Genomic DNA, 230,686 nt, shown 5'->3' with positions numbered 1-230,686 from the left:
TGATTGGTCTGCTGCCAGGCTATGCCACGATTGGTATTTTCGCCCCGCTGCTGCTGGCGCTGGCTCGATTTGGTCAGGGTCTGGGCTTAGGTGGTGAATGGGGCGGCGCGGCGCTGCTGGCGACTGAAAACGCCCCACCGCGCAAACGTGCATTGTACGGCTCCTTCCCGCAGCTGGGCGCACCGATTGGCTTCTTCTTTGCCAACGGCACTTTCTTGCTGCTTTCCTGGCTACTGACCGACGAGCAGTTTATGAGCTGGGGCTGGCGTGTGCCATTTATCTTCTCGGCGGTGCTGGTCATTATCGGCCTGTATGTTCGCGTGTCGCTGCATGAGTCGCCGGTGTTTGAGAAAGTCGCTAAAGCGAAAAAACAGGTGAAGATCCCGCTGGGTACGCTGCTGACCAAACATGTTCGCGTAACCGTACTGGGTACGTTCATTATGCTGGCAACCTATACGCTGTTTTACATCATGACGGTCTACTCTATGACCTTTAGTACCGCCGCCGCGCCAGTTGGGCTTGGCCTGCCGCGTAACGAAGTGTTGTGGATGCTGATGATGGCAGTTATTGGTTTTGGCGTGATGGTGCCAGTCGCCGGATTACTGGCTGATGCCTTTGGTCGCCGTAAAAGCATGGTGATCATCACCACGCTGATCATCCTGTTCGCGCTATTCGCCTTTACCCCTTTGCTCGGTTCTGGCAACCCGATTCTGGTTTTTGCCTTTCTGCTGCTGGGGTTAAGTCTGATGGGGCTGACCTTCGGTCCGATGGGCGCGCTGTTACCAGAGCTGTTCCCGACAGAAGTGCGTTACACCGGAGCATCGTTCTCTTACAACGTATCGTCGATTCTCGGGGCTTCCGTTGCGCCGTATATCGCAGCCTGGTTGCAGACTAACTACGGGTTAGGTGCGGTGGGGCTATATCTGGCGGCGATGGCTGGCTTGACGTTAATCGCCCTGCTGCTGACCCATGAGACGCGACATCAGTCGTTGTAATAAGAGTGAAAAGCCTGATGCGCTACGCTTATCAGGCCAGAATTTCCATACAATATATTGAATTCGCAAGGATTTGTAAGCCGGAGGCGTTCACGCCGCATCCGGCATGAACAAAGCACACTTTGCCAACAATCTAAATCTGTTTAATTGCCGGATGTCAGACATCCGGCAATTATCATCACTTCTTCATCTGCGACAAAATTGTCCTGCACTGATTAGCCTCCCCTTCGGAAGGTGAGATCAGCGCCAGTAACGCCGCCGCCGGTGTTACCAGCGTTGCCAGTGCCGCCGCAACGGCTCCGCGAGCAATCAACGGCCCGGCTTTCACCCCAGCCTGCGGATTTTTAAACGTCCCACGTACATACAGCGGCGAACGCAATGTGATAATCCGAATCCCTTTACTCTCCGGATCAATAGTCAAATCCAGCTGTTCCGAAGCAAAACTTGCCGTACCGGTAACGTTAATCAACGCGTTCTCAGTATCGAAAGCAAAAATCTGCGGGCGCGCCACGCCGTTGGCAATATCCAGATTCGCCGCCGCGCAGTTCACCCGCACCTCATCATCACCAAATATCGCACCGACAATGTAGTTGCCGACATTCAGCCCAACAATCTCCATCAGGTTGCGGCTCACCAGCCCGTCATTCATCAACAGTTTCAGGTTGCCGTTACTGTTGCCTAAAAGCGCCGCCACCGAGTTACCGCTACCGCGCAGTTCCGCGTCACCGTTCATTTCCCCCAGCGTCTTCTGCATCAGTTCTACATCGGGCATCAGTTCTTTCAGTTTCAGTCGACGAGCCTGAATATCTGCCCGCCCCTGCATCGGCTTTTTATCGCCTTCCAGATGAATATTCGCCGCAATGCTGCCGCCCGCTATGCCAAATTTCAGCGGTTGCAGGCGCAGGTCAGCATTTTTGAGGATGATATGAGTAGAAAGATCGCTAATCGGCAGGCTGCTGCCATGCTCAATGCGCCGCCCTTTGAAGCGAACATCGGCATCCATAACGTCCCATTTATCGGTTTCGAAGCGGTCATAAGGCAGCACTTTGCCCGCAGGCTGAACGCTTTTTTCGCCCTTCTTCTGTTCAGACCGTTTCGACTTTTCTGCCCCTTTCCCGGAATCAACGCCAATCAACGGTCCCAGGTCCGCCAGCCGCAATTGCCGCGACTCGACATCACCTTCCAGTTTTGGTCGTGGCTTGCCGGTGGTGTAGATCAGAGAACCGTGGATATCGCTATCGCCAATGCGCCCATTAAAACCGCGATAATCAAAGACCGACGATTTTTCAGTATCGATTTTCGCTACCAGCCGACCATCCGTTTCAAACGGCGGTGTATCGGGCAGCAGAACGCCCGTCAGTTCATAGAGATCACCCAGCGAATCGCCAGAAAATTTAAGCCGTAAATCGACACCCCCCATCTTCATTGGGTCATTCACAACGCCATCAAAAGCAACACGGGTGTTACCAGAGCGGAAATCAGCCTGTACCGGAAACGGCGTTCCTTCGCCACGCAGCGCCAGCATACCGCCTATTTTTCCCGTACCAGTGAGCGGTTCACCGTTATAACGTCCCTGCGCCTTCAGGCCAAAAACGTAATCGCCCACCTTTTCTTTATCCGCTTTACCTTTCGATCCGGTAACTTCGCTGAACGACAGCGGCTTGCCTAACGGATCGACAAAAATTTCCAGATCCGCTTTGCTTACTTTGTCATCAATGGCGATCCGCCCTTGATCGAACAGAATATTATCCAGCCGAAACGACCACGCCGACGGCTTTGCATTCGCGTCTTTGTTGTCATCGTTGGCGAGATTAAACGTCCAGTTATTGTTCTTTTCGGAGAGGCGAATCAGGCGCGCGTCGGGCTTTTCGAGCTTGATCCACGGCAACCAGACCGTTTTGGTCAGCAGCGCCAGCGGGGCCAGCGTCGCTTCTACTCGCGGCAAATGCACCATTGTGACTTCGGGAATATCCGGTGGATTGCCAAGAATGATGTCTTCCGCGTGTACATGGGGCCACGGCACCCAGCTGCGCCAGCCAGTTTCTTGTTTTTGCCGCTCCCACACCACGCCCAGATCGCCACGGATAGCGAACGGACGATTCAACTCCGCAGAGACTTTCTGGTTGATGGTCGGTTTGAGTCGATTCCAGTCAAAAGTTGCAATCAAAATGATCGCCACGACAATCAACAACAAGAAAGCCCCTGAAATCGCAGCGGTTATTTTGCCTGCCTTGCTCATCGTTCGCTTCCTCATATTCTTTCTGTGCCAGTCCTAAAGATAGTCCAGCCAGGCGGAAAATGAGGCAGCTTATAGCGCCAGAACCGCCGTATTCAGCGTTTCTATCGGTGCCGGGCGTGAAAGAAACCAGCCTTGTGCGGCGAATGCGGGCGAGTTCTGAACATCACGCCACTCTTCTGGTGTTTCTACGCCCTCGACAATCACCCCGCGACAATAGCGATTCATTAGATGTAAAAGCTGAGAAAAGAGTGTGCGTCCTTCCGGTGACTGACGCAGCATCACAAACAGTTCTCGCGCGATTTTGATGTAGTCATAACGCACTTCACTTAGTGCAGAGAAATTTGCCATCCCGGTACCAAAATCATCCAGCCACAGCGGGCCAAATTCACACATCGAGGCAAAGGTTGAATCTTTCGGCAGGCGGATGTGTTCCACCAGTTCGAAACGCAGCCAGGGAAGCTCCTCAATCTGGCGCAGGATTTTTGGTTGCTGACGCAGGGCGATGAGCGTAGGGCCATCAATATTGACCGATGCCAGCAGGCCGTGCTCTACAAAGAAGTCGGCTTTTTGCGCCAGCAAATCAATCTGCTCTTTCACAACCTCCATCCGATGGCTAACGGTGATTTCAGTAAAATAGCGATCCGGCGGCAGGCGTTGCGAAGGGTTCAAGGGATGCGTGACCACCGTTAATAGCTCCACGGCCATTAACCGCCCGCATGTTTGATAGATCGGCTGCCAGGTGTAAGCACGCTCACACTGCAACCAAAAACGCCGTTCCTGCAAGCTCTCGATGCTTGCTTCAGGGTTGCTTATTCGCTGGATAACCTGCCTTATCATCAAAGATGTCCTGTGTTTAAAAGTGATGCTGCCCGGACTCGACAAAGATTATCGGCGCGCAAAGGCAGAACTTTACCGCCTGGCCGGGGTAAATTTCCCCACTCCACAACGGAATCTTTCAGGAATACGTTCTGGCTCAAAAAAATAATGGAACACTGTTTTAATATGGTTGACCAGCAAACCACCACAGCGCAAACTAACGCTAATTTTTTACAGATCAGGTTCACAACTATGTCCAAAAAGATTGCCGTGATTGGCGAATGCATGATTGAGCTTTCCGAGAAAGGCGCGGACGTTAAGCGCGCTTTCGGGGGCGATACCCTGAACACTTCCGTCTATATCGCCCGTCAGGTCGATCCTGCGGCATTAACCGTTCATTACGTAACGGCGCTGGGAACGGACAGTTTTAGCCAGCAGATGCTGGACGCCTGGCGCGGCGAGAACGTTGATACTTCCCTGACCCAACGGATGGAAAACCGTCTGCCGGGCCTTTACTACATTGAAACCGACAGCACCGGCGAACGTACGTTCTACTACTGGCGTAACGAAGCCGCCGCCAAATTCTGGCTGGAGAGTGAGCAATCCGCGACGATTTGCGAAGAGCTGGCGAATTTCGATTATCTCTACCTGAGCGGGATTAGCCTGGCGATCTTAAGCCCGACCAGCCGCGAAAAGCTGCTTTCCCTGCTGCGCGAATGCCGCGCCAACGGCGGAAAAGTGATTTTCGACAATAACTATCGTCCGCGCCTGTGGGCCAGCAAAGAAGAGACACAGCAGGTGTACCAACAAATGCTGGAATGCACGGATATCGCCTTCCTGACGCTGGACGATGAAGACGCGCTGTGGGGTCAACAGCCGGTGGAAGACGTCATTGCGCGCACCCATAACGCGGGCGTGAAAGAAGTGGTGGTGAAACGCGGGGCGGATTCTTGCCTGGTGTCCATTGCTGGTGAAGGGTTAGTGGATGTTCCGGCGGTAAAACTGCCGAAAGAAAAAGTGATCGATACCACCGCAGCTGGCGACTCTTTCAGTGCCGGTTATCTGGCGGTACGTTTGACGGGCGGCAGTGCGGAAGACGCAGCGAAACGCGGGCACCTGACCGCAAGTACCGTTATTCAGTATCGCGGCGCGATTATCCCGCGTGAAGCGATGCCAGCGTAAAAGCAGCATATGCAAAAGGCTGGATAGAGTGTTACCCCCCTATCCAGCTCATCCATAAATACCTGATGGTTGTGCTAACTCATCACCATCAGGCATTACTGTGCAGGTGGAATATCCGTCACTTCAGGATGTACGTCATCCGTGGCGACAGATGTGGCGGCAGCCGCAGTCGATGGGGCCATGATTTGATCCCAGGCCGCCTGCAACGCTTTCATGTTAAATTCCGGCTCGCCTTTCGGCTGCAGCAGTATTAACGCCATATCATTCGACAACTGCTGACGCAGATCCTGATTTAACATCTCCACCGTCAGGCTGTTAAGGAAATCCTGACGCAGTTTCTGATATTGCTCCGGCGCGATATCGACAACCTGATTTTGCAACGAACGCATCCGCTGCCCCATCAGAATATCGGTATCAGCTCGCGCATAGGCGGCAAACAGCTTCTGCAGCTCCAGTTTCTTTTGCGCCACTAACGCATTGAACTCTTCTTCCGGCAGACCTTTATCGCGAACCTTCGCCAGTTCACGCGCCACCAGATTAAGGTTGCTGTTCAGCTTGTCGTTTGGTGATTCGATGTTGATGGCACACTGCGCACGCAGATACAGCACACGACAGTCAAATCCAAGACCGATGTCTTTACTGTTACTGGCGCTTAACGCTTGCTGAACATGCCAGAACAGCGCCTCACGGGCCAGGTCCGCACGCCAGTAGCGCAGCAGTGCGGCTGATTCACGAATCGGCTGCCACGGCGTATCCCACATGATAGATAACCGGTCCTGACGCACCGCGTCGGTCATAATACTCACCGCTTCCGCACGCAGCGGAGAAAGCGTCGGCACCGGAGCCGGTGTTTCACGTTTGCCTTTCAGTTCGCCAAACGTTTTATTGATTTGGTCGACGACCGAGCGCGCATCCACGTTTCCCACCACCAGCAGCGTCATTGCATCCGGGGTGTACCATTTCTGATAGAAATCTTTAATCTTTTCCGCTTCAACGGGTTGTTTCAGCGGATCGGCAGGATCGTGACCTAACAAGGTTGATCCTTTCAGACGATAACGCCACCAGCCCTCTTTAGTATCGGCAGGCCAGGTTGCCACCATGTCCTGACTTTGCAACGCATGGTTGATGGTTTCTGGCGTGATAGTCAGTTTGCCAGTGGCATTTGCCAGATAAGAGAGCGCCTCTTTCAGCAAGTCGTTACGGTTATTGGGCAAACTCAGATTAAACAGCGTGGTGTCATAAGAGACAATTACCGGCGGCATCGGGCGTTTAGGGTCGATCCCCTGCTGCCACAATGAACGCGCCTGCGCTGCGTCAAGGCCACCGCTTTGCGTTAGCGCAATACGAGGGATGGCGTGACTGTAACCGCTCTGTTGTGTACTTTCGGCGAGCGAACCGGTATTAACCAGCAGGCGAATTTCAACACGATCGCTGGGACGCTGGGGTGTAGTCAGCACTTGCCACTGTAAACCGTTGGAAAGCGTCCCCTGTTGCCATGCTGGATCAGGCTGGAGCGCATCTGCCTGCACATAGCCAGCAGTGGCCATCATCAGCAAACCGCCCGCTAAAAGTCGAATTTTTGTGCCCTGCATGTGAACCCCTGATCAACTATCCTGGTAATAAAAAACTGCCCGTTGTCGGTCAGTCTAAATGACGTTAAAAACACTTCGTGTTAGACCGCAAGAACATGAAAATGTCACGGAAGAAGTGAAATAAACCTGAACTCACCCAGGTGGTAAGTTCAGGCACAGGGGTCAATTATGCGCAAACACCCGCACTCGGGGAAGGGAGTGCGGGCATAAGTGGTGAGATTAAGAGGATAATTCGTGCGTTTTGCCATCCGGCGCACGATTATTCAGCACATCGTCCAGTTTTTTGTGGTCCAGTTCTTTCACCCACTTAGCAACGACAATGGTCGCTACGCCGTTACCGACCAGGTTAGTCAGCGCACGAGCTTCTGACATAAAGCGGTCGATACCGAGGATCAGCGCCAGACCCGCTACCGGCAAATGGCCCACCGCAGAGAGCGTCGCTGCCAGCACGATAAAACCACTACCCGTTACCCCTGCCGCCCCTTTAGAAGAAAGCAGCAACACGATTAACAGCGTGATTTGGTGGACGATATCCATCTGACTGTTAGTGGCCTGGGCGATAAACACCGCCGCCATTGTCAGGTATATCGATGTGCCATCAAGATTAAACGAGTAGCCTGTCGGGATGACCAGCCCCACCACCGATTTGCGGCAGCCGAGTTTCTCCATCTTGTCGAGCATACGCGGCAGCGCCGACTCGGAAGATGAAGTCCCCAGTACAATCAGCAGTTCTTCACGGATGTAACGGATAAATTTGAAGATACTGAAACCAGTCGCTTTAGCGATTGAACCCAATACCAGCACCACAAACAGGATACAGGTGATGTAGAAACAGATAATCAGCTGTCCCAGTTGCACCAGTGTGCCGACGCCGTATTTACCGATGGTAAACGCCATTGCCCCGAACGCACCAATAGGTGCCAGACGCATGATCATATTGATGATGCCGAAAATGACCTGCGAGAAACTTTCGATCACGTTAAAAATCAGTTGGCCTTTGCTGCCCAGACGGTGGAGCGCAAAACCAAACAGTACGGCAAACAGCAGTACCTGCAGAATGTTACCGCTAGCAAATGCGCCAATGACGCTCGCCGGGATGACATCCATAATGAAGGCGACAATGCCCTGGTCTTTCGCCTGATCGGCGTAAACCGCTACCGCTTTCGCATCAAGCGTTGCCGGATCGACGTTCATTCCGGCACCAGGCTGCACGACGTTAACGATGATAAGACCAATAATCAGCGCGATGGTACTGACAATTTCAAAGTAAAGCAGTGCGACTGCGCCGGTACGACCGACCGCCTTCATGCTTTCCATGCCCGCAATGCCCGTTACGACGGTACAGAAGATGACAGGAGCGATGATCATCTTAATGAGCTTAACGAAGCCGTCGCCAAGCGGTTTCATTTGCTCGCCTATTTCAGGATAGAAATGGCCAAGGAGAATACCAATGGCTATCGCTGTCAGGACCTGAAAGTAAAGGCTTTTAAACAGAGAGGTTTTCATAGGGTGTCCTTTAGTAAAACCACAGGTCTTGTAAGGTTATGGGGTACCTGCGGCCTTAAAATAACACCCAGACAACATCACAGAAATGTACCTGGATCATAATTGAAACAAAAAGGTTAAAAAGTTTGAGCTGGCTCGCACAAACCAGCACTTTTTAAAGTTTTGTAATCAGTTTGGGGTAGCTATTTTTCTTCCAGGTAACTCTCTTCGAAGATTTCAATAGGGAGTGGGCGAGCAAAAAGGAAGCCCTGGGCAATACCAACGCCCGCTTTTGCCAGCCAGTCGCGTTGTGCTTCAGTCTCCACGCCTTCGGCAATCATTTGTAGGTTCAGGCTCTGCGCCAGCATGATAATTGCAGCAATCATGCTGCTATCTTCCGGCAAACCTTCAACAAACATTTTGTCGATTTTCAGTACGTCGATTGGCAACGATTTCATATGCTGCAGCTGACGCAGCCCTGCGTAGCCCATGCCGAAATCATCCAGCGCCACCCGAACTCCGGCATTGCGCAGCGGACGGAGGATTGCCACCGCAGCATGAGGATCGTCAATACGTCGGCTTTCTGTCACTTCCAGAATCAGTGTTCCCGGCTGAATGCGATAGCGGGTTAACAGTTCCAGCATATCCGCCACCATATTTGGATGCATCAGTTGCAGCGCTGAGAGGTTTACCGACAAGGGCAGCATAATGCCGCGCTCTTGCCAGGCAGCAAGCAATCGACAGGACTCTTCCAGCACCCAGTGACCGACGGTAACCATCAGCCCACAGCACTCAATGCGATCGATTAAGCCATCCGGCAGGTCCCAACTGCCATCCGGTTGCTGGATACGCAGTAACACTTCCGCACTGACCAGTTTACCGCTGGTCATCTCGACCTGTGGCTGTAACCAAATCGCAAACTGATGATTTTCCAGTGCATTAAGGATATCGCTCTCTTCCGTCAACCGCTTCTGGGCGGCTTCCATCTGCTGCGGATCAAAGAACTGAATCTGATTTTTGCCTTTATGGCGAGCGGTAAATGCCGCAGAAATAGCGCGACTGTAAAGCTGTTCGGCGGTGAGATCGCCGTAGAACATCGCCACGCCAATGCTACAGTGCGGACGGAGTTGAATACGTTCAATCGGCAGGCGCTCGCTCATGATAGTGAGCACTTGCTGACCTAATGTGATAGCGTGCCACGGTTCCTGTACACCGTTGGCAATGACAGCAAAGTCATAACCGCTAATCTGCGCGAGGATCATGCGTGGCGACAGTACCGATTTGAGTTTTTCCACCAGCGTCAGCAGCAGAATTTCTCGTTGCGCCTCTTTCAGCACACCCGCAGTATCACGCAGGGTTTCACAGGTGATGATCATCAGCGCGGTGGTTTGTTTACGCGCCACCACCTGCTCCAGCATCTCCATCAGCAAGGCTTTGTTCGGCAAATCCGACACCGGGAAGCGCATCGCATTTTCGTTCTGTTCTTCATAATGGCGCTGCAGCAATTGCTGGTTGAGGTTGTAACTGCGCACCAACATACCGATTTCATCGTCCTGATGCAGACGCGGTAATGCCAGTTGGTGACCAACAAGATCCTGGGGTGGGATGGCGTTAAGTTCGCGAGCAATATTGCGTAATGGATGCAAAATCAGGCGGTTAATGCACCAGCTAATCGCCACAGTCAATATTAACGACAAAAGTAAGTAAATGGTCACTAACGTTGAGAGGGTGCTCATCACGAACTTATACATGCGGAAGGAATCCGCCTGTAGCACCAGATAGGCAATTGGCTGCGGGTTTGCCGGACGTTCCAGCGAGTAAACGCCCAGCGAGATTTGCACCGGTAGCTCAAACAGGCGAGTAACCATTACCGGCACCGGACGCTCTGGAATAAAACTTTTACGCAGCGCCTGGAACTGGTTGGGCAGCACTACATCGGCACGGCTGACCACGCCTGCCGGTTTAATGCTGGCAAGAATAGCTTCCGCTTCGGGAATATCGCCTTTCAAAATGGCAGAAGATAAGGGTTCGCGGACAGAGCGAGCAATGCTTTCCAGTTGCGTAGCCGTGTTATAGCGATTCTGCTGGACCAGATGGAACAGCAAAACGGTGCAAAAAATAAAAACGAACACCAGGACAACGGCTGCCACCATTGCCATCTGCTTGATTGTTAACGAGCGACTTACGCGCAAATTGTCTCCCCCCGGAAATCCCAGATTGCCGCCCGAGTATACCCGATCGCAGCGGCATTAAGAGAGGCGCTATCTGAAAACTTACCAGTCGGCGTAAGGTATCAGCGGCTGCGGTGGTAAATCCATGTCACCCTGCCATCCGGCGGCGGAATAACGTACGTAGAGCAGGAAATGGCTGGGTGCGTAATCTTTTGCCTGCTGGATATCAATTGCCGTGCCGACAAACCAGTTGGAAGTAACACGTCGTTCAAGTAATGCCCGCGCCGTGTAGCCAAAGCCCTGACTGCTGCCGCCATCGTTGGATTGCCGCGCAGCTTCTTCCTGCCAGTCGGTCGGGATCAGATTCATCAGCGGATAACGCGGCATGGTTTTGGTGCGTGAATGCGACCACGAGCCAGACGCCCCCAGCTCCCACGACCAGTTTTCCGTGCGCTCCCGCCACATCACCGGTATGGCAAACGACAGGTATTCCTGCGGACTGTAGTAACCGCCCTGACCGAGTGAGTAGCCACTCAGGTCTTTGTCGTAATGCCAGATCATGTTGTTCAGGCCGATTGTGACGCGGCGATTGTTCTGGTTGATGACCTTATAGTAATAGCCCGTCATCCAGCGCACGCGCCAGTTATCTTCGACATTTTTACCGGTTAACTGATCACCGCTAAGCGATGCCCAGACGCCGTTTGCTTCACCTTTATCGTAGCTCAGACTTAGCCCCACGCCGTCGGCACGCACGCCGCCCCATTTTTTCCCGGTATTGCTCGGAGAGTCTTTTTGCCCACCAAAGGCCAGCAAAGAACTGGAGATAGGCCGACGGTGGGCGTTAACGGTGTAACCCAGCGGCCCGATATCATCGCTGTAACTGATGCCGCCGACCACATCCACCACGTTGAAGCCCATCGGCGTGGTACCGATATCCCAGCTCCAGACGTCATTTCGCCAGCCGACCGCCACGCTGGCACCGGAATCCGACTGGCTGCGGTTGCCGCTACAGTCCTGTAATGTACAGGTGCCCCAGTTGTCATCCCATTTGCCATCGGCATTAGTGGAGAAACTGCCGACGTTCATATTGACGAAATCACTGCGAAAGAACATCCGCCCGTCAGAATAGGGCGCGTCCACCTGCAACATAGTGGTGTGCGCTTTCAGATCAGAGTAACCACCGGTGCCGCTCGAACCCCAGTAATCGTGCTCGAGAGTGACGTTAAGATCCTGCTGGCGATAGAGGTCCGCCGCATCGCTGCGCACGCCGCGTTTCAGCCAGTCATCTTTCTCGTCGTTACGGGTCAGCCGGGTAAAGGTGTCGTTATCCTGCGGACGCGTCGTGGTCACACCGGATGCAACCATGGCGTCTTTGTAGGTTTCCAGCGCCTGCATTGGATCGCCCGCCTGCGCTTCAAACTTCGCACCATCACGCAGTACCATCGCGCTTTCCATCGACGGTGGCTGAGATTTTGCCTGCGGGATCAACTTATTAAATGTCTGCTGCGCCGCTGCGGTATCGCCAAGCTGCGCCTGTGCCAGCGCCACGCGCCGCTGTGTGTTCAGCGAGGCGTTATCAGTGGCAGGCAGTTTCGCCAGCTGGCTACGTGCCGCCGCTTTGTCACCGGCAGCAATATCCACTTCCGTCAGACCAAGAATGGCATCGGCGTTAGTGGGCTCGCGCGTCAAAACGTTCTGATAAGCCGCGCGGGCGGCGGTGTAATCACGTCGCTGCTGCGCCCAGTCAGCCAGCGTGAGGTCAATACGCGAGGAAGGCGGTTGCTGGCGCAGCAGCGCTTCCGCTTCTGCCTCTTTACCGTTTTCTCGCAGGCGATTAGCGGTTTCCAGCACCTGATCGTTTTGCAGTCGATTAACCAGCTCCTGAATATTGCTGTTCCACTGCGCGCGCGGCAGGCTGTTGATATGCGCCAGCGCCGCTCTGTCCTGGTCGTGACCGGAGAGATACAGCCCGTAAGCGTAAACCTGCTCCGGGTCGTTCGGCTTCTGCTGCGCCAGATTGCGCATTAACGTATCGGCCTGGCTGCGTTGTCCGGCTTGCCAGAGATCCTGCGAAAGTCGGTAAGTAATCCATACACTGCCGGGGTCCAGCGCCAGTCGTTGCCGCTGAAGTGCTGCCGCCTGCGCCCATTTCCCCTGGTTTTCCAGTGCCTCTGCCTGCTGTGCCAGACGGTCGTTTTGCAGGCTGCGTTCGATATCATCAATGCTGCGCCGCTGGCTGGCAGAGAGCGATGCGATATACGCTTCGGCTTTTTCTGGCGACTGCTGGCGGTAAATATTCGCCAGCCCGCGCACGGCGTTAGTGTTGCCGCTGTCCATACGCAAGGTCTGCTGGTAATAGCGTTCGGCGGCGGGATAATCTTTGCGCGCCATCGCCACATCGCCCAGCCCAAGCACTGCATAGCTGTCGGTGTTATCGACATTACGTGCCTGCTGGAACAGCCGTTCTGCCCGGTCAGGATTATTGGCTTTCAGCGCGGCATCGCCCTGCTGGATCGCCAGCCAGTAGCGGTTTACTTTCAGCAGACTGTTCCATTTGTCGTTATTGCTGTTGTGCGGATCCAGCGCGAGGGCTTTTTCCAGATTCGCCACTGCATTGGCGCGATCACCTTTCTGGGAATACGCCTGGCCCAGCGCCCCCAGAGCCTCACTGTCTTTCGGGTTCGCCCGCACCGCCTGTTGTAGTTCGGGAATGGCTTTACCCGCCATGCCAGAGTCCACCGCCGCTAAACCTTGCGCACGAGCGCGGAAAGCAGGATCGGCCAGCTGTTTTTGCTGTTCTGCCAGTTGCGATTGCGCAGCAGCCACGCTATCGCCATCGCTAAAGATCGAGAGATATTTTTTCAGTGCCTGCACGCTGGCATCGCTGACGGGCATGTCTTTAATCTGCCCGTACCAGATTTTAGAGGCCCCTTCGCGCCCGGCGTTCGATTTCGCCATTTGTTCCAGGACGGCAAAGCCTTCGTCACGGCGATCGCTACTAAACAGCAATAGCGCCAGATTGTTTTGCAGGCCCGTGTTGCCCGGCGTATCCGCATTAATGCGCTTTAGCTGATTAATCGCTTCGCCACGGCGAGCCGGAATTTTCGCCACCGTACTCCAGTACTCGACAGCAATGTCACCTTCCGGCGGCGCACCGTTGAACAGTTTGTTGTAACTCGCCACAGCTTCTTCCGCATGACCGGTAGTTGCCTGCAATCTTGCCTGTTGCAGTGCCTGACGACCATCCGGCGTGGAAAGCAGCATCGTAGTCCGCGACGATTTATACGCATTTGAACTCGGCGCTAACTGCGACAGCCGATCGAGCTGTTTTTGTGCGCCATCAATATCGCCCTGACGTAACAGAGAACGAAAACGGGCAGCAATCACATCCGGGTTATTCGGATCAATAAGTTCCAGCCGATACAACGACTGTTGCACCAGGTCTTCACGATGGGTCGCTTCGCCTAACCGAACTTGCTCCAGCAACTGTTGCTGAGCGGTTGGTGCTGCCTCGACCATCGGCATGACGGCCAGACCGAGGGAAAGCGTGAATATGTTTAGTGTGAATTTGCGCATTCCTGGCCCCAGTCAGGTAATAACTCACCTTTTGTCGAGAAGCGGAAACGGTGTTGATCCCAGCCTTGTCCAAACAGGGTCAGCACATAGTTGTAATAGGCATCGCTGCCGGGAAAGTTATCGGCCACGCGCTGGCGCTGAACGGCCTGCGCATCGCGGTTTTGTAAAAAGGGCAGCATGGCGGCAGAAAAACCGACCGGTCCTTTACCCTGCGCTTTCCCCGTAGCCACATCCACTTTTTCCGGCGGATAACCGTTTTTCTCAGTGAATGTCGCCATCGGTTTAAACCGGTTGAGCATCCGCGCTTTTTGCGGATCGCTGTCAGGCATCATGCCTACCCACATGTAAACGCGGATAGCGTCGTAGCTGCTGATCAACGTTTTTTCGGCTTTTAGCTGCCAGCCTTTGTCTTTCTCATAGCGCACCCAGTCTGGCGAAAAGCCTTTCGGGGCGGTTTCCAGCAATAAACGTTGATTGGTTTCGCGCAGCGTGGTCCACGGCGCGCCAAAGCGGGTGAAATACTGCGCCAGCGTCGGCGGCAGGTAGCTGGGGTTAAAACGCCAGCTGTTATCCTCAGCAAAACCCACTTTGCCCGGTAACAACATGGAGCCCAGCCCAGGCACCGTCACCACTTCCTCCCGCGCGATACGTTTTAGCAATGCGCTGCCGATGTCGGTATAACGCTGCTCTTTCCACAAACGCCCCGCCTCCAGCAACGACCAGGCCATCCAGACATCACCATCGGAGGCCGAATTGCTGTCCAGCACTTCCCACTTACTGTTCTCTTTCTTGCCCCACAGCCAGGCGGGCAAATTTTCTTTTAAAGAACCCTGAGCGAGATTGTTCTGCGTCCAGTCGAGAAGATTATCGAAAGCTGCACGGTCGTTAGCCGCCAGGGCAAAGAACATGCCGTAACTTTGCCCTTCGGAGGTGGTGATTTTGCGCGCGTCGCTGGGGTCGATGACGCGCCCTTCCTGACTGATGTAATCCTTTTTAAACTGCTCCCAGGCAGGCCAGGTACAGGCTGCCTGAACACTAAAGGCAGCCAGCAGCAGCATCGTCACGAGTCCACTACGCAACACATTCATCTTCAATTACTCGTTATCCGGGTTAAGACGACGACGACTAATAATACGCAGCAGACGCCACAGTACCCACGCCAGCAATATCACACTGATAGCCGCCAGCACCGCCAGCAGAATCGGATGGTTTGCCAGCGCATACCACAAGCGCTCGAACCACGGCAGATGACCTACGTAATAAACATCGCCAACACGTAGGCTGTTGATACCGGACTCGCGGATCACCGCGACCGAACCGAACATGGTGGCGCGTTTGCCGCTATCGTTCACCGCATCGTTAAGCATTTCATAACCGCGTGGGCTATCTGCCAGCAGCGCAATCACGCTGCGCTGGTCGTTATACGGCGACTGGAAGCCAATCACCGCCGCCATCGCACCGGAAGAGGTCAGCGTTGACTGGGTTTCTGCCGCGCGATCGCTCTCGTCCGGCACAATACCGGGGAACGGGGTCTGGCGCATCGGCGTTTTCACCCAGCTTTCGGTCGCCTGCACCAACAGGTCGATCTGCTTATCGTCTTTCAGTTTGTCCGGGATACCACCGACGATCATGATGTCGGCATCTTTGCCCTGAATGGTGCTGCCATCATCGGTCACCGTCAGGTTAATCGCCGGGAAGCCCGTCTGCGCACCGATAAAGCCAACGGTATTCAGCAAGGTTTCCATCTGTGCTTCGTTTGGCGTTTTCGGCATCACGGTGATGGTTTGCGACAAATCCGCCATCCGGCTGAACGGGAAGCCCGCGTTAGCAAAGGCGCGTAGATCCGGCATCGGGATGAAGTGGTAATACTTCGAGAAGTCGATGGTGGAGTCGTCACCAATCACCACATGATTCTGCACCGGCTGGAAGGTAATACAGTTATCCACCGAACCGCCCGGCATCGGGTTCATATACTCAAAGTCGAACCGCAACTGGTTGGTCGCGCCCAGTTTCAGCGCCGGAATAGAGACATCCGTTTTGCCATCCAGCAAACCTTGTAATACCGGAATACGCAGCAGCAGGCGGTTCGCCTCCTGTTTGCTGCTCAGGTTGAAGGATTGCAGGAACTGGTTATTCAGGCTGATATCCATCCGCGAACTGTCTTTCACCGGCGGCATGGTGTAGCGGTAATTAATATCCATATCAATGCCGGTACTGCGCATCAGGTAGAGATCCGGCGGCAGGTTTAGCGAAACGTTAATCGCTGCTGGCTCAAGACCGCTGGATTGTAATTGTTCTTCATAGGTTTTCAGTTCACCAAAGGTGACAGGACGATCGGTACGCACCCAGTTCGGCGCATCGTACGGTTTACGCGGTAGCAGCGGTTTCACTTCATTCACTACCACACTTTCACCACGGAACAGAATGTTACCCTGAGCGATACCTTTCGCTGCCTGCAACAGGTCTTTGTCGTCACGACCAAACACCACCAGCAGTTTGACGTAAGGATTCTGCGGATGGTTAATCATCTCAATCACCGGGGCTTTTACCGCCGGATGATCGCGCAGGAAGTCCGGGCGTTTGTCATTGGTGGCAAAGACAATGGCATTGCGATCCGGCAGTTGGTTATAGAGCACCGGGAAGTTCTGCCCACGCCAGCCAGAACGCGAACCAAACCACGAGGCGACAATGGCAGATGCTTGTTGCAGCTCAACATCCGGCGCACCCGCAAAGACCATCGGCAAGGTGTTGGTGCGGTTATCACGCGGGTCAAAGAATGGCACCGGGAAGTGTGACAGGTCATTCTTCACATTCAGGGTCTGATAGGTCAGATCCAGTCCACTGCTCCGCCCAACATCCAGCCAAAGCGTGGTGCTGGCCGGGTTTTCGCACACGTCCTGATAATGGCCGACAAACTCCAGCCGCACACGGTTGAAATCAGTAATAAACAGCGGGTTAATGGGCATTTGTGCCAGCGTTTTTTTACCCAACTGTTCTTTGGTCACTGGCAGCACGCCCATCAGTTCATCATTGAGATAAACCTTTAACTGCGACTGGACAGGCAGTAATGATGGCGATGGCGTGTATTCGAGGTTGAGCATCGCCTTCGTCACCACTTCATCGCTGCGCATACCAAACTCAATGCTGCCGTTCGGGTTAATGCCACGTAGCACCATGCTGCCCGGCGGCGGCGCAATTTGCGCAAAGGTCAGCTTCACATCACGGGAAGGACCGTTCTGCGCCACGACTGGCGCATCTGCGCCCTGCACGCCCGGCATCACTTGCCCCACCTGCGGATTTTGCTCCGCCTGGGCGGCTACAGCTGGCTCAGCATTGATCAGTGGTTGCGTTGCTGGCGTCGCCTGCGTCATGAAAGAGGGGAACGCACTCATCCCCAGAGCCACTGCACAAATCCAGAATATTTTTCTTTTCATCGCGTTATCATCATTGTTGAGCCAAAGCCTGATCCGATGGTTGTGCCGTTTCGCTCCGCTCCGGGCGGCGCGGAATAAACGATACAACCCAGGAAACCAGAGAAGTCAGCACACGGAATATGCCCTTCACCGAAGAAGGCGCAAATTCCGCCAGATGGCGGTAGCCACGGAAGCCGAGCTTCAGAATATCCAGCAGACTTTCCAGCGGCTTATCTTCCGGGTAGCTGTCCTGCCAGAGCGCCCATGTATCCGCACGGGCAAACGTACACTGCACAAAATCGATATGTTGCTGGGTAGTGAGCGGCATTAATTTCAGCCCAACTTCATTACCCATCACGCGCGCCACCTGAGCCGGGAAGACGTATTCCTGCTGACCGCGTTTAAGCAACAGATTCACTTTCTGCCCTTCCAGAATCTGCGCCTGACCGTTGATCTTGATCCCCAAACCACCGTCGGAGAAATCCTGAACGGTACACGAGAAGAGGTGACCATCTTCGCGGGCAATTGCTGCGGGCATCGTCATCTCCACGCGGTGCGATCGGCGTACCTGTTTGCTTTCTACCGATACTGCGACTGCGCCGCCGAGAATAATCAGGTTGTAGAATACCCACACCATACTGACGACCACGGTGAGCATCTCGGTTGGCGGACCATAGATGTAGCGCCAGATCCCAACCGCTACGCCCACCAGGTTGAGCAGAACAAGGAAGATGTAGGGCCGCGAGATCACCCAGTCGACGTACTCTTCTTCCACCAGTCCACCTTTGGCGGTGACGTTAAATTTGCCTTTGTGCGGGTTAATCAGCGCCACCAGCGTCGGTGGTGCGATATACCACGCCAGCACCGTTTCGTAGATTTCACTCCAGAAAGAGTGGCGATATTTGCCCTGGATCTTCGAGTTAGTCAGGCTGGCATGGATCATATGCGGTAGCACGAACAGGGCGATCATCAACGCTGGCGCGTAGATGATGTAGGCATGAAACAGCAGGAACGCCAGCGGCGCAGTCAGGAAGATCAGTCGTGGAATGCCCGACAAGAAGTGGAACATGGCGTTGACATAGCACAGCCGCTGAGCAAACTTCAGCCCTTTACCGGTGAGCGGGTTATCGAGACGGAAGATTTGCACCATCCCGCGCGCCCAGCGAATACGCTGACCGATATGCGCCGAGAGACTTTCGGTCGCCAGCCCCGCTGCCTGCGGAATACGCATATACGCTGAGGTGTAGCCACGACGGTGCAGACGCAGAGAAGTGTGCGCATCTTCGGTTACCGTTTCGACAGCAATACCGCCAATCTCATCCAGCGGCTTACGGCGAATCACCGCACATGAACCGCAGAAGAAAGTGGCATCCCACATATCATTGCCGTCCTGCACCAGACCATAAAACAGCGTGCCTTCGTTCGGCGTTTTACGAAAACGCCCCAGGTTGCGTTCAAACGGATCCGGCGAGAAGAAGTGGTGCGGCGTCTGCATCATCGCCAGCTGTTTCTCTTTCAGGAACCAGCCCATGGTCATTTGCAGGAACGATCGCGTTGGTACGTGGTCGCAGTCGAATATCGACACGAACTCGCCTTTGGCATATTTCAGCGCATTGTTGATGTTGCCCGCTTTCGCATGTTCATGAGTGGTACGGGCGATATATTTCACCCCCACGTTTTGCGCAAACTGGCGAAACTCTTCCCTGCCGCCGTCATCGAGGATCCAGATGTTCAGCTTGTCTTTCGGCCAGTCGATACCCAGCGAAGCGTAAATGGTATTTTTCACCACGTTGAGATCTTCGTTGTAAGTCGGGACAAAGATATCCACCGACGGCCACAGCGACATATCTTTCGGCAATGGCACCGGCTGACGATTCAGCGGCCATACGACCTGGAAATAGCCGAGCACCAGCACAATCCACGCGTACGTTTCAGCGAAGAGCAGAATAAGCCCGCACACCAGGCTGACCGGATCGTCCCAGTTTAACGTCGAGGTGTAACGCCACCAGATATAACGGCAAGAAACGGTCAGCGACAGCACAATCAGCATCAGCGCCGAGAAGCGCCCCGGCATCCGCCGTACGATCAGCGCTACCCCCCACAGCAGCATCAGGAAGATAAACTGCGCTAGCGGGTTAAACGGCTGAGTAACGCAGATTAACGCCAGAATCAGCGAGAAGGTGACGATGATACCGAGGATCAACCGCCGCGTCCCGGCACTCAAATGACCGAGCTCTTTTTTCTCATCAAGATGCTGTGTTTTATGGCTAACGCGCTCAGGCAGCTCATTCATCCATTGATGGTAACGTCCACGAATATTTTGTAGACCTGAAAATGCCCGCCTGCGCGGTTTCGGCGTTTCTTTGCGCGATGCACCGATCAGTAACCAGCATGTTTGAATAAGATAACGGACCGGGTCCAGCGGACGCGGACGCGAGGCGTTGATATGCGGATACAGGTTTTTATGTTCTGCGCGAATACGCTGCCAGCGCGGGTGCTCCAGCGGAATAAAAATCCAGGCCAGGATCATCCAGAAACAGCCGAGCGTCGCGCTGAAAGCCGACGCGCCGTGACGACGATAATCGCGATAACGCCCAATAAGCCGTGCGTTGACCGGCGGGATAAGCAACCACCGGGTCAGGATACTCATGATGCACTCCCGACTGGCGTTTTTAGCCCGGAATAATTCAACAGGCACCAGTTCGCCAGCGTCAGTATCTCTTCAGCCGCCAGCGCATCACTGCGATATTCACCGACTGGTTGCTTAGCTGCCAGACATTCAGCCATCGCTTCATCACGATGAATGAGCATCGGCAGCAATCGGCGCTGGCTTTGCAACCAAAGCTGGTAAATATCGTCCTGAACCTGGCTGCCAATACGGAAGTCATTAATCAAAATATGTGCACCATCCGGCAGCGCTTGCTGATGCAGTCGGATATGGCAGTTGGCATCCACATTGACGATTGCCAGCGAGTGATCGCACAAACTCAGCAGCTGGTGGGTTATCTGCGAGGCATCACGCGGTAAGTCAATTAAAATCCACTGGTAACGCCCGCTGGCTTTTAGTTGCTGTAAGCCGGAGCAAATATCGCTCAGCCGGGTTTGCCAGTGCTGTGGATTTTCTTGTTCTTCAATCGATAACTGACCAAAAGGCAGCAAATCGAGCTGCGAGGTATAGCGCAACCCGGCGTCACGCCAGTCCTGGCCATCCAGCATAGCTCTGGCCCAACCCTGACGGTGGGTAAAATCAACGTTAAATGACAGGCGCAACAAGTTGTCCGGGCTGGCATCGACCACCAGGACATTTTCTCCCAACATTTGTAATGACCAGGCTAATGCGGCGGTGATGGTTGTTGTCCCCACGCCTCCCCGAACCCCCTGCAATCCCAGTACGGCCATTCACCAATCCCCTACTTTTGTTGCGCAAACTCTGCCAGCAACGGCCAGCGTTTTAATGCCGCGGCCAACTGTTCGCGTTGGGAAATATCGGCATAATCAATATCAGGCAGTGAAAATGTCTGCTTTAACGCCAAAATATCATTCTGGAAGATATAGCCTATCGCGGGATCAGGCAGAGTATCTGGTTCATTGTTATTCATTTTTCTTGATCCCTATGAAATAACCGTACCGTTCATGAGACAATTCTAACTGTGAGCATTTCGTCGGTTTATTGTTTACGGCGAGACGGGAATGTGCTCACTTTTTGACTTTCCGTTATGCAACAGAAAAAGTTAAAAACGAAAAGACTAAAATCACATGTCTTGTGACCTGCTAAATTGATTCACATGCTAAATCTGATAAGTTTTAATTTCAATGGTAGGTTTATTTCTTAGCTTTCGCTAGTAAACTGATAATCAGACAAAATGTTGACATGAGGGACATTGTGGACCCTGTATTCTCTATCGGTATCTCATCATTATGGGATGAGCTGCGACATATGCCAGCAGGCGGCGTCTGGTGGTTTAACGTCGATCGCCATGAAGATGCTATCAGTCTGGCGAATCAAACAATTGCATCCCAGGCTGAAACCGCACACGTCGCGGTCATTAGCATGGACAGCGATCCAGCGAAAATCTTTCAATTAGATGATTCTCAAGGGCCGGAAAAAATAACATTATTTTCGATGCTAAATCATGAAAAAGGTCTATACTATTTGGCCCGTGATTTGCAGTGTTCTATTGATCCCCATAATTACCTTTTTATTCTTGTTTGCGCAAATAATGCATGGCAAAACATTCCTGCCGAGCGGCTTCGCTCATGGTTGGATAAAATGAATAAATGGAGCCGGCTAAACCATTGTTCGCTTTTGGTAATTAATTCCGGAAATAATAACGATAAACAATTTTCATTGTTACTTGAGGAATATCGGTCACTTTTTGGTCTTGCCAGTTTGCGTTTTCAGGGCGACCAACATTTGCTGGATATTGCTTTCTGGTGCAACGAAAAAGGGGTCAGCGCCCGTCAGCAACTTAGCGTTCAGCAACAAAATGGTTGCTGGACATTAGTTCAACACCAAGAGGCGGAAATCCAACCACGCAGCGACGAAAAACGCATTCTGAGTAATGTTGCTGTACTGGAAGGTGCGCCGCCGCTATCGGAACACTGGCAACTGTTCAACAATAACGAAGTCCTGTTCAATGAAGCCCGTACCGCTCAGGCGGCGACGGTGGTCTTTTCTTTACAGCAAAATGCGCAAATCGAGCCACTGGCCCGCAGCATTCATACTCTGCGTCGCCAGCGCGGTAGTGCGATGAAAATCCTCGTACGGGAAAATACCGCCAGCCTGCGCGCCACCGATGAACGTTTATTATTGGCCTGCGGTGCAAATATGGTTATCCCGTGGAATGCGCCACTCTCCCGCTGTCTGACGATGATCGAAAGCGTGCAAGGGCAGAAGTTTAGTCGCTATGTGCCGGAAGATATCACTACCTTGCTGTCAATGACCCAGCCGCTCAAACTGCGTGGTTTCCAGAAGTGGGATGTGTTCTGTAATGCCGTCAACAACATGATGAATAACCCTCTATTACCTGCCCACGGTAAAGGCGTTCTGGTTGCCCTACGTCCGGTACCGGGTATCCGCGTTGAGCAAGCCCTGACGCTATGTCGCCCTAACCGTACCGGCGATATCATGACCATTGGCGGTAATCGGCTGGTGCTGTTTCTCTCATTCTGTCGGATTAACGATCTGGATACCGCGTTGAATCATATTTTCCCATTGCCTACTGGCGACATTTTCTCAAACCGAATGGTCTGGTTTGAAGATGATCAAATCAGTGCCGAGCTGGTGCAGATGCGCCTGCTTGCCCCAGAACAATGGGGCATGCCGCTGCCTTTAGCGCAAAGTTCTAAACCGGTCATCAATGCCGAGCATGATGGTCGCCACTGGCGACGAATACCAGAACCAATGCGACTGTTAGATGATGCTGTGGAGCGCTCATCATGATGACCATCAGCGATATCATTGAAATTATTGTCGTTTGCGCACTGATATTTTTCCCGCTGGGCTATCTGGCGCGGCACTCTTTGCGACGCATTCGCGACACCTTACGTTTGTTCTTTGCTAAACCTCGTTATGTTAAACCGGCCGGGACGTTACGCCGCACGGAAAAAGCCAGGGCAACCAAAAAATGACTCAATTTACGCAAAATACCGCCATGCCTTCTTCCCTCTGGCAATACTGGCGCGGCCTTTCCGGCTGGAACTTCTATTTTCTGGTTAAGTTCGGCCTGTTGTGGGCGGGATATCTTAACTTCCATCCGCTCCTCAATTTGGTGTTTGCCGCGTTTCTACTGATGCCCATTCCGCACTATAGCCTGCATCGCTTGCGCCACTGGATTGCCCTGCCGATCGGCTTTGCTTTGTTCTGGCATGACACCTGGTTGCCTGGTCCGGAAAGCATAATGAGCCAGGGTTCGCAGGTGGCGGGGTTCAGTACCGATTATTTAATCGATCTTGTCACACGCTTTATTAACTGGCAGATGATTGGGGCCATTTTTGTTTTATTCGTGGCCTGGTTATTCCTGTCACAATGGATTCGCATTACCGTTTTTGTGGTTGCCATTCTGCTATGGCTGAACGTACTTACCCTGGCGGGACCAAGTTTCTCCTTGTGGCCAGCCGGTCAACCAACGACCACTGTAACAACGACGGGTGGTAACGCAGCGGCAACCGTTGCGGCGACGGGTGGCGCACCGATAGTGGGTGATATGCCCGCACAAACTGCACCGCCAACAACAGCAAACCTTAACGCCTGGCTGAATAATTTCTATAACGCGGAGGCGAAACGTAAATCGATCTTCCCGTCTTCGCTGCCCGCTGATGCTCAGCCATTTGAACTACTGGTGATTAATATCTGTTCGCTTTCCTGGTCGGATATTGAAGCCGCCGGATTGATGTCGCATCCACTGTGGTCGCATTTCGATATTGAGTTCAAGAACTTTAACTCCGCCACCTCCTACAGTGGCCCGGCGGCGATCCGTTTACTGCGCGCCAGCTGCGGGCAGACTTCGCACACTAATCTGTATCAACCGGCAAATAACGACTGCTATCTGTTTGATAACCTGTCGAAACTGGGCTTTACCCAGCACCTGATGATGGGACATAACGGCCAGTTCGGTGGTTTTTTGAAGGAAGTTCGCGAAAATGGCGGCATGCAGAGCGAATTGATGGATCAAACAAATCTGCCGGTTATTTTGCTGGGCTTTGATGGTTCGCCGGTTTATGACGATACCGCCGTGCTTAACCGTTGGCTGGACGTTACCGAAAAAGATAAAAACAGCCGTAGTGCCACGTTCTACAACACGCTTCCACTGCATGACGGCAACCATTATCCGGGCGTCAGCAAAACAGCGGATTACAAAGCGCGGGCGCAAAAATTCTTTGATGAACTGGACGCCTTCTTTACTGAACTGGAGAAATCGGGTCGTAAAGTGATGGTGGTCGTGGTGCCGGAACACGGCGGCGCGCTGAAGGGCGACAGAATGCAGGTATCTGGTCTACGTGATATCCCTAGCCCGTCTATCACAGACGTCCCCGTTGGGGTGAAATTCTTCGGCATGAAGGCACCACATCAGGGGGCTCCGATTGTCATCGACCAACCGAGCAGCTTCCTGGCTATCTCCGATCTGGTGGTTCGCGTTCTTGATGGCAAGATTTTCACCGAAGACAATGTTGACTGGAAAAAACTCACCAGTGGGTTACCACAAACAGCACCGGTCTCCGAGAACTCAAATGCAGTAGTTATTCAATACCAGGATAAACCGTACGTTCGCCTGAACGGCGGCGACTGGGTGCCTTACCCGCAGTAAGAACGAAAAAGGCCGCAGAGTTTCCCCCTGCGGCCTGGTCCGGGCGCAAATTGCCATTACGGCAGCCTGACGCCCGCATGACACGTTACTTCCGCTTGTTCAGCCAGTTCACGATCATACTGGCAAGAATGCCAGCAATGACCGGAGCCGCTAAATCATGCCAGAAGGCCATGCCCAGCTCTGCGAGCGTCATATAGCCGCCTGTGTTGTAATGACAACGTTTCGCGGCTATTCTTGAGTTGTTAAGGTTCAAGATTAGCCCCCGTGATGTTGTCAGGTGCATACCTGCAACGTACGGGGGTTTTCTCTCTCCAGCAACCAATGCCACCAGGGATAAAGCCCCCGCAACATTGCGCCTCACCGGAACCTTTCCGGCTTGCCGCTGATTCTACGACTGTTTTTCTGCTCCGGAATCCGTCACTTCTTCACTCTGTGCTGCGCATTCCGCAGAATATTATCCGCTTGCAACCGTTGCATTTTTCTTACGAAAAAGGCCGCAGAGTTTCACCTCTGCGGCCTGGTCCGGGCGCAAATTGCCATTACGGCAGCCTGACGCCCGCATGACACGTTACTTCCGCTTGTTCAGCCAGCTCACGATCATACTGGCAAGAATGCCAGCAATGACCGGAGCCGCTAAATCATGCCAGAAGGCCATGCCCAGCTCTGCGAGCGTCATATAGCCGCCTGTGTTGTAATGACAACGTTTCGCGGCTATTCTTGAGTTGTTCAGGTTCAAGATTAGCCCCCGTGATGTTGTCAGGTGCATACCTGCAACGTGCGGGGGTTTTCTCTCTCCAGCAACCAATGCCACCAGGGATTAAGCCCCCGCAACATTGCGCCTCACCGGAACCCTTCCGGCTTGACGCTGATTCTACGACTGTTTTTCTGTTCCGGAATCTATCACTTCTTCACTCTGTGCTGCGCATTCCGCAGAATATTATCCGCTTGCAACCGTTGCATTTTTCTTACGAAAAAGGCCGCAGAGTTTCACCTCTGCGGCCTGGTCCGGGCGCAAATTGCCATTACGGCAGCCTGACGCCCGCATGACACGTTACTTCCGCTTGTTCAGCCAGTTCACGATCATACTGGCAAGAATGCCAGCAATGACCGGAGCCGCTAAATCATGCCAGAAGGCCATGCCCAGCTCTGCGAGCGTCATATAGCCGCCTGTGTTGTAATGACAACGTTTCGCGGCTATTCTTGAATGGTCTAGATGCAAGAATGGCCCCCGTGATGTTGTCAGGTGCATACCTGCAACGTGCGGGGGTTTTCTCTCTCCAGCAACCAATGCCACCAGGGATAAAGCCCCCGCAACATTGCGCCTCACCGGAACCCTTCCGGCTTGCCGCTGATTTTACGATTGCTTTTTGCCGTCAGCACCCGGCAATCTTCCTCATTGCGTGATGCCTTCCAGCTTAATTTCTTTATTTGCAATAGTTGCAGCTCATATCCGGGCTGACTCCAGACTAGTAGTGAAATGCGCAATTTTGTAGAATTGCGCCTCCTCGCGACCTCCCCAGTGAATCTGTTGCCTCATTTTTTACATACTGCGTATTCGACTTCTCCACCTGTTGCGCAAGAGAAACTGGGTTTATTCATTTTTGCGAGGCCGACTTCTTTCTGGACAGGACTTTATGCAGCACAACACACTACCGAAACACGATCAGAAATTGCCGTTTACACGCTACGACTTCGGCTGGGTTTTATTATGCATAGGCATGGCGATTGGTGCCGGAACCGTGCTGATGCCAGTACAAATTGGCTTGAAGGGAATTTGGGTATTTATTACCGCAGCGATCATTGCTTATCCTGCCACCTGGGTAGTACAGGACATTTATTTAAAAACCCTTTCTGAAAGCGATTCCTGTAATGACTACACCGATATTATCAGTCATTACCTGGGGAAGAACTGGGGAATTTTCCTCGGGGTTATCTACTTTTTGATGATTATCCACGGGATTTTTATCTACTCTCTCTCCGTGGTTTTCGACAGCGCCTCGTACCTGAAAACCTTCGGTTTAACCGATGCCGATCTTTCTCAATCTCTATTTTATAAAGTCGCCATTTTCGCCGTACTGGTGGCGATTGCGTCTGGTGGTGAACGATTACTGTTTAAGATTTCCGGACCAATGGTGGTGGTCAAAGTAGGGATTATTGTCGTGTTCGGTTTTGCGATGATCCCGCACTGGAATTTCGCCAATATAACCGCCTTCCCGCAAGCCTCCGACTTTTTCCGCGATGTCCTGCTTACTATTCCATTTTGCTTCTTTTCCGCGGTATTTATTCAGGTACTTAACCCAATGAATATTGCCTATCGTAAACGGGAAGCGGATAAAGTACTGGCAACCCGGCTCGCGCTGCGTACCCACCGAATTAGTTATGTCACGCTCATCGCGGTGATCCTGTTTTTTGCCTTTTCGTTTACCTTCTCAATTAGCCACGAAGAAGCCGTTTCTGCCTTTGAACAAAATATCTCGGCACTGGCACTGGCCGCGCAGGTGATCCCTGGGCATATCATTCATATCACCTCTACGGTGCTGAATATCTTTGCCGTACTGACTGCATTCTTTGGCATTTATCTCGGTTTCCACGAGGCCATTAAAGGCATTATTCTCAATCTGTTAAGCCGAATTATTGATACCAGGAAAATTAACTCACGCGTGCTGACTCTGGCGATCTGCACTTTTATCGTCATTACGTTGACGATTTGGGTTTCGTTTCGTGTATCGGTACTGGTGTTCTTTCAGTTGGGAAGCCCGTTATATGGCATTGTGTCGTGCCTCATTCCGTTTTTCCTGATCTATAAAGTCTCACAACTGGAAAAACTTCGCGGGTTTAAAGCCTGGATGATTCTGCTGTACGGCATTTTGTTATGCTTGTCGCCACTGTTGAAGTTGATTGAGTAAACCGGAGCGCATGGCCCCGGTTTTGTGAGTTAACGCTGCGGATTTTCATCCTGATCAACGGCAAAACAAGCTACCAGTTGACCGCCGTAGTCTTTTAGCTGCGGCTGCAACTGGATGCAGGGGCCGAAGCGCCGACGACAGCGGGCGTTGAAGGCGCAGCCTGGCGGTGGATTCAGCGGGCTTGGCAGTTCACCGGTAAGTTTGATGCGTTCGCGACGATCGTCCGGGTTCAGGCGTGGTGTCGCGGAGAGCAGCGCCTGAGTGTACGGGTGGCGCGGGTTATTGAAGATTTGGTCCTTCGTCCCCTTCTCCACGCAGCGGCCCAGGTACATCACCATCACTTCATCAGCAATGTGCTCCACCACCGACAGATCGTGCGAGATAAAGACATAAGATAGCCCCAGTTCCTGCTGCAAATCCATCATCAGATTCAGCACCTGCGCACGCACTGAGACGTCCAGCGCGGAAACCGGCTCATCGGCAATCACCACATCCGGGTCGAGCATCAGACCTCGGGCAATGGCGATACGCTGACGCTGACCGCCGGAGAACATATGCGGATAGCGGTCATAATGCTCGGTTTTCAGGCCGACTTTCGCCATCATCGACAGGGCTTTTTCCCGACGCTGTTCTTTGCTTAAGCTGGTGTTGATCAGCAGCGGCTCTTCGAGAATCTGCCCAACTTTTTTACGCGGATTCAGCGAACCGTAAGGGTTCTGGAAGACAATCTGGATTTTCTGCCGACGTAGCTTCTGCGCCTGCGGATCGTGCTTGAGCAGATCCTGCCCCTGGTAATACAGTTCGCCGCCGGTGGGCGTTTCAATCATCGTCAGCAACCGACCTAGGGTCGATTTACCGCAGCCAGATTCACCTACTACTGCCAGCGTTTTGCCACGTTCAAGGTTAAACGAAACGCCATCCAGCGCCTTCACCAGACGTTCCGGCGCGAACATGCCTTTCTTCACCGGATAATGTTTTTTCAGGTCGATAGCCTGCAACAGCGGTTGTTGCGGGGTGGCCTCATGCGTACTCATAGTGTCGGCCTCCCGGCATCATCAAGTGGGTAATGGCATTTGGACTGACGCCCGTCAGCGAGCATATTCAGCGCCGGTTCTTCAGCACGGCATTTGTCAGTGGCGTAGGGGCAGCGCGGGTTAAGCAGGCAGCCGTTCGGGCGGTCGTACTTGCCGGGAACGACACCTGGCAACGACGCCAGACGTTCTTTGTCCTGAGCAAATTCCGGCAGCGCACGCAGCAATGCCTGAGTATACGGGTGACGCGGCGCATGGAAGATAGCGTGCGCATCGCCCGTTTCTACTACCTGGCCTGCATACATCACGATAATTTTATGTGCCGCTTCCGCCACCAGCGCCAGGTCATGGGTAATTAACACCAGCGCCATGTTCTCTTTCTGCTGTAGCTCCAGCAGCAGTTCGATAATTTGCGCCTGAATGGTCACGTCCAGCGCAGTGGTTGGTTCATCGGCAATCAGCAGTTTTGGCCGACAGGCAATCGCCATGGCGATCATCACGCGCTGGCTCATGCCGCCGGAAAGCTGATGCGGGTAAACATCCAGACGCGATGCCGGATCGGGAATACCGACCAGATTCAGCAGGTCAATCGCTCGCTGACGGCGGGTACTTTTGTTGCCGCCTTGATGCACCTTAATCGCTTCCATAATCTGGAAACCCACGGTGTAGCACGGGTTAAGGCTGGTCATCGGGTCCTGGAAGATCATTGCCACTTCGGCACCCACCAGGTTGCGGCGCTCTTTTTCTGAGATACGCTGCAAATCCTGACCGTTAAACTCCAGCTTTTCCGCCATTACGCGGCCCGGATAATCAATCAGCCCCATAATCGCCAGCGAACTGACCGATTTACCAGAGCCGGACTCACCCACAATCCCGACCACTTCACCCTGTTTTACGCTGTAGCTGATGCGGTCTACAGCGCGGAACGGTGCGCTTTCGTCGCCGAAATGCACCGATAATTTATCTACATTTAATAACGCCATCTCGAACCTCTTACTGCTTCAGTTTGGGATCGAGCGCGTCACGCAGACCGTCACCCATCAGGTTAAATGCCAGCACCGTCAGCAGGATCGCCAGACCCGGGAAGGTCACGACCCACCAGGCGCTTTGCGCGAACTGCAACACGTCAGAGAGCATGGTGCCCCACTCCGGCGTTGGCGGCTGCGCGCCCATGCCGAGGAAACCAAGAGCAGCCATATCGAGAATGGCGTTAGAGAAACCGAGCGACGCCTGAACAATCAGCGGCGCAAGGCAGTTCGGGAAGATGTTAATAAACATCTGGCGCATTGCCCCGGCACCCGCCACGCGAGACGCGGTGACGTAATCGCGGTTAACTTCCACCAGCACGGCGGCGCGGGTTAAGCGCACATAATGCGGCAGCGCAACGAAGGTTAGCGCCAGCGCGGCGTTACCAATCGACGGGCCGAAAATCGCCACCAGCACCAGTGCCAGCAGTAGACTTGGCAGCGCCAGCATGATATCGACCACGCGCATGATGATGTTATCGACCAGACCGCCAAAGTAACCAGCGATCAGGCCGAGAATAACGCCCATAATCAGCGATAACACCACTACCAGACAGCCAACCAGCAGCGACAAGCGCGCGCCGTACATCAGCCGCGACAGCACATCACGCCCCACGTCATCAGTGCCCAGCAAGTGCGCCATGCTGCCGCCTTCCTGCCAGGCAGGCGGGGCAAGCAGTGCATCGCGGAACTGTTCCGCTGGGTTATAGGGTGCAATCCAGTTGGCAAAGATCGCGATAAACAGCACGATGACGACGTAAACCAGCCCGACAACCGCGCCTTTGTTGCGTTTAAAATAGTGCCAGAACTCCTGTAACGGGGTCATCGGCACCGGTGCGCTAATCACTTTATTTTCAGTAACCTGTGACATGATGCCCCCTTACTTCTTATGACGAATACGCGGGTTCACCACGCCGTACAGCAGATCGACCAGCAGGTTGACGAGGATAATCATCGTCGCCACCAGCAATACGCCGCCCTGCACTACCGGATAATCGCGGCGTTGCAGTGCGTCAATCAACCAGCGCCCCAGACCCGGCCACGAGAAGATGGTTTCAGTCAGAATCGCCCCCGCCAGCAATGTTCCCACCTGCAGGCCGATAACGGTCACCACCGGCAGCATCGCGTTACGCAGCGCATGGACGATAATCACCCGCATCCGGGTAAGACCTTTGGCACGCGCGGTGCGGATATAATCTTCGCCCAGCACTTCCAGCATCGAGGAGCGCGTCATACGCACAATGACCGCCAGCGGAATAGTACCCAGCACAATGGCGGGCAGGATCATATGGGCGACGGCATCGATAAAGTTACCGTCTTCACCCCAGATGGCGGTGTCGATCAGCATAAAACCGGTTAACGGATTGGAATCATCGAGGAACACCATGTCGCTCACGCGACCGGAGACAGGCGTCAGGTTCCAGTGCACCGAAACCAGCATGATCAACATCATGCCCCACCAGAAAATTGGCATCGAGTAGCCGGTCAGCGCCAGGCCAACCGCTGTGTGATCGAAAATGGAACCACGTTTAACCGCAGCCAGCACACCAACCGGAATCCCGACTGCGGTCGCAAAAATCATCGCGCAGACGCCAAGTTCCAGCGTGGCCTGAAAGCGCGGCACGAACTCTTCCCATACCGGAATTCGGCTTTTCATGGAAATGCCTAAATCACCGTGCATTACGCCCCAAATGTAATGGAGATACTGCTGCCACATCGGTTTATCTAAGCCGAGTTCAGCCAGCAATTGCGCGTGACGCTCTGGGGAGATCCCACGTTCGCCCGCCATGATCATCACCGGATCGCCCGGGATCATGTGGACAAAGGCAAATGTGAGAAGGGTAATACCGATAAACGTGGGGATGACGAGTCCCAAACGTCGGAGAATAAACTGCAACATAACCCGGATTCTCTATAGTGACCCGCAGCCTGGAACTGCGTGTCTGTATTGCTCACAAATCAATTCCCGCCCTTGTGGGACAGGGAATGAAGTATTGCTGCCGGATGGCGCTGCACGCAGAGGCACAGCGCCACCGGGTATGCAGATTGTTGACAAAGAGCGCTTTGTTTATGCCGGATGCGGCGCAAACGCCTTATCCGACCTACAAAATCGTGCAAACTCAATACATTGCAGAGTTTTCGTAGGCCTGATAAGCGGAGCGCATCAGGCAGTTTTGCCTTTGCCATCAGTCTTGTATGGCTTTAATTATTCGATAGAGACATTTTCGAAGTGATGTTTGCCTAATGGATCAACCACATAGCCTTTAACTTCTTTGCGTACCGGTTCAAACACGGTGGAGTGAGCGATGATCAGTGCCGGAGCCTGATCGTGCATCACGACCTGTGCTTGTTTGTACAGTTCAACACGTTTATTGTGGTCGTCGGTAGCACGCGCCGGTTGAATCAGATCTTCAAACGGTTTGTAGCACCATTTTGAGTAGTTGGAGCCTTGTTCAGAGGCGGCGCAGCTGAACAGGGTGGCGAAGAAGTTATCCGGATCCCCGTTATCGCCAGTCCAGCCCATCATTACCGTCTGATGCTCGCCATCTTTCGCACGCTTGAGGTACTCACCCCATTCGTAGGTGACGATTTTGGCCTGCACGCCCACTTTCGCCCAGTCTGCCTGAATCATCTCCGCCATGCGGCGAGCATTCGGGTTATACGGACGTTGTACCGGCATTGCCCACAGGTCGATGGAGAAACCTTTTTCCAGACCCGCTTCTTTCAGCAAGGCTTTCGCTTTTTCAGGATCGTAAGTGTAGTCCTGAACGTCGTCGTTATAGCCCCACATGGTTGGCGGGATCAGGTTTTTCGCTGATACGCCCGCGCCCTGATAAACCGCTTTGATGATGGCGTCTTTGTTCACCGCGTAGGTCAGAGCCTGGCGAACTTTCACGTCATCCAGTGGTTTTTTCTGCACGTTATACGAGAGATAACCGACGTTCAGCCCCGGCATTTCCATCAGGTTGATGGATTTATCCTGCTTCATGCGGGCGATATCTGCCGGGTTCGGGTACGGCATCACCTGGCATTCGTTCTTCTGCAATTTCGCGTAACGCACGGAAGCGTCAGGAGTAATAGAGAAGACCAGCGTATCGATCTTCGGTTTGGTGCCCCAGTAGCCATCAAACGCTTTATAGCGAATACGGGAATCTTTCTGGTACTGCTGTAACTGGAACGGGCCGGTACCGATTGGGTTGAGGTCCAGTTTTTCCGGTGTACCGGCTTTCATCATCGCGTCAGCATATTCTTTTGACAGAATAGAGGCGAAGTCCATTGCCAGGTCAGCGAGGAACGGCGCTTCCGGGCGAGTCAGCACAAACTGAACGGTGTTATCGTCCACCTTTTTCACTTCGCTGATCAGCTCTGGCAAGCCCATGCCTTCGAAGTATTCGTAGCTGCCGCCAGAGACTTTATGGTACGGGTTTTGCGCGTTTTTCTGACGATCGAACGAGAACACTACATCATCGGCATTCAGTTCGCGCGTCGGTTTGAATTCTTTATTGTCGTGCCACTTCACACCTTTACGCAGATGGAAGGTATAGGTTTTACCGTCTTCACTGACTTCCCACTTTTCAGCGAGGCCCGGGATGACTTCAGTGGTGCCGATTTTAAATTCAACCAGACGGTTATAAAGCGGTACGGAAGAGGCGTCATAGGTGGTGCCGGAGGTAAACAGCTGCGGGTTAAACCCTTCCGGAGATCCTTCTGAGCAATAAACCAGAGTTTTAGCCTGAACACTTGCTGCGACGGTCATAGCCACCAGGCTGAGACCAAGCTTCAGCATCCCTGACTTTTTCAAGGAAATACGCATTATTCTGCTCCAATTGTGATGTTTGTTGTTTTAACCCTTTGCAGTGGGTTGTCGCTGCCTGACCTTTTTTGTTTTTTGCCCGGTCGGGTCAACGTTATGAGGTGGGGATGCCGTACTAATTAACATCAGTGTAACAGTGCGGATCCTCCATAAAATGCCCCTCGTGACCTACAATCTGTCAACAGAATGTGAAAACGTCAATACAGCCAACCGGGATTTACACCAACGGTGAGAATCCACAAACAAAGATTAAAAAAACTTCAAACAGCTATTTGCAGCAGAGAAATTTGTGCTACGCCAACACAACCAGAACAATCAGCTTAATATTTAGCAACATTTGGTGATTAAGTTTTATGCATTTAATGAAAAAAATCTGAGGTAAAGGTGGATATCTGAGCGATTAATACCATGAACGCTAAAACGCACAGCGGAAAATGCCAGCGCCAGCCATAAGTAACGCAAAAAAAGATTTAAGCAAATATAAAAAAAGACAATGGTTTCTGTCACAAATCCGTTAATGGATAGTGAGATATGGGGCGCAAATTTGACAGGGAAATGTGTGGTGTGTAGATCGGATAAGGCGGTCGCGCCGCATCCGACAATGGGCCGGTACATTTGCCTGATGCGACGCTGGTGCGTCTTATTAGGCCTACGTCGAGTCGAACCTCCCCGCCCCCGGGGGTTCTCTTCCTCATGAGTTACAGATGCAAAAAAGCCTGCTCGTTGAGCAGGCTTTTCGAATTTGGTCGGTGATAGAGGATTCGAACCTCCGACCCCTTCGTCCCGAACGAAGTGCGCTACCAGGCTGCGCCAATCACCGAATGCGGGGCGCATCTTACTGCGCAGATACGCCCTCGTCAATCCCTTAATAGCAAAATGCCTTTTGATCGGCGAGAAAGTCAGCAGGCCTCTTAGTTAGCCGCCGCCTCTCTTGCCTGCGGGATGTGGCACCAGTTGTTGTTTTCGTTAATTCCACCATCCGGTGAAGTATAGCCAAGACAACCCATGATGGTGTCGTACAGCTCTACATGACGGCGTGGCACTTTCATGTCGGCTTCTTTTTTCAGCTGCGCAAATGCCTGCGCATTGACCGGATTTTCCAGATATTTATCCGACATCCAGACCATCATCGGCACACGGAACTGTTCCGGCGGTGCCAGTTCACGCGGCGTGCCGTGCAGGTGCTCGCGTTCATTAATTGACTCACCGTGGTCAGCTGCATAGAACACAATCGCTTTCTTATCGCGAACCTGATCAATCACGCTGGAAATAAAGTGATCCACATAGGTCACCGAGTTGTCGTATGAGTTGATCATCTGCGCTTTGGTACAGCCGCTATCAACACCAATACATTCCGGCTTCCACTGCGCAAAGCTGCGCGGGTAACGCTGGGTGTAGTTAAAGTGTGAGCCTTTGGTATGCAGAATGATCAGATGCTTACCATCCGGGTTGCGCCCCAGCGATTGCTGCATTTCGTCTACCAGCAACATATCATCTACCGGTTTGCCACGGTTACGTGGCTCCGCACCAATCTGCTCACGATAAGCAATGTTGTCCGCCATCGTATTGCTGTAGAACCACATTTCGCTTTGCATAGCGTAGAGATCAGAACTGAATCCTAACTGCTTCAATACCGCGAAAATGTTCTGTTCTTTTAATGTGCGCTGCGGATTATCTTCTGCTCCACCCTGACGTACAAACATGCAACGCAGTGAGAGTTTGGTTGCAGTATCACAGGAGTAACCACGGAACGCCGCCAGATTTTTCTCCTGAGCCAGTTTCGGTGTGGTATTGCGTTCATAGCCGAAAATGCCCATATGATCCCAGCGCGTGGTTTCACCAATAATGAAAACGACATATGTATCATCAACGTTTTGTGGAGCCTGGTACGTAAACTTCTTCGCAGGGTTAAGGAGAGAATTGTTATCGGAAGATTCATCGACCCGCGCCCAGGCATAAAGACCTAATGCCGAAAGCCAGTTTGATGGCAGATAAGAGTTCGCGACGACGCCGCCATAACTCGGCAAATCAACACCTGTCGCCCTCTCCACTTTCTTCTGCTGGATATCCAGCAAACGAATCGGTGCCCAAACCATAATACCTGCCAGTACGACGACCGCCAGGCTGCGAATACGTTGCCCTGGGGTTCGCAGTTGTCGGAGCAAGGTGTAACGACAGCGGTTATTCCAGATAAGGATAAGAGGCAACGCGCTTACGGCGATTAACCAGAGAATAAAGTTCAGACCAACAACTTCTTTTGACAGGTCGATATCGGTGGTCATGACGGATGCGATGATGCCATAACCAATGACTACATTAAGGAAGGTCATGTAATAGCTGGCACCTGCAGAAAAGAGCACCACCAGCGATGCCAGAATACGCCAGCTGCGGCGGCCAAACAGCGAAAGCAGACGCAGTAAAAAGAAGGTCACCAGTACGGTGGCGGCCAGTTCAACAACAGCAGAAATGCCTTTCCAGACGGTAAAATCGTGCGCATAGCTGCCAAAGCGGCGGTAAAAAACCGCGCCATTCATAAAAAGGCCAATATAGATTGCAAGCAAAAAGCTCAGCTTCTGCTGTGTAATCGATTTGATGTATCTCATGCAAACAAACCCTGGACAAACAGGTGATAACACCCTGCTTAGTGGCTTTTCAGGCCAGGCAGGGGAAAAGTGCGGAGGTAGTCAGATAAGTAAAATCTACACGCGCGAATAAGTAGACCACAGCAAAGGGAAAAAGTGTGGGGAAAGAGTGTGCACGAAGCACAAATTTACAAAAATGCAAGTTTGAAAAGAGACTTTAGCGTTACAAAAAGCAGTAAAAAGGGCCAGTTAACTGGCCCAAATTTTACGCGTTATTGTTTATACATTTCGTTGATGCGTTTGATGCACACTGAAGCTGAAGCCCAGTAGCTCACGGCTGAGCATTAAAGGGAGCCATGCGCCTCACGCAACATTTTCTGCTCTGGCTGGCGAATGGTCGTAGAAAGCGCCAGTGACAGAATCAGCAGGGCGAAAATCACGTAGAAAGTCACATAGAATCCGCCAAACAGTGAAGCGATAATCGAACCACAAATGCTGCCGATACCGAAACCGAGGTAAATGACGCCGTAGTTTTTCGCCAGGTTATTGAGGCCGAAGAACTCACTGACCAGTGACGGGAACACCGTAATCGTGCCACCAAAGTTAAATGCCACACAGGCAATCGCTGCAAAGAACGTCACTGCATTCAATGGTGCAAACAGCAGGGCCGCCATACCCACCAGCGCAATCACCTGACCAATGGTGATAACACGGATACGGGCGATTTTGTCAGACAGAATGCCCAGCACCAGACGACCAGAAAGGTTGGCGATGGAAATAACCGTCACAGCATTGGCTGCGGAAATTGCATCAAGATGCGCCAGACTTTGAGCGATATCTTTCGCTACACCAATCACATACAGACCACTCATGCACGCAGTCAGGAACATAACCGCTAACATCCAGTACTGCGGTTTACGCATCGACTCTGCCAGGGTGTAGTCCTTCTCCACCACACCATTGCTGGTTTTCACTTCCTGCTTCGGCGCATCTTTCATTAACGTTGCGCCAAAGACAATCATCACCAGTACAATCGCGCCCCAAATAACAAAGGTTTTTTCCAGACCCACCGTTTCGAGCAGGTGCGTGTCGATAAATTTAAAACCCAGGCTGCCCAGACCATAAGAACCGATAGCAAAAGCAGAGATAAGTCCCTTACGCTCCGGAAACCACTTCACGCAGTTAGAGAGCGTCAACAGGTAACCCGCACCATCCGCCAGACCAACCAACACACCGGCGCTTAACCACAGCATCATCAGGTTGTTGGAATGTGCTGTCAGGAAGAAACCTAATCCCAGCAAAATGCCGGAAGCCATAGTGACGCGTTTAACACCAAAACGTTCCTGCAATTTGCCCGCAACAGAAGACGAAATTGCCAGCCCCAGACTTAACAAGCCGAAAGAGAAAGCAACCTGGCTTACAGGAGCCCCCAGCTTGGCAGAAAGCGCACCGTTAAACAGACTCCAGGTATAAACCGACCCCAGAGCAAACTGGGTAATGATAGTACCGATGAGTGTCAGCCAGCGAGTACGCTGATAATTTGAAGGTGTCATGGCAGTATTCCTGCAGTAATAAAAAGGAAAAATCTCTGCTGACAACCATAACGAAGTGCGCTTTATGCCTGGGGAAAAACGGCATGAAATGCCATCAGAACGGAATGAAATGCATTAGTTCAGGAATGAATGACTCGACAATTATTCGCCAAATTTATTATTTAGTAAGTTAGTCCCCACTATCGCCACATTAGTTGTTATTTATGGGTTTCAATTGTATCTATAACGTTAAAATCTGGCACTAACCCCCATCGTATACAGATAGTCGCTATTGTTAGTGGTATTTTCTGCCTGAGATAGCGCAGCATAGGCAGCAATATTTTGATTGAGCAACATATCAGCGCCTACGGTGACATCCAGCCAGTTGCCGTTCTGGTTTGTCGCCGTCATCCGGCTCAGGCCTGATTGCGCCTTCCAGATATTCTCGCCAAATTGCTGGTTATAGCTGATTTGCGCCCAGGGTCGGAGATCGCCAAGCCGGGAGTCAACACGCCAGCCTAAGGTACTCACGCTGGCATGCCATAACGGATCGGCCAGCGTGGTAGTACTGTCGCCAAACTCGTTATACATCGAGGTGGTTGTGCCATCGTAATGTAATGCCGCGACCGGGCCGGTTGTAACCTGCTCATATAAAGGAAAATTCCAGCCCATACTCATACTGCTGGTCACATCCACAGGGGTTTCTTCCGCCAGATTGACTTCCAGTCCCAGCGCCCTTTGGCTACTTTGAATACGTTGCGACAAAATATCGTTGTAATCAGGTTGATGATCGCTATCCCAGGTGTAATGCTCTGTGGAATGTCCGGGTTGCGTATCAACGATATATTCTTGTTGCCAGGCGTAAGCTGTGTTGAGAAAAAAGGCACTGATTACCACGCTCGCAAGCAGGCTTAGCTGCCAGCGACCACCGCTTTTTTTTATGATCATTAACACGACTCCAGGGAAGAGCCGAATTCGGCAATATTATTGTCATTGTATGAAGGATATCGGGCATAGTAGCCCTGTATTAAATATTGACTTTTTCACCGATGCGTCAAGAAAAGCGGCTGAAATTTTTACGATCGGGTACATAGCGAGGGAAAGTATGGAACGTTGCGGCTGGGTGAGTCAGGACCCGCTTTATATTGCCTACCATGATAATGAATGGGGCGTGCCTGAAACTGACAGTAAAAAACTGTTCGAAATGATCTGCCTGGAAGGGCAGCAGGCTGGGTTATCGTGGATCACCGTCCTCAAAAAACGCGAAAACTATCGCGCATGCTTTCATCAGTTCGATCCGGTGAAAGTTGCCGCAATGCAGGAAGAGGATGTCGAAAGACTGGTACAGGACGCCGGGATTATCCGCCATCGTGGGAAAATTCAGGCAATTATTGGTAATGCGCGGGCGTACCTGCAAATGGAACAGAACGGCGAACCGTTTGCCGACTTTGTCTGGTCGTTTGTCAATCATCAACCACAGGTGACACAAGCCACAACGTTGAGCGAAATCCCCACATCTACACCCGCCTCCGACGCCCTATCTAAGGCACTAAAAAAACGTGGTTTTAAGTTTGTCGGTACCACAATCTGTTACTCCTTTATGCAGGCATGTGGGCTGGTGAATGATCATGTGGTTGGCTGCTGTTGCCATCCGGGAAATAAACCATGATTCGGGAAGCGCAACGTTCAGAACTCCCCGCGCTCCTCGAACTGTGGCTGGAAAGTACAACCTGGGGGCATCCCTTTATAAAATCGAGTTACTGGCGTGACTGCATTCCGCTGGTGCGGGATGCGTATCTTGCCAACGCGCAAAACTGGGTCTGGGAAGAAGACGGTAAGCTTCTCGGTTTTGTCAGCATTATGGAAGGCCGATTTCTGGCAGCAATGTTTGTCGCACCGAAGGCCGTCAGGCGCGGTATTGGTAAGGCGCTGATGCAGTATGTGCAGCAGCGCCATCCCCATCTGATGCTGGAGGTTTATCAAAAAAATCAACCGGCGATAGATTTCTACCATGCGCAGGGTTTTCACATTGTCGATTGCGCATGGCAGGATGAAACCCAACTACCCACCTGGATTATGAGCTGGCCGGTGGTTCAAACGCTGTAACTGTCAGTTCCGGACCGTTGTATTTTTCCAGCCATGCCAGCGCCGTATTACCCGCACAGCCATTCCCCAGCCGCGAGCTGGGGAGATCTTTGGTCAGCACGTTCACTGCGCCGTTTTTACAAATGCCGTCAGCGGTTAAATCCAAATCCGGCCATGCGCCTTCGTGAATACAAATCACGCCAGGTTTAATTCCCTCGCTAATGACCGCGCCGGCAAGAATTTGCCCGCGTGAGTTCCACAGCCGAACAGTATCGCCATCTTGTATGCCGCGCGTCTGGGCATCGTCAGGATGAATGGTGACAGGCTCACGATTTGCCACCGCGTACAATTCGCGCAGAGAACTGTAATTCAGCTGGCTGTGCAGACGATGCGCCGGATGAGCAGAAAGTACCTGCAACTGTTCCGGTTCGGCATTACCCTGCCATTCGTCCGGCGCCAGCCACATTGGATGCCCCGGGCAATCCGGATAAGCGTAATCGGCAATACGCTGCGAGAAGATTTCAATCTTACCGCTGGCGGTTTTTAATGGATGCGCCTGCGGATCGCGGCGAAAATCGGCGAAGCGAATAAACCGCTCACTGTCCGGGTTTTCCGGCATCTCAATTAACTGGTTGGCTTGCCAGAACTCAGCAAATGGCGGCAATTCAACCTGCTGGCTTGCCCCGCGCTGCCGGGCAACGTTATAAAACGTTTCCAGCCATTGCAGCTCACTTTTTCCTTCCGTAAAACGTGCATAACCGCCCTTCTCCCAACGTTCACTCAACTCGGCAAAAACATCAAAATCATTACGCGCTTCATCGCGTGGCGGCACCACTTGCTTCATCGGCACCAGATGCTGATTACTGTAATCACCGGTCATGGTGAGATCATTACGCTCAAAAGAGGTGGTCGCAGGCAGAACGATATCCGCGTGTTTCGCCGCAGCCGTCCAGAAGCATTCGGAGATCACCACCAGCTCCGGTTTTTGCCAGGCACGGATCAGGCGATTGGTATCCTGATGATGAGTAAAGTTGGCACCACCCGCCCACCAGATAAAACGAATATCCGGGAAATGTCGGTCCATACCGTTATGTTGATATGCGCCACCAGGGTTTTCCAGTGCTTCAACAATGCGGGCGACAGGGATTTTATCTACCGCATCGGTGCCACCCGGCAAGCTGCCCTGCATGGAAGAGAGCACCGCAGCGCGGCGCGTGGGGTTACCACCATTGGCAAAATGGTAAGAAAGACCAAAACCGCCGCCGGGTGTGCCGATTTGCCCCAACATTGCCGCCAGCGTGACGATCATCCAGTGTTTTTGCTCACCAAACTGTTGGCGCTGCATTCCCCAGCCTGCCATCAGCATGGTTGTATTTTGGTGGAAAATAGCCGCCAGCTCGCGGATTTTCGCTGCGCCAACACCACAAATCTCTGCCGCCCATTCGGCGTTTTTCGCTATTCCGTCACTCTCGCCCAGCAAATAAGAGGCGAAGACAGCATAACCTGTGGTGCAACGCGCCAGAAACGCTTCGTCGTGCCAACCATTTTCCACCAGCGTATGGGCGATCCCCAGCATCAACGCAACATCGGTGCCCATGTGCGGTGCCACCCACTCCATTTTATCGCCAAAGAAATCGACGGTTTCCGATCGCATTGGATCAATGCAGATCAGCTTTTTCCCGCTGTCACGCAGTGCGGAAAAGTAAGAAAGCCCCTGCTCATCGGATGCATTCCACGCAATTTTCAGCGTATTGAGTGGGTTAGCACTCCACAGCACCACGACATCGCTATGTTCCAGCACCAGCGGCCAACTGGTTTGCTGTTGATAAACTTCGCTGCCACCCACGACATACGGCATGATCGCCTGTGCCGCGCCGGTCGAATAATCCCCCAGATGCCCAGTATAACCGCCTGCCAACGCCATATAGCGTTGTAATAATGTCGAGGCCTTATGCAGCACGCCGTTTGAACGCCAGCCGTAGGAACCAGCAAAAATCGATGCCGGACCATAAGCCTCACGAATGCGTTTATGTTGATGGTGAATAAGCTCCAGCGCCTCATCCCAACTCACGCGAACAAATTCATCCTGCCCACGAATGCCTTGCGGATTTTCCGGTGACGCAAGAAAGCCTTTGCGCACCATTGGAAATCGCACCCGCGTATTGCTGTGAACCTGGTCGCGAACCGCGCTCTGCAAGGAGTTTTCCATTCCTGTGGCTAACGCGCCACGCGAGCTAAACACGGTTTCGCCGTCGGTTTCAACCAGCATAGGCCCCCAGTGGGCGGCAGTCAGAACGGAATATCGTGAGGATGAGTTGGCCAAACCGAAGACTCCTGAAAGGTTAGATGTATTGAGCAGTTAAATATTACTTACAAATTTCCGAGTATTCCCAGGAATAATCTTCATGCTCACGCGGCATAATCTCCCGCCACGGAACCCGTGGCAAAGAATAAAAAGGTTATTAAGGATTAACAATGAAGAAACGTGTTTATCTTATTGCCGCCGTAGTGAGTGGCGCTCTGGCGGTATCTGGCTGTACAACTAACCCTTACACCGGCGAACGCGAAGCAGGTAAATCTGCTATCGGCGCAGGTCTGGGCTCTCTCGTTGGCGCGGGTATTGGTGCGCTCTCTTCTTCGAAGAAAGATCGCGGTAAAGGCGCGCTCATTGGCGCAGCAGCAGGCGCAGCTCTGGGCGGCGGCGTTGGTTATTACATGGATGTGCAGGAAGCGAAGCTGCGTGACAAAATGCGCGGCACTGGTGTTAGCGTAACCCGCAGCGGGGATAACATTATCCTCAATATGCCGAACAATGTGACCTTCGACAGCAGCAGCGCAACCCTGAAACCGGCGGGCGCTAACACCCTGACCGGCGTGGCAATGGTACTGAAAGAGTATCCGAAAACGGCGGTTAACGTGATTGGTTATACCGACAGCACGGGGAGTCACGACCTGAACATGCGTCTCTCCCAGCAGCGTGCGGATTCCGTTGCCAGCGCGTTGATCACCCAGGGCGTGGACGCCAGCCGCATCCGTACTCAGGGCCTTGGCCCGGCTAACCCAATCGCCAGCAACAGCACCGCAGAAGGTAAGGCGCAAAACCGCCGTGTAGAAATTACCTTAAGCCCACTGTAATCCCTTTCATGTCAGGTGATGCAGAAATCACCTGGCATTCTTCAGTTTTCCTTCATCATATTTCAGGCTAAGGTGATCGCCTTATCAGTGAATGGAGAGAAGCATGAAGCCGTCCGTTATCCTCTACAAAGCCTTACCTGATGATTTACTGCAACGCCTGCAAGAACATTTCACCGTTCACCAGGTAGCAAACCTCAGCCCACAAACCGTCGAACAAAATGCAGCAATTTTTGCCGAAGCTGAAGGCTTGCTGGGTTCAAATGAGAATGTTGATGCCGCATTGCTGGAAAAAATGCCGAAACTGCGTGCCACATCAACGATCTCCGTCGGCTATGACAATTTTGATGTCGATGCGCTTACCGCCCGAAAAATTCTGCTGATGCACACACCAACCGTATTAACAGAAACCGTCGCCGATACGCTGATGGCGCTGGTGTTGTCTACCGCTCGTCGGGTTGTGGAGGTAGCAGAACGGGTAAAAGCAGGCGAATGGACCGCGAGTATAGGCCCGGACTGGTACGGCACTGACGTTCACCATAAAACACTGGGCATTGTCGGGATGGGACGGATCGGCATGGCGCTGGCACAACGTGCGCACTTTGGCTTCAACATGCCCATCCTCTATAACGCGCGTCGCCACCATAAAGAAGCAGAAGAACGCTTCAACGCCCGCTACTGCGATTTGGATACTCTGTTACAAGAGTCAGATTTCGTTTGCCTGATCCTGCCGTTAACGGATGAGACGCATCATCTGTTTGGCGCAGAACAATTCGCCAAAATGAAATCCTCCGCCATTTTCATTAATGCCGGACGTGGCCCGGTGGTTGATGAAAATGCACTGATTGCTGCATTGCAGAAAGGGGAAATTCACGCCGCCGGGCTGGATGTCTTCGAACAAGAGCCACTGTCCGTAGATTCGCCGTTGCTCTCAATGGCCAACGTCGTCGCATTACCGCATATTGGATCTGCCACCCATGAGACGCGTTATGGCATGGCCGCCTGTGCCGTGGATAATTTGATTAATGCGTTACAAGGAAAGGTTGAGAAGAACTGTGTGAATCCGCACGTCGCGGACTAAGCCGCGACTGCGAGGAGTAAAGCCCGATAATCGCTCGGGCTTTTACTCTTTATTGGGTTGCAGTAACTGCTGTAGTCCAGGCCTGATTAAACGCCTGATGTTGTGCCGGTAATGGCGCAATCAGTTTGTTATATTCACTTGCCTGCTGTGAAGTCGGGAACTGGATGCCATTTGCGACAAAGCTCACCTGAGTACCTTGCTGAGCAATGTAGTCTCCAACCATCACCAGTTGTTGCGTGAAAGTTTGTGCCGCCGGAATCAACGGTTGCAATGCATCAGCTGGCGTCGTTACCACTTTGGTGAATGCCTGATCAAAGACCGGTTTCAGGTCATCACTCTGTTTTAACGCAGAGTGCGCAGCATCGGCCTGCAACTTCGCATTTTGCAGCTGTTGCGCCAGCACACCCAGCGAACCGTTCATTTCACGCAGCGGACCGCTTTGCGTAACGTAATCCTGCGGTACGCGAATTGCGTTAACGCTGTCTACAACCGGGCGCAGACCGGAATCCATCGCCTGATTCACCTGCTGAGAATAACCATACAGAATCGCGTAATCAGAGACAAAAGGACCAAACTGTTTTTTCTGATCGGCAGTCAGGGTTGGTAGACGTTCACCGCTACGCATCACTGTATTCTGCAGGAAGTCGATAAACGCTTTACGCTGATCGCCTTCTTTATCAAAACACCCACTCAGGCTAACTACCATTAATAACGCCGCAAGAGGCGCAAACCAGCGAGAGCAGGACTTTCCTGTCGCCATTTTCTTACTCCTTTCACCCAAAAAAAGCGCACAACGACACACGCGTGTCTGACGTGACAAGGATAGTCCAGGACAGGCTTGCAGGATACCCTTTCTACATAATCTTCCTGGTAAAATCATGGAGAAAATGAAACAAGGTTAATTTGTTGTTTCATTGTTAAAAAATGATATTGCCGTTGCCTTTTTTGTAGCCAGAGATTTACGCCTTCGCAGAACGTTAGATTTTCGAAATCTTTACAAACCGGGAGTGGTAAGAGATATATCGGCATTTATCAGATCGTTAGGTGGCTATAAGTCACGCTAAATGACTGGCTGAATCGAATCATAGTCAGAGTATGCCCTGACTACACCCCGCTGTGTCTGTTTTTCCCGACTATTCTTAATGAGCTTCGATGCAATTCACGATCCCGCAGTGTGATTTGAGGAGTTTTCAATGGAATATAAAGATCCAATGCATGAGCTGTTGAGCAGCCTGGAACAGATTGTTTTTAAAGATGAAACGCAGAAAATTACCCTGACGCACAGAACAACGTCCTGTACCGAAATTGAGCAGTTACGAAAAGGGACAGGATTAAAAATCGATGATTTCGCCCGGGTTTTGGGCGTATCAGTCGCCATGGTAAAGGAATGGGAATCCAGACGCGTGAAGCCTTCAAGTGCCGAACTAAAATTGATGCGTTTGATTCAAGCCAACCCGGCATTAAGTAAGCAGTTGATGGAATAGGCTTTTATCCACTTTATTTCTGTTTACGGTCCTGATAACAGGACCGTTTTCCAACCGATTAATCATAAATATGAAAAATAATTGTTGCATCACCCACCAATGCGTGGCTTAATGCACATCAACGGTTTGACGTACAGACCATTAAAGCAGTGTAGTAAGGCAAGTCCCTTCAAGAGTTATCGTTGATACCCCTCGTAGTGCACATTCCTTTAACGCTTCAAAATCTGTAAAGCACGCCATATCGCCGAAAGGCACAATTAATTATTAAAGGTAATACACTATGTCCGGTAAAATGACTGGTATCGTAAAATGGTTCAACGCTGACAAAGGCTTCGGCTTCATCACTCCTGACGATGGCTCTAAAGACGTGTTCGTACACTTCTCTGCTATCCAGAACGATGGTTACAAATCTCTGGACGAAGGTCAGAAAGTGTCCTTCACCATCGAAAGCGGCGCTAAAGGCCCGGCAGCTGGTAACGTAACCAGCCTGTAATCTCTGCTTAAAAGCACAGAATCTAAGATCCCTGCCATTTGGCGGGGATTTTTTTATTTGTTTTTCAGGAAATAAATAATCGGTCACGTAATAAAATCTATTATTATTTTTGTGAAGAATAAATTTGGGTGTAATGAGAATGCGTAACGCCGTAAGAAAGGCGGGAATAACTTCCCGCCGAAGATTCTTACTCTTTCAATTTGCAGGCTAAAAACGCGGCCAGCTCATAATTCTCCTGTTTAATATGCAATTCACACAGTGAATCTCTTATCATCCAGGTGAAAAATAAAAGCGTGAAACAAATCACTATTAAAGAAAGTAATCTATATTTCTGCGGCATCCCAGCCTCCTGTGTTGATTTCCAACGAGTAAGAGGCTAACCTTATGGTGTTCAGGCATAGGGTAGCCTCACTTTGTACTGACCCCAGAAAGTTGGACAGTTAAACACGAGGCATATAGGTCTGATTCCGATATTCAATTGGAGTCAGACCTTTTAATTTCAGGCTAATTCTTCTGCTGTTGTAGTATTCAATATATTCCGTAACAGCATCCTTCAGCTCGCTTATATTACTGAACTCATCAAGATAAAAACACTCCGACTTTAAGGTTCCAAAGAAACACTCCACCACAGCATTATCCAGACAATTGCCTTTTCTGGACATGCTTTGTTTAATACCATGTTCTTTAAGGATATTTTGATATCTTCTCATACGATACTGCCATCCCTGGTCAGAGTGCAGAACAGGATGCTCGTGAGGATTAAGCTTTTTGAATGCCTGATCGAGCATATTCTCGACCATGTTCATCACTGGTCTTTCCGAAAGGCTGTAAGAAATAACTTCATTGTTGAAGAGATCTATTACTGGAGACAAATACAGCTTGCGCCCATTGACTGCAAATTCAGTAACATCGGTAACCCACTTCTCGTTTGGCCGCGTAGCCTTGAAATCTCTTTGGAGAACATTGGGGGCGGTTTGCCCTACCTCTCCTCTGTAAGAGCGGTATCGCTTGACCTTAATCGCTGCCTTCAGTGAGAGGATTCCCATCAGGCGCTGAACAGCTTTATGGTTAATCTGTTTCCCTTCTCGATGAAGAGACAGCGTTACCCTACGGTATCCGTATCGGCCTCTATTCTCATGATAAATCTCACCAATACGCTTTTTAACGTCCGCATACTTGTCAGGCTTGCTGAGAGCCTTTAGATGGTAATAAAACGTACTGCGCGGTATCTCCGCAGCCCTGAGAAGCTCATCAAGAGGATAAAACTGCCTTAGCTCGTTGAGTACTTTCACTTTTTCGTGGGATGAGCTAAGGCTTTCAGCTTTTTTAGATACACAAGCCGCGTTTCAAGAAATCGAACTTGCCTTTCAAGATCCTCAATGCGTCGGTCTTTTGACAGCTCCAATGCTGATGCCGCTTTTTCTGGATCAACTGATATTGCAATGTTTCTTTTGGTGCCAATCTTGAGCGCGCGTAAACCAGCTTCTCCGCGCTCTTCATAAACCTTCAGCCACCTGGCTACAGAACCACTACCAGCAAGCATAAAGTGAGCAGCAGCCTGATTAAGGGACATGTGCTGCTCGATCACCGCTTTCACGACCTTAATACGCAACTCAGGATCAGCACTAACACCTTTAGGTTTGGGAATTAAACCTTTTTCTCCATGTTTTTCATAGAGGGCAACCCATGTCCTGACCTGGGTTCGGGGGACACCAAAACGTGCCGAGATGATCCTGTAACCATCATCAGTAGTGAAGTAGTGATTCACGACTTCAAGGCGCTTTTCAAAAGGGTATTTTGGCTTTGACATATCAGGGGCTATTCCATTTCATCGTCCAACAAAATGGGTGCAGTACACTTTGATTTATAGTCAGGTGGGGCTTTTCTCTGTCTGCCTTTCGGTGAATACCTGAGACAAACAGCCTCAAGCACCCGTGGCTATTCCAGCTTAATAAGTTCGTTTCTTCTCCTTGATATAATCCTAAAAAAATCTCATAAAATTAATATATGAGATAATCTTTATTCAGCAGAAGATTATTAAAGGTTGCTGTATTATTTAGCGATAAAAAAAGCCTGCCAGATGGCAGGCTTTTTAATAACGGCGTTATTACTGCAACAGCGAAATATCCGCAACGCGCAGGAACAGTTCGCGCAGTTTTTCCAGCATGGTCAGACGGTTGATACGCAATTCTTTATCATCAACCATGACCATCACTTTATCGAAGAAAGCATCGACCGGTTCACGCAGCTCAGCCAGTTCGACCAGCGCATCCTGGTAACGACCTTCCGCAAAGTACGGCTCCAGCTTGTCACGTAGCACCACAACCTGCATCGCCAGTTTAATTTCTTCCGGCTCTTTCAGAGTAGAGGCATTCACGCGATCGCTCAGCACTTCATCAGATTTCGCCAGGATGTTAGATACACGCTTGTTCGCCGCCGCCAGTGCTGCAGCTGCTTCCAGGGTACGGAAGTGCGATACCGCTTTCATACGGGCATCGAAATCAGCCGGACGAGTCGGACGACGCGCCAGTACCGCCTGGATGGTGTCAACGGTGTAACCTTCGTCCTGATACCAGGCGCGGAAGCGACCGAGCATAAAGTCGATAACATCATCAACCACGTTGGCATTAGTCAGCTTATCGCCATACAGACGCACTGCTTCTTCGGTCAGCGTTTGCAGATCAAGGTTGAGGTTCTTCTCAACGATAATACGCAGCACGCCAAGTGCGGCACGACGCAGCGCAAACGGGTCTTTGTCGCCTTTCGGATGCTGGCCGATACCGAAGATACCCGCCAGGGTATCCATCTTGTCAGCAATCGCCAGCGCACAGGCTACCGGGTTAGACGGCAGGTCATCACCGGCAAAGCGCGGCTGATACTGCTCATTCAGCGCGACAGCTACGTCTTCCGCTTCGCCATCGTGACGCGCGTAGTGCATCCCCATAACGCCCTGGGTGTCGGTGAACTCGAAGACCATGTTGGTCATCAGGTCACACTTAGACAGCAGGCCCGCACGGGTAGCGTGGTTAACGTCAGCGCCAATCTGTTCAGCAATCCAGCCGGCCAGCGCCTGAATGCGGTCAGTTTTGTCGCGCAGCGTCCCCAACTGTTGCTGGAACAACACGGTTTGCAGGCGCGGCAGGTTATCTTCAAGACGTTTTTTACGGTCGGTATTGAAGAAGAACTCGGCATCCGCCAAACGTGGACGAACGACTTTCTCGTTACCGGAGATAATCTGCTGCGGATCTTTCGATTCGATGTTGGCAACGAAGATAAAGTTCGGCAGCAGTTTGCCGTCGTTCGCATACACCGGGAAGTACTTCTGGTCACCTTTCATGGTGTAAACCAGTGCTTCAGACGGCACCGCGAGGAATTTCTCTTCGAATTTCGCGGTCAGAACGACCGGCCACTCCACCAGCGAAGCCACTTCTTCCAGCAGGCTTTCACTTAAATCAGCGTTACCGCCAATCTTACGTGCTGCTTCTTCAGCATCGGCTTTAATCTTCGCCTTACGTTCTTCGTAATCGGCGATGACTTTCCCGCGCTCACGCAGAATTTCTGGATACTGATCGGCATTGTCGATAGTGAATTCCGGCTCGCCCATAAAGCGGTGGCCGCGAATCACGCGATCGGACTGAATACCCAGAATGGTAGCCGGAATAACTTTGTCGCCCAGCAGCAGGGTCACGGTGTGAACCGGACGCACAAAGTGCACGTCGCTTGCGCCCCAACGCATCAGTTTCGGGATCGGCAGTTTCGCCAGCGAAGTCGCAACCATATTCGGCAGCAGTGCTTCGGTGCTTTCGCCCTTCACATGGGCGCGATACAGCAGCCATTCGCCTTTATCGGTAGTCAGACGCTCAGCCTGGTCAACGGTAATACCGCAACCACGCGCCCAACCTTCTGCCGCTTTACTCGGTTTGCCTTCAGCGTCGAACGCCTGAGCAATTGCCGGACCACGTTTTTCGATTTCACGATCCGGTTGCGCCTCCGCCAGGTTAGCGACTTTCAGCGCCAGACGACGCGGAGCAGCAAACCATTGAACGGTGCCGTGTGCGAGGCCAGCGTTATCCAGCTCCGCAGTAAAGTTCGCAGCAAAGGACTCAGCCAGGCTGCGTAGTGCTTTTGGTGGCAGCTCTTCAGTGCCGATTTCCACCAGAAAAGTTTTCTCAGACATAGCCGCCTCTTACTTATCTTTGTTGCACATCGGGAAGCCGAGGGCTTCACGGGAAGCGTAGTATGCTTCTGCCACTGCTTTGGTCAGGGTGCGAATGCGCAGAATATAGCGCTGACGCTCGGTGACGGAGATGGCTTTACGCGCATCCAGCAGGTTGAAGCTGTGGGCGGCTTTCAGAATACGCTCGTAGGCTGGCAGCGGCAGCGGATTTTCCAGCGCCAGCAGTTGCTGCGCTTCTTTCTCGTACTGCTCGAAGCAGGTGAACAGGAAGTCCACATCCGCGTATTCGAAGTTGTAAGTGGACTGCTCCACTTCGTTCTGATGGAACACGTCGCCGTAGGTGGTTTTACCCAGCGGGCCGTCGCTCCAGACCAGGTCGTAAACGCTGTCTACGCCCTGAATGTACATGGCCAGACGTTCCAGACCGTAGGTGATCTCACCGGTAACCGGTTTACATTCCAGACCACCAACCTGCTGGAAGTAAGTGAACTGCGTCACTTCCATGCCGTTTAGCCACACTTCCCAGCCCAGCCCCCAGGCACCCAGCGTCGGGTTTTCCCAGTTATCTTCCACGAAACGGATGTCGTGGATGGTCGGGTCCATGCCCAGCTCTTTCAGAGAACCGAGGTACAGCTCCTGAATATTGTCCGGCGATGGCTTAATGACCACCTGGAACTGATAGTAGTGCTGTAAACGGTTGGGGTTTTCGCCGTAGCGACCATCGGTCGGGCGACGAGAAGGCTGAACATAAGCAGCCGCCATCGGTTCTGGCCCCAGCGCGCGCAGACAGGTCATTGGGTGAGAGGTTCCCGCGCCGACTTCCATGTCCAATGGTTGAACAATGGTGCAGCCCTGGCGAGCCCAGTAATCCTGTAAGGTCAGGATCAAGCCCTGGAAGGTCCTGGTATCAAACTTTTGCATATTATTTCGTGCTGGATACGTGTGGATTTAAAGGAAGGGATCAGTATACCCGCTGGATGGAAGATATACAGTACGAAACGGGAAAAAGCAGGGCTTAACGCATGGAAAGATGCAAAAAATGGCCATCCGCGTCAAAAGAACAGACAAACTGCTCTTTCCGGAAGGTATAACCGCGCATTTCATAGCTTCCCTGGAACTGTTCGAAGGCGGTGACGTCGATTTTTTGCTCGCCGGTGTTATAACGTTTTGCCGCCTGATCCTTGCATAACGCTTCCATATTCAACGAACGCAGAGGATCAACCTTTACCCGTTGTGCTTTCTGCACGGGTGGCGGTGTAGAACAACCCACTAGCACAATAAGCGCCATTGCCGGAAAGAAAGCGTTCATCATCATTAAATTACCGTCTGGTTTGCAGGTGAGTCTTATTATTTATATCGGTATAGTGGCTGATATCTTACGAATTTCCTTAAGCCTCTATAAGCTGTAGTGATAAAACTCAGATTATTCCAGTGCGCCAACTGAATGATTTATCGGTCAGACTTTTTTTAACCAGATACAGAGACACAGATGCAGCCCAAAATTTACTGGATTGATAACCTGCGAGGGATAGCGTGTTTAATGGTGGTGATGATTCACACCACTACCTGGTATGTGATCAATGCTCATAGTGTTAGCCCCATCACCTGGGATATCGCCAATGTTCTGAATTCTGCCTCTCGTGTCAGCGTGCCGCTATTTTTCATGATTTCCGGCTATCTCTTTTTTGGCGAACGCAGCGCCCAGTCGCGTCATTTCTTGCGTATCGGCTTATGCCTGTTTTTTTATAGCGCAATCGCGCTGCTCTACATTGCGCTGTTTACCTCCATCAATGTGGAGTTAGCGCTGAAAAACCTGCTGCAAAAGCCAGTGTTTTACCATTTATGGTTTTTCTTCGCGATTGCAGTGATTTATCTGGTTTCACCGCTGATTCAGGTGAAGAACGTCGGCGGAAAAATGTTGCTGGTGCTAATGGTGGTGATTGGTATCATCGCTAACCCAAACACCGTGCCGCAGAAAATCGACGGTTTTGAATGGCTGCCAATTAACTTATATATCAATGGCGATACTTTTTACTACATCCTTTATGGCATGTTGGGCCGCGCTATAGGGATGATGGACACACAGCATAAAGCACTGTCGTGGGTGAGCGCCGCACTGTTTGCGACGGGGGTTTTTATTATCTCTCGTGGGACATTATATGAATTACAGTGGCGCGGAAATTTTGCCGATACCTGGTATCTTTACTGTGGGCCGATGGTTTTTATCTGCGCAATCGCGTTATTGACTCTGGTTAAAAACACGCTGTATACGCGTACCATTTGCGGACTTGGCTTAATCTCCCGCCATTCGTTAGGTATATACGGGTTCCATGCATTGATTATCCATGCACTGCGCACCCGGGGGATTGAGCTTAAAAACTGGCCAATACTGGATATTATTTGGATCTTTTGTGCGACGCTGGCAGTGAGTTTATTACTTTCTATGCTGGTACAACGAATCGACAGAAACAGATTAGTGAGTTAAGTAGAAGCCCGGTCACATTGGACTGACCGGGCTTACGTGAATTATTCGCTGTATTCTTCCTGGGTAACCTGTGTTTCTTTTGGTGGGTTTATTCCGGCATCACGAATATTCTTCTGCACCGCTACTGCACCAAACAAGCTTAAGAAGAAAGCCAGCCCATAAAAGCCTTTTTCGCTGAGTAATAACGTTGCATTCCATAGACCTACCAGCAACAACGCAACAGAGATAATAAAGACCGTCAGGCAAGTCATATAATAAATGGGGGTGGTAGGTATGCCTTCATACTTGTCCCGAACGGTCTTTTGATAAGACGCCGCGGAAAACAAACCTAATACCAGTACGGCAAAATAATACCCTTTTTCATTTAACTGCATCTCTGCATTCCATAGTCCTAACAGATAGGTAACAATACCGCCAATAAGGGCTACCCATGAAACAATACTAAATGCCGGAGAATAGGTTGATATTTTGTTGTCCATCACAGTATTCCTTTCATTCCTGAATGTGTAAGAACTTTATGTTGCTCATGCCGAGCGAAACAAACGCATTTGACCAAACAAGCAGACAAAAAAGGCGATGGGATAGATCACCATTTCATAAGCATTGATAGGTGCGTTTAAAACACCGATAAACAAGAGACCGATAGTGATTAACGCTACCAACTGACAGACGTGGATAAAAAAATCATCCAGTTGCCCAAGTTTTTCTGCGCGAAGATATGCATAGTTGCCAAAAGTTGCCGTCATTAACACGCCAAGAAAATAGCCTTTTCCACTTAACAATGGGCATGAGATCCATAGCCCAACCAGATAAACCAGCGCCCCGACAACAAATAATAGTTTTGCCACAGTCTTTGAGGTTTTCATAACGATCTCCATATCTACCAGCGATACATTACGAGTAACCAACGAAAGACAAAACTGAAAAATGCCATTAACAAATGATTTTCAGAATAAATTCATACTAAATATTAATTAATTATTTATATATATAGATGTGAATTATCCCCCACCCGGTCAGGCAGGGGATAACGTTTACGCCATTAATGGCAGAAGTTGCTGATAGAGGCGACGGAACGTTTCTCGTCGTGGCTGATAAGCGGCATAACGCTGCGCATCTGGTAGATGCGACTGTTCTAACGGTAGTTGCGGCAACAACTCAATGAGCGATTTCTCTGGATTCGCCGCAATCTGCGCCAGCCTTGCTGCGCCCAGTGCTGGCCCCACATCGCCACCCGTGCGGTAATCCAGTTGCTGACCGCTAATGTCCGCCAGCATTTGACGCCAGTACTCACTACGCGCCCCGCCACCAATCAACGTAACACTTTGCGGTTTAATGCCGCAGGCATGCACGACATCCATGCCATCTGCCAGCGCATAACCCACGCCTTCCAGCACTGCTCGCGCCAGTTCATTGGGGCCATGTTGATGAGTCAAACCAAAGAAAACCCCTTTCGCCTGGGGATTATTGTGTGGTGTACGCTCGCCAGAAAGATAAGGCAGAAACCAAACTGGCTCGGCACTTTCATCAGCCTGTCGAGCTGCAGTGATTAAAGCAGGGACATTGCTCAGGCCGGTTAATTTCGCGGCCCAATCCAGACACGAAGCCGCACTCAGCATTACAGACATTAAATGCCAACGTTGCGGTAACGCATGGCAAAAGCTATGTACGGCGCTTTCTGGCTTGCTTAAGAACCCTTCGCTGACAGCAAAATAGACCCCCGACGTCCCCAGCGATAACATTGCCTGATTAGCATCAACCATTCCCACACCAACCGCACCAGCTGCATTGTCGCCACCGCCTGCGACAACTGGCACCGCCGCCATACCCCACGCTTTCGCAACTTCAGGTAGCAAAGCACCAGTAATTTCGCTGCCTTCGTATAATGCGGGCATCTGGTCACGAGATAAGTGGCAAGCCTGCAGCATGTCGTCACTCCAGTCACGCTTTGCGACATCCAGCCACATGGTGCCAGCTGCGTCAGACATATCGCTGGCAAACTCCCCCGTCATACGCAGACGCAAGTAATCTTTCGGTAATAATACTTTATCGATTTGACGGAATATCTCCGGCTCATGCCGCTGAACCCATAGCAATTTAGGCGCAGTAAATCCGGGCATCATCAGGTTGCCGGTAATCACCCGCGATTGCGGAACTCGCGCTTCCAGCAAAGTGCACTCTTGCGCACAGCGCCCGTCGTTCCACAAAATGGCAGGGCGTAACACCCGTTGCTGAGCATCCAGTAAGGTTGCACCATGCATCTGTCCGGCAATACCTAATGCTTTAACGTCTTGCAGAGAATGCTGAACGCCCAGAGCTTTCATTGCGCGATCAGTTGCCTGCCACCACTGTTCCGGGTCTTGTTCCGACCAGAGTGGATGCGGGCGCGAAACGGTCAGCTTTTCCGTTTGCGCAGCAACCACCTCACCCTGCTCGTTGAGCAAAATAACTTTTACGCCCGAGGTGCCAAGATCTATCCCGATATACATATCGATCGTTCCTTAAAAAATGCCCGGTATCGCTACCGATAACCGGGCCAACGGACTGCACAGTTAACCGTTATTTGTCGAACAGATAATGATTTACCAGATTTTCCAGTTGCTCCTGGCGACCACTCTGATGCACCGGAGACAAATTATGTTCCTGAGCATATTTGGCTAAATCTGCCAGTGACATTTGGCCTTTCAGGATTTGCTGGCCTAATTCACTATTCCAGCCGGAATAACGCTGCGCGATGCGTTTATCCAGCTCGCCATCTTCAATCATGCGCGCTGCAATTTTCAGCGCCAACGCCATCGTATCCATCGCGCCGATATGACCGTAAAACAGATCATATTTATCAGTACTTTGACGACGTACTTTGGCATCGAAGTTCAGACCACCGGTGGTGAAACCGCCTGCTTTGAGAATTTCATACATCACCAGCGCATTCTCTTCCACACTGTTCGGGAACTGGTCGGTGTCCCAGCCCAGTTGCGCATCGCCACGGTTGGCGTCGACAGAACCGAACAGGCCAAGCGCAATGGCGGTGGCTATTTCATGATGGAAAGAGTGACCTGCCAGCGTCGCGTGGTTAGCTTCAATGTTCAGTTTAATCTCTTTTTCCAGACCAAACTGTTTCAGGAAGCCATAGACCGTCGCAGCATCGTAATCATATTGATGTTTGGTCGGTTCTTGCGGTTTCGGTTCGATAAGCAACGTGCCCTGGAAACCGATTTTATGTTTATGCTCAACCACCATCTGCATAAAGCGGCCCAGCTGTTCACGCTCCTGGCGCAAGTCGGTATTTAACAGCGTTTCGTAACCTTCACGACCACCCCACAGGACATAGTTTTCACCGCCCAATTTATGGGTTGCTTCCATCGCTGTAACAACTTGCGTTGCCGCCCAACTGAAGACTTCAGGATCTGGGTTCGTCGCCGCACCCGCGCCATAGCGAGGGTTTGTAAAGCAGTTAGCAGTTCCCCACAGCAGCTTCACGCCGCTCTCTTCTTGCTTGCCTGCCAGGACATCAACCATTTGCGCAAAATTATTGATGTACTCTTTTAACGACGCGCCCTCAGGGGAAACATCCACATCGTGGAAGCAATAAAATGGCACATGTAACTTGTGGAAAAACTCAAATGCGACATCTGCTTTACGCTTCGCCAACGCCAGTGCCTCACCAGGCTGCTGCCACGGACGATTAAACGCCCCCACACCAAACATATCCGCCCCGTTCCAGCAGAAGGTGTGCCAGTAGCAGGCGGCAAAACGCAAGTGCTCTTCCATACGCTTGCCCAACACCAGTTCGTCGGGATTGTAGTGACGGAATGCTAACGGGTTTGAGGATTTTGAGCCTTCATAACGAACGCGATCGAGCTGGTCAAAATAGGCTTGCATATTGAACTCCATAATCAGGTAATGCCGCGGGTGATGGATGATGTCGTAATATTGGGCACTCCCTTTCAGTTGCTCAATTATGTTATTTCACACTGCTATTGAGATAATTCACAAGTGTGCGCTCGCTCGCAAAATAAAATGGGATGATGAAACTGGGTAATTCCTCGAAGAGAAAAATGCAATAAGTACAATTGCGCAACAAAAGTAAGATCTCGGTCATAAATCAAGAAATAAACCAAAAATCGTAATCGAAAGATAAAAATCTGTAATTGTTTTCCCCTGTTTAGTTGCTAAAAATTGGTTACGTTTATCGCGGTGATTGTTACTTATTAAAGCTGTCCTCTAACTACAGAAGGCCCTACACCATGAAAATAAAGAACATTCTACTCACCCTTTGCACCTCACTTCTGCTTACCAACGTTGCGGCACACGCCAAAGAAGTCAAAATAGGTATGGCGATTGATGATCTCCGTCTTGAACGCTGGCAAAAAGATCGAGATATTTTTGTGAAAAAAGCAGAATCTCTCGGCGCGAAAGTATTTGTACAGTCTGCAAATGGCAATGAAGAAACACAAATGTCGCAGATTGAAAACATGATTAACCGGGGTGTCGATGTTCTTGTCATTATTCCTTATAACGGTCAGGTATTAAGTAACGTTGTAAAAGAAGCCAAACAAGAAGGTATTAAAGTATTAGCTTACGACCGTATGATTAACGATGCGGATATCGATTTTTATATTTCTTTCGATAACGAAAAAGTCGGTGAACTGCAGGCAAAAGCCCTGGTCGATATTGTTCCGCAAGGTAATTACTTCCTGATGGGCGGCTCGCCGGTAGATAACAACGCCAAGCTGTTCCGCGCCGGGCAAATGAAAGTATTAAAACCTTATGTTGATTCCGGAAAAATTAAAGTCGTTGGTGACCAATGGGTTGATGGCTGGTTACCGGAAAACGCATTGAAAATTATGGAAAACGCGCTAACCGCCAATAATAACAAAATTGATGCTGTAGTTGCCTCAAACGATGCCACCGCAGGAGGGGCAATTCAGGCATTAAGCGCGCAAGGTTTATCAGGGAAAGTAGCAATTTCCGGCCAGGATGCGGATCTTGCAGGTATTAAACGTATTGCTGCCGGTACGCAAACTATGACGGTGTATAAACCTATTACATTGTTGGCAAATACTGCCGCAGAAATTGCCGTTGAGTTGGGCAATGGTCAGGAGCCAAAAGCGGATACCACACTGAATAATGGCCTGAAAGATGTTCCCTCCCGCCTGCTGACACCGATCGATGTGAATAAAAACAACATCAAAGATACGGTAGTTAAAGACGGATTCCACAAAGAGAGCGAGCTGTAAGCGTTACGCCCCGGCGCGGAGCGGGGGCGTGATTTCTCTCCATGCCGCGTTAATTAATTGGCTTAGGTGGAGTCGTTATGCCTTATCTACTTGAAATGAAAAATATTACCAAAACCTTCGGCAGTGTGAAGGCGATTGATAACGTCAGCTTGCGGTTGAATGCTGGCGAAATCGTCTCACTCTGTGGGGAAAATGGGTCAGGTAAATCAACGCTGATGAAAGTGCTGTGTGGTATTTATCCCCATGGTTCCTACGAAGGCGAAATTATTTTTGCGGGAGAAGAGATTCAGGCGAGTCACATCCGCGATACCGAACGCAAAGGTATCGCCATTATTCACCAGGAATTGGCGCTGGTGAAAGAACTGACCGTGCTGGAAAATATCTTCCTGGGTAACGAAATAACCCATAATGGCATTATGGATTATGACCTGATGACGCTACGCTGTCAGAAGCTGCTCGCACAGGTCAGTTTATCCATTTCACCTGATACCCGCGTTGGCGATTTAGGACTTGGGCAACAACAACTGGTTGAAATTGCCAAGGCACTTAATAAACAGGTGCGTTTGTTAATTCTCGATGAGCCGACAGCCTCATTAACTGAGCAGGAAACGTCGGTTTTACTGGATATTATTCGCGATCTACAACAGCACGGTATCGCCTGTATTTATATTTCGCACAAACTCAACGAAGTCAAAGCGATTTCCGATACGATTTGCGTTATTCGCGACGGTCAACACATTGGTACGCGTGATGCTGCTGGAATGAGTGAAGACGATATTATCACCATGATGGTCGGGCGAGAGTTAACCGCGCTTTACCCTAATGAACCACATACCACCGGAGATGAAATATTACGTATTGAACATCTGACGGCATGGCATCCGGTTAATCGTCATATTAAACGAGTTAATGATGTCTCGTTTTCCCTGAAACGTGGCGAAATACTGGGTATCGCCGGACTCGTTGGTGCCGGACGTACCGAGACTATTCAGTGCCTGTTTGGTGTGTGGCCCGGACAATGGGAAGGGAAAATTTATATTGATGGCAAACAGGTAGATATTCGTAACTGTCAGCAAGCCATCGCCCAGGGGATTGCGATGGTACCCGAAGACAGAAAGCGCGACGGCATCGTTCCGGTAATGGCGGTTGGTAAAAATATTACCCTCGCCGCACTCAAAAAATTTACCGGTAGTATTAGCCAGCTTGATGACGCGGCAGAGCAAAAATGTATTCTGGAATCAATCCAGCAACTCAAAGTTAAAACGTCGTCCCCCGACCTTGCTATTGGACGTTTGAGCGGCGGCAATCAACAAAAAGCGATCCTCGCTCGCTGTCTGTTACTTAACCCGCGCATTCTCATTCTTGATGAACCCACCAGGGGTATCGATATTGGCGCGAAATACGAGATCTACAAATTAATTAACCAACTCGTCCAGCAGGGTATTGCCGTTATTGTCATCTCTTCCGAATTACCTGAAGTGCTCGGCCTTAGCGATCGTGTACTGGTGATGCATGAAGGGAAACTAAAAGCCAACCTGATAAATCATAACCTGACTCAGGAGCAGGTGATGGAAGCCGCATTGAGGAGCGAACATCATGTCGAAAAGCAATCCGTCTGAAGTGAAATTAGCCGTACCGACATCCGGTGGCTTTTCCGGGCTGAAATCACTGAATTTGCAGGTCTTCGTGATGATTGCAGCTATCATCGCAATCATGCTGTTCTTTACCTGGACCACCGATGGTGCCTACTTAAGCGCCCGTAACGTCTCCAACCTGTTACGCCAAACCGCAATTACCGGCATCCTCGCGGTAGGAATGGTGTTCGTCATAATTTCTGCTGAAATCGACCTTTCCGTCGGCTCAATGATGGGGCTGTTAGGTGGCGTCGCGGCGATTTGTGACGTCTGGCTAGGCTGGCCTTTGCCACTTACCATCATTGTGACGTTGGTTCTGGGACTGCTTCTCGGAGCCTGGAACGGATGGTGGGTCGCGTACCGCAAAGTCCCTTCATTTATTGTCACCCTCGCGGGCATGTTGGCATTTCGTGGCATACTCATTGGCATCACCAACGGCACGACTGTTTCCCCCACCAGCGCCGCGATGTCACAAATTGGGCAAAGCTATCTACCTGCCAGCACCGGCTTCATCATTGGCGCGCTTGGCTTAATGGCTTTTGTTGGCTGGCAATGGCGCGGAAGAATGCGCCGTCAGGCTTTGGGTTTGCAGTCTCCGGCCTCTACCGCAGTAGTCGGTCGCCAGGCTTTAACCGCTATCATCGTATTAGGCGCAATCTGGCTGTTGAATGATTACCGTGGTGTTCCCACTCCTGTTCTGCTGCTAACGTTACTGTTATTGGGCGGCATGTTTATGGCAACGCGGACGGCATTTGGACGGCGCATTTATGCCATCGGCGGCAATCTGGAAGCGGCACGTCTCTCCGGGATTAACGTTGAACGCACCAAACTTGCCGTGTTCGCTATTAACGGATTAATGGTAGCCATCGCCGGATTAATCCTCAGTTCTCGACTCGGCGCTGGTTCACCTTCTGCGGGAAATATCGCCGAACTGGACGCAATTGCAGCATGTGTGATTGGCGGCACCAGTCTGGCAGGCGGCGTCGGGAGCGTGGCCGGAGCGGTAATGGGGGCATTCATCATGGCTTCGCTGGATAACGGCATGAGTATGATGGATGTACCGACCTTCTGGCAGTATATCGTTAAAGGTGCGATTCTGTTGCTGGCAGTATGGATGGACTCCGCAACCAAACGCCGTTCTTGATTTTGATAAAAATTTTCTCAAAGCCGGTAACGTATTACCGGTTTTGAGTTTTTGCATGATTCAGCAGGAAAAGAACCATGTTTACTAAACGTCACCGCATCACATTACTGTTCAATGCCAATAAAGCCTATGACCGGCAGGTAGTAGAAGGCGTAGGGGAATATTTACAGGCGTCACAATCGGAATGGGATATTTTCATTGAAGAAGATTTCCGCGCCCGCATTGATAAAATCAAGGACTGGTTAGGAGATGGCGTCATTGCCGACTTCGACGACAAACAAATCGAGCAAGCGCTGGCTGATGTCGACGTCCCCATTGTTGGGGTTGGTGGCTCGTATCACCTTGCCGAAAGTTACCCACCCGTTCATTACATTGCCACCGATAACTATGCGCTGGTTGAAAGCGCATTTTTGCATTTAAAAGAGAAAGGCGTTAACCGCTTTGCTTTTTATGGTCTTCCGGAATCAAGCGGTAAACGTTGGGCCACTGAACGCGAATATGCATTTCGTCAGCTTGTCGCTGAAGAAAAGTATCGCGGAGTGGTTTATCAGGGGTTAGAAACCGCGCCAGAGAACTGGCAACACGCGCAAAATCGGCTGGCAGACTGGCTACAAACGCTACCACCGCAAACCGGGATTATTGCCGTTACTGACGCCCGGGCGCGGCATATTCTGCAAGTATGTGAACATCTACATATTCCCGTACCGGAAAAATTATGCGTGATTGGCATCGATAACGAAGAACTGACCCGCTATCTGTCGCGTGTCGCCCTTTCTTCGGTCGCTCAGGGCGCGCGGCAAATGGGCTATCAGGCGGCAAAACTGTTGCATCGATTATTAGATAAAGAAGAAATGCCGCTACAGCGGATTTTGGTCCCACCAGTTCGCGTCATTGAACGGCGCTCAACAGATTACCGCTCGCTGACCGATCCCGCCGTTATTCAGGCTATGCATTACATTCGTAATCACGCCTGTAAAGGGATTAAAGTGGATCAGGTACTGGATGCGGTGGGCATATCACGCTCCAATCTTGAGAAGCGTTTTAAAGAAGAGGTGGGTGAAACCATCCATGCCATGATTCATGCCGAAAAGCTGGAGAAAGCGCGCAGTCTGCTGATTTCAACCACCTTGTCGATCAATGAGATATCGCAAATGTGCGGTTATCCATCGCTGCAATATTTCTACTCTGTTTTTAAAAAAGCATATGACACGACGCCAAAAGAGTATCGCGATGTAAATAGCGAGGTCATGTTGTAGCGATGATGAGAATTGTCGGCGTCGCTTCAGGTAACTCAGCACAACCACCTGATGGGAGCAAAAGCCTTATCCGACTGACAAGTCGGATAAGGCTCGAGGAAATGCAATTACATATGCGCCGCGATTAACCGTTGGTTATCCTGGTACATTGCAAACAGGTAGTTGTTATAACTCTTCCCTTTGGTCGAGTAGCCCTTCAGCTTGTGAATCATCGCTGTGGCAGTCACTTCCTGATCCGCTTTACGCAGCTGTGCACGCGATTTACGGAACGAAGAGTAAGCCGGGTGCGTATTGAGGTTTGTAACATAGGCGCTCACCGATTCTTTAACAGAACTAAACTGTGAGTACCCTTTCACTTTACCCGGCGCATTGGTACAACGTCCTTTCATGCATTTCATGCCGAAAAGATTGTTGTTGTTGCGCGCCAGCTTTGACGTTCCCCAACCGCTTTCTGCTGCAGCCATCGTCGCCACCATACTGGTAGGGATAATGTCTACGCGTTCAAGCAAGGTATTCCACGGGATTTTTCGCGTATTACCAGACCACTTCACCTTGTAGCGTTTGGCGATGTCTTTCAGACGCGCACGCTCAGCAGGTGACCATTGGCCCTGATACTGTTTTGAAATCAGCCAGTTACGTTCCGCAGTAATGGCCGCATTTTGGCTGGTAATGTAAGGCATTACAGTCCGGAGAAACGCCTTTTTCCTTGGTGTTCCGGAAGGGTATTTTCGCAAATCAGGAAGTGAACTACTCTTTGCACTATTGCGAGAATACTCTTGTTTACTGCTTACCTGTTTATTACTAGCTTTAGTTAAGTGGGACTTTTGACTCGCTGTTGTTGTGTGCGTCTTCGCTAACACCTCACTCGAAAACACCAGAGTGAGTAACATAAGAATCATCGCCCCATATCGTCGTATGGGAGTCAAAATCATCAGGTCTCCTGGTCGGATTTAATCATTCCAACACCTTATATTTTTTACAAATTTGAGAGTTGAATCTCAAATCATATCAAAAATAGCTGTCAAGAGCACCCCAAGGAATAGTCCAAATCTGAAACTATGTCACGAGTTAACGATTCAGATTGGCGCTAAATCGCAGAAAATGTGGGGTTTATCGCAAAATTCAGCCGTTTTTTGCGCGCGATCGCTCACCCTTGCTTCTCATCCTGTGGAGTTACCGCTCAGGGATGAGTTTTGTCTGGCTTATCGCTGGCAAACTGTCTGAAATCGCAGCAATAAGGACTCATCCGCCATGAAACTCGCCGCCTGTTTTCTGACACTCCTTCCTGGCTTCGCCGTTGCCGCCAGCTGGACTTCTCCGGGGTTTCCCGCCTTTAGCGAACAGGGGACGGGAACATTTGTCAGCCACGCACAGTTGCCCAAAGGTACGCGTCCACTAACGCTAAATTTTGACCAACAGTGCTGGCAGCCTGCGGATGCGATAAAACTCAATCAGATGCTTTCCCTGCAACCTTGTAGCAACACGCCGCCTCAATGGCGATTGTTCAGGGACGGCGAATATACGCTGCAACTAGACACCCGATCCGGTACACCAACATTGATGATTTCCATCCAGAACGCCGTCGAACCGGTAGCAAGCCTGGTCCGTGAATGCCCGAAATGGGATGGATTACCGCTCACACTGGATGTCAGCGCCACTTTTGCGGAGGGAGCCGCAGTCCGGGATTATTACAGCCAGCAAATTGCGATAGTGAAGAACGGTCAAATAACGTTACAACCCGCTGCCACCAGCAACGGTTTACTCCTGCTGGAACGGGCAGAAACTGACACATCCGCCCCTTTCGACTGGCATAACGCCACGGTTTACTTTGTGCTGACAGATCGTTTCGAAAACGGCGATCCCAGTAATGACCAGAGTTACGGACGTCATAAAGACGGTATGGCGGAAATTGGCACTTTTCACGGCGGCGATTTACGCGGCCTGACCAACAAACTGGATTACCTCCAGCAACTGGGCGTCAATGCTTTATGGATAAGTGCCCCATTTGAGCAAATTCACGGCTGGGTCGGCGGCGGTACAAAAGGTGATTTCCCGCATTATGCCTATCATGGTTATTACACACAGGACTGGACGAATCTTGATGCCAATATGGGCAGTGAAGCCGATCTACGGACGCTGGTTGATAGCGCGCATCAGCGCGGTATTCGTATTCTCTTTGATGTCGTGATGAACCACACTGGCTATGCCACGCTGGCGGATATGCAGGAGTATCAGTTTGGCGCGTTATATCTTTCTGGTGACGAAGTGAAAAAAACGCTGGGTGAACGCTGGAACGACTGGAAACCTGCCGCCGGGCAAACCTGGCATAGCTTTAACGATTACATTAATTTCAGCGACAAAACAGGCTGGGATAAATGGTGGGGAAAAAACTGGATCAGAACGGATATCGGCGATTACGACAATCCTGGATTCGACGATCTCACTATGTCGCTGGCCTTTTTGCCGGATATCAAAACCGAATCAACTACCGCTTCTGGTCTGCCAGTGTTCTATAAAAACAAAACGGATACCCACGCTAAAATCATCGACGGCTTTACCCCTCGCGATTACTTAACCCACTGGTTAAGTCAGTGGGTCCGCGACTATGGGATTGATGGTTTTCGGGTCGATACCGCCAAACATGTTGAGTTGCCCGCCTGGCAGCAACTGAAAACCGAAGCCAGCGCTGCACTTCACGAATGGAAAAAAGCTAACCCCGACAAAGCATTAGATGACAAACCTTTCTGGATGACCGGTGAAGCCTGGGGCCACGGCGTGATGCAAAGTGACTACTATCGCCACGGCTTCGATGCGATGATCAATTTCGATTATCAGGAGCAGGCGGCGAAAGCTGTCGATTGTCTGGCGCAGATGGATACGACCTGGCAGCAAATGGCGGAGAAATTGCAGGATTTCAACGTGTTGAGCTACCTCTCGTCGCATGATACCCGCCTGTTCCGTGAAGGGGGCGACAAAGCAGCAGAGTTATTATTATTAGCACCAGGCGCGGTACAAATTTTTTATGGCGATGAATCCTCGCGTCCGTTCGGTCCTACCGGTTCTGATCCGCTGCAAGGTACGCGTTCGGATATGAACTGGCAGGATGTTAGCGGTAAATCTGCCGCCAGCGTCGCGCACTGGCAGAAAATCAGCCAGTTCCGCGCCCGCCATCCCGCAATTGGCGCGGGCAAACAAACGACACTTTCGCTGAAGCAGGGCTACGGCTTTGTTCGTGAGCATGGCGACGATAAAGTGCTGGTCATCTGGGCGGGGCAACAGTGACTTTTCCGGCTTCCCGTTCGTGAGTACCTCGGGAAGCCGCCAACCAGGATAAAATGTCAGCCCTAATCAGCATTGCAGGATAAAGCCCCGCTCACTCTTCAACAGACCGATTTGCACCCCAGCAAATGTAGCGTTATTGTTACCTTCCTTGCTACAGAGTTCGACAGATATCCCGCTATGACATTCTCCCTTTTTGGTGACAAATTTACCCGCCACTCCGGCATTACGCTGCTGATGGAAGATCTGAACGACGGTTTACGCACGCCTGGCGCGATTATGCTCGGCGGCGGTAATCCGGCGCAGATCCCGGAAATGCAGGACTACTTCCAGACGCTACTGACCGACATGCTGGAAAGTGGCAAAGCGACTGATGCACTGTGCAATTACGACGGTCCACAGGGGAAAACGGAGCTACTCACACTGCTTGCCGGAATGCTGCGCGAGAAGTTGGGCTGGGATATCGAACCACAGAATATTGCACTAACAAACGGCAGCCAGAGCGCGTTTTTCTACTTATTTAATCTGTTTGCCGGACGCCGTGCCGATGGTCGGGTCAAAAAAGTGCTGTTCCCGCTGGCACCGGAATACATTGGCTACGCTGACGCCGGACTGGAAGAAGATCTGTTTGTCTCTGCGCGTCCGAATATTGAACTGCTGCCGGAAGGCCAGTTTAAATACCACGTCGATTTTGAGCATCTACATATTGGCGAAGAAACCGGGATGATTTGCGTCTCCCGGCCGACGAATCCAACAGGCAATGTGATTACTGACGAAGAGTTGCTGAAGCTTGACGCGCTGGCGAATCAACACGGCATTCCGCTGGTGATTGATAACGCTTATGGCGTCCCGTTCCCGGGTATCATCTTCAGCGAAGCGCGCCCGCTATGGAATCCGAATATCGTGCTGTGCATGAGTCTTTCCAAGCTGGGGCTACCTGGCTCCCGCTGCGGCATTATCATCGCCAATGAAAAAATCATCACCGCCATCACCAATATGAACGGCATTATCAGCCTGGCACCTGGCGGTATTGGTCCGGCGATGATGTGTGAAATGATTAAGCGTAACGATCTGCTGCGCCTGTCTGAAACAGTCATCAAACCGTTTTACTACCAGCGTGTTCAGGAAACTATCGCCATCATTCGCCGCTATTTACCGGAAGATCGCTGCCTGATTCATAAACCGGAAGGAGCCATTTTCCTCTGGCTATGGTTTAAGGATTTGCCCATTACGACCGAGCAGCTCTACCAGCGCCTGAAAGCACGCGGCGTGCTGATGGTGCCGGGGCACAACTTCTTCCCGGGACTGGATAAACCGTGGCCGCATACGCATCAATGTATGCGCATGAACTACGTACCAGAGCCGGAGAAAATTGAGGCGGGTGTGAAGATTCTGGCGGAAGAGATAGAAAGAGCCTGGGCTGAAAGCCATTAATACGCTATTCCGGCGTTGAGAAACGCCGGAAAAACGTTTCAAACAGGCTGCTGCCGTAGCCGATGCCGCTGCACTTTCTCGACATCCATGCACTGCAACGCCTTTGTCGGGCAGGCTTCAACACAGGCCGGCCCCGTCGCCCGATGCCAGCACAGATCGCACTTAATCGCCCTCGCCTTTTTGCGCGAAGAAACGACCTCCATCGCACCAAACGGGCAAGCCAGCATACAGCTTTTACAGCCAATGCAACGTGATTGTTCAACGAAAATATGCCCATGTTCGCGGCTTATCGCGTCAACAGGGCAGACATTCGCGCACGGTGCATCTTCACACTGATGACAGGCTACTGCCGTGGTCCAGCTGTGGTCTTTAATGACACGAATACGGGAAATAAACTCGTCTGGTGACAACGCAGCGCAATCCTGATTCTCCTGATGCGACACTGCGCAAGCCACTTCACAGGTACGGCAACCGATACATTTCGTCGCATCCGCAATAATAAACCGGTTCATGATCACTCCTTTGCACTAAAACAGCAGAGTGCCAGAGAGCGCGTCCCTACTGCTTTGATCCAACGAAGGAAATGTTAAAGTTTTGGCACTTGTCCAAAGGGTTATGTAATCGCGCCCTGGTCGTCCCTGACAGTAAATCCCAGCTCATTAGAAATAGCCTGCGCGGTTTCACGCAGTGGTTTCAGGAGATTTTTCTCTCCCACCTGTTTCAGACGTGATGTCGAAAGCGAAATCGACACGGCGTACGGCACCCGCCCATGAATATCAAACACCGGAACAGCAATACAGGAGACGCCGAGTTCGTTTTCTTCTCTGTCCATCGCCGCTCCACTTTCACGAATGTGCGCCAGTTCGTCGAACATCGCGGGCAGCTCGGTAATGGTATTGCGGGTTAACGGCTGGATCTCATGCTGATGGCTTTCCCAGTATGACTTCACGTAGTCCGGGTGACCAAACGCCATGTAGATCTTGCCCATTGCGGAACAGTAGAGCGGCATATGCTGGCCTATATAGGCACGGGTTCGCAGCATCCCGGTTGTGGGTTCCAGCTTATAAATCAAAATAGCGTGATCGTCTTCGCGGCTGGAGAAGTTAATGGTTTCACCAGTGGCGATGTTCAGTGCCTCAAGATGCGGAGCGGCGATATGAATGATATTCAGCGAAGATAGCGCCTTCTGCCCGACGGCAATAAATTTGGTGGTCAGGCGATAACTCCCTGCGGCGGGCGCGGTGGTCACATAGCCGCAGGACTGTAATCCCTGCAATAAGCGATGGACGGTACTCTTATTTAAACCAGCCAGCTCCGAAAGATGCGCCAACGGACAACCGTTTGGATAGTTGCTCAAAATCTCAATCAGCATCAACCCACGAAACAGACTCTGGCTTCCGGCTGGACGCTCTTTTTCCTGCGCCATCTCGTTCTCTTTTTTTCCCATCACTTCTTTCCCCATTTTGTCGCGTCCTGATGGTAGCGCAAAGTGTGCCGTAGTTCACGATCTCGACAGATAATTTATAACCACTTGATTTTTAAGTTTTTTGAAATTCATCAATCAGATTGCTTTGTTAAAAAGTGATCGATATATTTGAAATCAAGTTTCGTATATTGAAATTTTAAGCCAAAAAAGCGATCAAAAAAACAAGGAAGCCTGGGATGAAAGTGACATTTGAGCAGTTAAAAGCAGCCTTTAATCGGGTCTTAATTTCACGCGGCGTTGACAGCGAAACGGCTGACGCCTGTGCAGAGATGTTCGCCCGCACCACCGAATCCGGCGTTTATTCTCACGGCGTTAATCGTTTCCCTCGTTTCATTCAACAACTGGAAAACGGCGATATCATTCCTGATGCCCAACCCAAACGTATAACCAGCCTCGGCGCAATTGAACAGTGGGACGCCCAGCGTTCGATCGGTAACCTGACAGCGAAAAAGATGATGGATCGCGCCATTGAACTGGCTGCCGATCACGGTATTGGTCTGGTGGCACTACGTAATGCCAACCACTGGATGCGCGGCGGCAGCTACGGCTGGCAGGCGGCGGAAAAAGGCTACATTGGCATTTGCTGGACCAACTCCATCGCCGTAATGCCACCGTGGGGCGCAAAAGAGTGTCGCATCGGCACCAACCCGCTGATCGTCGCCATTCCTTCCACGCCGATCACCATGGTCGATATGTCGATGTCGATGTTCTCTTACGGCATGTTAGAAGTTAATCGCCTGGCTGGTCGTCAGCTCCCGGTAGATGGTGGCTTTGATGATGAGGGCAATTTGACCAAAGAACCTGGCGTTATCGAGAAAAATCGCCGCATTTTGCCGATGGGCTACTGGAAAGGTTCGGGCATGTCGATTGTGCTGGATATGATCGCTACCCTCCTTTCTGACGGCGCATCGGTTGCCGAAGTCACCGAGGACAACAGCGACGAATACGGCATTTCACAAATTTTTATTGCCATTGAAGTGGACAAGCTTATCGACGGTCCCACCCGCGATGCCAAACTGCAACGCATTATGGATTACGTTACCAGTGCCGAGCGTGCTGACGAAAATCAGGCCATTCGCTTACCCGGCCACGAATTTACTACCCTGCTGGCAGAAAACCGCCGTAACGGTATTACCGTTGATGACAGCGTGTGGGCAAAAATCCAGGCGTTATAAGGAGATAAGCCATGATTTTTGGACATATCGCGCAGCCTAATCCGTGCCGTTTGCCCGCCGCCATTGAAAAGGCGCTCGATTTTCTGCGCACCACCGACTTCAACGCCCTGGATCCGGGCGTTGTCGAAATCGACGGCAAGAATATTTATGCGCAAATTATCGATTTAACCACACGCGAAGCGGTGGAAAACCGTCCGGAAGTGCATCGTCGGTATATCGATATTCAGTTTCTGGCGTGGGGTGAAGAGAAAATTGGCATTGCCATTGATACGGGAAACAATAAAGTCAGCGAATCACTATTAGAGCAGCGCGATATTATTTTTTATCACGATAGTGAACATGAATCATTTATAGAAATGATACCGGGTAGTTACGCTATTTTCTTCCCGCAGGATGTACATCGCCCGGCATGTAATAAAAATGCCACTACGGCAATACGCAAGATCGTGGTTAAAGTGGCCCTCGCTGCTTTATAAAAAATGATTACTGGAGCACATAATGAAAACGAATAATGCCGGTTATATTATCGGCGCGTATCCCTGTGCACCTTCTTTTCACCAAAGAAGTGAAGAGGAAGAGAAGGATTTCTGGCGACAATTATCTGAGACTCCAGACATTTTGGGTCTGGAACAACCTTGCCTGGAAAATTTTCACCCTCTTGGCGATCAATGGTTACTCCGTCATACGCCAGAGAGCTGGAAATTTGTCGTCACCGCAGTGATGGAAACCATGCGTCGCCGCAGCGAAAACAGCGGGTTTGGTCTCGCCTCCAGTGATGAAGAACAGCGCCAGGCCTGCGTGGCGTACTATCGCCACCTGTTCAATAAAATCAACGCATTGCAGGCTAATAAAGTGCTCGCACTGGCGCTCCAGGCTGCACCGTTAGCAACGAATCCTAATGTTATGCAAGCGACGGACGCTTTTGCCCGCTCATTGAAAGAAATCGCCAGTTGGGACTGGCCGTGCAAGCTGGTGCTGGAACACTGCGACGCCATGACATCTTCTTCCCCCCGAAAAGGCTTTTTGCCTTTAGAAAATGTGCTGGAAGTTATTACCGATTATGACATCAGCATCTGTATCAACTGGGCGCGCTCTGCCATTGAAGGGCGCAATACAACGCTGCCGCTGACCCACACCCAAATGGCGAAACAAGCCGGAAAACTCGGCGCGTTGATGTTCTCTGGTACGACGCTAAACGGGGCATACGGCGAATGGCAGGATTTACACGCACCGTTTGCACCATTCTGCGCAGAAAGCCTGATGACCACAGATCATGTTCGCGAGTTATTTAATGTAGCAGAATCGTCAACATTGCATTTTGCTGGCATCAAGCTACTGGAAATAAATGCGACGGCTGATGTGCACCATCGCATCGAAATATTACGTAACGGCATTCACTCTCTGAATGAATCTCGTTAAATAGATCCGCTTATATATCACTTTGAATATCTAATTAGCCGTTTTCTGATAATTATTACGAATATTAACAACATTAGCGCATAAAAAATATTGCATAACCAGAAGGACTCGTTATGAAACGGATACTCGAAGGCATTCTTGCGATCATCATCGCAATACTGTCTTGTATTATTTTTATTAATATCATTCTTCGATATGGATTCCACACAAGTATATTATCGATTGATGAATTATCCCGACTTTTATTTGTCTGGTTAACCTTTATTGGCGCAATCGTTGCTTATATGGACAACAGCCATGTGCAGGTTACTTTTTTAGTCGAAAAACTCTCACCGGCTAATCAACAACGTGTTTCGCTGCTAACCCATACGCTCATTTTATTGCTGTGTCTGGGGCTGGCCTGGGGCGCTATAGAAAAAACAGCGCAAGACTGGAGCAACTTATCGCCCATTCTTGGCGTCCCCGTTGGCTTAATGTACGCCGCCGCTATCCCCACCAGTCTGATTATCGCATTGCTGGAATTGCGTCACTTATACCGGCAGTTCACAAATACCCCCAGCCGAAACCAACAAGGAGCCTGACGATGACAATCCTTATATTTATTGTCAGTTTGTTAGGGGCTATCGCAATTGGTGTTCCCATCGCCTGGGCATTATTGTTGTGCGGCATCTCATTGATGTTCTGGATGGATATCTTTGATGTGCAAATTCTGGCACAAACGTTGGTAAATGGCGCAGACAGCTTCTCCCTGTTAGCCATCCCCTTCTTTGTACTGGCGGGTGAGATCATGAACGCGGGCGGCCTGTCGCAACGTATCGTCGACTTGCCAATGAAACTGGTAGGCCACAGGCCAGGCGGTCTGGGTTACGTGGGCGTGCTGGCAGCGATGATCATGGCAAGCCTGTCCGGTTCTGCGGTTGCTGATACCGCAGCTGTCGCGGCGCTGCTGGTGCCGATGATGCGCCAGGCCAACTATCCGGTAAACCGCGCCGCCGGGCTTATCGGTTCCGGCGGGATTATTGCGGCCATTATCCCACCTTCCATACCACTCATTATCTTCGGCGTCTCCAGCGGACTCTCCATCAGTAAGCTGTTTATGGCGGGCATCGCACCGGGCATCATGATGGGCGTCACGCTGATGGTTACCTGGTGGTGGCAGGCAAAACGACTGAATTTACCTTGTCAGCCGAAAGCCTCACTGCGAGAAGTCTGGCAATCCTTAGTTTCCGGTATTTGGGCGCTCTTTTTACCGATAATTATTATTGGCGGTTTCCGTTCGGGGTTATTTACACCGACCGAAGCAGGCGCGGTTGCCGCCTTCTACGCTCTGTTCGTCTCGGTGGTGGTCTATCGCGAGATGACCTTCTCCACGCTTTATCATGTGCTGATTAACGCGGCAAAAACCACATCCGTGGTGATGTTCCTGGTGGCCTCTGCTGCGGTATCTGCATGGCTTATTACGATCGCCGAATTACCCATGATGGTATCGGAGCTATTACAACCGTTGGTTGATTCGCCTCGCTTATTATTCATCGTCATTATGCTCGCTATTATGGTGATCAGTACGGTCATGGACTTAACGCCTACCGTATTAATTCTTACACCAGTATTAATGCCATTAGTGAAAGAAGCGGGAATAGATCCGGTCTATTTCGGCATCATGTTTATTATCAACTGTTCAATATCACTGATTACGCCTCCAGTCGGTAATGTTCTTAACGTGGTATGCGGCGTGGCGAAACTTAAATTTGACGATGCGGTAAAAGGCGTTGCGCCTTACGTCATGGTTTTATTCATGTTGTTAGCATTATTTATTTTTATACCGGAGCTCATTACCGCTCCTCTTAAATGGATGAGTTAAAAGGAAATCATAATGAAATTACGTTCTGTAACCTACGCTTTATTAATTGCCGGAGTGGCGACGTTCAGCACATCTTCTCTGGCGGCACAATCATTACGTTTCGGTTATGAAACCTCACAAACCGATTCACAACATATTGCGGCGAAAAAATTTAATGAATTACTGCAGGAAAAAACCAAAGGCGAACTGAAATTAAAACTGTTCCCGGATAGCACCCTTGGTAATGCGCAGGCGATGATCAGCGGCGTGCGTGGCGGCACTATTGATATGGAGATGTCTGGCTCTAACAACTTTACGGGACTCTCGCCCGTCATCAACCTGCTCGATGTCCCGTTCCTGTTCCGCGATACCGCTCACGCGCATAAAACGCTCGACGGCAAAGTCGGTGATGACCTGAAAGTCTCCCTTGAAGGTAAAGGGCTGAAAGTGCTGGCTTACTGGGAAAACGGCTGGCGCGATGTCACCAACTCACGCCAGCCAGTTAAAACACCTGCCGACCTGAAAGGACTAAAAATCCGCACCAACAACAGCCCGATGAATATCGCCGCATTTAAAGTTTTTGGCGCTAACCCGATCCCGATGCCGTTTGCCGAAGTCTATACCGGGCTGGAAACCCGCACTATCGACGCTCAGGAACACCCGATCAACGTCGTCTGGTCAGCAAAATTTTTCGAAGTGCAGAAGTACCTTTCTCTGACCCATCACGCCTATTCCCCACTTCTGGTGGTGATCAACAAAGCGAAGTTTGATGGCTTAACCCCGGAGTTCCAGCAGGCACTGATCTCATCTGCGCAGGAAGCGGGTAGCTATCAGCGCAAACTGGTCGCCGAAGATCAGCAAAAAATCATCGACGGTATGAAAGAAGCGGGCGTGGAAGTCATCACCGATCTCGACCGCAAAGCCTTTAGCGATGCGCTGGGTACCCAGGTCCGTGACATGTTTGTTAAAGATGTTCCCCAGGGTGCTGATCTGCTGAAAGCCGTGGATGAGGTGCAATAAACCATGACGCAATACTGGCTGGGGTTAGATTGTGGCGGTAGCTGGCTGAAAGCCGGGCTGTATGACCGAGAAGGCCGGGAGGCGGGCGTGCAGCGCCTGCCGCTGTGCGCATTAAGTCCACAGCCAGGCTGGGCAGAGCGCGACATGGCAGAACTGTGGCAATGTTGCACTGCTGTCATTCGCTCCCTGCTTACCCATTCTGGCGTCAGCGGGGAACAAATTGTCGGTATCGGCATCTCCGCGCAGGGAAAGGGCTTATTTCTACTTGATAAAAACGACAAACCGCTCGGTAACGCCATTTTGTCCTCGGATCGCCGGGCGATGGAAATCGTTCGTCGCTGGCAGGAAGATGGCATCCCGGAAAAACTCTATCCGCTGACCCGACAAACCTTATGGACCGGGCATCCGGTGTCGCTGTTACGCTGGCTGAAAGAGCACGAACCAGAACGCTACGCGCAAATTGGCTGCGTGATGATGACGCACGACTACCTGCGCTGGTGTTTAACCGGCGTCAAAGGTTGCGAAGAGAGCAATATTTCTGAGTCCAATCTCTACAACATGAGTCGCGGGGAATATGACCCGTGCCTAACCGACTGGCTGGGGATCGCTGAAATCAATCACGCCCTGCCGCCTGTTGTCGGATCTGCCGAAATCTGCGGGGAAATCACCGCTCAGACAGCCGTACTGACTGGTCTGAAAGCGGGTACCCCCGTTGTCGGCGGCCTGTTTGATGTGGTTTCCACCGCACTCTGCGCCGGGCTCGAAGACGAATTCACCCTCAATGCGGTGATGGGGACCTGGGCGGTGACCAGCGGCATAACCCACGGTTTACGTGACGGTGAAGCGCATCCGTATGTCTATGGTCGCTACGTTAACGATGGTCAATTTATCGTTCACGAAGCCAGCCCCACCTCTTCCGGCAATCTCGAATGGTTTACCGCACAGTGGGGAGAAATCTCATTTGCTGAGATTAATCAGGCCGTAGCCAGTTTGCCGAAAGCCGGTGGCGCTCTCTTTTTCCTGCCGTTCCTGTACGGCAGCAACGCCGGACTCGAAATGACCAGCGGTTTCTACGGGATGCAGGCCATTCACACCCGTGCACACCTCTTACAGGCTATCTATGAAGGGGTGGTGTTCAGCCATATGACCCATCTCAACCGGATGCGCGAACGTTTTACTGATGTGCACACCCTGCGCGTCACTGGCGGCCCGGCGCACTCCGATGTCTGGATGCAAATGCTGGCTGACGTCAGCGGTCTGCGTATCGAGCTGCCGCAGGTGGAAGAAACCGGCTGCTTTGGTGCGGCACTTGCCGCCCGCGTCGGTACCAGGGTTTATCGCGATTTCAGCGAAGCCCAACGTGACTTACAGCACCCGGTACGCACCCTGCTGCCGGATATGGCCGCCCATCAGCTTTACCAACAAAAATACCAACGCTATCAACATCTCATTGCCGCACTTCAGGGTTATCACGCCCGCATCAAGGAGCACACATTATGAGTCGACCACTTCTGCAACTGGCCCTCGACCACTCATCACTTGAAGCCGCGCAGCGCGACGTGACGCTGTTAAAAGACAGCGTCGATATTGTCGAAGCAGGCACCATTCTCTGTTTAAACGAAGGGCTTGGCGCAGTGAAAGCCTTGCGCGAACAGTGCCCGGACAAAATCATCGTTGCCGACTGGAAGGTCGCCGACGCGGGTGAAACGCTCGCGCAACAGGCATTTGGCGCAGGCGCTAACTGGATGACCATCATCTGCGCCGCGCCGCTCGCCACGGTGGAAAAAGGCCACGCGATGGCACAGAACTGCGGCGGTGAAATTCAGATCGAGCTATTCGGCAACTGGACGCTGGACGATGCCCGTGACTGGCATCGTATTGGTGTACGACAGGCGATTTATCATCGTGGTCGTGACGCGCAGGCCAGCGGGCAACAGTGGGGCGAGGCCGATCTGGCACGCATGAAGGCGCTTTCCGATATCGGCCTTGAGCTTTCCATTACCGGCGGGATTACCCCTGCTGACCTGCCGCTGTTTAAAGAGATCCGCGTGAAAGCGTTTATTGCCGGACGGTCGCTGGCAGGCGCAGCAAATCCGGCGCAAGTGGCCGCTGATTTTCATGCGCAAATCGACTCCATCTGGGGAGGCAAGCGTGCGTAATCATCCGTTAGGTATTTATGAAAAAGCGCTGGCGAAAGATCTCTCCTGGCCGGAGCGGCTGGTGCTGGCAAAAAGCTGTGGTTTTGATTTTGTCGAAATGTCGGTGGATGAAACCGACGAACGGTTGTCACGTCTTGACTGGAGCGCCGCACAACGTGCTTCGCTGGTCACTGCGATGCTCGAAACGGGTGTTGCTATTCCGTCAATGTGCCTGTCCGCACATCGTCGTTTTCCTTTTGGTAGCCGGGACGACGCCGTGCGCCAGCGGGCGCGGGAGATTATGAGTAAAGCGATTCGCCTGGCACGCGATCTCGGCATTCGTACTATTCAACTGGCAGGTTACGACGTCTATTACGAAGATCATGACGAAGGCACCCAGCAACGGTTTGCTGAAGGGCTGGCGTGGGCGGTTGAACAGGCAGCGGCATCACAAGTCATGCTGGCGGTGGAGATTATGGACACCGCGTTTATGAACTCTATCAGCAAATGGAAAAAGTGGGACGAAATGCTTGCGTCACCGTGGTTCACCGTTTACCCGGACGTCGGCAATCTCAGCGCCTGGGGCAATGATGTTCCCGCCGAACTGAAACTGGGCATCGACCGTATCGCCGCCATCCACCTGAAAGACACTCAACCCGTTACCGAACATAGCCCCGGACAGTTCCGCGATGTGCCGTTTGGCGAAGGCTGTGTCGATTTTGTTGGCATCTTCAAAACGCTGCATGAGCTGAACTATCGCGGTTCTTTCCTGATTGAGATGTGGACCGAAAAAGCCAAAGAGCCGGTGCTGGAGATTATTCAGGCGCGGCGCTGGATTGAAGCGCGTATGCAGGAGGCCGGATTTATATGTTAGAGCAACTGAAAGCTGACGTGCTGGCGGCAAACCTGGCGCTTCCCGTTCATCATCTGGTGACGTTCACCTGGGGCAATGTCAGCGCGATAGACGAAACGCGGCAATGGATGGTGATTAAGCCTTCCGGCGTTGAGTATGAGGTAATGACCGCCGACGATATGGTGGTGGTTGAGATAGCCAGCGGCAAGGTGGTGGAAGGCAGCAAAAAGCCCTCTTCCGACACGCCAACGCATCTGGCGCTTTACCGTCGCTTTGCGGAGATTGGCGGCATAGTGCATACCCACTCGCGCCACGCCACCATCTGGTCGCAGGCCGGACTTGATCTCCCCGCCTGGGGCACTACTCACGCCGATTATTTTTACGGAGCCATCCCCTGCACGCGCCTGATGACCGCAGAAGAGATCAACGGTGAGTATGAATACCAGACCGGCGAAGTGATCATTAAAACCTTCGAAGAGCGTGGGTTGAACCCGGCACAAATCCCGGCGGTACTGGTGCATTCTCACGGCCCGTTCGCCTGGGGAAAAAATGCCGCCGATGCGGTGCATAACGCCGTGGTACTGGAAGAGTGCGCCTATATGGGTCTGTTCTCGCGCCAGCTTGCGCCACAGCTCCCTGCGATGCAAAACGAACTGCTGGATAAGCACTACCTGCGTAAGCATGGGGCCAATGCCTATTACGGGCAGTAATCCCTCACGCCGGGGCTTCATCGCCCCGGCACTACGAATTGATATGTTCCTTGCTGTAACGCCGCTTCCACGCTGCTGGCGTTAAGCCGGTGTGTTTGCGAAAAATCTGCCGGAAATAGCCGACGTCATTAAACCCGCACAACGCCGCCACTTCCGTGAGCGATCGCGCTTCGCTAATTAACAGCTTTTCGGCTTCGCGCACCCGCTGGCGGTGGATTGCTTCTGTTAACGTCAGATGAAACACCCGCCGATAGACGCGCCCAAGATAATCGGCATTGCAGTACAGCTCGCGGGCTAAAAGCGCCGTGGAAAGCGGGCGGTGATATTGCGTGCGAATCAGTTTCTGCGCTTTCCAGGCAAGGGTGGTGCCTGCACCATCGGCCTGTTCATCAAGACGCGCGTCACGGGTGAGCTGCTGCAAAATCAGCAGCACAATAAACTCCAGCGCCGGAGTGCGTTGATGCTTTTCCTGTTCGCTTAAGAACTGGCGAAACAAGGCCACCAGCACCTGCGGATCGGCAACCTTAGTTTGTTGCGGCACGCTAAGATGAGTGAGCCAGCGCGGATCGTTGTCCGGCGCTTTAACCTCAAAATGCAGCCAGTAAAATTTGAGATCGGCGGGAAAATCCTCCACCCCAACATGCTGTCGGTTCGGCCAGAGTAATAAACTCTCTCCCGCATCGACCAGAAATATCCGTTCATCTTCCTGAATCGTTAATCGACCTTTTTCGACGAAGATAATTTCCCATGACTCCAGCCGCCTTGCAGGATGCCTCCCTACGCCACGGGAAATAAATAATCCACCATTTTGCACTTTAATCGGTAACGTCATGGATAATTCGAGCATTGATATGTAATTTCCCGCTTATTCATTAATGATTAAACACATTACCTTTTGATTATTAATCAAAAACATTAATTTCACCTGATCCATTTCACACTTTTAAATTCAGGTCGGAATCGTCACCTTTTTTTACTCTTTTCTCGCCTTGTTGATATTCCCGTTCACGGCAGAATTAATCAGGTCATTGCAATAAAACTAAAAATTGCTCCCTATTCACGAGGAATATCTATGACCTCTACACCGATTACCACCGCTGATATCGCTAAAGGTAAAATTGACGATGCGTTATCTGTACGGGAAAAAATAGGCTACGGCCTGGGTGACGCAGGCGGCACCGTAATAACTTGCCTGATCATGAACTTTCTCACCTTTTTCTACACCGACGTTTTTGGCTTAACTCCGGCGCTGGTTGGCACGCTGTTTATTGCGCTACGCGTGTTTGATGCCATCTCCGACCCGGTGATGGGCGTCATTGCCGACCGGACGCAAAGTCGCTGGGGGCGCTTTCGTCCGTGGCAGTTATGGATTGCCATTCCCATCGGCATTATCGGCATCCTGACATTCACCGTGCCAGATGCCAGCATGGGAGTAAAAATCGCCTGGGCGTTCGGTACTTACCTGCTCCTTTCAGTCGGTTATACAGCCATCAACGTACCGTACTGCGCGCTGATCAACACCATGACCACCCGCCACAATGAAGTGATCTCCTGCCAGTCCTGGCGATTCGTTCTCTGCGGCGTAGCGGGATTTCTGGTTTCGGTAGGCTTACCGTGGATGGTAGATCTCTTCGGTCAGGGCAACGCTGCACGCGGCTATCAACTTGGCGTCGGCGTATTGTGCGCCATTGCCGTGGTGATGTTCCTGTGCTGTTTCTTCTGGGTTCGTGAACGGGTGCCACTCTCCACAATGGGGAAATTTACCCTGCGCGAACATCTTGCCGGGCTGCGGAACAACGACCAACTGCTGCTGATGCTGGTCATGTCTTTCCTGCTGATTAACGTCTTTAATATTCGCGGCGGTGGGTATATGTACTTCATTACCTACGTCTTACAAGGCAGTACGGGCTACACGTCGCTGTTCTTCACCATGGTCACCTTCGCCTCCATTATCGGCTCGGTGATTGTCAGCCCATTAACGCGGCGTTTCGATACCGTCAAAATTTACTACTACACCAACCTGCTCCTCGCTGCACTGGCGGTGTTGATGTGGTTCCTGCCCTCCAGCCCGGCTTATCAAACGCTGTGGCTGGTGGTGATCCTCGGTAATGGCGTGATTCTTGGCTTCACATTGCCACTGCACTTCTCATTGATGGCCTTTGCCGATGACTACGGCGAGTGGAAAACCCGCGTACGTTCTTCCGGCATGAACTTCGCCTTCAATCTGTTTTTCATCAAGCTGGCCTGGGCCTCCAGCGCCGGGATCATCAGCCTGCTGTTTATTTTTGTCGCCTACCAGCCAGGCGTGGAAAACCAGACCGCCAGTTCGCTTGGCGGGATCGCGGCGATGGAAACATTGCTGCCTGCGCTGTTCCACCTGCTGCTGGCGATGGCGATCCGCTTTTGCAAACTCAATAACCCTATGATGTCACGCATTGCTAGCGACCTGCGTCAGCGTCATGTACAGCCTTAAGGAGCACAAGATGAACATTTCGGAAGTCGATCTGCATAAACTGACGGTCAGCGATCCGTTCCTCGGTCAGTACCAACAACTGGTCCGCGACGTGGTGATTCCTTATCAGTGGGATGCCTTGAACGATCGTATCCCAGAAGCGGAACCCAGCCATGCGATTGAAAACTTTCGCATTGCCGCCGGACTTCAGGAGGGTGAATTTTACGGGATGGTGTTTCAGGACAGCGACGTCGCCAAATGGCTGGAAGCGGTAGCCTGGTCGCTGTGCCAGAAGCCGGACGCCGAACTGGAAAAAACCGCCGACGAGGTGATTGAACTGATCGCTTCCGCCCAGTGCGAAGATGGCTATCTCAATACTTACTTTACGGTAAAAGCGCCCGAAGAACGCTGGAGCAATCTGGCGGAGTGTCATGAACTTTACTGCGCCGGTCATCTGATTGAAGCCGGAGTCGCCTTCTTCCAGGCTACGGGCAAGCGGCGCTTGCTGGAAGTGGTTTGCCGTCTGACCGATCATATCGACAGCGTATTTGGTCCAGATGAAAGTAAGTTACATGGTTATCCTGGTCACCCGGAAATTGAACTGGCACTAATGCGCCTGTATGAAGTGACCGAAGAGCCGCGCTACCTGGCGCTGACGAACTATTTTGTCGAACAGCGTGGTGCGCAACCGCACTATTACGACCAGGAATATGAAAAGCGCGGGCAGACCTCGCACTGGCACACCTACGGCCCGGCGTGGATGGTGAAAGACAAAGCCTACAGCCAGGCACATTTGCCCATCGCACAGCAGCAAACCGCCATTGGTCACGCGGTACGTTTTGTCTACCTGATGACCGGCGTCGCGCATCTCGCGCGTTTAAGTCACGATGAAAGCAAGCGTCAGGACTGCCTGCGGCTGTGGAACAATATGGCCCAGCGTCAGTTATATATTACCGGCGGCATTGGCTCACAGAGCAGCGGTGAAGCGTTCAGCAGCGATTACGATCTGCCGAATGACACGGTATACGCTGAAAGTTGCGCCTCCATCGGCCTGATGATGTTTGCCCGACGAATGCTGGAAATGGAAGGCGACAGTCAATATGCCGATGTGATGGAGCGCGCACTGTACAACACCGTGCTCGGCGGCATGGCGCTGGATGGCAAACATTTCTTCTATGTGAATCCGCTGGAAGTACATCCAAAATCGCTGAAATTCAACCATATCTACGATCACGTTAAGCCGATCCGCCAGCGTTGGTTTGGCTGCGCTTGTTGTCCGCCAAATATCGCCCGCGTGCTAACCTCGATTGGTCATTATCTCTACACGCCGCGTGAAGATGCGTTGTATATCAACATCTACGCAGGAAACAGCATGGAGGTGCCGGTAGAAAATGGCACGCTGCGCCTGCGGGTTAGCGGAAACTATCCGTGGCAGGAACAGGTGACGATTGCGGTTGAATCACCCCAGCCGGTGCGTCATACGCTGGCTTTACGTCTACCGGACTGGTGCATACAGCCGCAGATCATATTGAATGGGGAAGAGGTCGAGCAGGATATTCGTAAAGGGTATTTGCACATTACCCGTGAATGGCAGGAGGGCGACACGCTGAATCTGACTTTGCCAATGCCGGTACGTCGCGTTTACGGTAACCCGCTGGTGCGTCACGTCGCCGGAAAAGTGGCGATTCAGCGCGGCCCGCTGGTGTATTGTCTGGAACAGGTCGACAACGGCGAGTCACTGCATAATCTGTGGCTGCCCGCCGATGCGCCATTTACGACATTTGAAGGTAATGGATTGTTCCGCCATAAGATCTTAATCCAGGCACCGGGTTACCGGTATGAACAGAGCAATCCAGAGCAGCAACCGCTGTGGCATTACGACAGCGCGCCAGCCAAACGCCAGCCGCAAATTCTGACGTTTATCCCGTGGTTTAGCTGGGCCAACCGGGGTGAAGGCGAAATGCGGATCTGGGTGAATGAGGAAACCAGTGCCATCCGTAGGTAGGATAAGGCGCTCGCGCCGCATCCAACGCATGGTGCACATTGCCGGATGCGGCGTGAACGCTTTATCCGACCTACAAAAGCATGCAAATTCAATATATTGCATGAGCTATGTAGGCATGATAAGACGCGAAAGCGTCGCATCAGGCAATGAATACCCGATGCGACCAGCTTCTTACATCAGAACAGCCCCAACGGTTTATCCGAGTAGCTCACCAGCAGGCACTTGGTTTGCTGGTAATGCTCAAGCATCATTTTGTGGGTTTCACGGCCAATGCCTGATTGTTTGTAGCCGCCAAACGCCGCATGTGCCGGGTAAGCGTGATAACAGTTGGTCCACACGCGCCCTGCCTGAATGCCGCGCCCCATCTTATAGGCCAGATTACCGTTGCGGCTCCAGACGCCCGCGCCCAGACCATATTGCGTATCGTTCGCCAGCTCCAGCGCTTCTTCCATCGTTTTGAAGGTGGTTACCGCCAGCACCGGGCCAAAAATCTCCTCCTGGAACACGCGCATATTGTTCTGACCAAACAGAATCGTCGGTTCGAGGTAGTAGCCGTCTTTCAGTTCGCCTTCCAGCAGCTTACGTCGCCCGCCGGTGAGCACATCAGCGCCCTCTTTTTTACCGATATCAATGTAGTTGAGGATGGTTTCCAGTTGCCCGTAAGAAACCTGCGCGCCCATTTGCGTCACGCTGTCGAGCGGGTTACCGCTGCGAATGCTTTCGACACGGCGGATAGCGCGTTCCATAAAGCGTTCGTAGATAGACTCCTGCACTAAAGCACGGCTTGGACAGGTGCAAACTTCGCCCTGGTTAAAGGCAAACAGTGCAAAGCCTTCCAGCGCTTTATCGAAAAAGGCATCTTCTTCATCCATCACATCAGCAAAGAAGATATTTGGCGATTTGCCGCCCAGCTCCAGCGTCACCGGAATAATGTTTTGCGTGGCGTATTGCATAATTTGTTGGCCCACTTCCGTTGAGCCGGTAAACGCCACTTTGGCGATGCGTTTCGAGGTCGCCAGATATTCGCCAATTTCCCCACCTGCGCCATTGACCACGTTCACCACCCCTGGCGGCAGTAAATCACCGACGATTTCCATTAGCAGCAGTACAGAAAGCGGAGTAAGACGTGCGGGTTTCAGCACCACACAGTTGCCCGCCGCCAGCGCGGGGGCCATTTTCCAGCTCGCCATCAGCAGCGGGAAGTTCCACGGGATAATCTGCCCCACCACGCCTAACGGTTCATGGAAATGATAGGCCACGGTTTCGCTATCCACTTCACTGATCCCACCTTCCTGCGCCCGAATACACGAGGCGAAATAGCGAAAATGATCAATCGCCAGCGGCACGTCGGCAGCACTGGTTTCGCGAATGGGTTTGCCGTTATCCCAGGTTTCTGCCGTCGCTAAAAGTTCAAGGTTTTGTTCCATTCGATCGGCAATCTTAAACAGAATCGCCGCGCGATCCTGCACCGAGGTGTGCGCCCATTTATCTTTCACTTTATGCGCAGCATCCAGCGCCAGATCGATGTCTCGTTTGCCCGAAGACGCCACTTCGCACAGTAGCTGCCCGGTCACCGGCGTCAGGTTCTGGTAATACTCGCCATCGGCAGGCGCTACCCATTCGCCACCGATAAAGTTGTCGTAGCGGGCTTTTAATTTGAGGGGGAAACCATACTCGCCGGGCTTAATCTGTGCTGAAGGGGGATTATTGGTCATGATCGTCTCCTTGCGGTGTGAGGTATAACAAGGGTAGACGTGACTGGCGAAATCTTCGCCAGTCGGTAACAGCTTTACGACGGCTATCACGAATTTACGGGCAAAAGCTACAGCGGGTAGTGTGCGACGTACACTGCTTGCTGGTTATTAATTCTTTTCTCTTGCGCGAATCCTTCTTTAACAATTGTCCGTAAATCAGCTCGAGCCGTATTATCAGAGACGCCCAAGCTCGCGCTAATTTCAGCAACTGTGTACTCTTTCCCCGGATTGGCGAGCATCACATTCAGGAGCGTTACCTGGCGCGGATTCAGGCGTTTAAGCACACCAGAGCTAAACAGCACACTATCGAGTTTTGCGCTTCGTTGTGTAATTTCATCGATATGCTGCTGCCAGTTTTGCAGAGCACGTTTAATGACACCCGCCTGATATTCAAGGAAATAAGTCAGATCCATACCATCTGATTCAGTGTACTGGTAGCTGGCGGCATATTTGACCGGTGCAGCATGAAGCAAACGGCTGATGGAAATATATTTAAAGACATCGTAGCCCGATTTCAGCATATACCAGTAAAACAGCGCCCGACTGGTGCGCCCGTTGCCATCCCGAAACGGATGTTCATGGGCCAGCATAAAATGCAGAATGCAGGCACGGACCAACGGATGAATATACCCTTCATGGCTGTTTAACCACTGGCAAACTTTTTCCAGCCGTTCCGGTAACAATGCCGCAGCGGGCGGTTGATGCACTATATTGCCATCATAGTCGGCGATCACAACATCATCTGTTTCACGAAATTCTCCCGGACGATATTTCGCGTCATTGATTCCACCCATACCAATGGCATGTAACTGGCGAATAAGCGCAGGTGTCAGCGGTTCTGCGAGTAAGTGCGGAATTTCCGCCATCAGCCGGGCATTTCCCGCAATCATATGCTCGTCTTCAGTGCGTGGCGACCGCCCTGTTTCCAGCATTTTTCTCGCCACCAGCGTTGTAGTATTCGCACCTTCCAGCTGGGAGCTGGTGATCGGCTCTTCCAGGCGTAACTGGCTTAACTCGGCTCCGGCCCCGCGTAACCGTTCAGTCTGATCTTTCAGCGCCAGCGCGGTAGCACGTTTGTCGACAAGCTCGCACGCTTCTGCAATCACCGGGGTAATGTTGAATCCGGCCTGTTCACCCGCTTCATTGCAATAATTAATTCGTTGGATCGCCGCGTTGCGCGCCAGACGGGTAAGCGTCCACGCCACATCGACGTTTTCTCCTTTTTTGATGCGGTACTGCAACTCATCAAAAGGCAGATAACGTCCTTTTTCATCGGTAACCCGGTTAAAGCGCAGGTGGGCCAGGAGTTCCTCACCCGATAAGTGTGATAAAGGAATAAGTCCGGGAGGTGATTTGATAGCCATGTGCTTATCTCAAAAAAGCGCAATATTGAGATAGTGTATAGCAGGAAAGAGAAACTATCTCAAAAAAAGCAAGTTTTGAGATAGTTGAAAAAGCGGCTGACAACTCGCCAGCCGTTGTGGGAATGATGATTACATCGCTGCGCGATAAATCGCCACAATTTCTTCGTGAGTTGCCTGGATCGGGTTAGTAAAGCCGCAGGCATCTTTCAGGGCATTAGTCGCCAGAACCGCGAAATCTTCTTCTTTCACGTTCAGGTCGCGTAGGCCTGCCGGGATATCCACTTTCTTCGCCAGTTCACGGATGGCGTTAATGCAGGCTTCAGCACCTTCCGCGTCGTTTTTACCTGTCACGTTCACGCCCATTGCAGCGGCACAATCACGCAGACGTGCAGCGGCGACTTTGCTGTTGAATACCTGAACATGCGGCAGCAAAACGGCGTTACATACACCGTGTGGCAGGTTGTAGAAACCGCCCAGCTGGTGCGCCATCGCATGAACATAACCCAGAGAAGCATTATTGAACGCCATACCGGCGAGGAACTGGGCATAAGCCATTGCTTCACGCGCTTTCGCATTACTGCCATCTTCAACGGCTAACGGCAGGTTTTCGGCAATCATGGTCACGGCTTTCAGTGCACAAGCGTCAGTGATCGGCGTGGCGGCAATAGAAACATACGCTTCGATAGCGTGCGTTAAGGCATCCATACCCGTTGCGGCGGTCAGTGACTTCGGCATACCGATCATCAGAGAGGAGTCATTGACAGAAAGCAGCGGAGTGACATGTTTATCCACAATCGCCATTTTGATGTGACGCGCTTCGTCAGTGATGATGCAAAAACGGGTCATTTCAGAGGCCGTACCCGCCGTGGTGTTGATGGCGATCATCGGCAGCTGCGGTTTTGCAGAGCGGTCAACGCCTTCATAATCGCGGATGTCACCGCCGTTGGCTGCAACCAGCGCAATACCTTTTGCGCAGTCGTGTGGAGAACCACCGCCTAAGGAAATCACGCTATCGCAATTATTTTCTTTAAGTAATTTCAAACCTGCAGCGACGTTTTCCGTGGTGGGATTAGGTTGGGTGCCATCATAAATAACGCTAAAAATATTGCGTTCTTCCAGTGCTTTTTGCACATCACCCGCCATACCCAATTTCGTTAACATATTGTCGGTGACAATTAAGGTACGGGTAAATCCATAATCTGCCATCATATTCATTGCATCATTCAATGAATCAGCACCAATAACATTCACGGAAGGAATAAAAAAGGTTGAAGCTGCCATAACACACTCCTGAAAGTGTAAAAAAGGGCGGGCAGCTTACTGAGAATTTTCATTTGAAAATATGATCAATATTACCGTTTATTAAAATATTTTTAATAAAAAGCACGTTACATTCATCAAATAACGTGCCTTCTTAACATTAATAAGAAATTTTGTATTAATTCATATTTATTATGAATTAATCATTTCCTTATTTTTCCGGAAATAATAATGCGTCGCGCAATAAATGATCATTTCCACGACGACGCGTAAAGCCAATGCGGTCAAAATATTCCAGAATCTGAATTGCCAGCTTGCGGCCTACGCCTAAGCGATCGCGGAAATCCGCCGCGCAGGTTGAACCACATTCCTGATCGAGATCGCGGATCATATTGGCAAATTCGACAATCCGATCGTTACGGTAATAACGATCTTTGACGATCGCAGTAATTATCCCCTGTTGGGCCGCCTGGCGTAGCGTCAGGCGCATTGCCTGCTCGTCGGTTCCCGTCTCTTTTGCCAGGTCACGCACCCACCATGGCTCGTCACCAAACAGCGGCTCTGCTTTTTGCCAGATGGCCTGCTGCTCTTCGCTGAAGCCCGCTTTATGATCCGGCAGATGCAGCCAGCCGTGATGGCTGTGGATGTCGCCGCTTTCGCGCATCTTTTCAATCAGCAACAGTACCAGCGCTTCATCTTCCATTGGCAACGCCATACGTCGCAGACGTTCGCGCCCAGGACCAGGTTCATCGCGATGTTGCTCATGATAAGTCGCTAATGTGTCGAGAATTTTCCGCTGCCAGCGGGCGGCAACTGGCGCATTCAACAAGCTGTAACCAGCCTGAATATAGCCAGGCTGTTGCAGCAGTTCGCGCATCCCTTCGCCGTTGAGCTGCCGTGCCCAGGCGAAATCCGCAAGGTTAACCGCGCCGCGTTCCAGATGAACAGATAACGCATCGGCATCGCTCTGCGCCCGTGCAAGAGACGCCAGCCATTGCAGATATTCCGGCTTACGCTTACCGCGACGCGGCGGGTTAAGCATCACCACACGCGCCCCCGCCAGCGTGTTGCGGGCCGAGATATCGCGCAGCACTATGCGATCGTTATCCGCCAGCCACAGCGGCGTGTCGAACACCAGCTCGGCAAGGTTATCTTCCAGTAGCGAAACACGTCCCGTAACGTGGCTGGCGGCGTGGTGAATATGCAGCGGCTGCCACTGGGTCAGCGGTGTATGGGTTTGAAGCTCGACAATCACCCGTGTGAACGGCTCCGGCGGCACATCGGCAAGCAGCCAGTCGCCACGGTTAATCTGCTCTTTTTCCGCATCACCCGCGATGTTAAGCGCGATACGCTGCCCGGCATGGGCAGTTTCTGTTGGCTGATTTTGCGCATGCAGCGCACGCACGCGCATCGGTTTATTTACACCAGTCAGCCAGAGTGAATCGCCTACTTTCACTTCCCCGCTTAACGCCGTACCGGTGACGACCAGCCCGGCACCTTTTACGGTAAATGCGCGGTCGATCGCGAGGCGGAAACTATGTTGGCTGGCGTGTTCACGTTCTGGTAACTGAAGCAGATGCTCGCGCAGGGCATCAATTCCCCGACCTTCGGTTGCTGCGGTGATAAACAGTTTTGCCTCAGCAAAACCGTATTCCCGCAGCACCTCCTTTACCTGGCGTTCAACCTCATCAACACGCGCTTCGTCCACGCGATCGGCTTTGGTCAGCGCCACTGTCAGCATCGGGTTACCGGTCAGCTGCAAAATCGCCAGATGCTCACGGGTCTGTGCCATCACACCGTCATCGCACGCCACCACCAACAGCGCGTGATCGATACCACCAACGCCCGCCAGCATGTTGGAAAGAAACTTTTCATGACCGGGTACGTCGATAAAACCAGGCACGCGACCATCCGGCTGCGGCCAGTAGGCATAGCCGAGATCGATGGTCATGCCGCGCTTTTTTTCTTCCGGCAGACGGTCGGCATTTACGCCCGTAATCGCCTGCAACAAGGTTGTTTTGCCGTGGTCAACGTGTCCGGCAGTCGTAATAATCATTTCAACAACATCTCCAAAAACCGTTGCTCATCTTCAAGGCAGCGTAAATCCAGCCACAATCGTCCGTCATAAATACGACCAATCACCGGCACTGGCAATTCACGCCAGCGGGCGGCTAATGACTCAAGGTGGCTACCGCGTCCATCATGGGGGGTAAACGTTAATGCCGCGCTCGGCAGGCGATCAACCGGCAGCGAACCACTGCCGATCTGCGAAAGACATGGCATAACCTGTACCGCAAACTCCGCGCCGTAATGTGCGGCAAGGAGAGCCTGTAAACGTTGTGCCTGGATTTGAATGACCTCTGCGCTGCGGGTAAGCAGGCGCAGGGTCGGTAATTTTTCACTCAGAGCTTCAGGGTGTAAATAAAGACGCAACGTGGCTTCCAGCGCCGCGAGGGTCATTTTATCCGCGCGTAATGCACGCTTCAGCGGGTGGCTTTGCAGGCGGGCGATCATTTCTTTTTTACCAACAATAATTCCTGCCTGCGGCCCGCCTAACAGCTTGTCGCCGGAGAAGCTCACCAGACTGACGCCCGCCGCAATCAACTCCTGCGGCATTGGCTCTTTCGGCAAACCGTACTGGCTAAGATCGACCAGCGAGCCACTGCCTAAATCAGTCACCACTGGAACATCCAGTTCTTTGCCGAGCGCCACCAGTTCCGCTTCATCTATCGCTTTGGTGAACCCCTGAATGCTGTAGTTACTGGTATGTACTTTCATCAACAGTGCGGTATTTTCATTCACCGCCTGACGATAATCATTCGCGTGCGTGCGGTTGGTGGTCCCTACTTCGTGTAGGGTGCATCCTGCCTGACGCATAACATCGGGAATACGAAACGCGCCGCCAATCTCCACCAGTTCGCCGCGAGAAACCACCACCTCTTTCCCGCTGGCAGTGGCCGCCAACATCAATAACACCGCCGCCGCATTGTTATTAACGATACAGGCATCTTCCGCCCCCGTAATACGGCACAGCAGCTGCGCCAGCGCCCGATCGCGATGTCCACGTCCGGCGTCGTCCAGATCGTACTCGAGGGTCACTGGCGAACGCATAGCCTTCGTAACGGCTTCCACCGCGGCTTCCGCCTGTAAAGCTCGCCCAAGGTTGGTATGCAGCACGGTTCCCGTCAGGTTGATCACCGGACGCAGCGCGCTTTGCGCCTCTTTCGTCAACCGGGCATCGACTTCTTGCGCCCAGTTTTCACACCACGCGGGCAGCGTCTGGCTGTCACGAATCACTTCTCGCGCTTCGTCAAGCATCTGACGCAGCAATTCCACCACGCGGGTGTGACCATAAGTATCACGCAAAGAAAGGAAGGAGCTATCGCGCAATAAGCGATCAATAGCCGGAAGTTGACTATAGAGGGAACGCGTTTCGGTTGTCATAGGAAACCTGGCTGATCAAGGCCCTCTCACACGGAGAAGGGCGTTTAACATAACCACGGATTGTAACGTGAGATGGGTCAGGAGGACATATCGCGCATCAAGCCTTTGGCGGTTCGGTGCGAGCAAAACTTTCGCGGCTAAACAGGTTTTCGACCAGTTTGACTAAGTGTGGGCGGTCGACACACCAGCCTGGCGCAACGCGGCGGAAATTGAGATATCCGACCGCACAGGCAATGGCGATAGTCGCCAGATTGACCGTATCGGTTTTGAGCGTGCCATCGACCAGATATCCTTCCAGCACATCCAGACTGCGGTTGATTTTCTCACGCTGACGTAACAATTCATCTTCAGACTGCTGCGCCGCCGGACGCGCCTGTTCACGCACCGATACCAGCCCGGCATCCATAATGCCATCCGCCAGCGCCTCAATTTTGCGCACCCGCAACGACTCCAGCGGATCACGCGGCAACATCGCCGGAGCAACATTCATTAATTCAATATATTCAGCGATGATCGGCGAATCAAACCAGCATTCGCCCTCTTCGGTCACCAGCACCGGCACTTTTCCTAACGGGTTAAATTGCGCCACGCCGTTGTCCGCGTTATAGGGCAGTTCATTAATAAATTCGAACGTTATGCCCTTTTCTAACAACAGAATAGAAAGTTTGCGTACAAACGGGCTGGTGTAGCTACCGACGAGTTTCATGCCGAGTCCTTTGTGCGAGGAAAAATATCAGTATGGCTCAGGCTCGCGCAAAACACAGGTGATACAAGTCTCAATGATCCAAATAAAGATAATGCATCCAACTGGTCATTCTTAGCAGCACTTTCCGCATCACCGAAACATGGCTGAAATGGTCGGAGTAAACTGCCACCTGGGCGTAGATGCCGTCGGGTAAGGCATCGATATCAGCGTTAGGGTCCAGCTCAATGGTTCCCAGCACACCGTCCGTGCCGGGCACGACCGTTAATGATTGCAATACCCCCTGCGCCTGATAAGAACCGCCTGGCACGACAGGTAAAATACTGGTCAGTTTGCCGTGAAACACCTGCCCAGGTAGCGCGTTAAACACCACTTCCGCATCATCGCCGGGTTTCAGACGTAACAGCGAGTTTTGCCGAAATTGGGCGACAATTTGCCGTTTTTGCTCGGGGATGAAGACCATCACCGGACGCAGCGGCAAGGCAGCGGCGTATGTACCTGGGCGGATCAGTACCTGAGTGACGTAGCCATTGCTCGGTGCGCGAATGACGGTCTGCTCAAGGTTATATTTTGCTTCAGTAAGTTGCGCTCTTAAGCTCACAATCTGCGATTGCTCGCCGTTAACCATACTGTCGAGCTGGCTCTGGATCTGCGCCTGCTCCGCCACCGAGCCTTTCACCAGCGCATCCTGCGCGAGGAAATTTTGCCGCGCATCGTCGATGTCACGTTCCGAGAACGGATTCACCGCCGCCTGGCTGCCTTTCAGATAACGTTGATAATTTTTAAACAGACGGTCGCGCTCCGCTGAAACCTGGGTGGTGTTGGCCTGCGCTTCAGTGAGTTGCGCGCGCAGCGTCTTTATATTATGCGTCGCCGTCATCAGGTCTGCCTGAAGTCTGTCAACTCGCGCCTGGTAACGAACCGGCTCGAGCTTAAAAAGCACCTCGCCCTTCTGAATAAGCTGATTATTTTTGTCGGTGACTTCAGTAACAATTCCCGTCACCTGTGGCGTGATGGGGATCGCTATCACTGCCTTTTGCGCGGTAAAAGTGTAAGGGTGGTTGTAGTTCATCAACAAGATCAAACCACTCACCAGAAACACGCCTCCCAGCGCCGCCGTCGCCAGCGTCCACTGATTTACCGGAATGCGGAAGATTTTAAAGACCGCCCACGCCAGCGCCACGTAAGTTAAAACAATCAATAGATCCATATTTAGATCTCCGGAAACGTGGAATAGTCAGTCTTTTTCTCGGCGGCGAGTTGATGCTCCAGCCGGGAAATTCGGTCAGAAAGTGCGGCGATTTCCGGGTCAGTCGCTTTCTCTTGCGACGCAACATGTGACTGCATGCCCCAGCCGCGCTCCGGTTGATAGAGCGTCGCCCAGATCCACAGGAACGGCCAGATAACATGTAGAGTAAACAGGCTCACCCAGCCCGCCGTATGAATAGCGTCGGCATGGGGATGGTTGCGCTTTTTGGCAATCAGATAAGGGATGTCATGTATCGCGATGATTCCATAAAAAATCACCAGAAAGACGAAGATCAGCACTCCCAACGCGAAATAGTTTAGAAACATATCTGCCTCGGATTCACGTTTATCAGTGTTGTTTTTTGGCTGGCAGCCAGAAGGGAGTCAGGCTGATATTTTGACAATAATCCGGGTTCGCGATTCTCGCCATAACACCAAAGAATAATTTTAAGAGGTGATGAGTTGCTTAGTTACATAACGATTTCATGACGAAGGCATAACATGCTGTAGATCACATCAGGTGAACGCCGTAAGAAAATATCTTGTGATTCAGATCACAAAGATTCAACAAACCATCAAAACAAAAATGTGACATTACTCACATTTAAATGCCATTTTTAGCGAAAATCGCCGCCTTGTTGCTTTTTTACACAAGCATTTTGTGATGAGCATCACGTCAATTACCTCTCTACCCCCTACATTTATGTGACTGATATCACACAAAAGGCCGCCGACTGGACAGTTAACCGATTCAGTGCCAGATTTCGCAGTATCTACAAGGTCCGGCTACCTCTGCCGCCACATTAACAAAAAACCTCGGGCTTCCAGCCTGCGCGACAGCAAACATAAGAAGGGGTGTTTTTATGTCATCCGATATTAAGATCAAAGTGCAAAGCTTTGGTCGTTTCCTCAGCAACATGGTGATGCCAAATATCGGCGCGTTTATCGCGTGGGGTATCATCACCGCGTTATTTATTCCAACAGGGTGGTTACCGAACGAAACGCTGGCGAAGCTGGTCGGGCCGATGATCACTTATCTCCTGCCGCTGCTGATCGGTTATACCGGTGGTAAGCTGGTTGGCGGCGAACGTGGCGGCGTAGTCGGTGCCATTACCACCATGGGCGTTATCGTCGGCGCAGACATGCCGATGTTCCTCGGCTCTATGATTGCAGGTCCGCTGGGCGGCTGGTGCATTAAGCACTTCGACCGCTGGGTAGACGGTAAGATCAAATCCGGTTTTGAGATGCTGGTGAATAACTTCTCCGCAGGCATCATCGGGATGATCCTCGCTATTCTGGCATTCCTCGGCATTGGCCCGATTGTTGAAGCCCTGTCCAAAATGCTGGCGGCGGGCGTTAACTTCATGGTTGTCCATGACATGCTGCCGCTGGCGTCTATCTTTGTTGAACCGGCGAAAATCCTGTTCCTCAACAACGCCATTAACCACGGTATCTTCTCGCCGCTGGGTATTCAGCAGTCCCATGAACTGGGTAAATCCATCTTCTTCCTGATTGAAGCTAACCCAGGTCCAGGTATGGGCGTGCTGCTGGCGTACATGTTCTTTGGTCGTGGTAGCGCTAAACAGTCTGCGGGCGGTGCGGCAATCATCCACTTCCTGGGGGGTATCCACGAAATCTACTTCCCGTATGTGCTGATGAATCCGCGTCTGATTCTGGCCGTTATCCTCGGCGGTATGACTGGCGTATTCACGCTGACTATCCTGGGCGGTGGGCTGGTTTCTCCGGCATCTCCGGGTTCTATCCTTGCTGTACTGGCGATGACGCCAAAAGGTGCTTACTTCGCTAACATCGCGGGTGTGTGTGCGGCGATGGCAGTTTCCTTCGTTGTCTCTGCCATTCTGCTGAAAACCAGCAAAGTGAAAGAAGAAGATGATATTGAAGCTGCTGCACGTCGCGTTCAGGAAATGAAAGCTGAGTCTAAAGGTGCGTCTCCGCTGTCTGCAGGCGATGTGACTAACGACCTGAGCCACGTCCGTAAAATCATCGTTGCCTGTGATGCCGGTATGGGTTCCAGTGCGATGGGTGCAGGCGTGCTGCGTAAGAAAATTCAGGATGCAGGTCTGTCGCAGATTTCGGTCACTAACAGCGCGATCAACAACCTGCCGCCAGATGTGGACCTGGTCATCACTCACCGTGACCTGACCGAACGCGCTATGCGCCAGGTTCCGCAGGCACAGCATATTTCGCTGACCAACTTCCTCGACAGCGGCCTGTACACCAGCCTGACCGAACGTCTGGTTGCTGCCCAGCGCCATACTGAAAACGAAGTGAAAGTGAAAGACAGTCTGAAAGACAGCTTTGACGATTCCAGTGCTAACCTGTTCAAACTGGGCGCGGAGAACATCTTCCTCGGTCGCAAAGCGGCCACCAAAGAAGAAGCGATTCGTTTTGCTGGCGAGCAACTGGTGAAAGGCGGTTACGTTGAGCCGGAATACGTTCAGGCGATGCTGGATCGTGAAAAACTGACCCCGACTTATCTGGGTGAGTCTATCGCGGTGCCACACGGTACGGTTGAAGCGAAAGATCGCGTACTCAAAACGGGCGTCGTGTTCTGCCAGTACCCGGAAGGCGTGCGCTTCGGTGAAGAAGAAGATGACATTGCCCGTCTGGTGATTGGGATTGCTGCCCGTAACAACGAGCACATTCAGGTGATCACCAGCCTGACCAATGCACTGGATGATGAGTCCGTCATCGAGCGTCTGGCACACACCACCAGCGTGGATGAAGTGCTGGAATTGCTGGCAGGTCGTAAGTAATCCATTCCCACCCTCTCCGCATGAAGAAGGTGGGGCTAATTGCTTGATGCGCTTCGCTTATCAGGCCTACAACATAAAGCACAATTTGTTTTGTCGGTCGGATAAGGTGTTTACGCCGCATCCGGCAGTCGGTGCACAATGCCTGATGCGACGCTGACGCGTCTTATCAGACCTACAGGTCAGTGCCAAACACGTAGGCCGGATAAGGCGGTTTACGCCGCATCCGGCAAAAAGCCCCTCTCCTCACGGAGAGGGTTTGGGTGAGGGAAAAGCCTCACCCCAGCCCTCTCGGGTAAAAACATTGATGAAGGTTAATACTATGAAAGCATTACATTTTGGCGCAGGTAATATCGGTCGTGGCTTTATCGGTAAACTGCTGGCAGACGCAGGTATCCAACTGACGTTTGCCGATGTAAATCAGGTGGTGCTTGATGCCCTGAATGCCCGTCATAGCTATCAGGTTCATGTGGTTGGTGAAACCGAGCAGGTAGATACCGTTTCTGGCGTCGATGCCGTCAGCAGCATTGGTGATGATGTCGTTGATCTGATTGCTCAGGTTGATTTAGTCACTACCGCCGTTGGCCCGGTCGTGCTGGAACGTATTGCTCCGGCCATCGCCAAAGGGCTGGTGAAACGTAAAGAACAAGGTAATGAATCTCCGCTGAACATCATCGCCTGTGAAAACATGGTCCGCGGCACCACGCAGCTGAAAGGCCATGTGATGAACGCCCTGCCCGAAGACGCCAAAGCGTGGGTAGAAGAACACGTTGGCTTTGTTGATTCCGCCGTTGACCGCATCGTACCGCCTTCGGCTTCGGCAACTAACGATCCGCTGGAAGTGACGGTAGAAACCTTCAGCGAATGGATTGTCGATAAAACCCAGTTCAAAGGCACGCTGCCAAACATCCCTGGCATGGAATTAACCGACAATCTGATGGCATTTGTCGAACGTAAACTCTTCACCCTGAATACAGGTCATGCTATAACCGCGTACCTCGGAAAACTGGCGGGTCATCAGACCATTCGTGACGCAATTCTCGACGAGAAAATCCGCGCGGTGGTAAAAGGGGCAATGGAAGAAAGTGGTGCAGTATTGATCAAGCGCTACGGCTTTGACGCTGACAAGCATGCGGCATACATCCAGAAAATCCTTGGTCGTTTCGAGAACCCGTACCTGAAAGATGATGTAGAACGCGTAGGCCGTCAGCCGCTGCGTAAACTGAGTGCTGGCGACCGTCTGATCAAGCCACTGCTCGGAACCCTGGAATATGGTCTGCCACATAAAAACCTGATTGAAGGTATTGCCGCTGCAATGCACTTCCGCAGTGAAGATGATCCGCAGGCTCAGGAACTGGCAGCGCTGATTGCCGACAAAGGCCCACAAGCCGCGCTGGCACAGATTTCCGGTCTTGATGCCAACAGCGAGGTTGTATCCGAGGCGGTAACCGCTTATAAAGCAATGCAATAATGGTGGACCAGGCGCAGGATACCCTGCGCCCGAATAACAGATTGTCAGATATGCAGGCAACAATGGAACAAACCCAGGCCTTTGAAAACCGTGTGCTTGAGCGTCTGAATGCTGGCAAAACCGTGCGAAGCTTTCTGATCACCGCCGTCGAGCTTTTGACCGAGGCGGTAAATCTTCTGGTGCTTCAGGTATTCCGCAAAGACGATTACGCGGTGAAGTATGCTGTAGAACCGTTACTCGACGGCGATGGTCCGCTGGGCGATCTTTCTGTGCGTTTAAAACTCATTTACGGGTTGGGCGTCATTAACCGCCAGGAATACGAAGATGCGGAACTGCTGATGGCATTGCGTGAAGAGCTAAATCACGACGGCAACGAGTACGCTTTTACCGACGACGAAATCCTTGGACCCTTTGGTGAACTGCATTGCGTGGCGGCGTTACCACCGCCGCCACAGTTTGAACCTGCAGACTCCAGTTTGTATGCAATGCAAATTCAGCGTTACCAACAGGCTGTACGATCAACAATGGTCCTTTCACTGACAGAGCTGATTTCCAAAATCAGCTTAAAAAAAGCCTTTCAAAAGTAAGTACTTTCGCTTACTTCTCCTCTACCTGTTTCGGACGATAAAGCTGACGATAATACTCCAGACGTTGTAGATATAACGGCACGCTTTCATCAGGTATTCCGGACGGAATCGCGTTACGGGGAGGTAGTTTTTTCAGATACTCCCGGAACGCCTGGCTCGATGCCATGAAATCTACGGCTTTATCGATAAGAAGCGGAACGTTTTCACCTAATTTGCCCATGATGATATCTCCGTATTACCCCGCGCCGGGAATGCGCGGCCGCCAATTTTAGTTTAGATCCCGGTATAAATGACATTAAGGAAAACGTGCTCAATCCTCAATAATCACCTGCTTCTGTTGACTATCTTTTTTCTTTAAATTTCTTAACTAATCAATGTATTGGGTGATTTTTTAACGCATTAATGGTTACAATCTGGAACTATTACAATGCCATCAGTTGTGAACAAAGCACCTGGTCGCGCATACTAGAGGCTATAAATTTATCTCTATCAGAAGTCATCACATGAAAGAAGTCGAAAAAAACGAAATCAAACGTCTCAGCGATCGTCTGGACGCCATCCGTCACCAGCAGGCCGATCTATCGCTGGTTGAAGCCGCAGACAAATATGCCGAACTGGAAAAAGAGAAAGCCACGCTGGAAGCAGAAATTGCTCGCCTGCGCGAAGTTCACAGCCAGAAACTCAGCAAAGAAGCGCAGAAACTGATGAAGATGCCGTTCCAGCGTGCAATCACCAAAAAAGAGCAGGCTGATATGGGCAAACTGAAAAAAAGTGTTCGCGGACTGGTGGTTGTGCACCCAATGACCGCGCTGGGCCGTGAAATGGGCCTGCAAGAGATGACAGGGTTCTCAAAGACTGCGTTTTAAGTTCCTTTCTCGTCGCTGTAACTACTGCCACTCACGATTTACTCGCTCCTGCTGGCACATGCAGGAGCCTGTGCCACTCATTAAATACGATGTCTTTCTTACCGTAAACTGTTTCAGTTTCCCCTCGAGTTTGAGGTATTTTTGCAGGCTAAAATCTGAAAATTTGTTGCGCAACAACAAGTGATATATAAATCATAAAAATAAATAATCGAATTATGATGCATGATTATTTATCTTTCCCCATAAACACAGCAAATTTCATCACAACACATCATTTATATGAATATAAAATCTCCCTGCGCTCCCCAGCCTAAGACACTAAACATTTGACATTGATTGATACCGCTCATTAAAATTCGCGCGACTCATAACATTCGCTACAAACTGAAATCAGTTGTCATTTAATAAAACGTCCGTAATACCAATTATTTCAATAAATCTCTTATAAGTTTTATTGCGAATACATATATAAAAAACATTCATCAGAAGAATGAATATGGCGTAATTATCAACATATTGGGGTTATGAAAAGGAATTCATCCTATGAGCATGAAAACACTTTTAAACGTGTTAACAATATTTTCACTAGGTACATTAACAGGCTGTGATTATATTGAAAAAGCGAGTCTGATCGATGATCTTGCCAAACAGCAAGAGTTGCAAAAAAGTAAAATAGAGGAGCTTGAGAAACAACAAGAACAATATAAAAATAAAGCAGAACTGTTTGAAAAACAACAAAATAATATCACAAACAGCACCAGAATACTTGCCAGCATTGTAAAGACAGTCAAAGAAAAACAGGACGAATTTGTCTTCACCGAATTTAACCCGCTACAAACCCAATACTTCATTTTAAATAACGGCTCGGTCGGTTTGGCAGGCCGGGTGCTGGCTATTGATGCGGTTGAAAATGGCAGTGTCATTCGTATTTCGCTGGTTAACTTATTAAGCGTTCCCGTATCAAATATTGGCTTTCATGCGACATGGGGGAATGAGAAACCCACCGATGCCAAAGCTCTGGCGAAATGGCAACAATTACTATTCAACACCACCCTGAATTCCACTCTGCAATTAATGCCTGGTCAATGGCAAGACATTAATCTGACATTAAAAGGCGTCTCGCCTAATAACCTGAAGTATCTGAAGTTGTCCATCAATATGGCTAATCTTCAGTTCGACACTGTTCAACCTGCTGAAACCCGGCAGCGGAAAAACAAAAAATAAATGCAGCTTCTGCGCTTATATCAAGGAATAGAGAGCATCAATAATGAACAAAATATTTAAAGTTATCTGGAATCCGGCGACAGGCAGTTACAACGTCGCCAGCGAAACGGCGAAGAGCCGTGGCAAAAAGAGCGGGCGCAGTAAGCTGTTAATTTCTGCCTTGGTTGCAGGTGGGCTGTTATCGTCATTTGGGGCACTGGCTGATAACTACGAGGGGCAGCCAGTGGATTATGGCAATGGCTCAGCAGGTGACGGCTGGGTTGCTATCGGTAAAAATTCAAAAGCAAATACCTTTGTCAATGGCTCTGGTGCGAGCACTGCGCTAGGTTATGACGCGATAGCTGAAGGTGAGTACAGCTCAGCTATAGGCTCACGAACTCATGCGATTGGTGGTGCATCAATGGCCTTTGGGGTTAGTGCACAAGCAATAGGTGACAGAAGTGTCGCGCTGGGTGCATCTTCAGTAGCAACTGGCGGTCGTTCGATGGCTCTTGGTCGTTACGCAAAGACGAATGGTTTTACATCTCTTGCTATTGGGGACACCGCCCTTGCCGATGGTGAAAAAACTATTGCGTTAGGAAATACGGCTCAAGCTTACGAAATTATGAGCATCGCCCTCGGTGATCATGCTAATGCCTCAAAAGAATATTCAATGGCGCTGGGAGCAAGTAGCGTTGCATCTGCGGCTAACGCCATTGCCGTAGGCCGCGACAGTGCTGCTAACGGCACAGACAGCCTTGCCTTAGGCAGACTATCTCTCGCCAGCGCAGCAAACGCGATTGCTATGGGTGCAGAGAGCGAAGCTGCTGAAAATGCGACGGCGATTGGCTTTAACGCGGATGCGATCGGGAAGTCCAGCCTGGCGCTGGGAGACAACGCCAGCGCTGGTGAAACCAACTCCATCGCTATAGGTCAAGGCAGCGAGGCAAGCAAACTTGATTCAATTGCGCTGGGAAGTAACAGCAGGTCAGCGGGTGAGAACGCCATTGCACTGGGCAACAACAGTAATGCGGGGGGCAAAAACAGCCTTGCTTTCGGTTTTAACACCACCGCAAATGGTGATAACGCAGTCGCCATTGGTGCAAATTCTTCCGCAGGTGCTGACAATACCGTGTCTGTAGGTAGCTCTAGTTTAAAGCGCAAAATTGTCAATATGGGTAATGGTGACATCAATAATGTCAGCTCCGATGCCATCAATGGATCACAACTTTATGCCATCAGTAAGTCTGTATCCGACAGGCTTGGAGGATATCATGATGATCCTGATAATGTTATAAACTCTGACGGGACGCTTAAAGCTCCCACATATTATCTACAAAGTGGCCAATACAATAACGTGGGAGAGGCTCTCCAGAGCATCGACAATAACACGTTGCACTGGGACAGCAAAAGTAATAAATACAGTGCCAGCCATACTGTCTTTAATGCAAATGGCTCAGTTAAAAGCACCTCGGCGAAAAACATCATTACCGACGTCGCTGATGGCACGATTTCAGCCACCAGTTCCGACGCCGTTAACGGTTCGCAGTTGTATAATCTGAAACAAGATGCCTTGCTATGGGATGGCACTGCGTTTAGCGCCAAACATGGCACCAGCAATACTAACAGCAAAATCACCAACGTTGCGGATGGTGCTGTTTCAGCCTCCAGTAAAGATGCCGTTAACGGTTCGCAGTTGTATGATCTGAAACAAGATGCCCTGCTATGGGATGGCACTGCGTTTAGCGCCAAACATGGCACCAGCAATACTGACAGCAAAATCACCAACGTACTGGCAGGCACAGTATCTTCCACCAGCACCGATGCCATTAATGGTACACAACTTCAAAGCACTGCAAGCACCATTACGTCCTATTTGGGCGGCGGCGCGGCAATGAGTAATGACGGCGTATTTACCGGTCCTCAATATAATATTGGTGGTAAGAATTACACCAATGTTGGCGCAGCTCTTACCGCTCTGGACAATGACGCCCTGTTGTGGGATGCAACCGCTAATTCAAATACTGGCGCATTCAGTGCTGCACACGGAACACTCAAAACCGCCAGCAAGATTACCAACGTTGCAAATGGTGACATATTAGCCAACAGTTATGATGCTATTAATGGCTCACAACTTTATAGTTTAGCTGATTCATTTACGTCATACCTTGGCGGTGGTGCTGATATCAACAATGCGGGTGTTCTCATAGCCCCGACCTATACTATCGGTTCGAAAACGTACAACAACGTAGGTGATGCCCTTAACGCGATTAACTCATCATTCAGCACCTCAATCAGTGATGCCCTGCTGTGGGATTCTACAGCGAACAAATTCAGCGCCAAACACGGTGGTACCAATAGCATTATTACTAACGTTGCAGACGGTACAATTTCCTCTACCAGCAGCGATGCTGTAAATGGCTCGCAACTCTATGACACGAGCAAGTACATTGCTGATGCCCTGGGTGGTGACGCAGAAGTTAACGCTGACGGCACCATGACTGCACCGACTTACTCTATCGCTAATGAAGATTACCACAGCGTAGGTGAAGCCCTGGATGCGCTCGATGATAACGCGCTGCTGTGGGATGAAGACGCAGGTGCCTACAACGCCAGCCATGATGGCAATGCCAGCAAAATTACCAACGTTGCGGCAGGTGATCTCTCCACAACCAGTACCGATGCTGTTAACGGTTCCCAGTTAAACGCAACCAATATTCTGGTTACGCAAAATAGCCAAATGATTAACCAGCTTGCCGGTAACACCAGCGAAACCTACATCGAGGAAAACGGTGCGGGTATTAACTATGTACGTACCAACGACAACGGCTTAGCGTTCAACGATGCCAGCGCCTCAGGTATTGGTGCTACGGCTGTGGGTTATAACTCTGTTGCCGAAGGTGATAGCAGCGTGGCCATTGGTCAAGGTAGCAGCAGCTCCGTTGATACCGGCATTGCCTTGGGTAGCAGCTCCGTTTCCAGTCGCGTGATTGTTAAAGGTTCTCGTAACACTAGTGTAACGGAAAATGGCGTAGTTATCGGTTATGACACCACTGACGGTGAGTTGCTCGGTGCATTGTCAATTGGTGATGACGGTAAATACCGTCAAATCATCAACGTCGCCGATGGTTCCGAAGCCCATGACGCCGTTACGGTTCGCCAGCTGCAAAATGCCATTGGTGCAGTCGCTACCACGCCGACTAAATACTTCCACGCTAACTCAACGGCTGAAGACTCACTGGCAGTCGGTGAAGACTCGCTGGCAATGGGCGCGAAAACCATCGTTAATGGTAATGCGGGTATTGGTATCGGCCTGAACACGCTGGTTCTGGCTGATGCGATCAACGGTATTGCTATCGGTTCTAACGCACGCGCAAATCATGCCGACAGCATTGCAATGGGTAATGGTTCTCAGACTACCCGTGGTGCGCAGACCAACTACACTGCCTACAACATGGACGCGCCGCAGAACTCCGTGGGTGAGTTCTCTGTCGGCAGTGAAGACGGTCAACGTCAGATCACCAACGTCGCAGCGGGGTCGGCGGATACCGATGCGGTCAACGTGGGTCAATTGAAAGTAACGGACGCGCAGGTTTCCCAGAATACCCAGAGCATTACTAACCTGAACACTCAGGTCACTAATCTGGATACTCGCGTGACCAATATCGAAAACGGCATTGGCGATATCGTAACCACCGGTAGCACTAAGTACTTCAAGACCAACACCGATGGCGCAGATGCCAACGCGCAGGGTAAAGACAGTGTTGCGATTGGTTCTGGTTCCATTGCTGCCGCTGACAACAGCGTCGCGCTGGGCACGGGTTCCGTAGCAGACGAAGAAAATACGATCTCTGTGGGTTCTTCTACCAACCAGCGCCGTATCACCAACGTTGCTGCCGGTGTTAATGCCACCGATGCGGTTAACGTTTCGCAACTGAAGTCTTCTGAAGCAGGCGGCGTTCGCTACGACACCAAAGCTGATGGCTCTATCGACTACAGCAACATCACTCTCGGTGGTGGTAACGGCGGTACGACTCGCATCAGCAACGTCTCCGCTGGCGTCAACAACAACGACGCAGTGAACTATGCGCAACTGAAGCAAAGCGTGCAGGAAACGAAGCAATACACCGATCAGCGCATGGTTGAGATGGATAACAAACTGTCCAAAACCGAAAGCAAGTTGAGCGGTGGTATCGCTTCTGCAATGGCGATGACCGGTCTGCCGCAGGCTTACACGCCGGGTGCCAGCATGGCCTCTATTGGTGGCGGTACTTACAACGGTGAATCGGCTGTTGCTTTAGGTGTGTCGATGGTGAGCGCCAATGGTCGTTGGGTCTACAAATTACAAGGTAGTACCAATAGCCAGGGTGAATACTCCGCCGCACTCGGTGCCGGTATTCAGTGGTAATGATCCATTAACGAATGGGTAAACGCCACATTGCCTGATGCGCTACGCTTATCAGGCCTACGGGGTGATTCAGCACATTCCTGTAGGTCGGATAAGGCGTTCACGCCGCATCCGGCAAGATAAGGCACTCCGGGTCAACAATCTAAGGGCAATTCTCTGATGAGGATTGCCCTTTTCTTTACCAGACATCTCCCACCACAAGAATTGGCCCTACCAATTCTTCGCTTATCTGACCTCTGGTTCACAATTCCCCAATTAAAACTCACATCAATGTTGCCAACACGTAACATTTAGTTAACCATTCATTGTCATTACCCCTACACAACACAATTGGCAGTGCCACTTTTACACAACGTGTGACAAAGAGATGGGCAACAGACTCATTACACGGCGTGTGTGGACTGCAGGAGACCTGCAATGAATCTCTGGCAACAAAACTACGATCCCGCCGGGAATATCTGGCTTTCCAGCCTGATAGCATCGCTTCCCATCCTGTTTTTCTTCTTTGCGCTGATTAAGCTCAAACTGAAAGGATACGTCGCCGCCTCATGGACGGTGGCAATCGCCCTTGCCGTGGCTTTGCTGTTCTATAAAATGCCGGTCGCTAACGCGCTGGCCTCGGTGGTTTATGGCTTCTTCTACGGGTTGTGGCCCATCGCGTGGATCATTATTGCAGCGGTGTTCGTCTATAAGATCTCGGTGAAAACCGGGCAGTTTGACATCATCCGCTCGTCTATTCTTTCGATAACCCCTGACCAGCGCCTGCAAATGCTGATCGTCGGTTTCTGTTTCGGCGCTTTCCTTGAAGGAGCCGCAGGCTTTGGCGCACCGGTAGCAATTACCGCCGCATTGCTGGTCGGCCTGGGCTTTAAACCGCTGTACGCCGCCGGGCTGTGCCTGATTGTTAACACCGCGCCAGTGGCATTTGGTGCGATGGGTATTCCGATTCTGGTCGCCGGGCAGGTAACAGGCATCGACAGCTTTGAGATTGGTCAGATGGTGGGGCGTCAGCTGCCGTTTATGACCATTATCGTGCTGTTCTGGATCATGGCGATTATGGACGGCTGGCGCGGTATCAAAGAAACCTGGCCTGCGGTCGTGGTTGCGGGCGGGTCGTTTGCCATCGCTCAATACCTCAGCTCTAACTTTATTGGGCCGGAACTGCCAGACATTATCTCTTCGCTGGTATCGCTGCTCTGTCTGACACTGTTCCTCAAACGCTGGCAACCCGTGCGCGTATTCCGCTTCGGTGACTTAGGGGCGTCACAGGTTGATATGACGCTGGCTCACACAGGTTACACGGCAGGTCAGGTGCTGCGCGCCTGGACACCGTTCCTGTTCCTGACCGCCACCGTAACACTGTGGAGTATCCCGCCGTTTAAAGCCCTGTTCACTTCAGGCGGTGCGCTGTATGAGTGGGTGATCAACATTCCGGTGCCGTACCTCGATAAACTGGTTGCCCGTATGCCGCCAGTGGTCAGCGAAGCGACAGCGTATGCCGCCGTGTTTAAGTTCGACTGGTTCTCTGCCACCGGTACCGCCATTCTGTTTGCTGCCCTGCTCTCGATTGTCTGGCTGAAGATGAAACCATCTGACGCTATCAGCACCTTCGGCAGCACGCTGAAAGAACTGGCTCTGCCTATCTACTCCATCGGCATGGTGCTGGCGTTCGCCTTTATCTCGAACTATTCCGGTTTGTCATCAACACTGGCGCTGGCACTGGCGCACACCGGTCATGCATTCACCTTCTTCTCGCCGTTCCTCGGCTGGCTTGGGGTATTCCTGACCGGGTCGGATACGTCATCTAATGCTTTGTTTGCCGCTTTGCAGGCTACCGCCGCACAACAAATTGGCGTTTCTGACCTGTTGCTGGTTGCTGCCAACACCACCGGTGGTGTCACCGGCAAAATGATCTCTCCGCAATCTATCGCTATCGCCTGTGCGGCGGTAGGCCTGGTGGGCAAAGAGTCTGATTTGTTCCGCTTTACTGTCAAACACAGCCTGATCTTCACCTGTATGGTGGGCGTGATCACCACGCTTCAGGCCTATGTCTTAACGTGGATGATTCCTTAATGATTGTTTTACCCAGACGCCTGTCAGACGAGGTTGCCGATCGTGTGCGGGCGCTGATTGATGAAAAAAACCTGGAAGCGGGCATGAAGTTGCCCGCTGAACGTCAACTGGCGATGCAACTCGGCGTGTCGAGAAATTCACTGCGCGAGGCGCTGGCGAAACTGGTAAGCGAAGGTGTGCTGCTCAGTCGACGTGGCGGCGGGACGTTTATTCGCTGGCGTCATGACACATGGTCGGAGCAAAACATCGTCCAGCCGCTGAAAACGCTGATGGCCGATGATCCGGATTACAGTTTCGATATTCTGGAAGCCCGCTACGCCATTGAAGCCAGCACCGCATGGCATGCAGCAATGCGCGCCACACCTGGCGAAAAAGAAAAGATTCAGCTTTGCTTTGAAGCAACGCTAAGTGAAGACCCGGATCTCGCCTCACAAGCGGACGTTCGTTTTCATCTGGCGATTGCCGAAGCTTCACATAACATTGTGTTGCTGCAAACCATGCGCGGTTTCTTCGATGTCCTGCAATCCTCTGTGAAGCATAGCCGCCAGCGGATGTACCTGGTACCCCCGGTTTTTTCTCAGCTGACCGAACAACATCAGGCGGTCATTGACGCCATTTTTGTCGGTGATGCTGACGGGGCGCGTAAAGCAATGATGGCGCACCTTAGCTTTGTTCACACCACCATGAAACGATTCGATGAAGATCAGGCTCGCCATGCACGAATTACCCGCCTGCCTGGTGACCATAATGAGCATTCGAGGGAGAAAAACGCATGATTATTTCCGCAGCCAGCGATTATCGCGCCGCAGCGCAACGCATTCTGCCGCCGTTCCTGTTTCACTATATGGATGGGGGGGCATATTCTGAATACACCCTACGCCGCAACGTGGAAGATTTGTCAGAAGTGGCGCTGCGCCAGCGTATTCTGAAAAACATGTCTGACTTAAGCCTGGAAACGACGCTGTTTAATGAGAAATTGTCGATGCCGGTGGCGCTAGGTCCGGTAGGTTTGTGTGGCATGTATGCGCGACGCGGCGAAGTTCAGGCTGCCAAAGCCGCGGATGCGCATGGCATTCCGTTTACTCTCTCGACGGTTTCCGTTTGCCCGATTGAAGAAGTCGCTCCAGCTATCAAACGTCCGATGTGGTTCCAGCTTTATGTGCTGCGCGATCGCGGCTTTATGCGTAACGCACTGGAGCGAGCAAAAGCCGCGGGTTGTTCGACGCTGGTTTTCACCGTGGATATGCCGACACCGGGAGCGCGTTATCGTGATGCGCATTCTGGGATGAGCGGCCCGAACGCGGCAATGCGCCGCTATTTGCAGGCGGTGACGCATCCGCAATGGGCGTGGGATGTGGGCCTGAACGGTCGTCCGCATGATTTAGGTAATATCTCGGCTTACCTCGGCAAACCGACCGGACTGGAAGATTACATCGGCTGGCTGGGGAATAACTTCGATCCGTCCATCTCATGGAAAGACCTTGAGTGGATCCGCGATTTCTGGGATGGCCCGATGGTGATCAAAGGGATCCTCGACCCAGAAGATGCGCGCGATGCAGTACGTTTTGGTGCTGATGGAATTGTGGTTTCTAACCACGGTGGCCGCCAGCTGGACGGTGTGCTCTCTTCTGCCCGTGCACTGCCTGCTATTGCAGATGCCGTGAAAGGTGATATCGCCATTCTGGCAGATAGCGGAATACGTAACGGGCTTGATGTCGTGCGTATGATTGCGCTCGGTGCCGACACCGTACTGCTGGGTCGTGCTTTCCTGTATGCGCTGGCAACAGCGGGCCAGGCGGGTGTAGCTAACCTGCTAAATCTGATCGAAAAAGAGATGAAAGTGGCAATGACGCTGACTGGCGCGAAATCGATTAGCGAAATTACGCAAGATTCGCTGGTGCAGGGGCTGGGTAAAGAGTTGCCGGCGGCATTGGCTCCGATGGCGAAAGGGAATGCAGCTTAAGGGTTAGACGAATATCTGCTATCCTGCCCCCGCACTAAGGGGGCAGTATGCTAAACATCGTACTTTACGAACCAGAAATTCCGCCAAATACTGGCAACATCATCCGTCTTTGCGCTAATACCGGCTTTCGTCTGCATATCATCGAACCGATGGGATTTGCCTGGGACGATAAGCGCCTGCGCCGCGCGGGGCTGGACTATCACGAGTTTACCGCCGTTACGCGTCATCATGACTATCGCGCGTTTCTCGAAGCAGAAAATCCCCAGCGTCTGTTTGCCCTCACCACGAAAGGTACGCCTGCTCACAGCGCCGTAAGCTATCAGGATGGCGATTATCTGATGTTCGGCCCGGAAACACGCGGCCTGCCAGCGAGCATTCTTGATGCCCTGCCCGCTGAACAAAAAATTCGTATTCCAATGGTGCCGGACAGCCGCAGCATGAACCTGTCCAATGCGGTGTCGGTCGTGGTGTATGAAGCCTGGCGGCAGTTGGGGTATCCGGGAGCGGTATTGAGAGATTAGTTACTGTAGGCCGGATAGATGATTACATCGCATCCGGCACGATCACAGGACATCAGATCCCATCACCATACTCAAACGTATGGTTAATGCCGTTGAAATGCTGATCCATATCCATTGACGGTTTATCGCTATCCGGCTTGCCGACAATGCGTGCCGGAACGCCAGCGGCAGTAGTGTGCGGCGGCACCGGTTGCAGCACCACGGAACCTGCGCCAATCTTCGCGCCGCGCCCAACTTCAATATTGCCGAGAATTTTCGCGCCCGCGCCAATCATCACACCTTCACGAATTTTCGGGTGACGGTCGCCACCAGATTTACCCGTACCGCCAAGCGTCACAGATTGCAGAATCGATACGTCGTTTTCAATCACCGCCGTTTCACCAACGACGATGCCTGTCGCGTGGTCGAGCATGATACCGCGACCAATTTTTGCTGCCGGGTGAATATCAACCTGGAACGTCACAGAAACCTGGTTTTGCAGAAAAATAGCCAGTGCGCGACGCCCCTGATTCCACAACCAGTGACCGATGCGATACGCCTGCAAAGCATGAAAACCCTTCAGGTATAGCAACGGGGTTGAGTATTTATCCACCGCCGGGTCACGGGTACGCACCGCCTGAATATCACAGGCCGCAGAGGCGATCATTTCCGGGTCGGCGGCGTAGGCTTCTTCCACCACTTCACGGATAGCAATAGCCGGCATAATGGGCGATGACAGCTTGTTCGCCAGCATGTAGCTCAGTGCACTGCCAAGGTTTTCGTGCTTGAGTAGCGTCGCGTGGTAAAAACTGGCCAGCATTGGCTCACAGTCCGCCAGCGTTCTGGCTTCAGCTTTAATATTGTTCCAGACAATTTCCAGTTCTTCACACGACATTGCTTACTCCACACGATGAGATAATGACCGACCCGTTCTGCGCGGGCCGGGTCATAGTGGTAACAAAGGTTCCCTGGGTTTAGTGGCTGCTGCGCTCGTCCTTGCGTGCACGACCTAGTAAAGTCAATGCTGCCTCGCGCGCGTTTTTTCCGCAATATAATACTTGATAAATTTCCTCGGTTATTGGCATTTCAACGCCGAAGCGATGCGCCAGTTCGCGGACTTCTTTCGTATTGCGGTAGCCTTCCACCACTTGACCAATTTTCTCCTGCGCGCTTTGTACATCCATGCCCTGACCGAGCATCATGCCAAAACGGCGGTTACGCGACTGGTTGTCGGTACAGGTAAGCACCAGATCGCCCAGCCCCGCCATGCCCATAAAGGTGGCAGGATCGGCACCCAGCGCCGCGCCAAGACGCGACATCTCAGCCAGCCCACGAGTGATCAGCGCCGTACGCGCATTCGCACCAAAACCGATACCGTCGGACATCCCCGCGCCAATGGCAATGACGTTTTTCACCGCGCCGCCAAGCTGCACACCGATGAAATCCGGGTTGCTGTAAACGCGGAAACTTTTGCCACAGTGCAGCAATTGCTGGAGGTCATCGGCAAAGGTCTGGTCCGTCGAGGCCAGCGAAATGGCCGTCGGTAAACCTGCCGCCAGTTCTTTCGCAAACGTTGGGCCAGAGATAACCGCCAGCGGAATTTGATCGCCTAAGGCCTCACGCGCCACGTCCTGTAACAGACGTCCGGTTTCTGCTTCCAGCCCTTTGGTTGCCCACACCAGACGCGCATCAGGACGCATCAGCGGTTTAATCTGGCGCAGCACTTCACCAAAGACATGGCTGGGTACGACGACGAGAATATTACGGCTGGCTGCCAGCGCAGTGGCGAGATCGCTTTCAAGATGGAGCGTATCGGGAAAAGGCACATCGGGGAGAAACGCGGCGTTACAGCGGTCGCGTTCAAGCGTTGCGATATGTTCAGGGTCATGGCCCCAGAGGACAACCTCGTGGCCATTTCTTGCCAGGGTGATGGCAAGAGCGGTGCCGTACGAGCCGGCACCGATCACAGTCATTGAAGCATTACGTTGGTTCATCAGGCATCCTGATGTTCTTCAGTACCTTCGCCAGCCTGCTGCTGCAAATAGTTCATGAACAGCGCATCGAAGTTAACCGGCGCAAGGTTCAGTTGCGGGAATGTACCGCGGGATACCATGCTGGTGATGCACTCACGAGCATACGGGAACAGAATGTTCGGGCAGTATGCGCCCAGGCAATGTGCCATCTGGGTGCCTTCGATACCCGCGATGGAGAAAATACCGCCCTGCTGAACTTCACACAGGAACGCGGTTTCTTCGCCCAGGGAGGCCGTTACGGTAACACGCAGTACCACTTCGTAAACGTCATCTGCCAGTTGAGTAGATGCCGTATCCAGATCAAGTTTAACTTCTGGTTGCCAATCTTTCTGGAAAACGTGCGGCGCGTTCGGCGCTTCGAAAGAAATATCCTTGGTATAAATACGTTGGATCTGGAAAGTCATTTCGGTGTTGTTTTGTTCTGACATGTGTAGAAAACCCTTAAGTGTTGTCCTTAAAATACTGCGCAATGTAATGCCAACGTTCACACGTTATTTCAGCAGGGGATCCAGTCCACCACGTGCATCCAATGCATACAAGTCATCACAGCCACCAATGTGCTGTGCGTCAATAAAAATCTGTGGAACCGTGGTGCGACCGCTGCGTTTGATCATCTCTTCACGCTTAGCGGCATTGCCATCGATCGGCAACTCCTGAAAACTCACGCCCTTGCTGCTTAGCAGTGCTTTTGCACGATGGCAATACGGGCAGGTTTCTTTGGTATAGATTTCAACATTGGCCATAAATTAGCTCCTGTTTTTTACCCTGAAATTTCATGTTGCAGGGCGGCAGCAAAATGGAGTGTCCCCAGAAGCTTATATCAATAAGTCGCTGGGGGCCTAATTGCAGCTAACGGCCTGCATCATGAAAGACGACAGGTAAATTATTTGCCGCGCACCAAAGGCAAGTTTTCGCCAGCCCAGCCAGCGACGCCTTCTTTCAGTACGAATACTTGTGCAAAACCAGCTTTCGTCAGCGCGTTTGCAGGCTCCTGGCACTGCATGCCAGAACCATCTACCACGATAACCGGTTTGTCTTTGTGCTTCTCAAGCTCACCAACATTGTTGGCTTTGATTTCGCTCGGCAACAGGTTGATAGAACCTGCGATATGGCCTTTACGGAAGTCATCACGCTGACGTAAATCCACAACCACAGCGTCTTCTTTGTTGATCAGACGCGTAGCTTCACCACGAGTAATCACCTTCACTTTCGAGGTCAGGCTCTTAAACGTAGTCACAAGAACCGCCACCAGTAACGCGATCCAGGCGATACTCAGTATGGGATGACGGCCAACAAATTGCATAATTTCTTGCATGGGGGGTAACAACTCCCGACGTAGTGATTAAAAAACCAGGAAAGGAGTATACCTGCGCAGTGCGGCAAATACAGCCAGCGCGTTAACTGGAATGCAATTTTGCGGGGCGCTACGAAAAAAAAGCGTAAATCTGGCATCTGCTTGCCGCGAGCGGTCGTATATTTTGATCTTCAGAGGCTATTTTATCGATTCAGCTGTAGTAAAATTACGCAAATTTTGACTCTTGAGTATGAGGTTGTCGCAATGTCGGTTTCTAAAAAACCTATGGTACTGGTGATTCTGGATGGCTATGGCTATCGCGAAGAACAGCAGGATAACGCCATTTTTAGTGCTAAAACCCCGGTAATGGATGCACTGTGGGCCAATCGTCCGCATACCCTGATCGACGCTTCCGGTCTGGAAGTCGGTCTGCCTGACCGTCAGATGGGTAACTCCGAAGTAGGCCACGTTAACCTGGGTGCAGGCCGCATCGTGTATCAGGACCTGACTCGTCTGGACGTTGAAATCAAAGATCGCACTTTCTTTGCTAATCCGGTGTTGACTGGTGCGGTAGATAAAGCGAAAAACGCAGGCAAAGCAGTACACATTATGGGTCTGCTCTCCGCAGGTGGTGTACACAGCCACGAAGATCACATCATGGCGATGGTAGAACTGGCAGCTGAACGCGGCGCAGAAAAAATCTACCTACACGCATTCCTTGACGGTCGCGACACTCCGCCGCGCAGTGCTGAATCCTCGCTGAAAAAATTCGAAGAGAAATTTGCCGCGCTGGGTAAAGGCCGCGTAGCGTCCATCATTGGTCGTTACTACGCGATGGACCGCGATAACCGTTGGGATCGCGTTGAAAAAGCTTATGACCTGCTGACTCTGGCGCAAGGTGAGTTCCAGGCCGATACCGCCGTTGCCGGTTTGCAGGCTGCTTATGCTCGCGACGAAAACGACGAGTTCGTGAAAGCGACCGTTATTCGTGCAGAAGGTCAGCCAGATGCGGCAATGGAAGACGGCGATGCGCTGATTTTCATGAACTTCCGTGCTGACCGCGCACGTGAAATCACTCGTGCATTCGTAAATGCCGATTTTGACGGCTTCGCGCGTAAGAAAGTGGTTAACGTCGATTTCGTGATGCTGACCGAATACGCTGCCGACATCAAAACCGCAGTGGCTTACCCACCCGCTTCCCTGGTTAACACCTTCGGCGAGTGGATGGCGAAAAACGACAAAACTCAGCTGCGTATTTCCGAAACCGAAAAATATGCCCACGTTACTTTCTTCTTCAACGGTGGCGTAGAAGAGTCGTTCAAAGGCGAAGATCGCATTCTGATCAACTCACCGAAAGTGGCTACCTACGATCTGCAACCGGAAATGAGCTCCGCAGAGCTGACCGAAAAACTGGTTGCGGCAATCAAGAGCGGCAAATACGACACCATTATCTGTAACTATCCGAACGGCGACATGGTAGGTCACACCGGGGTGATGGAAGCGGCGGTTAAAGCGGTTGAAGCGCTGGATCACTGCGTGGAAGAAGTCGCGAAAGCGGTTGAGTCCGTGGGTGGACAACTGCTGATCACCGCTGACCACGGTAACGCTGAACAGATGCGCGATCCGGCAACGGGTCAGGCACACACAGCACACACCAACCTGCCAGTTCCGCTGATTTACGTTGGTGATAAGAACGTGAAAGCGGTTGAAGGCGGCAAACTTTCTGACATCGCGCCGACCATGTTGTCGCTGATGGGTATGGAAATCCCGCAAGAGATGACTGGTAAGCCGCTGTTCATCGTGGAATAATCCCTCCCCATGAGGGGAAAGGCGATTAATACCATGACACGGGCCGTGAAACCGCGCAGGTTTGCAATCAGGCCCATCATCTACGCCAGCGTTCTGAGCGCTGGCGTATTGTTGTGCGCCTTTTCCGCCCACGCGGATGAGCGTGACCAACTCAAATCCATTCAGGCTGACATCGCCGCGAAAGAGCGCGCGGTACGCCAAAAGCAACAACAACGCGCAAGCCTGCTCGCACAATTGAAAAAGCAGGAAGAAGCGATCTCTGAAGCCACCCGTAAACTGCGCGAAACGCAAAACACGCTTAATCAACTGAATAAACAGATTGATGAGATGAACGCGTCGATTGCCAAACTGGAGCAGCAAAAAGCCGCCCAGGAGCGCAGCCTCGCCGCGCAACTGGATGCCGCGTTTCGTCAGGGTGAACATACCGGTATTCAGCTGATTCTCAGCGGTGAAGAAAGCCAGCGTGGGCAGCGGTTACAGGCTTATTTCGGCTATCTCAACCAGGCGCGACAAGAAACCATTGCTCAGTTGAAACAAACGCGTGAAGAAGTCGCTATGCAGCGTGCCGAACTGGAAGAGAAACAAAGCGAGCAACAAACGCTTTTATATGAGCAGCGCGCCCAACAGGCGAAGCTGACCCAGGCGTTGAGCGAGCGTAAAAAGACGCTGGCAGGGCTGGAGTCTTCCATCCAGCAAGGTCAGCAACAGTTGAGCGAGCTGCGCGCCAACGAATCCCGCCTGCGTAACAGCATTGCCCGTGCGGAAGCCGCGGCGAAAGCGCGTGCTGAACGTGAAGCGCGCGAAGCCCAGGCGGTTCGCGACCGCCAGAAAGAAGCGACGCGCAAAGGCACCACCTACAAGCCGACCGAAAGCGAAAAATCGCTGATGTCCCGTACCGGTGGTCTGGGCGCACCGCGCGGTCAGGCATTCTGGCCGGTTCGCGGGCCAACGCTGCATCGCTATGGCGAGCAGCTACAGGGTGAATTACGCTGGAAAGGGATGGTGATTGGTGCCTCTGAAGGTACTGAAGTTAAAGCGATTGCCGACGGCCGGGTGATTCTGGCTGACTGGCTGCAAGGCTACGGTCTGGTGGTGGTGGTTGAGCATGGTAAAGGCGACATGAGTCTTTACGGCTATAATCAGAGCGCACTGGTGAGCGTTGGTTCGCAGGTTCGCGCGGGCCAGCCAATTGCACTGGTGGGCAGCAGTGGCGGTCAGGGTCGGCCTTCACTCTATTTCGAAATTCGCCGCCAGGGTCAGGCGGTCAATCCACAGCCGTGGTTGGGAAGATAAGTTTTGTTTCCATTTCGTCGTAACGTTCTTGCATTTGCCGCTCTGTTGGCGCTCTCCTCCCCCGTAATTGCTGGCAAACTTGCCATCGTCATTGATGATTTTGGGTATCGCCCGCACAACGAAAACCAGGTGCTGGCGATGCCTTCCGCTATCTCCGTCGCTGTATTACCCGATTCACCGCACGCCAGAGAGATGGCGACCAAAGCACATAACAGCGGTCACGAAGTGTTGATTCATCTACCGATGGCACCACTGAGTAAACAGCCGCTGGAGAAAAATACGCTACGCCCGGAGATGAGCAGCGACGAAATTGAGCGCATTATTCGTAGTGCGGTCAATAACGTGCCCTATGCCGTGGGGATCAACAACCACATGGGCAGCAAGATGACCTCTAACCTGTTTGGTATGCAGAAAGTGATGCAGGCGCTGGAGCGTTACAATCTTTACTTTCTCGACAGCGTAACCATCGGTAATACCCAGGCGATGCGCGCCGCGCAAGGCACTGGCGTGAAGGTGATCAAACGGAAGGTGTTCCTCGACGATTCGCAGAACGAAGCGGACATCCGTGTGCAATTCAATCGCGCAATTGACCTAGCGCGTCGCAACGGTTCAACCATTGCCATTGGGCATCCTCACCCTTCAACGGTACGCGTGCTACAACAGCTGGTTTATAACCTGCCGCCAGACATTACGCTGGTGAAAGCCAGCAGCTTGCTGAATGAACCGCAGGTTGATACGTCTACACCGCCGAAAAACACTGTGCCCGACACACCGCGTAATCCGTTCCGTGGCGTGAAGCTGTGCAAACCGAAGAAGCCGCTGGAACCTGTTTATGCTAATCGCTTCTTTGAAGTATTAAGCGAAAGCATCAGCCAGAGCACGCTGATCGTTTACTTCCAGCATCAGTGGCAAGGCTGGGGCAAACAGCCCGAAGCGGCAAAACTTAACGCTAGCGCAAATTAAAGGCGCTACGCGTAATGCGATGGTGCGACCGCGTTTTGTCGCGCCATTGCCATAAGCGGAAAGACCACAGTAACGCCTGGTAACCCACCTTCACGCTGCGGACATTGGTAATCAGGCGCTTATACATACCGGAAGTAAATATCTCGGCAATCATCCGTTGGCGGGTAAGAATATCCGGCTCTTTGCGCACCGCATGGCAAACACGCAATGCTTCGTAAGTTATTTGCTGATGAAATTCCGGATAAATCGTAATTTTGTCAGCATAATTTCGATTTAATTTCTCCAGCAGGCGGGTAATCTTAATATAGTGACGTTGATAATTAAGGTTTTTATTCCCTTGTCTATGCAACCGACTCACTGACGTATTATGCAGATAATATTTATATAATGATTGCTCGGTATATCGCGCACGCAGCGCGTTAAACATAAATTCTGTTGTCCAGACAATATCCTGATGATGTAATCCGGCAATAAATTTAATGTTATTTTTAACAATAACATCGCGGCGATAAACCCCCATCCAGACCACGTGTGTCCAACGGCGGGAAGAAAGTCCCATCCGCAGCCAGTCCGGACCGGTTAATACACCGGTTGAGCGAAGGCGATCGGTGGGGATGGATTGCCAGGTTTCACCCGTTTCACGAAAACACCAATCAGCGTTGCACTGCGCCACGTCGAGGTCATCCTCTAACGCCATGGTCATCAGCGTTTCGTACATGGTGGGATAGACCTCATCGTCAGCATCGACAAAAGCGACATATTTTCCCGTTGCCACTTCAATCCCACGATTACGCGCCACCGATGCGCCAGCATTCGCCTGATGCAACAAACGAACGTGCGGATAGTTTTCTGCGTAATGCTTTGCTATTTCAACAGAATTATCCGTTGAACCATCGTTAATAATAATGATTTCCAGAGCAGTCCATGTTTGCGTAATTAAAGATTCCATACAAGTGCGGAAATCATCGCCCGCATTATATAACGGGATAATAACACTAAGTTTATTGGTGCTGTTCATCATAAATTACCGACGACCTCTGAAGTTATCCTGACGTTTTACAGGCTTTGTATTAAGAAACTATTAAGCCTGTGAGATATTATTTTTACCGGTGAGAGAGTCACTTCAGGGTAGAGAGATAATGAGAGCAGCTATATAAGAGATCAGTGCAATTACGAACTCTTTATTACACTGACAGGATTTTACATATTTAACGGATTATCCTCAGGCAAAAGGGCTGGAATACCAGCCCTTGTTCGTGTTAATCCCAGCTCAGAATAACTTTCCCGGACTGGCCCGAACGCATAGCGTCAAAGCCCTTCTGGAAATCATCGATAGAGAAACGATGGGTAATGATCGGCGAGAGATCGAGGCCAGACTGAATCAGCGCCGCCATCTTGTACCAGGTTTCAAACATCTCACGACCGTAAATACCTTTAATGAACAAGCCTTTAAAGATTACTTTGGTCCAGTCGATAGACATATCGGACGGTGGAATACCCAGCATCGCAATACGACCGCCGTGGTTCATGGTGTCGAGCATGGTACGAAACGCTGGCGGCGCACCGGACATTTCCAGACCGACATCAAAGCCTTCGGTCATGCCCAGTTCTGCCATCACATCATTAAGGTTTTCTTTAGCGACGTTAACCGCACGGGTGATACCCATTTTGCGTGCCAGCTCAAGGCGGTATTCGTTAACATCAGTGATCACCACATTGCGTGCACCAACGTGTTTCGCCACCGCCGCAGCCATAATACCTATCGGACCTGCACCAGAGACCAGCACATCCTCGCCAACCAGATCGAACGACAGCGCGGTATGCACGGCGTTACCGAAGGGATCAAAAATGGAAGCCAGGTCGTCGGAGATATTGTCTGGGATTTTGAAGGCGTTGAACGCCGGAATCACCAGATACTCGGCGAAGCAGCCCGGACGGTTAACACCGACGCCGATCGTGTTGCGGCACAGATGGGTACGACCGCCACGACAGTTGCGACAGTGACCGCAGGTGATATGGCCTTCGCCAGAAACGCGATCGCCAATCTTGAAGCCTTTCACTTCCTGACCAATACCTACCACTTCACCGACATATTCATGGCCCACGACCATCGGCACCGGGATGGTTTTTTGCGACCACTCATCCCAGTTATAGATGTGAACGTCAGTCCCGCAGATGGCTGTTTTACGGATTTTAATCAGCAGATCGTTATGCCCGAGTTCCGGTACAGGAACGTCGGTCATCCAGATGCCCTCTTCCGCTTTCAGTTTGGATAACGCTTTCATCTCACACCCTCAGGCGATAACGCCCAGTTGTTTACCAATACGCGTGAATGCTTCTACTGCACGCGTAATTTGCTCAGGGGTATGCGCCGCAGACATCTGGGTACGAATACGCGCCTGACCTTTAGGAACGACCGGATAGAAGAAACCGGTGACGTAAATGCCCTCTTTTTGCAGTTCACGGGCAAATTTTTGCGCCACTACAGCATCGCCAAGCATGACCGGAATAATGGCGTGATCGGCACCCGCCAGGGTAAAGCCCGCCGCCGACATCTGCTCACGGAACTGACGCGCGTTCGCCCACAGACGGTCACGAAGCTCACTGCCCGCTTCGACCATCTCCAGCACTTTAATGGAAGCAGCCACAATGGCAGGTGCCAGTGAGTTGGAGAACAGGTAAGGACGAGAACGCTGACGCAGCCACTCAACCACTTCTTTACGCGCTGCGGTGTAACCACCAGAAGCCCCGCCCAACGCTTTACCAAGCGTACCGGTGATAATATCGACCCGCCCCATCACATCGCAGTATTCATGGGAACCACGACCATTTTCACCGACAAAACCGACCGCGTGGGAGTCGTCTACCATCACCAGGGCATCGTATTTATCTGCCAGATCGCAAACGCCCTTCAGGTTGGCAATCACGCCGTCCATCGAGAACACACCATCGGTGGCAATCAGCACATGACGCGCACCGGCTTCACGCGCTTCTTTCAGACGAGCTTCCAGCTCATGCATATCGTTGTTGGCATAACGATAGCGTTTAGCTTTACACAGACGCACACCATCAATAATAGACGCGTGGTTCAGTGCGTCGGAGATAATGGCGTCCTCCGCGCTCAGAAGCGTTTCAAACAGGCCGCCGTTAGCATCAAAGCAGGAAGAGTAGAGAATCGCATCTTCCATCCCCAGGAATGCCGCCAGTTTTTGTTCAAGCTCTTTATGGCTATCCTGGGTGCCGCAGATAAAGCGCACCGAAGCCATCCCAAAACCATGAGAGTCCATTCCCGCTTTTGCCGCCGCAATCAGCTCTGGATGATTTGCCAGTCCGAGATAGTTATTGGCGCAAAAGTTAATAACGTGGCTTCCATCAGCCACAGTGATATCTGCTTGCTGCGCAGACGTAATAATGCGCTCTTCTTTAAACAACCCTTCCGCCCGTGCGGTTTCCAGATCGTTGGTTAACTGCTGATAAAATTCTCCACGCATTGCGATTCTCCAGACAGGGCAAATTCCAGCACATATTACCCAAACTTCTAGGTCGCGACGAGATGACGCGTTAACACTTCTGCAAAATTCAGGATAAATAACGTCCATCAATCTCACTTTTGGCGAATGGCTGAAGCCAACGCCGTGTAGTGATATGATAGAAGTATTCGTGTCTGAGATTGTCTCTGACTCCATAATTCGAAGGTTACAGTTATGATCATCGTTACCGGCGGCGCGGGCTTTATCGGCAGCAACATCGTTAAGGCCCTGAATGATAAAGGCATCACCGATATTCTGGTGGTGGACAACCTGAAAGACGGCACCAAGTTTGTGAACCTGGTGGATCTGGATATCGCGGACTATATGGATAAGGAAGACTTCCTGATCCAGATTATGGCTGGCGAAGAGTTCGGCGATGTCGAAGCGATTTTCCACGAAGGCGCGTGCTCTTCCACCACCGAGTGGGACGGCAAGTATATGATGGATAACAACTATCAATACTCCAAAGAGCTGCTGCACTACTGTCTGGAGCGCGAAATCCCGTTCCTGTATGCCTCTTCCGCAGCCACTTACGGTGGACGCACCTCCGACTTTATTGAATCCCGCGAATATGAAAAACCGTTGAATGTCTACGGTTACTCAAAATTCCTGTTTGATGAATATGTTCGCCAAATCCTGCCTGAAGCGAACTCGCAGATTGTTGGCTTCCGTTATTTCAACGTTTATGGACCTCGTGAAGGCCATAAAGGCAGTATGGCGAGCGTCGCTTTCCATCTCAACACCCAGCTTAATAACGGTGAATCACCGAAGCTGTTCGAAGGTAGCGAGAACTTTAAACGTGACTTCGTCTATGTGGGCGACGTGGCAGATGTAAACCTGTGGTTCCTGGAAAATGGCGTTTCCGGCATCTTCAACCTCGGCACCGGTCGTGCGGAATCCTTCCAGGCAGTAGCAGATGCTACGCTTGCTTATCACAAGAAAGGCCAAATCGAATACATTCCGTTCCCGGATAAACTGAAAGGCCGCTACCAGGCGTTCACTCAGGCAGATCTGACGAATCTGCGCGCGGCGGGTTACGATAAACCGTTCAAAACCGTTGCCGAAGGCGTAACGGAATACATGGCCTGGCTGAATCGTGACGCATAAGAGCTCTGCATGAAAATACTGGTGATCGGCCCGTCTTGGGTTGGCGACATGATGATGTCGCAAAGTCTCTATCGCACGCTCCAGGCGCGCTATCCCCAGGCGATAATCGACGTGATGGCACCGGCATGGTGCCGTCCATTATTATCGCGGATGCCGGAAGTTAACGAAGCTATCCCTATGCCTCTCGGTCACGGAGCGCTGGAAATCGGCGAACGCCGCAAACTGGGTCATAGCCTGCGTGAAAAGCGCTACGACCGCGCCTACGTCTTACCTAACTCCTTCAAATCCGCATTAGTGCCTTTCTTCGCAGGTATTCCTCATCGCACCGGCTGGCGCGGCGAGATGCGCTACGGTTTACTCAACGATGTACGCGTGCTCGATAAAGAAGCCTGGCCGCTAATGGTGGAACGCTATGTCGCGCTGGCCTATGACAAAGGCATTATGCGTACAGCACAAGATCTGCCGCAGCCATTGTTATGGCCGCAGTTGCAGGTGAGCGAAGGTGAAAAATCATATACCTGTAATCAATTTTCGCTCTCATCAGAACGTCCGATGATTGGTTTTTGCCCGGGTGCGGAGTTTGGTCCGGCAAAACGCTGGCCACACTACCACTATGCGGAGCTGGCAAAGCAGCTGATTGATGAAGGTTATCAGGTGGTTCTGTTTGGCTCGGCGAAAGATCATGAAGCGGGCAATGAGATTCTTGCCGCTTTGAATACCGAGCAGCAGGCATGGTGTCGGAACCTGGCGGGGGAAACACAGCTTGATCAAGCGGTTATCCTGATTGCAGCCTGTAAAGCCATTGTTACTAACGATTCTGGCCTGATGCACGTTGCGGCGGCGCTCAATCGTCCGCTGGTTGCCCTGTATGGTCCGAGTAGCCCGGACTTCACACCACCGCTATCCCATAAAGCACGCGTGATCCGCCTGATTACCGGCTATCACAAAGTGCGTAAAGGTGACGCGGCGGAGGGTTATCACCAGAGCTTGATCGACATTACTCCCCAGCGCGTACTGGAAGAACTCAACGCGCTATTGTTACAAGAGGAAGCCTGACGGATGCGGGTTCTGATCGTTAAAACATCGTCGATGGGCGATGTTCTCCATACGCTGCCCGCACTCACTGATGCCCAGCAGGCAATCCCAGGGATTAAGTTTGACTGGGTGGTGGAAGAAGGGTTCGCACAGATTCCTTCCTGGCACGCTGCCGTTGAGCGAGTTATTCCTGTGGCAATACGTCGCTGGCGTAAAGCCTGGTTCTCGGCCCCCATAAAAGCTGAACGCAAAGCGTTTCGTGAAGCGCTACAAGCAGAGAACTATGACGCAGTTATCGACGCTCAGGGGCTGGTAAAAAGCGCGACGCTGGTGACGCGTCTGGCGCATGGCGTAAAGCATGGAATGGACTGGCAAACCGCTCGCGAACCGTTAGCCAGCCTGTTTTACAATCGTAAACATCATATTGCAAAACAGCAGCACGCCGTAGAACGCACCCGCGAACTGTTTGCCAAAAGTCTGGGCTATAGCAAACCACAAACCCAGGGCGATTATGCTATCGCACAGCATTTCCTGACGAACCTGCCTACAGATGCTGGCGAATATGCCGTATTTCTTCATGCAACAACCCGAGATGATAAACACTGGCCGGAAGAACACTGGCGAGAATTGATTGGTTTACTGGCTGATTCAGGAATACGGATTAAACTTCCGTGGGGCGCGCCGCATGAGGAAGAACGGGCGAAACGACTGGCGGAAGGATTTGCTTATGTTGAAGTATTGCCGAAGATGAGTCTGGAAGGCGTTGCCCGCGTACTGGCCGGGGCTAAATTTGTAGTGTCGGTGGATACGGGGTTAAGCCATTTAACGGCGGCACTGGATAGACCCAATATCACGGTTTATGGACCTACCGATCCGGGATTAATTGGTGGGTATGGGAAGAATCAGATGGTTTGTAGGGCTCCAAGAGAAAATTTAATTAACCTCAACAGTCAAGCAGTTTTGGAAAAGTTATCATCATTATAAAGGTAAAACATGCTAACATCCTTTAAACTTCATTCATTGAAACCTTACTCTCTTAAATCATCAATGATTTTAGAGATAATAACTTATATATTATGTTTTTTTTCAATGATAATTGCATTCGTTGATAATACTTTCAGCATAAAAATATATAATATCACTGCTATAGTTTGCTTAGTGGCACTAATTTTACGTGGCAGACAAGAAAATTATAATATAAAAAACCTTATTCTTCCCCTTTCTATATTTTTAATAGGCTTACTTGATTTAATTTGGTATTCTGCGTTTAAAATAGATAATTCGCCATTTCGTGCTACTTACCATAGTTATTTAAATACTGCCAAAATTTTTATATTTGGTTCTTTTATTGTTTTCTTGACACTAACTAGCCAGCTAAAATCAAAAAAAGAGAGTGTATTATACACTTTATATTCTCTGTCATTTCTAATTGCTGGATATGCAATGTATATTAATAGCATTCATGAAAATGACCGCATTTCTTTTGGTGTAGGAACGGCAACAGGAGCAGCATATTCAACTATGCTAATAGGGATAGTTAGTGGCGTTGCGATTCTTTATACTAAGAAAAACCATCCTTTTTTATTTTTATTAAATAGTTGCGCGGTACTTTATGTTCTGGCGCTAACACAAACCAGAGCAACCCTACTCCTGTTCCCTATAATTTGTGTTGCTGCATTAATAGCTTATTATAATAAATCACCCAAGAAATTCACTTCCTCTATTGTTCTACTAATTGCTATATTAGCTAGCATAGTAATTATATTTAATAAACCAATACAGAATCGCTATAATGAAGCATTAAATGATTTAAACAGTTATACCAATGCTAATAGCGTGACTTCCCTAGGTGCAAGACTGGCAATGTACGAAATTGGTTTAAATATATTCATAAAGTCACCTTTTTCATTTAGATCAGCAGAGTCACGCGCTGAAAATATGAATTTGTTAGTTGCAGAACACAACAGGCTAAGAGGGGCATTGGAGTTTTCTAACGTACATCTACATAATGAGATAATTGAAGCAGGGTCACTGAAAGGTCTGATGGGAATTATTTCCATCCTTTTCCTCTATTTTTCACTGTTTTATACAGCATATAAAAGACGAGCTTTGGGTTTGTTGATATTAACGCTTGGCATTGTGGGGATTGGACTCAGTGATGTGATCATATGGGCACGCAGCATTCCAATTATCGTTATATCCGCTATAGTCCTCTTACTCGTTATTAATAATCGTAACAATACTATTAATCAAGAATAAACAAGTTTAAGAAGTGAGTTAAAACTCACTTCTTATCTATACAACTTAATCTCTTTACTGAATCAGTTAAAGTTTCAGTATCGATATCTTTCACCGTAAATGTTGGGGATACTATTTGTATTGATTTATGATTATTTGGGGACCAAATTAAATGTGAGGGATATTCCGGAGTACGTGAATTAGGATAAAATGCAAGCGTTGGTTTATGATAAGCCGCAGCGATATGAACAAGAGCTGTATCAACAGAAATGACAAAATCACTATACTTGGTCAACGCAACGGTATAAATAAACTCATTAAATGGTAGTGTTTCGATTTCAGGTATTGGTATTGTCAATAAATCTTGCGGTAACCCGGTAAATATCACCCGATAATTTTCAAAGTGTAGTTTCATTTCTTGATATATAACTTTTATTTGCTCAAACGTAAGTCGGCATATTTTTTTTGCACCTAATGGGTTAATAATGACTATTCTTGTATCTCCAATAAATTCTTTTATTTTATCTTCAACATCTACTGGTAAATGCAAGTCGTAGTCGGTGGAGAATTCACCCTCACCATAAATATGCTTCAGTATTTCTGTTGCTCGTGTACTCATATGTTCTTTTAAACATTCATCGTGGGGATGGTAAAATGAATAGTAACGTTTATACCATTGATCAAAACCCAGAATGTAAGAATCTTTTAAACTTGATAATATTAAACTATGCTTAAATGAGGGCATGGTTTCAAAGGGGTCTAATACAATATCGAACTGCAAATCCCGCAGATGCTTACATAGAGTAAGCATTTTAAGGAAACCGGTTGATTCTTTAATACAGAACTCAAATATATTTTTATTGTTAGAGAGAAACGCCCCACCCTTACTATTTGTAAGAATGGTTATTTTAACCCCTTTACTATAAAGTTCACGATAAATCGAACTTAATACAATTAGATCACCGAGCTTATTATTATCATGAATAATAAGACATGAATTAACTTGCGCTGGTTCTGTAATTTGATTATTTATTTTTTTACGAAATAAAAAAGAAAGGAAATTAATTTTTATTTTGTTTATATAAAATCTTTTCTTTTTGTGAAAAGTTCCTAAACGCATTTTTATACCATATTACTTTAGTTTCAGGATGATTAATTAGCATAAGAATCAGTTGAAGTTCTATATTGCATTTTTTTCTTGTCTTATCTTTTGATTCTTCTCTACTGATATCTTGAAATTTAATAAATGGAATTACATCGTAAGAAATAGCTGTATCATCTGATAAATTATAGATATTAATATCTTCTACATTATCACGCATAAAACGGAAAAATGGCAAGATTTTGAATAAATCCTTACTCAATTCCGAGGGCATGGGATTATTATTTTCGTCATAGAAACGAGAGCAGTTACCCGTTAAATCAAGACCAGAACAAATAATCCGTGCATACTTAAGTGAATATGCTATTTGAATTGCAGCAAAGGCAATAGTATGGCATGAACAATAACCAAAACTAATGTCCTTGCAAAATCCAACCAGACGACCTTTTTTAGACAACGGTACAGAGATCAGCAGTTCTTTGTGAATCTGACTCAATATATTAAATTTAATCTTCTTTATAAAACCACCTTTTTCCCGGCGATAAAAGGACCGTAATACGAGGCAGTTCTGGAGGATATAAAGTTTATCTTCTTTGGAAGCATGTTCATAAACGTCAACGTTTACTATGGTATAACGGCTTCTCTGGCTAAATTTATAAAAATCATCACGACGCTGATGTAAAAAGCGGACATCTGTAAGTACATATATAAAAGGAACGATATTATGACTTAACAGATATTGCACAGAACCATTGACAGCAATAATATCCTTTGTTCGTAATACTGACAAAGGTGTTTTTTGCGATGTAGGGCCCGAAAGAAAAATAATAACATCATCAGATGTTTTATTTTCAATCAGGTTTTCAACATCTTTTTTGTCAATATATCTAATATTCTTCATGATAAACCTGTGAAATAAATAACTCCGCTTAAAACTGTCCTGGTGAAGACATGTAATTGTGGGATTTTTTTAGCGAGCTGGTTTCCCTTTCAAACGCCGCATAAAATTGCGCATTTTTTTACGATATACTAAAAGATAATAGCCTAGATCTTTAATCTCATTTTTAATACCGTAATGACGCTCTAAGTCAATGCGATCTTTCGCTTTACGCTGCGCTGAAGCACGTTTTCCAGAGAGATCAATAATTCGGACCTCACCATTTTTTATAATGAAGTTACCACGATGAGGGTCGCCAGAAACCATGCCATGTTTATGCAAGGCATTAATTGATTGTTGAATTTTATTTTTTAGCGAATCATCAATATCGGGCATATCACATAACTCTATACCATCAATATACTCGATGATCATGATATAAGTATGGACAAATCGTAAGGTTTTCCGTTCAGCCAATAAATAAAAATCATTGAGTGTATTTAACCCTTCATTTCGTACTTTTTGAGTTTGCACAAAAAGGCGTTCGTAATAATCACCTTTTAACAGAGACTTAAAGAAACGTTCGTTACGCTTAACTTTCGGAGAAAAAACCTTAAGAATCAATTTACCGTAATCGGTATCAATAAGCATAACTTTTGTATCATCAATAGAACGAAAAACCTTGATGATATTTATATTATAAGACAAGAAGTCATTTAATACATTGAGGTACTTTGAATTCTCTTCATCGGTAAAAACAACCAAGTCTTTGATCTTGCTCTTCTGAATCATAACAAACCAGTTAAATGTTATTTAGGGTAATATTTTCGGCAAAGATAACAGACTCCTGCTATAATTCCTGAGATATAGTGATGTTGCACTAAAAGATGTTTATATCTTTTTTTGAATTCAATAATTGATTTCGCATCTCGTGGAGAGTCATCTTTCCAGGGGGAATTGTCTAAAGCTATTTTATAGTATTTTGTCGATGGATAAATTGCCCATTTGTGCCACGGTTTAGTTGCACCTGTATAATGAATAAGAAGAGTATTTTCTATAATCAGCTTTTTATAGTTTTGATGTGTTTTGTCTTTTAATTCACTTTTAATTGTATAAATTGTATTATATCCACGAGGCAAAAATATTGTCATCCCTTTCAGTAAGACATTCATAACATCTTGATCAGGGTATTTATACACATTATCTTTACTCATAAGAATAGACAACGCTTTTTCTGTTAGTTTTGCGTTAGCCCATTTTTTTAAATCTAAATAAACGACACCGGAATTAAAGTACTGCCCGAGTAATTCTGGATCAGACAACCTGGATGCCGCCTTTTCCTGCATTGGGTCAACATCTTTAACAACAGCAGCAACCGCGCCGTTTAAATCCAGATGCAATAGTTGGCTAATATCGCCTTTACAAACAACATCTGCATCAAGATAAAGCAAACGATCAAGTGTTAAACCCAATAATTGAAATGCAAATAAACGGAAGTACATTGCTCTTGACCAGACCTGTGTACAAGGCAAGCACTGGAGCTTATCAGTGTTAATTCTATATAATGTGATTCTTAATTGGTATTGCTCTGCAAGCTTTGCAACTTTTTGGAAAAAAGCATCATTATAAACATCAGCAATAATATAAAAATCAAGATTAATATGTCGATTATTTAGGACAATTGATGTAATGGAAACACCTACACCATCAAGATAATTAGCATCGACACCATAGGCAACATTTAAACATTCAGAAGTATTTATATTAGCCAGCCGAAAATCCCAGGCTTTAACTTTATCTATCTCTATGGCAGGAAATGAGTCCACAATGCTACCCTTATATCATTACTTTATTGTTTCCCAGTTTTAATGCTTTATCTTTTCAATAAAATAAAAAAGATAGTTGCTAAATCCTTTTAGATATCTATGTTTTTTAAGCATATGTTTTGCGCTATATCTTAATTGATTGCTATTGTTCGGTTTCAGCAACGCTGTATTCTTCCATGGCGAAGCATTTTTTGCCTCCATAAAGGCTTGTGATACAGGATAATCCCAGGCCCAATCATGCCAGGGCTTGGTTGGCCCGATATAATGGATAAAAATAGTATTGTTGGTTACTGGGTTTATAAAGCTTTCTTTTAGTTGATAATTTAAGCTAAACTGGGTGTTATATTTAATATCAGCGAAAATAAGTTTATCTGCCAGCAACATATTTAATACATCCTGATCAGGATGTGTTATTTTTTTGATTACTTCTGGCTCATTTAGCATTGCAATGGCTCGTGCAGAAACCTGCTGAGCTGCCCATTTGGCAGTATTAATCAATAAAAAACCGGAGTTAAAGTAACCTTTAGAAATTCCCGCAACACCTAACGAATGGGCGCGTTTTTCCCACCAGTCAGCTTGCCCTTCTGTAACAACCATTGCGACTTTATCGTCAGGAAATGAGAATTTAATTAGTGGCTCAATAGTCCCCTGACAAATGATATCTGCATCCAGATAAAGGACTTTAGCCACCTTACTAATAAAGTAATCAGCAATAACAAAACGAAAATATATTGCATGAGTCCAGTTCTTTGTGCTAGGCAATGAGCGCAGTCGATCACCATTAATCAGATATATTTTAATTCTGGTTTTATACTGTAACGCCAGGGCATCAAAATACTTACGATCATTATCACCAAAATAATCAGTAAAAATGTGAAAACACAACCGACTTCCTTCATTATACTTTAATATTGAAGCAATCGAAATTCCGCAACCAAATAGAAAGTTTTTGTCAGTTCCATAAGCGATGTCCAGACAAAGATTTTCTGTTTCTACTTTATGATTATAATCAATAACTGAATTTAGATACTCAGTTTCCTGGAAAAATACCTGCTGCATTATTTCCTCCGGGAAATAGCAGAAATAATTATATTATGTAATCTATCATAATACTTAGATTGATAAAACTTATCGATCGACGCAGGAATTTTTTCATGTTCGATATGAATTTCACCTGCTATATATTTATTTAGAAGAGTAACAAAACCAGCAATATCTCCCGGTTGATACAAATGGCCATTGACATCAGGTTGAATAATGTCACCAGGACCGGAGACACAATCGGCACTGATACACGGAATCCCCCATGACATCGATTCAAGTAAGGTCATTGGAAAACCTTCAAAAGATGAGGTTAATAACAATGCACTGACTTTCTTAATATCCTGACGCACTACCTCCCATGGATGTTTTTGCCAACCATGCCAGACAATTCGATTATCAATCTTCAATTCTCTACCATATGCCTGGCATTTTTCAAAATCAGAACCATCACCCAGTACATGGAGTTTCCAGTCACCTTGCGCTTGTGATAAACCATCAAGCAGGTCTTTAACCCTCTTCTGGCCCTCGAATTTCATACGCCCAACATAAATGAACGTTGCCGTTTCACCTTCCTCAGGCCCAGGAATGACTGTGTCTTTAGCTTCGACTGGATTAAAAATAACATTTATCGTCGATTCTGGTACACCCCGATTAATCATTTGCTGTTTAATGCCAGAGCTGATGGCTAAATGATAGTCTGCACAGGTGATATATTCAGCATGTTTTTTGTGATCTAAAGAAAAATGCGGCCATGAAAATACTGGCACATCAATTCCTGATTTTTTACGTGCTTTGGCCGCATACAAACACGAGATAACGTCAATACAAATAACAACATCTGGCTGATAATCTTGAAGCCATTTGCTTAAAGCATGAATATGTTTCGCCCGACGCAAAAAACCTAAGCGAATATTGGAAAATGAACACGAGTACTTAATACCTTCCAGCCATCCCTTATCCATTTTATCATTACGACAAAAGAAAAACATTTCACTATAGATATGTTGTTGCCTGAAGGTAGTAATAACATCACGAATGACCGTTTCCATGCCGCCAAATCCAGAAACAGCTTCGCCGATAAATGCTATTTTCATTGAAACTCTCATTAATTGAGTAAAACTCACTGTTTTAACGGTTTTATTTTTCTATAAAATCATAAACAATTGTTGACATCATTTTATCAGGGCTGAATTTATATAAACTATCATAATCCATTGGTTTAACAGATGAATTAATAAAATACTCTAACTTATCCCAATCATCATGACCTATTATAAAAAAGCGAGACTCACTATAGATTTCCGAACCAAGTACATTTATATTATTAGTAATTAATTTTTTATTGAAAAATAGTGCCTCAAGTATACGAAGAGTCCAGCCAGATTGGTTTTCTTTAGTTATATCAACAATTATATTAGCATTTAATGTTCTTCTAATATTCTCTTCATACGATATTTGTTTTTCAATCAAATACTTTGAAGTCGGAGATGATGTTTTATCTTTGACAACATTAAAATCTAACTTACATCCTAGTGTTGTTAATCTATCGGCTAATTCATTAATTATTTGAAGACGTCCTTTATCACGACCAAGAAAAAAACATATTGGCTGACTGTTATTTTTGTCAGATAAACTATAATTTCTAATTTCATCCATTCCTATAGGAAAAAATTGTTCTATTGCCTTGATCTTTTCATTCCCTATAAATCTATGCTCAAAATCATAGATAATATCAAAATAATTAGCGTTATCAAAAATAAAATTTTCACTGACAGTATTTCTTAGAAGTAATACTTTATGACAATTAATATTTTTTAATATTTGCTTGTTAATACTTTTATTAATGACACTGTCATTAAATATAATGATATCATCCTTTTTTACAGCATTTAGGTGATGTTTGATAAATAATCGTCCCAACCATGCATTATCCATCCCTAATTTCGAAATTTTCTTATTAACCCAGTTGTATTTTTTTGGTGTTGTTATATTTTTTATCTTGTGCTTTTTTTTCAAGTACTGGATCATTTTTAATTCATAATCTGCAACCCAGTTTATAAAATAAATAGTCATAATGAAGTTAGTTCCAGTACATACTGATTAATATTTTTATAATCCTTTGCGTTGTGTTCGCTCTTTAATATGCTCGGCCTTAACACTTGCCATGTTCAATAAATTCCGTTCAAAAGATAATATCTTACGTAAAGGCATCCCAAAATAAACCTTCATAAATCGCCAGATATCTCTCTGCGTCAGCCCAATATTCATTGATGAAAAATACAAACCAATCAAATCTTTATCCCGCCAACGACGCGGTACTTTTGCACGTATCTGCGCCCGGTGCAGGTCAATTACTGAAATTTTTAACTCCTCTTCCTTACCGGAAAAAGGCAAGTGCAGCAGGAAATGACAGATATAACAGTCACGGTGGTTAATGCCCGCAGCATGCATATCGCGCACCATCGTCGCGACACGCTTAATAAGCATACGCTTCACGCGAACATCTGGTGGGTTGGTCGCCCAGTCAGCACAGTAATCTTCCAGACTGATGGTTGGTGTCAGATCTTCGGTAATAATAAACGAGGTTCTGGTCAGCGGATTAATGCCTTTTTCGCCGAATGCCACCCCATACATAGTATCAACGCCGACATCCCGCAGTCGATGAATCGCATTCCATTCGCGGTCTGCGCCTAATACTGGCATCCGCAATGAGAGTAAATTTTTGATTATCTCTTTCAGGGTCGTGCCGCGATGCCATTTGAGAAAATAGCTTTTGCCCGCCATTTCAAAGCGCAGAGTGCGGCGAGTTTCCAGTTCACGAAATACCTCACCCTGCAAGGTTTTAACTTCCTCAAAAGGATCTTTACCGCGCCATAACGTGGCAAACGGCTCTTTAAGTTCAACCATCCAGACCACCCGTTATGATGTCCGCCGCTTTCTCTGGCAGACTGTATAAATCTTGTGTATCAGCATAATGTCGCGCATTTTCCGCCCAGGCCTGGCGCAATGAAGATTGCGTTAACGCTTTGCGTAAAATCTCATTCAATGTTTCCTGGCGGAATGGCTCAGCAATAGCCTCGCCGCAATTGGCGTCAACAATATAATGCGCATAGCCACAAACGGCTGTTGTTAGTACCGGTAATCCTGCAGTTATCGCTTCCAGCAGTACAATTCCCGCGGCTTCCTGGTAGGCAGGATGAAGTAATAAATCCGCCGCCGCCATTAATTCCGAGACATCGTTGCGCCCCGAGAAGAAGTGAACATTACTGCGCACGCCGCGTTTTTCTGCCAGCGCCTCAAATTTTCGCGGTTTATCCTGCCCAACAACATATAGCAATGTGTTGTGGCGCAGCGAATCCGGTAACGAAGCAAGTGCTTCAATGGAACGATCGACACCTTTACGCGTGAAGTCTGAACCAACCTGCAACAATAAATATTGTTGTTCGGTTATTCCATTCTTCTTACGGAAGATTTCACGGCTATTGGCTGGCTGCTGGCTATATTTACGATCAGGATAAATCCCCGGTGGCAGAATATGAAAACGTTCCGCTTCAGTCTGATAATGTTTCTGGAAATCGGCGATTTGCTTATCTGTCAGCATCAGCAGCTGTGTCGGCTTGCCCTGTTCGAAGGTTGCCCGCTCAAAGGCAGCATAATGGCGATAACGTGACGTCAGGCGATAGAAAAAGCCTTTCTCCTGCGCTACTTTCTCGGCATAACAAACATCAGCGGCATAATAAACGTCCAGCCCCGGCATTTTATTAAATCCAACAACTCTATCGACGGGGTGTTCACGTAAATGTTTTTGCACCCAAGCAAAATATTCCGCATTGCGCCCGTGATTGGTATGCGATTTAACCGGCACTTTGATCAGTTCAAATACATCAGGGCATTCGCCTTCCCACGACTGGGTATAAACCCGAACATGATGGCCTCGGGCGGCGACTGTCTGAGCAATACGCATAAAATCGCGCTGCAAACCGCCAAAGGGAAAATATTTATATAAACAAAAAGCAACGATCATAACGACGTACCTGTCGTGGAGGAGGGAAGTAATTTATCGACAGCTGCAATGACATCTGCCGCCGGAATAACCGAAAGATACATCTCATTTCGGTCACGCTGATCGCGCGTTGGCATTTCCCGGTAATCTCCCGCCCAGAATTGAATCATGTTATTTGACCAGGGACGCCAGAAAATATGGTCCGTCGCACCAAACAGCGATATCAGCGGCGTATTAACTGCAGCGGCAATATGCGCCGGTGCGGAATCAACGCCAATAAACAGCTGCGCATGATCGATTAACGCACCAAGTTCCGGGAAGGTCACCTTTCCGGCCAGCGCCGTTACTGGTGGCGTCTGGCATCCCTGCGCAATTTCATTGACGCAGGCCAGATCGTCTTTATCTGGGCCGGACGTCAGAACGACTTCATAACCACGAGCATGTAAGGCATCAATCACAGCGGAAAACTTGGCGTTGTCCCAGCATTTGAAGATTTGCCGCGCCGTAGGTTGGATAACCACATAATTTTGTCCAACACCAGCGTGATCAAGTTCGCGACGCATACGTTTCCAGTTTGCAGGCGGGTAACTCATGGTTGTCTGCTTCACCAACGATTCAAGTCCCAATGGCGTCAGCACGGATAAGTTACTTTCCACCACATTTCCACCCTGCAACGGCACCAAATGAGTGAAACTATTACGCCAAAAAGCAGACTGCCGATGATGATAATCCTGGGAAATTTTCACACGGGCATTTAATAAGCGAACCAGTATAGCAACCATCCATTGATCGGTAAGATTAACGATAAGGTCATACTTATTGGCACGTAATACCTTGATGAGATGAAAAAAGTTGGCAATTTTTTCTGAGGCTTTTGCTTTTTTATTTTTTATGCCGTAGAGCGCGTTAATCTCTGGATTTTCAGACAGGATCGGGATGGTGTCCTGATAAAGCAGCACATCGATTTTTGCGTCAGGGTAATTTTTTTTCAGCGAACTAATGACGGGAGTAGTTAATAACATATCCCCATGAAAACGCATCTTAATGAGCAAAATTCTTCGAAATGGCTTATCCACAAGTAACTCTTTTTGTTGAGATTATCCGATTAAGGTGAAGCAGAAAAAGCACGCTACCGCCCCAGGCTCAACAGCTACCTGAATACTGATACCGCACTGATATTGACGCGCTAGTGTATCACTTCTTTCGCGGCAATCCGACCCGAATGATTTTTAAGCACATTGTTGATTTTCAATAAAGAAATCAATCAAATAAAATCATTAGCAACCATATTCTTTTTACTGTTGCTCTGCGATTCCTTCCTGCACGTACTGCAGAAATCAATGAATCGCATAAAAATACAAAAAAAGTATAGATGTTCAGCAAGAATTGGCGGGTAAATTGCTATTTAAGTCAAAAACGGGAAAAGTAATGGTAAAGCCACAGCTAAATACATAGAATCCCCAGCACATCCATAAGTCAGCTATTTACTATGCTCGAATTGCTTTACACCGCCCTTCTCTACCTTATTCAGCCACTGATCTGGATACGGCTCTGGGTGCGCGGACGTAAGGCTCCGGCCTATCGAAAACGCTGGGGTGAACGTTACGGTTTTTACCGCCATCCGCTAAAACCAGGCGGCATTATGCTGCACTCCGTCTCCGTCGGTGAAACTCTGGCGGCGATCCCGTTGGTGCGCGCACTGCGTCATCGTTATCCTGATTTACCGATTACCGTAACAACCATGACTCCAACCGGTTCGGAGCGCGTACAATCGGCTTTCGGGAAGGATGTTCAGCACGTTTATCTGCCGTATGACCTGCCCGATGCACTCAACCGTTTCCTGAATAAAGTCGACCCTAAACTGGTGTTGATTATGGAAACCGAACTATGGCCTAACCTGATTGCGGCGCTACATAAACGTAAAATTCCGCTGGTGATCGCTAACGCGCGACTCTCTGCCCGCTCGGCCGCAGGTTATGCCAAACTGGGTAAATTCGTCCGCCGCTTGCTGCGTCGTATTACGCTGATTGCCGCCCAAAATGAAGAAGATGGTGCACGTTTTGTGGCGCTGGGCGCAAAAAATAATCAGGTGACCGTTACCGGTAGCCTGAAATTCGATATTTCTGTAACGCCGCAGTTGGCTGCTAAAGCCGTGACGCTGCGCCGCCAGTGGGCACCACACCGCCCGGTATGGATTGCCACCAGCACTCATGAAGGCGAAGAGAGTGTGGTGATCGCCGCACATCAGGCATTGTTACAGCAATTCCCGAATTTATTGCTCATCCTGGTACCCCGTCATCCAGAACGCTTCCCGGATGCGATTAACCTTGTCCGCCAGGCTGGACTAAGCTATATCACACGATCTTCAGGGGAAGTCCCCTCCACCAGCACGCAGGTTGTGGTTGGCGATACGATGGGCGAGTTGATGTTACTGTACGGCATTGCCGATCTCGCCTTTGTTGGCGGTTCACTGGTTGAACGTGGTGGGCATAATCCGCTGGAAGCGGCCGCACACGCTATTCCGGTATTGATGGGGCCGCATACGTTTAACTTTAAAGACATTTGCGCGCGGCTGGAGCAGGCAAGCGGGCTGATTACCGTTACCGATGCCACTACGCTTGCAAAAGAGGTTTCCTCTTTACTCACCGACGCCGATTACCGTAGTTTCTATGGCCGTCATGCCGTTGAAGTGCTGTATCAAAACCAGGGCGCACTACAGCGTCTGCTTCAACTGCTGGAACCTTACCTGCCACCGAAAACGCATTGAGGTTGTTATGCAAAAACGGGCGATTTATCCGGGTACTTTCGATCCCATTACCAATGGTCATATCGATATCGTGACGCGCGCCTCGCAAATGTTCGATCACGTTATTCTGGCGATTGCCGCTAGTCCCAGTAAAAAACCGATGTTTACCCTGGAAGAGCGTGTGGAGCTGGCACAGCAGGCAACCGCGCATCTGGAGAACGTGGAAGTGGTCGGGTTTAGTGATTTGATGGCGAACTTCGCCCGTAATCAACACGCTACGGTGCTGATTCGTGGCCTGCGTGCGGTGGCGGATTTTGAATATGAAATGCAGCTGGCGCATATGAATCGCCACTTAATGCCGGAGCTGGAAAGTGTGTTTCTGATGCCGTCGAAAGAGTGGTCGTTTATCTCTTCATCGTTGGTGAAAGAGGTGGCGCGCCATCAGGGCGATGTCACCCATTTCCTGCCGGAGAATGTCCATCAGGCGCTGATGGCGAAGTTAGCGTAGAGTTTATGCCGGATGGTATGCCATCCGGCGCGCATCAATTACTTCTGGCACTGCCGACAATAAAACGTTGCCCGCTGCGCATGTTTAGTCGCCACAATCGGCGTACCGCACACCCGACACGGCTCACCTTTTCGCCCGTAAACCTGCAATTCCTGAGCGAAATAGCCCGGTTTACCATCACTTTGCAGAAAATCTTTCAGCGTTGTACCGCCCTGCTCAATCGAACGCAGCAACACCGCTTTAATCACCCGAGCTAACAATTCACACTCCGCCAGCGACAGTGATGACGCCAGCCGATCCGGATGGATCCCCGCCGCAAACAGCGATTCGCTGGCATAAATATTCCCTACGCCTACCACCAGCTTGTTATCCATCAGCCACGGTTTAATCGCCGTTTTTTTCTTCGCGCACTTCTGATGCAGGTACTCACCGTTGAAATCGTCACTAAGCGGCTCCGGTCCAAGATGGGCCAGCACGTTGTGCCCTTCCAGCTCTTTGGTCCATAGCCAGGCACCAAAGCGGCGCGGATCGGTGTAGCGCAGCACTTTGCCGTTGCTCATCACCAAATCCACATGGTCATGCTTTTCAGGGGGAAGTTCTTCTGGAAGGATGCGCAGGCTGCCAGACATCCCCAAATGAATGATAATCCAGCCCTCAGGCAGCTCCAGCAGCAGATATTTAGCCCGGCGCTGCACGCTAAGCACTGGTTGGTCGCTTAAACGGTAGATCTCTTCTGAAACCGGCCAGCGCAAGCGTCCGTTGCGCACCACCGCATGAAGAATGGTTGCACCAACGAGATGCGGTTCTATGCCGCGACGGCTGGTTTCAACTTCGGGTAATTCAGGCATAGCATCTCCAGGAATGAACAGATGCAGTCAATATGGGGGCAAGCAGATAACAAAAAACCCCGCCGGGGCGAGGTTTTTTGTTACATCAAAGCGGAAATTATTTGATTTTCGCTTCTTTGTAGATCACGTGCTGGCGAACAACTGGATCGAATTTTTTCAGTTCCAGTTTTTCCGGCTTAGTACGTTTGTTCTTCGTAGTGGTATAGAAGTGACCAGTACCAGCAGAAGAAACCAGCTTGATTTTCTCACGAATACCTTTAGCCATGATTTATTTCCTCTAAGTACTTAGTACTTTTCGCCACGGGCACGCAGTTCAGCCAGAACTGTATCGATGCCTTTTTTATCGATTACACGCATACCTTTAGCAGATACGCGCAGGGTGACAAAACGCTTCTCGCTCTCAACCCAGAAACGGTGAGAGTGCAGGTTCGGCAGGAAACGGCGTTTAGTCGCGTTCAGTGCGTGGGAACGGTTGTTACCGGTCACCGGACGCTTGCCAGTAACTTGGCAGACTCGGGACATGTCTATTCTCCAAAAATCAAATTAGCTCGAGCTTCGTATGGGGTATTGGCGCCTCGTCAGGCTTTACAGCCCGGTCATCGCAGTTCTATGTGAACTCTCGATTGCCAGGCCCAAATGCCAAACCCGAGATTCTCAAAGGTGGCGTAGTATACGCTGACTCAGCGATGTGCTCAAGTCCCGAACAGACAAAGATCCCGAAGGATCGCGCATAGCGGGTTAAATCCAGCCGCGTTCGGCAAAAGAAACATACTCTCCACGCCCAATCACGATATGGTCGAGCACGCGTAAATCCATGAACTGACAACTCTTTATTATCCGTTCAGTAATGAGTTTATCCGCTTTACTGGGTTCAGCACAACCCGAAGGGTGATTATGCGCAAGGATCAGCGCCGAGGCGTTTATTTTTATCGCTTCGCGGATAATTTCCCGAGGATGGACTTCAACATGGTTTAGCGTGCCGGAAAAAAGACGGCTATGCGTTATAACCCTGTGTTGGGAGTCGAGAAAGATCACCATAAAGATCTCCCGCTCCTCGCCCGTGAGCTGGCTTTGTAAAAATTCCCTCGTCATCTCCGGGCTGAGTAAAGGGCTTTCTTCACGCATCCGTACGTTGTAGTAACGCCGCGCCAGTTCGGCAATCCCCTTTAACTGGGCGAATTTCGCCACGCCAATTCCATGAACGCCACTAAATTGCTCATATTCAGAGGTTAACAAGCCATAAAGAGAGCCGAAATTCTCCAGCATCTCTTTTGCCAGGGTTAATACATCTTTACCGCGCGTTCCGGTACGCAGAAATAGCGCCAGCAGCTCGACATCCGTTAAGGCGCTAATACCAAACTTCAGCATTTTTTCGCGCGGCATCAACAGCTGTACATTGTTTTTCACCTTCACCTCCTTTGTGGTGCTCGCATCCTGTCATAGCCGTTCCTTTAAATCGACGGCCAGTTTTCAATCCTGGAAAGCGCCTCGCAAAGTGAATCTCAGGTGAAGGCACGACAACAAAAGTATTGTGATAAAATCGCCAACTTCTGGTGTCACCCAACAGGAAAAATCATCATGAGCCTGGCCGGTAAAAAAATCGTTCTCGGCGTTAGCGGCGGTATTGCTGCCTATAAAACCCCTGAACTGGTGCGTCGTTTGCGCGATCGCGGGGCCGATGTCTGCGTAGCCATGACCGAAGCGGCAAAAGCCTTTATCACCCCACTTAGCTTGCAGGCGGTTTCTGGTTATCCCGTTTCCGACAGTCTGCTGGACCCGGCAGCCGAAGCCGCTATGGGCCATATTGAGCTGGGAAAATGGGCTGATTTAGTGATTCTCGCCCCTGCCACGGCAGATTTAATTGCCCGTGTTGCAGCCGGAATGGCGAATGACCTGGTATCGACGATTTGTCTGGCTACACCTGCGCCTGTAGCCGTGCTCCCCGCCATGAACCAGCAGATGTACCGTGCCGCCGCCACCCAGCATAATTTAGAGGTGCTTGCCTCACGTGGTTTGCTCATCTGGGGGCCAGACAGCGGCAGTCAGGCTTGTGGTGATATCGGCCCAGGACGAATGCTCGATCCGTTAACTATTGTGGATATGGCGGTAGCGCATTTTTCGCCCGTCAACGACCTGAAACATCTGAACATTATGATTACCGCCGGTCCGACGCGTGAACCGCTCGATCCCGTGCGTTATATCTCTAATCACAGCTCCGGCAAGATGGGTTTTGCTATCGCCGCCGCCGCAGCCCGTCGTGGCGCGAACGTCACGCTGGTATCAGGTCCGGTTTCACTACCGACGCCACCGTTTGTTAACCGTGTTGATGTGATGACCGCGCTGGAAATGGAAGCCGCCGTGAATGCTTCAGTACAGCAGCAAAATATTTTTATCGGTTGCGCCGCCGTGGCGGATTATCGCGCAGCTACCGTGGCCCCAGAAAAAATCAAAAAGCAGGCCACGCAGGGTGATGAATTAACAATAAAAATGGTTAAAAACCCCGATATCGTCGCAGGCGTTGCCGCACTAAAAGACCATCGACCTTACGTCGTTGGATTTGCCGCCGAAACAAATAATGTGGAAGAATACGCCCGGCAAAAACGTATCCGTAAAAACCTTGATCTGATCTGCGCGAACGATGTTTCCCAGCCAACTCAAGGATTTAACAGCGACAACAACGCATTACACCTTTTCTGGCAGGACGGAGATAAAGTCTTACCGCTTGAGCGCAAAGAGCTCCTTGGCCAATTATTACTCGACGAGATCGTGACCCGTTATGATGAAAAAAATCGACGTTAAGATTCTGGACCCGCGCGTTGGGAAGGAATTTCCGCTCCCGACTTATGCCACCTCTGGCTCTGCCGGACTTGACCTGCGTGCCTGTCTCGACGACGCCGTAGAACTGGCTCCGGGTGACACTACGCTGGTTCCGACCGGGCTGGCGATTCATATTGCCGATCCTTCACTGGCGGCAATGATGCTACCGCGCTCCGGATTGGGACATAAGCACGGTATCGTGCTTGGTAACCTGGTAGGATTGATCGATTCTGACTATCAGGGCCAGTTGATGATTTCCGTGTGGAACCGTGGTCAGGACAGCTTCACCATTCAACCTGGCGAACGCATCGCCCAGATGATTTTTGTTCCGGTAGTACAGGCTGAATTTAATCTGGTGGAAGATTTCGACGCCACCGACCGCGGTGAAGGCGGCTTTGGTCACTCTGGTCGTCAGTAACACATACGCATCCGAATAACGTCATAACATAGCCGCAAACATTTCGTTTGCGGTCATAGCGTGGGTGCCGCCTGGCAAGTGCTTATTTTCAGGGGTATTTTGTAACATGGCAGAAAAACAAACTGCGAAAAGGAACCGTCGCGAGGAAATACTTCAGTCTCTGGCGCTGATGCTGGAATCCAGCGATGGAAGCCAACGTATCACGACGGCAAAACTGGCCGCCTCTGTCGGCGTTTCCGAAGCGGCACTGTATCGCCACTTCCCCAGTAAGACCCGCATGTTCGATAGCCTGATTGAGTTTATCGAAGATAGCCTGATTACTCGTATCAACCTGATTCTGAAAGATGAGAAAGACACCACAGCGCGCCTGCGTCTGATCGTGTTGTTGCTCCTCGGTTTTGGTGAGCGTAATCCTGGCCTGACTCGCATCCTCACTGGTCATGCGCTAATGTTCGAACAGGATCGTCTGCAAGGGCGCATCAACCAGCTGTTCGAGCGTATTGAAGCGCAGTTGCGTCAGGTATTGCGTGAAAAGAGAATGCGTGAGGGTGAAGGTTACACCACCGATGAAACCCTGCTGGCAAGCCAGTTGCTGGCATTTTGTGAAGGTATGCTGTCACGATTTGTCCGCAGCGAGTTTAAATACCGCCCGACGGATGATTTTGACGCCCGCTGGCCGCTAATTGCCGCACAGTTGCAGTAATATGACGCCGGATGACTTTTCATCCGGCGAGTTTCGTTAAACGCCAAACTCTTCGCGATAGGCCTTAACCGCCGCCAGATGTTCCGCCATTTCTGGCTTCTCTTCCAGGTAAGCAATCAGGTCTTTCAGGGTGATGATAGAGATCACCTTGCAGTTGTAATCACGCTCAACTTCCTGAATCGCCGAAATTTCGCCGCGCCCGCGTTCCTGACGATCAAGCGAAATCAACACGCCTGCAAGCGTCGCGCCATTGGCCTGAATAATTTCCATCGACTCGCGAATCGCCGTTCCGGCGGTGATCACATCATCTACCAGCATTACGCGTCCTTGTAACGCGCTACCAACCAGATTACCGCCTTCACCGTGGTCTTTTGCCTCTTTGCGGTTAAAGCAGTACGGTAGGTCAAGGTCATGATGCTCCGCCAGCGCCACGGCGGTAGTGGTGGCAATCGGGATCCCTTTGTAAGCAGGGCCAAACAGCAGATCGAACTCAATGCCGGAATCCACCAATGCTTCAGCGTAAAAACGGCCTAACAGTGCCAGATCGCGCCCGGTATTAAACAGCCCGGCGTTGAAGAAATAGGGGCTTTTGCGCCCGGATTTCAGCGTAAACTCGCCAAACTTTAACACCTGCTTGCTAAGCGCAAATTCAATAAACTGGCGCTGATATGGTTTCATGCCTTCGCTCCTCATCTTACTTTTCTACAGACAAAAAAAAGGCGACTCATCAGTCGCCTTAAAAATCAGTTTGCCAGCGCCGCCTTCTGCGTCGCTACAATGGATTCGATTCCCCCTCGGGCCAGCGCCAACAAGGTGAGTAACTCTTCGTGGGTGAACGGTTCGCCTTCTGCCGTCCCCTGCACTTCAATGATACGCCCGTCTTCGGTCATCACTACGTTCATGTCGGTCTCTGCGGCAGAGTCTTCAACATATTCCAGATCGCAAACCGCTTCACCGTTCACAATCCCGACAGAGACCGCGGCTACCATCCCTTTCATTGGATTAGTTTTCAGCTTGCCGTTTTCCACCAGCTTCTGTAGCGCATCTGCCAGCGCCACGCAGGCACCCGTAATCGAAGCGGTACGCGTGCCACCATCAGCCTGAAGCACGTCACAGTCCAGCGTAATGGTGAACTCACCCAGTGCTTTCAAATCTACTGCCGCGCGAAGAGCACGGGCGATTAGACGCTGGATTTCCATTGTGCGTCCACCCTGCTTACCTTTCGCCGCTTCACGCGCGTTACGGGTATGGGTAGAACGCGGCAGCATACCGTACTCTGCGGTGATCCAGCCCTGGCCCTGACCTTTCAGGAAGCGCGGCACGCCTTCTTCAATAGAGGCGGTACACAATACTTTGGTATCGCCAAATTCGACCAGCACCGAGCCTTCTGCATGTTTTGTATAGTTACGAGTCAGGGTAACGGGACGCACCTGATTATTGCTACGGCCTGCTGGACGCATATTGAAATCTCCGGCTTGAAACAAATGTGGCTGCGCATTATACGGACTTCCGGCGGTTATTCCTATCCTGACAAGGCATCGATGGCTATAATCCTTCCACCTCTCCTTTTATAAACAGGAACGTCTATGATCCGCAGTATGACCGCCTACGCCCGGCGTGAAATCAAGGGTGAATGGGGGAGCGCAACCTGGGAAATGCGCTCGGTAAACCAGCGTTATCTGGAAACTTACTTTCGTCTGCCGGAGCAGTTCCGTAGCCTTGAACCTGTCGTTCGCGAGCGTATTCGTTCTCGCCTGACGCGCGGTAAAGTGGAATGTACTCTGCGCTATGAGCCAGATGTTAGCGCGCAAGGTGAGCTGATCCTCAACGAAAAACTGGCTAAACAGCTGGTAACTGCCGCGAACTGGGTAAAAATGCAGAGCGACGAAGGAGAAATCAACCCGGTTGATATTCTACGCTGGCCGGGCGTGATGGCAGCCCAGGAGCAAGATCTCGACGCGATTGCAGCTGAAATTCTCGCGGCGTTGGATGGCACCCTGGATGACTTTATCATCGCGCGCGAAACCGAAGGTCAGGCGCTGAAAGTGTTGATTGAGCAGCGTCTGGAAGGCGTCACCGCCGAAGTGGTCAAAGTCCGCGCCCATATGCCGGAAATCCTGCAATGGCAGCGTGAGCGTCTGGTAGCGAAGCTGGAAGATGCTCAGGTGCAACTGGAAAACAACCGTCTGGAGCAGGAGTTGGTTCTGCTGGCACAACGAATTGACGTTGCCGAAGAACTGGACCGCCTCGAAGCGCATGTCAAAGAGACCTACAACATTCTGAAGAAAAAAGAAGCCGTTGGTCGTCGTCTGGACTTTATGATGCAGGAGTTCAACCGCGAGTCGAACACTCTTGCGTCGAAATCTATCAACGCCGAAGTGACAAACTCCGCCATCGAGCTGAAAGTGTTGATTGAACAGATGCGCGAGCAGATTCAGAATATCGAATAAGCTATCAGTAAAAATCACCAAGCAGCAAAAAACCACAAAGCCCGCGAAATGTCGGGCTTTTTTGTTATCATGAGCTATCATAACGACGCAACAAAGCGCACAATATACGTGTACATAGAGGTGTACATAATGACTTTCATGTACATTGCTCTATGTACACACCCATATTCGATATTCAGGTATTCGCAATGCCAAAACTCACAGATATGCAGATCCGCGCATGGATAAAGGCGGGAGACAGATTTGATGGCAAAGCAGACGGCAACGGCCTTTATATTTGCTACCCCAAAAACTACACAGCCCCGTTCTGGCGATTCCGCTATAAGCTCGCAGGAAAGCAGCGGGCTATGGTTATAGGCTCTTACTCCGAACTGTCACTATCAAAAGCCAGAGAAACAGCAAAAGAGCTGTCAGCCAGAGTTGCTCTTGGCTATGACGTAGCAGCAGAGAAACAGGAACGAAAAGCTGAAGCACTGGCAAAAATGGAGGCTGAGAAAAACGCCATGCGTGTTTCAGATCTGGCCTCCGAATACTTCGAGCGCCAGATACTTCCGAGATGGAAACATCCCGATATCCTTCGCCGGAGAATTGATAAGGATATTAACCCCTGCATTGGGCATATGAAGGTAGAGGACGTTAAGCCACGCCACATTGACGACATGTTGAAAGGTATCGTTGACCGAGGAGCACCAACGATAGCAACAGATGTATTACGCTGGACACGCCGTATCTTTGACTACGGGATAAAACGCCACGCTCTGGAGATAAACCCTTGTTCAGCGTTTGAAGTATCTGATGCTGGTGGTAAAGAGGTTTCCCGCGACCGTTGGCTAACTCGCGATGAGCTTATCAGGCTATTCGAGGCTATGCGCACCGCAAAAGGATTCAGCCGCCAGAACGAACTGACATTTAAGCTATTGCTGGCACTATGCGTTCGTAAGATGGAGTTATGCGCCGCACGATGGGAAGAGTTTGATTTAGATGGTGCGGTATGGCATTTGCCGGAAGAACGCAGCAAAAACGGAGACCCTATTGATATACCTCTACCTTCTCCAGCCGTTGAATGGTTGAGAGAGCTACACACCTTTTCATGTAATAGCGCATGGGTGCTTCCAGCCAGGAAGATGCAAAACAGAATGATCCCACATATTCAGGAAAGCACTTTGCCCGTAGCACTGGCTAAGGTTCGCGCCGAAATGCCGGATGTGCCTAATTTCACGATTCACGACTTCCGACGCACCGCACGTACTCATTTAGCAGCGTTGGGTGTTGATCCTGTCGTGGCGGAACGATGCCTCAATCATCGCATTAAGGGCGTAGAGGGGATTTATAACCGCCATCAGTATTTTGATGAGCGTAAAGCAGCACTGGCACAGTGGGCTGATCTGCTGGTGGCACTGGAAAGCGGAAAAGACTACAACGTAACGCCTCTCAGAAGGGCGAACTAACTGAATAGATTGAGCCTAGCTCGACGGGGCGAAAAGCGGGAAGCCTTACCGCCTGGCTCAATCACAAAATAAGGCGCAGCGTAAAAGGTGACGCAATGAACGACTCTCATGAAACAACGGTGGTGCATAGAAATTTATGGCAGGAATCAGGTATTCCACCTTTGGACTACTGCACGATAGAGCGAGCATCAAAATTATTAAATTGTGAAATTGATGATATATGGCATTGGAAAGATAGACTACATATAGACTTTTATGTCTATGCTGACTTTCTTGATTTCATTGAATCTGATGCCACCATCCACTTCAAAAAAGATGCTAATTTTATAACTGATTTATTACTTATGTACCCAGAAGAAGTAAGGTTTACATTTCCTTTTCTTATTACCAGCGCAAGCAACGAAGTTTATATCCCAGCATCTGAAAGCGGTGCTTATGAGCTATTTTATGCACATAAACCACTGACAGTTGAAGACAGCGACAATAAAAATGTTTTTGAACAAATTGGAAAAAACTCTTTTATCGTAAGAAAATCAATCGCATGTGGATTGTTGCGTGTACGCGGTAGAACAACACGACATTATCATTCACAAGAATGTGGAGAACCATATGTGCGACTTGAAGCAACATTTGATTGTGATCTATATAAATTCAAAATGCAAAGTTCCCAAATTCACCTGAGTAGCCTGTCAGATAAAAACATTTATATAACAAAGGCTGATTTAGAATACCTTCATGACGCAAAGGTTAATGGAAGTTTTGACGCAGCTAAGAGCAAAAAACGATACGAAATGGCGGTAGAACAGGAACTAATACCTGAAATAAAAAATAGCAACCATAATGCCGAGAGACATGCTGAAAACAGGGAAAAACTTTTCAAATCTGCAATATATCTTTTGTCAAAGTATCCTGATGAATGCCGTGGCAAAAAGAAAGAAATAAGCCCTGAGAAGTGGCGGGATTGCATAGTGGCTCATAAAGACGAAATTCCACCGTTAGCAATCACAAATGAAGATGTGATTTTGAGACACTTACGTGCTGCCGCCAACGGTAAGGGGTAGAGTAGCTAACTATTCAGGCACAGTATCATTACTGTGCCTTTTTATTGTTCATATATGTACAGATACTTCCTCCCGTAACGAAGCAACAACTATCGCTAAGAGGTTACGGGAAGCATGAACACCGACACTATTCCTACAAAAGGCTATATCAGACGCTTCCGCCTGGCTGAATTGCTGGGCGTTAGTGTATCCACCATCGACCGTAAAGTAAGAAACGGTTCACTACCACGTCCGGTAAAGCTGGGAGAAAAAATAACTGCGTTTGATGCGGTTGAGATTCACAACTGGCTGGCAGAACGCCGCGGGAAGGTGGCCTGATGGAAAAGAAAAACCGCCCATTACAGGCGGCTAATTCAGATATTCGCGTATCTGATGTTACGCCCCTGACAAAATCCCTTCAAGCACCAAAGCGCACACCGAAAAAGCATCGTGCCAGAGTCTATATGCTGCGTACTGGTATAGAGGGATGGACAGAAAATGACATTCTTCGCTACTGCCGTCTGTCTTCTGGTCGTAACTATGCAACAGAGTTAGAACGCCAGCTTGGAATCACTCTGGAGCGTATCGACGAAAAGAATCCTGATGGTATCGGAACACACCTTCGCTACCGTTTCTCCTGCCGTGGTGATGTTCTGAAAGTGATCACTCATGTTAACCATCTTGCGAACATAAATGATCACAACGGACTTTCTCAGCAGGAAATTGCCGACATTCTGAAACTCTACCCGAACGCGTTTAACGCCGCCTAACGGAGACTGAAAATGAACATCGAAAAAAGCAGATTAATTTCTGAGGCCGCCCCTCATCTGAACGCCTCTCTGGGCACAATTAACGGTAATGAATTTGCCGCAATTGTCCCGGTTATTCCTGGTCATATCGGTGGGCGTGAAACCAATATTGTTAGCGCAAAAGCGTTACACAAAGCGTTGGGCGTGGGAAAAGACTTCTCTACATGGATCACTGATCGCATCTCTGAATATGACTTCACCATTGGGCACGATTACTCAGTCCATAAAACTATTTCCCCAAATTTGGGGAAAATCCCGAATGGCGCGGCTTACAGCAAGATTAAGCAGTCTGGCAGACCCGGCAAAGACTATCTGTTAAGTGTCGGAATGGCGAAAGAACTGGCAATGATCGAACGCAATGATCAGGGGCGCGCTATCCGCCGTTATTTCATCCAGTGCGAGGAAGAATTACAGCGTAGCGTGCCTGAAATCGCCGCCCGCTATCGTCGCCAGCTAAAAGCCCGTATCAGTGCCGCAAACAACTTTAAGCCAATGTGCGATGCGCTGAATATGGCCCGTGCCGAGATGGGGAAAACGACGCAGCAACACCACTACACAAACGAGAGCAATATGATTTCTCGTATCGTTCTTGGTGGGCTAACTGCTAAGCAGTGGGCGCGGATAAATGGCTATTCTGGCGAACCTCGCGACCATATGAACGCAGAACAGCTTGAGCACCTCTCATATCTCGAAAGCACCAATATCACGTTAATTGATATGGGCATGGAATATGAGCAGCGCAAAGGAGAACTCACCCGCCTGTCGCAACGCTGGCTCGCCAAGCGTCTGGAGGCGCTCAATGTCTAAGCCAACAGGAATACCACAACCACAAAAACGCTACAAAGATGCCCACGGAGCACTCGTTACTGTCGAAAGCGTGTCTCACAACCGAGTGACGTTTTATCGCGACGGGTATCAATCGCCATGCGTACAACCGCTGGCGCGTTTCATGAAGGAGTTCGCGGAGGTTAACCAATGATACCCGTCCAGAAGAAGACATTTTCACTGGCTGGTATGTCGCCAAAATCCAGCAATATGACGGCAAAGTCAGGCATTAATACAGCAGATACAAGCAAAGTTTATCATTTGCTGGTGGTCGGAACGGATGCCTTAACCATACCAGAAATCTCGGGCGATGATATTAGCATTGAGAAGGTCAGCGGCTGCGCCAGAAAATTTCTGGTCGTAGATGATGTCTTCCGCTCGTGTAGTGACTCCACAAAAACCTTCGTCCATGCGCGTGACGTTAACGAAATGAGCGCGATGTATTGTGCATCTGGTGCTTCCAATAGTGAGTTTTCGGAGTCCATAAAAAAGAGCTTGCCGTTATGCGGCAACACGGTTTATGGTTATAAGGCACCTCATAAAACGGGTGCCGGGATTGGCCTCCCGCTGACAATCGAGGCGATACATGACGCGCCAGCGTCTTTTTTTGTATCGGCGCACACGCACACCTTATCAATGGTGGGCTGTATGGGGCTACCTTCGGGTAGGCTGGTTTCCTTGATTGCCAGTAAGGCCAACTCCGTACAGTCCACCGCCAGCAAGATTGGTCTCTTGGGCGGTGGCTATAAACCATCAATCAAGGAGGCTGCCACATGCTGGCTACTACCCCTACCCAAAAACCGCAATTTATCTGGATTATCGCCGCAGTTCGCCGCGATTGCCCGACAATTACCGCCAAAATTCATCATATTGCTGCCGAGTCTGAACGCGATGCTCGCCGTTCTCTGGTGCGCGATCACGTCTGCTTTTTTGCTGGTCGTATCCGCATGGAGGTGGCACATGATTAAAACCTACGATGTGCATATGGATCCCCTCGAACGCACAAGCCAGATCATCACACTGACAGAAGTGATTAACGACATTCTGGTGAGCAACTCTCCCTCACGAGACGAAAGACTGAAGGCGTTACTCGCGATATTGGATCTCGCCGTTCGTGACGTTCATTTCCTGCTGGAAGGTGGCGAAATGCCAGTAAAAACGGGGGCAACCAATGAATAACTCAATTAATACCCCTCGCCTTACGTCCGCACTTCAATTAATCGAGCAAGCAGCGGCTGTCCTGGTTGCTGTCAGTCTTTCGGCTGAAGAAATGGACGCTGCTGATGTCGTGGATGCGATTAAAGCGTGCTCATCTTTGGTTAACGATGCCCGTGCCGAGCTGGTAATTCTTGGGGGTGAAAAATGAATATCAACTTAATTTATCGTCATCCGTGTGAGCTGGAAATTGAATCATTGCTGGGGCGCGAAGAGCCATATCCAGACACATTCACTCCCGCAGATTGCGCGACTGAACGGCTTACCAGAGCGCGCACAGGTCTGGTTCATGTGATGAATGAGATTGTTCCCTCGGTGGGAGGGGAACAGGCGACAGTAATCAATAGCTGGCTACAAAAAGTTACCTCCCTGATAGATATCGGTTTAATCGATGTGGAGAGTGCGAAATGACCAACATCCAGCTCATTGAAGCGCAATGTCGCATCGAACAGGTTCAGACTGTTTTAGGGTTCTGGCTTGAAGGGGCCAGCCCCAGCAACAGAGACAAGTTAATGATTGGCGCGGTTATGTCACTGCTCAATGGCGTACCAGAAGCTATTCAGGAAGCAGACGAATTGTTGGGCAAATATGAGTTACAGAATCATTCAGGCGAGGCGAAACATGAATAATTTCTTAACTTTCCATGCAGAAGCAACGCCTGACGGCGTAAACATCATGCACCGCAGCAACGATGGCATGACAGAACGCGTTGAGACCGTCTCATATATTGATGCCGTAAATCGTCTGGATGCCGGGGATTATGACGATAAACCAGATGAAGGCATGTTTATACATCTCGCTATTGCCAGTGGCGGCAACCAGGGATATTTCGATTACACATCACAGCATCACGTGATTATGTGGCGCTGGCTGATAGCAACAGCATTCATCAATGAAATGAGAAAGGAAAACGGCACCGTCAGCATTATTGATGACAGTGGCAATCATTCCGTGGTTTCTGTTTATTCCAATGGCATCGTCGCCATGCCGCTGTATCCAGTAGCAGAGCGCCTCGCTATGGCAAACAACATTGAGGGCGCAATGATCGAGAAATATGGTGTTGATGTCGGAACAAAGAATGCCATCATTTTTTACAGCAACATGTTCGATGTCGAACAGGGAACACTCACTTCGTTTGGGCGAGAAGTGCTTGCCGATCTTCACAACAGCTTTATTGCCGAACTAAACGAAAACGGCATCCCAGAAGCACCAGTGACGCACTAAACGGGGGCCAGAATGCGAAACATTGATCTTATCCGTCAGGTTATCAGTGCGTCTGAAAACAACTGGCCTCATGTGCTGGGCTGCCTGAACATAAATGTCCCTGACTCTCCGCGCCGTCATGCTCCCTGCCCTGCATGTGGGGGCAAAGATCGATTCCGGTTCGATGACAACGGGCGCGGTAGCTTCATCTGTAATCAGTGCGGCGCTGGTGATGGGCTGGATTTAATTAAACGCGTAAATAACTGCGACACAACAGAGGCGGCGCTTCTTGCCGCTGATGTTCTGGGTATTGATTACCGGACAACGGAAACACCAGAAGCCACCAGCCAGAAACGGGAACAACTGGAAACCGAGCGCCAGCGACGCGAACAGGAGCGCCTGAAAAGGGCAGAGAAGGACGAACAACAAAGACGGGATACGTTTTCCCGTCAGTTTGATGACATGCGCAGAAAGGCTGTAAACGGCAAATCTGATTATCTGGTTGCGAAAGGGGTAGGTGATTTTACATTCCCCGTGTTGCCCGATGGATCTCTGTTGCTGGCGCTGGTGGATAAATCCGGCGCAGTCACAGCAGCACAGACTATTACCCCACATGGTGAAAAAAGACTCCTGACAGGTTCGGCAAAGCGGGGGGCATATCACGCCATAAACGCACAGAAACGACCTCACAGCATCATAATTGCTGAGGGGGTGGCTACCGCCCTGTCGTGCCATTTAATTCGCCCTGACGCAATGACAGTGGCAGCAATCGACGCTGGCAACCTGTTGCCAGTAGCGGAAGTCATGCGCAGAACATATCCGCAGGCACAAATAATCATTGCCGCAGATAACGATCACCAGCAAGGAGACTCAGAAAGTGGAGGGATCAACACGGGGAAAGATGCCGCAGAGAGGGCCGCTATTTCCGTAGCTGGCTGGGTGTCTCTGCCACCGACTGACTATAAAGCCGACTGGAACGACTATCACCAACAACACGGGCTGGCGGCAGCCACAGCAGCATTTAAAGATTCGATGTACCAGCCACGGGGGAAAGGGGCGCAGGTGAAAAATCACAAACAGTCAGTCGGGGCGCTGAATGAGATCAGTTCTGGCGAGGTGTTAAGCGATGATGAAATTGCTGTCCTCGAAGAAATCAACCGGACGTTTACGCATGTCACCATCGGCGGGAAACACAAGGTGGTGTCGCTAAAGCCTTCTCAAACCGGCGGTGTATCGCACGTTTTCGAGGATTTATCACAATTTCAGCATTATTTTCATCATAAACCGAGAGTCGCCAGAAAGCTGGCGGGATCGGCGTGGCTGTCATGGAGTGGGAAGAACTACAAGCCAGGAGGCGTAGGATTTTATCCAGTACCAGACAAATGCCCTGACGATGTTTTTAATCTGTATGAGGGGCTGGCACTGGAACCAATTGAAGGAGATTGCACGGTATACCTTAATCACCTGTTGCAGGTTGTCTGTGCCGGTAATGAGGAGGCATACCAATATCTTATCCAGTGGATGGCGCACATTATCCAAAAGCCTGATGAAAAACCGTCCGTGGCAATCGTGATGAAATCTGTCCCGGGCACAGGGAAAGGCACAACGGTTAAACCGCTGCTGCAAATACTGGGGCAGTACGCCGCCCACATTAACGGGGCGGGACATATTTCAGGGCGCTTCAATTCAATACTTGCTAACAAGCTACTGGTATTTGCTGACGAAGTGACGATCCACAAGCCGTCTGAAGCTGACAGACTTAAAGCGATTATTAGCGAACCGACGTTTAACCTTGAGCGCAAGGGAATTGATGCTGAACCAATGCCGAATTTTGCCCGGTTGATATTTGCCAGTAACAGCACACAGGTATTACAGGCAGGGATAAGAGAGCGTCGCTATCTCGTGCTTGAGCCATCTCCTGAAAAAGCACAGAGTCGGGAGTATTTTGATCGGCTGTACAGTTGGCTTAATGATGGCGGTGCCGCAAAGTTGCTTTGGCATCTTAAAGGGGTGGATCTCTCAGGTTTTGACCCTCAACGAGCGCCACAGACCGATGCCTTACGTGAAGAAATCTTGCTGGGGCTGTCTGGCGTTGAATTGTTTCTTTATGGCGAGCTAATCAATGAACCTCCGTTTAATGGCGAAGTCCGTTTGTTTGCAAAGGATATGGTTAGTCGATTTGTAGCGTGGTCGCTTGAGCGTGGGGAAAAGCTTAAAGAGCCAGCAGCCAGATCACTACTGGGTAAATCACTTGCACAAATGGGGCTGGTGAAGCATGGAAGACCAGACCGAGGGAATGGCGTGTTCTACGAACTACCAGAGGTCGGAGTTCTACAGGCTGCGTTTGCCCGTCTGATCGGTATGGGGGGTTATGATGTTTTTTAATATAGTCTTTTTACAAGAAGATCGTTTTTACCTGTACCACCTATACCACTTTGCTAATTCAGTATTAAAAACAGTGCGTTATAGTGGTACAGGTCAATATCTTACCTATACCAGACCTGTACCACCTATACCATTAACAAACGCATTTCTTCTGGCTGGCTGAGAGGAAACAACCAATGATGAGCACACCATTTTACAAAGTGCGCCAGTTAGCTTCTTCCTCTGGCTGGCAGCTACGGTTTGAGGGGCGTTCAGACTGGCTACCCATTGCGGCATGGGCGAATGTTGAAATGTGTATTGACGGCGATACCGTTGAAATCATTATTCCCTGCGTGGCAAGTCGGGACGGCTGTATAGAGCCAACAGATATGGCAGCAGAAATCAGAGAGGTAAAACATGAACAATAACTATTGCATACTGCAGGGAATGACCAGAACGGAGCGCGAAGAATTAAAAAGTTTCGCTACACAGTGCGGGAATGCTGGCGACATCCAAAGTCTGGAACGCACTTTAATTATGATTGCGCACTGGATGCGCCAGGGGCAAAGAGTTTCATTTACTGAATATGCCAGCCAGTGGACAGAGGCACAGCGCGAACGGAGCGACGGTAATCACTCAACACCCGAAATGACGAAGCAATGGCCTTTCAGTGGTAAAAGCTGTATCAGTCCCGGTGGTTCAGATTATTACCCTGCTGGTGTGGGAGATGAGCCATGTTGTGACGAAACTGAAATCCGCCACGCAGTGACAGTAATTACCGCTGAATACCCACAATTTAACCTTGACGGACTGGCGCTCCACAACCGGAATGCGGACTGGGAAAACCCGCTTGATAACCCGTCATTTATCGTATCGGCGAAAAGCTGCCTGAGATGGATCAGAGACAACGGGATGAGTAATGCCCAGATTGAGAGCTTCCCGCAGGATAACCCCACATCTGACACGTTGAAGCATGAAGTGGAGCGATATAACCAGATAAACCACCAGCACAGTGATCACCCGCACTATATCCCCAACGGAGCATTTATTGCGGCGATGGTGGCAAGCGGCTACAAGGTTAAGCCAGCGGGAAGAATGAACGCATTTTTCAATATTTCAAAAAAGGGATTATGTGCTGCTATGGGTAAAAATTAAATAAATGGTACAGGTCTGTACAGGTGGGGAGAGGTCATTTTTACCCACCTGTACCACCTGCAGGCCGCGCCACACAAGGGTTTGTGACATGGTGGTACAGGTGGTACAGCAAAAACAGCGATTTTCTTTATAAGGTATGTTTTGCTCATCTGGCAGACGGAGGTATTCGCTGCGGTTTGGCACATAGCCCAGAACAGCAAAGAGTTTTACGAGACTTTTGTAAAATCCAGTGTACAAGGGCGTGACGTTTTTGAAGGTGAGCACTACGAAATTTTCGTAGTTCAAAAAATAGCCTCTGAGATGTTGTTATGCCTGTTCAGCAAACCATCCGCATAGCTGATCGCGAATCAAATTACCAATGGAGCCAGAAGCAAGGGCAGAACTGGAAAGCGCCTGCCGTGAAGAGTAATGCGACTCCATAAATATAGTTTTTAGAGTCCATAAAAAAACTGTCAAAACCTGACATACAGAACGATGCCACCAGCTACTGAACGGTGGCATTTTTTTGTGCTATTTGTTTCATATTTTGCAATCACAATGATGAATGTTGCGTTTTATGAAACTATAATGACTGTTGTTTTATACAGTTATAAGGGGGCGTTATGGCTATTTCAGTAAAGCCAGTATTGATAAGTGAGAAGCAAATGGAAGCGATAAAGAAAATTCAGGAGGAGCAGCGTAAAAAATCAGAGGTAGGAGTTGCGCCAACGATCCACGAAATTGCTCGGGGATTAATGGATAAGGCGCTGGCTTACACTTTAACTGGACGTGGGTAAATTTATGGCTACGTGGCAACAGGGTATTAATTCTGGTGGTTTTCTGGCTGGCATCGGTGCGCAAAATGAGAATGCGCCAAAGGCAAGCGACATTAACGCAACGCTTGGTCTGATCCGCGAAAACAATGAGTTGGCTCGCTCAGGTGCAAATAACGTTGCTCTGACAGGTCTTCGTGGTCTGGCTGGAGTTGCTGACATTTATAAGCAGCAGCAACAGCAGGAACGTAAAGCGGCATTCCAGAAAGGTTATGCAGATGCTTATGCGTCCGGTGACAGGGAGCAGATGCGTAATCTTATTACAGCATTCCCAGAAGAGTTTGAGGAAGTCCGTAAAGGGATGAGTTATGTCGATGATGCTCAAAGGGATGATTATGGCAATCTGGCGCTCAAAGCACAGGTAGCCTCATCGCTTGGTCAGGGCGCATTTGGCAGGTTCATGATGGATAATGAGCAGGAGATGCGTCGTTTAGGTATCCCTCCAGAAACTATTGCTGAAATGCAGGTTAATGACCCGCAGGGCTTCCAGCATTTCGCAGGTAATCTGGCGCTGTTTTCTCTCGGTCATGAGAAGTATTTCGATATCAAAGATCAAATGGAAGGTCGTCGACTTGAGCAAGGGCGACTGGATGAAAGTATGCGTCAGGCTGACATGGAGAACGCGAGAGGATGGGCAAATATCCAGAACGCTCAACTAGACAGGGCTCAGCGAGCACAAATTCACTCAGATGAGATGGGATTGAAGCTAATGGAGCTGGGGCAAAAAGGTAAGCCGTCAGCAGACTTAATTAAGGGATTAAATTCTGACATTACCAATTTTGGCAAAAATTATAACTCTGTCAGAGCGGCGGCAAACTCTCTGCAAGCCCTTAGCAAGGTAAATACTGGCGCTGCCCAACTTGGGATTATCTTCAACTACATGAAATCTCTTGACCCGCAGTCAGTCGTTCGTGAAGGCGAACAGGTTCAGGTAATGCGGTCTGATGGCATATGGGGACAAATCAAAGGATACATAGACCAGCTTAATGCTGGAAACGGCCTGTCGCAGGAGGCAAAGGATAACATTGTTAACGCCGCAAAAATCAACGCCAATGCTATGGGGCAGCAGTTTAACCAGCAGGTTGACGAGTATCTCGATACATATGGAGAAACTATTCCTCAGGGGCTAAGAAAAAGCCTTGAAAGAAGGAAAGCGAAGCTATTTGACGATGTTTCCGGGCAGCCTACATCACAGGCTGGCACTGGACAGGCAAAAGCGGCAACCGGAGGAATATCAGAAGGCGCAACGGCAACCAACCCTAAAACTGGTCAGAAAATCATTTACAGGAACGGAAAATGGCAGCAAATGTAATCTTACCGGAAGGTTTTGTGCTCGATGAACAACCTGATAACTCACAGTTTCCTGATAGTTCACAGCTTCCTGATGGTTTTGTGCTTGATGCCCAACCAGAACAGCAGCAATCACCTTTGGTTTCACCAGAGGAAAATTCCAGACAGGAAAATGTTGTTAATAATGCTAACGGTTTCGACCGTTTTATGTATGGCGTTCTCAGTGGATTGATGGATGTTGGTAAAGGTGTTGGCCTGTTTCAGGATATGACACCAGAAGAGCAAGCCGCAATTCAGTCTCTACAGCAGAAGTTAGCGGCAAAACCATCAACCGCACAAGATGTTGGTGAGTTCGTTGGACAAGCAGCGCCATTTGTTAGTGGTGGTGGGATTATTTCTCAGGTTCCCAAAGGGGCGGCAAGACTGGCTGCCGCCGCAGGGCTTGGTGCTGGAGAAGGGGCTATTGTAGCCAATGGAACAAATAGCGATGTTGCTTCCGGCGCTGCTATTGGCGCTGTGGCTGGCCCTGTAGCCGAACTTGCTGGCCCTGCAATTAATAAAATAGCTGGGAAATTAACCAAGAAGAATGTTTCTTCGATTCCAGATATTGAGGGGATTAATCCTGCCGAAGAGAAAATTCGTAAGTTATCTGCACAAGGCAACCCAAATCTTGCCTCTTCGCTTGAAGGGCTAGATCTAAAACCTCAGAAAGAAATTGTTGAGGCTGCAAATAGGCTTCATGTTGATTCAGTTCTTCCTTCTCATTTATCAGGAAATGAGCAATACCAAGCTGTAGAGCAAGCCCTAAAGTCACGGACAGGATCAGCGTTAAAAGCTCAAGAAGATAAAGCAATAAGCGAATTAGCCTCTAGTGCTGGCAAGATAATCGATGATGTTGCTGGTGCGCCAGATGCGTTAGCTATGAGCGAAAAATATATTTATCAGATAAATAGTAGAATGGAAGCACTAAAAAACCGTAGTGATCAGTTATATAAACGTGTTGATTCCGCTCTATCACCAAGAACAAAAGTCGAAGCAAATAACACAAGCACTATGCTGGAAAAAATCGCTGATGATTTAGGAGGGTGGGATAATCTTGACCCAATAGAAAAGCGAGTTTTTACAGCAATAAACCCCGGCCCAGATAGCATCCTAACGTATGCAAATTTAAACAGGCAAAGGCGTTTAGTTGGTGATGCCCTAAATAAAAAGCAGGGGCCATACAAAGATGCTGATAAAGAAGCGCTATCAAGACTATATGGAGCTTTAGCTGAAGACCAAAAATCTGTCTTATCCAATACTGGATACTTGCGAGATTTCGAAGTCGCACAACGCCTTGTAGCTATGAGAAAAAACTTAGAAAGGCAAATGGTAAATCTTCGCGGGAAAACACTTAATGGGGATATAGCGTATAAAGTAACGAATTCTCTTCAATCTATGGCAAAAGGTGATGCGAGAGGGTTTCGTGAGATTATGCAAAATACTCCATCAAGAACATTGCGAAGGGAGCTAGTAGGAACAGCATTAAGAGATATGCTTTCCTCTGGGAAGCGTGGGGCCGACTTTAATCCATCTGGCTTTGCAGATTGGTGGCAAAACTTGCAACACAGTGGACAGCTAAAGACTTTGGCTGAACATTTGCCAAAAGAAACAATGAGCGGACTATATGATGTATACAAAGTTGCCAGAGCAATAAAAAATGCTAAAGCGCATGAAATATCTACTGGTAAGCTGAATGAGTTTGTAAACAGATTTAATCGGGTAACAGCTCCATACGAACTAGCAGCAAAACACATTCAAAAAATAGGCACGATGGTAGGCGCTCATTTTGGATCGCTTGGAGCCATTGCTGGGGCTGATATTGGAGCAAGATTGGCGAGTAAAGCTCGATTAGCTGGTGGAGCAGGGGCGGCTGATGCTGCGGATAAATTAATTGCCTCGCCAGCCTTCCAGAGCGCAGTAAAAAATCTACACGGAAAAGCGCCTGGGCACATTGTTGATTCACGTATCAGGCGCTCCCCTCAATGGAAGAGTTTTTTTAACTCTCTTCCTGAACAGGAAAAACGGACCATCGCCAGACTGGGCATCATTACTTGGCTATCTAATGATCCAGATAATGACTAGTGAATGGCCACGGATGGCCTCAATCTTTATTCTTTGAAATAGAGTCATTGATCTTTTCGAAACACCAATGAAATCCACAAAAGAGAGCTACACCAATATAACAATACAAAACTATCAACCACCTTTCAGTGTCCGAAGGGTAAAAAACATCAATTACATAAGCAACACCAATTGGTATTAATGCTAGTAATAACATCGACACAGGACGTACAAACTTCTGAACTATATCAATTTTATAGAACCACAAGGCGGTATGTTTAATGATATAAGTAAAGATGGCTGCGCCAATAATGGCAAAAAACACCATCGATAAAGTCGGGTATAACTTTGCGACAATTAAACCCAACAAAATAATTATAACTGCCTGCCCCCTCACACCAACCCTCCCTTTAGCTTTGTTTAGAATGGCAATCATCATATATCCAAGACATGGCATTTGGTACATAGCTTGGGTCGGGATTTCAAATCCGCTCCCAGTTGATGGGGCCGTTACAGTACGCGCATATCCGCTTTATGTGAAACAGGAAGATTTTTCTGATATCACTGCCACAGCAAAACACCAATTTCGAGACAAGTACGCGCACGATGGAGGGGAGTACCATAAAACTGTTCTCTACATAAGTCAGAGTGGTGGCGATGTGTTGATTATCGGCGTATATGCGCACAGGACGCGCTATGACAATGTTTTATGCGGGTACACCAATCACATGTATCTGGTGTGATAAATCGCGTTACATGACCTCTCATGTTGTGCTGGTGGTTATCACGACTTTCTGAATCTGGCCTTTGCCTGATATTTTGCGACAAGTACGCGCGCGTAGCATCGAAATTATCGGATGGCGTATGCTGCTGGCAATATGAAGACCGATAGTATTAACCGAAAAGCGATTAAGGAGTGCCAACTTTTCAGTAGAGAAACTAGCCAGCATAGGAAAATGTAGAAATTACCCAATTAATAGGTAAAAGTTATTGACACAGCCTGTAGTGGATAACGATATGAATAAAAACCACATATAGTGGTTTTTCGTGAGTGATGATAGTACCTATGTTAGTTTCCTAAGTAACTGTGCATTGACATGTGGATAACTTCGGATAGAGTTACACTCAACTGAGCCCGGCCCCCTGGCTTTATCTTGTCTTAGATGAGAAATTGTTATGGCCGGGCCTTCTTGTATCTGGAGGTAGGAAACCTTTTGTATGGCTGTTCCGGTTAAGGTTCATAAAGAATATGATGAACTTGTCGATTTATTGCTGTCTCGGGGTATGGATGTGCCAGATCGCGAACATGCTATCAAGAAAATCTCACAAGTAGGCTACTACCGATTATCAGGCTTTTGGTACCCCTGCCGAATCCCCCATATAACAACAGACAATATTAGAACCAGACTCGATCAGGTTCGTCCAGGTACTAATTTTCGCGCAGTATATGACCTCTATTTATTCGATAAAAATCTGCGTTTGCAGATGATGAATGCGTTAGAACGCATTGAGGTTTATGTTCGGTCAGTTATTGCTCATGAGCTTGGTAAGATATCTCCTTTAGCATATCTTGATGACTCGCTAATAAATCCAAAACACTTTAGACCACGTTCCCATGGTCGCCCAAGCGCCAGAGAAGAATGGATAAATAAACATAATGCCGAGATTGCTAAAAGTCGCGAAGACTTTATCAAATGGCATGAAAACAAGTACGAAGGTCTTCCTTTCTGGGTGGTTATTGAAGTGTGGGACTTCGGCTTAATGTCAAAGTATTATGCGATGCTAAAAGACAGCTATCGCAACAGGATACTATCTAGGCTAGGGATAGCGGCAGGCAATGGAGCTATCTTCCAAAACTGGCTTAGCGCAATGAATGTGCTAAGGAATCGGTGCGCTCACCATTCACGCATCTGGAACAAGGTCAACGAACCAAGATTAATGCCTTTGCCAAATGAGCCGTACTTTGAACAATTAAATATGAATGATGATGCGTACGAAAGAATGTACGGAATGATCGCTGTGTTATGGTTTTTAGTGAAAAAAATTGGACCGGGATCTGACTGGATAAAAAAAGTTGCCAACCTTGTAGATAACAAGCCTAACTTACCAGGATGTAACCTGACAGCCATGGGATTACCTGATAATAACGGTTTCCCAAGGCATTTATTTGATATTGAATAAATTATAGCGATGGCGCTGAATGTAGCGCCACTGATAACTTTTCAGCATTGCTTCCCTGACGCTTCCACGCGCTGTAAATATCTTTATCCCATGCCTTACCAGCTTTTGTTTGATAGCCTGCTTCATTGATCCGTTCAGCTATCACGCGCCCATTATCAAATCCCTGTCGGATGGTATCGGCAATGATCTTTATAACTGCCGTTTCGTTATATGGCTTTGGTGGGATGTTCGGCTTTCCGGCAATAAGCGACGCAGCGGCTTTTTCCATGCGCTCCACCAGCCCAAGCATTCGTGAATCAATAGACTTTTCCGGCTGTCCCAGCTTCATGCGAATCGCATCAACAAGCCAGGAGGTTTTATCCCCTCCAGAAGCGAGAACAGACCGATTAAACTCATCCTGCAATTCAGATGGGATGCGGAACGCGACCAGATTAGATTTGCTCATTGCAAAGACCATATCAGTGAGTAATATCCATACAGTATACCACTGTATAACACTGTTATACGCTCAAATATCAGCCAGAAAATAACGGACCAATCACAAAGCTATCGCTGTGTTGTTGGTTCAGAGCTGGGCTGTGTTGGTTCAAAATAATCTGAGAGGCAGAAATGATAAGGGACAGGAAAGCTGAAGAGCTGGAGTCAAAAGGGCTATACCGGAGAGCTGCCGCACGATGGGCAGAAGTCATGATGCTGGCAGATGGCGATAAAGAACGTGAACATGCAGCAAACAGACGATCTGAATGTATCCGTAAGGCGGCACGCCCACCAGCAACTACAGACAGATTCGGAGATTTAAGACAGGCAGTTAAGCGGACTCATTCGGCTCTTGGTATGGATGAGGAAGCGAGAGGGTACTTCAGGCGTTATCGCTATAAAGATTGCCAGAGACAGTAATGCTCTCTCTGTTTTGGCAAATTACCCCTCACTTTGAAGGGATCGGAGCTATAAAAATGGTTTTAGGTACATTCCTCAAATTGAGGATTGTGGGAAAACCAATGGGTTAGGCTTTTCCCCCAATGGGGGTTTTCGAAAGAATCAATGGGTTAGGTCATCGTGCAAATTTGCACTCTGCCAGCCAACGCATTTTTTCGTTGGCGGGAATATCAGGTAGTTACTGATTCTGCCGCCTCACAAGGATGCGAGAACCTTATAAAACCTAATATCGCAGAGCTTAATTGTGTACAGCAATTTCACGAGCAATACGCGCGCACAGGACAACGAGCCTGAACATGGTTACACACCTCAATCATGAGGGATGTAGGTAATGGCTTCAGGCCAAAGCAACCAAAATAGCTTCGGCCAGCGCGTAAAACGCTCTTGGTAGAAACTCGATGAACTGGATGATGAGCACAACACAAGAAGAATTGTGATTATCACAATAGAGGCAAAATTATGCCCACACCTTCAATTGCGCGGATAGCACCAGAAAAAACTGTGTACATAAGGGTGTACATAATCAAAAACCACATTAGAAAGAAACCAGCTACAATGCGGCATTGAAGCCAACACTCTACAAACAGATTCAATATCGAGTAAGCGACATATCTCCGTAGGCCGTTGTTAATTACAGCGGCGCTACGCATATAGTTTCGTCCTCATATTTATTTACTCCATACTTTTTCTAATGCATTTTACTTATCACAAAATCAGAAAAATGCATTCTTACTACAGAAAATAGCAATTTCACATAACTACAAATTATCAATCTATTCTCTCCTTAAAAAATCTCAATCGTGACAATGCGCACAAATCGCTACCCTTCCAGACAGATTTTTAGGGAGAGAACCATGCTGTTACACATTTTGTATTTGGTTGGCATTACTGCCGAAGCCATGACGGGGGCGCTGGCGGCCGGACGACGGCGCATGGATACATTTGGCGTAATTATTATTGCGACCGCCACGGCAATTGGCGGAGGGTCAGTGCGCGATATTCTGCTGGGCCACTATCCGCTCGGCTGGGTCAAACACCCGGAATATGTGATTATCGTCGCTACCGCTGCAGTACTCACCACTATAGTTGCTCCTGTAATGCCTTATCTGCGCAAAGTGTTTCTGGTGCTCGATGCGCTCGGACTGGTGGTATTTTCTATCATCGGCGCACAGGTTGCTCTGGATATGGGGCACGGCCCGATTATTGCCGTTGTCGCGGCGGTAACCACCGGCGTGTTTGGCGGCGTTTTGCGCGATATGTTCTGTAAACGCATCCCACTGGTATTCCAGAAAGAGTTGTATGCGGGTGTCTCATTTGCCTCCGCCGTGCTGTACATCGCGCTGCAACACTATGTTTCTAACCATGATGTGGTGATTATCTCCACCCTGGTATTCGGCTTTTTTGCCCGTTTACTGGCGCTACGTCTTAAGCTGGGATTACCGGTCTTTTACTACAGCCACGAAGGTCACTAAGGTTCAAAACCTGTGATCTGCTGGGCAGCCAGCCAACTGCCCAGCTTCTTGATTTGCGCATTTTCCTTCCATTCAATAACCTGTCTGGCGCGCCCCGATCCAGTCCCCGGCAGCTGCTGCCAGAACTGTTCCGTGCTAAATAAAAGTTGCGACCAGGACCGTTCATCACTGGCATTAAGCGCCGCCCGAGTTAGCGGTATTCCCATTGCCATCACCCAGCGAGTAAAAGGCTGCTGACGAGCCAGATTAAACTGATGCCATAACTGCGCACTTTTACTTTTCGCGATCCCCGGCGTGTTCTGTAATTGCTCTGGCGTTAATAAAAGCCAGGAAAAGATATGCTCAAAGCGATGAGTCTGATGCAGGGCGCGCCAGCCGGCCTCACCAATGCCATCAAGCCCCAGAACCTGTTTTGACCCCAGCCAGACTAAGCGTGAAATGAACTGTTCCTGACAAACATCAGAAGCAAAGTAGCAGGTCAACGAGTTAAAGCGGTTTTCTGGTGGTGTCGGTTTTGTACGTTCTGCTCCGCGCCAGACCACATCATCAATGCGAGGAATCCCCTGACCGGCAAGGCTGACGAGGATCTGATCACCAGGCGCAATATCCCACTCCTGCCAGCGCCTGACGGAACCAATATTCACCCGCTGGACTTTTTTATCATCCAGCATGACAGGTACAAGTGACGCAACCACCGATATTTTACCGCTCTTACCCACCGCAAACTGAATCGCCTTCACTTCGGCAACCTGAGCTACAGGTTGATATTTCCAGGCCACCAGCCACTCCGCCTGGCCCGGTAGCCAATGACGGGATTCGGGTTCTTTCGCCGCTCGCACAACCACGCCATCGGTGACGAAGGGTAATTTTGCTTTCCACCACTCATTGCGTACGTGCGCAACCTCATCAGCATTTTTAACCGCGCGGGTATACGTCTGCGTTAAAGTAAAACCTGCGGTAGCCAGATCCTTTAAACGATCGGTCATTAAATGCGGTCCATCCGGCCATGCCCAGACAAAAACAGCCAGTGAGTTTAGCGTATCGCTATTCCCCTGGCGCATCATCAGGCCAGCAACTTTTGCGCGGGCATTTATTCCCCCCATTTGTTGTTGGATATGCCCCTTACGCTTGAGAAATATTTCCCCCTGAAGCGTGCTGTTGGCTAAAGGCCCGCTAACGGTTTGCGGCACAGCGGAAATTAAGCGAACTTTCTGCGTCCAGTCCTCGCCTTTCAGGCCATTGCCGCGACTGATTGCTTTGTTCAGTTTCCCGTCCCGATAAACCAGGGTTACCGCAACGCCATCAACTTTTGGCTGCACCCAAAGATCGCTACGTTCGCGCATCCAAAGACTTAATGCGTTTTTATCCGCCATTTTGCGTACACCCGTATGGGCAACCGGATGCATAACCGCACCGTTTAAAGGCGGTATCATCACATCGCGGGTCTCGTTCCCAAAACAGCGTTGCCACTGCGTAAGACGGGCGCTTAACTGATCGTAAACACCGTCTTCCACCTCACTTTTCCCTTCCTTCCAGTAGTCATCGTCCCACTGTTTTATTTGCTGTTGCAGGCGGGAAATTTCTTCCTGTGCTCTGGCTGGCGACCAGGCCGGACAGACCGCCCACACCGATGATTGCCAGCACAAGATACTTATTAATATCGCCATCCATACTTTCATCATCACCTCCGCTGTAGATAGTCAGGCAGATATACAATGTGGTGAAGGCAAAGCCGAGTGGCAAAAACGGAGTCTGCGAGGACGCTTCCTGAGAATCGTCTTTATTGCAGTGAATCACAGGCAAATGCGGAAGCAGCTACGCAAAACGCAACAACTTTGCGCAAAAAGTGTGAGCAAGGGCTACGTCACATGGCCGCGCCGTGTATAATAAGCTCGTATGTAGGCTTTATTTCGCTAATCACATACGAAAGATACTCATGGCTCAAGGCACGCTTTATATTGTTTCTGCCCCCAGTGGCGCGGGTAAATCCAGCCTGATTCAGGCTTTATTAAAAACCCAACCGTTGTATGACACCCAGGTTTCTGTTTCACACACCACACGCCAACCGCGTCCTGGTGAAGTCCACGGTGAACATTATTTCTTTGTTAATCATGATGAATTTAAAGAAATGATTAGTAGAGATGCGTTCCTCGAACACGCAGAAGTTTTTGGTAATTACTATGGCACTTCGCGTGAGGCCATTGAGCAAGTACTGGCGACCGGTGTCGATGTTTTTCTCGATATCGACTGGCAGGGTGCGCAGCAAATTCGCCAGAAGATGCCGCACGCGCGGAGTATCTTTATTTTACCGCCGTCTAAAATCGAACTGGACCGCCGTCTACGCGGTCGCGGTCAGGACAGCGAAGAGGTCATTGCAAAGCGTATGGCGCAAGCTGTTGCAGAAATGAGCCATTACGCCGAATATGATTACCTGATTGTGAATGATGACTTCGATACCGCGTTGACCGATTTGAAGACCATTATTCGCGCCGAACGTCTGCGCATGAGCCGCCAAAAGCAGCGTCATGACGCTTTAATCAGCAAATTGTTGGCAGACTGAACCTGATTTCAGTATCATGCCCAGTCATTTCTTCACCTGTGGAGCTTTTTAAGTATGGCACGCGTAACTGTTCAGGACGCTGTAGAGAAAATTGGTAACCGTTTTGACCTGGTACTGGTCGCCGCGCGTCGCGCTCGTCAGATGCAGGTAGGCGGAAAGGATCCGCTGGTACCGGAAGAAAACGATAAAACCACTGTAATCGCGCTGCGCGAAATCGAAGAAGGTCTGATCAACAACCAGATCCTCGACGTTCGCGAACGCCAGGAGCAGCAAGAGCAGGAAGCCGCTGAATTACAAGCCGTTACCGCTATTGCTGAAGGTCGTCGTTAATCACAAAGCGGGTCGCCCTTGTATCTGTTTGAAAGCCTGAATCAGCTGATTCAAAACTACCTGCCGGAAGACCAAATCAAGCGTCTGCGGCAGGCGTATCTCGTTGCACGTGATGCTCACGAGGGGCAAACACGTTCAAGCGGTGAACCCTATATCACGCATCCGGTGGCGGTTGCCTGCATTCTGGCCGAGATGAAACTCGACTATGAAACGCTGATGGCGGCGCTGCTGCATGATGTGATTGAAGATACACCCGCCACCTACCAGGACATGGAACAGCTTTTTGGTAAAAGCGTCGCCGAGCTGGTAGAGGGGGTGTCGAAACTTGATAAACTCAAGTTCCGCGATAAGAAAGAGGCGCAGGCCGAAAACTTTCGCAAGATGATTATGGCGATGGTGCAGGATATCCGCGTCATTCTCATCAAACTTGCCGACCGTACCCACAACATGCGCACGCTGGGCTCACTTCGCCCGGACAAACGTCGCCGCATCGCCCGTGAAACTCTCGAAATATACAGCCCGCTGGCGCACCGTTTAGGTATCCACCACATTAAAACCGAACTCGAGGAGCTGGGTTTTGAGGCGCTGTATCCCAACCGTTATCGCGTAATCAAAGAAGTGGTGAAAGCCGCGCGCGGCAACCGTAAAGAGATGATCCAGAAGATTCTTTCTGAAATCGAAGGGCGTTTGCAGGAAGCGGGAATACCGTGCCGCGTCAGTGGTCGCGAAAAGCATCTTTATTCGATTTACTGCAAAATGGTGCTCAAAGAGCAGCGTTTTCACTCAATCATGGACATCTACGCTTTCCGCGTGATCGTCAATGATTCTGACACCTGTTATCGCGTGCTGGGCCAGATGCACAGCCTGTACAAGCCGCGTCCGGGCCGCGTGAAAGACTATATCGCCATTCCAAAAGCGAACGGCTATCAGTCTTTGCACACCTCGATGATTGGCCCGCACGGCGTGCCGGTTGAGGTCCAGATCCGTACCGAAGATATGGATCAGATGGCGGAGATGGGTGTTGCCGCGCACTGGGCTTATAAAGAGCACGGCGAAACCAGCACTACCGCGCAAATACGCGCCCAGCGCTGGATGCAAAGCCTGCTGGAGCTGCAACAGAGTGCCGGTAGCTCGTTTGAATTTATCGAGAGCGTTAAATCCGATCTCTTCCCGGATGAGATTTACGTTTTCACACCAGAAGGGCGCATTGTCGAACTGCCTGCCGGTGCAACGCCCGTCGACTTCGCTTATGCGGTGCATACCGATATCGGCCATGCCTGCGTGGGCGCACGCGTCGACCGCCAGCCTTACCCGCTGTCGCAGCCGCTTACTAGCGGTCAAACCGTTGAAATCATTACCGCACCGGGTGCTCGCCCGAATGCCGCGTGGCTGAACTTTGTCGTCAGCTCGAAAGCGCGCGCCAAAATTCGTCAGTTGCTGAAAAACCTCAAGCGTGATGATTCTGTAAGCCTGGGCCGTCGTCTGCTCAACCATGCGTTGGGTGGTAGCCGTAAGCTCAATGAAATCCCGCAGGAAAATATTCAGCGCGAGCTGGACCGCATGAAGCTGGCAACGCTTGACGATCTGCTGGCAGAAATCGGCCTTGGTAACGCAATGAGCGTGGTGGTCGCGAAAAATCTGCAACATGGGGACGCCTCCATTCCACCGGCAACCCAAAGTCACGGACATCTGCCCATTAAAGGTGCCGATGGCGTGCTGATCACCTTTGCGAAATGCTGCCGCCCAATTCCTGGCGACCCGATTATCGCCCACGTCAGCCCCGGTAAAGGTCTGGTGATCCACCATGAATCCTGCCGTAACATCCGTGGCTACCAGAAAGAGCCAGAGAAGTTTATGGCTGTTGAATGGGATAAAGAGACGGCGCAGGAATTCATCACCGAAATCAAGGTGGAGATGTTCAATCATCAGGGCGCGCTGGCAAACCTGACGGCGGCAATTAACACCACGACCTCGAATATTCAAAGTTTGAATACGGAAGAGAAAGATGGTCGCGTCTATAGCGCCTTTATTCGTCTGACCGCCCGTGACCGTGTGCATCTGGCGAATATCATGCGCAAAATCCGCGTGATGCCAGACGTGATTAAAGTCACCCGAAACCGAAATTAATGTTTTATGAACCCAACACGTTATGCACGCATCTGCGAAATGCTCGCCAGGCGGCAGCCTGATCTGACCGTCTGCATGGAGCAGGTCCACAAACCTCATAACGTTTCTGCGATTATTCGTACCGCAGATGCCGTTGGCGTACATGAAGTTCATGCTGTCTGGCCTGGCAGCCGGATGCGCACCATGGCTTCGGCAGCTGCGGGTAGTAACAGCTGGGTACAGGTGAAAACGCACCGCACCATTGGCGATGCCGTCGCTCATCTGAAAGGCCAGGGCATGCAGATTCTGGCAACCCATCTTTCTGATAACGCTGTTGATTTCCGCGAAATTGATTACACTCGCCCGACCTGTATTTTGATGGGACAGGAGAAAACGGGCATCACGCAGGAAGCGTTGGCCCTGGCGGATCAGGATATCATCATTCCGATGATCGGCATGGTGCAGTCGCTGAATGTTTCCGTTGCCTCAGCCCTCATTCTTTACGAAGCCCAGCGCCAGCGGCAAAATGCGGGCATGTACCTGCGTGAAAACAGCATGTTGCCGGAAGCCGAGCAACAACGCCTGCTGTTTGAAGGCGGCTATCCGGTGCTGGCGAAAGTCGCAAAACGCAAAGGTCTGCCCTACCCCCACGTTAATCAGCAAGGCGAGATTGAAGCCGATGCTGACTGGTGGTCCACCATGCAGGCCGCAGGGTAAGCGCGATGAAAGGTCGCCTGTTAGATGCTGTCCCGCTCAGTTCCCTAACGGGCGTTGGCGCAGCGCTTAGTAACAAGCTGGCGAAAATCAACCTGCATACCGTACAGGATTTGCTCTTACACCTTCCTCTGCGCTACGAAGATCGCACACATCTCTACCCCATCGGTGAACTACTGCCGGGTGTTTATGCCACGGTGGAAGGCGAAGTGCTGAACTGCAATATCTCCTTCGGCGGTCGGCGGATGATGACCTGCCAGATCAGCGACGGTTCCGGCATTCTCACTATGCGCTTTTTCAACTTCAATGCGGCAATGAAAAATAGCCTGGCGACAGGCCGCCGCGTGCTGGCCTATGGCGAAGCAAAGCGCGGCAAATATGGTGCGGAGATGATCCACCCGGAATACCGCGTACAGGGCGATCTCAGCACGCCAGAGTTACAGGAAACGCTCACGCCGGTTTACCCAACTACGGAAGGCGTAAAGCAGGCTACGCTGCGTAAATTAACCGACCAGGCGCTGGATCTGCTCGACACATGCGCCATTGAAGAACTCCTGCCGCCGGAACTGTCACAAGGAATGATGACGCTACCGGAAGCGTTGCGCACTTTGCACCGCCCACCGCCGACGCTACAGCTTAGCGATCTCGAAACCGGGCAGCATCCGGCACAACGCCGGCTGATTCTGGAAGAGTTGCTGGCGCACAACCTCAGCATGTTGGCGTTACGTGCCGGTGCACAACGTTTTCATGCTCAGCCGCTGAGCGCCAATGACGCGCTGAAAAATAAACTCCTCGCCGCCTTACCGTTCAAGCCAACGGGCGCACAGGCACGCGTAGTGGCGGAGATCGAGCGCGATATGGCGCTGGATGTGCCGATGATGCGTCTGGTGCAGGGCGATGTAGGTTCCGGTAAAACGCTGGTCGCCGCCCTCGCCGCGTTGCGTGCGATTGCGCACGGCAAACAGGTGGCATTGATGGCACCAACCGAATTACTCGCCGAGCAGCACGCCAATAACTTCCGTAACTGGTTTGCACCGCTCGGTATCGAAGTAGGCTGGCTCGCCGGAAAACAGAAAGGTAAAGCACGACTGGCTCAGCAAGAAGCCATCGCCAGCGGTCAGGTGCAGATGATTGTTGGTACGCACGCCATTTTCCAGGAACAGGTGCAGTTTAACGGCCTGGCGCTGGTGATTATCGACGAACAGCATCGTTTTGGCGTGCATCAGCGTCTGGCGTTATGGGAGAAAGGCCAGCAGCAGGGCTTCCATCCGCATCAGTTGATCATGACCGCCACGCCCATCCCCCGCACGCTGGCGATGACTGCGTATGCCGATCTCGATACCTCGGTGATAGATGAGCTGCCACCAGGCCGCACGCCAGTGACTACGGTCGCTATTCCTGATACCCGCCGTACCGACATCATTGACCGCGTGCGCCACGCCTGTATGACTGAAGGGCGTCAGGCGTACTGGGTTTGTACGTTGATTGAAGAGTCGGAATTACTGGAAGCGCAGGCGGCGGAAGCGACCTGGGAAGAGTTGAAACTGGCGCTACCAGAGTTGAATGTTGGCCTGGTACACGGACGGATGAAACCCGCCGAGAAACAGGCGGTGATGACATCGTTTAAACAAGGCGAGCTACACCTGCTGGTTGCCACTACTGTCATTGAAGTCGGTGTTGATGTACCCAATGCCAGTCTGATGATTATCGAAAACCCGGAGCGTCTGGGTCTGGCGCAGTTACACCAGCTTCGCGGGCGTGTAGGTCGTGGCGCGGTGGCTTCTCACTGCGTGCTGCTCTACAAAACGCCGCTCTCCAAAACCGCGCAAATCCGCCTGCAGGTACTACGCGACAGCAACGATGGTTTTGTGATTGCACAGAAAGATCTGGAGATTCGCGGCCCTGGCGAATTGTTAGGTACACGTCAGACGGGTAATGCTGAATTTAAAGTGGCGGATTTACTGCGCGATCAGGCGATGATCCCGGAAGTTCAGCGCCTGGCGCGACATATTCACGAACGTTACCCACAACAGGCAAAAGCCCTGATAGAACGCTGGATGCCAGAAACAGAACGTTACTCGAATGCGTAAAAAGCGGCGGTGAGAAGACCGCCGCTTCATCGGTTAACCGGCAAAAATCGGCAACATCAAATACAGCTTAATCACCAGCGCATTGACGATATCGATAAAGAACGCACCGACCATCGGCACGACCAGGAACGCCATGTGCGACGGGCCAAAGCGTTCAGTGATCGCCTGCATGTTGGCGATTGCCGTTGGCGTTGCACCGAGGCCAAAACCACAGTGACCCGCAGCCAGCACTGCCGCATCGTAGTTTTTGCCCATCATGCGCCAGGTAACGAAGATGGCGTACAACGCCATGAAGATGGTCTGTACCACCAGAATCGCCAGCATCGGCAACGCCAGCGAAGCCAGCTCCCACAGTTTCAGCCCCATCAGCGCCATCGCCAGGAACAACGACAGGCTTACGTTACCCAGCACGGATACCGCTCGCTCAAAGACGCGGTAAAAGCCCATCATTGACAGACCGTTGCTCAGAATCACGCCAACAAATAGTACACAGACGAAGGTCGGTAGTTCAAAAGCAGTACCAGCCAAAAGTTGCGCAACAATTTTCCCCACCGTCAGGCAGATAGCAATCAGCGCGATAGTTTCAATCAGCACCAGCGAGGTGATCATGCGGCCCACATCCGGCTTTTCGAACGCCGTCGGAACTTCCTGGTCATCCGGAATACCGTTCGGTGTGGTGGAGTGTTTCACCAGATAGCGCGCCACCGGACCGCCAATCAAGCCGCCCAGCACCAAACCGAACGTTGCACAGGCCATCGCCACTTCTGTCGCGTTGGTGAAACCATAACGTTCAATGAACAATTTACTCCATGCAGCACCCGTACCGTGACCGCCGGAAAGCGTAATAGAACCGGCCAGCAGCCCCATCAGCGGATCAAGCCCTAACAGGCTAGCCATACCAATGCCAATGGCATTTTGCATCACCAACAGGCCAACAACCACAATCAGGAAAACCCCCACCACACGCCCACCAGCTCGCAGACTGGCAAGGTTGGCGTTCAGGCCAATGGTGGCGAAGAAAGCCAGCATCAACGGATCGCGCAGGGACATATCAAAGTTGACTTCCCAGCCCATGCTTTTTTTCAGTATCAGCAGCGCCAGCGCCACTAATAAACCACCCGCAACAGGTTCCGGTATGGTGTATTTCTTCAAAAAGGAGACGGAATGGACCAACTTGCGCCCGAGCAGCAACGTCAGCGTTGCGGCAACAAGCGTTGCTAAAGTATCGAGATGAAACATAGTTACTCCTTTGTGTCCGCATCACTCTTTCATACTCGTCATACTTCATCGCGCATTTGCAGTAAGGCGAAATATGACGAGTATCGAGTCATGCTTTCCTGGTTCGAATTCTTCGCTGAAAATAGAAAAATGGCATGGATTTTAAGCAGAAAACAACTAAAAGTTATATAAAAAAGTACATTTATCTCATTTAAATATTTAGATGAGGATGTGGCAAACGTTTGCTTTTCTCTTTCGGTCAGCTAAAATGCCCGCTTTGCTACCACGGGATTGTTTTCGATGTCTGTTTCCACCCTCGAGTCAGAAAATGCGCAACCGGTTGCGCAGACTCAAAACAGCGAACTGATTTACCGTCTTGAAGATCGTCCGCCGCTTCCTCAAACTCTGTTTGCCGCCTGTCAGCATTTGCTGGCGATGTTCGTTGCGGTGATCACGCCAGCGCTATTAATCTGCCAGGCGCTGGGTTTACCGGCACAAGACACGCAACACATTATTAGTATGTCGCTGTTTGCCTCCGGTGTGGCATCGATTATTCAAATTAAGGCCTGGGGTCCGGTTGGCTCCGGGTTGTTGTCTATTCAGGGCACCAGCTTCAACTTTGTTGCTCCGCTGATTATGGGCGGCACAGCGCTGAAGACCGGTGGTGCTGATGTTCCTACCATGATGGCAGCTTTGTTCGGCACGTTGATGCTGGCAAGTTGTACCGAGATGGTGATCTCCCGCGTTCTGCATCTGGCGCGCCGCATTATTACGCCGCTGGTTTCTGGCGTTGTGGTGATGATTATCGGCCTGTCGCTAATTCAGGTTGGACTGACCTCCATTGGCGGCGGTTACGCAGCCATGAGCGATAACACCTTCGGCGCACCGAAAAATCTGCTGCTGGCAGGCGTGGTCTTAGCCTTAATTATCCTGCTTAACCGTCAACGTAACCCTTACTTACGCGTGGCCTCACTGGTGATTGCGATGGCGGCCGGATATGCGCTGGCGTGGTTTATGGGCATGTTGCCAGAAAGCAACGAACCGATGACACAAGAACTGATTATGGTGCCAACGCCGCTCTATTACGGTCTTGGCATTGAATGGAGTCTGCTGCTGCCGCTGATGCTGGTCTTTATGATCACTTCGCTGGAAACCATTGGCGATATCACGGCGACCTCTGACGTTTCCGAACAGCCAGTGTCCGGTCCGCTGTACATGAAACGCCTGAAAGGCGGCGTACTGGCAAACGGCCTGAACTCGTTTGTCTCGGCGGTATTTAATACCTTCCCGAACTCCTGCTTCGGGCAGAACAACGGGGTGATCCAGTTAACCGGTGTTGCCAGCCGCTATGTCGGTTTTGTCGTCGCGCTGATGTTGATCGTGCTGGGTCTGTTCCCGGCAGTGAGCGGTTTTGTACAACACATTCCAGAACCGGTTCTGGGCGGCGCAACGCTTGTAATGTTTGGCACCATCGCCGCCTCCGGTGTGCGTATCGTTTCTCGTGAGCCGCTGAACCGCCGGGCGATTCTGATTATCGCGCTGTCGCTGGCGGTCGGTCTGGGCGTGTCTCAGCAGCCGCTGATTTTGCAGTTTGCCCCTGAATGGCTGAAAAACCTGCTCTCCTCCGGGATTGCCGCGGGCGGTATTACTGCCATCGTGCTGAATCTGATTTTCCCACCAGAAAAACAGTAATTCACTGGCGGCGGTAAGATAATTACCGCCGCAGTCTCACCTCTTTCACCATTCCCGCCTTGAGGATTGCGCGTAAATCGTGCATAACTCCCTTATGTGCATTTCACGGGATGGAAGACCATGAAATTTATTGGGAAGCTGCTTCTCTACATTCTCATCGCTCTGTTAGTGGTGATCGCTGGCCTCTATTTTCTTCTGCAAACTCGCTGGGGAGCAGAACATATCAGCGCATGGGTTTCCGAGAATAGCGACTATCATCTGGCCTTCGGGGCGATGGATCACCGTTTTTCCGCGCCATCTCATATCGTGCTGAAGAACGTCACGTTTGGCCGTGATGGCCAGCCCGCGACCCTGGTAGCAAAAAGTGTCGACATTGCGCTAAGCAGTCGGCAACTGACCGAACCACGCCATGTCGATACCATCCTGCTGGAAAACGGGACGCTGAATCTCACCGACCAGACCGCGCCGCTACCGTTCAAAGCCGATCGTCTGCAACTGCGTGATATGGCGTTTAATAGCCCGAATAGCGAATGGAAACTGAGCGCGCAGCGGGTAAATGGCGGCGTGGTTCCGTGGTCACCAGAAGCCGGTAAAGTGCTGGGTACGAAGGCACAGATTCAGTTTAGTGCCGGATCGCTTTCGCTCAATGATGTTCCTGCCACCAATGTACTGATTGAAGGCAGTATTGATAACGATCGCGTTACGCTGACTAACCTGGGTGCCGACATCGCCCGCGGGACATTAACCGGAAACGCGCAGCGTAACGCTGACGGCAGCTGGCAAGTGGAAAACCTGCGCATGGCGGATATCCGTCTACAAAGCGAAAAATCGCTAACCGACTTCTTTGCACCATTACGCTCTGTCCCGTCGTTGCAGATTGGTCGCCTGGAAGTCATCGACGCTCGTTTGCAAGGTCCGGACTGGGCGGTGGCCGACCTCGATCTCAGCTTGCGCAACATGACCTTCAGTAAAGATGACTGGCAGACACAGGAAGGTAAACTGTCGATGAACGCCAGCGAGTTTATTTATGGCTCGCTGCATTTATTTGATCCGATTATAAACGCGGAATTTTCCCCGCAGGGCGTAGCACTGCGCCAGTTCACCAGCCGCTGGGAAGGGGGTATCGTCAGAACGTCAGGAAACTGGCAACGCGACGGGAAAACGCTGATCCTCGATGATGCGGCAATTGCCGGACTGGAATATACCTTGCCCAAAAACTGGCAACAGTTGTGGATGGAAACGACACCCGGTTGGTTAAACAGCCTGCAACTGAAGAGATTTAGCGCCAGCCGCAATCTGATCATTGATATCGACCCTGACTTCCCGTGGCAGCTCACCGCGCTCGATGGTTACGGTGCCAATCTGACGCTGGTTACCGATCATAAATGGGGCGTCTGGAGTGGCTCGGCGAATCTGAATGCCGCCGCCGCAACGTTTAATCGTGTTGATGTCCGTCGTCCGTCGCTGGCGCTAACTGCCAACAGCAGCACGGTGAATATCAGCGAACTGAGTGCATTTACTGAAAAAGGCATTCTGGAAGCCACCGCCAGTGTTTCACAAACGCCACAACGTCAGACCCATATCAGCCTGAATGGACGCGGTGTGCCGGTGAATATTTTGCAACATTGGGGATGGCCTGAATTACCGTTGACTGGCGACGGCAATATTCAGCTTACCGCCAGTGGCGATATTCAGGTCAATGTCCCGCTGAAACCTACGGTTAGCGGGCAATTGCATGCCGTGAATGCCGCAAAGCAGCAAGTGACTCAAACCATGAATGCGGGCGTAGTTTCCAGTGGTGAAGTTACGTCGACGGAGCCGGTGCAGTAAAAATAAGGACGCTAGCGGATATCAGCGCTAGCGTTCCCCGTTATTAGCGCAAAATTCCATACTCACCGCACAATAACCATTTCACCGGTTCATCTTCTTCTATCGCCGGAAAACGTCCTCCCGGCTCAAGAAAATAATTATCGTGTTGGTCATCATTTACCATCGAGATTTCCCAGCCGAGAACAAACGCTTTTTCCGCCCAGAAGCGATGATACAGACGCGGCGGCAGGCAAATGCCCTGCCCCGGCTTTAGCACCAGCGTTTCACCAGGTTTCATGGTACGCCGCTGACCATCAACACTCACGGTAATGACTCGTTGATCATCACAGAGATTGGCTTCGTTGGCCCAGGCCAACTGCATGCATAAGTCTCCACCGCCCCGATTGAGGATATCTTCCATTTTGTGGGTGTGAAAATGCCAGGGAGTCTGCTGATCTTGTTGGATCTGCAACATTTTCTCAGCATACGGTTTTGGATATGCCGCCGACCCCAGCGCGCCGTTGCGCATCGTTAGCAGTGTTAGTCCCGTTTGGTTGAAATCACCACGACCAAAATCGGTGATATCCCAACCGAGCTGTAAGTCGACCACTTCTTGCCAGTTATCCCGTTCCCGCTGCAGCCAGTCATCCACCGTAAAATAGGCGAACTCTGGCAAACAAACGCGGAAGGTCTGCGCAATGGCATGTGCTTTATCAATAACATAATTAATTTGTGAACGTTTCATTGGCTTCTCCGTTGCGCATAGCAAGCCAGGCAGCGCCACGCATTCCGCTACTGTCGCCGTGCTGTGCTTTTACAATGGGAGTGGTGAATTGATCGGTGAAAACCAGTGGAGCGACTTCTGCGTTCAGATCGGTGATAAGCAGTTCCACATTCGAAAGCCCGCCGCCGATCACAATCACGCCAGGGTCAACAACGTTAACGATGGTTGCCAGCGTGCGGGCAAGCTGTTGGCGAAAACGTGCCACCTGCTGCATGGCACAAGCATCACCACGTTGTGCCAGGGTGACAATCGCCGCAGGAGTGAGCAAGTTACCAGTCATCTGTTGATAGCGTTCACTAAAACCGCTGCCGGAAACAAACGACTCCACGCAGTTGTGTTTGCCGCAATAGCAACTGACTGATGGACCATCTTCCTGCTCCGTATAGCCTGGCAACGTGATATGACCGCATTCGGCAGCATTTCCCCAGGCCCCTATAAACGGTCGTTGCTTGATGGCAATGCCACCGCCGCAGCCCGTACCAAGCGTAATACCAAATACCACGTCATAATCTTGCCCGGCACCGTCGCAAGCTTCTGATAGCGCGAAACAGTTACCATCATTGGCTATCACCACCGGTTGCCCAAGCAATTGCTGCAAATCAGCCTGTAACGCATGACCGTTAATCACCTGAATATTCGCGTTTTTAATCAGGCCAGTGAGTGGCGAGATACTGCCGGGTAAGGCGATCCCTGTCAGCATCGGTCGTTGAACGTCCCGCCTAATCTGCTCGATAAGCGCCACAACGCATGAGACAAATTGTTGATATGTCGACTTTTGCGTCGGGCAGCGGTAACGGCGAATCTCCCAGCCATGCGCATCCATGACAACGGCGGCGATTTTGGTCCCACCAATATCCAACCCCAGATAGTGCATATCTCGTTCCTTGTTGCGTAAAAGGCGGGTCACCCCGCCCTTCTGGCTTAGTACAGTGATGCTTTACCGAGCGAACCGAACAGTTTCATTTTGTGGCGAATGACTTCCCGCGCCGCGTTAATCGCATCCGGATAGATGACGTTCGGGTCCCACCAGCTCTCTTTAGCGAGAATTTCACGCACTTTCTGGAAATAGGCGTATTTCATATCGCTGGAGATATTGATTTTGCCGACGCCGAGCGTAACTGATTCAGCAATCTCCGCGTCCGGGTTTGCCGAACCACCGTGTAGCACCAGCGGAATATCAATACGTCCGGCAATGTCGCGCAAAATGTCCATTTGCAGCTTCGGCTGCATCCCTTTTGGATAGATGCCATGCGCTGTACCAATCGCCACAGCCAGTGTGTCGGCACCTGTACGAGCAATAAAATCGGCGGCCTGCGCCGGATCTGTGTAGGTCACTTGTGAAACACCACCTTCTACCGACGTTCCTGTTTGTCCGATGGTTCCCAGTTCACCCTCAACCGACACGCCAACCGCGTGAGCGAGGCGAACCACTTCTGCGGTCAGCGCCACGTTTTCTTCATACGGCAGCAGCGAACCGTCGATCATTACTGAGGTAAATCCGCAGCGAATCGCACGCAAAACATGCTCTACAGAGGCACCATGATCGAGGTGCAGTACAAACGGGACCGGACTACGCTGGGTAATTTCGCGAACGTGAGCGAAAAAGGCATCGCCCACAAAATCATGTTCGCTGGGATGGATGGCAATAATCGCCGGAGTATTTGTCGCTTCTGCTTCATCCACGACTGCGCGAAGGAAACAGTTATCCGCCACATTAAATGCGCCAATGGCAAAGCCGTGCTGGCGGGTAGGTTGCAGTAATTCTTTCATCGAAACTAACATGTTAAATCTCCAGTTTCAGCGTGTAGTCCGCCCTGCCGGTGCGTTATTGCACTGGCATAAAGGCCATGACAGAAAATGAATCAGGCTTTGCCGATAGCGCCGCTCGCCTGTAAATACGGTGTAATCGCTTCTTCGAAGGCCAGTTCCATAGCTTTCAGCGCGTCCACCAGTTCAATGGATATATCGTGACAGAGGGTATGCAGGAGCGCGGATTTCCCCCGTTCAAAAATGGCCGCCCCCACGTTGATTTTTGCTACCCCCAGAGTCGTACAGAGCTGGAGCTGATCGAACGGCGTACCGCTACCGCCATGTAATGCCAGAGGCACGCTCGAGCAGTGGAAAATCTCCGCCAGACGCTGAAAATCAATAGCAGGTACAACGCCAGGCGCGTACATGCCGTGCGCCGTGCCTACCGAGACGGCCAGTAGATCAATGCCTGTCTGCGCGATAAACGGTTCCACATCAGTGGGTTGCGTCATCAGGTCTGCATTGGCGGCCTGGTCGTAACGCGGCGCATCTGCCAGATGGCCCAGTTCGCCTTCCACGCAGAGCTGCGCGCTGGCGGCGAGTTCCACCACCGCCCTGGTCTGGCGCACGTTTTCCTCCAGGGGAAAAGCAGAAGCATCAATCATTAATCCGCTGAAACCAGCACGAAACGCCTGACGAATACAGTCCGGATTTTTGCCATGATCAAGCGCCAGAGCGACCGGTACTGAGGCAGATTCCGCGAGCGTTTTAACCACTGCCGCCGCGACGGGTGCAGGAAAATGCGCCAGATGCCCCTGATAGAGATTGAGAATGATCGGAGCGCGATTCTTCTCCGCCACGCGGATAGCTGCGTGAGCACTTTCCAGATTCATACAGTTGATCGCCAGCAAGGCGTAATGTTCATGCCAGGCTTTCATCACCATACTTTTCATATCGGCAAACATAGGGCCTCCGGTTATTCGAGGGTGAAAGTGATCTCTTCATCTTTCAGCTTTTGATCGCTCAGTTCGTCAAACTCTTCGTCGCGTTCCGTTACCGGTTTCTTCCAGAGTGAAAGCATCACGCCACAAATCACCGTGCCTATACCCAGCGCCAGGCAAAACAGCAGAGGATGGGTGAACAGAGGCACAACAAACATGCCGCCATGCGGAACCGGACTCTCCACGCCCCACACCATGATTAAGCCGCCCGCGACCGCCGATGCCACCACACAAGATCCCACTACTCGCAGTAGGTCACGCGCGGCGATCGGAATGACTCCTTCAGTAATCATGCAGATCCCCATCGGAAACGCGGCTTTCAGCGCCTCGCGCTCCGCACGGGTGTATTTATGGCGTGTCAGTAAGAACGAAAGTGTGATGCCAAACGGAGGGATGATTGAGCCGACAAATTTCACGGCTTCTGGTCCGTAGACGCCACTGACCAGCAAGCCATCGGAAAACAGCGACATGGTTTTGTTGACCGGACCACCGAAATCGAAGGTTGCCATCGCGCCAAGTATGGCCCCCATCAGGAAGCGCGATCCGCCCTGCATCGACTCGAGCAAATGAATCAGTGCTTCTTGTAACCAGGCGATGGGTTTACCAATCAGCGTCATCATTAACAGCCCACCGATAATGGTGCTTAATACCGGCAACACCATGATTGGCATGAGTCCTTGCATCGACTGCGGCAGGCGGATATAGCGTTTAAGTAGCAAAATGGTGTAGCCCACCAGGAAACCACCCAACATACCGCCAATAAATCCGGTATGGATTTGCCCACAGAGAAAGCCGACAATCAGGCCCGGGGCAAATCCGGGACGATCGGCAATAGAATAGGCAATTGCCGCGCTAATCAGCGGCACAATCAGCCCCATTCCCCAGCCGCCAATCTGATTAAGCATCCACGGGATTGTTCCTGTTTTTTCACCAACATCTGTACCGCCAAGAACTTGCCCCAACGCAATACATATCCCGGCGGCCACAATAAGGGGTATCATCCACGAGATGCCGGTTAATAAATGTTTTTTAATTTCCTGTGAAACCGTAATTTTATTTTCTTTCATATTAAGATCCCTCCAGTATAAGGATCATTTGTTTCCCAGTGATTTTTCGACCTTTTCAAGAAATTGAACGGGCGACTTAATGACGATCTCTGTCTTTACTCGCACAATACGTTTATTGGTGAAGCGTTCTTCTCCTTTTATTTTCACATCTACAGCAAGAATCACGACGTCAGCAGCAGAGATATCTGCCGCCTGTAATTCATTTTCTGTACCAATGGTTCCCTGGGTTTCAACTTTAATGGTATGGCCCAGAGCTTTTGCTCCTTTGATTAACTTTTCACGAGCAATATAGGTATGAGCAATACCCGCCGTACAGGCGGCAACACAGACAATATTCATGACATACTCCCTGTTATTTAGCAGACATCGGATTGTGCATACTGACTAAAGAGATCAATGATTTTTTGCGGACTCGTCTCAACTAACAATTGTTCTATGATGTCATCATCCGCCAGCGCGCCCGCGACCTGGGAAAGTAAACGGATATGGGTGGTATTTTGATCTTCAAGACGTACCGCAAATAAAATAATACAGCGCACGCTACTGCCATCCAGCGTTTCCCAGGGAATATCCTGGCGGGTACGGCCAATTGCCAGCGTAGTATTAATCACAGCTGAAGATTTACCATGCGGGATCGCAATATGATTTTCAAAACCAGTCGAGCCTTCCGCTTCGCGCTGCCAGACATCTTTAATAAAGGTTTCCCGACAATCGATCGCACCATCTTTTTTGAGAAGATTAGTTAATTCTTCAATCGCCTCCGCTTTATTCGTCGCTTGCATATCTAAAATAACGCGATTCGTATTCAGGATTTTTGTTATGTCCATTCGTCATACCTCATAAAATTCTGACATTAAATTTCAACGACCCGAGACGTCGCATGATGTAATTTTTCCGTAATCACCATTTCAGTGACCCGCTTAATATCGGCATCATTAAAAAAAGCGGTAACATAAGCGACCGGCATAGTGACTGTAGGCAAATTAATGGTCGAAATAATCAGTTCGATATTGTCAGGCAAAACCTGTGATAAATTCGCTGCTGAAATAACATCAACAATCGTCCATTCAGGAAATGCTCGCAGAATACGGCTTTTCAGTAGATGCGAAGTTCCGATTCCGGTTGAACAGACCAGTAATACGCGTTTACGGGCAATTTGCCGTTCCATCGCAGCCTGAAAATGAACGGTCAGGTAATCCACTTCATCCTCGCTCACCGCATTCTCACCCCAGGTTTTAAATACCTGATTCACCACATATTGCGTCAACCGCCAGACATCCGCTAATTCTGCTTTAATATCTTCCAGCAATGGATTACGGATATGAATACGATAATTTAGTCGGTTAATCAGCGGTTTAATATGCACCAATAAGCCATCATATAATGCGCTGTCTTCACTAAAATCGCAGTCCACGATGTCACTGAATACCGTAATTAAACGCCAGGTAATCAGACGCGCTTCATTGCTGGCCTGCATATGTGAAATAATGCTAACATCTTTTTGTCCATCAATCGCCACACCTGATGAAATGATATATTGATAAATAAACCAGACTTCATCATCGGGCAATGTATGTGCAATTCGTTGTTCTATCTTATGAATCATCTGACTGGCAACATTAAAGATATTTTCATCATATTGCCTGGTTTGATCTTCTTCTCTTGATAACGCATTCCCGTGCGTGTTGCGATACATCATAATAAGGATATGAGTAAAAATGTTAACGTAATAAGGTTCTCCCAAAGACCAACTTAATTCATTTTCCATATCCAGTAACAATGACTGGACAAATAACACTTCTTCCTCTCCAAAATAATGGACTAATGCTTTATAGCTTCCGGGATCCAGACGTGAATACACGACACCTTGCGGCTCATTATGGTTAATAATGCCGTTAATCAGTAATGCCATTGCCTGTCGGACTTGCCCTTCACTACCTTCAATATGCGTACCACTTGGGCTGCGGATCAACGATAACCCCAACGGCGCAAGCCAGGACTCAATTACTCTCAGGTCATTAACAATAGAGGCTCCGCTGATAAAATAGCGTTCTGACAATTTACTGATCGACGTTTCATTCGGTGTTTCACTTAATAACTGCGACGCTATTTTAACGCGCCTGGCATTATTCATTACACCATCAATCTCTTCACATTCTGCCACCAACAAATGATCAAGATGCAGCAAATCAGCAATATTCTCCGCGCTTAACATCACACCCGCGCCAGCACGCTTCTCAACATTTATTCTCCATTGTCCCAGCCATTGCTCAAGTAAACGTAAATCACGTTGAATGGTTTTTTCCGAAACATTTAAATAGCCGGCAATCGTAACAATAGTCGTATATTCCCTTCGAGGTAAAAGGAATCGTAATAATCTGTTTTGTCGCGAGGTAATCATTTGCATTTTTTACCCTTATCACAGATTAAGAAGCCCCATATGGAAGAGCTTCAGTTGCCATCTCTGAGGGTAAATATAAAGCAGAATAATTTCACAACAATACTAAAATCTGTCCGTAATCCGGACAGTGATAAAACAAAGCAAGGCGGTTAAGGGATATTTTTCAGCACAGATCACATTTTCGTGATGAATAATCGTGATCATGCTCGCAAATACGATGGAAGAAATATTTATTACCAGATGTGAGATTATTTACCGGATACGACACAAAACCATTCGTATCCGGCATTCTTCAATAGATTACAACGTAATTGTCAGCGCATTCCCTTGAGGAGTCACCACCAGTCCCTGCTCACTTTCAGCCTGCGAACCGCCTTGCAGACCATTTACTTTCACAATATTGCGCAAGCACAGTGTCCAGTTCTTCGCCTCGCCCGTACCAGTCACAGTAATCGTGTTGCCAGTACGTGCTGCTTTTAAAGTAAAGATCACCGAACCGTCAGCAGTGGGCACTTCACAGACGGCTTCATGCCCGTCTTGCAGATTAAAGAGGTGGAATGCCGTACCTTCGTGCCACGCGTAATCGGGACGTTGATCGTTGTTGCCCAGCGCCAGTAGGGTGCTATCACGCACATAAACGGGCAGACTCAGGAAGCTGTGCTGCTGTTTATGCCAGCGACTACCGTCGAGTTCATCGTTGTGCCACAGGTGTGTCCAGCGACCTTCCGGCAGGTAGAACTGCACATCGCCCGCTTCAGTGAACACAGGCGCAACCATCACGTTGTCGCCTAACATGTATTGACGGTCAAGGTAATCACAAGCCGGATCGTCCGGGAACTCCATCATCATGGCCCGCATCATCGGCGTACCCCGGGCGTTTGCACGTGCAGCTTCACGATACAGATACGGCATCATGCGGCATTTCAGTTGCGTGAAGAAGCGCACCACATCACAGGACTCATCATCGTAGGCCCACGGCACACGATAAGATTTGCTGCCATGTAAACGGCTATGGCTGGAGAGCAAACCAAACGCGCACCAGCGTTTGTAAACGTGCGCCGGAGCGGTATTTTCAAAGCCGCCGATATCGTGGCTCCAGAAGCCAAAACCTGAAAGGCCAATAGACAAACCACCGCGCAGGCTTTCCGCCATTGATTCGTAGTTAGCGTAACAGTCGCCACCCCAGTGTACCGGAAATTTCTGCGCACCAACGGAGGCCGAGCGGGCAAACAAGACGGCTTCTTCCTCACCAACGGTGTCCTTGAGCACGTTCCACACCAGTTCGTTGTAGATGTATGCATAATGGTTATGCATTTTCTGCGGATCGGAACCATCAAACCATTGAACATCGGTTGGAATACGTTCGCCAAAGTCGGTCTTAAAGCAATCAACGCCCATCGCGACCAGACCTTTCAGTTTGTCGGCGTACCATTTGCAGGCATCCGGATTGGTAAAGTCATAAATCGCCAGACCTGGCTGCCATTTATCCCACTGCCACAGCGAACCGTCCGGGCGTTTGAGTAAATAACCTTTCTCTTGTAACTCTTTAAAGACGGGGGATTTTTGCCCAATATAGGGGTTAATCCAGACGCAGATTTTCAGCCCTTTCGCTTTCAGGCGGCGGATCATCCCTTCCGGGTCCGGAAAAGTCAGCGGATCCCACTCAAAATCGCACCACTGGAAGGCTTTCATCCAGAAACAGTCAAAGTGGAAAACATGCAGCGGCAGATTGCGTTCCGCCATACCATCGATAAAGCTGTTTACCGTCGCTTCGTCGTAGTTGGTGGTAAATGAAGTGGTTAGCCACAGACCGAAGGACCACGCGGGCGGCAGCGCCGGACGGCCAGTAAAACGGGTATAACGATCAAGTACCGCTTTAGGCGTCGGGCCGTCGATAACAAAGTATTCGAGATATTCACTCTCAACGCTGAACTGTACTTTGGAGACTTTCTCCGATCCCACTTCAAAAGAGACACATTGGGGATGATTGACCAGTACCCCATAACCACGGTTAGTCACATAAAACGGGATATTTTTATACGCCTGTTCAGTACTTGTGCCGCCGTCCCGGTTCCAGGTTTCTACCGTCTGACCATTGCGCACCAGGGCAGTAAAGCGCTCTCCCAGGCCGTAAACTGTTTCGCCAACGCCAAGATCCAGCCGTTCAAACATATAATTTCGTTGATTATTCGTGTCCTGCACGTAGCCATTATTTTTCACCTGACTACCGGTAATACGTTCGCCGTTGCGCAGAAAATCCAGTGACCAGAACTCACCTTTGCTGACACGCGCACTTAAGTTGCCACTTTTAAACTCAGCGTAACGTTCTGTGTTTTCGATAGTGACCTTCACGTCCTGCAAAATATTGAGCGGGTAATGAGGACCGTTATTCAGCGCCCCCTGAAAATGCTCAATCCGTACACCGACAATACCTTCCTGTGGGGAGAAAAAGCGCAGCGTAAATAAAGGCGTATCAAGCTGCCAGGTACGTTCACGCACATCACGAGGGGCAGCATAGACCACCATTTCATTACCCTGCTGTTCAACCTCGAACACCTGAAGCGGGTGAATCAAATTGAGGCCAGGTTGAATCAACCAGTTTCCGTCGCTAATTTTCATTGCCGTTCCTTAGTTCTGCACTTCTTGAGAGGTGAATTGTTGCTGGCAACGGCGTTTGCCCTGCGCCAGCTGTTCCATAACGGTTTTCAGATTGTGCGTCGTGAGCGAGTAGTAGCGTTTAGCGATAATCGCGCTCAGCAAGTAACAGATCGCCGGAACAATCGTGAATAGCGCGATAATGATGCTAATTGTGGCGCTGTTCTGCGCTTTTTCTGCCGCATCATATCCGCCATAAGCCAGCATCCAGCCGATAAGGGCACCACCGAAGGCCAACCCCAGTTTGAGCACAAACAGCGTGCCAGCAAAACTGATCCCGGTCAGGCGTTTACCATTACACCACTCGCCGTAGTCGACGGTATCGGACATCATTACCCACTGGATAGGTGTCACCAGTTGATGCAACACACCAATCACGAAGATGAAGACAAACATGGTGATGCTGGCCTGCATAGGAACAAAGAACATCGCGAGGCTAATCACTGCCAGCAGGGCGTTCGTCCACCAGAAGATAGTGACTTTACATTTCCAGTCGGTCAGCGGTTTTGCCAGTGCGGAACCAATCAGGTTACCCACGCAATAAGTGGTGAGAAAAGCAACAAATACTTCCGGCGTACCCAAAATCCATGTGACGTAATACATCATCGCCCCACCACGTACGCACACCGCCAGGATATTGAAAATGGTCAGGAAACCGACAATACGCCACTGGTCGTTTTGCCAGATATCACGTAAATCATCCCGCATAGACGTCGTTGTAGGTGGTGCTTCAACGCGTTCTTTAGTGGTGAAGAAACAGAATGCCAGCATCATAAATGCCACCACGGAAAGGACCGCGATACCGCCCTGGAAACCGAGTGGTTTATTATCACCACCAATTAAATTAACCAGTGGCATCATCAGAACAGTAGAGAGCATGCCTCCCGCGGTCGCCAGCACAAAACGCCAGGATTGCAGCGAGATACGCTGAGTCGGGTCATTGGTGATTACACCACCCAATGCGCAGTAAGGGATATTGACGATGGTATAAAGTAAGGTAAGTAGGGTGTAAGTAATTGCTGCATAAATCATTTTTCCGTTCATACTGAGATCTGGCGTGCTATAGGCTAGTACACAGACGATCCCGAATGGCAGTGCACCAAACAGTACCCACGGCCGAAATTTACCCCAGCGAGAGCGCGTTCGATCGGCCAACAATCCCATGCAAGGATCGGAAATCGCATCCAGTGCACGAGCGACCAAAAACATGGTTCCGACAAATCCGGCAGGAATGCCAAAAATATCGGTATAAAAGAACATCATATATAACATTACGTTATCGAAAATAATGTGGCTGGCGGCGTCTCCCATGCCATAACCAATTTTCTCTTTAACGGACAACACTTCACTCTTCATCTGCTTTTCCTTGATGCTATAGGGGTGCTGAGACCGATAACGCATTTTGTAAACCATCCCTGCGAGAGCGAATATTCCGATATCTGGTTATTAATTTATGATTCTTGTTTTATGTGATCGTGGTAGCGTTAATTTCGCTCATATATCATTGTAAAATATGAGTTTTATATGAACTATAATGCTTTCGTGATAATACGCTGCGTGTATTAGGCGGAAAAAACTGATCTGGGGGATGTAGAAACTCAAGGAAGTAGCTATAATGCGCCCCGCCTCCATGTAGCAATCGAGGCGCGGAAGATCGTCGTCTCCGGTGAGGCGGCTGGACTTCAAATCCAGTTGGGGCCGCCAGCGGTCCCGGGCAGGTTCGACTCCTGTGATCTTCCGCCAAAATGCCTCTCCTGAACTCTCCCGACGTCAACAACACTCCTTCGGAGGCAACATGTCAGACAAAGACTTAACCCAGCCCCCAGCAGGCGAGTTTATTATGTTTGCCAGCGGTGACGGAAGAGTGCGTGTTGAATGTCGCTTTGAGTCAGACACAATCTGGTTATCCCAGGCGGCAATGGCTGAACTGTACGATAAAGATGTTCGCACTATTAACGAACATTTAATCAATATATTTTCCGAAGGTGAACTTGTTCAAAACTCAACCATCCGGAAATTCCGGATAGTTCGCCAGGAAGGAAAACGTCAGGTTTCCAGAGAGATAGACCATTACAACCTCGAAGCCATTCTCGCTGTCGGCTATCGCGTTCGCTCGCCTCGAGGCACGCAATTCCGCCAGTGGGCCACCCAGACGCTTCAGGAATACCTGATCAAAGGTTTTGTGATGGACGATGAGCGGCTGAAGAATCCGCCTGTCGGTTCATCGGTTGTGCCCGACTATTTTGATGAGATGCTTGAACGCATCCGCGATATTCGCGCCAGCGAGCGTCGGGTATATTTGCGGGTGCGGGAGATCTTTGCTTTAGCTGCCGACTATCAGCCATCGCTTAAAGAAACCACGCAATTTTTTCAAACCATCCAGAATAAACTGCATTTTGCCTGTACCGGGCATACCGCTGCGGAACTCATCCACAAACGAGCAGATGCCAGCCAGCCGCACATGGGCTTGACCAGTTATAAAGGTGAAGAGGTACGTAAGGGCGACGTGACGGTGGCAAAAAATTATCTCACCCAGGATGAGGTCAGCGAACTTAATCGCGTGGTTAATATGTGGCTGGACTTTGCCGAGGATCAGGCCCGTCGTCGTCAGCAAGTCTTTTTGCGCGACTGGCAGGATAAGCTGGATCAGTTCCTGCAATTTAACGACCGAGAGGTTCTACAGGGCGCTGGTAAAATCAGCAAGAAAATGGCCGATGAAAAAGCGCAGGCGGAGTATGTTCAGTTTGCCGAACAACAACGGCGCTTAAAAGAAGCCGAAGGCGAGAAGGATATCGCTGGTTTGCTACAGTGGAATAAAGAGTCGAAAAAGTAGCCCGGAATCCCCCCAAACGCCATACGCAAAACCATTTGGGGGTACTTATGGGGTTACTCATTTATCAAGTTCAAAATATAAACATTAAATCAATAACTTAACCATCAAATGCGACTCCTGTGATCGCCAAAATGCCTCTTCAGTGATCCCCATCCTGCTTATTTCTGAGCAACCTGACCCTGCTGATGTATCTGGTAGTATGACAGAGTGATTCATTTTTCTTGCCGAGTGTACGAAAACGTCTTCCTTGCCACCGACCATCAACCGTCACTCAAAAAAACCTCTCTTTTTTCAAGCTATCAAGAATAAGTTGCATTTTATCTGCACCGGACACCAGCCATCCATATATGGCTTTTACCTGCTACAAAGATGAAGAAGTGCGTAAATGTGATGATTAAAACAATCAAAGAAAAATTACAGGTGCAATAATTTCACTATAACATTATAATCCATGGTGAAAATAACACTGCACAAGGATTGTCATCATCAAACTCATCGGAACTATTTTTTCTGTCGTCATTGGTGTAATACTGATTGTAAGTATCCTTTCAGGAGATTATTTTTGCCGTGTGGGGCATGGAACTTGTAAAGCAGCCAACAGCGCTAGGCATTTAATTGAAAGTAAAGAGAAAAACAGAAGTAGTCGCGTCAAAGTCTTTAGCACACATATTAATTTGAGTCATCCAGCGGCATCCTGGCTAGCAACTCAAACTTGCGCTAACAATATATTCAATCTGTTTCAAAACAATAATGCCCTTTATTTATTCGAAAACGATAATAAAATTGAACTGCGAATGGGGCATGATTCTTTTTTCTCTATTGAAACGATTGATAAAATTAACAAAGAAAACATCAAAGGAATAAAACTAAAAAATGAGACAACATATGTTTCTCTTCCTAATCCAACCATTTTAATAACCACAACATCAACACCTGAACGACAGTTTTCTATTTCTGTTCTGGATGATGATAACAAAGAAAATCTACCTACCGATACCGCACCTTGTTTTATAATTGGTATTCCTGATGAATATACTAAAGCCATAGAGTTATTGAACATTAAATAATTAAATTTCATATTGAGTTTTTAGTGAGGTTTTTTAAACACCATATGAATAATTGTTATATGTCATTATTTCCTCCATTCACTAAAACTGATTGATTACTCTACTCCCTCACCGTCATCGGTAGTGGTATCCTTAACGTATATTGATGAAAAGACAAAACAGTATGCAGAGGGAAAAATGGGTTCCACCAGAAAGGGGATGCTGAACGTTCTGATTGCCGCCGTGTTGTGGGGAAGTTCAGGGGTCTGCGCGCAATACATCATGGAGCAAAGCCAGATGTCGTCGCAGTTTTTGACTATGACGCGTTTGATATTCGCCGGATTGATTCTGCTGACGCTATCATTTGTTCATGGTGATAAAATCTTTTCTATTATTAACAATCACAAAGATGCCATTAGCCTACTGATTTTTTCCGTGGTTGGCGCGCTAACCGTACAGCTCACTTTTTTGCTAACCATCGAAAAATCGAACGCAGCCACGGCAACGGTGCTGCAATTCCTCTCACCGACTATTATCGTCGCCTGGTTCTCACTGGTGCGTAAATCCCGCCCCGGCATCCTGGTTTTTTGCGCTATTTTGACATCGCTGATCGGGACTTTTTTATTGGTGACACACGGTAATCCGACGTCATTATCGATCTCTCCTGCCGCGTTATTCTGGGGCATTGCCTCGGCATTTGCTGCTGCATTCTATACCACCTATCCCTCAACGCTGATTGCTCGCTATGGCACGTTACCGGTCGTCGGCTGGAGTATGCTCATTGGCGGTCTGATCCTGCTGCCCTTTTATGCCAGACAAGGGACAAACTTTGTCGTTAACGGCAGTTTGATTCTGGCGTTTTTTTATTTGGTGGTCATTGGTACGTCCCTGACATTTAGTCTGTACCTGAAAGGAGCACAATTAATTGGTGGTCCAAAAGCCAGCATTTTAAGCTGTGCAGAACCATTAAGTAGCGCACTGCTCTCTTTGCTGTTGCTGGGGATCACCTTCACATTGCCGGACTGGCTGGGAACGCTGCTGATTCTGTCATCGGTGATTTTGATTTCAATGGATTCCCGCCGCCGCGCCAGAAAAATAAATCGTCCGGCGCGGCATGAGTGAGAATTACCAGCCAGGCACCGCGCCTCCGTTAAAGATGGTTTCTGCCGCTTTAGCGACTTCGGGTGATTGATAAGATTGCAGAAATTCCTTCACGTTTTCTGCATTCTTATTATCTTCCCGTGCCACCAGAATATTCACATACGGCGAATTTTTATCTTCAATAAATACGCTGTCGTTAACCGGAGAAAGTCCTGTTTGCTGGATGTAAGTGGTGCTGATAATCGCTACATCCACTTTCGGGTCGTCCAGTACACGTGGCAACTGTGCCCCTTCCAGCTCCATTATCTGCAAATGGCGTGGATTATCGGTTATATCCAACGCGGTAGGTAATAACCCTTTTCCCTCTTTCAGAGTAATTAGCTTCTCTTTTTGCAGCAGTAAAAGCGCACGACCAAGGTTAGTCGGGTCGTTGGGGATCGCCACTGTCGCGCCTTCTTTTATTTGCGCCACGGTTTTGATTTTTTTGGAATAACCCGCCATGGGGAAGACAAACGTATTTCCCACCGCTACCAGTTTATAACCATGCGCCTGATTATCTTGTTCAAGAAAGGGTCGATGCTGGAAGACGTTCGCATCAAGCTCGCCATGATTTGTCGCATCGTTCGGTAGCAACGAACCGCTAAATCCTACCAGTTCAACATCGAGGCCATATTTCTCTTTTGCTACCTTTTTAGCGACTTCCGCGACATCTTGTTCTGCGCCATTAATAACGCCAACTTTAATATGCTTTTCATCGCTACTGCTCTGGTCGCAACCTGCCAGCAGAACTCCTGCCAGTAATAATGCGGCCCCCGCCCGTAGATGATGTGTTGTCAGTTTCATTTTTTTATCCTTTTATTAATGATTACCTGACTATAGCGGTAAGGTCGCTGCAGTTTAAAAAACGAAACGCTATCGATAAGAATAAAAAGGAATAAAAGTGGAATATAAAGTCTGGCACTTCTTACTGACCACGCAAACACCTTTCGTACAGCATGATGAGAGCGGCAAAAGCAAACTACACTTATGCTTCATTCGATGCACATTTGCAGAAGGTTGCCGCTATGAAGCCAACGATGCTACTCATGATTACCATATTCCTGATTTTTCCAGCCATTTCTCAGGCCGAGTCGCCATTCAGTTCCCTACAGTCGGCAAAAGAGAAAACCACGGTATTGCAAGATTTACGTAAAATTTGTACCCCGCAGGCATCGTTATCAGATGAAGCGTGGGAAAAGTTAATGTTGTCTGATGAAAGCAATAAACAACACATACGCGAAGCCATCGTAGCGATGGAACGTAATAATCAGAGCAATTATTGGGAAGCGTTGGGTAAGGTAGAATGCCCGGATATGTAAGAACGGCAACAACCACTGACCAACGCTTCTTTACCTGATATCAGGATTTCTTCATTTTCACCTTTGCAGTCACCAACAATGCAGTCAGCAACATCAATGTGCCGGACAACATCAGCGGCGAAGTCAGACCAATGTTATCCAACGCATAACCGCCGATTGCCGCACCGCAGGTATTGGCAAGCTGAATAACGGCCACCTGAATAGATCCGGCTTTTTCTGCCTGATCGGCCAGTGAGCGAGTGATCCACGTTGACCAGCCAACGGGAATTAAAGCAAAGGTCAGCCCCCAGATAATCGCCACACCAGTAGCAACAATTTTATCGCTTCCCCACAGCGTCAGTACCAGCGCGCTCAGGGCGAGCACAAACGGTGCGCCCGCTAAGGCCAGTTTCACCGAACGTTTGAGAATAAACGACGAAAGCGATGTCCCGACAAAGCTGGCGATACCAAAACTCAGCAGCACCAGGGTTAAGCCATCAACACCGAATCCCGCCAGATTCATATACACTGGGCGAATATAAGTGAAAAAAGCAAACTGTCCGGCAAAGGACATAAAGATGGCGATCATCCCGGCCATCACTCCCGGACGTTGTAATAAGCGGAAAGTATTTTGTTTCTGATGCGAAGGTTCGCCTGGCAGCGAAGGCAGTGATTTGATAATCCAGAAAATACACAGCACGCCCATCACCGCCGCCGCATTAAAGACATTGCGCCAACCGATAAGCTCGCCTAAAAAACTGCCCAACGGCGCGGCAATCACCAGCGCAATAGAAACCGCGCCGAAGATCACCGACAGCGCCTTCGGCACCGTACGCGGCGGTACCAGACGCATGGTCAGCGACGCCGACATCGCCCAGAATCCGCCCAGCGCCAGCCCCAGACAGGCGCGACCGATTAACAACAGACTGAATGAGTTGGCAAAGGAAACCAGCAAACAGGAAAGCGTCAGCAAAACGGCGAACAGAATGACAACGTAGCGGCGGTCAGTGGCCTGAATGGTCTGGGTAATAAACAAACTGGCAAACATCGCCACAAAAGCGGTTACGGTCACCGATTGCCCGGCAACCCCTTCCGAAATGCCTAAATCCTGGGCCATTGGCGTCAACAAACTGACGGGCAAAAACTCAACGATAATAAGACAGGCAACGCAAAATGCCACCGAGAAAACGGCTGACCAGTTCGGTCGGGTGATGGCATCCGCGCCGCGGTTTTCAGCAATAAATTCACTCATGGTGTTACCCGTGGCATGTTTCAGAGGGAAAGCCGACCACTTTAACATTGAAATGTGTGACGTATTTAACGTTTTTGCAACTTTTACGGTGTTGTGGGAAAAGTTCGAGGCTGCTCGAAGAAATAAAAATCATAGGGCAAGGTGATATGCATTTTCGCGATTAGGTTGGGAATAAGGGATAAAGTATTGCACTTGGTGATATACTTTAATAACAGGATCTCAACGATATGCGCGTGTTTAAAACCAAATGGTTTGCAAGGGAAGCCAGGTCTCATGCAATAACAGATGAAGAGTTGTGCCGGGCCATTTTAGAAACGGAACAAGGTAAAGCTGATGTACTTGGTGGTGGCGTTTTTAAAAAGCGCCTTCACCGAAATCGTGAGCGTGCAATTATTCTGGCGAAAGGGGGAAGCAATTGGTTTTACACGTTTTTATATGCAAAACAGGATATGTCGAACATTAATAGTCAGGAACTGGCTGGGTTTCGTGAACTTGCAAAGCATTATGCCTTCCTGACGAAAGCCCAACTGACAGCAATGATTAACACTAAAGAACTGACAGAGATCTGCTATGACTGCAAAAACTAAATTTAAAAGTCCTGCATTTGAAGCTATTCACAGCGCAGCGGCTGGATTGTCCAGAGTCGATGCTATTTCTGCCGAAACGATGCGTACTTTTGACAAAGCCTGCCTGACCAGCGTGCAAGACTTACAACCTGTTGAGATAAAAGCACTGCGGGAAAAATTAAAAGTGAGTCAGCCCGTCTTCGCTCACTATCTCAATACCAGCGTTTCAACTGTACAAAAATGGGAAAGTGGCGCTAAACGCCCCAATGGCATTTCATTAAAACTGCTCAGCATTGTGCAAAAACACGGGCTGGAGGTGCTGCTGTAAATAGAACGTAGATAATGCGTTCACCTACTGTCAATTCCGATACCGGATGCGACGTACACGCCTTATCCACCCACCAGGTCAGGCGCGGTCTGTAGGCTGATAAGACGAAGCGGTTTTAATGCAGCCAGTGAACGCCCTCGGCAGGCTGAAAGAACGCGTTATAGCGCATCTGAAAAGCATTGATATCCTGCATTTCAGGTTCGGTTTCGCGCAGAAAACCCAGCGCCAGTCTGACCTGAGCATCGGTAATCGGCGCGGCAAGGCGGGCTTTTTGTAAAATCCGATGCCATTGCAGCAGGTTCTGTTCGCTACCATCGACAATGACAATTTGCCAGATGAGCAACACCTGCGCGGCGTTTTGCAGGTGCGACTCATCCGGGCGATGCAAATAACGTAAAAATTCGTCACCGGCTGACTTTCCCATTTGATCGACCATCGACTCCACGGGTACGACATCGATGTTCAGCCGATCGCTGAGACGGCGAATCGCTTTTCTGGCCCCGGATGTCAGCACCCGAAAACCAACCACAAACACTACCGCCAGCGTGGCGAGCATTATCCAGATCATGAGTTCTCCTGCGTAATCAGAACTCATGATATCTGGAAACCCTCGCCAGTTACTAATCCACCAGAATAATCTTCAGTGCAAACAGAGCTGCGACCACCACCACACACAGGTTCAGATCGCGCCAGCGCCCGGTGCACACTTTCATGATGCAGTACGACATAAAGCCTAGTGCAATCCCTTCGGTGATCGAGAACGTAAAGGGCATCATCACCGTGGTAATAAACGCAGGCACCGATTCGGTAAAATCATCCCAGTTAACGCGTGCCAGGCTCGATGTCATCAATACGCCAACAAAGATTAACGCTCCGGCGGTTGCGTAAGGAGGAACCATCGCCACCAGCGGTGAGAAGAACATAACCAGCAGAAACATAACGCCGACAACAACCGCAGTCAGCCCCGTGCGACCACCGACAGCCACACCTGAAGTACTTTCAATATAGGCGGTAACAGACGAGGTACCGATAAACGCACCCGCCACCGAACTGATGCTATCAACATACAGCGCCTTATTCATATTGGGGAATTTACCGTTACTATCTATTAAGCCAGCTTTATCAGTCACACCAATTAATGTCCCTGATGAATCAAATAAGTTGATCAGCATAAAGGAGAAAATGATACCGGCGAGTTCAAGTGATAACGCACCGCTCAAATCCACTTCACCAATGACGCCGCTAATATCAGGCGGAATGGAATAGACACCGCTAAAATGAACATCACCGAAAAATAATCCACAGCAAGACGTCACCACAATAGAAACAAGCACCGCGGCATGAAAATGACGTGATGACAACACAGTTATAATAAAAAACCCTAAAATACCTAACAACACGCCGTGAGAACTTAAATCGCCAATCATCACCAGGGTGTCTTTATTGGCGACAATAACGCCAGTATTTTTTAATCCCATTAAGGCGATAAATAATCCGATTCCGCTGGTGATACCAATACGTAAACTTAATGGAATGTTGGAGATCATCCAGTACCGGATACGAAACAGCGTGAGCAAAAATAGCCCAACTGCGCCCCAGAATATCGCGCCCATCCCGGTCTGCCAGGAGATACCCATCGCCCCCACGACCACGAAGGCAAAGAAGGCGTTCAGGCCCATTGCCGGAGCCAGTGCCACGGGTAAGTTAGCAAATACCCCCATCGCAATACTGCCGATACCGGCAATCAAACAGGTGGTAACAAACACCACTTTTGGGTCCATTTGTGCCGCGCCGAGGATTTGCGGGTTCACAAAAACGATGTACACCATGGTTAAAAAAGTGGTCATCCCCGCAATCAATTCTGTGCGGACGGTGGTCCCATGCTGAGGTAGTTTAAATAATCGCGAAAGCGTCCCTGATTCATTACTCACGTAATCGGTATTGTCATTATTCATTTTTTTGTCCATTGGAGGAGATTTAATCCCTTGCTTTTGTAAAACAAATGACAACAACGGTTCAGTGATAATTATCACATTTCAATTGCACATTAATGGATATTCTTTAATAATCTCGCGACGTTTCTTTATGATAAATAATAATCAAATTGATAAAATCAAAATGAGAAAAATATGAATAATTCTATTAACCATAAATTTCATCACATTAGCCGGGCTGAATACCAGGAATTGTTAGCCGTTTCCCGTGGAGACGCTGTTGCCGATTATATTATTGATAATGTCTCTATTCTCGACCTGATCAATGGCGGAGAAATTTCCGGCCCAATTGTGATTAAAGGACGTTACATTGCCGGTGTTGGCGCAGAATACGCTGATGCTCCGGCTTTGCAGCGGATTGATGCCCGCGGCGCAACGGCGGTGCCAGGGTTTATTGATGCTCACCTGCATATTGAATCCAGCATGATGACGCCGGTCACCTTTGAAACTGCTACCCTGCCGCGCGGCCTGACGACCGTTATTTGCGACCCTCATGAAATCGTCAACGTGATGGGAGAAGCCGGATTCGCCTGGTTTGCCCGCTGTGCCGAACAGGCAAGGCAAAACCAGTACTTACAGGTCAGCTCTTGCGTACCCGCCCTGGAAGGCTGCGATGTTAATGGTGCCAGTTTTACCCTTGAACAGATGCTCGCCTGGCGGGACCATCCGCAGGTTACCGGCCTTGCAGAAATGATGGACTACCCTGGCGTAATTAGCGGGCAGAATGCGCTGCTCGATAAACTGGACGCATTTCGCCACCTGACACTGGACGGTCACTGCCCGGGTTTGGGTGGTAAAGAACTTAACGCCTATATTGCTGCGGGTATTGAAAACTGCCACGAAAGTTATCAGTTGGAAGAAGGACGCCGGAAATTGCAACTCGGCATGTCATTGATGATCCGTGAAGGGTCCGCAGCCCGCAATCTCAACGCGCTGGCACCGTTGATCAACGAATTTAACAGCCCGCAATGCATGCTCTGTACCGATGACCGTAACCCGTGGGAGATCGCCCATGAAGGACACATCGATGCCTTAATTCGCCGCCTGATCGAACAACACAATGTACCGCTGCATGTGGCATATCGCGTAGCCAGCTGGTCGACGGCGCGCCATTTTGGTCTGAATCACCTCGGCTTACTGGCACCCGGCAAGCAGGCCGATATCGTCCTGTTGAGCGATGCGCGTAAGGTCACGGTGCAGCAGGTACTGGTGAAAGGCGAGCCGATCGATGCACAAACCTTACAGGCGGAAGAGTCGGCGAGACTGGCACAATCCGCCCCGCCATATGGCAATACCATTGATCGCCAGCCAGTTTCCGCCAGTGACTTTGCCCTGCAATTTACCCCCGGAAAACGCTATCGCGTTATTGAGGTAATCCATAACGAACTGATCACGCACTCCCGCTCCAGCGTCTACAGCGAAAACGGTTTTGATCGCGATGATGTGTGCTTTATTGCCGTTCTTGAGCGTTACGGACAACGACTGGCTCCGGCCTGTGGTTTGCTCGGCGGCTTTGGCCTGAATGAAGGTGCGCTGGCGGCGACGGTCAGCCATGACAGCCATAATATTGTGGTGATCGGTCGTAGCGCAGAAGAGATGGCGCTGGCGGTCAATCAGGTGATTCAGGATGGCGGCGGGCTGTGCGTGGTCCGTAACGGCCAGGTACAAAGTCATCTACCGTTGCCCATTGCCGGGCTAATGAGCACCGACACGGCGCAGTCACTGGCGGAGCAAATTGACGCCTTGAAAGCCGCCGCCCGTGAATGCGGTCCGTTACCGGATGAGCCGTTTATTCAGATGGCGTTTCTTTCCCTGCCAGTGATCCCCGCGCTGAAACTAACCAGTCAGGGGCTGTTTGATGGTGAGAAGTTTGCCTTCACTACGCTGGAAGTCACGGAATAATAAAAAAAAGCCCGGCGTCATGCCGGGCAAAAGTCACCAGTTACGTTTATGCCACTGTCAACTGCTGAATTTTTTTCTCGCGGCGGATTTTGCGTTCTTCCATCACCGCCACTATCGCCATCAGGCAGATACAACCAATCGCGGCGATATCCAGCGCGGCGAAGGTGCCTGCCCAGCCGGTAAGGCCAAATACCGGCGTCCCATCGGCAATCATTCCCAGACCTAACTTGGCAAAGCTGTCACCAATCAGGTAAGCGAAGGTGCCTTTAATACCATCGGCAGCGCCAATCGCTTTTTTAGGTACAAAGCCAACAGCCGCCACGCCAATCAACAGTTGCGGGCCAAAGACCAGGAAACCCAACGCAAAGAGAGAAGCCAGGTAGATATATTGGTTGCTGGCGTGTTGATACACACCGAGCGTGGCGATAATCAGCGCCAGCGCGATACAGGCCACCAGGCCACGGCGACCGTTCGCCAGGTCAGAGAGCCAGCCCCACAGCAGCGTACCGACCAGCGCACCAGCTTCAAACAGCGTAAAGCCCTGAATCGCCACCGCTTTAGAGAGTTTCAGTTCCTGGAACGCATACACGGTTGACCACTGGTCGATACCAATACGCACCACATAGAGGAAAATGTTGGCGAAGCACAGCAGCCAGATCACTTTGTTTTTCAGCACATACTCAACAAAGATCTGCCACTTGGTCATATCGGTAGATTCTGTCTCTTTATCCTCTTCACTGATCTCCTCGCCAAACAGCTCTTCAGCTTTGCCGAGGCCATAAGATTCCGGGGAGTCGCTGCCGTAACGCAGACCGATAAAACCAACAATCAGCGCGATAATCGACGGGAAAATAAACATGCCGATGACATGACCATCGAACAGGTAATTTGCGCCGAACAGCGCCACACCTGCTGCGCCTGCACCACCAAGGTTGTGAGAAATGTTCCAGAAACCGAGGAATGTCCCGCGTTTACGACGCGGCGTCCATTTGGTGATGGTGGAGTAACTGCATGAACCGCCGGTACTCTGGAAAAAGCCGCTCAAGGCGTAGAAGGCAATCATCAGGAACAGGCTAACCGAGCCGCTGCCCATACTGGCACTGAAGCCCAGCATACAAATGGCAGACAGGATCAGCATGAACGGCAGGAATTGTTTGGTGTTTTTGCCGTCGGCGTAGTAAGAAACCAGCGTTTTACCCACGCCATAAGTGATGGAGAAGCCCAGGCCGATCATCCCCAGCTGCGTCATGCTCAACCCGTAGGTCGAGATCATGTCGTTCTGCGCGATGTTAAAGTTCTTGCGAATCAGGTACATCGTAAGGTAGCCGATAAAGACCACCAGGTAGGATTGCATGAACGGTTTGAACCACATTTTGCGCCGCACTTCGAGCGGAAGGTCCAGGGTCGGCTTGCGAACCTGGTTTAAGAAAGCCAGCATGGGTTACTCCTGAAATGAATACCTGCGTGAGGCATGCATTGTAAAAATCAGCAGCAAATCAGGCCTGAGATAGCGTCCAGGCAAAACCTGGAAAATTTCTTAGTTTTGCCGGATATGAAGTGAAAAGGTGAGATGCATCACGCTTCTCGCGGTGTCTGGGCGTTCAAAAAGGGCAGTAACAGCAGTGCGGAAATCCCGGCGGCGATGGCGATAACCACAAAAAATCCGCTCCAGTGCCAGGTATCGAGTACTTTCGCCAGCGGCCAACCAGCAAGCGACGCACCAAGATAAGCAAACAAGCCGACAAACCCCGTCGCCGCCCCTGCCGCCTCTTTGTGGGAACACTCTGCCGCCGCCATGCCGATTAACATCTGCGGGCCAAAGACAAAAAAACCAATGGTGAAGAAGCAGGTTGCCTGCATCACGTAGCTGGCAAATGGCATCAGCCACAGCGAGCCGACTGAAAGCAAAATTCCGGCGGCGAAAATCAAATTCATCGGCCCGCGGTTGCCGTTAAACAGTTTGTCCGAACCCCAACCCGCTACCAGCGCACCGATAAATCCGCCCAGTTCAAACATTGTCACTGCCGTATTCGCCGTGACCAGATCGACGCCCAGCGTCTCGGACATATACAAATTGCCCCAGTCGTTGATCGCCGCCCGAACCACATAGACCAGCACATAGCAAAACGAAAGCAGCCAGATATACGGATTCAGCAACACATATTTGGTGAGGATCTCTTTACGCGTCAGCCCTGCCCCTTCTTGTTGTTGAGCAATCTCCAGTGCGTCGTGCCGCCATTCACCAACTGCCGGTAAACCTAACGCCTGCGGGCGATCGCGCAGCCGCCAGCAGAGAAAAATCCCCACGACGATCGCCATACAACCCGCAATCATCATCCCGGCACGCCAGCCGTAATGCAGCGCGCTCGCTGCCATCACAATGGGAATGAGTGCGCCGCCGACGTTATGCGCCGTGTTCCATAATGCCCACCAACCGCCGCGCTCGGTACGAGAATACCAGGCGGTTAACAGACGCGCACACACCGGTGAACCCCAGCCCTGGAAAAAGGCGTTCAACACCCAGAGCACGGCAAACGCCCATAGCGACGTCGAGAAGCCAAACAGAATGTTGATAATGCCCGTGGCAATAAGCCCTATCCCCATAAAATAACGGGCATTTGAGCGATCGCTGACAATGCCGGAGACAAACTTCGACACACCGTAGGTAATGTAAAACAGGGTCGCTAACAGGCCAATATCGCTACGGCTGAGCACGCCGTTAGCAAGGATTTCTGGTACGGCGGAGTTAAAACTTTTACGCGTGAAGTAAAACAGCGCGTAACCCAGCCAGATGGTCAGCAGAATATGCCGACGCCAGTAGCGATAGCGGGCATCAATTTCATGTTTATCAGTCATTAATGGCGCATCGGCAGGCGCTTTCAGAAACGGCAACATCATCGAACCTTAGACATAACGTTGAGGTAGAGAAACGCTGACACGCGTGCCGTGCAGGCAGGAGATGGTCAATGTGCCACCCAGCGCCGTTACGCGCTCGCGCATTCCGGTAAGGCCAAAACCGTGTTGCCCGGAATCTGGCGGTAAACCGCTGCCATCGTCTTCAATCACCAGCATTAACCGCTCATCATGCTGCCAGCCTTGCAGCGTGACCGCGCTGGCATCGGCATGTTTCACAATGTTGTTCAACCCTTCCTGGCAGACGCGAAATAGCGTCACGCGCTGGTTTTCGCTTAACGCTGATTCATCGATTCGCCATTCGAGATGACTGACAATGCCGCGCCCTTCCAGCTCCATTTCCCGCATCAGTGAGCGGATGGCCTGCTCCAGGGTGAGATCATCCAGCTGGCGCGGACGTAACCGCCCTAACAAGCGGCGCACCGCGTCGTAAACGCCCAACGACAACTGTTCGATGAGCTGCCCGCTCTGTTTCACGCTGGCGTTATCCGCCGCGAGCCGCTGGACAATGCCAGCCTGAGTACGAATAGCAGTGATGGTCTGACCGATATCATCGTGCAGCTCTCGCGCCACATCGCGGCGCACGCTCTCTTCGGTTTCCAGCAACCGTTCAGCGAGATGCTGATTGCGCGCCAGTTCCTTTTGCAGCGACTGGTTAAGTTCACGCAACCGCTGGATGCCAGCGCCCAGTAACAACCCTGTCAGACTTTGCACCAGCAGCGAGAGCAATAAATCCACCGGATGATCGCGCCAGGTTTGACTGGCGATCAGCGCGATGGCGTTCATCAATGTCGCAATCAGCGCTCCTTGCCAACCATAGTGCCAGGCCAGCGCGATAATCGGCAGCGCCAGACAGAATGGCGTAAAGCGCGACAGTTCGTCTGGCAATCCCAACTGGAGCCAGAGACTGATAACAAACAGCAGCAAGTACCAGACCAGATGTCGCCCGCGCCAGTTGATTGGCTGAGAAACCAGTGACGGGCCGAGCGGCAGCCAGGTGTTATTGGCGAGATAGTGCCAGAACACCAGACATATCGGGGCCAGCGTCAGGCCGCCAGTTAAAGTCAGCAGCAGCGCATTCCACGACTCTTTGCCGTGCCAAAGCCAGGGCAACGACTGCAACAACGCCGCCGCCGTTAACGCCGCACCCTGTAACAGCAAGGTGCGCCAGTCACGTTGATGGCGATAGCGCGAGATCAGCGCCACGGGCAATAACGTCAGTAAACTACCGATCATCAATAAGGAGAAATGGGTTAAACCGACCGCCTGCATTAGCCAGTAAATCAGCAGCCACTCCGCACCCAGTAGCACCGGCCAGTATCCGCGCGGGCATTGCAGCATTAGCCCTAGCCGCAGGCCAAACGGAAATAACAGCACCGCCATATCAGGGCGCTCAACCAGGTGCAGGCTGATACTCCACAGGCAAAACCATGCGGCAGAGAAGATAAAAAAGCAGGCAATAACGGTAATTAAACGGGAGAACAACGTCTTCATCACCAGCCATCAAACATGCGGCGCGCCAGTTCAACGTCGTTACTGACGCCCAGTTTTTCCATCAGATTGGCGCGATGGACGTGTACTGTTTTCGGCGACAAGCCCAGTTCGGCGGCAATCTCTTTCACCGCCATTCCTTGCGCCAGTTTTTCTGCCACCTGGCGTTCGCGTTTGGTTAGCGGGTCCTGGCGACCAGATGCCAGTTTAATGGCAATATCCGGCGTCAGATAACAGCCGCCAGTGGCAACCGTATGCACCGCAGCAATGAGTTCATCCGGGCTACAGCGTTTGGAGAGAAAGCCGCGCGCCCCCGCGTTAAGCGCCTGCTCAACCAGCGCCGGACTGTCGTGAACGGAGAGCATAATTGTCGCCATGCCTTTCGGCAGCTGGCTTAGAAGCTCCAGACCGGAGATATCAGGCATGGAGATATCGCAAATACACACCTGCACACCGCGCCCCGGCAGCCCCGCCAGCGCCTCGCGCCCCGAACCAAACTCGGCAACTACCTGCAAATCAGGTTCCAGCCCCAGCAGCTGCGCAAAGCCGGAGCGGACGATAAGGTGATCGTCTATAAGGGCAACGGTGATCATGGTCTTGTCCTGGCGGGTAATAAAACGCGCTTACCTTAACGATAAGCGCGATGTTGTTCAAGCCTTGAGCGGTTACTGCCAAAAGCTGCGCTCTTGTTGCTTGTGGAAAGAAGTGATGCCTTCAAGGACTTGTATATCGACTAACCATTAAAAATGCTGGCGGCATTAATACCTTGTTAGTATCCATTTTGAATAAGTAAAATGTATATTCTATATTTATAGTTTGATTGTTTGTATAATTATAAATTATTAGTTCAGTATAAAAACCATACTCGAAATAATTCGCGCTGCAGGAAAAAACGCAGTGACGTTTTGAACAACGCTTGCACTAATCCTGAAAGGTCGAATATTTCGCAGACACAGCACATGCAACTTGAAGTATGACAAGCATGCCTGCTTCATTATTACATTTTAATAATAAAACCCACCGATTAATGTACAAAAAAATCCCTGCGTGATATTGTCTGTAAAAAAGGAGCAGATATGCACACTCACCCTCACTTAATAAAACAAACTCTTGTTCCACGACTCATTAATGAAATAAACAAAAGAACACAAAGCAATAGTGAGAAGTTATCAAACAGTGATAAATTAACATATATTAATGACAACTACTGTGAGATAACACGAAACTACACGTCATTTTATGGCATGAACATTCTGAGCATCGTTCTTTTTTACCTATCGTTATTTTATGTTTTGGCTCTGTTTTATTCTTTATATATGACATTATATTTAACTTCGAACGATACTTAGATACGTGGAGATACCGCGCAGACTCTGAGTTACTGCTACATATTGCTTACTGCGCAATTTTTTTCATGTCTTTTGTTTTTGCTGCTATCCTAAATTATTTTATCTTTGCCCCGCGACATTACCCAATTCGTTTTAATAGAAAAACAGGAAAGGTCTATATTTGTAATTATATTCTTAATGATATGAGTCATAAATCGACCTATACCTTCTGGTAGCACTACCCATTCTACAAACATACTAAGCCTGAATATAAAGAGTACGACTGGGAACAAATTCAAGGTATAGCTTTTTTTGCGCAAAATCACCATTCCACATACGCCACCATTCGCTGTATTGTTTATGAATCATTAGACAGTACAAATATTATTGACACCTTTAACCTGATAACGACAGAGAGTGCTACAAATGCATTGCATATGACAAATAACAAATTATGGTTATGGATTAATAGCTTTATGAATTTTGACGATGAGTTTTTAGAGAAATCTATCAACACTGCTCCAGGTATTTGGGGCCGTGAAGTGAATTGGCCTGATGATATGAATAAGAAATCAATGTTGTCTTCAATGGACGAATATATACTCTGAATAATTTGAGTTGCAGAATATAAGCTCGCCCGGATGTAAATATCCCATCCAGGCGAGAAAATCACTTACTGAAAAAACACCGCAATCTTGTTAAACATCGTCGGGTCGGACTGATTACGCTGCACTTTCACCACATCTTCCAGCTTGTCGATTTGGCTTATCATCTGCTCCAGACGCTGGTCGTCATTGACCAGTAGCCAGATGTGGCTTTTGTCGCTGTCCTGAATCGGCAGGCAGAGAATGCCTTCAACGTTAAAAGCGCGGCGGGCAAAAAGGCCACAAACGTGGGTCATTACACCCGGATGATTGCGAACGGTGAGCTCCAGAATCACGTTATCATGAGTTGTGTTTTGCATGGCTTATTCCCCCACCATTTCAGTATTCGCCGCACCTGGCGGCACCATCGGGTACACTTTTTCTTCGGCATCAATGCGCACATGGATCAGCGCCGGGCCAGGGCGATTGATGATTTCCTGCAATGCAGCCTGCGGATCGGCTTCGTTATTCAAATCACAGGTTTCGAGGCCGAATCCGGCGGCAATCTGCATAAAGTTGATTTTGCCCGGATAGGTAGCGGCAAAAACGCCCTGCTTGTAGAACAGACTCTGTTGCTGATGCACCAGCCCCAGCGCTTCGTTGTTCATCAAAATGATTTTAACATCCAGCTGATTTTCACTGGCGGTCGCCATCTCCTGAATATTCATCATCAGGCTGCCGTCGCCGGAGAAGCACAACACTTTGCGGTCCGGGTTCGCCAGCGCCGCGCCAATCGCCGCAGGCAGGCCAAAACCCATCGTGCCCAGCCCGCCGGAGGTCAGCCACTGGCGTGGGCGATTGAGCGGATAGGCTTGCGCGGTCCACATCTGATGCTGACCCACGTCGGTAGTGATAATCGCATTGTCATCGACACAGGCGGCAACGGCGTTGATCAGGCCGTAATGGCTTAATGGATCGCACGCTTTCGGGATTGGACACGGGAATTCACGCTGCAAATCCGCCACCAACTGGTGCCACTCTGCACGCGGTTGCGCTTCCACCAGCGGGATCAACTGCGCCAGCACGTCATCAACATCCGCCTGAATTGCCACATGCGGTTGCTTGATTTTGCCCAGCTCTGCGCGGTCGATATCGACATGAATAATTTTGGCATTCGGACAGAACTGCTCTGTTTTGCCAATCGCCCGGTCATCAAAACGCGCACCGAGTACAATCAGCAGATCCGCCTCCTGCAAAATATAGTTGGTGCTGCGCACACCGTGCATCCCCAGCATACCCAGCGACAGCGGATGCGCTTTTGGCAACATACCCAGCGCCATTAAAGTCATGGTGGTAGGCAGTTGCGCTTTCTCCGCCAGTTCACGCACTCGCGCAGGCGCGTTGATCACACCACCACCCAGATAAAGCACCGGGTGTTTGGCGGCGTTAATCATCGCCGCCGCGTCACGAATACTTTCTTCGCTAAAGGCGGGTGCGGCGGCTTTTTCTGCCATAGCGGGCTGTGTTTCAATCTCAAAAACTGCCGTTTGCACATCCTTAGGAATGTCTATCCACACCGGGCCAGGGCGGCCTGATTGCGCAATGCTGAAGGCATCGCTCATGACCTGCGGGAGTTCTTCGATATGTCTGACCAGATAGTTGTGTTTGGTGATGGGGATAGAGATGCCGTAGGTGTCGACTTCCTGGAAGGCGTCGGTGCCGATCATCGAGGCGGAAACCTGACCAGTGATGCAAATCAGCGGGATGGAGTCCAGCCTCGCATCGGCAATGGCGGTCACCAGGTTAGTCGCACCCGGTCCGCTACAGGCCATACAGACCGCCGGTTTACCGTCGGTGCGCGCCATTCCCTGGGCGATAAACCCCGCCCCTTGTTCGTGGCGAGCCAGAATATGGCGGATTTGCGTGCTTTGGCTTAAGGCATCGTAAACAGGCAGGATAGAACCGCCCGGAATACCCGTCACAATCTTAATGCCCTGCTGTTCCAGGAAATGAACGATAAATTCTGCGCCGGTAAAGCGCTTACGCGTCGATGTTGTGCCCGAACTTGCCATGCTCCAGTCCTTTTCTTCTGGGCCGACTTTCCGGGAGGTGCTTAAACGAAAAACCCCGCCCGGTTTGCGCCGGCGGGGTTTTGGAATCGTGTGTTGTTCCAGTCCCTACGGCGCATTGCCGACGACCACCACCACACGCACGACGACCACTGCGGCGGATGGCGCAGTTGGTAGTAGTTTTGCGTTGAACATGGAAGTAGTCATTAGGGACCTTGTTGGTTTTGTGTTTAACAATATTTATACAAGCACAGCTTTACAGGGGAGACAATGGAAAATTTTTCTTCCGGATAAAAATACGTGGCAGATCACATTTTGAACTGAAACTCAGGCAATAAAGCATCATCACCTGAAAGACGGTCAGGTTGTTGACAGAGTGCGCCTTATTCATGTCGAATACAGCGTAAACACCTTACTCTACCAACCGCACCACCACTGTTTCCGGCAACATTTATTGCCGCTTTTGTTTACATATTCTGCCGCTAAACAATTCCCCATTCCTGGCGTATATCTGGCTAACATTCATCAATGTGATAGATTCCTCTCCCGCATTTATGGGAATGCGTAGTGACTTATTCTAATTATTTTTATAAAAGCATCCGTGATAATGAAAAGGCATAGAAACGTCAATTTGTTATTGATGTTGGTATTACTCGTGGCCGTCGGTCAGATGGCGCAAACCATTTATATTCCAGCTATTGCCGATATGGCGCGCGATCTCAATGTCCGTGAAGGGGCGGTGCAGAGCGTAATGGGCGCTTATCTGCTGACTTACGGTGTCTCACAGCTGTTTTATGGCCCGATTTCCGACCGCGTGGGTCGCCGACCGGTGATCCTCGTCGGAATGTCCATTTTTATGCTGGCAACGCTGGTCGCGGTCTCGACCTCCAGTTTGATGGTATTGATTGCCGCCAGCGCGATGCAGGGGATGGGCACCGGCGTTGGCGGCGTAATGGCGCGTACTTTGCCGCGCGATTTATATGAACGGACACAGTTGCGCCACGCTAACAGCCTGTTAAACATGGGGATTCTTGTCAGTCCGCTGCTCGCACCGCTAATCGGTGGTCTGCTGGATACGATGTGGAACTGGCGCGCCTGTTATCTCTTTTTGTTGGTTCTTTGTGCCGGTGTGACTTTCAGTATGGCCCGCTGGATGCCGGAAACGCGTCCGGTCGACGCACCGCGCACGCGCCTGCTTACCAGTTATAAAACGCTTTTCGGTAACAGCGGTTTTAACTGCTATTTGCTGATGCTGATTGGCGGTCTGGCCGGAATTGCCGCCTTTGAAGCCTGCTCCGGCGTGCTGATGGGCGCGGTGTTAGGGCTGAGCAGTATGACGGTCAGTATTTTGTTTATTCTGCCGATTCCGGCGGCATTTTTTGGCGCATGGTTTGCCGGACGTCCCAATAAACGCTTCTCAACGTTGATGTGGCAGTCGGTTATCTGTTGCCTGCTGGCTGGCTTGCTGATGTGGATCCCCGACTGGTTTGGCGTGATGAATGTCTGGACGCTGCTCATTCCCGCCGCGCTGTTCTTTTTCGGTGCCGGGATGCTGTTTCCACTGGCTACCAGCGGCGCGATGGAGCCGTTCCCCTTCCTGGCGGGCACCGCTGGCGCGCTGGTCGGCGGTCTGCAAAACATTGGTTCCGGCGTGCTGGCGTCGCTCTCTGCGATGTTGCCGCAAACCGGTCAGGGCAGCCTGGGATTGTTGATGACCTTAATGGGATTGTTGATCGTGCTGTGCTGGCTACCGCTGGCGACGCGGATGTCGCATCAGGGGCAGCCTGTTTAAGCTCACGTCACCGCAGCATCGTCATCAGCTCCATGGGAGAACGATGCTGCTTTATCAGATCACGCATCACCCGCATATGCGGCGCGGAGTAAGAATAAAACGCCTGATAGCCCGCACAAAGCACGTTGTCTGGTTTATCTTCCCGAGCGTGCGGGCACAGGCGATGCCAGTCGCACGCCTGGCAGTCACGGCGCGGTTGCGACTTTTCGCTGCCACACCATTTTTGTAAGGTGGTGTCAAAAAGTTCAATCGAAATACGACTGATATCTGCCCGCACCCAACACTCGAACAGGGCAATTAAAAATTTCCCCCACAGCTCTGCTGTCACCGAAGCGGCCGTCAGATCGCCCCGGTCATCAAATTCAAGATGGGGAATAAGCTGTACTGAGCGGATGCCCAGCTGTTTGAAATTGTGATAAAAATCGGCAGGTTGCAGAGCATCCTTATACTCTACAACCAGTTTATGCCTGTCCTCTTCAGCATCAATGACCTGACTTCCTGTCATGCGACTCTCTCAATAAATACGATAAGTTGATGTATATGCGTTACAGCAAACAGTATTGCGAGAGATAACACCGCGAGGGAGATCAAAAATTTGTCACGGACTACGTGAAATTGGGAAAAATCGCTATTCGTGACATCCATTAAATTGCGATTACGGGTGTAGTGCCAGAGGATCAGCGCCACAATGGCGAGGATGCCAATCGAAATCCAGAATAACATGCCCGCCTGGTGCCAGTTGTGTTTGATAGCCAACGCCATCAACGCGCCGTAGCCCAGCATGGTACGAAACCACGCCAGTGATGTGCGTTCCGGCTGCAGCCCTGGGTCGGCAATGCGTCTGGCTTTGCGGCTATCCGGCATACAACACCAGTCCCATGACGATCACTGCCACGACCATCAATATTAAGCTGATGATGAATAAGCTGTTGGTATAGGGCAGGTCCTCTTTCAGGCGCATCGCTTTTTCATTGCGTAACCAGCGCAAGTAGCCATACATCGCTAACCCGCCGGAAAACAGACACAACAACAACGCCAGCAGTTCGCGGATGACGGGCGTGGCGAAATCTGGCGCAAGTTGATCAAGCCCAACCCCCGCCGCCAGAAATCCTAGTGCAGTACGGATCCACGCCAGAAAAGTACGCTCATTAGCCAGCGAGAAGCGGTAATCGGGCGCTTCTCCGAGGCGGGAAATTTTCATTGTTGCTCCTTGTAAACTGTTCCTCGCCGAAAAATTAGGCCAGGAACAGCAATAATGCATCAGAACTTCTGTTTTTTCTCTTCCACCTTCACCCCTTGTGTCGGTAAACCGGTGTCATAGTCGCGTACCACTGGAGAATAACCATCCTGTGGGCGTGGACGAAACGCCCCCATCCAGCGCGGTTGTGCATCTTTGCGCCACGGACGCAGGTTCCATTGATAACTGCGGAACGGATCGCGAATTTTGTCCATGTAATCCAATAAGGCGTCATGCATTTTGCTGCGAACGTCGGCAAAATGGATATCATCGATCAGGTTATGCATTTCATTTGGGTCATTACGGCGATCGTAAAGTTCATCACTGGTGAAGAGGTTGAGCACCAGTTTAAAGTCATCCGTTACCCAGCAACGCACCGGAATAAAACCGCCAAAGCTGTCATGCTCAATCTCGTAGCGATTAAATTCCACCAACACGCCACGTGGTTCTTTTACGGCAAGGATATTTTCCCCCGGCAGAATCTCTGGTTTTTCAATATCTGCCAGCGCCATCATTGTCGGCAGTAAGTCAATATGACTGACTGGCGTATCGACCTGTCGCCGCTCCCCTTGCGGCGAACGGATGATCAGCGGAATGCGGGTGATGTCGTCATACATCGCCGCTCCTTTACTGATCAGCTTATGTGCGCCCATCATTTCGCCGTGATCGGAGGTATAAATAACCCACGTATTTTCACGTTGCTCTGGCGTTAAGGCGTTGATGACCCGTCCGATTTGGTCATCAACAAAGTCATTGCAGGCAAAATAGAGCGGATGGTGATAAAGCCCGTCATCACCGACTGGCGATGGCATCGCCTGCGCCCATAAGCGGTGATGTTCCGGTTTGTTCGCCAGGTCATCCTCTGCTTTCTCACCCAGTTCGTAGTAAAAATCAGTGTATTTCTCTAAATACTCCACCGGACAGGTGAACGGGTGATGCGGCTCATCATACGAAATCACCATCAGGAAAGGTTCGTCGGCGCGCGCGGGCTGTTGCAGAAAATCCACCGCCCGATTGCTGATGCGGTGCGCCCAGGTGAAGGTTTCGTCAATATGGTTCGCCTGTAAATCTTCGACGCTGTTTAGGCCATTGCGCCACAGGCTAATCTCTTTTTCCGTCAGTTCACTAAGATAGTTCGCCCCATCGAACCAGTAATCAGCGTCCCACTCCGGCGGACACTCGCCAGGTGCCGAAATAGTCATGACCGTCGAGATGCCATTTGCCGATGTAACAGGTGTGATAGCCGGCATCCTTAAAGTAGCGCCCCATAGTGGAGATGTTTTTGCCTGGCGCGACGTTGTTGGTCCACGGGCCGGACTGGTTAGCGTAGATACCGGTGAATAGTCCGGCGCGTGCAGGCGTACAAACCGGTGAACAGGTGTAGGCGGAGTTAAAGCGAATACCTTCCGCCGCCAGACTATCAATATTTTGCGTATTCAGCGGCTTACCGCTATAGCAACCGACCATATTGGTGGCCTGGGTATCGGTCATGATGAACAGAAAATTGGGGCGTTTCATAGGCTATCCTTTGCATCGGGAGTAAAGGTTACGGCTGGGTCGTGACGATGCCGCCAGCTGTCAAAAATCAGGTAGACAATCACTACGGCGGCAATGAAATAACTGATCATCGCTAACCAGCGCGTACCGTAGCCGCCGAATTCAGCCAGCCCGGCATAGACGCCAATCATCGCGAACAGGATACCAATTGACGCAGTCTTGACGTTTTTCCACGGTTTCATGTCCACCGCAAACGCATCTTTGAAGGTGAACGGCGTGGCGCGCGGTTTGATAAAACCGATCACCAGCATCACGACCACGTTGATGCAGAACGTACAGGCCAGCACATAGAGGAAATGGAAGTCGAACTTCACCAGATAGTTGATGGTGATGTAGCTGATTATGCCAATCCCCATCGCCACTTTTGCCGCCAGCGCCGGAATGCGCGGGAAGAAAAAGCCCATAATGATGATGGTAACCAGCGGCACGTTGTAAATACCGTTGAGCTGTTTCATCCAGCTATACAGCCCCTGCGGCGCGTTGGCGATCCACGGCGCGACCATCACCGAAACGATGGCGATAAAGAAACCAAATTTGCGCCCGACGGTGACCAGCTGTTGCGGCTCGGCATTCTGGTTAATGATACGCCGGTAAATACCCATACTGAATAACGTACTGGCGCTATTCAGAAAGCCGTTGAAGGTACTGATCACCGCACCAAATAACACCGCACCGAAGAAGCCCACCAGTGGCACCGGCAGAACGTTATTGACCAGCGTCGGGTAGGCCATGTCGGCTTTCGGTAAATCCTGATACAGATGAAACGCAATCAACCCCAGCAGCACCAGTACCAGCGGGTCGAGCATTTTCAGCACCGCCGTTAACAGTGCCCCCTTTTGCCCTTCCGCCAGGCTTTTTGACGCCAGCGTGCGTTGCACGATGCCCTGATTGGTACACCAGTAAAAGGTGTTAACCAGAATCAAACCGGTAAATGCCGCGCCAATCGGCAAGGGATCGGTCGGGCCACCGACTGAGTTTAATTTCTCGGCGTGAACGGTGGTAAGTTGCTCAATGCCCTGCATAAAGCTGCCCTTGCCCATCGCGATCAGGCCAAATACCGGCACCATCAACCCGCCAATAACCAGCCCAATACCATTGATGGAGTCCGCCACTGCCATTGCGCGCAGTCCGCCGATCACCGCATACAAAATTCCCGCCAGACCAAGCAAAATAACCAGTAACCAGATAGCCGCACCATCGGAAAGTTGTAGCGACTCACCCACATGAAACAGGCTGTTGAGCGCCAACGCGCCGGAATAGAGAACAATCGGCAGAAAGCAGACGCCGGTGGCAATGAGGAAGCAGAAGTCGATGATAATACGCGTCGTTTTATCATAACGTTCCTCCAGAAAATCGGGGATGGTGGCAATGCCGCGCTTCAGATAGCGCGGTAAAAAGATTAGCGCGAGGAAGATCAGCGTCACTGCAGAGGTGACTTCCCAGCCCATCACCGACATGCCGCTTTTGTAGGCCTGCCCGGAAAGGCCGACCAGTTGTTCCGTGGAAAGGTTGGTTAGCATTAACGAAGCGGCAATAACCGGCGCTTTTAGTGAACGTCCGGCAAGAAAATAGCCTTGTTGCGATCCGGTATCTGTTTTACGGACCTTCCACCAGGTGATGACCGCCACCAGCAGCGTAAAACCGACAAAACTCAAGATTTGTAACGAATTCATCTCATAGCCCTTATTTATGTTTATGTCCCGGACGCATGAATATAGGGAGAGGTAAAATGCGTCGGGTCAGGCAGTCAGATTCTTAAAATACAAACGTCGTATCCCTGAACGGATTGTTTTCTGTTAAGTTCAGGTTGTGAGCATAATTCGCCGGAGGGATATTAAAATGAATGGAAAATTGCAAAGTTCGGATGTAAAAAACGAAACTCCGTACAATATTCCCTTATTGATTAACGAAAATGTGATCTCCAGCGGAATTTCTCTGATATCGCTCTGGCATACCTACGCCGACGAGCATTATCGGGTGATCTGGCCGCGGGACAAGAAGAAACCGCTTATCGCCAACTCATGGGTTGCGGTGTATACCGTACAAGGATGTGGGAAAATTCTTTTAAAGAATGACGAACAAATAACTCTGCATGGCAACTGTATTATATTTTTAAAGCCAATGGATATTCACTCTTATCACTGTGAAGGTTTGGTCTGGGAACAGTACTGGATGGAATTTACCCCCACCAGTATGATGGATATTCCCGTCGGTCAGCAAAGCGTTATTTATAATGGCGAAGTTTATAATCAGGAACTTACCGAAGTTGCTGAGTTAATTACTTCACCAGAAGCAATAAAAAATAATCTGGCAGTCGCTTTTCTGACGAAAATTATTTATCAGTGGATTTGTCTTATGCACGCAGTCGGTAAAAAAGATCCACAACGGCGGCAAATTGAAAAATTAATTGCCACTTTACATGCCAGTCTACAACAACGCTGGAGCGTAGCTGATATGGCTGCCACGATCCCCTGTAGCGAGGCCTGGTTGCGTCGTCTGTTTTTACGCTATACCGGCAAGACGCCGAAAGAATATTACCTCGATGCGCGTCTGGATCTGGCGCTATCGCTATTAAAGCAACAAGGGAACTCGGTTGGCGAAGTCGCTGATACGCTCAACTTCTTCGACTCCTTTCATTTCAGCAAAGCCTTTAAGCATAAATTTGGTTATGCGCCGTCAGCTGTGCTGAAGAATACGGACAGGTAATAACCAGAATGGCGAGTGTGTAAATGACTCGATGATGTTCAGAAATACCAGGCGGAGTACCATTTACGGCGACTCCACCGGGAAAAGAGTTAACCGATACTCCAGAAGAGCACCGCCAGTAATTGGGGTGTGATAATGCGCAGGAACATCACTAACGGATAGACAGTGGCGTAAGAGAGCGCCGCTGCACCGCTGGTTGGATGAAGATTATTAGCAAACGCCAGCGCCGGAGGATCGGTCATGGAACCTGCCAGCATCCCGCACATGGTCAGGTAATTCATTTTGGCTAACATCCGCGCCAGAATACCAACAGTAATCAGCGGAACGGCGGTGATCAGGGCACCATAACCAATCCAGCTTAGCCCTTCGCCATCCACCAGTGTATGGATAAAATCGCCGCCGGATTTCAGGCCAACGACCGAGAGGAACAGTACGATCCCCAGCTCCCGCAGCGCGAGGTTGGCGCTTGGCGGCATAAACCAGTACAGCTTGCCGATACTGCCGATACGCCCGAGAATCAACGCCATAATCAGCGGACCGCCCGCCAGCCCCAGTTTCAACGCGGCCGGAAATCCCGGCACAAAGACGGGAATAGAACCTAACAATACGCCAAGCCCGATACCAATAAACACTGGCAGCATCTGAACCTGTTGCAGTTTTTGCTGCGCATTCCCCAGCACATTGGCAACGGCATCAATTGCGGACGGACGCCCCACCAGGTTGAGGATATCGCCGAACTGCAGGCTGATATCGCTACTTGCAACTAATTCAACACCAGCACGGTTCAGGCGCGAGATAACAACGTCATAGCGTTCTTTAAAGTGCAGGTCGCGAATACGTTTACCGAGCACGTTTTCATTGGTGACCACCACACGCTCGACGCGCAAATCAGTGCCTTTCGTAGACAGCGAGGTATCGACCTCCTGACCAATCACCAGTTGCGCATTATGTAAATCCGCAGGCTGCCCCACCAGATGCAGCAAATCGCCCAGTTGAATAACGGTTTCTGGCGAAGGCACTTTTAGGGTTTCTTCTCGTTTCAATCGTGAGCAAATAACTTTATCGCCATTGAGAATCGGCACATCTTTAATGGCTAAATTATGCAAATTAGGATTCTCAACTCGGATGTTAATCGTCCTGATTAGCGCACCGCCGTTGGTTCGCGTGGACTCGTGCTGCTGGGCCTCAGTCTCAACATTGACGCGGAAAATAACCCGCAGCATCCACATAGTGAACAAAATGCCGCAAATCCCAAATGGATACGCCATCGCATAGCTCATCCCCATTTGATCGACCATCGCCATCGGTGTCCCCAGGTCGCGCAAGATCTGCTGCCCTGCCCCCAGCGCTGGCGTATTGGTGACCGCGCCGGAAAAAATCCCCAGCACGACCGGCAGTGGAATATCAAACAGTTTATGCAGGATGGCGGTAACCAGACCACCGATGATGACGATCAGAACAGCAAACAGGTTGAGGCGTAATCCGGAGACGCGCAATGAGGCAAAGAAGCCCGGCCCTACCTGAATCCCGATGGTATAAACGAACAGGATCAGGCCAAATTCCTGAATAACATGCAGCATATCGCTACTTAATGTCATCCCCGCCTGAGAAACAAAATGGCCGACGATGATCCCGCCGAACAGCACGCCGCCAATGCCCAATCCAACACCGCGAAACTTGACGTTGCCGATAAACAACCCGACGACCGCCACCAAAGCCAGAATACTGACCGTTAATGCTATATCACTCATCGTCCATTTCTCTTGAAATAACATTTTAATTGCTACGGATTATGGCTGAATCGGTGAAGCAGATTTGCCTTATAGCGCACATTATCACGGGAAAGAACGTGCCGAAATATCTTAAACAGGCGAAATTTAACGCATTGTTGAAGAAAAAAGACAAAAAAAAAGCCCCACCAGAATGGCGGGGCAAAGAGAATAGCTAGTTAGCTATTTAACGCGGGACGTTCGCTGATAGCGATACGCTGCGCTGCGATGGGTTCAGGCTCATTACGAATTAAATCAATATGCAGTAAACCGTTTACGAAGGTTGCGCCAGAGACTTCCATATTTTCAGCCAGCGTAAAGCTCAGGCTAAAAGGCTGATTCATAAGCCCTTGATGCAGCCATTTTTTCTCTTCTTTTGGCTGCTCCGGTGTGCCTTTTACGCTCAGGCGCGTACCTTCCAGTTGAATCTCTAAATCTTCCTGACGAAAACCTGCCAGCGCGAGGGTAATGCGGTAGTGGTTATCGTCGCTTTTCTCAATGTTGTACGGCGGGAAGCTCTGGCTTTCACCGGCGTTTTGCAGTGCGTTGGCCAGTTTGTCAAAACCGATCCATTGACGCATCAGTGGGGATAAATCGAAGTTACGCATAGTCATTTCTCCTTCTAAGAAGCGAGTAAGTACCTGCAAATCCGAAGATTCGCATATGCTCCCTGACGGCGAGCATGGAGATGTCAGGCCGCGCCAGGCGGCCTTAGGGAATTAGTTGATTTCGATACGGCGCGGTTTTTTCGCTTCCGGAATCACGCGTTCGAGATCGATATACAGCAGACCATTCACCAGGTTAGCACCACGAACATGAATGTTCTCAGCTAACTGGAATTTACGTTCAAAGTTGCGTTCAGCGATGCCCTGGTACAGATAGGTGCGCTCTTTTTGTTCGTCGGCGTGAGCACCTTTCACCACCAGCAGATTATCCTGGGCGGTAATTTCCAGTTCGCTCTCAGCAAAACCAGCCACAGCGATAGCAATGCGGTAATGGTTTTCGTCTACCAGTTCAACGTTATACGGAGGGTAGCCGCCATTACTCTGGCTCTGGTTGTTTTCTAAGTGGTTAAACAAACGGTCAAATCCAATAGCAGAACGGTAAAGCGGGGATAAATCAAAGTTACGCATAATCAATAGCTCCTGAAATCAGCGAGAATCTAAGACCTTCCACAATGGACAGGTCAGGTAGCCAGAACACCCATCAGGCGCGTCCTCATCGGCTACGATGTAAAAATGGGTCTGGAAATGAACTTTTCAAGCCTTATCAGCGGACTTTTTTTTGCAGTTTATGGTCTATTGCATAGACTGAGGGGGCAGCACGAAACGTTAAAGTGCGATAGCCGCCACAGTGCGACGTAATGATGATGTTATTTTCAGCAAGGGATCGCTATAACTCATCAGGCCAACACCCACGATCAACAGATGAATTTATTATGATAAAAAATGTGTTGTTAGCGTTCATGATATGCAGCGGAATGACATTACTCGGAGGATGCTCCAGCGTGATGTCCCATACCGGGGGGAAAGAAGGAACGTATCCTGGCACCCGCGCCAGCGCAACCATGATTGGCGACGATGAAACCAACTGGGGCACAAAATCGCTGGCGATACTCGACATGCCATTTACCGCAGTACTGGACACAATATTGCTACCGTGGGATGTGTTCCGCAAAGACAGCTCAGTGCGCTCGCGCGTTGAAAAAAGCGAAGCCGACGCGCAAGAAACCAATAACGTCATTCCCCCCGCCAAAATGCCTGCAAACTGAGAGCTAGCGGTCAGTTTCGGTGATCCACAACTGACCGTCCTCCATCCACGCCAACCATTGACCATCCGGCGAGAAAACCACGGCGTCCGCAGAAGGTGGATTGGCGTGGTTTTCGGTTAAATACTCAACCTCGCCGCTTTGCGCATGGGCACAAGCAATCCGATTATCCAGCACAAATCCCAGCCATTCGCCTGATGGATGCCAGTTAAATGCAGACTGAATATCCGTTTTATTATGGGTTAACTGGCGTGGTTCACCGCCCTGTGGCGAGATAAGCCACAGTTGCACAATGCCGTTATCATCACGCATTAAAAACGCGATTTGCGTACCCTGCGGATTACAGCGCACCCAGTGGCGCGGGACGTTGACTAATCCCGGAGAAGCCCGATGGTGCGTAAAGGTTAAACGTCGCTGCACGACACCACGCGGTGGCGCGGGCAGGGTTGTTTCCGTTCCACTTAACGGCGCATCACCTGCCACTTTCCAGCCAGCTTCATCTTGCGGCAACTCGACAATAAACAGCTCCGGCACTTTCTCGCCCTTTGGCGAAAGTGTGTCGCCAATAAACGCCAGCGCGTGATTTCCTACCCATCCTTCTTCATAAGCACGATTGATTTCATCACTGCCAGGCTGTGGCGTGGGCGTGGTTTTACTTACCAGCACGCACCAGTGGCTACCGCTGTATTCACGCGGATGCTGCTTTTGTACGTTGACCGGGCCAAACGGTGCAGCAACACCGACATTTCGCAAATCCAGCGCCGGATCGAGTTCATGCATTACATGGTCGTTGTAGGTAAAGCTCACCCTTTCACCGTTTGGGCTAAAGACATGTACATGACTGCCGCCGCGCAGCGCTCCTGGCGTATATGGCGCGGTAATATCCATTGCATCGAGATTGCTCACCTTGCCGCTTTCAACAATCACTCCGCGCCGATGATGAAAGTCGTAATACCATGTTTCATCAGGATTTTCCGGGCCGTGGATGAAGACATACTTCTCTGACTTCGGATGAACGGTCACCACGCCGACGTATGCGCCCTGTGACGCGCGATAGATAACCTCGACCTCGCCGGTATGGATATTCACACGCTCAATGGTCTCGCCGGTAAACGACGCCCCAGAAGGCCGCACGTCAAACACCAGCCACTGGCTGTCGGGCGTCCAGGTATTGGTATTGGTGAGCAGGTGATTACGGGGAGCAAAGGTTATCTGTTTCATGGCGCGGTCCTGATACAAAACGGTTCCCGCCATCATACTTCACAAGGACTTCACTTTCAGACAATAGTCTTTTGCCATCGTGATGAATGTGAGTGAAAAGATGGAACATTTCGACGTGGCGATTATTGGCCTCGGCCCGGCAGGGTCGGCGTTGGCGCGAAAGTTAGCAGGCAAAATGCAGGTGATCGCGCTGGATAAAAAGCACCAGTGTGGTACTGAAGGTTTCAGCAAACCTTGTGGCGGTCTTCTGGCACCGGACGCGCAGCGATCTTTTATTCGCGATGGACTGACGCTTCCTGTCGATGTCATCGCCAACCCGCAGATTTTCAGCGTCAAAACCGTCGACGTCGCCGCATCGCTCACGCGTAACTACCAGCGAAGCTATATCAATATTAATCGCCATGCTTTCGACTTGTGGATGAAATCGCTGATCCCCGCCAGCGTTGAGGTTTACCACGACAGCCTGTGTCGAAAAATCTGGCGTGAGGATGATAAATGGCATGTCATTTTTCGCGCAGACGGCTGGGAGCAGCATATTACCGCCCGCTATCTGGTCGGTGCCGATGGTGCCAACTCGATGGTGCGGCGACATCTCTACCCGGATCATCAGATTCGTAAATATGTCGCCATCCAGCAGTGGTTCGCAGAGAAACATCCGGTACCGTTCTACTCCTGCATCTTTGATAATGCGATAACTGACTGTTACTCATGGAGTATCAGCAAAGACGGTTATTTTATCTTTGGCGGTGCCTATCCCATGAAAGACGGTCAGACGCGTTTCACGACGCTAAAAGAGAAAATGAGCGCCTTTCAGTTCCAGTTTGGTAAGGCGGTGAAAAGCGAAAAATGCACGGTGCTGTTTCCCTCACGCTGGCAGGATTTTGTCTGCGGCAAGGACAACGCCTTTCTGATTGGCGAAGCGGCGGGATTTATCAGCGCCAGCTCGCTGGAGGGGATTAGCTATGCGCTGGATAGCGCAGAGATTCTGCGTTCGGTATTACTGAAGCAGCCAGAGAAGCTCAATACCGCTTACTGGCGCGCCACTCGCAAACTGCGTTTAAAACTCTTCGGCAAGATAGTAAAAAGCCGATGCCTGACCGCACCGGCTTTAAGAAAGTGGATTATGCGCAGTGGAGTGGCACATATTCCACAGTTGAAAGATTATCCAACGCGCTTCACATCGCCCACCAGCAGGATGTAAGAGAGCGCGCCAATCAACGCGACGGCGGAGATATAAACCAGTGCAGGCGCGAAACCGTAACCCTGCGCCAGGTACCCCACCACCAGCGGAACGGTGATGCCGCCCAGACCACCGGCAAAGTTAAACACGCCGCCGGTTAAACCAATCAGGCGCATCGGTGCCAGAGAAGAGACCAGCGACCAGGTTATCGAAGCAAAACCGTTGCCGAAGAATGCCAGCGCCATCAGGCACATAATCATCATCGGATCGTTGGTGTAGTTCGCACCCATAATGCAGGTGGAGATCAGCAAGCCGCAGATAATCGGCGTTTTACGCGCAAAGCCCAGTGAAAAGCCCTTACGTACCAGCAGATCCGCGACCCAGCCAGAGAGCAGGACGCCAATAAACGCCGCGAGGAATGGCACCGTGGTCATAAAACCTGCTTTCAGCGCCGTGATTCCTTTTTCCTGGGTTAAATAGTTCGGGAACCAGGTTAAGAAAAACCACAGTGTAGAAGCCACCGCAAATTGCCCAAGATAGACACCGATCAGTTTACGATGGAACACCAGTTTCCAGTCTTTGGCTGTTAACGGCTGACGCGCCTCTTTTTTCACCGGCGCATCGCCATCCACCAGACCGCCGCCATCACGAATGTAATCCAGTTCAGCTTTGCTGATGCCTTTGGTCAGACGCGGCGGCTGATAAACCTTAAACCAAATCAGCGACCAGATAATGCCGATACCACCGGTGACAATGAACACCCAGTGCCAGCTCAACATCTCCTGAATCCAGATCAGCAGCGGAGTCAGAAACGCCAGACCGACAAACTGACCAGACGTATAAAAACCAACGGCAGAAGCGCGTTCATGTTCCGGGAACCAACTGGTTACCATCCGGTTATTGGTCGGGAACGCGGGCGCTTCGAAAATACCGGTTATCGCGCGCAGACCAATTAATGACATTAAGCCCGTGGCAAAGCCCTGGAATAACGTCGCCACTGACCAGCCAAATATCGCAATAAAATAAGTCACGCGTGAACCTACGCGATCTAAAAACCAACCGCCGGGGATCTGACATAGCGTATAAAGCCAGGCGAAGGCCGAAAATACATAGCCCATTTGCGCTTTAGTAATACCAAACTCTTCCTGAATATGGGCAGAAGCCACGGCCAGGTTAGCACGGTCAACATAACAAATGACCACCGTAATAAAGATCATCACCAGCGTCAGATAACGCCGACGCCCCGGCTTTGCTGCATTAACGGGAATATCCATAGCGAGCTTTCTCCTGATTTTGGGCATAGCGAAGCCGCTCACCATGCACTGTAATTTACAGAGGGTTATATTTTTGTATTGCTGTTTTAGTGCCCGATGAGGGGCTTACGTGGCAGGAATTACCACTCTGCTACGCTGTTATCTTCATGACGCCAGAGCGGATTACGCCAGTCCGGGGCATTTTTACTGAACTCAATAACTTTAGCTTCGTCGATTTCCACGCCTAAGCCCGGTTTCGTTAATGGTTTAAAGAAACCGCCGACCATGCTGAAGTCCTCTTTGTTTTTCACAAAGTCGAGTAACTCCGCGCCTTTGTTGTAATGAATGCCCATACTTTGTTCCTGAAGGACGGCGTTATAGGAAACAAAGTCGATATGCAGGCAAGCCGCCAGTGCAATCGGTCCGAGCGGACAGTGCGGCGCAAGGGTCACGTCATAGGCTTCTGCCATTCCGGCAATTTTGTAGCATTCGGTAATACCGCCTGCGTGGGAGAGATCCGGTTGCAGAATCGAAATACCGCCTGCCTCCAGCACACGTTTAAAATCGAAGCGTGAGAACATGCGCTCACCCGCCGCCAGTGGAATATGCGTTTGTGCCGCCAGTTTCGGGTAGTATTCGGCCTGTTCCGCCAGCACCGGCTCTTCAATAAACAGCGGACGATACGGTTCCAGCTCTTTAATCAGCACTTTCGCCATCGGCGCGCTGACGCGACCATGGAAGTCCAGACCAAACTCAATCTGATTGCCAAAAGCTTCACGAATTTGTGCCACGGTGTTGACTGCCGCATCTACCGCGCGGGAGTTATCAATTAGCCCCAGTTCTTCACAACCGTTCAGTTTGAAGGTATCGAAGCCGATTTCGCGTAGCGTTTTAATGCCGTCGATAACATCCGCCGGACGATCGCCGCCGACCCAACTGTAGGCTTTAATTTTGTCGCGAACCAGGCCGCCCATCAGTTGCCAGACCGGCGCATTCAGCACTTTGCCTTTGATATCCCATAAAGCCTGGTCGATCCCGGCGATGGCACTCATCAGAATCGGACCGCCACGATAAAATCCGGCGCGATACATCACTTGCCATAAGTCGTTGATGCGTGACGGGTCCTGACCAATCAAATAGTCACTCAGCTCGTGGACTGCCGCTTCCACCGTGCGAGCGCGACCTTCAATCACGGGCTCGCCCCAACCGACCACGCCTTCATCGGTTTCAATTTTCAGGAACATCCAGCGGGGAGGTAAACGATACGTGGTAATTTTGGTGATTTTCATTGCACTGCCTCTCGATACGCCTTAACAAATGCTGCTGCCTGCTGCGCAGTCCGTTCTACGGACTGCCCGGCGCGATAGAGATCGCTACCTAAGCCCGCTCCGGCACAGCCTGCATCTATCCACTGCGCCAGGTTTTCTGGCGTCACACCGCCAACGGCAAAGACCGCGATGTTCGGTGGTAATACCGCTTTTAATGCTTTGATGTATTGCGGACCAAAAGCCGATGACGGAAATATTTTCAGTGCCTGCGCACCCGCGTCGAGCGCGGTAAAGGCTTCGGTCGCCGTCGCGCAGCCGGGGCAGACGGTCATGCCGTAGCCCACCGCACGGCGGATCACTTCACTATGGATATTGGGCGTAACGATGAGCTGACAGCCCATTCTGGCGAGCGCATCGACCTGTTCAGGTTTCAGTACCGTACCTGCGCCAATCAACGCCTTGTCGCCATACGCATCAACGATGGCGGGAATGCTCTGCTCCCATTGTGGAGAATTCAGCGGGATTTCAACCGCGTCGAACCCGGCGTCAATCACCGCGCCAACATGCGCCAGCGCCTCGTCGGGCGTAATGCCGCGCAAAATGGCGATCAGCGGGAGTTTAGTTTGCCACTGCATGAGCGATGTTCCTTATACCAGCCTGAAATGCCGTGTCGCCCGCCACCGCCGTCACGTCACAACCCATCGCCTGAAAGGCTTGCTGGTAGCGCGCGGTCAGCGATGTTCCGGCGACAAGGGTGATGACTTGTTGATGGGCCACATAGTCGCGCATACTGGCGACCTCTGCGCCAATCAACAAACCAGAGAGAAATTCGCTGACCTGTTCGCGGGGAAGTGTTCCCAGCACATGCGAGGCGCGAACTTCAAAAAGCTGTGGCAATACGGCGGGCGCATTAAGGCCACGCTCAAGACCAGCCGCGAAAGCATCGACAGCGTTTTCCTGCGGCGGCAAACCTGCGCCAATCAATGAGTGATTTAACAGTAAATGATGTAATTCACCGGTCATCACGGTGCGAAAATCGTTAATTTGCTGGCTATCGGCCTGCACCCATTTGCAATGCGTACCGGGCATGACATAAAGAGAGGAAGGAGCGAGAGTGCGCGCGCCGATCAATTGTGTTTCTTCGCCACGCATCACATTGTGGTTATCGTCATGAGAGACGCATAATCCGGGAATAATCCAGATATTGTCGCCAACAGACGTTAATTGTTCGCCAATAGACGAAAAACGGGCAGGAATGGATAAATACGGCGCAACTTTCCAGCCGACATTGCTGCCGACCATTCCTGCCATTACCACTGGCGTATTCTCTTCACGCCAGTCGGTCGTCACTTCTGCTAACACCGCAGCCGGAGATTTTCCATTCAGGCGCGTGACGCCTGCTTCTGATTGCCTGCTGTCCAGGCAGTGGTCGCCCTGATAAAGCCAGGCGCGCAGATTGGTCGATCCCCAGTCAATTGCGATGTAGCGAGCTGTCATGTGATTTCCTTTAACCTTCGTGTCGAGCTGGCGATCATGGTAAGCGCCGCCTGCTCTGCCGCATCGCCGTCCTGATGCCTTATCGCATCGAACAGCGCCTTATGTTCCTGGAGCGTTTGCGGCATGTTGGCCTCATCGCCCATCCAGGTTCGTTCAAAAACCGCCCGCTGCAGCGAACTGATCGCAATGCTCAGTTGTTGTAACACCGGGTTATGCACCGACTGCAGCACCGCCTCGTGGTAGCGAATATCCGCTTCGTTAAACGCTTCGCGGTCCTGATTGTTAGCAATCATCTCGTTCAGCGCCGATTCAATCTGCGCCAGATCGCTGGAGGTCGCGCGCTCTGCTGCCCAACGGGCAATAGCCGGCTCTACCAGGTTTCGCACTTCGCTCATTGCACTGATAAGCCGTGGGTCATAGTCGTTTTCCAGCACCCATTGCAGTACGTCAGTGTCGAGGTAATTCCACTGGTTACGCGGAGCCACAAACGCCCCGCGATAACGTTTCATTTCAATCAGCCGCTTCGCCATCAGCGAACGAAATACCTCACGGATGATGTTGCGCGAGGTTGCAAACTCCTCACAGAGTTCTGCCTCAGCCGGAAGCGGCGAGCCTGGCACGTATTTGCCGTGAACGATCTGTTTACCCAGCGTAATAACGATGCGATCGGTTTTATTGAGAGTCATGGAGAGTCCTTGTGCTCTGTATGTTCTTCTCTACTTTACCCCGATCGATGCATAACGCGGCAATTTTGTAGTACCAGCGTGATGACGTTCGCGTTTGCTGTGCGCATAATGTAGTACAAATTTATATTGTTGTACTACAATTTAGATCACAAAAAGAACAATCCATAAGAAAATGTTCTACGTCGGGCAAAAATCTGAAAAGGGAGATCAGGCGCTAAACAGGAGGGAAAGAAGAGTATGCTTTCAACGGCTTAGCACTCTTGTTTAAAGGATTAATCATGAAATTGAATTTTAAAGGATTTTTTAAGGCTGCCGGTTTGTGTTCTTTGGCATTTGCGTTGACCGGATGTATCACCTGGGGATTGGTTTCCAATACTGCAAGCCGTCCACATGCCGAGCAATGGCGGTCAGACACGATTAAGGGTTTATCGCTGGCTGAAGACAGTAACGGTACGAAAGGTTATGTTTTTGTTGGTGAATCGTTGGACTATCTATTGACCACCGGCGGCGATGAGGTGGTTAACATGCTGAACGATCCGGCAATCCATGGTGAAAGAATCACCGTTTCTGATAACGCGAAATTTATTTTAAGCAGCAGTAATAAGAATTTCTCTGGTGCTATTACGCTCTATTACGACTGGAACAACGAAGAAGATAAGGCACTGGCAACACAATATGGTTTTATTTGTGATACCCGGCGTTGTACATGGATGCTGGACGGTTTGAAAGGCTCAATCCACCAGAAAAATAAAAAAGCGGATTACTCAAACGTGATGGTTTTCCATCAACCCTTTACGGTGGGATTTTATGAGTACAAAGCAACAGATGGCGTCCCGCGCGGCCTCGTTAATGCGCTGCTGCCAGTCACTCTTACGCTGGATATAGTAACGTCACCACTCCAGTTCCTGATTTTATGCACGACCAGAAATTGTTAATCGCTGCGGGCAAACGCATTCATGCCGTTTGCCCGTTCACTGATTAATTCAGCACATACTTCTCAATAGCAAATGCCACGCCATCTTCAAGGTTAGATTTGGTGACAAAGTTCGCCACTTCTTTCACCGAAGGAATAGCGTTATCCATCGCCACACCGACGCCTGCATATTCAATCATTGCGATGTCGTTTTCCTGATCGCCAATCGCCATGATTTCTTCCGGTTTAATACCTAACACGTCGGCCAGTGATTTCACACCCGTACCTTTGTTAACGCGTTTATCGAGGATTTCGAGGAAGTACGGCGCACTTTTCAGCACGGTGTATTTTTCTTTCACTTCCTGCGGAATACGCGCAATGGCCTGGTCGAGGATGGCGGGTTCATCAATCATCATCACTTTCAGGAACTGGGTATTGGGGTCCATTTTCTCCGCTTCGCAGAACACCAGCGGAATGGTGGCAACGAAAGATTCATGCACCGTGTAGTAGCTGATATCTCGGTTGGCGGTGTACAGCGTGGTGCGGTCCAGGGCGTGGAAATGAGAACCGACTTCGCGAGAGAGTTTTTCCAGGAAACGGTAGTCGTCATAGCTGAGAGCGGTTTGCGCCACGGTGCTACCATCAGCGGCCTTCTGTACCAGCGCGCCGTTATAAGTAATGCAGTAGTCGCCCGGCTGTTCCATATGCAGCTCTTTCAGGTAATTGTGAACACCTGCATAAGGGCGACCCGTCGTTAGCACGACATTCACGCCACGGGCGCGAGCTGCGGCAATCGCATTTTTAACGGCGGGTGAAATGGTGTGATCGGGCAGCAGAAGGGTGCCATCCATATCGATAGCAATGAGTTTGATAGCCATGAGTTCCCCAGGTAGATTGGTTCCTGACCCATGCTAACGCGATTCCGCTCAAAAATCAGTACAACACCCGAGGGAAAAGGGGATGCAACGCGCATTGCGTGCTCCCCATTTGCTTAGCGGAAGAGTTTCCCTTTCAGCAGTTCCATACCTGCGGAAAGCAGATCGTTATTGGCTTGTGGTGACACTTCACCTTGCGGTGAGAGTGCATCAATAATCTTCGGCAATTGTTCTGCCAGTAAACTGGAAGCTGTACTGGTATCCACGCCAAGTTTTTGCCCGAGATCGGACACCGCATTTGTGCCGAGCGCCGATTCCACTTGCTCGCCGCTAACTGATTGATTGCTCTGTTGATTACTCAGCCAGGTTGAGAGAATGGCCCCTAAGCCGCCACTTTGCAGTTTTTCCAGCAGCACCTGAATGCCGCCCTGCTCCTCAACCCAGCTCAAAATCGCCTGATATTTCCCCGCATCGCCTTTCAGAAAGGCACCGACAACTTCATCAAAAAGCCCCATGATAATCACCTGTAAAGCGTTACGTGTTGACCCAAAAAGTATAGATCTGCGGGATGATAATTGCGGATTGCAGGAATAAAAAGGGCGGAGATGATCTCCGCCCGGACTGACGACTAAGTCATTTTATCAGCAACAAAAAGCCATTAAATATCGATATTCGCCGCTTTCAGAGCGTTCTCTTCGATAAACGCACGGCGCGGTTCAACGGCGTCGCCCATAAGCGTAGTGAACAACTGGTCGGCAGCAATCGCATCTTTAACGGTAACGCGCAGCATACGACGGCTTTCCGGGTCCATGGTGGTTTCCCACAGCTGTTCCGGGTTCATCTCGCCCAGACCTTTATAACGCTGGATGGAGAGGCCGCGACGGGACTCTTTCACCAGCCAGTCCAGCGCCTGCTCGAAGCTGGCTACCGGCTGACGACGTTCGCCACGTTCGATAAATGCATCTTCTTCCAGCAAGCCACGCAGTTTCTCACCCAGCGTGCAGATACGACGATATTCGCCGCCAGTGATAAATTCGTGATCCAGCGGATAGTCAGTATCCACACCGTGGGTACGCACGCGAACAATCGGCTCGAACAGGTTTTGTTCGGCATTGGTATGGACATCAAACTTCCACTGGCTGCCGTGCTGTTCTTTATCGTTCAGTTCGCTGACCAGCGCGTTCACCCAGCGGGTAACGGTTTGCTCGTCAGAAAGGTCGGTTTCCGTCAGCGTCGGCTGATAGATAAGCTCTTTCAGCATTGCTTTCGGATAACGACGCTCCATGCGGTTGATCATTTTCTGCGTCGCGTTGTACTCAGACACCAGTTTCTCTAACGCTTCGCCAGCCAGCGCCGGTGCACTGGCGTTGGTGTGCAGCGTTGCGCCATCCAGCGCGATAGAGATCTGGTACTGATCCATCGCTTCGTCGTCTTTAATGTACTGTTCCTGCTTACCTTTCTTCACTTTGTACAGCGGCGGCTGAGCGATGTAGACGTGACCACGTTCAACGATTTCCGGCATCTGACGATAGAAGAAGGTCAACAGCAGCGTACGAATGTGCGAGCCGTCGACGTCCGCATCGGTCATGATGATGATGCTGTGATAACGCAGTTTGTCCGGGTTGTACTCGTCACGACCGATACCACAACCAAGCGCGGTGATAAGCGTCGCCACTTCCTGAGAAGAGAGCATCTTATCGAAGCGCGCTTTCTCGACGTTGAGGATTTTACCCTTCAGCGGCAGAATCGCCTGGTTCTTGCGGTTACGCCCCTGCTTCGCAGAGCCGCCCGCGGAGTCCCCTTCCACTAGGTATAGTTCGGAAAGCGCTGGGTCGCGTTCCTGGCAGTCTGCCAGTTTGCCCGGCAGGCCCGCTAAGTCGAGCGCACCTTTACGGCGAGTCATTTCACGCGCGCGACGCGCCGCTTCACGGGCACGGGCAGCATCGATAATTTTGCCAACCACGATTTTCGCGTCGGTTGGGTTTTCCAGCAGGTATTCCGCCAGCAGTTCGTTCATCTGCTGTTCAACCGCCGATTTCACCTCAGAAGAAACCAGTTTGTCTTTGGTCTGTGAGGAGAATTTCGGGTCCGGCACTTTCACGGAAACGACCGCAATCAGGCCTTCACGCGCATCGTCACCGGTGGCGCTGACTTTGGCTTTTTTGCTGTAGCCTTCTTTGTCCATGTAGGCGTTCAGAGTACGGGTCATCGCCGCACGGAAACCTGCCAGGTGAGTACCGCCGTCACGCTGCGGAATGTTGTTGGTAAAGCAGTAGATGTTTTCCTGGAAGCCATCGTTCCACTGCAACGCCACTTCGACGCCAATACCGTCTTTTTCGGTGGAAAAGTAGAAGATATTCGGGTGGATCGGCGTTTTGTTCTTGTTCAGATATTCAACGAACGCCTTGATGCCGCCTTCATAGTGGAAGTGGTCTTCTTTGCCGTCGCGCTTATCGCGCAGACGAATGGAAACGCCGGAGTTGAGGAACGACAACTCACGCAGACGTTTCGCCAGAATTTCATATTCGAACTCGGTCACATTGGTGAAGGTTTCAAGGCTTGGCCAGAAACGCACCATGGTGCCGGTTTTTTCAGTCTCGCCGGTAACCGCCAGCGGGGCCTGCGGTACACCGTGTTCGTAGATCTGACGGTGAATTTTACCCTCGCGCTGGATAACCAGCTCCAGTTTTTGCGACAGGGCGTTTACTACCGAAACACCAACGCCGTGCAGACCGCCGGACACTTTATAGGAGTTATCGTCAAATTTACCGCCTGCGTGCAGAACGGTCATGATCACTTCCGCCGCCGATACGCCCTCTTCCGGGTGAATACCGGTCGGAATGCCGCGCCCGTCATCCTGTACAGAGACAGAGTTATCGGCGTGAATGGTGACGATAATTTCTTTACAGTGACCCGCGAGCGCTTCGTCGATAGCGTTATCTACCACCTCGAATACCATGTGGTGCAGACCGGTGCCGTCATCCGTGTCGCCGATATACATACCCGGGCGCTTACGCACCGCATCCAGCCCTTTCAGGACTTTGATACTGGAGGAGTCATAAGAATTCGACATCAACGTTTCTCGCTCATTTATTCTTGGGTTAATCCGTTATTTTACCCTTTTCCACGGTAAACATCTTCGAATTTTCGTCCGACATGTCTATTACGTGTTCAGCACTGATCGCGCTGACAAAGACCTGTGATTGCGTCGCTTTTAAGCGGCTGGCAAGCAGCCCGCGACGCTCATCATCAAGCTCAGAGGCAAAATCATCTATCAGGTAGAGACACCGCCGCCCGCTTTCACGGGTGAGGAACTCTCCTTGCGCCAGACGTAAGGCGCACATCAACAGCTTAAGCTGTCCACGCGATAAGGTATCTTCCACCGGCGCACCGTCGGCGCGAATGCGTAAGTCCGCTTTATGCGGGCCGTGCGCGGTGTAGGTTAACTGGCGATCGCGTTCAAAATTACGTTCCAGCACCTCAGCGTACTCTGTCTCTTTCTCCCAGCCGCGCTGGAAAGAGAAAGTCAGAGAAAACTCAGGGAGAAATTGCTTACAGGTATCAGCCATATCGGCTGCGATACCGGCGCTATACTCCGCGCGCCAGGTGCTGATTTGCTCCGCCAGCGGGATCAGTTCTTTATCCCACGGGCGTAGCTGTTCGTAACGAGTCACCTGGCGCAGCGCCGCATTGCGCTGCTTGAGCAATCGCTTGAGATTGCTCCAGGCGGTGAAAAATCCGGGTTCGTTGTGAAAGCATCCCCAGTCGAGGAATGCTCTTCTGTATTTGGGGCCGCCATTGAGTAAAGTAAACCCTTCTGGCGTTATCAGCTGCATTGGCATCAGGTGCGCCAGCTCCGCGACTTTATGCCCGTCTGTACCGTCAATACGGACTTTGCTGTCGCCTTGTTTGTCTTTGGTTAAACCAATCGCCGTCTCACGCTCTTCGCCCTGTAATCGTCCGTGGAGAACAAACGCCTCCTGCTCGTGGCGAATGACGCGACCAATCTGCAAACTGCGAAACGCCCGACCGTGGCCGAGCGTATAGATGGCTTCCAGCACGCTGGTTTTGCCACTGCCGTTGGCACCTACCAGAAAGTTAAAGCCGGGAGATAAGGCGAGATCCGCGGTTTCAATGTTGCGGAAATCGCGGATCAACAAGCGGGTGAGGGACATTACAGTCTCATTGGCATGACAACATAAGCCGCGCTCTGGCTGGCCGCATCTTCAATCTGCACGCTGGAAACCGAATCGGTCAGCATCATGCGGACGTTTTCGCATTTCAGTGCGTTCAGAACATCCAGCACATAGCTGACGTTGAAGCCGATTTCCATCTCCGCACCGCTATAGGTAACGTCGAGGATCTCTTCCGCTTCTTCCTGTTCTGGGTTGTTGGCGGTGATTTTCAGCTGGTTTTCGCTGACATACAGACGCACGCCGCGGAATTTCTCGTTAGAGAGAATTGCCGCACGGGCAAACGCCTGCTTGAGCAGATCACAGCCAGCTTCCAGATGCTTGTCCGGGTTCTTCGGCAGAACGCGACGGTAATCCGGGAAGCGACCATCCACCAGTTTCGAGGTGAAGATAAAGTCGCCAACGTGGGCGCGAATGTTGTTGCTGCCAATCTGCACGCGCAGCGGATTGTCGCCGCCGTCGAGCATACGCATCAGTTCAATTACGCCTTTACGCGGCACGATCACCGAATGGCTTGGCAAAGATTGACCAATTGGCATTGAACAGACTGCCAGACGGTGGCCGTCGGTCGCCACGGTGCGCAGTTCTTCACCTTCGGTTTCAAACAGCATACCGTTTAAGTAATAGCGAACGTCCTGATGTGCCATAGAAAACTGGGTCGCTTCAATCAGACGCTTCATCGTCGCCTGCGGCAGGGTAAATTCGACTTCGCTCTGCCAGTCATCGAGGTTCGGGAAATCTGCCGCTGGCAGGGTAGACAGCGAAAAACGGCTACGCCCGGAGCGCACCAGCATCCGCTCACCTTCCAGCTGCACGGCAATTTCCGCGCCTTCAGGCAGACCACGGCAGATATCAAAGAATTTGCGCGCCGGAACGGTCGTCGCCCCTGGTTCGTGCGGCTGAACCAGCGCAACGCGTGCCACCATTTCCATCTCGAGATCAGTACCGGTCAGCGACAACGTACCGTCAGCAACCTGTAACAGCAGATTACCGAGAATCGGTAGCGTAGGACGACCACCTAACGGACCGCTCACCTGTTGTAGCGGTTTTAATAAATGCTCACGTTCTACGGTAAATTTCATAGGTTTACGATGACAATGTTCTGATTAAATTAGAAAAATCTTCTTTGATATCGTGGCTCTCTTCACGCAACTGCTCGATCTTCCGGCAGGCATGAAGCACCGTCGTGTGGTCACGACCACCAAAGGCATCGCCAATCTCCGGCAGACTGTGGTTAGTCAGCTCTTTCGCCAGCGCCATCGCCATCTGGCGCGGACGGGCCACCGAGCGGGATCGACGCTTGGAAAGGAGATCCGCGACTTTGATCTTGTAGTACTCCGCCACCGTCTTCTGAATATTGTCGATGGTGACCAGTTTTTCCTGCAATGCCAGCAAGTCGCGCAGCGCCTCACGCACGAAGTCGATGGTGATCGCCCGTCCGGTAAAGTTGGCGTTGGCAATGACGCGGTTCAGCGCGCCTTCCAACTCACGTACGTTAGATCGTAGACGCTTGGCGATAAAGAACGCCACTTCGCCCGGCAAACGAATGTCGTTTTCGTCGGCCTTTTTCATCAGGATCGCCACGCGGGTTTCCAGCTCTGGCGGTTCGATCGCCACAGTCAGTCCCCAGCCGAAGCGGGATTTCAAACGATCCTCAACGCCGTTGATCTCTTTCGGATAGCGATCGGAGGTGAGAATGATCTGTTGATTACCTTCCAGCAGGGCGTTGAAGGTGTGGAAAAACTCTTCCTGAGATCGTTCTTTATTAGCAAAAAACTGAATATCGTCGATCAGCAGTGCATCTACGGAACGGTAGTAGCGTTTAAACTCTTCGATCGCGTTGTTTTGCAGGGCTTTAACCATGTCCTGAACAAAGCGCTCGGAGTGCATATAAACCACTTTGGCATTCGGCTTGCGCGCCATAATGCCGTTACCCACCGCATGCAGCAGGTGAGTTTTACCCAAACCCGTGCCGCCATAAAGGAACAACGGGTTATAAGCACCGCCAGGGTTATCTGCCACCTGGCGAGCCGCCGCGCGCGCCAGTTGGTTAGATTTACCTTCAACGAAGTTATCAAACGTGTGTTTGACGTTTACGTTAGAACGATAGGTCGGTTCTGCCGGAGCCGGGACGTTATCCCAACCCGAGCGCGTAGAAGGCGCAGCACGTTGCGGCTGCGTTTGCGCCACCTGTGCAGGGGCCGCGACGTTGCTCGTCACTGCCGCTTGTGGCGTTTGCGTCACCGGTTTGGTGCCGACTTCAAAACGCAGCTGTGGGGCATCCGCTCCGCAGAAACTGGTTAGCAGTCCATTGATATTATTAAGGTACTTGTCCCGTACCCAATCGAGGACAAAACGGTTTGGCGCGTACAGGGCCAGCGTGTTATCGCTCAGTTCCGCCTGCAATGGGCGTATCCACATACTGAATTCTGTGGCTGGTAACTCATCCTGCAATCGGGCAAGACACTGCTGCCAAAGCGAAAGTGACACGGCGGACTCCACTCGAACAAAAGTCGATAATGACTAAGGCTGAAACATTCATGATTGTTGACGTACGTCGAAAAGACCCTGCATGAGGGTGACGCACGAACCGCTGTCTGCGGTTATATGCCCGATCAAGATCCTGCAAAACGATCGGGACCGCGGATCATAGCCTAAACTGCGCAAGAGATCTTCTGTTTCTCACAGATTTTCCCGATTTATCCACAGGATGATCCAGAACTCGCTAAGTGTAAACGATCCTGCCGCAGGCCGGTCACGATTTACGCCGCATATTGGAAAATTTAATGACCATAGACAAAAAATGGCTTAATCGATCTAATAAAGATCCAGGACGATCCTTGCGCTTTACCCGTCAGCCCGTATAATCCTCCACCCGGCGCGCCATGCTGGTTTTCACTGGTGTGAGGCCGTACGTTTTCCCCGCGAAAAGGTGCGGAAAAGCGCGGTAAATAAGGAAAGAGAATTGACTCCGGAGTGTACAATTATTACAATCCGGCCTCTTTAATCACCCATGGCTTCGGTGTCCATCGTTTCATTTTTCGGCGG

210 protein-coding genes, 2 tRNA genes, 4 pseudogenes and 1 other annotated feature (1 of these 217 running past the window's edge) are annotated in these 230,686 nt (G+C 50.3%); of the genes and pseudogenes, 98 read left to right on the top strand and 118 right to left on the bottom strand.

Annotation, left to right across the window (positions count from 1 at the left end; translation table 11 throughout):
* Nucleotides 1–995: the 3' portion of an MFS transporter gene (locus tag ACJHX4_RS10325; protein ID WP_001149010.1), read on the top strand. The gene continues 328 nt to the left of window position 1, outside the view; the window shows 995 of its 1,323 coding nt (coding positions 329–1,323); its start codon lies beyond the left edge, outside the window; it ends in the stop codon at nucleotides 993–995.
* Between the two features lie 178 nt (nucleotides 996–1,173).
* Here ACJHX4_RS10325 and ACJHX4_RS10320 read toward each other — a convergent pair whose 3' ends face one another.
* Entirely contained in the window at nucleotides 1,174–3,234 is a 2,061-nt protein-coding gene (locus tag ACJHX4_RS10320) for an AsmA family protein (protein ID WP_001296505.1), read from the bottom strand.
* Nucleotides 3,235–3,303: 69 nt separating this feature from the next.
* On the bottom strand, nucleotides 3,304–4,071 hold the full coding sequence (pdeH, locus tag ACJHX4_RS10315; RefSeq protein ID WP_001296506.1) for a cyclic-guanylate-specific phosphodiesterase: 768 nt from the start codon (nucleotides 4,069–4,071) through the stop codon (nucleotides 3,304–3,306).
* Between the two features lie 231 nt (nucleotides 4,072–4,302).
* Here pdeH and kdgK point away from each other — a divergent pair, with 231 nt between their 5' ends.
* Nucleotides 4,303–5,232, top strand: coding sequence for a 2-dehydro-3-deoxygluconokinase (kdgK, locus tag ACJHX4_RS10310; RefSeq protein ID WP_001532034.1), 930 nt, complete (start codon nucleotides 4,303–4,305; stop codon nucleotides 5,230–5,232).
* Between the two features lie 95 nt (nucleotides 5,233–5,327).
* Here kdgK and ACJHX4_RS10305 read toward each other — a convergent pair whose 3' ends face one another.
* The 9 genes from ACJHX4_RS10305 to bcsR all read right to left on the bottom strand — a co-directional run bounded on the left by ACJHX4_RS10305 (nucleotide 5,328) and on the right by bcsR (nucleotide 21,068).
* Nucleotides 5,328–6,824, bottom strand: a complete 1,497-nt coding sequence (locus ACJHX4_RS10305; protein WP_001163135.1) for a M16 family metallopeptidase — start codon at nucleotides 6,822–6,824, stop codon at nucleotides 5,328–5,330.
* Nucleotides 6,825–7,043: 219 nt separating this feature from the next.
* Nucleotides 7,044–8,330, bottom strand: coding sequence for a C4-dicarboxylate transporter DctC (gene dctA, locus ACJHX4_RS10300; RefSeq protein WP_000858214.1), 1,287 nt, complete (start codon nucleotides 8,328–8,330; stop codon nucleotides 7,044–7,046).
* A gap of 182 nt (nucleotides 8,331–8,512) precedes the next feature.
* Nucleotides 8,513–10,501: a biofilm formation regulator HmsP gene (gene hmsP, locus ACJHX4_RS10295; RefSeq protein ID WP_001266318.1), complete on the bottom strand. Its 1,989-nt coding sequence runs from the start codon at nucleotides 10,499–10,501 to the stop codon at nucleotides 8,513–8,515.
* Between the two features lie 81 nt (nucleotides 10,502–10,582).
* Complete coding sequence (gene bcsC, locus ACJHX4_RS10290; protein ID WP_001225072.1) at nucleotides 10,583–14,056, bottom strand: cellulose synthase complex outer membrane protein BcsC; 3,474 nt, start codon at nucleotides 14,054–14,056, stop codon at nucleotides 10,583–10,585.
* On the bottom strand, nucleotides 14,038–15,144 hold the full coding sequence (gene bcsZ, locus ACJHX4_RS10285; RefSeq protein WP_001312172.1) for a cellulose synthase complex periplasmic endoglucanase BcsZ: 1,107 nt from the start codon (nucleotides 15,142–15,144) through the stop codon (nucleotides 14,038–14,040). The genes bcsC and bcsZ overlap by 19 nt, the downstream gene beginning before the upstream one ends.
* A 6-nt stretch (nucleotides 15,145–15,150) precedes the next feature.
* Nucleotides 15,151–17,490 carry a cellulose biosynthesis cyclic di-GMP-binding regulatory protein BcsB gene (bcsB, locus tag ACJHX4_RS10280; protein WP_001296510.1) on the bottom strand — a complete coding sequence of 780 codons (2,340 nt, stop codon included), beginning with the start codon at nucleotides 17,488–17,490 and terminating at the stop codon, nucleotides 15,151–15,153.
* Between the two features lie 10 nt (nucleotides 17,491–17,500).
* Nucleotides 17,501–20,119 carry a UDP-forming cellulose synthase catalytic subunit gene (bcsA, locus tag ACJHX4_RS10275; protein ID WP_000025903.1) on the bottom strand — a complete coding sequence of 873 codons (2,619 nt, stop codon included), beginning with the start codon at nucleotides 20,117–20,119 and terminating at the stop codon, nucleotides 17,501–17,503.
* Nucleotides 20,116–20,868, bottom strand: coding sequence for a cellulose biosynthesis protein BcsQ (bcsQ, locus tag ACJHX4_RS10270; protein ID WP_000279551.1), 753 nt, complete (start codon nucleotides 20,866–20,868; stop codon nucleotides 20,116–20,118). Before bcsQ ends, bcsA begins: the two co-directional genes overlap by 4 nt.
* Nucleotides 20,869–20,879: 11 nt before the next feature.
* A complete protein-coding gene (gene bcsR, locus ACJHX4_RS10265; protein WP_001532035.1) occupies nucleotides 20,880–21,068 on the bottom strand; it encodes a cellulose biosynthesis protein BcsR in 189 nt (62 codons plus the stop codon).
* 272 nt (nucleotides 21,069–21,340) lie between these two features.
* Between bcsR and bcsE the strand changes: the two genes are divergently transcribed.
* From bcsE to bcsG, 3 genes are read left to right on the top strand one after another with little or no spacing between them, the layout of a single operon-like run.
* A complete protein-coding gene (gene bcsE, locus ACJHX4_RS10260) occupies nucleotides 21,341–22,912 on the top strand; it encodes a cellulose biosynthesis c-di-GMP-binding protein BcsE (RefSeq protein WP_001204941.1) in 1,572 nt (523 codons plus the stop codon).
* Nucleotides 22,909–23,100: a cellulose biosynthesis protein BcsF gene (gene bcsF, locus ACJHX4_RS10255; protein WP_000988308.1), complete on the top strand. Its 192-nt coding sequence runs from the start codon at nucleotides 22,909–22,911 to the stop codon at nucleotides 23,098–23,100. Before bcsE ends, bcsF begins: the two co-directional genes overlap by 4 nt.
* Nucleotides 23,097–24,776, top strand: coding sequence for a cellulose biosynthesis protein BcsG (bcsG, locus tag ACJHX4_RS10250; protein WP_000191553.1), 1,680 nt, complete (start codon nucleotides 23,097–23,099; stop codon nucleotides 24,774–24,776). The genes bcsF and bcsG overlap by 4 nt, the downstream gene beginning before the upstream one ends.
* An 85-nt stretch (nucleotides 24,777–24,861) precedes the next feature.
* On the opposite strand, the gene ACJHX4_RS10245 is transcribed toward bcsG, so the two are convergent.
* From ACJHX4_RS10245 to ACJHX4_RS10235, 3 genes are all read right to left on the bottom strand, one after another.
* Nucleotides 24,862–24,969: a type I toxin-antitoxin system toxin Ldr family protein gene (locus tag ACJHX4_RS10245; protein ID WP_001295224.1), complete on the bottom strand. Its 108-nt coding sequence runs from the start codon at nucleotides 24,967–24,969 to the stop codon at nucleotides 24,862–24,864.
* Nucleotides 24,970–25,344: 375 nt separating this feature from the next.
* Nucleotides 25,345–25,452 carry a type I toxin-antitoxin system toxin Ldr family protein gene (locus ACJHX4_RS10240; protein ID WP_000170745.1) on the bottom strand — a complete coding sequence of 36 codons (108 nt, stop codon included), beginning with the start codon at nucleotides 25,450–25,452 and terminating at the stop codon, nucleotides 25,345–25,347.
* 375 nt (nucleotides 25,453–25,827) lie between these two features.
* Nucleotides 25,828–25,935, bottom strand: coding sequence for a type I toxin-antitoxin system toxin Ldr family protein (locus ACJHX4_RS10235; protein WP_001295224.1), 108 nt, complete (start codon nucleotides 25,933–25,935; stop codon nucleotides 25,828–25,830).
* 475 nt (nucleotides 25,936–26,410) lie between these two features.
* Here ACJHX4_RS10235 and ACJHX4_RS10230 point away from each other — a divergent pair, with 475 nt between their 5' ends.
* Nucleotides 26,411–27,682, top strand: coding sequence for an aromatic amino acid transport family protein (locus ACJHX4_RS10230; protein WP_001296513.1), 1,272 nt, complete (start codon nucleotides 26,411–26,413; stop codon nucleotides 27,680–27,682).
* Between the two features lie 29 nt (nucleotides 27,683–27,711).
* Here ACJHX4_RS10230 and dppF read toward each other — a convergent pair whose 3' ends face one another.
* The 9 genes from dppF to ACJHX4_RS10185 form a co-directional block, all read right to left on the bottom strand.
* Entirely contained in the window at nucleotides 27,712–28,716 is a 1,005-nt protein-coding gene (dppF, locus tag ACJHX4_RS10225) for a dipeptide ABC transporter ATP-binding subunit DppF (RefSeq protein ID WP_000103571.1), read from the bottom strand.
* Nucleotides 28,713–29,696 (bottom strand): dipeptide ABC transporter ATP-binding protein, encoded by a 984-nt coding sequence (dppD, locus tag ACJHX4_RS10220; RefSeq protein ID WP_001196477.1) that lies wholly within the window; start codon nucleotides 29,694–29,696, stop codon nucleotides 28,713–28,715. Before dppD ends, dppF begins: the two co-directional genes overlap by 4 nt.
* A gap of 10 nt (nucleotides 29,697–29,706) precedes the next feature.
* A complete protein-coding gene (gene dppC / locus ACJHX4_RS10215; RefSeq protein WP_000084677.1) occupies nucleotides 29,707–30,609 on the bottom strand; it encodes a dipeptide ABC transporter permease DppC in 903 nt (300 codons plus the stop codon).
* 9 nt (nucleotides 30,610–30,618) lie between these two features.
* Nucleotides 30,619–31,638: a dipeptide ABC transporter permease DppB gene (dppB, locus tag ACJHX4_RS10210; protein ID WP_000938855.1), complete on the bottom strand. Its 1,020-nt coding sequence runs from the start codon at nucleotides 31,636–31,638 to the stop codon at nucleotides 30,619–30,621.
* A 306-nt stretch (nucleotides 31,639–31,944) separates the two neighbouring features.
* A complete protein-coding gene (gene dppA / locus ACJHX4_RS10205; RefSeq protein WP_001222871.1) occupies nucleotides 31,945–33,552 on the bottom strand; it encodes a dipeptide ABC transporter substrate-binding protein DppA in 1,608 nt (535 codons plus the stop codon).
* A 743-nt stretch (nucleotides 33,553–34,295) separates the two neighbouring features.
* Nucleotides 34,296–34,372 (bottom strand) — tRNA-Pro (locus ACJHX4_RS10200).
* A 91-nt stretch (nucleotides 34,373–34,463) separates the two neighbouring features.
* On the bottom strand, nucleotides 34,464–36,155 hold the full coding sequence (gene eptB, locus ACJHX4_RS10195) for a kdo(2)-lipid A phosphoethanolamine 7''-transferase (protein WP_001269202.1): 1,692 nt from the start codon (nucleotides 36,153–36,155) through the stop codon (nucleotides 34,464–34,466).
* A 323-nt stretch (nucleotides 36,156–36,478) separates the two neighbouring features.
* The gene (locus ACJHX4_RS10190) at nucleotides 36,479–37,687 is read right to left on the bottom strand and encodes an MFS transporter (protein ID WP_000189046.1); all 1,209 of its coding nucleotides are present in this window, start codon (nucleotides 37,685–37,687) and stop codon (nucleotides 36,479–36,481) included.
* A gap of 228 nt (nucleotides 37,688–37,915) precedes the next feature.
* Complete coding sequence (locus ACJHX4_RS10185) at nucleotides 37,916–38,614, bottom strand: autotransporter outer membrane beta-barrel domain-containing protein (RefSeq protein ID WP_001532036.1); 699 nt, start codon at nucleotides 38,612–38,614, stop codon at nucleotides 37,916–37,918.
* 157 nt (nucleotides 38,615–38,771) lie between these two features.
* On the opposite strand from ACJHX4_RS10185, the gene tag reads away from it, so the two are divergent.
* Together tag and ACJHX4_RS10175 are read left to right on the top strand one after the other, a co-directional pair.
* Nucleotides 38,772–39,335, top strand: coding sequence for a DNA-3-methyladenine glycosylase I (gene tag, locus ACJHX4_RS10180; protein ID WP_000438947.1), 564 nt, complete (start codon nucleotides 38,772–38,774; stop codon nucleotides 39,333–39,335).
* Entirely contained in the window at nucleotides 39,332–39,772 is a 441-nt protein-coding gene (locus tag ACJHX4_RS10175) for an N-acetyltransferase (protein WP_000617494.1), read from the top strand. The genes tag and ACJHX4_RS10175 overlap by 4 nt, the downstream gene beginning before the upstream one ends.
* On the opposite strand, the gene bisC is transcribed toward ACJHX4_RS10175, so the two are convergent.
* Entirely contained in the window at nucleotides 39,741–42,074 is a 2,334-nt protein-coding gene (bisC, locus tag ACJHX4_RS10170; protein ID WP_000013977.1) for a biotin sulfoxide reductase, read from the bottom strand. The genes ACJHX4_RS10175 and bisC overlap by 32 nt on opposite strands.
* Nucleotides 42,075–42,226: 152 nt before the next feature.
* On the opposite strand from bisC, the gene ACJHX4_RS10165 reads away from it, so the two are divergent.
* Nucleotides 42,227–42,886 (top strand): OmpA family lipoprotein, encoded by a 660-nt coding sequence (locus ACJHX4_RS10165; RefSeq protein ID WP_000747631.1) that lies wholly within the window; start codon nucleotides 42,227–42,229, stop codon nucleotides 42,884–42,886.
* 103 nt (nucleotides 42,887–42,989) lie between these two features.
* Nucleotides 42,990–43,964: a glyoxylate/hydroxypyruvate reductase GhrB gene (gene ghrB / locus ACJHX4_RS10160; protein WP_000805025.1), complete on the top strand. Its 975-nt coding sequence runs from the start codon at nucleotides 42,990–42,992 to the stop codon at nucleotides 43,962–43,964.
* A gap of 49 nt (nucleotides 43,965–44,013) precedes the next feature.
* Here ghrB and ACJHX4_RS10155 read toward each other — a convergent pair whose 3' ends face one another.
* Entirely contained in the window at nucleotides 44,014–44,724 is a 711-nt protein-coding gene (locus ACJHX4_RS10155) for a DUF3053 domain-containing protein (protein WP_000190516.1), read from the bottom strand.
* A 433-nt stretch (nucleotides 44,725–45,157) separates the two neighbouring features.
* Here ACJHX4_RS10155 and ACJHX4_RS10150 point away from each other — a divergent pair, with 433 nt between their 5' ends.
* The 3 genes from ACJHX4_RS10150 to ACJHX4_RS10140 all read left to right on the top strand — a co-directional run bounded on the left by ACJHX4_RS10150 (nucleotide 45,158) and on the right by ACJHX4_RS10140 (nucleotide 46,152).
* Complete coding sequence (locus ACJHX4_RS10150) at nucleotides 45,158–45,448, top strand: HTH-type transcriptional regulator (protein WP_000455798.1); 291 nt, start codon at nucleotides 45,158–45,160, stop codon at nucleotides 45,446–45,448.
* A gap of 280 nt (nucleotides 45,449–45,728) precedes the next feature.
* Nucleotides 45,729–45,941: an RNA chaperone/antiterminator CspA gene (cspA, locus tag ACJHX4_RS10145; protein ID WP_000014594.1), complete on the top strand. Its 213-nt coding sequence runs from the start codon at nucleotides 45,729–45,731 to the stop codon at nucleotides 45,939–45,941.
* A gap of 139 nt (nucleotides 45,942–46,080) precedes the next feature.
* Nucleotides 46,081–46,152, top strand: coding sequence for a hypothetical protein (locus ACJHX4_RS10140; protein WP_212734107.1), 72 nt, complete (start codon nucleotides 46,081–46,083; stop codon nucleotides 46,150–46,152).
* On the opposite strand, the gene hokA is transcribed toward ACJHX4_RS10140, so the two are convergent.
* The 5 genes from hokA to ACJHX4_RS10115 all read right to left on the bottom strand — a co-directional run bounded on the left by hokA (nucleotide 46,129) and on the right by ACJHX4_RS10115 (nucleotide 51,433).
* A complete protein-coding gene (hokA, locus tag ACJHX4_RS10135) occupies nucleotides 46,129–46,281 on the bottom strand; it encodes a type I toxin-antitoxin system toxin HokA (RefSeq protein WP_001135731.1) in 153 nt (50 codons plus the stop codon). The two genes, ACJHX4_RS10140 and hokA, sit on opposite strands and share 24 nt — an antisense overlap.
* A 100-nt stretch (nucleotides 46,282–46,381) precedes the next feature.
* A protein-coding gene (locus tag ACJHX4_RS10130; protein ID WP_087522250.1) for an IS3-like element IS150 family transposase occupies nucleotides 46,382–47,751 on the bottom strand; the annotation gives its coding sequence in 2 pieces (ribosomal slippage) (nucleotides 46,382–47,271 and nucleotides 47,271–47,751; 1,371 coding nt in all).
* A 297-nt stretch (nucleotides 47,752–48,048) separates the two neighbouring features.
* Nucleotides 48,049–50,118 (bottom strand): glycine--tRNA ligase subunit beta, encoded by a 2,070-nt coding sequence (gene glyS, locus ACJHX4_RS10125; protein ID WP_001291788.1) that lies wholly within the window; start codon nucleotides 50,116–50,118, stop codon nucleotides 48,049–48,051.
* A gap of 9 nt (nucleotides 50,119–50,127) precedes the next feature.
* A complete protein-coding gene (gene glyQ / locus ACJHX4_RS10120) occupies nucleotides 50,128–51,039 on the bottom strand; it encodes a glycine--tRNA ligase subunit alpha (RefSeq protein WP_001168544.1) in 912 nt (303 codons plus the stop codon).
* Nucleotides 51,040–51,133: 94 nt separating this feature from the next.
* Entirely contained in the window at nucleotides 51,134–51,433 is a 300-nt protein-coding gene (locus ACJHX4_RS10115; RefSeq protein ID WP_000980102.1) for a YsaB family lipoprotein, read from the bottom strand.
* A 174-nt stretch (nucleotides 51,434–51,607) separates the two neighbouring features.
* Between ACJHX4_RS10115 and wecH the strand changes: the two genes are divergently transcribed.
* Nucleotides 51,608–52,603, top strand: coding sequence for an O-acetyltransferase WecH (wecH, locus tag ACJHX4_RS10110; protein WP_001182627.1), 996 nt, complete (start codon nucleotides 51,608–51,610; stop codon nucleotides 52,601–52,603).
* 41 nt (nucleotides 52,604–52,644) lie between these two features.
* Here the strand turns inward: wecH and yiaA are convergent, their stop codons facing one another.
* The 4 genes from yiaA to xylA all read right to left on the bottom strand — a co-directional run bounded on the left by yiaA (nucleotide 52,645) and on the right by xylA (nucleotide 56,485).
* Nucleotides 52,645–53,082 carry an inner membrane protein YiaA gene (gene yiaA / locus ACJHX4_RS10105; RefSeq protein WP_001296516.1) on the bottom strand — a complete coding sequence of 146 codons (438 nt, stop codon included), beginning with the start codon at nucleotides 53,080–53,082 and terminating at the stop codon, nucleotides 52,645–52,647.
* 45 nt (nucleotides 53,083–53,127) lie between these two features.
* Nucleotides 53,128–53,469 carry an inner membrane protein YiaB gene (gene yiaB / locus ACJHX4_RS10100; protein WP_001296517.1) on the bottom strand — a complete coding sequence of 114 codons (342 nt, stop codon included), beginning with the start codon at nucleotides 53,467–53,469 and terminating at the stop codon, nucleotides 53,128–53,130.
* Nucleotides 53,470–53,637: 168 nt separating this feature from the next.
* Nucleotides 53,638–55,092 carry a xylulokinase gene (gene xylB, locus ACJHX4_RS10095; protein WP_000275338.1) on the bottom strand — a complete coding sequence of 485 codons (1,455 nt, stop codon included), beginning with the start codon at nucleotides 55,090–55,092 and terminating at the stop codon, nucleotides 53,638–53,640.
* Nucleotides 55,093–55,162: 70 nt separating this feature from the next.
* Nucleotides 55,163–56,485, bottom strand: a complete 1,323-nt coding sequence (gene xylA / locus ACJHX4_RS10090) for a xylose isomerase (protein WP_001149592.1) — start codon at nucleotides 56,483–56,485, stop codon at nucleotides 55,163–55,165.
* A 365-nt stretch (nucleotides 56,486–56,850) separates the two neighbouring features.
* Here xylA and xylF point away from each other — a divergent pair, with 365 nt between their 5' ends.
* The 4 genes from xylF to xylR all read left to right on the top strand — a co-directional run bounded on the left by xylF (nucleotide 56,851) and on the right by xylR (nucleotide 61,877).
* Nucleotides 56,851–57,843, top strand: a complete 993-nt coding sequence (gene xylF, locus ACJHX4_RS10085; RefSeq protein WP_001296518.1) for a D-xylose ABC transporter substrate-binding protein — start codon at nucleotides 56,851–56,853, stop codon at nucleotides 57,841–57,843.
* A gap of 77 nt (nucleotides 57,844–57,920) precedes the next feature.
* Nucleotides 57,921–59,462 carry a D-xylose ABC transporter ATP-binding protein gene (xylG, locus tag ACJHX4_RS10080; protein WP_001146503.1) on the top strand — a complete coding sequence of 514 codons (1,542 nt, stop codon included), beginning with the start codon at nucleotides 57,921–57,923 and terminating at the stop codon, nucleotides 59,460–59,462.
* Complete coding sequence (gene xylH, locus ACJHX4_RS10075) at nucleotides 59,440–60,621, top strand: xylose ABC transporter permease XylH (protein ID WP_000045978.1); 1,182 nt, start codon at nucleotides 59,440–59,442, stop codon at nucleotides 60,619–60,621. The genes xylG and xylH overlap by 23 nt, the downstream gene beginning before the upstream one ends.
* Before the next feature lie 77 nt (nucleotides 60,622–60,698).
* A complete protein-coding gene (xylR, locus tag ACJHX4_RS10070) occupies nucleotides 60,699–61,877 on the top strand; it encodes a D-xylose utilization transcriptional activator XylR (protein ID WP_000494484.1) in 1,179 nt (392 codons plus the stop codon).
* A 107-nt stretch (nucleotides 61,878–61,984) separates the two neighbouring features.
* On the opposite strand, the gene ACJHX4_RS10065 is transcribed toward xylR, so the two are convergent.
* A complete protein-coding gene (locus ACJHX4_RS10065; RefSeq protein ID WP_001297957.1) occupies nucleotides 61,985–62,809 on the bottom strand; it encodes a protein bax in 825 nt (274 codons plus the stop codon).
* A gap of 319 nt (nucleotides 62,810–63,128) precedes the next feature.
* On the opposite strand from ACJHX4_RS10065, the gene malS reads away from it, so the two are divergent.
* Both malS and avtA read left to right on the top strand, forming a co-directional pair.
* On the top strand, nucleotides 63,129–65,159 hold the full coding sequence (gene malS / locus ACJHX4_RS10060; RefSeq protein WP_000761239.1) for an alpha-amylase: 2,031 nt from the start codon (nucleotides 63,129–63,131) through the stop codon (nucleotides 65,157–65,159).
* Nucleotides 65,160–65,336: 177 nt separating this feature from the next.
* Nucleotides 65,337–66,590, top strand: a complete 1,254-nt coding sequence (gene avtA, locus ACJHX4_RS10055; RefSeq protein WP_000144359.1) for a valine--pyruvate transaminase — start codon at nucleotides 65,337–65,339, stop codon at nucleotides 66,588–66,590.
* 38 nt (nucleotides 66,591–66,628) lie between these two features.
* On the opposite strand, the gene ACJHX4_RS10050 is transcribed toward avtA, so the two are convergent.
* Nucleotides 66,629–67,102: a 4Fe-4S binding protein gene (locus tag ACJHX4_RS10050; protein ID WP_001296520.1), complete on the bottom strand. Its 474-nt coding sequence runs from the start codon at nucleotides 67,100–67,102 to the stop codon at nucleotides 66,629–66,631.
* A gap of 101 nt (nucleotides 67,103–67,203) precedes the next feature.
* Complete coding sequence (gene yiaJ, locus ACJHX4_RS10045; RefSeq protein WP_000514241.1) at nucleotides 67,204–68,052, bottom strand: IclR family transcriptional regulator YiaJ; 849 nt, start codon at nucleotides 68,050–68,052, stop codon at nucleotides 67,204–67,206.
* 200 nt (nucleotides 68,053–68,252) lie between these two features.
* Between yiaJ and yiaK the strand changes: the two genes are divergently transcribed.
* The 10 genes from yiaK to araD all read left to right on the top strand — a co-directional run bounded on the left by yiaK (nucleotide 68,253) and on the right by araD (nucleotide 77,231).
* Nucleotides 68,253–69,251 (top strand): 3-dehydro-L-gulonate 2-dehydrogenase, encoded by a 999-nt coding sequence (gene yiaK / locus ACJHX4_RS10040; RefSeq protein ID WP_000869035.1) that lies wholly within the window; start codon nucleotides 68,253–68,255, stop codon nucleotides 69,249–69,251.
* A gap of 11 nt (nucleotides 69,252–69,262) precedes the next feature.
* Nucleotides 69,263–69,727 (top strand): YhcH/YjgK/YiaL family protein, encoded by a 465-nt coding sequence (locus tag ACJHX4_RS10035; RefSeq protein ID WP_000576089.1) that lies wholly within the window; start codon nucleotides 69,263–69,265, stop codon nucleotides 69,725–69,727.
* A gap of 22 nt (nucleotides 69,728–69,749) precedes the next feature.
* A complete protein-coding gene (locus tag ACJHX4_RS10030; RefSeq protein WP_000856275.1) occupies nucleotides 69,750–70,670 on the top strand; it encodes a DUF4862 family protein in 921 nt (306 codons plus the stop codon).
* A 113-nt stretch (nucleotides 70,671–70,783) separates the two neighbouring features.
* Nucleotides 70,784–71,251, top strand: coding sequence for a 2,3-diketo-L-gulonate TRAP transporter small permease YiaM (yiaM, locus tag ACJHX4_RS10025; protein WP_000821446.1), 468 nt, complete (start codon nucleotides 70,784–70,786; stop codon nucleotides 71,249–71,251).
* Between the two features lie 2 nt (nucleotides 71,252–71,253).
* Nucleotides 71,254–72,531: a 2,3-diketo-L-gulonate TRAP transporter large permease YiaN gene (gene yiaN, locus ACJHX4_RS10020; RefSeq protein ID WP_000153839.1), complete on the top strand. Its 1,278-nt coding sequence runs from the start codon at nucleotides 71,254–71,256 to the stop codon at nucleotides 72,529–72,531.
* A gap of 12 nt (nucleotides 72,532–72,543) precedes the next feature.
* On the top strand, nucleotides 72,544–73,530 hold the full coding sequence (gene yiaO, locus ACJHX4_RS10015; RefSeq protein WP_000776929.1) for a 2,3-diketo-L-gulonate TRAP transporter substrate-binding protein YiaO: 987 nt from the start codon (nucleotides 72,544–72,546) through the stop codon (nucleotides 73,528–73,530).
* 3 nt (nucleotides 73,531–73,533) lie between these two features.
* Nucleotides 73,534–75,030, top strand: a complete 1,497-nt coding sequence (lyxK, locus tag ACJHX4_RS10010; RefSeq protein WP_000196111.1) for an L-xylulokinase — start codon at nucleotides 73,534–73,536, stop codon at nucleotides 75,028–75,030.
* Nucleotides 75,027–75,689, top strand: coding sequence for a 3-keto-L-gulonate-6-phosphate decarboxylase UlaD (gene ulaD, locus ACJHX4_RS10005; RefSeq protein WP_000089476.1), 663 nt, complete (start codon nucleotides 75,027–75,029; stop codon nucleotides 75,687–75,689). Before lyxK ends, ulaD begins: the two co-directional genes overlap by 4 nt.
* Nucleotides 75,682–76,542: an L-ribulose-5-phosphate 3-epimerase gene (locus tag ACJHX4_RS10000; protein WP_001296521.1), complete on the top strand. Its 861-nt coding sequence runs from the start codon at nucleotides 75,682–75,684 to the stop codon at nucleotides 76,540–76,542. The genes ulaD and ACJHX4_RS10000 overlap by 8 nt, the downstream gene beginning before the upstream one ends.
* Nucleotides 76,536–77,231 carry an L-ribulose-5-phosphate 4-epimerase gene (gene araD, locus ACJHX4_RS09995; RefSeq protein ID WP_000893156.1) on the top strand — a complete coding sequence of 232 codons (696 nt, stop codon included), beginning with the start codon at nucleotides 76,536–76,538 and terminating at the stop codon, nucleotides 77,229–77,231. Before ACJHX4_RS10000 ends, araD begins: the two co-directional genes overlap by 7 nt.
* A gap of 31 nt (nucleotides 77,232–77,262) precedes the next feature.
* Here araD and ACJHX4_RS09990 read toward each other — a convergent pair whose 3' ends face one another.
* Nucleotides 77,263–78,078, bottom strand: a complete 816-nt coding sequence (locus tag ACJHX4_RS09990) for an AraC family transcriptional regulator (RefSeq protein WP_000891826.1) — start codon at nucleotides 78,076–78,078, stop codon at nucleotides 77,263–77,265.
* A gap of 225 nt (nucleotides 78,079–78,303) precedes the next feature.
* On the opposite strand from ACJHX4_RS09990, the gene ACJHX4_RS09985 reads away from it, so the two are divergent.
* Nucleotides 78,304–79,704 (top strand): MFS transporter, encoded by a 1,401-nt coding sequence (locus tag ACJHX4_RS09985; RefSeq protein ID WP_000204818.1) that lies wholly within the window; start codon nucleotides 78,304–78,306, stop codon nucleotides 79,702–79,704.
* A gap of 10 nt (nucleotides 79,705–79,714) precedes the next feature.
* A pseudogene (locus tag ACJHX4_RS09980) lies at nucleotides 79,715–81,684 on the top strand (glycoside hydrolase family 127 protein).
* A gap of 180 nt (nucleotides 81,685–81,864) precedes the next feature.
* Here the strand turns inward: ACJHX4_RS09980 and aldB are convergent.
* The 8 genes from aldB to ACJHX4_RS09940 form a co-directional block, all read right to left on the bottom strand.
* Nucleotides 81,865–83,403, bottom strand: coding sequence for an aldehyde dehydrogenase AldB (aldB, locus tag ACJHX4_RS09975; protein ID WP_001296522.1), 1,539 nt, complete (start codon nucleotides 83,401–83,403; stop codon nucleotides 81,865–81,867).
* A 107-nt stretch (nucleotides 83,404–83,510) separates the two neighbouring features.
* The gene (locus tag ACJHX4_RS09970; RefSeq protein WP_000985737.1) at nucleotides 83,511–84,806 is read right to left on the bottom strand and encodes a Fic family protein; all 1,296 of its coding nucleotides are present in this window, start codon (nucleotides 84,804–84,806) and stop codon (nucleotides 83,511–83,513) included.
* Nucleotides 84,807–84,935: 129 nt separating this feature from the next.
* A complete protein-coding gene (gene yiaY, locus ACJHX4_RS09965) occupies nucleotides 84,936–86,087 on the bottom strand; it encodes an L-threonine dehydrogenase (RefSeq protein ID WP_000741500.1) in 1,152 nt (383 codons plus the stop codon).
* A gap of 190 nt (nucleotides 86,088–86,277) precedes the next feature.
* Entirely contained in the window at nucleotides 86,278–88,122 is a 1,845-nt protein-coding gene (selB, locus tag ACJHX4_RS09960) for a selenocysteine-specific translation elongation factor (protein WP_000587626.1), read from the bottom strand.
* Nucleotides 88,119–89,510, bottom strand: coding sequence for an L-seryl-tRNA(Sec) selenium transferase (selA, locus tag ACJHX4_RS09955; protein ID WP_000206260.1), 1,392 nt, complete (start codon nucleotides 89,508–89,510; stop codon nucleotides 88,119–88,121). Before selA ends, selB begins: the two co-directional genes overlap by 4 nt.
* 97 nt (nucleotides 89,511–89,607) lie before the next feature.
* Nucleotides 89,608–90,216, bottom strand: coding sequence for a glutathione S-transferase (locus ACJHX4_RS09950; protein WP_000779792.1), 609 nt, complete (start codon nucleotides 90,214–90,216; stop codon nucleotides 89,608–89,610).
* A 70-nt stretch (nucleotides 90,217–90,286) separates the two neighbouring features.
* Nucleotides 90,287–91,423: an HlyD family secretion protein gene (locus tag ACJHX4_RS09945; protein ID WP_000364952.1), complete on the bottom strand. Its 1,137-nt coding sequence runs from the start codon at nucleotides 91,421–91,423 to the stop codon at nucleotides 90,287–90,289.
* A gap of 2 nt (nucleotides 91,424–91,425) precedes the next feature.
* Entirely contained in the window at nucleotides 91,426–91,788 is a 363-nt protein-coding gene (locus tag ACJHX4_RS09940; RefSeq protein WP_000479624.1) for a DUF3302 domain-containing protein, read from the bottom strand.
* A gap of 536 nt (nucleotides 91,789–92,324) precedes the next feature.
* On the opposite strand from ACJHX4_RS09940, the gene mtlA reads away from it, so the two are divergent.
* From mtlA to mtlR, 3 genes are all read left to right on the top strand, one after another.
* Complete coding sequence (gene mtlA, locus ACJHX4_RS09935; RefSeq protein ID WP_000093245.1) at nucleotides 92,325–94,238, top strand: PTS mannitol transporter subunit IICBA; 1,914 nt, start codon at nucleotides 92,325–92,327, stop codon at nucleotides 94,236–94,238.
* Nucleotides 94,239–94,557: 319 nt separating this feature from the next.
* Complete coding sequence (mtlD, locus tag ACJHX4_RS09930) at nucleotides 94,558–95,706, top strand: mannitol-1-phosphate 5-dehydrogenase (protein WP_000645408.1); 1,149 nt, start codon at nucleotides 94,558–94,560, stop codon at nucleotides 95,704–95,706.
* Entirely contained in the window at nucleotides 95,706–96,293 is a 588-nt protein-coding gene (gene mtlR / locus ACJHX4_RS09925) for a mannitol operon repressor MtlR (protein WP_000228269.1), read from the top strand. Before mtlD ends, mtlR begins: the two co-directional genes overlap by 1 nt.
* A 10-nt stretch (nucleotides 96,294–96,303) precedes the next feature.
* Here mtlR and yibT read toward each other — a convergent pair whose 3' ends face one another.
* Entirely contained in the window at nucleotides 96,304–96,513 is a 210-nt protein-coding gene (gene yibT, locus ACJHX4_RS09920; RefSeq protein WP_000517097.1) for a protein YibT, read from the bottom strand.
* A gap of 283 nt (nucleotides 96,514–96,796) precedes the next feature.
* Here yibT and ACJHX4_RS09915 point away from each other — a divergent pair, with 283 nt between their 5' ends.
* From ACJHX4_RS09915 to trmL, 7 genes are all read left to right on the top strand, one after another.
* Nucleotides 96,797–97,159 (top strand): YibL family ribosome-associated protein, encoded by a 363-nt coding sequence (locus tag ACJHX4_RS09915; RefSeq protein ID WP_000665680.1) that lies wholly within the window; start codon nucleotides 96,797–96,799, stop codon nucleotides 97,157–97,159.
* A gap of 543 nt (nucleotides 97,160–97,702) precedes the next feature.
* Nucleotides 97,703–98,383 (top strand): DUF3251 domain-containing protein, encoded by a 681-nt coding sequence (locus ACJHX4_RS09910; protein ID WP_000062145.1) that lies wholly within the window; start codon nucleotides 97,703–97,705, stop codon nucleotides 98,381–98,383.
* A gap of 43 nt (nucleotides 98,384–98,426) precedes the next feature.
* Nucleotides 98,427–102,770 carry a YadA-like family protein gene (locus tag ACJHX4_RS09905; RefSeq protein WP_001033262.1) on the top strand — a complete coding sequence of 1,448 codons (4,344 nt, stop codon included), beginning with the start codon at nucleotides 98,427–98,429 and terminating at the stop codon, nucleotides 102,768–102,770.
* A gap of 417 nt (nucleotides 102,771–103,187) precedes the next feature.
* On the top strand, nucleotides 103,188–104,843 hold the full coding sequence (gene lldP, locus ACJHX4_RS09900) for an L-lactate permease (protein WP_001296525.1): 1,656 nt from the start codon (nucleotides 103,188–103,190) through the stop codon (nucleotides 104,841–104,843).
* Nucleotides 104,843–105,619 (top strand): transcriptional regulator LldR, encoded by a 777-nt coding sequence (gene lldR / locus ACJHX4_RS09895; protein ID WP_001296526.1) that lies wholly within the window; start codon nucleotides 104,843–104,845, stop codon nucleotides 105,617–105,619. Before lldP ends, lldR begins: the two co-directional genes overlap by 1 nt.
* Nucleotides 105,616–106,806 carry a quinone-dependent L-lactate dehydrogenase gene (lldD, locus tag ACJHX4_RS09890; protein ID WP_000586976.1) on the top strand — a complete coding sequence of 397 codons (1,191 nt, stop codon included), beginning with the start codon at nucleotides 105,616–105,618 and terminating at the stop codon, nucleotides 106,804–106,806. Before lldR ends, lldD begins: the two co-directional genes overlap by 4 nt.
* Nucleotides 106,807–106,853: 47 nt before the next feature.
* Nucleotides 106,854–107,327, top strand: a complete 474-nt coding sequence (gene trmL / locus ACJHX4_RS09885; protein WP_000932347.1) for a tRNA (uridine(34)/cytosine(34)/5-carboxymethylaminomethyluridine(34)-2'-O)-methyltransferase TrmL — start codon at nucleotides 106,854–106,856, stop codon at nucleotides 107,325–107,327.
* A gap of 52 nt (nucleotides 107,328–107,379) precedes the next feature.
* Here trmL and cysE read toward each other — a convergent pair whose 3' ends face one another.
* From cysE to ACJHX4_RS09860, 5 genes are all read right to left on the bottom strand, one after another.
* Complete coding sequence (gene cysE / locus ACJHX4_RS09880; protein ID WP_001277561.1) at nucleotides 107,380–108,201, bottom strand: serine O-acetyltransferase; 822 nt, start codon at nucleotides 108,199–108,201, stop codon at nucleotides 107,380–107,382.
* 79 nt (nucleotides 108,202–108,280) lie between these two features.
* On the bottom strand, nucleotides 108,281–109,300 hold the full coding sequence (gpsA, locus tag ACJHX4_RS09875) for an NAD(P)H-dependent glycerol-3-phosphate dehydrogenase (protein WP_001076194.1): 1,020 nt from the start codon (nucleotides 109,298–109,300) through the stop codon (nucleotides 108,281–108,283).
* Nucleotides 109,300–109,767 (bottom strand): protein-export chaperone SecB, encoded by a 468-nt coding sequence (gene secB, locus ACJHX4_RS09870; protein WP_000003382.1) that lies wholly within the window; start codon nucleotides 109,765–109,767, stop codon nucleotides 109,300–109,302. The genes gpsA and secB overlap by 1 nt, the downstream gene beginning before the upstream one ends.
* Nucleotides 109,768–109,830: 63 nt before the next feature.
* On the bottom strand, nucleotides 109,831–110,082 hold the full coding sequence (gene grxC, locus ACJHX4_RS09865; protein WP_000024392.1) for a glutaredoxin 3: 252 nt from the start codon (nucleotides 110,080–110,082) through the stop codon (nucleotides 109,831–109,833).
* Nucleotides 110,083–110,222: 140 nt separating this feature from the next.
* The gene (locus ACJHX4_RS09860; RefSeq protein ID WP_001156181.1) at nucleotides 110,223–110,654 is read right to left on the bottom strand and encodes a rhodanese-like domain-containing protein; all 432 of its coding nucleotides are present in this window, start codon (nucleotides 110,652–110,654) and stop codon (nucleotides 110,223–110,225) included.
* A 243-nt stretch (nucleotides 110,655–110,897) separates the two neighbouring features.
* On the opposite strand from ACJHX4_RS09860, the gene gpmM reads away from it, so the two are divergent.
* Genes gpmM through ACJHX4_RS09845 form a run of 3 tightly spaced genes read left to right on the top strand, consistent with a single transcriptional unit; the run spans nucleotide 110,898 to nucleotide 114,698 of the window.
* A complete protein-coding gene (gene gpmM / locus ACJHX4_RS09855) occupies nucleotides 110,898–112,442 on the top strand; it encodes a 2,3-bisphosphoglycerate-independent phosphoglycerate mutase (protein ID WP_001296527.1) in 1,545 nt (514 codons plus the stop codon).
* Between the two features lie 33 nt (nucleotides 112,443–112,475).
* Complete coding sequence (envC, locus tag ACJHX4_RS09850) at nucleotides 112,476–113,735, top strand: murein hydrolase activator EnvC (protein ID WP_000196261.1); 1,260 nt, start codon at nucleotides 112,476–112,478, stop codon at nucleotides 113,733–113,735.
* 3 nt (nucleotides 113,736–113,738) lie between these two features.
* Nucleotides 113,739–114,698, top strand: a complete 960-nt coding sequence (locus ACJHX4_RS09845) for a divergent polysaccharide deacetylase family protein (protein ID WP_000483825.1) — start codon at nucleotides 113,739–113,741, stop codon at nucleotides 114,696–114,698.
* Here the strand turns inward: ACJHX4_RS09845 and waaH are convergent.
* The 3 genes from waaH to kbl form a co-directional block, all read right to left on the bottom strand.
* Complete coding sequence (gene waaH, locus ACJHX4_RS09840) at nucleotides 114,685–115,719, bottom strand: UDP-glucuronate:LPS(HepIII) glycosyltransferase (protein ID WP_000982097.1); 1,035 nt, start codon at nucleotides 115,717–115,719, stop codon at nucleotides 114,685–114,687. The genes ACJHX4_RS09845 and waaH overlap by 14 nt on opposite strands.
* 238 nt (nucleotides 115,720–115,957) lie before the next feature.
* Nucleotides 115,958–116,983, bottom strand: a complete 1,026-nt coding sequence (gene tdh, locus ACJHX4_RS09835; protein WP_000646014.1) for an L-threonine 3-dehydrogenase — start codon at nucleotides 116,981–116,983, stop codon at nucleotides 115,958–115,960.
* 9 nt (nucleotides 116,984–116,992) lie between these two features.
* On the bottom strand, nucleotides 116,993–118,189 hold the full coding sequence (gene kbl / locus ACJHX4_RS09830; protein ID WP_001213854.1) for a glycine C-acetyltransferase: 1,197 nt from the start codon (nucleotides 118,187–118,189) through the stop codon (nucleotides 116,993–116,995).
* Nucleotides 118,190–118,402: 213 nt separating this feature from the next.
* On the opposite strand from kbl, the gene rfaD reads away from it, so the two are divergent.
* Genes rfaD through waaL form a run of 4 tightly spaced genes read left to right on the top strand, consistent with a single transcriptional unit; the run spans nucleotide 118,403 to nucleotide 122,629 of the window.
* Complete coding sequence (gene rfaD / locus ACJHX4_RS09825; RefSeq protein WP_000587750.1) at nucleotides 118,403–119,335, top strand: ADP-glyceromanno-heptose 6-epimerase; 933 nt, start codon at nucleotides 118,403–118,405, stop codon at nucleotides 119,333–119,335.
* A 9-nt stretch (nucleotides 119,336–119,344) separates the two neighbouring features.
* Nucleotides 119,345–120,391 (top strand): ADP-heptose--LPS heptosyltransferase RfaF, encoded by a 1,047-nt coding sequence (gene rfaF, locus ACJHX4_RS09820; RefSeq protein ID WP_000699228.1) that lies wholly within the window; start codon nucleotides 119,345–119,347, stop codon nucleotides 120,389–120,391.
* Between the two features lie 3 nt (nucleotides 120,392–120,394).
* Nucleotides 120,395–121,354, top strand: a complete 960-nt coding sequence (rfaC, locus tag ACJHX4_RS09815; protein WP_001264592.1) for a lipopolysaccharide heptosyltransferase RfaC — start codon at nucleotides 120,395–120,397, stop codon at nucleotides 121,352–121,354.
* A 9-nt stretch (nucleotides 121,355–121,363) separates the two neighbouring features.
* A complete protein-coding gene (gene waaL / locus ACJHX4_RS09810; RefSeq protein WP_000958045.1) occupies nucleotides 121,364–122,629 on the top strand; it encodes an O-antigen ligase in 1,266 nt (421 codons plus the stop codon).
* A 25-nt stretch (nucleotides 122,630–122,654) separates the two neighbouring features.
* On the opposite strand, the gene ACJHX4_RS09805 is transcribed toward waaL, so the two are convergent.
* The 10 genes and pseudogenes from ACJHX4_RS09805 to rfaQ form a co-directional block, all read right to left on the bottom strand.
* Nucleotides 122,655–123,728: a glycosyltransferase family 9 protein gene (locus tag ACJHX4_RS09805; RefSeq protein WP_001236430.1), complete on the bottom strand. Its 1,074-nt coding sequence runs from the start codon at nucleotides 123,726–123,728 to the stop codon at nucleotides 122,655–122,657.
* Nucleotides 123,729–123,760: 32 nt separating this feature from the next.
* Nucleotides 123,761–124,611 (bottom strand): annotated as a pseudogene (gene waaZ / locus ACJHX4_RS09800) (3-deoxy-D-manno-oct-2-ulosonate III transferase WaaZ).
* A 69-nt stretch (nucleotides 124,612–124,680) separates the two neighbouring features.
* Nucleotides 124,681–125,379 carry a lipopolysaccharide core heptose(II) kinase RfaY gene (gene rfaY, locus ACJHX4_RS09795; protein ID WP_000615251.1) on the bottom strand — a complete coding sequence of 233 codons (699 nt, stop codon included), beginning with the start codon at nucleotides 125,377–125,379 and terminating at the stop codon, nucleotides 124,681–124,683.
* Between the two features lie 17 nt (nucleotides 125,380–125,396).
* Nucleotides 125,397–126,413 (bottom strand): lipopolysaccharide 1,2-glucosyltransferase RfaJ, encoded by a 1,017-nt coding sequence (gene rfaJ / locus ACJHX4_RS09790; RefSeq protein ID WP_000376840.1) that lies wholly within the window; start codon nucleotides 126,411–126,413, stop codon nucleotides 125,397–125,399.
* Between the two features lie 39 nt (nucleotides 126,414–126,452).
* The gene (gene waaO, locus ACJHX4_RS09785) at nucleotides 126,453–127,472 is read right to left on the bottom strand and encodes a lipopolysaccharide 3-alpha-galactosyltransferase (protein WP_001188027.1); all 1,020 of its coding nucleotides are present in this window, start codon (nucleotides 127,470–127,472) and stop codon (nucleotides 126,453–126,455) included.
* On the bottom strand, nucleotides 127,472–128,551 hold the full coding sequence (gene waaB / locus ACJHX4_RS09780; protein WP_000683970.1) for a lipopolysaccharide 1,6-galactosyltransferase: 1,080 nt from the start codon (nucleotides 128,549–128,551) through the stop codon (nucleotides 127,472–127,474). The genes waaO and waaB overlap by 1 nt, the downstream gene beginning before the upstream one ends.
* A 43-nt stretch (nucleotides 128,552–128,594) precedes the next feature.
* Nucleotides 128,595–129,530, bottom strand: coding sequence for an LPS core biosynthesis protein RfaS (rfaS, locus tag ACJHX4_RS09775; RefSeq protein ID WP_000158223.1), 936 nt, complete (start codon nucleotides 129,528–129,530; stop codon nucleotides 128,595–128,597).
* 36 nt (nucleotides 129,531–129,566) lie between these two features.
* Complete coding sequence (gene rfaP, locus ACJHX4_RS09770) at nucleotides 129,567–130,364, bottom strand: lipopolysaccharide core heptose(I) kinase RfaP (protein ID WP_001296529.1); 798 nt, start codon at nucleotides 130,362–130,364, stop codon at nucleotides 129,567–129,569.
* A complete protein-coding gene (locus ACJHX4_RS09765; RefSeq protein WP_000634259.1) occupies nucleotides 130,357–131,481 on the bottom strand; it encodes a glycosyltransferase family 4 protein in 1,125 nt (374 codons plus the stop codon). The genes rfaP and ACJHX4_RS09765 overlap by 8 nt, the downstream gene beginning before the upstream one ends.
* Complete coding sequence (rfaQ, locus tag ACJHX4_RS09760; RefSeq protein ID WP_000360408.1) at nucleotides 131,478–132,536, bottom strand: lipopolysaccharide core heptosyltransferase RfaQ; 1,059 nt, start codon at nucleotides 132,534–132,536, stop codon at nucleotides 131,478–131,480. Before rfaQ ends, ACJHX4_RS09765 begins: the two co-directional genes overlap by 4 nt.
* A 413-nt stretch (nucleotides 132,537–132,949) precedes the next feature.
* Here rfaQ and waaA point away from each other — a divergent pair, with 413 nt between their 5' ends.
* A complete protein-coding gene (gene waaA / locus ACJHX4_RS09755; RefSeq protein ID WP_000891564.1) occupies nucleotides 132,950–134,227 on the top strand; it encodes a lipid IV(A) 3-deoxy-D-manno-octulosonic acid transferase in 1,278 nt (425 codons plus the stop codon).
* 7 nt (nucleotides 134,228–134,234) lie between these two features.
* On the top strand, nucleotides 134,235–134,714 hold the full coding sequence (coaD, locus tag ACJHX4_RS09750; RefSeq protein WP_001171854.1) for a pantetheine-phosphate adenylyltransferase: 480 nt from the start codon (nucleotides 134,235–134,237) through the stop codon (nucleotides 134,712–134,714).
* 38 nt (nucleotides 134,715–134,752) lie between these two features.
* On the opposite strand, the gene mutM is transcribed toward coaD, so the two are convergent.
* The 4 genes from mutM to radC all read right to left on the bottom strand — a co-directional run bounded on the left by mutM (nucleotide 134,753) and on the right by radC (nucleotide 136,969).
* Entirely contained in the window at nucleotides 134,753–135,562 is an 810-nt protein-coding gene (gene mutM / locus ACJHX4_RS09745) for a bifunctional DNA-formamidopyrimidine glycosylase/DNA-(apurinic or apyrimidinic site) lyase (protein WP_001114533.1), read from the bottom strand.
* Between the two features lie 97 nt (nucleotides 135,563–135,659).
* Nucleotides 135,660–135,827, bottom strand: coding sequence for a 50S ribosomal protein L33 (gene rpmG / locus ACJHX4_RS09740; RefSeq protein ID WP_001051798.1), 168 nt, complete (start codon nucleotides 135,825–135,827; stop codon nucleotides 135,660–135,662).
* Nucleotides 135,828–135,847: 20 nt separating this feature from the next.
* On the bottom strand, nucleotides 135,848–136,084 hold the full coding sequence (gene rpmB, locus ACJHX4_RS09735; RefSeq protein ID WP_000091955.1) for a 50S ribosomal protein L28: 237 nt from the start codon (nucleotides 136,082–136,084) through the stop codon (nucleotides 135,848–135,850).
* A 216-nt stretch (nucleotides 136,085–136,300) separates the two neighbouring features.
* Complete coding sequence (gene radC, locus ACJHX4_RS09730; protein ID WP_001296533.1) at nucleotides 136,301–136,969, bottom strand: RadC family protein; 669 nt, start codon at nucleotides 136,967–136,969, stop codon at nucleotides 136,301–136,303.
* Between the two features lie 171 nt (nucleotides 136,970–137,140).
* On the opposite strand from radC, the gene coaBC reads away from it, so the two are divergent.
* The 3 genes from coaBC (at nucleotide 137,141) to slmA (ending at nucleotide 139,500) form a co-directional block, all read left to right on the top strand.
* A complete protein-coding gene (gene coaBC, locus ACJHX4_RS09725; protein ID WP_000050112.1) occupies nucleotides 137,141–138,361 on the top strand; it encodes a bifunctional phosphopantothenoylcysteine decarboxylase/phosphopantothenate--cysteine ligase CoaBC in 1,221 nt (406 codons plus the stop codon).
* On the top strand, nucleotides 138,339–138,797 hold the full coding sequence (gene dut / locus ACJHX4_RS09720) for a dUTP diphosphatase (protein WP_000976070.1): 459 nt from the start codon (nucleotides 138,339–138,341) through the stop codon (nucleotides 138,795–138,797). The genes coaBC and dut overlap by 23 nt, the downstream gene beginning before the upstream one ends.
* A 106-nt stretch (nucleotides 138,798–138,903) precedes the next feature.
* A complete protein-coding gene (slmA, locus tag ACJHX4_RS09715) occupies nucleotides 138,904–139,500 on the top strand; it encodes a nucleoid occlusion factor SlmA (protein ID WP_000818603.1) in 597 nt (198 codons plus the stop codon).
* Between the two features lie 36 nt (nucleotides 139,501–139,536).
* On the opposite strand, the gene pyrE is transcribed toward slmA, so the two are convergent.
* Nucleotides 139,537–140,178 carry an orotate phosphoribosyltransferase gene (gene pyrE, locus ACJHX4_RS09710; RefSeq protein WP_000806177.1) on the bottom strand — a complete coding sequence of 214 codons (642 nt, stop codon included), beginning with the start codon at nucleotides 140,176–140,178 and terminating at the stop codon, nucleotides 139,537–139,539.
* A 65-nt stretch (nucleotides 140,179–140,243) separates the two neighbouring features.
* On the bottom strand, nucleotides 140,244–140,960 hold the full coding sequence (gene rph / locus ACJHX4_RS09705) for a ribonuclease PH (protein WP_001247093.1): 717 nt from the start codon (nucleotides 140,958–140,960) through the stop codon (nucleotides 140,244–140,246).
* A gap of 126 nt (nucleotides 140,961–141,086) precedes the next feature.
* On the opposite strand from rph, the gene ACJHX4_RS09700 reads away from it, so the two are divergent.
* The 19 genes and pseudogenes from ACJHX4_RS09700 to ACJHX4_RS09610 all read left to right on the top strand — a co-directional run bounded on the left by ACJHX4_RS09700 (nucleotide 141,087) and on the right by ACJHX4_RS09610 (nucleotide 156,235).
* Complete coding sequence (locus tag ACJHX4_RS09700) at nucleotides 141,087–141,950, top strand: YicC/YloC family endoribonuclease (protein ID WP_000621332.1); 864 nt, start codon at nucleotides 141,087–141,089, stop codon at nucleotides 141,948–141,950.
* A 188-nt stretch (nucleotides 141,951–142,138) separates the two neighbouring features.
* Nucleotides 142,139–143,398: a tyrosine-type recombinase/integrase gene (locus ACJHX4_RS09695; RefSeq protein WP_001339895.1), complete on the top strand. Its 1,260-nt coding sequence runs from the start codon at nucleotides 142,139–142,141 to the stop codon at nucleotides 143,396–143,398.
* Nucleotides 143,399–143,493: 95 nt separating this feature from the next.
* Nucleotides 143,494–144,459, top strand: a complete 966-nt coding sequence (locus tag ACJHX4_RS09690; protein WP_001000004.1) for a hypothetical protein — start codon at nucleotides 143,494–143,496, stop codon at nucleotides 144,457–144,459.
* A 114-nt stretch (nucleotides 144,460–144,573) separates the two neighbouring features.
* Nucleotides 144,574–144,777 (top strand): helix-turn-helix transcriptional regulator, encoded by a 204-nt coding sequence (locus ACJHX4_RS09685; RefSeq protein ID WP_001090781.1) that lies wholly within the window; start codon nucleotides 144,574–144,576, stop codon nucleotides 144,775–144,777.
* Complete coding sequence (locus ACJHX4_RS09680) at nucleotides 144,777–145,208, top strand: hypothetical protein (protein WP_000412540.1); 432 nt, start codon at nucleotides 144,777–144,779, stop codon at nucleotides 145,206–145,208. Before ACJHX4_RS09685 ends, ACJHX4_RS09680 begins: the two co-directional genes overlap by 1 nt.
* A gap of 12 nt (nucleotides 145,209–145,220) precedes the next feature.
* Nucleotides 145,221–146,054, top strand: coding sequence for an antA/AntB antirepressor family protein (locus ACJHX4_RS09675; RefSeq protein ID WP_063073012.1), 834 nt, complete (start codon nucleotides 145,221–145,223; stop codon nucleotides 146,052–146,054).
* On the top strand, nucleotides 146,047–146,226 hold the full coding sequence (locus tag ACJHX4_RS09670) for a DUF4222 domain-containing protein (protein ID WP_000042975.1): 180 nt from the start codon (nucleotides 146,047–146,049) through the stop codon (nucleotides 146,224–146,226). The genes ACJHX4_RS09675 and ACJHX4_RS09670 overlap by 8 nt, the downstream gene beginning before the upstream one ends.
* Nucleotides 146,223–146,819: pseudogene (locus ACJHX4_RS09665) on the top strand (ash family protein); the annotation flags it as partial. The gene ACJHX4_RS09670 and the pseudogene ACJHX4_RS09665, both read left to right, overlap by 4 nt.
* Nucleotides 146,820–146,845: 26 nt before the next feature.
* Nucleotides 146,846–147,040, top strand: coding sequence for a host cell division inhibitor Icd-like protein (locus tag ACJHX4_RS09660; protein ID WP_001304881.1), 195 nt, complete (start codon nucleotides 146,846–146,848; stop codon nucleotides 147,038–147,040).
* A 203-nt stretch (nucleotides 147,041–147,243) separates the two neighbouring features.
* On the top strand, nucleotides 147,244–147,438 hold the full coding sequence (locus tag ACJHX4_RS09655; protein WP_001065738.1) for a hypothetical protein: 195 nt from the start codon (nucleotides 147,244–147,246) through the stop codon (nucleotides 147,436–147,438).
* On the top strand, nucleotides 147,435–147,698 hold the full coding sequence (locus ACJHX4_RS09650; RefSeq protein ID WP_001024675.1) for a hypothetical protein: 264 nt from the start codon (nucleotides 147,435–147,437) through the stop codon (nucleotides 147,696–147,698). The genes ACJHX4_RS09655 and ACJHX4_RS09650 overlap by 4 nt, the downstream gene beginning before the upstream one ends.
* On the top strand, nucleotides 147,695–147,916 hold the full coding sequence (locus ACJHX4_RS09645; RefSeq protein WP_000181940.1) for a hypothetical protein: 222 nt from the start codon (nucleotides 147,695–147,697) through the stop codon (nucleotides 147,914–147,916). The genes ACJHX4_RS09650 and ACJHX4_RS09645 overlap by 4 nt, the downstream gene beginning before the upstream one ends.
* The gene (locus ACJHX4_RS09640) at nucleotides 147,909–148,511 is read left to right on the top strand and encodes a hypothetical protein (RefSeq protein WP_001058739.1); all 603 of its coding nucleotides are present in this window, start codon (nucleotides 147,909–147,911) and stop codon (nucleotides 148,509–148,511) included. Before ACJHX4_RS09645 ends, ACJHX4_RS09640 begins: the two co-directional genes overlap by 8 nt.
* A 12-nt stretch (nucleotides 148,512–148,523) precedes the next feature.
* Nucleotides 148,524–150,875, top strand: a complete 2,352-nt coding sequence (locus tag ACJHX4_RS09635; RefSeq protein ID WP_053286447.1) for a DUF5906 domain-containing protein — start codon at nucleotides 148,524–148,526, stop codon at nucleotides 150,873–150,875.
* Nucleotides 150,876–151,051: 176 nt separating this feature from the next.
* On the top strand, nucleotides 151,052–151,282 hold the full coding sequence (locus ACJHX4_RS09630) for a hypothetical protein (protein ID WP_000987941.1): 231 nt from the start codon (nucleotides 151,052–151,054) through the stop codon (nucleotides 151,280–151,282).
* On the top strand, nucleotides 151,272–152,009 hold the full coding sequence (locus ACJHX4_RS09625; RefSeq protein WP_063073011.1) for a hypothetical protein: 738 nt from the start codon (nucleotides 151,272–151,274) through the stop codon (nucleotides 152,007–152,009). Before ACJHX4_RS09630 ends, ACJHX4_RS09625 begins: the two co-directional genes overlap by 11 nt.
* 602 nt (nucleotides 152,010–152,611) lie before the next feature.
* A complete protein-coding gene (locus ACJHX4_RS09620; protein ID WP_001018522.1) occupies nucleotides 152,612–152,785 on the top strand; it encodes a hypothetical protein in 174 nt (57 codons plus the stop codon).
* A gap of 4 nt (nucleotides 152,786–152,789) precedes the next feature.
* A complete protein-coding gene (locus ACJHX4_RS09615; protein WP_000246976.1) occupies nucleotides 152,790–154,133 on the top strand; it encodes a phage DNA ejection protein in 1,344 nt (447 codons plus the stop codon).
* A complete protein-coding gene (locus tag ACJHX4_RS09610) occupies nucleotides 154,118–156,235 on the top strand; it encodes a hypothetical protein (RefSeq protein WP_063073010.1) in 2,118 nt (705 codons plus the stop codon). The genes ACJHX4_RS09615 and ACJHX4_RS09610 overlap by 16 nt, the downstream gene beginning before the upstream one ends.
* 19 nt (nucleotides 156,236–156,254) lie before the next feature.
* On the opposite strand, the gene ACJHX4_RS09605 is transcribed toward ACJHX4_RS09610, so the two are convergent.
* The gene (locus tag ACJHX4_RS09605; RefSeq protein WP_001363070.1) at nucleotides 156,255–156,650 is read right to left on the bottom strand and encodes a hypothetical protein; all 396 of its coding nucleotides are present in this window, start codon (nucleotides 156,648–156,650) and stop codon (nucleotides 156,255–156,257) included.
* A 782-nt stretch (nucleotides 156,651–157,432) separates the two neighbouring features.
* Between ACJHX4_RS09605 and ACJHX4_RS09600 the strand changes: the two genes are divergently transcribed.
* Nucleotides 157,433–158,395 (top strand): Abi family protein, encoded by a 963-nt coding sequence (locus ACJHX4_RS09600; RefSeq protein WP_000290520.1) that lies wholly within the window; start codon nucleotides 157,433–157,435, stop codon nucleotides 158,393–158,395.
* Between the two features lies 1 nt (nucleotide 158,396).
* On the opposite strand, the gene ACJHX4_RS09595 is transcribed toward ACJHX4_RS09600, so the two are convergent.
* The gene (locus tag ACJHX4_RS09595) at nucleotides 158,397–158,840 is read right to left on the bottom strand and encodes a hypothetical protein (RefSeq protein WP_001426181.1); all 444 of its coding nucleotides are present in this window, start codon (nucleotides 158,838–158,840) and stop codon (nucleotides 158,397–158,399) included.
* 164 nt (nucleotides 158,841–159,004) lie between these two features.
* Here ACJHX4_RS09595 and ACJHX4_RS09590 point away from each other — a divergent pair, with 164 nt between their 5' ends.
* Both ACJHX4_RS09590 and ACJHX4_RS09585 read left to right on the top strand, forming a co-directional pair.
* Nucleotides 159,005–159,292 (top strand): PerC family transcriptional regulator, encoded by a 288-nt coding sequence (locus ACJHX4_RS09590; RefSeq protein ID WP_053286444.1) that lies wholly within the window; start codon nucleotides 159,005–159,007, stop codon nucleotides 159,290–159,292.
* 893 nt (nucleotides 159,293–160,185) lie between these two features.
* Nucleotides 160,186–160,803, top strand: a complete 618-nt coding sequence (locus ACJHX4_RS09585) for a trimeric intracellular cation channel family protein (RefSeq protein ID WP_000924289.1) — start codon at nucleotides 160,186–160,188, stop codon at nucleotides 160,801–160,803.
* On the opposite strand, the gene ligB is transcribed toward ACJHX4_RS09585, so the two are convergent.
* Nucleotides 160,800–162,482: an NAD-dependent DNA ligase LigB gene (ligB, locus tag ACJHX4_RS09580; RefSeq protein ID WP_001296534.1), complete on the bottom strand. Its 1,683-nt coding sequence runs from the start codon at nucleotides 162,480–162,482 to the stop codon at nucleotides 160,800–160,802. The genes ACJHX4_RS09585 and ligB overlap by 4 nt on opposite strands.
* A gap of 257 nt (nucleotides 162,483–162,739) precedes the next feature.
* On the opposite strand from ligB, the gene gmk reads away from it, so the two are divergent.
* The 5 genes from gmk to recG are packed head-to-tail and all read left to right on the top strand — an operon-like array spanning nucleotide 162,740 to nucleotide 168,603.
* Complete coding sequence (gene gmk, locus ACJHX4_RS09575) at nucleotides 162,740–163,363, top strand: guanylate kinase (RefSeq protein WP_001295237.1); 624 nt, start codon at nucleotides 162,740–162,742, stop codon at nucleotides 163,361–163,363.
* A gap of 54 nt (nucleotides 163,364–163,417) precedes the next feature.
* Nucleotides 163,418–163,693 carry a DNA-directed RNA polymerase subunit omega gene (gene rpoZ / locus ACJHX4_RS09570; protein WP_000135058.1) on the top strand — a complete coding sequence of 92 codons (276 nt, stop codon included), beginning with the start codon at nucleotides 163,418–163,420 and terminating at the stop codon, nucleotides 163,691–163,693.
* A gap of 18 nt (nucleotides 163,694–163,711) precedes the next feature.
* A complete protein-coding gene (gene spoT, locus ACJHX4_RS09565; RefSeq protein ID WP_000280473.1) occupies nucleotides 163,712–165,820 on the top strand; it encodes a bifunctional GTP diphosphokinase/guanosine-3',5'-bis pyrophosphate 3'-pyrophosphohydrolase in 2,109 nt (702 codons plus the stop codon).
* Nucleotides 165,821–165,826: 6 nt separating this feature from the next.
* The gene (gene trmH / locus ACJHX4_RS09560; protein WP_001070179.1) at nucleotides 165,827–166,516 is read left to right on the top strand and encodes a tRNA (guanosine(18)-2'-O)-methyltransferase TrmH; all 690 of its coding nucleotides are present in this window, start codon (nucleotides 165,827–165,829) and stop codon (nucleotides 166,514–166,516) included.
* A gap of 5 nt (nucleotides 166,517–166,521) precedes the next feature.
* On the top strand, nucleotides 166,522–168,603 hold the full coding sequence (gene recG, locus ACJHX4_RS09555) for an ATP-dependent DNA helicase RecG (RefSeq protein WP_000678405.1): 2,082 nt from the start codon (nucleotides 166,522–166,524) through the stop codon (nucleotides 168,601–168,603).
* 33 nt (nucleotides 168,604–168,636) lie between these two features.
* Here recG and gltS read toward each other — a convergent pair whose 3' ends face one another.
* Nucleotides 168,637–169,842 (bottom strand): sodium/glutamate symporter, encoded by a 1,206-nt coding sequence (gene gltS, locus ACJHX4_RS09550; RefSeq protein ID WP_000468826.1) that lies wholly within the window; start codon nucleotides 169,840–169,842, stop codon nucleotides 168,637–168,639.
* 279 nt (nucleotides 169,843–170,121) lie between these two features.
* Between gltS and xanP the strand changes: the two genes are divergently transcribed.
* On the top strand, nucleotides 170,122–171,513 hold the full coding sequence (gene xanP / locus ACJHX4_RS09545; RefSeq protein ID WP_001295238.1) for a xanthine/proton symporter XanP: 1,392 nt from the start codon (nucleotides 170,122–170,124) through the stop codon (nucleotides 171,511–171,513).
* A gap of 120 nt (nucleotides 171,514–171,633) precedes the next feature.
* Nucleotides 171,634–173,343, top strand: coding sequence for an AsmA family protein (locus ACJHX4_RS09540; RefSeq protein WP_001532045.1), 1,710 nt, complete (start codon nucleotides 171,634–171,636; stop codon nucleotides 173,341–173,343).
* A 43-nt stretch (nucleotides 173,344–173,386) separates the two neighbouring features.
* Here the strand turns inward: ACJHX4_RS09540 and ACJHX4_RS09535 are convergent, their stop codons facing one another.
* The 10 genes from ACJHX4_RS09535 to ACJHX4_RS09490 all read right to left on the bottom strand — a co-directional run bounded on the left by ACJHX4_RS09535 (nucleotide 173,387) and on the right by ACJHX4_RS09490 (nucleotide 184,335).
* Nucleotides 173,387–174,067 carry a D-lyxose/D-mannose family sugar isomerase gene (locus ACJHX4_RS09535; protein ID WP_001296536.1) on the bottom strand — a complete coding sequence of 227 codons (681 nt, stop codon included), beginning with the start codon at nucleotides 174,065–174,067 and terminating at the stop codon, nucleotides 173,387–173,389.
* Complete coding sequence (locus tag ACJHX4_RS09530) at nucleotides 174,048–174,980, bottom strand: ROK family protein (RefSeq protein WP_000559088.1); 933 nt, start codon at nucleotides 174,978–174,980, stop codon at nucleotides 174,048–174,050. The genes ACJHX4_RS09535 and ACJHX4_RS09530 overlap by 20 nt, the downstream gene beginning before the upstream one ends.
* Before the next feature lie 47 nt (nucleotides 174,981–175,027).
* Complete coding sequence (locus tag ACJHX4_RS09525; protein ID WP_000961378.1) at nucleotides 175,028–175,888, bottom strand: ketose-bisphosphate aldolase; 861 nt, start codon at nucleotides 175,886–175,888, stop codon at nucleotides 175,028–175,030.
* 80 nt (nucleotides 175,889–175,968) lie between these two features.
* The gene (locus ACJHX4_RS09520) at nucleotides 175,969–176,820 is read right to left on the bottom strand and encodes a class II fructose-bisphosphate aldolase (protein ID WP_000457122.1); all 852 of its coding nucleotides are present in this window, start codon (nucleotides 176,818–176,820) and stop codon (nucleotides 175,969–175,971) included.
* Between the two features lie 11 nt (nucleotides 176,821–176,831).
* Nucleotides 176,832–177,923 carry a PTS fructose transporter subunit IIC gene (locus tag ACJHX4_RS09515; RefSeq protein ID WP_000662206.1) on the bottom strand — a complete coding sequence of 364 codons (1,092 nt, stop codon included), beginning with the start codon at nucleotides 177,921–177,923 and terminating at the stop codon, nucleotides 176,832–176,834.
* Between the two features lie 24 nt (nucleotides 177,924–177,947).
* The gene (locus ACJHX4_RS09510) at nucleotides 177,948–178,262 is read right to left on the bottom strand and encodes a PTS fructose transporter subunit IIB (RefSeq protein ID WP_001028073.1); all 315 of its coding nucleotides are present in this window, start codon (nucleotides 178,260–178,262) and stop codon (nucleotides 177,948–177,950) included.
* 17 nt (nucleotides 178,263–178,279) lie between these two features.
* On the bottom strand, nucleotides 178,280–178,750 hold the full coding sequence (locus ACJHX4_RS09505) for a PTS sugar transporter subunit IIA (protein WP_000355546.1): 471 nt from the start codon (nucleotides 178,748–178,750) through the stop codon (nucleotides 178,280–178,282).
* Nucleotides 178,751–178,776: 26 nt separating this feature from the next.
* A complete protein-coding gene (locus ACJHX4_RS09500; protein WP_001296537.1) occupies nucleotides 178,777–180,330 on the bottom strand; it encodes a BglG family transcription antiterminator in 1,554 nt (517 codons plus the stop codon).
* A 294-nt stretch (nucleotides 180,331–180,624) separates the two neighbouring features.
* Nucleotides 180,625–182,943 carry an alpha-xylosidase gene (gene yicI / locus ACJHX4_RS09495; RefSeq protein WP_000702975.1) on the bottom strand — a complete coding sequence of 773 codons (2,319 nt, stop codon included), beginning with the start codon at nucleotides 182,941–182,943 and terminating at the stop codon, nucleotides 180,625–180,627.
* 9 nt (nucleotides 182,944–182,952) lie between these two features.
* Nucleotides 182,953–184,335: a glycoside-pentoside-hexuronide family transporter gene (locus ACJHX4_RS09490; RefSeq protein WP_000834418.1), complete on the bottom strand. Its 1,383-nt coding sequence runs from the start codon at nucleotides 184,333–184,335 to the stop codon at nucleotides 182,953–182,955.
* A 292-nt stretch (nucleotides 184,336–184,627) separates the two neighbouring features.
* On the opposite strand from ACJHX4_RS09490, the gene ACJHX4_RS09485 reads away from it, so the two are divergent.
* The 4 genes from ACJHX4_RS09485 (at nucleotide 184,628) to ACJHX4_RS09470 (ending at nucleotide 187,980) form a co-directional block, all read left to right on the top strand.
* A tRNA-Sec gene (locus ACJHX4_RS09485) sits at nucleotides 184,628–184,722 on the top strand.
* Between the two features lie 52 nt (nucleotides 184,723–184,774).
* Complete coding sequence (locus ACJHX4_RS09480) at nucleotides 184,775–185,812, top strand: virulence RhuM family protein (RefSeq protein ID WP_001280586.1); 1,038 nt, start codon at nucleotides 184,775–184,777, stop codon at nucleotides 185,810–185,812.
* Nucleotides 185,813–186,381: 569 nt separating this feature from the next.
* Nucleotides 186,382–186,879 (top strand): hypothetical protein, encoded by a 498-nt coding sequence (locus tag ACJHX4_RS09475; RefSeq protein ID WP_000509815.1) that lies wholly within the window; start codon nucleotides 186,382–186,384, stop codon nucleotides 186,877–186,879.
* Nucleotides 186,880–187,056: 177 nt separating this feature from the next.
* Nucleotides 187,057–187,980 carry a carboxylate/amino acid/amine transporter gene (locus ACJHX4_RS09470; RefSeq protein ID WP_000535950.1) on the top strand — a complete coding sequence of 308 codons (924 nt, stop codon included), beginning with the start codon at nucleotides 187,057–187,059 and terminating at the stop codon, nucleotides 187,978–187,980.
* Between the two features lie 3 nt (nucleotides 187,981–187,983).
* Here ACJHX4_RS09470 and nlpA read toward each other — a convergent pair whose 3' ends face one another.
* Nucleotides 187,984–188,802 (bottom strand): lipoprotein NlpA, encoded by an 819-nt coding sequence (gene nlpA / locus ACJHX4_RS09465; RefSeq protein ID WP_000779409.1) that lies wholly within the window; start codon nucleotides 188,800–188,802, stop codon nucleotides 187,984–187,986.
* Between the two features lie 221 nt (nucleotides 188,803–189,023).
* Between nlpA and yicS the strand changes: the two genes are divergently transcribed.
* Nucleotides 189,024–189,317: a protein YicS gene (yicS, locus tag ACJHX4_RS09460; protein WP_001296563.1), complete on the top strand. Its 294-nt coding sequence runs from the start codon at nucleotides 189,024–189,026 to the stop codon at nucleotides 189,315–189,317.
* 40 nt (nucleotides 189,318–189,357) lie between these two features.
* Here the strand turns inward: yicS and nepI are convergent, their stop codons facing one another.
* A complete protein-coding gene (gene nepI / locus ACJHX4_RS09455; protein WP_001288551.1) occupies nucleotides 189,358–190,548 on the bottom strand; it encodes a purine ribonucleoside efflux pump NepI in 1,191 nt (396 codons plus the stop codon).
* 233 nt (nucleotides 190,549–190,781) lie between these two features.
* On the opposite strand from nepI, the gene ACJHX4_RS09450 reads away from it, so the two are divergent.
* Nucleotides 190,782–191,135, top strand: a complete 354-nt coding sequence (locus tag ACJHX4_RS09450) for a type II toxin-antitoxin system RelE/ParE family toxin (protein ID WP_122984431.1) — start codon at nucleotides 190,782–190,784, stop codon at nucleotides 191,133–191,135.
* Complete coding sequence (locus ACJHX4_RS09445) at nucleotides 191,119–191,442, top strand: helix-turn-helix domain-containing protein (RefSeq protein WP_000125640.1); 324 nt, start codon at nucleotides 191,119–191,121, stop codon at nucleotides 191,440–191,442. The genes ACJHX4_RS09450 and ACJHX4_RS09445 overlap by 17 nt, the downstream gene beginning before the upstream one ends.
* Before the next feature lie 115 nt (nucleotides 191,443–191,557).
* Here ACJHX4_RS09445 and ACJHX4_RS09440 read toward each other — a convergent pair whose 3' ends face one another.
* Both ACJHX4_RS09440 and adeQ read right to left on the bottom strand, forming a co-directional pair.
* Nucleotides 191,558–192,010, bottom strand: coding sequence for a DUF1198 domain-containing protein (locus ACJHX4_RS09440; protein ID WP_001295241.1), 453 nt, complete (start codon nucleotides 192,008–192,010; stop codon nucleotides 191,558–191,560).
* A gap of 52 nt (nucleotides 192,011–192,062) precedes the next feature.
* On the bottom strand, nucleotides 192,063–193,397 hold the full coding sequence (gene adeQ / locus ACJHX4_RS09435; protein ID WP_001527950.1) for an adenine permease AdeQ: 1,335 nt from the start codon (nucleotides 193,395–193,397) through the stop codon (nucleotides 192,063–192,065).
* 174 nt (nucleotides 193,398–193,571) lie between these two features.
* On the opposite strand from adeQ, the gene adeD reads away from it, so the two are divergent.
* Nucleotides 193,572–195,338: an adenine deaminase gene (adeD, locus tag ACJHX4_RS09430; RefSeq protein WP_001065681.1), complete on the top strand. Its 1,767-nt coding sequence runs from the start codon at nucleotides 193,572–193,574 to the stop codon at nucleotides 195,336–195,338.
* A gap of 46 nt (nucleotides 195,339–195,384) precedes the next feature.
* Here the strand turns inward: adeD and uhpT are convergent, their stop codons facing one another.
* The 4 genes from uhpT to uhpA form a co-directional block, all read right to left on the bottom strand.
* On the bottom strand, nucleotides 195,385–196,776 hold the full coding sequence (gene uhpT / locus ACJHX4_RS09425) for a hexose-6-phosphate:phosphate antiporter (protein WP_000879199.1): 1,392 nt from the start codon (nucleotides 196,774–196,776) through the stop codon (nucleotides 195,385–195,387).
* Between the two features lie 137 nt (nucleotides 196,777–196,913).
* Entirely contained in the window at nucleotides 196,914–198,233 is a 1,320-nt protein-coding gene (uhpC, locus tag ACJHX4_RS09420; protein WP_001296565.1) for an MFS transporter family glucose-6-phosphate receptor UhpC, read from the bottom strand.
* A 9-nt stretch (nucleotides 198,234–198,242) separates the two neighbouring features.
* Nucleotides 198,243–199,745: a signal transduction histidine-protein kinase/phosphatase UhpB gene (gene uhpB / locus ACJHX4_RS09415; RefSeq protein WP_001304997.1), complete on the bottom strand. Its 1,503-nt coding sequence runs from the start codon at nucleotides 199,743–199,745 to the stop codon at nucleotides 198,243–198,245.
* On the bottom strand, nucleotides 199,745–200,335 hold the full coding sequence (uhpA, locus tag ACJHX4_RS09410; protein ID WP_000633668.1) for a transcriptional regulator UhpA: 591 nt from the start codon (nucleotides 200,333–200,335) through the stop codon (nucleotides 199,745–199,747). The genes uhpB and uhpA overlap by 1 nt, the downstream gene beginning before the upstream one ends.
* A gap of 483 nt (nucleotides 200,336–200,818) precedes the next feature.
* Here uhpA and ACJHX4_RS09405 point away from each other — a divergent pair.
* A pseudogene (locus tag ACJHX4_RS09405) lies at nucleotides 200,819–201,678 on the top strand (DUF6708 domain-containing protein).
* A 65-nt stretch (nucleotides 201,679–201,743) separates the two neighbouring features.
* Here the strand turns inward: ACJHX4_RS09405 and ilvN are convergent.
* The 4 genes from ilvN to ysdE form a co-directional block, all read right to left on the bottom strand.
* A complete protein-coding gene (gene ilvN, locus ACJHX4_RS09400) occupies nucleotides 201,744–202,034 on the bottom strand; it encodes an acetolactate synthase small subunit (protein ID WP_001181706.1) in 291 nt (96 codons plus the stop codon).
* Between the two features lie 3 nt (nucleotides 202,035–202,037).
* Nucleotides 202,038–203,726: an acetolactate synthase large subunit gene (gene ilvB, locus ACJHX4_RS09395; RefSeq protein WP_000168502.1), complete on the bottom strand. Its 1,689-nt coding sequence runs from the start codon at nucleotides 203,724–203,726 to the stop codon at nucleotides 202,038–202,040.
* A 105-nt stretch (nucleotides 203,727–203,831) separates the two neighbouring features.
* Nucleotides 203,832–203,930: an ilvB operon leader peptide IvbL gene (gene ivbL / locus ACJHX4_RS09390; protein WP_001312198.1), complete on the bottom strand. Its 99-nt coding sequence runs from the start codon at nucleotides 203,928–203,930 to the stop codon at nucleotides 203,832–203,834.
* A gap of 244 nt (nucleotides 203,931–204,174) precedes the next feature.
* Nucleotides 204,175–204,249: a protein YsdE gene (gene ysdE, locus ACJHX4_RS09385; protein WP_211180519.1), complete on the bottom strand. Its 75-nt coding sequence runs from the start codon at nucleotides 204,247–204,249 to the stop codon at nucleotides 204,175–204,177.
* An 81-nt stretch (nucleotides 204,250–204,330) separates the two neighbouring features.
* On the opposite strand from ysdE, the gene emrD reads away from it, so the two are divergent.
* The gene (gene emrD / locus ACJHX4_RS09380) at nucleotides 204,331–205,515 is read left to right on the top strand and encodes a multidrug efflux MFS transporter EmrD (protein WP_001296567.1); all 1,185 of its coding nucleotides are present in this window, start codon (nucleotides 204,331–204,333) and stop codon (nucleotides 205,513–205,515) included.
* A gap of 7 nt (nucleotides 205,516–205,522) precedes the next feature.
* Here emrD and ACJHX4_RS09375 read toward each other — a convergent pair whose 3' ends face one another.
* From ACJHX4_RS09375 to ACJHX4_RS09350, 6 genes are read right to left on the bottom strand one after another with little or no spacing between them, the layout of a single operon-like run.
* Nucleotides 205,523–206,020 carry a radical SAM protein gene (locus tag ACJHX4_RS09375; RefSeq protein ID WP_000148034.1) on the bottom strand — a complete coding sequence of 166 codons (498 nt, stop codon included), beginning with the start codon at nucleotides 206,018–206,020 and terminating at the stop codon, nucleotides 205,523–205,525.
* Complete coding sequence (locus ACJHX4_RS09370) at nucleotides 206,017–206,379, bottom strand: DUF202 domain-containing protein (RefSeq protein WP_001113432.1); 363 nt, start codon at nucleotides 206,377–206,379, stop codon at nucleotides 206,017–206,019. Before ACJHX4_RS09370 ends, ACJHX4_RS09375 begins: the two co-directional genes overlap by 4 nt.
* Nucleotides 206,369–206,716: a YidH family protein gene (locus tag ACJHX4_RS09365; protein ID WP_001296568.1), complete on the bottom strand. Its 348-nt coding sequence runs from the start codon at nucleotides 206,714–206,716 to the stop codon at nucleotides 206,369–206,371. Before ACJHX4_RS09365 ends, ACJHX4_RS09370 begins: the two co-directional genes overlap by 11 nt.
* Nucleotides 206,717–206,775: 59 nt before the next feature.
* Nucleotides 206,776–208,002 (bottom strand): sulfatase-like hydrolase/transferase, encoded by a 1,227-nt coding sequence (locus tag ACJHX4_RS09360; RefSeq protein WP_228955806.1) that lies wholly within the window; start codon nucleotides 208,000–208,002, stop codon nucleotides 206,776–206,778.
* Nucleotides 207,908–208,270, bottom strand: coding sequence for a sulfatase-like hydrolase/transferase (locus tag ACJHX4_RS09355; RefSeq protein ID WP_001296570.1), 363 nt, complete (start codon nucleotides 208,268–208,270; stop codon nucleotides 207,908–207,910). Before ACJHX4_RS09355 ends, ACJHX4_RS09360 begins: the two co-directional genes overlap by 95 nt.
* Entirely contained in the window at nucleotides 208,267–209,982 is a 1,716-nt protein-coding gene (locus ACJHX4_RS09350) for a solute:sodium symporter family transporter (RefSeq protein ID WP_247773274.1), read from the bottom strand. The genes ACJHX4_RS09355 and ACJHX4_RS09350 overlap by 4 nt, the downstream gene beginning before the upstream one ends.
* 166 nt (nucleotides 209,983–210,148) lie before the next feature.
* Between ACJHX4_RS09350 and ACJHX4_RS09345 the strand changes: the two genes are divergently transcribed.
* Nucleotides 210,149–211,015, top strand: a complete 867-nt coding sequence (locus ACJHX4_RS09345; protein ID WP_001296571.1) for an AraC family transcriptional regulator — start codon at nucleotides 210,149–210,151, stop codon at nucleotides 211,013–211,015.
* An 89-nt stretch (nucleotides 211,016–211,104) separates the two neighbouring features.
* Here ACJHX4_RS09345 and ACJHX4_RS09340 read toward each other — a convergent pair whose 3' ends face one another.
* From ACJHX4_RS09340 to ibpA, 3 genes are all read right to left on the bottom strand, one after another.
* Nucleotides 211,105–212,766, bottom strand: a complete 1,662-nt coding sequence (locus ACJHX4_RS09340; protein WP_001279774.1) for a putative transporter — start codon at nucleotides 212,764–212,766, stop codon at nucleotides 211,105–211,107.
* A 197-nt stretch (nucleotides 212,767–212,963) separates the two neighbouring features.
* The gene (gene ibpB, locus ACJHX4_RS09335) at nucleotides 212,964–213,392 is read right to left on the bottom strand and encodes a small heat shock chaperone IbpB (protein ID WP_001243431.1); all 429 of its coding nucleotides are present in this window, start codon (nucleotides 213,390–213,392) and stop codon (nucleotides 212,964–212,966) included.
* Between the two features lie 111 nt (nucleotides 213,393–213,503).
* Nucleotides 213,504–213,917 (bottom strand): small heat shock chaperone IbpA, encoded by a 414-nt coding sequence (gene ibpA / locus ACJHX4_RS09330; protein WP_001243437.1) that lies wholly within the window; start codon nucleotides 213,915–213,917, stop codon nucleotides 213,504–213,506.
* Nucleotides 213,911–213,983 (bottom strand) — a sequence feature (ROSE (Repression Of Heat Shock gene Expression) occurs in the 5'-region of heat shock genes and acts as an RNA thermometer to modulate expression.). (Overlaps the previous gene by 7 nt.)
* Before the next feature lie 239 nt (nucleotides 213,984–214,222).
* On the opposite strand from ibpA, the gene ACJHX4_RS09325 reads away from it, so the two are divergent.
* Nucleotides 214,223–214,555 (top strand): YceK/YidQ family lipoprotein, encoded by a 333-nt coding sequence (locus ACJHX4_RS09325; RefSeq protein ID WP_001296573.1) that lies wholly within the window; start codon nucleotides 214,223–214,225, stop codon nucleotides 214,553–214,555.
* A gap of 3 nt (nucleotides 214,556–214,558) precedes the next feature.
* Here the strand turns inward: ACJHX4_RS09325 and ACJHX4_RS09320 are convergent, their stop codons facing one another.
* Entirely contained in the window at nucleotides 214,559–215,773 is a 1,215-nt protein-coding gene (locus ACJHX4_RS09320) for a DUF3748 domain-containing protein (RefSeq protein WP_001532049.1), read from the bottom strand.
* Nucleotides 215,774–215,873: 100 nt separating this feature from the next.
* On the opposite strand from ACJHX4_RS09320, the gene cbrA reads away from it, so the two are divergent.
* Nucleotides 215,874–216,974 (top strand): colicin M resistance lipid reductase CbrA, encoded by a 1,101-nt coding sequence (cbrA, locus tag ACJHX4_RS09315; RefSeq protein ID WP_001532050.1) that lies wholly within the window; start codon nucleotides 215,874–215,876, stop codon nucleotides 216,972–216,974.
* On the opposite strand, the gene ACJHX4_RS09310 is transcribed toward cbrA, so the two are convergent.
* From ACJHX4_RS09310 to dgoR, 5 genes are all read right to left on the bottom strand, one after another.
* Nucleotides 216,935–218,272 (bottom strand): MFS transporter, encoded by a 1,338-nt coding sequence (locus ACJHX4_RS09310; protein WP_000253439.1) that lies wholly within the window; start codon nucleotides 218,270–218,272, stop codon nucleotides 216,935–216,937. The genes cbrA and ACJHX4_RS09310 overlap by 40 nt on opposite strands.
* Nucleotides 218,273–218,346: 74 nt before the next feature.
* Nucleotides 218,347–219,495: a galactonate dehydratase gene (gene dgoD, locus ACJHX4_RS09305; RefSeq protein WP_000705012.1), complete on the bottom strand. Its 1,149-nt coding sequence runs from the start codon at nucleotides 219,493–219,495 to the stop codon at nucleotides 218,347–218,349.
* A complete protein-coding gene (gene dgoA, locus ACJHX4_RS09300; protein WP_001198715.1) occupies nucleotides 219,492–220,109 on the bottom strand; it encodes a 2-dehydro-3-deoxy-6-phosphogalactonate aldolase in 618 nt (205 codons plus the stop codon). The genes dgoD and dgoA overlap by 4 nt, the downstream gene beginning before the upstream one ends.
* The gene (dgoK, locus tag ACJHX4_RS09295; RefSeq protein ID WP_000127051.1) at nucleotides 220,093–220,971 is read right to left on the bottom strand and encodes a 2-dehydro-3-deoxygalactonokinase; all 879 of its coding nucleotides are present in this window, start codon (nucleotides 220,969–220,971) and stop codon (nucleotides 220,093–220,095) included. Before dgoK ends, dgoA begins: the two co-directional genes overlap by 17 nt.
* Nucleotides 220,968–221,657, bottom strand: coding sequence for a D-galactonate utilization transcriptional regulator DgoR (dgoR, locus tag ACJHX4_RS09290; RefSeq protein WP_000174305.1), 690 nt, complete (start codon nucleotides 221,655–221,657; stop codon nucleotides 220,968–220,970). The genes dgoK and dgoR overlap by 4 nt, the downstream gene beginning before the upstream one ends.
* Nucleotides 221,658–221,935: 278 nt before the next feature.
* On the opposite strand from dgoR, the gene ACJHX4_RS09285 reads away from it, so the two are divergent.
* Nucleotides 221,936–222,592 (top strand): hypothetical protein, encoded by a 657-nt coding sequence (locus tag ACJHX4_RS09285; RefSeq protein WP_001296575.1) that lies wholly within the window; start codon nucleotides 221,936–221,938, stop codon nucleotides 222,590–222,592.
* A gap of 43 nt (nucleotides 222,593–222,635) precedes the next feature.
* Here ACJHX4_RS09285 and yidA read toward each other — a convergent pair whose 3' ends face one another.
* The 6 genes from yidA to dnaA form a co-directional block, all read right to left on the bottom strand.
* Nucleotides 222,636–223,448, bottom strand: coding sequence for a sugar-phosphatase (yidA, locus tag ACJHX4_RS09280; RefSeq protein ID WP_000985549.1), 813 nt, complete (start codon nucleotides 223,446–223,448; stop codon nucleotides 222,636–222,638).
* A 113-nt stretch (nucleotides 223,449–223,561) separates the two neighbouring features.
* On the bottom strand, nucleotides 223,562–223,960 hold the full coding sequence (locus ACJHX4_RS09275; protein ID WP_001296576.1) for a YidB family protein: 399 nt from the start codon (nucleotides 223,958–223,960) through the stop codon (nucleotides 223,562–223,564).
* Nucleotides 223,961–224,103: 143 nt separating this feature from the next.
* Nucleotides 224,104–226,518, bottom strand: a complete 2,415-nt coding sequence (gene gyrB, locus ACJHX4_RS09270) for a DNA topoisomerase (ATP-hydrolyzing) subunit B (RefSeq protein ID WP_000072072.1) — start codon at nucleotides 226,516–226,518, stop codon at nucleotides 224,104–224,106.
* A gap of 28 nt (nucleotides 226,519–226,546) precedes the next feature.
* Nucleotides 226,547–227,620 (bottom strand): DNA replication/repair protein RecF, encoded by a 1,074-nt coding sequence (gene recF, locus ACJHX4_RS09265; RefSeq protein ID WP_000060112.1) that lies wholly within the window; start codon nucleotides 227,618–227,620, stop codon nucleotides 226,547–226,549.
* Nucleotides 227,620–228,720 carry a DNA polymerase III subunit beta gene (gene dnaN / locus ACJHX4_RS09260; RefSeq protein ID WP_000673464.1) on the bottom strand — a complete coding sequence of 367 codons (1,101 nt, stop codon included), beginning with the start codon at nucleotides 228,718–228,720 and terminating at the stop codon, nucleotides 227,620–227,622. Before dnaN ends, recF begins: the two co-directional genes overlap by 1 nt.
* Nucleotides 228,721–228,724: 4 nt before the next feature.
* Nucleotides 228,725–230,128: a chromosomal replication initiator protein DnaA gene (gene dnaA / locus ACJHX4_RS09255; RefSeq protein ID WP_000059111.1), complete on the bottom strand. Its 1,404-nt coding sequence runs from the start codon at nucleotides 230,126–230,128 to the stop codon at nucleotides 228,725–228,727.
* Nucleotides 230,129–230,424: 296 nt separating this feature from the next.
* On the opposite strand from dnaA, the gene ACJHX4_RS09250 reads away from it, so the two are divergent.
* Nucleotides 230,425–230,505, top strand: a complete 81-nt coding sequence (locus ACJHX4_RS09250; RefSeq protein ID WP_122984430.1) for a hypothetical protein — start codon at nucleotides 230,425–230,427, stop codon at nucleotides 230,503–230,505.
* Nucleotides 230,506–230,686: the final 181 nt, after the last annotated feature.

This window comes from Escherichia sp. WS2035, assembly GCF_046487065.1.
In the GTDB taxonomy this organism is placed as follows: domain Bacteria; phylum Pseudomonadota; class Gammaproteobacteria; order Enterobacterales; family Enterobacteriaceae; genus Escherichia; species Escherichia coli.
The sequence above is the reverse complement of the archived record's forward strand: the minus strand, read 5'-3'. Positions and strand labels throughout refer to the sequence as shown.

Coding starts and splice junctions, on each gene's coding strand:
- ACJHX4_RS10320 (WP_001296505.1), bottom strand. CDS start 3,234: ATGAGCAAGGCAGGCAAAATAACCGCTGCGATTTCAGGGGCTTTCTTG.
- pdeH (WP_001296506.1), bottom strand. CDS start 4,071: ATGATAAGGCAGGTTATCCAGCGAATAAGCAACCCTGAAGCAAGCATC.
- kdgK (WP_001532034.1), top strand. CDS start 4,303: ATGTCCAAAAAGATTGCCGTGATTGGCGAATGCATGATTGAGCTTTCC.
- ACJHX4_RS10305 (WP_001163135.1), bottom strand. CDS start 6,824: ATGCAGGGCACAAAAATTCGACTTTTAGCGGGCGGTTTGCTGATGATG.
- dctA (WP_000858214.1), bottom strand. CDS start 8,330: ATGAAAACCTCTCTGTTTAAAAGCCTTTACTTTCAGGTCCTGACAGCG.
- bcsC (WP_001225072.1), bottom strand. CDS start 14,056: ATGCGCAAATTCACACTAAACATATTCACGCTTTCCCTCGGTCTGGCC.
- bcsZ (WP_001312172.1), bottom strand. CDS start 15,144: ATGAATGTGTTGCGTAGTGGACTCGTGACGATGCTGCTGCTGGCTGCC.
- bcsB (WP_001296510.1), bottom strand. CDS start 17,490: ATGAAAAGAAAAATATTCTGGATTTGTGCAGTGGCTCTGGGGATGAGT.
- bcsA (WP_000025903.1), bottom strand. CDS start 20,119: ATGAGTATCCTGACCCGGTGGTTGCTTATCCCGCCGGTCAACGCACGG.
- bcsQ (WP_000279551.1), bottom strand. CDS start 20,868: ATGGCCGTACTGGGATTGCAGGGGGTTCGGGGAGGCGTGGGGACAACA.
- bcsR (WP_001532035.1), bottom strand. CDS start 21,068: ATGAATAACAATGAACCAGATACTCTGCCTGATCCCGCGATAGGCTAT.
- bcsE (WP_001204941.1), top strand. CDS start 21,341: ATGAGGGACATTGTGGACCCTGTATTCTCTATCGGTATCTCATCATTA.
- bcsF (WP_000988308.1), top strand. CDS start 22,909: ATGATGACCATCAGCGATATCATTGAAATTATTGTCGTTTGCGCACTG.
- bcsG (WP_000191553.1), top strand. CDS start 23,097: ATGACTCAATTTACGCAAAATACCGCCATGCCTTCTTCCCTCTGGCAA.
- ACJHX4_RS10245 (WP_001295224.1), bottom strand. CDS start 24,969: ATGACGCTCGCAGAGCTGGGCATGGCCTTCTGGCATGATTTAGCGGCT.
- ACJHX4_RS10240 (WP_000170745.1), bottom strand. CDS start 25,452: ATGACGCTCGCAGAGCTGGGCATGGCCTTCTGGCATGATTTAGCGGCT.
- ACJHX4_RS10235 (WP_001295224.1), bottom strand. CDS start 25,935: ATGACGCTCGCAGAGCTGGGCATGGCCTTCTGGCATGATTTAGCGGCT.
- ACJHX4_RS10230 (WP_001296513.1), top strand. CDS start 26,411: ATGCAGCACAACACACTACCGAAACACGATCAGAAATTGCCGTTTACA.
- dppF (WP_000103571.1), bottom strand. CDS start 28,716: ATGAGTACGCATGAGGCCACCCCGCAACAACCGCTGTTGCAGGCTATC.
- dppD (WP_001196477.1), bottom strand. CDS start 29,696: ATGGCGTTATTAAATGTAGATAAATTATCGGTGCATTTCGGCGACGAA.
- dppC (WP_000084677.1), bottom strand. CDS start 30,609: ATGTCACAGGTTACTGAAAATAAAGTGATTAGCGCACCGGTGCCGATG.
- dppB (WP_000938855.1), bottom strand. CDS start 31,638: ATGTTGCAGTTTATTCTCCGACGTTTGGGACTCGTCATCCCCACGTTT.
- dppA (WP_001222871.1), bottom strand. CDS start 33,552: ATGCGTATTTCCTTGAAAAAGTCAGGGATGCTGAAGCTTGGTCTCAGC.
- eptB (WP_001269202.1), bottom strand. CDS start 36,155: ATGAGATACATCAAATCGATTACACAGCAGAAGCTGAGCTTTTTGCTT.
- ACJHX4_RS10190 (WP_000189046.1), bottom strand. CDS start 37,687: ATGACACCTTCAAATTATCAGCGTACTCGCTGGCTGACACTCATCGGT.
- ACJHX4_RS10185 (WP_001532036.1), bottom strand. CDS start 38,614: ATGATCATAAAAAAAAGCGGTGGTCGCTGGCAGCTAAGCCTGCTTGCG.
- tag (WP_000438947.1), top strand. CDS start 38,772: ATGGAACGTTGCGGCTGGGTGAGTCAGGACCCGCTTTATATTGCCTAC.
- ACJHX4_RS10175 (WP_000617494.1), top strand. CDS start 39,332: ATGATTCGGGAAGCGCAACGTTCAGAACTCCCCGCGCTCCTCGAACTG.
- ACJHX4_RS10165 (WP_000747631.1), top strand. CDS start 42,227: ATGAAGAAACGTGTTTATCTTATTGCCGCCGTAGTGAGTGGCGCTCTG.
- ghrB (WP_000805025.1), top strand. CDS start 42,990: ATGAAGCCGTCCGTTATCCTCTACAAAGCCTTACCTGATGATTTACTG.
- ACJHX4_RS10155 (WP_000190516.1), bottom strand. CDS start 44,724: ATGGCGACAGGAAAGTCCTGCTCTCGCTGGTTTGCGCCTCTTGCGGCG.
- ACJHX4_RS10150 (WP_000455798.1), top strand. CDS start 45,158: ATGGAATATAAAGATCCAATGCATGAGCTGTTGAGCAGCCTGGAACAG.
- cspA (WP_000014594.1), top strand. CDS start 45,729: ATGTCCGGTAAAATGACTGGTATCGTAAAATGGTTCAACGCTGACAAA.
- hokA (WP_001135731.1), bottom strand. CDS start 46,281: ATGCCGCAGAAATATAGATTACTTTCTTTAATAGTGATTTGTTTCACG.
- glyS (WP_001291788.1), bottom strand. CDS start 50,118: ATGTCTGAGAAAACTTTTCTGGTGGAAATCGGCACTGAAGAGCTGCCA.
- glyQ (WP_001168544.1), bottom strand. CDS start 51,039: ATGCAAAAGTTTGATACCAGGACCTTCCAGGGCTTGATCCTGACCTTA.
- ACJHX4_RS10115 (WP_000980102.1), bottom strand. CDS start 51,433: ATGATGATGAACGCTTTCTTTCCGGCAATGGCGCTTATTGTGCTAGTG.
- wecH (WP_001182627.1), top strand. CDS start 51,608: ATGCAGCCCAAAATTTACTGGATTGATAACCTGCGAGGGATAGCGTGT.
- yiaA (WP_001296516.1), bottom strand. CDS start 53,082: ATGGACAACAAAATATCAACCTATTCTCCGGCATTTAGTATTGTTTCA.
- yiaB (WP_001296517.1), bottom strand. CDS start 53,469: ATGAAAACCTCAAAGACTGTGGCAAAACTATTATTTGTTGTCGGGGCG.
- xylB (WP_000275338.1), bottom strand. CDS start 55,092: ATGTATATCGGGATAGATCTTGGCACCTCGGGCGTAAAAGTTATTTTG.
- xylA (WP_001149592.1), bottom strand. CDS start 56,485: ATGCAAGCCTATTTTGACCAGCTCGATCGCGTTCGTTATGAAGGCTCA.
- xylF (WP_001296518.1), top strand. CDS start 56,851: ATGAAAATAAAGAACATTCTACTCACCCTTTGCACCTCACTTCTGCTT.
- xylG (WP_001146503.1), top strand. CDS start 57,921: ATGCCTTATCTACTTGAAATGAAAAATATTACCAAAACCTTCGGCAGT.
- xylH (WP_000045978.1), top strand. CDS start 59,440: ATGTCGAAAAGCAATCCGTCTGAAGTGAAATTAGCCGTACCGACATCC.
- xylR (WP_000494484.1), top strand. CDS start 60,699: ATGTTTACTAAACGTCACCGCATCACATTACTGTTCAATGCCAATAAA.
- ACJHX4_RS10065 (WP_001297957.1), bottom strand. CDS start 62,809: ATGATTTTGACTCCCATACGACGATATGGGGCGATGATTCTTATGTTA.
- malS (WP_000761239.1), top strand. CDS start 63,129: ATGAAACTCGCCGCCTGTTTTCTGACACTCCTTCCTGGCTTCGCCGTT.
- avtA (WP_000144359.1), top strand. CDS start 65,337: ATGACATTCTCCCTTTTTGGTGACAAATTTACCCGCCACTCCGGCATT.
- ACJHX4_RS10050 (WP_001296520.1), bottom strand. CDS start 67,102: ATGAACCGGTTTATTATTGCGGATGCGACGAAATGTATCGGTTGCCGT.
- yiaJ (WP_000514241.1), bottom strand. CDS start 68,052: ATGGGGAAAGAAGTGATGGGAAAAAAAGAGAACGAGATGGCGCAGGAA.
- yiaK (WP_000869035.1), top strand. CDS start 68,253: ATGAAAGTGACATTTGAGCAGTTAAAAGCAGCCTTTAATCGGGTCTTA.
- ACJHX4_RS10035 (WP_000576089.1), top strand. CDS start 69,263: ATGATTTTTGGACATATCGCGCAGCCTAATCCGTGCCGTTTGCCCGCC.
- ACJHX4_RS10030 (WP_000856275.1), top strand. CDS start 69,750: ATGAAAACGAATAATGCCGGTTATATTATCGGCGCGTATCCCTGTGCA.
- yiaM (WP_000821446.1), top strand. CDS start 70,784: ATGAAACGGATACTCGAAGGCATTCTTGCGATCATCATCGCAATACTG.
- yiaN (WP_000153839.1), top strand. CDS start 71,254: ATGACAATCCTTATATTTATTGTCAGTTTGTTAGGGGCTATCGCAATT.
- yiaO (WP_000776929.1), top strand. CDS start 72,544: ATGAAATTACGTTCTGTAACCTACGCTTTATTAATTGCCGGAGTGGCG.
- lyxK (WP_000196111.1), top strand. CDS start 73,534: ATGACGCAATACTGGCTGGGGTTAGATTGTGGCGGTAGCTGGCTGAAA.
- ulaD (WP_000089476.1), top strand. CDS start 75,027: ATGAGTCGACCACTTCTGCAACTGGCCCTCGACCACTCATCACTTGAA.
- araD (WP_000893156.1), top strand. CDS start 76,536: ATGTTAGAGCAACTGAAAGCTGACGTGCTGGCGGCAAACCTGGCGCTT.
- ACJHX4_RS09990 (WP_000891826.1), bottom strand. CDS start 78,078: ATGCTCGAATTATCCATGACGTTACCGATTAAAGTGCAAAATGGTGGA.
- ACJHX4_RS09985 (WP_000204818.1), top strand. CDS start 78,304: ATGACCTCTACACCGATTACCACCGCTGATATCGCTAAAGGTAAAATT.
- aldB (WP_001296522.1), bottom strand. CDS start 83,403: ATGACCAATAATCCCCCTTCAGCACAGATTAAGCCCGGCGAGTATGGT.
- ACJHX4_RS09970 (WP_000985737.1), bottom strand. CDS start 84,806: ATGGCTATCAAATCACCTCCCGGACTTATTCCTTTATCACACTTATCG.
- yiaY (WP_000741500.1), bottom strand. CDS start 86,087: ATGGCAGCTTCAACCTTTTTTATTCCTTCCGTGAATGTTATTGGTGCT.
- selB (WP_000587626.1), bottom strand. CDS start 88,122: ATGATTATTACGACTGCCGGACACGTTGACCACGGCAAAACAACCTTG.
- selA (WP_000206260.1), bottom strand. CDS start 89,510: ATGACAACCGAAACGCGTTCCCTCTATAGTCAACTTCCGGCTATTGAT.
- ACJHX4_RS09950 (WP_000779792.1), bottom strand. CDS start 90,216: ATGAAACTCGTCGGTAGCTACACCAGCCCGTTTGTACGCAAACTTTCT.
- ACJHX4_RS09945 (WP_000364952.1), bottom strand. CDS start 91,423: ATGGATCTATTGATTGTTTTAACTTACGTGGCGCTGGCGTGGGCGGTC.
- ACJHX4_RS09940 (WP_000479624.1), bottom strand. CDS start 91,788: ATGTTTCTAAACTATTTCGCGTTGGGAGTGCTGATCTTCGTCTTTCTG.
- mtlA (WP_000093245.1), top strand. CDS start 92,325: ATGTCATCCGATATTAAGATCAAAGTGCAAAGCTTTGGTCGTTTCCTC.
- mtlD (WP_000645408.1), top strand. CDS start 94,558: ATGAAAGCATTACATTTTGGCGCAGGTAATATCGGTCGTGGCTTTATC.
- mtlR (WP_000228269.1), top strand. CDS start 95,706: ATGGTGGACCAGGCGCAGGATACCCTGCGCCCGAATAACAGATTGTCA.
- yibT (WP_000517097.1), bottom strand. CDS start 96,513: ATGGGCAAATTAGGTGAAAACGTTCCGCTTCTTATCGATAAAGCCGTA.
- ACJHX4_RS09915 (WP_000665680.1), top strand. CDS start 96,797: ATGAAAGAAGTCGAAAAAAACGAAATCAAACGTCTCAGCGATCGTCTG.
- ACJHX4_RS09910 (WP_000062145.1), top strand. CDS start 97,703: ATGAGCATGAAAACACTTTTAAACGTGTTAACAATATTTTCACTAGGT.
- ACJHX4_RS09905 (WP_001033262.1), top strand. CDS start 98,427: ATGAACAAAATATTTAAAGTTATCTGGAATCCGGCGACAGGCAGTTAC.
- lldP (WP_001296525.1), top strand. CDS start 103,188: ATGAATCTCTGGCAACAAAACTACGATCCCGCCGGGAATATCTGGCTT.
- lldR (WP_001296526.1), top strand. CDS start 104,843: ATGATTGTTTTACCCAGACGCCTGTCAGACGAGGTTGCCGATCGTGTG.
- lldD (WP_000586976.1), top strand. CDS start 105,616: ATGATTATTTCCGCAGCCAGCGATTATCGCGCCGCAGCGCAACGCATT.
- trmL (WP_000932347.1), top strand. CDS start 106,854: ATGCTAAACATCGTACTTTACGAACCAGAAATTCCGCCAAATACTGGC.
- cysE (WP_001277561.1), bottom strand. CDS start 108,201: ATGTCGTGTGAAGAACTGGAAATTGTCTGGAACAATATTAAAGCTGAA.
- gpsA (WP_001076194.1), bottom strand. CDS start 109,300: ATGAACCAACGTAATGCTTCAATGACTGTGATCGGTGCCGGCTCGTAC.
- secB (WP_000003382.1), bottom strand. CDS start 109,767: ATGTCAGAACAAAACAACACCGAAATGACTTTCCAGATCCAACGTATT.
- grxC (WP_000024392.1), bottom strand. CDS start 110,082: ATGGCCAATGTTGAAATCTATACCAAAGAAACCTGCCCGTATTGCCAT.
- ACJHX4_RS09860 (WP_001156181.1), bottom strand. CDS start 110,654: ATGCAAGAAATTATGCAATTTGTTGGCCGTCATCCCATACTGAGTATC.
- gpmM (WP_001296527.1), top strand. CDS start 110,898: ATGTCGGTTTCTAAAAAACCTATGGTACTGGTGATTCTGGATGGCTAT.
- envC (WP_000196261.1), top strand. CDS start 112,476: ATGACACGGGCCGTGAAACCGCGCAGGTTTGCAATCAGGCCCATCATC.
- waaH (WP_000982097.1), bottom strand. CDS start 115,719: ATGATGAACAGCACCAATAAACTTAGTGTTATTATCCCGTTATATAAT.
- tdh (WP_000646014.1), bottom strand. CDS start 116,983: ATGAAAGCGTTATCCAAACTGAAAGCGGAAGAGGGCATCTGGATGACC.
- kbl (WP_001213854.1), bottom strand. CDS start 118,189: ATGCGTGGAGAATTTTATCAGCAGTTAACCAACGATCTGGAAACCGCA.
- rfaD (WP_000587750.1), top strand. CDS start 118,403: ATGATCATCGTTACCGGCGGCGCGGGCTTTATCGGCAGCAACATCGTT.
- rfaF (WP_000699228.1), top strand. CDS start 119,345: ATGAAAATACTGGTGATCGGCCCGTCTTGGGTTGGCGACATGATGATG.
- rfaC (WP_001264592.1), top strand. CDS start 120,395: ATGCGGGTTCTGATCGTTAAAACATCGTCGATGGGCGATGTTCTCCAT.
- waaL (WP_000958045.1), top strand. CDS start 121,364: ATGCTAACATCCTTTAAACTTCATTCATTGAAACCTTACTCTCTTAAA.
- ACJHX4_RS09805 (WP_001236430.1), bottom strand. CDS start 123,728: ATGCGTTTAGGAACTTTTCACAAAAAGAAAAGATTTTATATAAACAAA.
- rfaY (WP_000615251.1), bottom strand. CDS start 125,379: ATGATTCAGAAGAGCAAGATCAAAGACTTGGTTGTTTTTACCGATGAA.
- waaO (WP_001188027.1), bottom strand. CDS start 127,472: ATGCAGCAGGTATTTTTCCAGGAAACTGAGTATCTAAATTCAGTTATT.
- waaB (WP_000683970.1), bottom strand. CDS start 128,551: ATGAAAATAGCATTTATCGGCGAAGCTGTTTCTGGATTTGGCGGCATG.
- rfaS (WP_000158223.1), bottom strand. CDS start 129,530: ATGACTATTTATTTTATAAACTGGGTTGCAGATTATGAATTAAAAATG.
- rfaP (WP_001296529.1), bottom strand. CDS start 130,364: ATGGTTGAACTTAAAGAGCCGTTTGCCACGTTATGGCGCGGTAAAGAT.
- ACJHX4_RS09765 (WP_000634259.1), bottom strand. CDS start 131,481: ATGATCGTTGCTTTTTGTTTATATAAATATTTTCCCTTTGGCGGTTTG.
- waaA (WP_000891564.1), top strand. CDS start 132,950: ATGCTCGAATTGCTTTACACCGCCCTTCTCTACCTTATTCAGCCACTG.
- coaD (WP_001171854.1), top strand. CDS start 134,235: ATGCAAAAACGGGCGATTTATCCGGGTACTTTCGATCCCATTACCAAT.
- mutM (WP_001114533.1), bottom strand. CDS start 135,562: ATGCCTGAATTACCCGAAGTTGAAACCAGCCGTCGCGGCATAGAACCG.
- rpmG (WP_001051798.1), bottom strand. CDS start 135,827: ATGGCTAAAGGTATTCGTGAGAAAATCAAGCTGGTTTCTTCTGCTGGT.
- rpmB (WP_000091955.1), bottom strand. CDS start 136,084: ATGTCCCGAGTCTGCCAAGTTACTGGCAAGCGTCCGGTGACCGGTAAC.
- coaBC (WP_000050112.1), top strand. CDS start 137,141: ATGAGCCTGGCCGGTAAAAAAATCGTTCTCGGCGTTAGCGGCGGTATT.
- dut (WP_000976070.1), top strand. CDS start 138,339: ATGATGAAAAAAATCGACGTTAAGATTCTGGACCCGCGCGTTGGGAAG.
- slmA (WP_000818603.1), top strand. CDS start 138,904: ATGGCAGAAAAACAAACTGCGAAAAGGAACCGTCGCGAGGAAATACTT.
- pyrE (WP_000806177.1), bottom strand. CDS start 140,178: ATGAAACCATATCAGCGCCAGTTTATTGAATTTGCGCTTAGCAAGCAG.
- rph (WP_001247093.1), bottom strand. CDS start 140,960: ATGCGTCCAGCAGGCCGTAGCAATAATCAGGTGCGTCCCGTTACCCTG.
- ACJHX4_RS09700 (WP_000621332.1), top strand. CDS start 141,087: ATGATCCGCAGTATGACCGCCTACGCCCGGCGTGAAATCAAGGGTGAA.
- ACJHX4_RS09695 (WP_001339895.1), top strand. CDS start 142,139: ATGCCAAAACTCACAGATATGCAGATCCGCGCATGGATAAAGGCGGGA.
- ACJHX4_RS09690 (WP_001000004.1), top strand. CDS start 143,494: ATGAACGACTCTCATGAAACAACGGTGGTGCATAGAAATTTATGGCAG.
- ACJHX4_RS09685 (WP_001090781.1), top strand. CDS start 144,574: ATGAACACCGACACTATTCCTACAAAAGGCTATATCAGACGCTTCCGC.
- ACJHX4_RS09680 (WP_000412540.1), top strand. CDS start 144,777: ATGGAAAAGAAAAACCGCCCATTACAGGCGGCTAATTCAGATATTCGC.
- ACJHX4_RS09675 (WP_063073012.1), top strand. CDS start 145,221: ATGAACATCGAAAAAAGCAGATTAATTTCTGAGGCCGCCCCTCATCTG.
- ACJHX4_RS09670 (WP_000042975.1), top strand. CDS start 146,047: ATGTCTAAGCCAACAGGAATACCACAACCACAAAAACGCTACAAAGAT.
- ACJHX4_RS09660 (WP_001304881.1), top strand. CDS start 146,846: ATGCTGGCTACTACCCCTACCCAAAAACCGCAATTTATCTGGATTATC.
- ACJHX4_RS09655 (WP_001065738.1), top strand. CDS start 147,244: ATGAATAACTCAATTAATACCCCTCGCCTTACGTCCGCACTTCAATTA.
- ACJHX4_RS09650 (WP_001024675.1), top strand. CDS start 147,435: ATGAATATCAACTTAATTTATCGTCATCCGTGTGAGCTGGAAATTGAA.
- ACJHX4_RS09645 (WP_000181940.1), top strand. CDS start 147,695: ATGACCAACATCCAGCTCATTGAAGCGCAATGTCGCATCGAACAGGTT.
- ACJHX4_RS09640 (WP_001058739.1), top strand. CDS start 147,909: ATGAATAATTTCTTAACTTTCCATGCAGAAGCAACGCCTGACGGCGTA.
- ACJHX4_RS09635 (WP_053286447.1), top strand. CDS start 148,524: ATGCGAAACATTGATCTTATCCGTCAGGTTATCAGTGCGTCTGAAAAC.
- ACJHX4_RS09630 (WP_000987941.1), top strand. CDS start 151,052: ATGATGAGCACACCATTTTACAAAGTGCGCCAGTTAGCTTCTTCCTCT.
- ACJHX4_RS09625 (WP_063073011.1), top strand. CDS start 151,272: ATGAACAATAACTATTGCATACTGCAGGGAATGACCAGAACGGAGCGC.
- ACJHX4_RS09620 (WP_001018522.1), top strand. CDS start 152,612: ATGGCTATTTCAGTAAAGCCAGTATTGATAAGTGAGAAGCAAATGGAA.
- ACJHX4_RS09615 (WP_000246976.1), top strand. CDS start 152,790: ATGGCTACGTGGCAACAGGGTATTAATTCTGGTGGTTTTCTGGCTGGC.
- ACJHX4_RS09610 (WP_063073010.1), top strand. CDS start 154,118: ATGGCAGCAAATGTAATCTTACCGGAAGGTTTTGTGCTCGATGAACAA.
- ACJHX4_RS09605 (WP_001363070.1), bottom strand. CDS start 156,650: ATGATTGCCATTCTAAACAAAGCTAAAGGGAGGGTTGGTGTGAGGGGG.
- ACJHX4_RS09600 (WP_000290520.1), top strand. CDS start 157,433: ATGGCTGTTCCGGTTAAGGTTCATAAAGAATATGATGAACTTGTCGAT.
- ACJHX4_RS09595 (WP_001426181.1), bottom strand. CDS start 158,840: ATGAGCAAATCTAATCTGGTCGCGTTCCGCATCCCATCTGAATTGCAG.
- ACJHX4_RS09590 (WP_053286444.1), top strand. CDS start 159,005: ATGATAAGGGACAGGAAAGCTGAAGAGCTGGAGTCAAAAGGGCTATAC.
- ACJHX4_RS09585 (WP_000924289.1), top strand. CDS start 160,186: ATGCTGTTACACATTTTGTATTTGGTTGGCATTACTGCCGAAGCCATG.
- ligB (WP_001296534.1), bottom strand. CDS start 162,482: ATGAAAGTATGGATGGCGATATTAATAAGTATCTTGTGCTGGCAATCA.
- gmk (WP_001295237.1), top strand. CDS start 162,740: ATGGCTCAAGGCACGCTTTATATTGTTTCTGCCCCCAGTGGCGCGGGT.
- rpoZ (WP_000135058.1), top strand. CDS start 163,418: ATGGCACGCGTAACTGTTCAGGACGCTGTAGAGAAAATTGGTAACCGT.
- trmH (WP_001070179.1), top strand. CDS start 165,827: ATGAACCCAACACGTTATGCACGCATCTGCGAAATGCTCGCCAGGCGG.
- recG (WP_000678405.1), top strand. CDS start 166,522: ATGAAAGGTCGCCTGTTAGATGCTGTCCCGCTCAGTTCCCTAACGGGC.
- gltS (WP_000468826.1), bottom strand. CDS start 169,842: ATGTTTCATCTCGATACTTTAGCAACGCTTGTTGCCGCAACGCTGACG.
- xanP (WP_001295238.1), top strand. CDS start 170,122: ATGTCTGTTTCCACCCTCGAGTCAGAAAATGCGCAACCGGTTGCGCAG.
- ACJHX4_RS09540 (WP_001532045.1), top strand. CDS start 171,634: ATGAAATTTATTGGGAAGCTGCTTCTCTACATTCTCATCGCTCTGTTA.
- ACJHX4_RS09535 (WP_001296536.1), bottom strand. CDS start 174,067: ATGAAACGTTCACAAATTAATTATGTTATTGATAAAGCACATGCCATT.
- ACJHX4_RS09530 (WP_000559088.1), bottom strand. CDS start 174,980: ATGCACTATCTGGGGTTGGATATTGGTGGGACCAAAATCGCCGCCGTT.
- ACJHX4_RS09525 (WP_000961378.1), bottom strand. CDS start 175,888: ATGTTAGTTTCGATGAAAGAATTACTGCAACCTACCCGCCAGCACGGC.
- ACJHX4_RS09520 (WP_000457122.1), bottom strand. CDS start 176,820: ATGTTTGCCGATATGAAAAGTATGGTGATGAAAGCCTGGCATGAACAT.
- ACJHX4_RS09515 (WP_000662206.1), bottom strand. CDS start 177,923: ATGAAAGAAAATAAAATTACGGTTTCACAGGAAATTAAAAAACATTTA.
- ACJHX4_RS09510 (WP_001028073.1), bottom strand. CDS start 178,262: ATGAATATTGTCTGTGTTGCCGCCTGTACGGCGGGTATTGCTCATACC.
- ACJHX4_RS09505 (WP_000355546.1), bottom strand. CDS start 178,750: ATGGACATAACAAAAATCCTGAATACGAATCGCGTTATTTTAGATATG.
- ACJHX4_RS09500 (WP_001296537.1), bottom strand. CDS start 180,330: ATGCAAATGATTACCTCGCGACAAAACAGATTATTACGATTCCTTTTA.
- yicI (WP_000702975.1), bottom strand. CDS start 182,943: ATGAAAATTAGCGACGGAAACTGGTTGATTCAACCTGGCCTCAATTTG.
- ACJHX4_RS09490 (WP_000834418.1), bottom strand. CDS start 184,335: ATGAAGAGTGAAGTGTTGTCCGTTAAAGAGAAAATTGGTTATGGCATG.
- ACJHX4_RS09480 (WP_001280586.1), top strand. CDS start 184,775: ATGTCAGACAAAGACTTAACCCAGCCCCCAGCAGGCGAGTTTATTATG.
- ACJHX4_RS09470 (WP_000535950.1), top strand. CDS start 187,057: ATGGGTTCCACCAGAAAGGGGATGCTGAACGTTCTGATTGCCGCCGTG.
- nlpA (WP_000779409.1), bottom strand. CDS start 188,802: ATGAAACTGACAACACATCATCTACGGGCGGGGGCCGCATTATTACTG.
- yicS (WP_001296563.1), top strand. CDS start 189,024: ATGAAGCCAACGATGCTACTCATGATTACCATATTCCTGATTTTTCCA.
- nepI (WP_001288551.1), bottom strand. CDS start 190,548: ATGAGTGAATTTATTGCTGAAAACCGCGGCGCGGATGCCATCACCCGA.
- ACJHX4_RS09445 (WP_000125640.1), top strand. CDS start 191,119: ATGACTGCAAAAACTAAATTTAAAAGTCCTGCATTTGAAGCTATTCAC.
- ACJHX4_RS09440 (WP_001295241.1), bottom strand. CDS start 192,010: ATGATCTGGATAATGCTCGCCACGCTGGCGGTAGTGTTTGTGGTTGGT.
- adeQ (WP_001527950.1), bottom strand. CDS start 193,397: ATGAATAATGACAATACCGATTACGTGAGTAATGAATCAGGGACGCTT.
- adeD (WP_001065681.1), top strand. CDS start 193,572: ATGAATAATTCTATTAACCATAAATTTCATCACATTAGCCGGGCTGAA.
- uhpT (WP_000879199.1), bottom strand. CDS start 196,776: ATGCTGGCTTTCTTAAACCAGGTTCGCAAGCCGACCCTGGACCTTCCG.
- uhpC (WP_001296565.1), bottom strand. CDS start 198,233: ATGTTGCCGTTTCTGAAAGCGCCTGCCGATGCGCCATTAATGACTGAT.
- uhpB (WP_001304997.1), bottom strand. CDS start 199,745: ATGAAGACGTTGTTCTCCCGTTTAATTACCGTTATTGCCTGCTTTTTT.
- uhpA (WP_000633668.1), bottom strand. CDS start 200,335: ATGATCACCGTTGCCCTTATAGACGATCACCTTATCGTCCGCTCCGGC.
- ilvN (WP_001181706.1), bottom strand. CDS start 202,034: ATGCAAAACACAACTCATGATAACGTGATTCTGGAGCTCACCGTTCGC.
- ilvB (WP_000168502.1), bottom strand. CDS start 203,726: ATGGCAAGTTCGGGCACAACATCGACGCGTAAGCGCTTTACCGGCGCA.
- ivbL (WP_001312198.1), bottom strand. CDS start 203,930: ATGACTACTTCCATGTTCAACGCAAAACTACTACCAACTGCGCCATCC.
- emrD (WP_001296567.1), top strand. CDS start 204,331: ATGAAAAGGCATAGAAACGTCAATTTGTTATTGATGTTGGTATTACTC.
- ACJHX4_RS09375 (WP_000148034.1), bottom strand. CDS start 206,020: ATGACAGGAAGTCAGGTCATTGATGCTGAAGAGGACAGGCATAAACTG.
- ACJHX4_RS09370 (WP_001113432.1), bottom strand. CDS start 206,379: ATGCCGGATAGCCGCAAAGCCAGACGCATTGCCGACCCAGGGCTGCAG.
- ACJHX4_RS09365 (WP_001296568.1), bottom strand. CDS start 206,716: ATGAAAATTTCCCGCCTCGGAGAAGCGCCCGATTACCGCTTCTCGCTG.
- ACJHX4_RS09360 (WP_228955806.1), bottom strand. CDS start 208,002: ATGCCGGCTATCACACCTGTTACATCGGCAAATGGCATCTCGACGGTC.
- ACJHX4_RS09355 (WP_001296570.1), bottom strand. CDS start 208,270: ATGAAACGCCCCAATTTTCTGTTCATCATGACCGATACCCAGGCCACC.
- ACJHX4_RS09350 (WP_247773274.1), bottom strand. CDS start 209,982: ATGAATTCGTTACAAATCTTGAGTTTTGTCGGTTTTACGCTGCTGGTG.
- ACJHX4_RS09345 (WP_001296571.1), top strand. CDS start 210,149: ATGAATGGAAAATTGCAAAGTTCGGATGTAAAAAACGAAACTCCGTAC.
- ACJHX4_RS09340 (WP_001279774.1), bottom strand. CDS start 212,766: ATGAGTGATATAGCATTAACGGTCAGTATTCTGGCTTTGGTGGCGGTC.
- ibpB (WP_001243431.1), bottom strand. CDS start 213,392: ATGCGTAACTTCGATTTATCCCCACTGATGCGTCAATGGATCGGTTTT.
- ibpA (WP_001243437.1), bottom strand. CDS start 213,917: ATGCGTAACTTTGATTTATCCCCGCTTTACCGTTCTGCTATTGGATTT.
- ACJHX4_RS09325 (WP_001296573.1), top strand. CDS start 214,223: ATGATAAAAAATGTGTTGTTAGCGTTCATGATATGCAGCGGAATGACA.
- ACJHX4_RS09320 (WP_001532049.1), bottom strand. CDS start 215,773: ATGAAACAGATAACCTTTGCTCCCCGTAATCACCTGCTCACCAATACC.
- cbrA (WP_001532050.1), top strand. CDS start 215,874: ATGGAACATTTCGACGTGGCGATTATTGGCCTCGGCCCGGCAGGGTCG.
- ACJHX4_RS09310 (WP_000253439.1), bottom strand. CDS start 218,272: ATGGTGAGCGGCTTCGCTATGCCCAAAATCAGGAGAAAGCTCGCTATG.
- dgoD (WP_000705012.1), bottom strand. CDS start 219,495: ATGAAAATCACCAAAATTACCACGTATCGTTTACCTCCCCGCTGGATG.
- dgoA (WP_001198715.1), bottom strand. CDS start 220,109: ATGCAGTGGCAAACTAAACTCCCGCTGATCGCCATTTTGCGCGGCATT.
- dgoK (WP_000127051.1), bottom strand. CDS start 220,971: ATGACAGCTCGCTACATCGCAATTGACTGGGGATCGACCAATCTGCGC.
- dgoR (WP_000174305.1), bottom strand. CDS start 221,657: ATGACTCTCAATAAAACCGATCGCATCGTTATTACGCTGGGTAAACAG.
- ACJHX4_RS09285 (WP_001296575.1), top strand. CDS start 221,936: ATGAAATTGAATTTTAAAGGATTTTTTAAGGCTGCCGGTTTGTGTTCT.
- yidA (WP_000985549.1), bottom strand. CDS start 223,448: ATGGCTATCAAACTCATTGCTATCGATATGGATGGCACCCTTCTGCTG.
- ACJHX4_RS09275 (WP_001296576.1), bottom strand. CDS start 223,960: ATGGGGCTTTTTGATGAAGTTGTCGGTGCCTTTCTGAAAGGCGATGCG.
- gyrB (WP_000072072.1), bottom strand. CDS start 226,518: ATGTCGAATTCTTATGACTCCTCCAGTATCAAAGTCCTGAAAGGGCTG.
- recF (WP_000060112.1), bottom strand. CDS start 227,620: ATGTCCCTCACCCGCTTGTTGATCCGCGATTTCCGCAACATTGAAACC.
- dnaN (WP_000673464.1), bottom strand. CDS start 228,720: ATGAAATTTACCGTAGAACGTGAGCATTTATTAAAACCGCTACAACAG.
- ACJHX4_RS09250 (WP_122984430.1), top strand. CDS start 230,425: ATGACCATAGACAAAAAATGGCTTAATCGATCTAATAAAGATCCAGGA.